Origin of the sequence: Pantoea agglomerans NBRC 102470, from assembly GCF_001598475.1 — a bacterium.
GTDB lineage: Bacteria > Pseudomonadota > Gammaproteobacteria > Enterobacterales > Enterobacteriaceae > Pantoea > Pantoea agglomerans.
Genome location: NZ_BCZA01000006.1, coordinates 113,722 through 341,725 on the forward strand (window position 1 = coordinate 113,722; position 228,004 = coordinate 341,725).

The 228,004-nt window shown below is 52.6% G+C and carries 222 protein-coding genes, 3 pseudogenes and 1 riboswitch (2 of these 226 running past the window's edge); of the genes and pseudogenes, 114 read left to right on the forward strand and 111 right to left on the reverse strand.

Annotation, left to right across the window (positions count from 1 at the left end):
• Together PAG01S_RS13090 and PAG01S_RS13095 are read left to right on the forward strand one after the other, a co-directional pair.
• Window positions 1-1,464 carry the 3' portion of a TonB-dependent siderophore receptor gene (locus PAG01S_RS13090; protein ID WP_062758970.1) on the forward strand. 657 nt of this gene lie to the left of the window's left edge, so the window shows 1,464 of its 2,121 coding nt (coding positions 658-2,121); the start codon falls outside the window, past its left edge; it ends in the stop codon at window positions 1,462-1,464.
• 22 nt (window positions 1,465-1,486) lie between these two features.
• Entirely contained in the window at window positions 1,487-2,593 is a 1,107-nt protein-coding gene (locus PAG01S_RS13095; protein ID WP_088234225.1) for an ABC transporter substrate-binding protein, read from the forward strand.
• On the opposite strand, the gene PAG01S_RS13100 is transcribed toward PAG01S_RS13095, so the two are convergent.
• From PAG01S_RS13100 to PAG01S_RS13120, 5 genes are all read right to left on the reverse strand, one after another.
• On the reverse strand, window positions 2,582-3,565 hold the full coding sequence (locus PAG01S_RS13100) for an XdhC family protein (protein ID WP_033760766.1): 984 nt from the start codon (window positions 3,563-3,565) through the stop codon (window positions 2,582-2,584). The genes PAG01S_RS13095 and PAG01S_RS13100 overlap by 12 nt on opposite strands.
• Window positions 3,562-4,128, reverse strand: coding sequence for a nucleotidyltransferase family protein (locus PAG01S_RS13105; protein WP_033768802.1), 567 nt, complete (start codon window positions 4,126-4,128; stop codon window positions 3,562-3,564). Before PAG01S_RS13105 ends, PAG01S_RS13100 begins: the two co-directional genes overlap by 4 nt.
• A gap of 95 nt (window positions 4,129-4,223) precedes the next feature.
• Window positions 4,224-6,608: a xanthine dehydrogenase family protein molybdopterin-binding subunit gene (locus PAG01S_RS13110; RefSeq protein WP_081114156.1), complete on the reverse strand. Its 2,385-nt coding sequence runs from the start codon at window positions 6,606-6,608 to the stop codon at window positions 4,224-4,226.
• Window positions 6,605-7,597, reverse strand: coding sequence for an FAD binding domain-containing protein (locus PAG01S_RS13115; protein WP_033760775.1), 993 nt, complete (start codon window positions 7,595-7,597; stop codon window positions 6,605-6,607). Before PAG01S_RS13115 ends, PAG01S_RS13110 begins: the two co-directional genes overlap by 4 nt.
• Window positions 7,594-8,082, reverse strand: a complete 489-nt coding sequence (locus tag PAG01S_RS13120) for a (2Fe-2S)-binding protein (protein ID WP_022624540.1) — start codon at window positions 8,080-8,082, stop codon at window positions 7,594-7,596. Before PAG01S_RS13120 ends, PAG01S_RS13115 begins: the two co-directional genes overlap by 4 nt.
• Before the next feature lie 439 nt (window positions 8,083-8,521).
• Between PAG01S_RS13120 and PAG01S_RS13125 the strand changes: the two genes are divergently transcribed.
• Window positions 8,522-9,415 (forward strand): LysR family transcriptional regulator, encoded by an 894-nt coding sequence (locus tag PAG01S_RS13125; protein WP_062758974.1) that lies wholly within the window; start codon window positions 8,522-8,524, stop codon window positions 9,413-9,415.
• A 20-nt stretch (window positions 9,416-9,435) separates the two neighbouring features.
• On the opposite strand, the gene PAG01S_RS13130 is transcribed toward PAG01S_RS13125, so the two are convergent.
• From PAG01S_RS13130 to PAG01S_RS13145, 4 genes are read right to left on the reverse strand one after another with little or no spacing between them, the layout of a single operon-like run.
• Window positions 9,436-10,275, reverse strand: a complete 840-nt coding sequence (locus PAG01S_RS13130) for a metal ABC transporter permease (protein ID WP_062758976.1) — start codon at window positions 10,273-10,275, stop codon at window positions 9,436-9,438.
• Complete coding sequence (sitC, locus tag PAG01S_RS13135) at window positions 10,275-11,135, reverse strand: iron/manganese ABC transporter permease subunit SitC (protein WP_062758977.1); 861 nt, start codon at window positions 11,133-11,135, stop codon at window positions 10,275-10,277. The genes PAG01S_RS13130 and sitC overlap by 1 nt, the downstream gene beginning before the upstream one ends.
• 2 nt (window positions 11,136-11,137) lie before the next feature.
• Window positions 11,138-11,953: a manganese/iron ABC transporter ATP-binding protein gene (locus PAG01S_RS13140; protein WP_062758979.1), complete on the reverse strand. Its 816-nt coding sequence runs from the start codon at window positions 11,951-11,953 to the stop codon at window positions 11,138-11,140.
• Entirely contained in the window at window positions 11,950-12,840 is an 891-nt protein-coding gene (locus PAG01S_RS13145) for a metal ABC transporter substrate-binding protein (RefSeq protein WP_376715423.1), read from the reverse strand. Before PAG01S_RS13145 ends, PAG01S_RS13140 begins: the two co-directional genes overlap by 4 nt.
• 482 nt (window positions 12,841-13,322) lie before the next feature.
• On the opposite strand from PAG01S_RS13145, the gene PAG01S_RS13150 reads away from it, so the two are divergent.
• The 4 genes from PAG01S_RS13150 to PAG01S_RS13165 all read left to right on the forward strand — a co-directional run bounded on the left by PAG01S_RS13150 (window position 13,323) and on the right by PAG01S_RS13165 (window position 14,993).
• Window positions 13,323-13,616 (forward strand): hypothetical protein, encoded by a 294-nt coding sequence (locus PAG01S_RS13150; protein ID WP_033768781.1) that lies wholly within the window; start codon window positions 13,323-13,325, stop codon window positions 13,614-13,616.
• A 247-nt stretch (window positions 13,617-13,863) separates the two neighbouring features.
• Entirely contained in the window at window positions 13,864-14,109 is a 246-nt protein-coding gene (gene ycgZ, locus PAG01S_RS13155; RefSeq protein WP_010246891.1) for a regulatory protein YcgZ, read from the forward strand.
• Window positions 14,110-14,283: 174 nt separating this feature from the next.
• On the forward strand, window positions 14,284-14,577 hold the full coding sequence (locus PAG01S_RS13160) for a hypothetical protein (protein WP_010670560.1): 294 nt from the start codon (window positions 14,284-14,286) through the stop codon (window positions 14,575-14,577).
• A 161-nt stretch (window positions 14,578-14,738) separates the two neighbouring features.
• Window positions 14,739-14,993, forward strand: a complete 255-nt coding sequence (locus tag PAG01S_RS13165; RefSeq protein ID WP_010246887.1) for a biofilm/acid-resistance regulator YmgB/AriR — start codon at window positions 14,739-14,741, stop codon at window positions 14,991-14,993.
• Window positions 14,994-15,466: 473 nt separating this feature from the next.
• On the opposite strand, the gene PAG01S_RS13170 is transcribed toward PAG01S_RS13165, so the two are convergent.
• A complete protein-coding gene (locus PAG01S_RS13170; RefSeq protein WP_010246886.1) occupies window positions 15,467-15,661 on the reverse strand; it encodes a hypothetical protein in 195 nt (64 codons plus the stop codon).
• A gap of 424 nt (window positions 15,662-16,085) precedes the next feature.
• Between PAG01S_RS13170 and PAG01S_RS13175 the strand changes: the two genes are divergently transcribed.
• Window positions 16,086-17,102: a substrate-binding domain-containing protein gene (locus tag PAG01S_RS13175; RefSeq protein ID WP_033768778.1), complete on the forward strand. Its 1,017-nt coding sequence runs from the start codon at window positions 16,086-16,088 to the stop codon at window positions 17,100-17,102.
• Window positions 17,103-17,218: 116 nt separating this feature from the next.
• On the forward strand, window positions 17,219-17,614 hold the full coding sequence (locus PAG01S_RS13180) for a (R)-mandelonitrile lyase (protein WP_010246880.1): 396 nt from the start codon (window positions 17,219-17,221) through the stop codon (window positions 17,612-17,614).
• 20 nt (window positions 17,615-17,634) lie between these two features.
• Here the strand turns inward: PAG01S_RS13180 and PAG01S_RS13185 are convergent, their stop codons facing one another.
• Window positions 17,635-18,519, reverse strand: a complete 885-nt coding sequence (locus tag PAG01S_RS13185; RefSeq protein WP_062758983.1) for a LysR family transcriptional regulator — start codon at window positions 18,517-18,519, stop codon at window positions 17,635-17,637.
• Window positions 18,520-18,618: 99 nt separating this feature from the next.
• On the opposite strand from PAG01S_RS13185, the gene PAG01S_RS13190 reads away from it, so the two are divergent.
• Window positions 18,619-19,344 carry an SDR family oxidoreductase gene (locus PAG01S_RS13190; RefSeq protein WP_033768775.1) on the forward strand — a complete coding sequence of 242 codons (726 nt, stop codon included), beginning with the start codon at window positions 18,619-18,621 and terminating at the stop codon, window positions 19,342-19,344.
• Between the two features lie 46 nt (window positions 19,345-19,390).
• On the opposite strand, the gene PAG01S_RS13195 is transcribed toward PAG01S_RS13190, so the two are convergent.
• The 4 genes from PAG01S_RS13195 to PAG01S_RS13210 form a co-directional block, all read right to left on the reverse strand.
• Entirely contained in the window at window positions 19,391-20,131 is a 741-nt protein-coding gene (locus PAG01S_RS13195) for a YoaK family protein (protein ID WP_029519590.1), read from the reverse strand.
• A 211-nt stretch (window positions 20,132-20,342) separates the two neighbouring features.
• On the reverse strand, window positions 20,343-20,672 hold the full coding sequence (locus PAG01S_RS13200) for a DHCW motif cupin fold protein (protein WP_052271314.1): 330 nt from the start codon (window positions 20,670-20,672) through the stop codon (window positions 20,343-20,345).
• Between the two features lie 33 nt (window positions 20,673-20,705).
• Window positions 20,706-21,398 carry an aspartate/glutamate racemase family protein gene (locus PAG01S_RS13205; protein WP_033760791.1) on the reverse strand — a complete coding sequence of 231 codons (693 nt, stop codon included), beginning with the start codon at window positions 21,396-21,398 and terminating at the stop codon, window positions 20,706-20,708.
• Window positions 21,399-21,465: 67 nt separating this feature from the next.
• Window positions 21,466-22,623 (reverse strand): MFS transporter, encoded by a 1,158-nt coding sequence (locus PAG01S_RS13210; protein WP_062758985.1) that lies wholly within the window; start codon window positions 22,621-22,623, stop codon window positions 21,466-21,468.
• A gap of 137 nt (window positions 22,624-22,760) precedes the next feature.
• On the opposite strand from PAG01S_RS13210, the gene PAG01S_RS13215 reads away from it, so the two are divergent.
• Entirely contained in the window at window positions 22,761-23,267 is a 507-nt protein-coding gene (locus tag PAG01S_RS13215) for a MarR family winged helix-turn-helix transcriptional regulator (RefSeq protein WP_062758987.1), read from the forward strand.
• A gap of 5 nt (window positions 23,268-23,272) precedes the next feature.
• Here PAG01S_RS13215 and PAG01S_RS13220 read toward each other — a convergent pair whose 3' ends face one another.
• Window positions 23,273-23,875, reverse strand: a complete 603-nt coding sequence (locus PAG01S_RS13220; RefSeq protein WP_062758989.1) for a helix-turn-helix domain-containing protein — start codon at window positions 23,873-23,875, stop codon at window positions 23,273-23,275.
• 43 nt (window positions 23,876-23,918) lie between these two features.
• Here PAG01S_RS13220 and PAG01S_RS13225 point away from each other — a divergent pair, with 43 nt between their 5' ends.
• Window positions 23,919-24,614, forward strand: a complete 696-nt coding sequence (locus PAG01S_RS13225; RefSeq protein WP_062758991.1) for a B3/B4 domain-containing protein — start codon at window positions 23,919-23,921, stop codon at window positions 24,612-24,614.
• A 115-nt stretch (window positions 24,615-24,729) separates the two neighbouring features.
• Window positions 24,730-25,050, forward strand: a complete 321-nt coding sequence (locus PAG01S_RS13230; protein ID WP_062758993.1) for a hypothetical protein — start codon at window positions 24,730-24,732, stop codon at window positions 25,048-25,050.
• A 294-nt stretch (window positions 25,051-25,344) separates the two neighbouring features.
• Here PAG01S_RS13230 and PAG01S_RS13235 read toward each other — a convergent pair whose 3' ends face one another.
• Complete coding sequence (locus PAG01S_RS13235) at window positions 25,345-25,683, reverse strand: type II toxin-antitoxin system RelE/ParE family toxin (RefSeq protein WP_010246865.1); 339 nt, start codon at window positions 25,681-25,683, stop codon at window positions 25,345-25,347.
• Between the two features lie 14 nt (window positions 25,684-25,697).
• Window positions 25,698-25,973 (reverse strand): hypothetical protein, encoded by a 276-nt coding sequence (locus PAG01S_RS13240; RefSeq protein WP_010246864.1) that lies wholly within the window; start codon window positions 25,971-25,973, stop codon window positions 25,698-25,700.
• Window positions 25,974-26,423: 450 nt separating this feature from the next.
• Here PAG01S_RS13240 and PAG01S_RS13245 point away from each other — a divergent pair, with 450 nt between their 5' ends.
• Entirely contained in the window at window positions 26,424-26,801 is a 378-nt protein-coding gene (locus PAG01S_RS13245; RefSeq protein ID WP_033787194.1) for a RidA family protein, read from the forward strand.
• Between the two features lie 25 nt (window positions 26,802-26,826).
• Here the strand turns inward: PAG01S_RS13245 and PAG01S_RS13250 are convergent, their stop codons facing one another.
• The 3 genes from PAG01S_RS13250 to PAG01S_RS13260 are packed head-to-tail and all read right to left on the reverse strand — an operon-like array spanning window position 26,827 to window position 28,045.
• Window positions 26,827-27,354, reverse strand: a complete 528-nt coding sequence (locus tag PAG01S_RS13250) for a DUF4865 family protein (protein WP_062758995.1) — start codon at window positions 27,352-27,354, stop codon at window positions 26,827-26,829.
• A complete protein-coding gene (locus PAG01S_RS13255; protein WP_062758997.1) occupies window positions 27,351-27,740 on the reverse strand; it encodes a tautomerase family protein in 390 nt (129 codons plus the stop codon). The genes PAG01S_RS13250 and PAG01S_RS13255 overlap by 4 nt, the downstream gene beginning before the upstream one ends.
• On the reverse strand, window positions 27,740-28,045 hold the full coding sequence (locus PAG01S_RS13260) for a carboxymuconolactone decarboxylase family protein (protein ID WP_033787198.1): 306 nt from the start codon (window positions 28,043-28,045) through the stop codon (window positions 27,740-27,742). Before PAG01S_RS13260 ends, PAG01S_RS13255 begins: the two co-directional genes overlap by 1 nt.
• 96 nt (window positions 28,046-28,141) lie before the next feature.
• Between PAG01S_RS13260 and PAG01S_RS13265 the strand changes: the two genes are divergently transcribed.
• Window positions 28,142-29,023, forward strand: coding sequence for a LysR substrate-binding domain-containing protein (locus PAG01S_RS13265; RefSeq protein WP_062758998.1), 882 nt, complete (start codon window positions 28,142-28,144; stop codon window positions 29,021-29,023).
• Here PAG01S_RS13265 and PAG01S_RS13270 read toward each other — a convergent pair.
• The 4 genes from PAG01S_RS13270 to PAG01S_RS13280 form a co-directional block, all read right to left on the reverse strand.
• Window positions 28,989-29,576 (reverse strand): TetR/AcrR family transcriptional regulator, encoded by a 588-nt coding sequence (locus PAG01S_RS13270; RefSeq protein WP_062759000.1) that lies wholly within the window; start codon window positions 29,574-29,576, stop codon window positions 28,989-28,991. The two genes, PAG01S_RS13265 and PAG01S_RS13270, sit on opposite strands and share 35 nt — an antisense overlap.
• Window positions 29,577-29,703: 127 nt before the next feature.
• Window positions 29,704-29,835, reverse strand: a complete 132-nt coding sequence (locus PAG01S_RS22640; RefSeq protein WP_010670579.1) for a hypothetical protein — start codon at window positions 29,833-29,835, stop codon at window positions 29,704-29,706.
• Between the two features lie 137 nt (window positions 29,836-29,972).
• Window positions 29,973-30,527 carry a GNAT family N-acetyltransferase gene (locus PAG01S_RS13275; RefSeq protein WP_062759001.1) on the reverse strand — a complete coding sequence of 185 codons (555 nt, stop codon included), beginning with the start codon at window positions 30,525-30,527 and terminating at the stop codon, window positions 29,973-29,975.
• A 242-nt stretch (window positions 30,528-30,769) separates the two neighbouring features.
• Complete coding sequence (locus PAG01S_RS13280; protein ID WP_062759003.1) at window positions 30,770-32,323, reverse strand: methyl-accepting chemotaxis protein; 1,554 nt, start codon at window positions 32,321-32,323, stop codon at window positions 30,770-30,772.
• Window positions 32,324-32,587: 264 nt separating this feature from the next.
• Here PAG01S_RS13280 and PAG01S_RS13285 point away from each other — a divergent pair, with 264 nt between their 5' ends.
• A complete protein-coding gene (locus PAG01S_RS13285; protein ID WP_010246855.1) occupies window positions 32,588-33,205 on the forward strand; it encodes a pyridoxamine 5'-phosphate oxidase family protein in 618 nt (205 codons plus the stop codon).
• Window positions 33,206-33,328: 123 nt separating this feature from the next.
• On the opposite strand, the gene PAG01S_RS13290 is transcribed toward PAG01S_RS13285, so the two are convergent.
• Both PAG01S_RS13290 and PAG01S_RS13295 read right to left on the reverse strand, forming a co-directional pair.
• Window positions 33,329-33,721, reverse strand: a complete 393-nt coding sequence (locus tag PAG01S_RS13290; protein ID WP_033773978.1) for a VOC family protein — start codon at window positions 33,719-33,721, stop codon at window positions 33,329-33,331.
• 169 nt (window positions 33,722-33,890) lie between these two features.
• Window positions 33,891-34,898, reverse strand: a complete 1,008-nt coding sequence (locus tag PAG01S_RS13295; RefSeq protein ID WP_062759005.1) for a hypothetical protein — start codon at window positions 34,896-34,898, stop codon at window positions 33,891-33,893.
• Window positions 34,899-35,207: 309 nt separating this feature from the next.
• On the opposite strand from PAG01S_RS13295, the gene PAG01S_RS13300 reads away from it, so the two are divergent.
• Together PAG01S_RS13300 and PAG01S_RS13305 are read left to right on the forward strand one after the other, a co-directional pair.
• On the forward strand, window positions 35,208-36,398 hold the full coding sequence (locus PAG01S_RS13300) for an MFS transporter (RefSeq protein ID WP_062759007.1): 1,191 nt from the start codon (window positions 35,208-35,210) through the stop codon (window positions 36,396-36,398).
• A gap of 112 nt (window positions 36,399-36,510) precedes the next feature.
• Entirely contained in the window at window positions 36,511-41,040 is a 4,530-nt protein-coding gene (locus tag PAG01S_RS13305) for an ATP-dependent helicase (RefSeq protein WP_425334591.1), read from the forward strand.
• Here PAG01S_RS13305 and PAG01S_RS13310 read toward each other — a convergent pair.
• Window positions 41,005-41,952 (reverse strand): LysR family transcriptional regulator, encoded by a 948-nt coding sequence (locus tag PAG01S_RS13310; RefSeq protein WP_062759009.1) that lies wholly within the window; start codon window positions 41,950-41,952, stop codon window positions 41,005-41,007. The genes PAG01S_RS13305 and PAG01S_RS13310 overlap by 36 nt on opposite strands.
• Window positions 41,953-42,047: 95 nt before the next feature.
• On the opposite strand from PAG01S_RS13310, the gene PAG01S_RS13315 reads away from it, so the two are divergent.
• Window positions 42,048-42,902, forward strand: coding sequence for an aldo/keto reductase family oxidoreductase (locus PAG01S_RS13315; protein WP_062759011.1), 855 nt, complete (start codon window positions 42,048-42,050; stop codon window positions 42,900-42,902).
• Between the two features lie 39 nt (window positions 42,903-42,941).
• On the opposite strand, the gene PAG01S_RS13320 is transcribed toward PAG01S_RS13315, so the two are convergent.
• From PAG01S_RS13320 to PAG01S_RS13335, 4 genes are all read right to left on the reverse strand, one after another.
• On the reverse strand, window positions 42,942-44,441 hold the full coding sequence (locus tag PAG01S_RS13320; RefSeq protein ID WP_062759012.1) for an alpha/beta fold hydrolase: 1,500 nt from the start codon (window positions 44,439-44,441) through the stop codon (window positions 42,942-42,944).
• Window positions 44,442-44,459: 18 nt separating this feature from the next.
• Window positions 44,460-45,020 (reverse strand): lipid IV(A) palmitoyltransferase PagP, encoded by a 561-nt coding sequence (pagP, locus tag PAG01S_RS13325; RefSeq protein ID WP_010246837.1) that lies wholly within the window; start codon window positions 45,018-45,020, stop codon window positions 44,460-44,462.
• Window positions 45,021-45,363: 343 nt separating this feature from the next.
• On the reverse strand, window positions 45,364-46,815 hold the full coding sequence (locus PAG01S_RS13330) for a sugar porter family MFS transporter (protein ID WP_062759014.1): 1,452 nt from the start codon (window positions 46,813-46,815) through the stop codon (window positions 45,364-45,366).
• A 199-nt stretch (window positions 46,816-47,014) separates the two neighbouring features.
• A complete protein-coding gene (locus PAG01S_RS13335) occupies window positions 47,015-47,917 on the reverse strand; it encodes a LysR substrate-binding domain-containing protein (RefSeq protein ID WP_022624570.1) in 903 nt (300 codons plus the stop codon).
• A gap of 197 nt (window positions 47,918-48,114) precedes the next feature.
• Here PAG01S_RS13335 and PAG01S_RS13340 point away from each other — a divergent pair, with 197 nt between their 5' ends.
• Genes PAG01S_RS13340 through PAG01S_RS13355 form a run of 4 tightly spaced genes read left to right on the forward strand, consistent with a single transcriptional unit; the run spans window position 48,115 to window position 52,084 of the window.
• Entirely contained in the window at window positions 48,115-48,864 is a 750-nt protein-coding gene (locus PAG01S_RS13340) for an SDR family NAD(P)-dependent oxidoreductase (protein WP_045139970.1), read from the forward strand.
• 54 nt (window positions 48,865-48,918) lie between these two features.
• Window positions 48,919-50,217, forward strand: coding sequence for an MFS transporter (locus tag PAG01S_RS13345; RefSeq protein WP_033779972.1), 1,299 nt, complete (start codon window positions 48,919-48,921; stop codon window positions 50,215-50,217).
• Window positions 50,218-50,229: 12 nt separating this feature from the next.
• Window positions 50,230-51,072, forward strand: a complete 843-nt coding sequence (locus tag PAG01S_RS13350; RefSeq protein ID WP_062759016.1) for a transketolase — start codon at window positions 50,230-50,232, stop codon at window positions 51,070-51,072.
• A gap of 1 nt (window position 51,073) precedes the next feature.
• On the forward strand, window positions 51,074-52,084 hold the full coding sequence (locus PAG01S_RS13355; protein ID WP_022624574.1) for a transketolase family protein: 1,011 nt from the start codon (window positions 51,074-51,076) through the stop codon (window positions 52,082-52,084).
• Between the two features lie 1,145 nt (window positions 52,085-53,229).
• Here the strand turns inward: PAG01S_RS13355 and PAG01S_RS13360 are convergent.
• The 3 genes from PAG01S_RS13360 to PAG01S_RS13370 all read right to left on the reverse strand — a co-directional run bounded on the left by PAG01S_RS13360 (window position 53,230) and on the right by PAG01S_RS13370 (window position 58,130).
• Entirely contained in the window at window positions 53,230-54,201 is a 972-nt protein-coding gene (locus PAG01S_RS13360; RefSeq protein WP_010246824.1) for a ParB family protein, read from the reverse strand.
• Window positions 54,202-54,208: 7 nt separating this feature from the next.
• The gene (locus PAG01S_RS13365) at window positions 54,209-55,408 is read right to left on the reverse strand and encodes an AAA family ATPase (RefSeq protein ID WP_010246822.1); all 1,200 of its coding nucleotides are present in this window, start codon (window positions 55,406-55,408) and stop codon (window positions 54,209-54,211) included.
• A 1,792-nt stretch (window positions 55,409-57,200) separates the two neighbouring features.
• Complete coding sequence (locus PAG01S_RS13370; RefSeq protein ID WP_010246820.1) at window positions 57,201-58,130, reverse strand: RepB family plasmid replication initiator protein; 930 nt, start codon at window positions 58,128-58,130, stop codon at window positions 57,201-57,203.
• 459 nt (window positions 58,131-58,589) lie between these two features.
• Here PAG01S_RS13370 and PAG01S_RS13375 point away from each other — a divergent pair, with 459 nt between their 5' ends.
• Window positions 58,590-59,960 (forward strand): aldehyde dehydrogenase family protein, encoded by a 1,371-nt coding sequence (locus tag PAG01S_RS13375; protein ID WP_033760838.1) that lies wholly within the window; start codon window positions 58,590-58,592, stop codon window positions 59,958-59,960.
• Window positions 59,961-59,963: 3 nt separating this feature from the next.
• Here PAG01S_RS13375 and PAG01S_RS13380 read toward each other — a convergent pair whose 3' ends face one another.
• Both PAG01S_RS13380 and zigA read right to left on the reverse strand, forming a co-directional pair.
• On the reverse strand, window positions 59,964-61,142 hold the full coding sequence (locus PAG01S_RS13380) for an NAD(P)/FAD-dependent oxidoreductase (RefSeq protein ID WP_062759017.1): 1,179 nt from the start codon (window positions 61,140-61,142) through the stop codon (window positions 59,964-59,966).
• Between the two features lie 92 nt (window positions 61,143-61,234).
• Window positions 61,235-62,464 carry a zinc metallochaperone GTPase ZigA gene (gene zigA / locus PAG01S_RS13385; RefSeq protein WP_010246814.1) on the reverse strand — a complete coding sequence of 410 codons (1,230 nt, stop codon included), beginning with the start codon at window positions 62,462-62,464 and terminating at the stop codon, window positions 61,235-61,237.
• 119 nt (window positions 62,465-62,583) lie between these two features.
• Between zigA and PAG01S_RS13390 the strand changes: the two genes are divergently transcribed.
• Window positions 62,584-62,922: an ASCH domain-containing protein gene (locus PAG01S_RS13390; RefSeq protein WP_062759019.1), complete on the forward strand. Its 339-nt coding sequence runs from the start codon at window positions 62,584-62,586 to the stop codon at window positions 62,920-62,922.
• Here the strand turns inward: PAG01S_RS13390 and PAG01S_RS13395 are convergent, their stop codons facing one another.
• Entirely contained in the window at window positions 62,923-63,471 is a 549-nt protein-coding gene (locus PAG01S_RS13395) for a helix-turn-helix domain-containing protein (RefSeq protein ID WP_033768731.1), read from the reverse strand.
• A gap of 111 nt (window positions 63,472-63,582) precedes the next feature.
• On the opposite strand from PAG01S_RS13395, the gene PAG01S_RS13400 reads away from it, so the two are divergent.
• The 4 genes from PAG01S_RS13400 to PAG01S_RS13415 all read left to right on the forward strand — a co-directional run bounded on the left by PAG01S_RS13400 (window position 63,583) and on the right by PAG01S_RS13415 (window position 66,330).
• Complete coding sequence (locus PAG01S_RS13400) at window positions 63,583-64,251, forward strand: AzlC family ABC transporter permease (RefSeq protein ID WP_010246808.1); 669 nt, start codon at window positions 63,583-63,585, stop codon at window positions 64,249-64,251.
• On the forward strand, window positions 64,248-64,571 hold the full coding sequence (locus tag PAG01S_RS13405) for an AzlD domain-containing protein (RefSeq protein ID WP_010246806.1): 324 nt from the start codon (window positions 64,248-64,250) through the stop codon (window positions 64,569-64,571). The genes PAG01S_RS13400 and PAG01S_RS13405 overlap by 4 nt, the downstream gene beginning before the upstream one ends.
• 107 nt (window positions 64,572-64,678) lie before the next feature.
• A complete protein-coding gene (locus PAG01S_RS13410) occupies window positions 64,679-65,581 on the forward strand; it encodes an alpha/beta hydrolase (protein ID WP_010246804.1) in 903 nt (300 codons plus the stop codon).
• Between the two features lie 56 nt (window positions 65,582-65,637).
• Complete coding sequence (locus PAG01S_RS13415; RefSeq protein WP_033768726.1) at window positions 65,638-66,330, forward strand: DJ-1/PfpI family protein; 693 nt, start codon at window positions 65,638-65,640, stop codon at window positions 66,328-66,330.
• On the opposite strand, the gene PAG01S_RS13420 is transcribed toward PAG01S_RS13415, so the two are convergent.
• The 3 genes from PAG01S_RS13420 to PAG01S_RS13430 are packed head-to-tail and all read right to left on the reverse strand — an operon-like array spanning window position 66,316 to window position 71,424.
• Window positions 66,316-67,281, reverse strand: a complete 966-nt coding sequence (locus PAG01S_RS13420) for an acyltransferase family protein (RefSeq protein WP_050679232.1) — start codon at window positions 67,279-67,281, stop codon at window positions 66,316-66,318. The genes PAG01S_RS13415 and PAG01S_RS13420 overlap by 15 nt on opposite strands.
• A complete protein-coding gene (locus PAG01S_RS13425) occupies window positions 67,274-70,336 on the reverse strand; it encodes an efflux RND transporter permease subunit (RefSeq protein WP_022624583.1) in 3,063 nt (1,020 codons plus the stop codon). Before PAG01S_RS13425 ends, PAG01S_RS13420 begins: the two co-directional genes overlap by 8 nt.
• Complete coding sequence (locus PAG01S_RS13430) at window positions 70,336-71,424, reverse strand: efflux RND transporter periplasmic adaptor subunit (RefSeq protein WP_062759020.1); 1,089 nt, start codon at window positions 71,422-71,424, stop codon at window positions 70,336-70,338. The genes PAG01S_RS13425 and PAG01S_RS13430 overlap by 1 nt, the downstream gene beginning before the upstream one ends.
• Window positions 71,425-71,938: 514 nt before the next feature.
• Between PAG01S_RS13430 and PAG01S_RS13435 the strand changes: the two genes are divergently transcribed.
• Window positions 71,939-74,668, forward strand: a complete 2,730-nt coding sequence (locus PAG01S_RS13435) for a cation-transporting P-type ATPase (protein WP_062759022.1) — start codon at window positions 71,939-71,941, stop codon at window positions 74,666-74,668.
• On the opposite strand, the gene PAG01S_RS13440 is transcribed toward PAG01S_RS13435, so the two are convergent.
• Complete coding sequence (locus tag PAG01S_RS13440) at window positions 74,657-75,688, reverse strand: AI-2E family transporter (RefSeq protein ID WP_062759024.1); 1,032 nt, start codon at window positions 75,686-75,688, stop codon at window positions 74,657-74,659. The genes PAG01S_RS13435 and PAG01S_RS13440 overlap by 12 nt on opposite strands.
• A 202-nt stretch (window positions 75,689-75,890) precedes the next feature.
• On the opposite strand from PAG01S_RS13440, the gene PAG01S_RS13445 reads away from it, so the two are divergent.
• From PAG01S_RS13445 to PAG01S_RS13475, 7 genes are all read left to right on the forward strand, one after another.
• On the forward strand, window positions 75,891-76,505 hold the full coding sequence (locus PAG01S_RS13445) for a TetR/AcrR family transcriptional regulator (protein ID WP_062759026.1): 615 nt from the start codon (window positions 75,891-75,893) through the stop codon (window positions 76,503-76,505).
• Between the two features lie 50 nt (window positions 76,506-76,555).
• On the forward strand, window positions 76,556-77,455 hold the full coding sequence (locus PAG01S_RS13450) for an alpha/beta fold hydrolase (RefSeq protein WP_062759028.1): 900 nt from the start codon (window positions 76,556-76,558) through the stop codon (window positions 77,453-77,455).
• A gap of 241 nt (window positions 77,456-77,696) precedes the next feature.
• The gene (locus PAG01S_RS13455) at window positions 77,697-78,884 is read left to right on the forward strand and encodes a M20 metallopeptidase family protein (protein ID WP_062759030.1); all 1,188 of its coding nucleotides are present in this window, start codon (window positions 77,697-77,699) and stop codon (window positions 78,882-78,884) included.
• 21 nt (window positions 78,885-78,905) lie between these two features.
• Window positions 78,906-79,754, forward strand: a complete 849-nt coding sequence (locus PAG01S_RS13460; RefSeq protein WP_022624593.1) for an ABC transporter substrate-binding protein — start codon at window positions 78,906-78,908, stop codon at window positions 79,752-79,754.
• 6 nt (window positions 79,755-79,760) lie between these two features.
• A complete protein-coding gene (locus tag PAG01S_RS13465; RefSeq protein ID WP_010246779.1) occupies window positions 79,761-80,486 on the forward strand; it encodes an ABC transporter permease in 726 nt (241 codons plus the stop codon).
• Window positions 80,487-80,495: 9 nt separating this feature from the next.
• Window positions 80,496-81,182 carry an ABC transporter permease gene (locus PAG01S_RS13470; protein WP_033773652.1) on the forward strand — a complete coding sequence of 229 codons (687 nt, stop codon included), beginning with the start codon at window positions 80,496-80,498 and terminating at the stop codon, window positions 81,180-81,182.
• Window positions 81,179-81,958 carry an ABC transporter ATP-binding protein gene (locus tag PAG01S_RS13475; protein WP_010246775.1) on the forward strand — a complete coding sequence of 260 codons (780 nt, stop codon included), beginning with the start codon at window positions 81,179-81,181 and terminating at the stop codon, window positions 81,956-81,958. Before PAG01S_RS13470 ends, PAG01S_RS13475 begins: the two co-directional genes overlap by 4 nt.
• Window positions 81,959-82,083: 125 nt before the next feature.
• Here PAG01S_RS13475 and PAG01S_RS13480 read toward each other — a convergent pair whose 3' ends face one another.
• Window positions 82,084-82,809, reverse strand: coding sequence for a glutathione S-transferase (locus PAG01S_RS13480; protein ID WP_062759032.1), 726 nt, complete (start codon window positions 82,807-82,809; stop codon window positions 82,084-82,086).
• Window positions 82,810-82,945: 136 nt separating this feature from the next.
• Here PAG01S_RS13480 and PAG01S_RS13485 point away from each other — a divergent pair, with 136 nt between their 5' ends.
• Window positions 82,946-83,515, forward strand: a complete 570-nt coding sequence (locus PAG01S_RS13485) for a TetR/AcrR family transcriptional regulator (protein WP_062759034.1) — start codon at window positions 82,946-82,948, stop codon at window positions 83,513-83,515.
• Between the two features lie 89 nt (window positions 83,516-83,604).
• Here the strand turns inward: PAG01S_RS13485 and PAG01S_RS13490 are convergent, their stop codons facing one another.
• The gene (locus PAG01S_RS13490; protein ID WP_062759036.1) at window positions 83,605-84,201 is read right to left on the reverse strand and encodes a TetR/AcrR family transcriptional regulator; all 597 of its coding nucleotides are present in this window, start codon (window positions 84,199-84,201) and stop codon (window positions 83,605-83,607) included.
• A 141-nt stretch (window positions 84,202-84,342) separates the two neighbouring features.
• Here PAG01S_RS13490 and PAG01S_RS13495 point away from each other — a divergent pair, with 141 nt between their 5' ends.
• Together PAG01S_RS13495 and PAG01S_RS21750 are read left to right on the forward strand one after the other, a co-directional pair.
• A complete protein-coding gene (locus tag PAG01S_RS13495; protein ID WP_033768711.1) occupies window positions 84,343-84,768 on the forward strand; it encodes a RidA family protein in 426 nt (141 codons plus the stop codon).
• A gap of 78 nt (window positions 84,769-84,846) precedes the next feature.
• Window positions 84,847-85,098, forward strand: a complete 252-nt coding sequence (locus tag PAG01S_RS21750; RefSeq protein ID WP_255265344.1) for a helix-turn-helix domain-containing protein — start codon at window positions 84,847-84,849, stop codon at window positions 85,096-85,098.
• A 3-nt stretch (window positions 85,099-85,101) separates the two neighbouring features.
• Here PAG01S_RS21750 and PAG01S_RS13500 read toward each other — a convergent pair whose 3' ends face one another.
• The gene (locus PAG01S_RS13500) at window positions 85,102-85,611 is read right to left on the reverse strand and encodes an anti-virulence regulator CigR family protein (protein WP_062759038.1); all 510 of its coding nucleotides are present in this window, start codon (window positions 85,609-85,611) and stop codon (window positions 85,102-85,104) included.
• Between the two features lie 463 nt (window positions 85,612-86,074).
• Between PAG01S_RS13500 and PAG01S_RS13510 the strand changes: the two genes are divergently transcribed.
• On the forward strand, window positions 86,075-86,644 hold the full coding sequence (locus PAG01S_RS13510; RefSeq protein WP_062759041.1) for a DUF4142 domain-containing protein: 570 nt from the start codon (window positions 86,075-86,077) through the stop codon (window positions 86,642-86,644).
• A gap of 174 nt (window positions 86,645-86,818) precedes the next feature.
• On the opposite strand, the gene PAG01S_RS13515 is transcribed toward PAG01S_RS13510, so the two are convergent.
• Window positions 86,819-87,187, reverse strand: coding sequence for a winged helix-turn-helix transcriptional regulator (locus tag PAG01S_RS13515; RefSeq protein WP_062759042.1), 369 nt, complete (start codon window positions 87,185-87,187; stop codon window positions 86,819-86,821).
• 100 nt (window positions 87,188-87,287) lie between these two features.
• Between PAG01S_RS13515 and PAG01S_RS13520 the strand changes: the two genes are divergently transcribed.
• Entirely contained in the window at window positions 87,288-88,034 is a 747-nt protein-coding gene (locus PAG01S_RS13520; RefSeq protein WP_062759043.1) for an NADPH-dependent F420 reductase, read from the forward strand.
• Window positions 88,035-88,176: 142 nt separating this feature from the next.
• Here PAG01S_RS13520 and PAG01S_RS13525 read toward each other — a convergent pair whose 3' ends face one another.
• The 3 genes from PAG01S_RS13525 to PAG01S_RS13535 form a co-directional block, all read right to left on the reverse strand.
• Window positions 88,177-88,455 (reverse strand): hypothetical protein, encoded by a 279-nt coding sequence (locus PAG01S_RS13525; protein ID WP_022624604.1) that lies wholly within the window; start codon window positions 88,453-88,455, stop codon window positions 88,177-88,179.
• Between the two features lie 111 nt (window positions 88,456-88,566).
• Window positions 88,567-89,880, reverse strand: a complete 1,314-nt coding sequence (locus PAG01S_RS13530) for an NAD(P)/FAD-dependent oxidoreductase (RefSeq protein ID WP_062759045.1) — start codon at window positions 89,878-89,880, stop codon at window positions 88,567-88,569.
• Between the two features lie 331 nt (window positions 89,881-90,211).
• The gene (locus PAG01S_RS13535; RefSeq protein WP_062759046.1) at window positions 90,212-90,820 is read right to left on the reverse strand and encodes a dTMP kinase; all 609 of its coding nucleotides are present in this window, start codon (window positions 90,818-90,820) and stop codon (window positions 90,212-90,214) included.
• Window positions 90,821-91,258: 438 nt separating this feature from the next.
• Here PAG01S_RS13535 and PAG01S_RS13540 point away from each other — a divergent pair, with 438 nt between their 5' ends.
• The 5 genes from PAG01S_RS13540 (at window position 91,259) to PAG01S_RS13565 (ending at window position 100,743) form a co-directional block, all read left to right on the forward strand.
• Window positions 91,259-92,047, forward strand: coding sequence for an enhanced serine sensitivity protein SseB C-terminal domain-containing protein (locus PAG01S_RS13540; protein ID WP_010246741.1), 789 nt, complete (start codon window positions 91,259-91,261; stop codon window positions 92,045-92,047).
• 559 nt (window positions 92,048-92,606) lie between these two features.
• Entirely contained in the window at window positions 92,607-93,824 is a 1,218-nt protein-coding gene (locus PAG01S_RS13545) for a cupin domain-containing protein (protein WP_062759048.1), read from the forward strand.
• A 605-nt stretch (window positions 93,825-94,429) separates the two neighbouring features.
• Entirely contained in the window at window positions 94,430-98,530 is a 4,101-nt protein-coding gene (locus PAG01S_RS13555; protein WP_062759050.1) for a BapA prefix-like domain-containing protein, read from the forward strand.
• A 231-nt stretch (window positions 98,531-98,761) separates the two neighbouring features.
• The gene (locus tag PAG01S_RS13560; protein ID WP_062759052.1) at window positions 98,762-99,367 is read left to right on the forward strand and encodes a hypothetical protein; all 606 of its coding nucleotides are present in this window, start codon (window positions 98,762-98,764) and stop codon (window positions 99,365-99,367) included.
• 371 nt (window positions 99,368-99,738) lie between these two features.
• Window positions 99,739-100,743, forward strand: a complete 1,005-nt coding sequence (locus tag PAG01S_RS13565) for a DKNYY domain-containing protein (RefSeq protein WP_062759054.1) — start codon at window positions 99,739-99,741, stop codon at window positions 100,741-100,743.
• Between the two features lie 219 nt (window positions 100,744-100,962).
• On the opposite strand, the gene PAG01S_RS13570 is transcribed toward PAG01S_RS13565, so the two are convergent.
• The 3 genes from PAG01S_RS13570 to PAG01S_RS13580 form a co-directional block, all read right to left on the reverse strand.
• The gene (locus PAG01S_RS13570) at window positions 100,963-101,376 is read right to left on the reverse strand and encodes a hypothetical protein (RefSeq protein WP_062759056.1); all 414 of its coding nucleotides are present in this window, start codon (window positions 101,374-101,376) and stop codon (window positions 100,963-100,965) included.
• 188 nt (window positions 101,377-101,564) lie between these two features.
• Entirely contained in the window at window positions 101,565-102,095 is a 531-nt protein-coding gene (locus PAG01S_RS13575) for a GDYXXLXY domain-containing protein (RefSeq protein ID WP_033768695.1), read from the reverse strand.
• On the reverse strand, window positions 102,088-104,295 hold the full coding sequence (locus PAG01S_RS13580) for a DUF4401 domain-containing protein (RefSeq protein WP_062759058.1): 2,208 nt from the start codon (window positions 104,293-104,295) through the stop codon (window positions 102,088-102,090). Before PAG01S_RS13580 ends, PAG01S_RS13575 begins: the two co-directional genes overlap by 8 nt.
• 241 nt (window positions 104,296-104,536) lie before the next feature.
• On the opposite strand from PAG01S_RS13580, the gene PAG01S_RS22250 reads away from it, so the two are divergent.
• A complete protein-coding gene (locus PAG01S_RS22250) occupies window positions 104,537-104,629 on the forward strand; it encodes a terminase gpP N-terminus-related DNA-binding protein (RefSeq protein WP_371742424.1) in 93 nt (30 codons plus the stop codon).
• A 348-nt stretch (window positions 104,630-104,977) separates the two neighbouring features.
• On the opposite strand, the gene PAG01S_RS13585 is transcribed toward PAG01S_RS22250, so the two are convergent.
• The 5 genes from PAG01S_RS13585 to PAG01S_RS13605 form a co-directional block, all read right to left on the reverse strand.
• The gene (locus PAG01S_RS13585; protein ID WP_062759060.1) at window positions 104,978-105,541 is read right to left on the reverse strand and encodes a TetR/AcrR family transcriptional regulator; all 564 of its coding nucleotides are present in this window, start codon (window positions 105,539-105,541) and stop codon (window positions 104,978-104,980) included.
• A 250-nt stretch (window positions 105,542-105,791) separates the two neighbouring features.
• Window positions 105,792-106,493 (reverse strand): glutathione S-transferase family protein, encoded by a 702-nt coding sequence (locus tag PAG01S_RS13590; RefSeq protein WP_010670628.1) that lies wholly within the window; start codon window positions 106,491-106,493, stop codon window positions 105,792-105,794.
• A 496-nt stretch (window positions 106,494-106,989) separates the two neighbouring features.
• Entirely contained in the window at window positions 106,990-107,379 is a 390-nt protein-coding gene (locus PAG01S_RS13595) for a hypothetical protein (protein ID WP_062759062.1), read from the reverse strand.
• Window positions 107,380-107,707: 328 nt separating this feature from the next.
• A complete protein-coding gene (locus PAG01S_RS13600; protein ID WP_062759064.1) occupies window positions 107,708-107,917 on the reverse strand; it encodes a DUF6434 domain-containing protein in 210 nt (69 codons plus the stop codon).
• 312 nt (window positions 107,918-108,229) lie between these two features.
• Window positions 108,230-109,870, reverse strand: a complete 1,641-nt coding sequence (locus PAG01S_RS13605) for a methyl-accepting chemotaxis protein (protein ID WP_062759066.1) — start codon at window positions 109,868-109,870, stop codon at window positions 108,230-108,232.
• Between the two features lie 349 nt (window positions 109,871-110,219).
• Between PAG01S_RS13605 and PAG01S_RS13610 the strand changes: the two are divergent.
• The 3 genes and pseudogenes from PAG01S_RS13610 to PAG01S_RS13620 all read left to right on the forward strand — a co-directional run.
• Window positions 110,220-110,541 (forward strand): annotated as a pseudogene (locus PAG01S_RS13610) (hypothetical protein); the annotation flags it as partial.
• A gap of 20 nt (window positions 110,542-110,561) precedes the next feature.
• Window positions 110,562-110,939, forward strand: a complete 378-nt coding sequence (locus PAG01S_RS13615) for a cupin domain-containing protein (protein WP_062759068.1) — start codon at window positions 110,562-110,564, stop codon at window positions 110,937-110,939.
• Between the two features lie 461 nt (window positions 110,940-111,400).
• A complete protein-coding gene (locus PAG01S_RS13620; protein ID WP_033768317.1) occupies window positions 111,401-111,643 on the forward strand; it encodes a hypothetical protein in 243 nt (80 codons plus the stop codon).
• Window positions 111,644-111,802: 159 nt separating this feature from the next.
• Here PAG01S_RS13620 and PAG01S_RS13625 read toward each other — a convergent pair whose 3' ends face one another.
• Both PAG01S_RS13625 and PAG01S_RS22645 read right to left on the reverse strand, forming a co-directional pair.
• On the reverse strand, window positions 111,803-112,720 hold the full coding sequence (locus PAG01S_RS13625) for an arginase family protein (protein WP_062759069.1): 918 nt from the start codon (window positions 112,718-112,720) through the stop codon (window positions 111,803-111,805).
• Window positions 112,721-112,864: 144 nt separating this feature from the next.
• Window positions 112,865-113,074 (reverse strand): DUF6434 domain-containing protein, encoded by a 210-nt coding sequence (locus PAG01S_RS22645; protein WP_045139936.1) that lies wholly within the window; start codon window positions 113,072-113,074, stop codon window positions 112,865-112,867.
• 343 nt (window positions 113,075-113,417) lie between these two features.
• On the opposite strand from PAG01S_RS22645, the gene PAG01S_RS13630 reads away from it, so the two are divergent.
• Window positions 113,418-114,068: an SDR family NAD(P)-dependent oxidoreductase gene (locus tag PAG01S_RS13630; protein WP_062759071.1), complete on the forward strand. Its 651-nt coding sequence runs from the start codon at window positions 113,418-113,420 to the stop codon at window positions 114,066-114,068.
• A gap of 406 nt (window positions 114,069-114,474) precedes the next feature.
• Here the strand turns inward: PAG01S_RS13630 and PAG01S_RS13635 are convergent, their stop codons facing one another.
• Window positions 114,475-114,822 carry an ArsR/SmtB family transcription factor gene (locus PAG01S_RS13635; RefSeq protein ID WP_022624627.1) on the reverse strand — a complete coding sequence of 116 codons (348 nt, stop codon included), beginning with the start codon at window positions 114,820-114,822 and terminating at the stop codon, window positions 114,475-114,477.
• Between the two features lie 51 nt (window positions 114,823-114,873).
• Between PAG01S_RS13635 and PAG01S_RS13640 the strand changes: the two genes are divergently transcribed.
• Entirely contained in the window at window positions 114,874-115,866 is a 993-nt protein-coding gene (locus PAG01S_RS13640; RefSeq protein WP_170933462.1) for a threonine ammonia-lyase, read from the forward strand.
• A 205-nt stretch (window positions 115,867-116,071) separates the two neighbouring features.
• Window positions 116,072-116,512, forward strand: a complete 441-nt coding sequence (locus tag PAG01S_RS13645) for a GNAT family N-acetyltransferase (RefSeq protein ID WP_022624629.1) — start codon at window positions 116,072-116,074, stop codon at window positions 116,510-116,512.
• 152 nt (window positions 116,513-116,664) lie between these two features.
• Here the strand turns inward: PAG01S_RS13645 and PAG01S_RS13650 are convergent, their stop codons facing one another.
• Window positions 116,665-117,285 (reverse strand): protein phosphatase CheZ, encoded by a 621-nt coding sequence (locus PAG01S_RS13650; protein WP_010670640.1) that lies wholly within the window; start codon window positions 117,283-117,285, stop codon window positions 116,665-116,667.
• 328 nt (window positions 117,286-117,613) lie between these two features.
• A complete protein-coding gene (locus PAG01S_RS13655; RefSeq protein WP_062759075.1) occupies window positions 117,614-118,297 on the reverse strand; it encodes a hypothetical protein in 684 nt (227 codons plus the stop codon).
• Between the two features lie 631 nt (window positions 118,298-118,928).
• Here PAG01S_RS13655 and PAG01S_RS13660 point away from each other — a divergent pair.
• Entirely contained in the window at window positions 118,929-119,258 is a 330-nt protein-coding gene (locus PAG01S_RS13660; protein WP_050679995.1) for a hypothetical protein, read from the forward strand.
• On the opposite strand, the gene PAG01S_RS13665 is transcribed toward PAG01S_RS13660, so the two are convergent.
• On the reverse strand, window positions 119,230-120,051 hold the full coding sequence (locus tag PAG01S_RS13665; RefSeq protein WP_045139932.1) for a DUF4225 domain-containing protein: 822 nt from the start codon (window positions 120,049-120,051) through the stop codon (window positions 119,230-119,232). The two genes, PAG01S_RS13660 and PAG01S_RS13665, sit on opposite strands and share 29 nt — an antisense overlap.
• 435 nt (window positions 120,052-120,486) lie before the next feature.
• On the opposite strand from PAG01S_RS13665, the gene PAG01S_RS13670 reads away from it, so the two are divergent.
• Window positions 120,487-120,798: a cupin domain-containing protein gene (locus PAG01S_RS13670; RefSeq protein ID WP_010259799.1), complete on the forward strand. Its 312-nt coding sequence runs from the start codon at window positions 120,487-120,489 to the stop codon at window positions 120,796-120,798.
• On the opposite strand, the gene PAG01S_RS13675 is transcribed toward PAG01S_RS13670, so the two are convergent.
• Both PAG01S_RS13675 and gstA read right to left on the reverse strand, forming a co-directional pair.
• Window positions 120,799-121,536, reverse strand: coding sequence for an alpha/beta hydrolase (locus tag PAG01S_RS13675; protein WP_062759077.1), 738 nt, complete (start codon window positions 121,534-121,536; stop codon window positions 120,799-120,801).
• A gap of 171 nt (window positions 121,537-121,707) precedes the next feature.
• On the reverse strand, window positions 121,708-122,313 hold the full coding sequence (gene gstA / locus PAG01S_RS13680) for a glutathione transferase GstA (RefSeq protein WP_062759079.1): 606 nt from the start codon (window positions 122,311-122,313) through the stop codon (window positions 121,708-121,710).
• Between the two features lie 129 nt (window positions 122,314-122,442).
• Here gstA and PAG01S_RS13685 point away from each other — a divergent pair, with 129 nt between their 5' ends.
• A complete protein-coding gene (locus PAG01S_RS13685; RefSeq protein WP_170933461.1) occupies window positions 122,443-123,333 on the forward strand; it encodes a LysR family transcriptional regulator in 891 nt (296 codons plus the stop codon).
• Between the two features lie 196 nt (window positions 123,334-123,529).
• Here PAG01S_RS13685 and PAG01S_RS13690 read toward each other — a convergent pair whose 3' ends face one another.
• The 4 genes from PAG01S_RS13690 to PAG01S_RS13705 all read right to left on the reverse strand — a co-directional run bounded on the left by PAG01S_RS13690 (window position 123,530) and on the right by PAG01S_RS13705 (window position 129,070).
• Window positions 123,530-125,047 carry a hypothetical protein gene (locus tag PAG01S_RS13690; RefSeq protein WP_062759083.1) on the reverse strand — a complete coding sequence of 506 codons (1,518 nt, stop codon included), beginning with the start codon at window positions 125,045-125,047 and terminating at the stop codon, window positions 123,530-123,532.
• A 245-nt stretch (window positions 125,048-125,292) separates the two neighbouring features.
• Window positions 125,293-126,261, reverse strand: a complete 969-nt coding sequence (locus PAG01S_RS13695) for a YiiG family protein (RefSeq protein WP_062759322.1) — start codon at window positions 126,259-126,261, stop codon at window positions 125,293-125,295.
• A 135-nt stretch (window positions 126,262-126,396) separates the two neighbouring features.
• The gene (locus PAG01S_RS13700; RefSeq protein WP_062759085.1) at window positions 126,397-128,274 is read right to left on the reverse strand and encodes a M48 family metallopeptidase; all 1,878 of its coding nucleotides are present in this window, start codon (window positions 128,272-128,274) and stop codon (window positions 126,397-126,399) included.
• A 358-nt stretch (window positions 128,275-128,632) separates the two neighbouring features.
• The gene (locus PAG01S_RS13705) at window positions 128,633-129,070 is read right to left on the reverse strand and encodes a DUF2628 domain-containing protein (RefSeq protein ID WP_062759086.1); all 438 of its coding nucleotides are present in this window, start codon (window positions 129,068-129,070) and stop codon (window positions 128,633-128,635) included.
• 401 nt (window positions 129,071-129,471) lie between these two features.
• Between PAG01S_RS13705 and PAG01S_RS13710 the strand changes: the two genes are divergently transcribed.
• Entirely contained in the window at window positions 129,472-129,813 is a 342-nt protein-coding gene (locus PAG01S_RS13710) for a hypothetical protein (RefSeq protein WP_010670649.1), read from the forward strand.
• 30 nt (window positions 129,814-129,843) lie between these two features.
• A complete protein-coding gene (locus PAG01S_RS13715) occupies window positions 129,844-130,443 on the forward strand; it encodes a hypothetical protein (protein WP_033760995.1) in 600 nt (199 codons plus the stop codon).
• Window positions 130,444-130,686: 243 nt separating this feature from the next.
• Here PAG01S_RS13715 and PAG01S_RS13720 read toward each other — a convergent pair whose 3' ends face one another.
• Window positions 130,687-131,817 (reverse strand): ABC transporter ATP-binding protein, encoded by a 1,131-nt coding sequence (locus PAG01S_RS13720; protein WP_373863390.1) that lies wholly within the window; start codon window positions 131,815-131,817, stop codon window positions 130,687-130,689.
• 312 nt (window positions 131,818-132,129) lie between these two features.
• Between PAG01S_RS13720 and PAG01S_RS13725 the strand changes: the two genes are divergently transcribed.
• From PAG01S_RS13725 to PAG01S_RS13750, 6 genes are all read left to right on the forward strand, one after another.
• Window positions 132,130-133,350 carry an extracellular solute-binding protein gene (locus PAG01S_RS13725; protein WP_062759088.1) on the forward strand — a complete coding sequence of 407 codons (1,221 nt, stop codon included), beginning with the start codon at window positions 132,130-132,132 and terminating at the stop codon, window positions 133,348-133,350.
• 41 nt (window positions 133,351-133,391) lie between these two features.
• On the forward strand, window positions 133,392-134,699 hold the full coding sequence (locus PAG01S_RS13730; RefSeq protein WP_033773985.1) for a carbohydrate ABC transporter permease: 1,308 nt from the start codon (window positions 133,392-133,394) through the stop codon (window positions 134,697-134,699).
• Window positions 134,700-134,709: 10 nt separating this feature from the next.
• A complete protein-coding gene (locus tag PAG01S_RS13735; protein WP_010259151.1) occupies window positions 134,710-135,561 on the forward strand; it encodes a sugar ABC transporter permease in 852 nt (283 codons plus the stop codon).
• 3 nt (window positions 135,562-135,564) lie between these two features.
• Window positions 135,565-136,758 carry a glycoside hydrolase family 53 protein gene (locus PAG01S_RS13740; protein WP_062759090.1) on the forward strand — a complete coding sequence of 398 codons (1,194 nt, stop codon included), beginning with the start codon at window positions 135,565-135,567 and terminating at the stop codon, window positions 136,756-136,758.
• A gap of 41 nt (window positions 136,759-136,799) precedes the next feature.
• Window positions 136,800-138,875 carry a beta-galactosidase gene (locus PAG01S_RS13745; protein ID WP_062759092.1) on the forward strand — a complete coding sequence of 692 codons (2,076 nt, stop codon included), beginning with the start codon at window positions 136,800-136,802 and terminating at the stop codon, window positions 138,873-138,875.
• Between the two features lie 645 nt (window positions 138,876-139,520).
• Window positions 139,521-139,844 carry a PTS sugar transporter subunit IIB gene (locus tag PAG01S_RS13750; RefSeq protein WP_010259145.1) on the forward strand — a complete coding sequence of 108 codons (324 nt, stop codon included), beginning with the start codon at window positions 139,521-139,523 and terminating at the stop codon, window positions 139,842-139,844.
• 83 nt (window positions 139,845-139,927) lie between these two features.
• On the opposite strand, the gene PAG01S_RS13755 is transcribed toward PAG01S_RS13750, so the two are convergent.
• The gene (locus PAG01S_RS13755) at window positions 139,928-141,190 is read right to left on the reverse strand and encodes a maltoporin (RefSeq protein WP_022624645.1); all 1,263 of its coding nucleotides are present in this window, start codon (window positions 141,188-141,190) and stop codon (window positions 139,928-139,930) included.
• Window positions 141,191-141,455: 265 nt separating this feature from the next.
• Between PAG01S_RS13755 and PAG01S_RS13760 the strand changes: the two genes are divergently transcribed.
• Window positions 141,456-142,526 (forward strand): LacI family DNA-binding transcriptional regulator, encoded by a 1,071-nt coding sequence (locus PAG01S_RS13760; RefSeq protein WP_062759094.1) that lies wholly within the window; start codon window positions 141,456-141,458, stop codon window positions 142,524-142,526.
• 185 nt (window positions 142,527-142,711) lie between these two features.
• A complete protein-coding gene (locus PAG01S_RS13765) occupies window positions 142,712-143,038 on the forward strand; it encodes a hypothetical protein (RefSeq protein WP_010670656.1) in 327 nt (108 codons plus the stop codon).
• A gap of 103 nt (window positions 143,039-143,141) precedes the next feature.
• Here the strand turns inward: PAG01S_RS13765 and PAG01S_RS13770 are convergent, their stop codons facing one another.
• The 5 genes from PAG01S_RS13770 to PAG01S_RS13790 form a co-directional block, all read right to left on the reverse strand.
• Complete coding sequence (locus PAG01S_RS13770) at window positions 143,142-143,915, reverse strand: COG4705 family protein (protein ID WP_062759096.1); 774 nt, start codon at window positions 143,913-143,915, stop codon at window positions 143,142-143,144.
• Between the two features lie 405 nt (window positions 143,916-144,320).
• A complete protein-coding gene (locus tag PAG01S_RS13775; RefSeq protein WP_033761021.1) occupies window positions 144,321-145,064 on the reverse strand; it encodes an SDR family oxidoreductase in 744 nt (247 codons plus the stop codon).
• A 54-nt stretch (window positions 145,065-145,118) separates the two neighbouring features.
• Window positions 145,119-146,222, reverse strand: coding sequence for an alkene reductase (locus PAG01S_RS13780; RefSeq protein ID WP_060678975.1), 1,104 nt, complete (start codon window positions 146,220-146,222; stop codon window positions 145,119-145,121).
• Between the two features lie 53 nt (window positions 146,223-146,275).
• Window positions 146,276-146,857, reverse strand: coding sequence for a TetR/AcrR family transcriptional regulator (locus PAG01S_RS13785; protein WP_029519282.1), 582 nt, complete (start codon window positions 146,855-146,857; stop codon window positions 146,276-146,278).
• A 63-nt stretch (window positions 146,858-146,920) separates the two neighbouring features.
• Entirely contained in the window at window positions 146,921-147,559 is a 639-nt protein-coding gene (locus PAG01S_RS13790) for a TetR/AcrR family transcriptional regulator (RefSeq protein WP_062759098.1), read from the reverse strand.
• A 233-nt stretch (window positions 147,560-147,792) separates the two neighbouring features.
• Here PAG01S_RS13790 and PAG01S_RS13795 point away from each other — a divergent pair, with 233 nt between their 5' ends.
• Together PAG01S_RS13795 and PAG01S_RS13800 are read left to right on the forward strand one after the other, a co-directional pair.
• Window positions 147,793-148,176, forward strand: coding sequence for a nuclear transport factor 2 family protein (locus PAG01S_RS13795; protein ID WP_033786812.1), 384 nt, complete (start codon window positions 147,793-147,795; stop codon window positions 148,174-148,176).
• Window positions 148,177-148,609: 433 nt separating this feature from the next.
• Window positions 148,610-149,857, forward strand: a complete 1,248-nt coding sequence (locus PAG01S_RS13800) for a sensor domain-containing diguanylate cyclase (RefSeq protein WP_033780070.1) — start codon at window positions 148,610-148,612, stop codon at window positions 149,855-149,857.
• A gap of 292 nt (window positions 149,858-150,149) precedes the next feature.
• Here PAG01S_RS13800 and PAG01S_RS21775 read toward each other — a convergent pair whose 3' ends face one another.
• Both PAG01S_RS21775 and PAG01S_RS13805 read right to left on the reverse strand, forming a co-directional pair.
• The gene (locus PAG01S_RS21775; protein ID WP_242640426.1) at window positions 150,150-150,401 is read right to left on the reverse strand and encodes a hypothetical protein; all 252 of its coding nucleotides are present in this window, start codon (window positions 150,399-150,401) and stop codon (window positions 150,150-150,152) included.
• 198 nt (window positions 150,402-150,599) lie between these two features.
• Window positions 150,600-150,986, reverse strand: a complete 387-nt coding sequence (locus PAG01S_RS13805) for a hypothetical protein (RefSeq protein ID WP_050679449.1) — start codon at window positions 150,984-150,986, stop codon at window positions 150,600-150,602.
• 697 nt (window positions 150,987-151,683) lie between these two features.
• Between PAG01S_RS13805 and PAG01S_RS13810 the strand changes: the two genes are divergently transcribed.
• The 7 genes and pseudogenes from PAG01S_RS13810 (at window position 151,684) to hemH (ending at window position 156,743) form a co-directional block, all read left to right on the forward strand.
• Window positions 151,684-151,902 carry a DUF7661 family protein gene (locus tag PAG01S_RS13810; RefSeq protein WP_033768639.1) on the forward strand — a complete coding sequence of 73 codons (219 nt, stop codon included), beginning with the start codon at window positions 151,684-151,686 and terminating at the stop codon, window positions 151,900-151,902.
• 244 nt (window positions 151,903-152,146) lie between these two features.
• A complete protein-coding gene (locus tag PAG01S_RS13815) occupies window positions 152,147-152,953 on the forward strand; it encodes a DcrB-related protein (protein WP_062759100.1) in 807 nt (268 codons plus the stop codon).
• Complete coding sequence (locus tag PAG01S_RS13820; RefSeq protein WP_062759102.1) at window positions 152,950-154,113, forward strand: PAAR domain-containing protein; 1,164 nt, start codon at window positions 152,950-152,952, stop codon at window positions 154,111-154,113. The genes PAG01S_RS13815 and PAG01S_RS13820 overlap by 4 nt, the downstream gene beginning before the upstream one ends.
• 1 nt (window position 154,114) lies before the next feature.
• Window positions 154,115-154,342 carry an Imm74 family immunity protein gene (locus tag PAG01S_RS13825; protein ID WP_062759104.1) on the forward strand — a complete coding sequence of 76 codons (228 nt, stop codon included), beginning with the start codon at window positions 154,115-154,117 and terminating at the stop codon, window positions 154,340-154,342.
• Between the two features lie 175 nt (window positions 154,343-154,517).
• Window positions 154,518-154,652: pseudogene (locus PAG01S_RS21780) on the forward strand (molecular chaperone DnaJ); the annotation flags it as partial.
• Between the two features lie 199 nt (window positions 154,653-154,851).
• Window positions 154,852-155,142 (forward strand): Bor family protein, encoded by a 291-nt coding sequence (locus tag PAG01S_RS13830; protein ID WP_010259114.1) that lies wholly within the window; start codon window positions 154,852-154,854, stop codon window positions 155,140-155,142.
• Window positions 155,143-155,771: 629 nt separating this feature from the next.
• Window positions 155,772-156,743, forward strand: a complete 972-nt coding sequence (hemH, locus tag PAG01S_RS13835) for a ferrochelatase (RefSeq protein WP_010259113.1) — start codon at window positions 155,772-155,774, stop codon at window positions 156,741-156,743.
• Window positions 156,744-156,998: 255 nt separating this feature from the next.
• Here hemH and PAG01S_RS13840 read toward each other — a convergent pair whose 3' ends face one another.
• Both PAG01S_RS13840 and PAG01S_RS13845 read right to left on the reverse strand, forming a co-directional pair.
• Window positions 156,999-157,523, reverse strand: a complete 525-nt coding sequence (locus PAG01S_RS13840; protein ID WP_010670676.1) for a VOC family protein — start codon at window positions 157,521-157,523, stop codon at window positions 156,999-157,001.
• Window positions 157,524-157,566: 43 nt separating this feature from the next.
• A complete protein-coding gene (locus PAG01S_RS13845; RefSeq protein ID WP_062759106.1) occupies window positions 157,567-158,133 on the reverse strand; it encodes an NADPH-dependent FMN reductase in 567 nt (188 codons plus the stop codon).
• A 127-nt stretch (window positions 158,134-158,260) separates the two neighbouring features.
• On the opposite strand from PAG01S_RS13845, the gene PAG01S_RS13850 reads away from it, so the two are divergent.
• Complete coding sequence (locus tag PAG01S_RS13850) at window positions 158,261-159,190, forward strand: LysR family transcriptional regulator (protein ID WP_062759323.1); 930 nt, start codon at window positions 158,261-158,263, stop codon at window positions 159,188-159,190.
• A gap of 172 nt (window positions 159,191-159,362) precedes the next feature.
• Window positions 159,363-160,550 (forward strand): MFS transporter, encoded by a 1,188-nt coding sequence (locus tag PAG01S_RS13855; RefSeq protein ID WP_022624669.1) that lies wholly within the window; start codon window positions 159,363-159,365, stop codon window positions 160,548-160,550.
• Window positions 160,551-160,666: 116 nt separating this feature from the next.
• Here the strand turns inward: PAG01S_RS13855 and PAG01S_RS13860 are convergent, their stop codons facing one another.
• The 4 genes from PAG01S_RS13860 to PAG01S_RS13875 all read right to left on the reverse strand — a co-directional run bounded on the left by PAG01S_RS13860 (window position 160,667) and on the right by PAG01S_RS13875 (window position 164,476).
• Window positions 160,667-161,143: a glutathione peroxidase gene (locus PAG01S_RS13860; RefSeq protein ID WP_010259108.1), complete on the reverse strand. Its 477-nt coding sequence runs from the start codon at window positions 161,141-161,143 to the stop codon at window positions 160,667-160,669.
• A 161-nt stretch (window positions 161,144-161,304) separates the two neighbouring features.
• Window positions 161,305-162,327 carry an NADP-dependent oxidoreductase gene (locus tag PAG01S_RS13865; RefSeq protein ID WP_062759108.1) on the reverse strand — a complete coding sequence of 341 codons (1,023 nt, stop codon included), beginning with the start codon at window positions 162,325-162,327 and terminating at the stop codon, window positions 161,305-161,307.
• A 202-nt stretch (window positions 162,328-162,529) separates the two neighbouring features.
• A complete protein-coding gene (locus PAG01S_RS13870) occupies window positions 162,530-163,312 on the reverse strand; it encodes an SDR family NAD(P)-dependent oxidoreductase (RefSeq protein ID WP_062759109.1) in 783 nt (260 codons plus the stop codon).
• A gap of 75 nt (window positions 163,313-163,387) precedes the next feature.
• Entirely contained in the window at window positions 163,388-164,476 is a 1,089-nt protein-coding gene (locus tag PAG01S_RS13875; protein ID WP_062759111.1) for an alkene reductase, read from the reverse strand.
• 127 nt (window positions 164,477-164,603) lie between these two features.
• On the opposite strand from PAG01S_RS13875, the gene PAG01S_RS13880 reads away from it, so the two are divergent.
• Entirely contained in the window at window positions 164,604-165,152 is a 549-nt protein-coding gene (locus PAG01S_RS13880; RefSeq protein WP_033780096.1) for a TetR/AcrR family transcriptional regulator, read from the forward strand.
• 180 nt (window positions 165,153-165,332) lie between these two features.
• On the opposite strand, the gene PAG01S_RS13885 is transcribed toward PAG01S_RS13880, so the two are convergent.
• Complete coding sequence (locus tag PAG01S_RS13885) at window positions 165,333-166,133, reverse strand: SDR family oxidoreductase (protein ID WP_052271235.1); 801 nt, start codon at window positions 166,131-166,133, stop codon at window positions 165,333-165,335.
• Between the two features lie 433 nt (window positions 166,134-166,566).
• On the reverse strand, window positions 166,567-167,193 hold the full coding sequence (locus PAG01S_RS13890) for a LysE family translocator (RefSeq protein ID WP_022624675.1): 627 nt from the start codon (window positions 167,191-167,193) through the stop codon (window positions 166,567-166,569).
• 472 nt (window positions 167,194-167,665) lie between these two features.
• On the opposite strand from PAG01S_RS13890, the gene PAG01S_RS13895 reads away from it, so the two are divergent.
• Both PAG01S_RS13895 and PAG01S_RS13900 read left to right on the forward strand, forming a co-directional pair.
• Entirely contained in the window at window positions 167,666-168,139 is a 474-nt protein-coding gene (locus tag PAG01S_RS13895; protein ID WP_062759113.1) for an Lrp/AsnC family transcriptional regulator, read from the forward strand.
• Between the two features lie 425 nt (window positions 168,140-168,564).
• Complete coding sequence (locus PAG01S_RS13900) at window positions 168,565-170,148, forward strand: methyl-accepting chemotaxis protein (RefSeq protein ID WP_062759114.1); 1,584 nt, start codon at window positions 168,565-168,567, stop codon at window positions 170,146-170,148.
• 84 nt (window positions 170,149-170,232) lie between these two features.
• On the opposite strand, the gene PAG01S_RS13905 is transcribed toward PAG01S_RS13900, so the two are convergent.
• Window positions 170,233-171,207: a nitrilase family protein gene (locus PAG01S_RS13905; RefSeq protein WP_062759115.1), complete on the reverse strand. Its 975-nt coding sequence runs from the start codon at window positions 171,205-171,207 to the stop codon at window positions 170,233-170,235.
• 100 nt (window positions 171,208-171,307) lie between these two features.
• Here PAG01S_RS13905 and PAG01S_RS13910 point away from each other — a divergent pair, with 100 nt between their 5' ends.
• Entirely contained in the window at window positions 171,308-172,183 is an 876-nt protein-coding gene (locus PAG01S_RS13910) for a LysR family transcriptional regulator (protein WP_062759116.1), read from the forward strand.
• 153 nt (window positions 172,184-172,336) lie between these two features.
• Here PAG01S_RS13910 and PAG01S_RS13915 read toward each other — a convergent pair whose 3' ends face one another.
• Together PAG01S_RS13915 and PAG01S_RS13920 are read right to left on the reverse strand one after the other, a co-directional pair.
• Complete coding sequence (locus PAG01S_RS13915; RefSeq protein WP_060679003.1) at window positions 172,337-172,807, reverse strand: DUF1203 domain-containing protein; 471 nt, start codon at window positions 172,805-172,807, stop codon at window positions 172,337-172,339.
• A 308-nt stretch (window positions 172,808-173,115) separates the two neighbouring features.
• The gene (locus tag PAG01S_RS13920; protein WP_045140178.1) at window positions 173,116-174,000 is read right to left on the reverse strand and encodes a LysR family transcriptional regulator; all 885 of its coding nucleotides are present in this window, start codon (window positions 173,998-174,000) and stop codon (window positions 173,116-173,118) included.
• A gap of 130 nt (window positions 174,001-174,130) precedes the next feature.
• Between PAG01S_RS13920 and PAG01S_RS13925 the strand changes: the two genes are divergently transcribed.
• From PAG01S_RS13925 to PAG01S_RS13935, 3 genes are all read left to right on the forward strand, one after another.
• Window positions 174,131-175,516, forward strand: a complete 1,386-nt coding sequence (locus tag PAG01S_RS13925; RefSeq protein ID WP_022624681.1) for an amidohydrolase family protein — start codon at window positions 174,131-174,133, stop codon at window positions 175,514-175,516.
• Between the two features lie 514 nt (window positions 175,517-176,030).
• Entirely contained in the window at window positions 176,031-177,011 is a 981-nt protein-coding gene (locus tag PAG01S_RS13930) for a DUF1852 domain-containing protein (RefSeq protein WP_062759118.1), read from the forward strand.
• 27 nt (window positions 177,012-177,038) lie between these two features.
• Window positions 177,039-178,070 (forward strand): methionine synthase, encoded by a 1,032-nt coding sequence (locus PAG01S_RS13935; protein WP_062759120.1) that lies wholly within the window; start codon window positions 177,039-177,041, stop codon window positions 178,068-178,070.
• Between the two features lie 926 nt (window positions 178,071-178,996).
• Here PAG01S_RS13935 and PAG01S_RS22260 read toward each other — a convergent pair.
• Both PAG01S_RS22260 and PAG01S_RS13945 read right to left on the reverse strand, forming a co-directional pair.
• Entirely contained in the window at window positions 178,997-179,455 is a 459-nt protein-coding gene (locus PAG01S_RS22260) for a hypothetical protein (protein ID WP_140417616.1), read from the reverse strand.
• 3 nt (window positions 179,456-179,458) lie between these two features.
• Entirely contained in the window at window positions 179,459-180,313 is an 855-nt protein-coding gene (locus PAG01S_RS13945; protein ID WP_062759123.1) for a transcriptional regulator, read from the reverse strand.
• A gap of 446 nt (window positions 180,314-180,759) precedes the next feature.
• Between PAG01S_RS13945 and PAG01S_RS13950 the strand changes: the two genes are divergently transcribed.
• From PAG01S_RS13950 to PAG01S_RS13980, 10 genes are all read left to right on the forward strand, one after another.
• Complete coding sequence (locus tag PAG01S_RS13950; RefSeq protein ID WP_062759125.1) at window positions 180,760-181,308, forward strand: hypothetical protein; 549 nt, start codon at window positions 180,760-180,762, stop codon at window positions 181,306-181,308.
• A 216-nt stretch (window positions 181,309-181,524) separates the two neighbouring features.
• Complete coding sequence (locus tag PAG01S_RS13955; RefSeq protein WP_062759127.1) at window positions 181,525-184,365, forward strand: autotransporter outer membrane beta-barrel domain-containing protein; 2,841 nt, start codon at window positions 181,525-181,527, stop codon at window positions 184,363-184,365.
• Between the two features lie 482 nt (window positions 184,366-184,847).
• Complete coding sequence (locus PAG01S_RS13960) at window positions 184,848-185,462, forward strand: hypothetical protein (protein WP_062759129.1); 615 nt, start codon at window positions 184,848-184,850, stop codon at window positions 185,460-185,462.
• Window positions 185,463-185,486: 24 nt separating this feature from the next.
• Window positions 185,487-186,032 (forward strand): fimbrial protein, encoded by a 546-nt coding sequence (locus PAG01S_RS21790; RefSeq protein ID WP_073970676.1) that lies wholly within the window; start codon window positions 185,487-185,489, stop codon window positions 186,030-186,032.
• Between the two features lie 54 nt (window positions 186,033-186,086).
• The gene (locus tag PAG01S_RS21795; RefSeq protein WP_073970677.1) at window positions 186,087-186,845 is read left to right on the forward strand and encodes a fimbria/pilus periplasmic chaperone; all 759 of its coding nucleotides are present in this window, start codon (window positions 186,087-186,089) and stop codon (window positions 186,843-186,845) included.
• Entirely contained in the window at window positions 186,817-189,384 is a 2,568-nt protein-coding gene (locus PAG01S_RS13965; RefSeq protein ID WP_062759131.1) for a fimbrial outer membrane usher protein, read from the forward strand. The genes PAG01S_RS21795 and PAG01S_RS13965 overlap by 29 nt, the downstream gene beginning before the upstream one ends.
• Window positions 189,385-189,402: 18 nt before the next feature.
• Window positions 189,403-190,716: a fimbrial usher protein StbD gene (stbD, locus tag PAG01S_RS21800; protein WP_245006280.1), complete on the forward strand. Its 1,314-nt coding sequence runs from the start codon at window positions 189,403-189,405 to the stop codon at window positions 190,714-190,716.
• Window positions 190,682-191,416 carry a fimbrial assembly chaperone gene (locus PAG01S_RS13970; protein WP_062759133.1) on the forward strand — a complete coding sequence of 245 codons (735 nt, stop codon included), beginning with the start codon at window positions 190,682-190,684 and terminating at the stop codon, window positions 191,414-191,416. The genes stbD and PAG01S_RS13970 overlap by 35 nt, the downstream gene beginning before the upstream one ends.
• A 34-nt stretch (window positions 191,417-191,450) precedes the next feature.
• A complete protein-coding gene (locus tag PAG01S_RS13975) occupies window positions 191,451-192,299 on the forward strand; it encodes an alpha/beta hydrolase (RefSeq protein ID WP_062759135.1) in 849 nt (282 codons plus the stop codon).
• Window positions 192,300-192,370: 71 nt separating this feature from the next.
• Window positions 192,371-193,414, forward strand: coding sequence for a DAPG hydrolase family protein (locus PAG01S_RS13980; RefSeq protein ID WP_062759137.1), 1,044 nt, complete (start codon window positions 192,371-192,373; stop codon window positions 193,412-193,414).
• Window positions 193,415-193,814: 400 nt separating this feature from the next.
• On the opposite strand, the pseudogene PAG01S_RS13985 reads toward PAG01S_RS13980, so the two are convergent.
• A pseudogene (locus PAG01S_RS13985) lies at window positions 193,815-194,153 on the reverse strand (LacI family transcriptional regulator); the annotation flags it as partial.
• Window positions 194,154-194,205: 52 nt separating this feature from the next.
• Between PAG01S_RS13985 and PAG01S_RS13990 the strand changes: the two are divergent.
• The 3 genes from PAG01S_RS13990 to PAG01S_RS21805 all read left to right on the forward strand — a co-directional run bounded on the left by PAG01S_RS13990 (window position 194,206) and on the right by PAG01S_RS21805 (window position 196,156).
• The gene (locus PAG01S_RS13990; protein ID WP_062759138.1) at window positions 194,206-194,718 is read left to right on the forward strand and encodes a GNAT family N-acetyltransferase; all 513 of its coding nucleotides are present in this window, start codon (window positions 194,206-194,208) and stop codon (window positions 194,716-194,718) included.
• A gap of 195 nt (window positions 194,719-194,913) precedes the next feature.
• Window positions 194,914-195,543: a LysE family translocator gene (locus tag PAG01S_RS13995; protein ID WP_010670716.1), complete on the forward strand. Its 630-nt coding sequence runs from the start codon at window positions 194,914-194,916 to the stop codon at window positions 195,541-195,543.
• Between the two features lie 184 nt (window positions 195,544-195,727).
• Window positions 195,728-196,156: a GFA family protein gene (locus PAG01S_RS21805; RefSeq protein ID WP_073970679.1), complete on the forward strand. Its 429-nt coding sequence runs from the start codon at window positions 195,728-195,730 to the stop codon at window positions 196,154-196,156.
• A gap of 89 nt (window positions 196,157-196,245) precedes the next feature.
• Here the strand turns inward: PAG01S_RS21805 and PAG01S_RS22650 are convergent, their stop codons facing one another.
• Entirely contained in the window at window positions 196,246-196,800 is a 555-nt protein-coding gene (locus PAG01S_RS22650) for a P-loop NTPase family protein (protein ID WP_245006277.1), read from the reverse strand.
• Between the two features lie 275 nt (window positions 196,801-197,075).
• Between PAG01S_RS22650 and PAG01S_RS14005 the strand changes: the two genes are divergently transcribed.
• The 8 genes from PAG01S_RS14005 (at window position 197,076) to PAG01S_RS14040 (ending at window position 203,653) form a co-directional block, all read left to right on the forward strand.
• The gene (locus PAG01S_RS14005) at window positions 197,076-197,963 is read left to right on the forward strand and encodes a hypothetical protein (protein ID WP_235528031.1); all 888 of its coding nucleotides are present in this window, start codon (window positions 197,076-197,078) and stop codon (window positions 197,961-197,963) included.
• Window positions 197,964-198,231: 268 nt separating this feature from the next.
• Window positions 198,232-199,350, forward strand: coding sequence for an alkene reductase (locus tag PAG01S_RS14010; RefSeq protein ID WP_062759142.1), 1,119 nt, complete (start codon window positions 198,232-198,234; stop codon window positions 199,348-199,350).
• 16 nt (window positions 199,351-199,366) lie between these two features.
• Window positions 199,367-199,681 carry an ArsR/SmtB family transcription factor gene (locus PAG01S_RS14015; RefSeq protein WP_010247494.1) on the forward strand — a complete coding sequence of 105 codons (315 nt, stop codon included), beginning with the start codon at window positions 199,367-199,369 and terminating at the stop codon, window positions 199,679-199,681.
• Window positions 199,682-199,928: 247 nt separating this feature from the next.
• On the forward strand, window positions 199,929-200,474 hold the full coding sequence (locus PAG01S_RS14020) for a cysteine hydrolase family protein (protein ID WP_061703397.1): 546 nt from the start codon (window positions 199,929-199,931) through the stop codon (window positions 200,472-200,474).
• Between the two features lie 63 nt (window positions 200,475-200,537).
• Window positions 200,538-200,657, forward strand: a riboswitch (TPP riboswitch).
• Window positions 200,658-200,788: 131 nt separating this feature from the next.
• Window positions 200,789-201,727 carry an FAD-dependent oxidoreductase gene (locus PAG01S_RS14025; protein WP_062759144.1) on the forward strand — a complete coding sequence of 313 codons (939 nt, stop codon included), beginning with the start codon at window positions 200,789-200,791 and terminating at the stop codon, window positions 201,725-201,727.
• Window positions 201,717-201,914: a sulfur carrier protein ThiS gene (gene thiS, locus PAG01S_RS14030; protein WP_010247485.1), complete on the forward strand. Its 198-nt coding sequence runs from the start codon at window positions 201,717-201,719 to the stop codon at window positions 201,912-201,914. The genes PAG01S_RS14025 and thiS overlap by 11 nt, the downstream gene beginning before the upstream one ends.
• Before the next feature lie 2 nt (window positions 201,915-201,916).
• Window positions 201,917-202,675, forward strand: coding sequence for a thiazole synthase (locus PAG01S_RS14035; protein ID WP_062759146.1), 759 nt, complete (start codon window positions 201,917-201,919; stop codon window positions 202,673-202,675).
• A gap of 9 nt (window positions 202,676-202,684) precedes the next feature.
• Entirely contained in the window at window positions 202,685-203,653 is a 969-nt protein-coding gene (locus PAG01S_RS14040; protein WP_062759148.1) for a HesA/MoeB/ThiF family protein, read from the forward strand.
• 9 nt (window positions 203,654-203,662) lie between these two features.
• Here PAG01S_RS14040 and PAG01S_RS14045 read toward each other — a convergent pair whose 3' ends face one another.
• Window positions 203,663-204,076 carry an ASCH domain-containing protein gene (locus PAG01S_RS14045; RefSeq protein WP_010247476.1) on the reverse strand — a complete coding sequence of 138 codons (414 nt, stop codon included), beginning with the start codon at window positions 204,074-204,076 and terminating at the stop codon, window positions 203,663-203,665.
• A gap of 252 nt (window positions 204,077-204,328) precedes the next feature.
• Window positions 204,329-204,871 carry a DsbA family protein gene (locus PAG01S_RS14050; protein WP_010247473.1) on the reverse strand — a complete coding sequence of 181 codons (543 nt, stop codon included), beginning with the start codon at window positions 204,869-204,871 and terminating at the stop codon, window positions 204,329-204,331.
• 317 nt (window positions 204,872-205,188) lie between these two features.
• Here PAG01S_RS14050 and PAG01S_RS14055 point away from each other — a divergent pair, with 317 nt between their 5' ends.
• Complete coding sequence (locus PAG01S_RS14055; RefSeq protein ID WP_010247470.1) at window positions 205,189-205,458, forward strand: hypothetical protein; 270 nt, start codon at window positions 205,189-205,191, stop codon at window positions 205,456-205,458.
• A gap of 148 nt (window positions 205,459-205,606) precedes the next feature.
• Window positions 205,607-206,134, forward strand: coding sequence for a sterol desaturase family protein (locus PAG01S_RS14060; RefSeq protein ID WP_062759150.1), 528 nt, complete (start codon window positions 205,607-205,609; stop codon window positions 206,132-206,134).
• Here PAG01S_RS14060 and crtB read toward each other — a convergent pair.
• The 6 genes from crtB to PAG01S_RS14090 form a co-directional block, all read right to left on the reverse strand.
• Window positions 206,073-207,002 carry a 15-cis-phytoene synthase CrtB gene (gene crtB, locus PAG01S_RS14065; RefSeq protein ID WP_033773805.1) on the reverse strand — a complete coding sequence of 310 codons (930 nt, stop codon included), beginning with the start codon at window positions 207,000-207,002 and terminating at the stop codon, window positions 206,073-206,075. The genes PAG01S_RS14060 and crtB overlap by 62 nt on opposite strands.
• On the reverse strand, window positions 206,999-208,477 hold the full coding sequence (locus PAG01S_RS14070; protein ID WP_010670728.1) for a phytoene desaturase: 1,479 nt from the start codon (window positions 208,475-208,477) through the stop codon (window positions 206,999-207,001). The genes crtB and PAG01S_RS14070 overlap by 4 nt, the downstream gene beginning before the upstream one ends.
• Window positions 208,474-209,634 (reverse strand): lycopene beta-cyclase CrtY, encoded by a 1,161-nt coding sequence (gene crtY / locus PAG01S_RS14075; RefSeq protein ID WP_062759152.1) that lies wholly within the window; start codon window positions 209,632-209,634, stop codon window positions 208,474-208,476. Before crtY ends, PAG01S_RS14070 begins: the two co-directional genes overlap by 4 nt.
• On the reverse strand, window positions 209,621-210,916 hold the full coding sequence (locus PAG01S_RS14080; protein WP_062759154.1) for a glycosyltransferase: 1,296 nt from the start codon (window positions 210,914-210,916) through the stop codon (window positions 209,621-209,623). Before PAG01S_RS14080 ends, crtY begins: the two co-directional genes overlap by 14 nt.
• Window positions 210,917-210,925: 9 nt before the next feature.
• Window positions 210,926-211,834, reverse strand: coding sequence for a polyprenyl synthetase family protein (locus tag PAG01S_RS14085; RefSeq protein ID WP_010247444.1), 909 nt, complete (start codon window positions 211,832-211,834; stop codon window positions 210,926-210,928).
• 218 nt (window positions 211,835-212,052) lie between these two features.
• The gene (locus PAG01S_RS14090; RefSeq protein ID WP_010247442.1) at window positions 212,053-212,583 is read right to left on the reverse strand and encodes a YtfJ family protein; all 531 of its coding nucleotides are present in this window, start codon (window positions 212,581-212,583) and stop codon (window positions 212,053-212,055) included.
• 172 nt (window positions 212,584-212,755) lie between these two features.
• Here PAG01S_RS14090 and PAG01S_RS14095 point away from each other — a divergent pair, with 172 nt between their 5' ends.
• Window positions 212,756-212,983, forward strand: coding sequence for a hypothetical protein (locus tag PAG01S_RS14095; protein ID WP_010247439.1), 228 nt, complete (start codon window positions 212,756-212,758; stop codon window positions 212,981-212,983).
• A gap of 45 nt (window positions 212,984-213,028) precedes the next feature.
• Here the strand turns inward: PAG01S_RS14095 and PAG01S_RS14100 are convergent, their stop codons facing one another.
• The 3 genes from PAG01S_RS14100 to PAG01S_RS14110 all read right to left on the reverse strand — a co-directional run bounded on the left by PAG01S_RS14100 (window position 213,029) and on the right by PAG01S_RS14110 (window position 216,028).
• Complete coding sequence (locus PAG01S_RS14100) at window positions 213,029-213,706, reverse strand: pirin family protein (RefSeq protein WP_062759156.1); 678 nt, start codon at window positions 213,704-213,706, stop codon at window positions 213,029-213,031.
• A 126-nt stretch (window positions 213,707-213,832) separates the two neighbouring features.
• Entirely contained in the window at window positions 213,833-215,563 is a 1,731-nt protein-coding gene (locus PAG01S_RS14105; protein ID WP_062759157.1) for a DUF2534 family protein, read from the reverse strand.
• Window positions 215,564-215,608: 45 nt separating this feature from the next.
• Window positions 215,609-216,028, reverse strand: coding sequence for a DUF2946 domain-containing protein (locus PAG01S_RS14110; protein ID WP_033768568.1), 420 nt, complete (start codon window positions 216,026-216,028; stop codon window positions 215,609-215,611).
• Between the two features lie 221 nt (window positions 216,029-216,249).
• On the opposite strand from PAG01S_RS14110, the gene PAG01S_RS14115 reads away from it, so the two are divergent.
• Both PAG01S_RS14115 and PAG01S_RS14120 read left to right on the forward strand, forming a co-directional pair.
• Window positions 216,250-217,188, forward strand: a complete 939-nt coding sequence (locus PAG01S_RS14115; RefSeq protein WP_062759159.1) for a D-2-hydroxyacid dehydrogenase — start codon at window positions 216,250-216,252, stop codon at window positions 217,186-217,188.
• A 214-nt stretch (window positions 217,189-217,402) separates the two neighbouring features.
• Window positions 217,403-218,332: an Rpn family recombination-promoting nuclease/putative transposase gene (locus PAG01S_RS14120; protein WP_062759161.1), complete on the forward strand. Its 930-nt coding sequence runs from the start codon at window positions 217,403-217,405 to the stop codon at window positions 218,330-218,332.
• Between the two features lie 138 nt (window positions 218,333-218,470).
• Here PAG01S_RS14120 and glsB read toward each other — a convergent pair whose 3' ends face one another.
• The 5 genes from glsB to fucO all read right to left on the reverse strand — a co-directional run bounded on the left by glsB (window position 218,471) and on the right by fucO (window position 222,773).
• The gene (gene glsB, locus PAG01S_RS14125) at window positions 218,471-219,397 is read right to left on the reverse strand and encodes a glutaminase B (protein WP_033768566.1); all 927 of its coding nucleotides are present in this window, start codon (window positions 219,395-219,397) and stop codon (window positions 218,471-218,473) included.
• 82 nt (window positions 219,398-219,479) lie between these two features.
• Window positions 219,480-220,679, reverse strand: a complete 1,200-nt coding sequence (locus PAG01S_RS14130) for a CynX/NimT family MFS transporter (protein WP_062759324.1) — start codon at window positions 220,677-220,679, stop codon at window positions 219,480-219,482.
• A 175-nt stretch (window positions 220,680-220,854) separates the two neighbouring features.
• Entirely contained in the window at window positions 220,855-221,025 is a 171-nt protein-coding gene (locus PAG01S_RS22440; protein WP_010247418.1) for a YdgH/BhsA/McbA family protein, read from the reverse strand.
• Window positions 221,026-221,129: 104 nt separating this feature from the next.
• Window positions 221,130-221,303 (reverse strand): GhoT/OrtT family toxin, encoded by a 174-nt coding sequence (locus PAG01S_RS14140; protein ID WP_010247416.1) that lies wholly within the window; start codon window positions 221,301-221,303, stop codon window positions 221,130-221,132.
• A gap of 321 nt (window positions 221,304-221,624) precedes the next feature.
• Window positions 221,625-222,773 (reverse strand): lactaldehyde reductase, encoded by a 1,149-nt coding sequence (gene fucO, locus PAG01S_RS14145; protein ID WP_062759163.1) that lies wholly within the window; start codon window positions 222,771-222,773, stop codon window positions 221,625-221,627.
• A 258-nt stretch (window positions 222,774-223,031) separates the two neighbouring features.
• On the opposite strand from fucO, the gene PAG01S_RS14150 reads away from it, so the two are divergent.
• The gene (locus tag PAG01S_RS14150) at window positions 223,032-224,669 is read left to right on the forward strand and encodes a dihydroxyacetone kinase subunit DhaK (protein ID WP_062759165.1); all 1,638 of its coding nucleotides are present in this window, start codon (window positions 223,032-223,034) and stop codon (window positions 224,667-224,669) included.
• Window positions 224,670-224,674: 5 nt separating this feature from the next.
• Here the strand turns inward: PAG01S_RS14150 and PAG01S_RS14155 are convergent, their stop codons facing one another.
• Window positions 224,675-225,553, reverse strand: coding sequence for a LysR family transcriptional regulator (locus tag PAG01S_RS14155; protein WP_062759167.1), 879 nt, complete (start codon window positions 225,551-225,553; stop codon window positions 224,675-224,677).
• 257 nt (window positions 225,554-225,810) lie between these two features.
• Between PAG01S_RS14155 and PAG01S_RS14160 the strand changes: the two genes are divergently transcribed.
• Window positions 225,811-226,359 carry a YbhB/YbcL family Raf kinase inhibitor-like protein gene (locus PAG01S_RS14160; RefSeq protein WP_062759169.1) on the forward strand — a complete coding sequence of 183 codons (549 nt, stop codon included), beginning with the start codon at window positions 225,811-225,813 and terminating at the stop codon, window positions 226,357-226,359.
• Window positions 226,360-226,411: 52 nt separating this feature from the next.
• On the opposite strand, the gene PAG01S_RS14165 is transcribed toward PAG01S_RS14160, so the two are convergent.
• Window positions 226,412-227,278, reverse strand: coding sequence for an alpha/beta fold hydrolase (locus tag PAG01S_RS14165; RefSeq protein WP_062759171.1), 867 nt, complete (start codon window positions 227,276-227,278; stop codon window positions 226,412-226,414).
• A gap of 176 nt (window positions 227,279-227,454) precedes the next feature.
• Here PAG01S_RS14165 and PAG01S_RS14170 point away from each other — a divergent pair, with 176 nt between their 5' ends.
• Window positions 227,455-228,004, forward strand: partial view of a CGNR zinc finger domain-containing protein gene (locus PAG01S_RS14170; RefSeq protein WP_062759173.1) — the 5' portion only. Its footprint extends 38 nt past the window's final position; the window shows 550 of its 588 coding nt (coding positions 1-550); its start codon is at window positions 227,455-227,457; its stop codon lies beyond the right edge, outside the window.

The window sequence follows — 228,004 nt, forward strand, 5'->3', positions numbered from 1 at the left end:
TTTGGCAGTGAAGAGCACACACTGCTGGCACCCTCTCTGCAATGGTATGGCGAGCAGGCAAGTTTTCTGATCAGCTATGCCGACTACCGCTATGACATTCCCTACGATCGCGGCACGGCCTTTATCGACGGCAAGCCGATCGACATCGGTTATAAAGATCGGCTGGATGACAAAGCCAATCACGCCTGGGGCCATAACAAAACCCTGAATGCTCATTATGACTGGCAGTTTAATGATGAGTGGCGCACCCGGTTAACCCTGGGCTGGAACCAGCGGCGCTATGACAACAATGAAGTGCGCGTGACGGCGGTGAACGCCAGCAGCGGCGTGGTCACACGTCGCGCCGATGCCAATCGCGGGTTTAACCACAAAACCAAATATCTGAGCTGGGATCTGCTGGGTAATCCCGAAATTCTGGGTATGCAGCACGCGCTGGTGGTGGGCACCGACTATGAGATGAACCAGACTTATCGTGCCCATCAGTATCAGGGCAAGGTCAACCGCCAGTTCAACTATTTCACGCCTGAATATGACTTGCTGTCACCGGTCACGGACGCCAGCACGGAAAATAGCGCAGCAGCCAATAACCTGAACCGCATTCATAGCCGATCGCTCTACGCCAAAGACAGTATTTCTGTGTCACCCGACTGGATTGTGGTGCTGGGCGGTCGTTATCAGCATTATGAACAGCGCGCCTCGCGCGGCTTTAATCCGCAGGTGGAAACCCTGAATGATGAGGGTAATAAGTTTCTGCCGCAGGCGGGGGTGATCTACAAATTCACACCTGATCTCTCTTTCTACACCAGCGTCAGTAAGTCGTTCACCCCGTCAACCGACGTGGATGATGATGGCAATGTCGGCAAACCGGAACAGGGCACCAGCTGGGAAGTTGGCAGTAAATGGCAACTCTCGCCGAAACTGTTCGCCACCGTCGCGCTCTATCGGATAGACGAAAAAGCGATGTCGCTGAATATTAATGGCAGCACGCGGGCCATTGATAAAGCCCGATCGACCGGCGCTGAGTTTGAGCTGAACGGCGAAATTTCACCCGGCTGGGATTTGAGTGCGAACTACAGCTATGATCAGGCAGAGATCGTAAATGACCGGGTTAATCCGGATAACAATGGTAATCGGCTGCAGAATGCGCCGCGCCATGCCGGTGCGCTCTATCTCAGTCATGAGATGCAGATCAGCAGCCTGCCCGGCTCGTTCCGGCTCGGCGGAGGCGCACGCTATGTCGGCAGCCGTGCGGGCGATCCCGATAACAGTTTCACCCTGCCCGACTATGTGGTGGCAGACAGTTTTGTGGCATGGAACAACCGCCTGTTCGGTGAAAAAACGCAGCTGCGTCTGAACATCAATAACCTGTTTAACCAGCACTATTACAGTTCAAGCGGCGGCAACCTGCGCGTCCGTGAAGGTGAAACCCGCAATCTGATGGTACAGGCCCGTGTTGAATTTTAAATCGCTGCGCTGTGCGTTATTAATGCTGAGCGTGATACTGGTCAGCGCTGGCGCACACGCCCGCACGCTGACCGACATCACCGGCCGTAAGGTAGAGATACCCGACCATCCGCAGCGTATTGTGCTGGGTGAAAGCCGGATGCTCTACAGCGTCGCGCTGCTGACACCCGGCAATCCGCTGCAGCATATCGCTGGCTGGCCACAGGATCTGAAAAAGTATGATCCCCAGACCTGGCAGATTTTTGCCAGTAAGTTTCCGCAGATGGAGGAAATTCCGGTACTGGGTCTGGATGGCGTCAATGACATGAATCCCGAACAGGTGATCGCACTGAAACCGGACCTGGTGATCCTGCCGCAGCTGGCGCGCGGCAGTGAAAGCGGAGCAGTGCTGGAGAAGATGCTCAGCGCGGCGCATATCCCGGTGGTGAAGATCGATCTGCGGGTTGAGCTGCTGAAAAATACCGAGCGCAGCATGACCCTGCTGGGCGAGGTGCTGAATCAGCCCCAGCGGGCTGCTGACTTCAATCGCTTTTACCGCAGCCACATGCAGCGCATTGAGAGCCGACTGGCGGGCTATCACGGTGCTAAACCTAAAGTTCTTTTGCAGCTGCATCTCGGGCGGCGCAGTGAATGCTGCGTGACGTCGGTGAATGGCAACCTGGGTGAGCTGCTGCGCTTTGCCGGGGGCGACAACATTGCCAGTCAGCAGATCAAAGGCGTGTTCGGACGGCTGAGTGAGGAGAGTGTGATTGCGGCACAGCCCGACTTTTACTTCGCCACCGGCACCGGCAGCGCCGATGAAGCGGGAGCCTTAAAACTCGGCCCCGCCGTCACAACAGCGCAGACCCGGCAGAGCCTGCTGGCGCTGACCGGTCAGCAGAATGCGCTGAAGCAGCTGACGGCATTGCGGGACGGTCATGCCGGGGCAATCTGGCACAACTTTTACCTCAGTCCGTGGCACGTGGTAGCGACAGAATTCTTCGCCACCACGCTCTATCCGCAACTGTTCCGCGATGTCGATCCTGAACAGACATTGCGGCAGCTGTTCCATGATTTCCTGCCGATCCCCTATTCGGGCAGCTACCTCTACCGGCTCGCACCGGAGGCGACGTCGGACTCAGGCGGCTGACAGCCCGCGATTTTTCACCCGGACGATATCGGCCATCACCGACAGCGCAATCTCCGCCGGGGTTTTGCTGCCGATAGGCAGGCCGATGGGCGCATGGATGCGGTCCAGTTCGGCACGATCCATGCCGGCGATCTGTTGCAGTCGCGCCCGTCGTTTCTCGCTATTTTTCGCCGAGCCCATGATGCCGATATAGAACGCGGGTGTCGCGATCGCCTCCATCATCGTCAGGTCATCAATGCGGGGATCGTGGGTCAGTGCCACAATCGCCACCGCTGCATGCGCGCCGTTCAGCTCCAGCCAGCGCGCCGGATGCTGTGACACCAGCGTCACGTTGTCCGCAGCGCTGAAGTGGCTCTCCAGCTCCGTCAGCATCTCCGGTCGGTGCTCACAGACCCGCACGTGAAATCCCAGCATCTGCCCGAGCCGGATGCACTCATATGCCACAGTCGAGTAGCCCGCGATCAGCAGTTCCGGTATCGCACCAACCGGCAGTAACATCTGCTGTTCACTGGCATCCAGCGCAGGCAACACCCTGTCAGGGGCGAGCACTTCCCACTGCGCACGTTCGCCGGGTCGTATCATTTTCACCATCGGCTGCTGTCCGCTCAGCGCGCGCTGCATGGCCGTCAGCAGCGCCAGCGTGGCATCATCGGGCGGCAGAAACTCGATGACGATCTCCAGGCTGCCGCCGCACGGCAGGCTGACGTCAGGACGCATTCCGCCTTCACCGTACCGCACCCGCTGACTGCTGGCGCGATAGGCTCCTGCCGCCAGTTGCGCCAGAAAGTCCTCTTCAATGCAGCCGCCCGACAGCGATCCGCAGTAAGCACCGGTTTCGTTGACCGTCATCAGGGTGCCAGGCGCGCGCGGCGAAGATCCATAGGTGCGCAGCACCGTGCAGAGCCAGACCTGCTGACCCGCCTGGCAGCTGCTCAGTGCCGCATTAATCACACGTTGATCCAGCGTAATCATGAAAATTCCTTTATTAACTGCAGATCAGCAGGGAGATCGATATCACACAAACAGCCGCGATCCTGAAGCGGCAGCCGGACGGCGAGTGACTTCACCGCCGCCTGCGGCCCGGCATCGCCCTGTAGCGTGCTCAGCATCGGATAGCAGGGGTGCTGAAAGCCAACCGGATGGCCCGGCCTGCCGTCAATCCACGGCCTGACGATCGGCGCGTCCGCCAGCGCGGCGCTGACGGCGCGGTAACTTTCAGGCGTGACAAACGGCATATCGCCCAGCGCAATCAGCCAGCCGTCATAGTCACGGCTGGCTTTGACACCTGCGGCGATTGATTCGCCCAGCCCGCCGCTGTCACACAGCACCAGGGTAGCCTGCGAGCAGAGCGCCTTAAGCGCAGCGGCGTCCGGGCGCGTGACCACAAACAGGTCAAGACCACTGGCAGCGGCCTGCTCCAGCGTGCGTTGCAGCACCGGTTTGCCATTCAGATCGGCCAGCAGCTTATGCTCACCCGCCTGCTGGCGAAAACGGCGACTCAGCCCGGCGGCCAGCACAATCAACGCTATCTTCACTCTTTCTCTCCGCTAAGCGTGAAAAACGGGCGCAGGTTTCAGCCCGCGCCCGCATATCCTCACATCGACCTGCTGGCAGCAGGTCAGGAACAGGCTCAGATAATCTTATCGAGAGTAATAGGTAAGTCGCGCACCCGCTTACCGGTGGCATGGAACACCGCATTACTGATCGCTGCCGCCACGCCCACGATACCCAGCTCACCCACGGCTTTACCGCCCATGGTGGTCGCCTCAAAATCGGGCTCGCCAACGTTGATGGTGGTAATGCTCGGGATGTCACCGTTAACCGGCACCAGATAGTCCGCCAGGTTGTTGTTGATCACCCGACCATTGCGTGGATCGACGATGCCCTCTTCCATCAGCGCCTGACCGACGCCCATGATCATGCCGCCAATCCACTGGCTGCGCGCCAGTTTAGGGTTGTAGAGACGACCGCTGTCGAGCGCCGCCACCATCCGTTTGACCCGGATAGTGCCGAAATCTTCATCGACCCGCACTTCCACAAACTGCGCGCTCCAGCTGTGGGCCGAGAATTTTTCAGGGCGGCTCATGTCATTAAGGTTGCGCACCATCTTGTCGCGCTCGCTCTGTGACAGATCGTCCGGGAAAGTGCCGCCTTTCACCGTCAGACTCTCCGCCGGTGCCAGGCTTGCCAGCCGGGCAAATGAGACCGCCAGACCGCTGCGCAGATTATGCTGAACCCCGTCGCCTTTCAGCGTGAGCTGAGATGCCGGAGTGCCATTCAGTGGCGACTGTGGCAGCTCGCTGGCGAGTTTCAGCAGCTGGTCGCGCATTCGTCTGGCGGTATCGTTCACCGCCGCGGTCACGTTGCCCGCAAGCTGCGATCCACCTGCGACACCGGCACGCGGCAGCTCAGTATCACCCAGCTGAACCTCAATGGTGGTGGAGGCGACGCCAAGAATGTCGGCAGCGGTCTGCGCCAGGATGGTATAGGTCCCGGTGCCGATATCCGCACCGGCGCACTGCACCACAAATTTACCCTGTGGCGTCAGGATGATTTTTGCCTCAGCCGGCAGTTTGTTGACCGGATAGGTGCCAGAGGCCATGCCCCAGCCAATCAGCTCACGCCCTTCGCGCATCGACCGCGGCGTCATAATGCGCTTATCCCAGCCAAAGGCCTCAGCCCCTTTCTGATAGGCTTCTTTCAGGCGACGCGAACTCCACGGCAGATCGAGCTGATAATCTTTGTCCGCCCAGTTGCGCAGACGCAGCTCCAGCGGATCGATATTCAGGGCATAGGCCATCTCGTCCATCGCCACTTCCAAGCCAAAGGCGCTGGGGTTTTCACCTGGCGCCCGCATCCAGCCTGGCGTCACGGTATTGATCGGCCTGACCTGATGCTGGGCGGAGACGTTGCCCACCGCATACATGCGGGCGGTGACTTTGCTGCAGTTCTCAGCAAATACATCGATTAATGAGGTTTCACTGAAGCTGCGCTGGATAATCGCCTGGATTTTGCCGTCACGCGAGGCACCCAGTTCCAGCTGCTGCGAGGTGGCGGGACGTCCGCCCAGACCAGTAAAGGTCTGCGGTCGGGTCAGCGACACTTTGATAGGACGCTTCAGCGCTCGTGATGCCACACTGGCCAGTGCGACGTGGGTGTAAGGCACCGGCTTGGACCCAAATCCCCCGCCGACATAGGGTGAAATAATCCGCACATCTTCAACGTCAATGCCCATCCACTCGGCGATTTCCACCTGCGCGCCTGCCACCCACTGACTCGGCTCCCAGACGGTAATGCGTCCATCCTGCCACTCAGCGACACAGGCGTGCGGTTCCATCGGCATGTTGTATTCGCGCGGCGTGGTATAGCGCTGGCTCAGACGCACCTCGGCCTGCTGCATCGCCGCCTGTGCATCGCCCATATCGATATCCTGTTTCGATACCGGTTTCGGTTCGACACCCTCATCGGTGGCAAAAATCAGTGCAGGCGAGGTTTCATAGTCGATCTCCACCAGCGAGGCGGCATAAGTTGCCTGCTCAAACGTCTCTGCCACCACCAGACCGATGTTCTGGCCGTTGTGAATAATCACATCGTCCTGAATCGGGGTATAGGTTGACTGCGCCGCGCCGCCGTCTGCAATCGCGGTAGGTTTGTTGATCTTCAGGTTATTCAGATGGGTATAAACCGCCACTACACCCGAGGCCTGCTGCGCCTTTTCCGTCGACATCCGGCTGATACGGCCGCTGGCAACAGTAGACTGGATCACCACGCCATAGAGCGGATTTCCCGGCTGATGTTCTACCGCATACCGCGCCTCACCGGTGACTTTTACTTTGCCGTCGCCCCGCGAGCGCCCGGCGCCCAGTCCCTCAATCGGATCGGTGGTTTCTGGTTCTGCCGTGGCAGTATCACTGGCACTGGCGCTTTGCATACTCAGCCCCAGGCTGCCCGCCGCTGAGATCGCCGCCGTCGCCTTCAGTAACTCCCGACGTGATTTGTCATTTACGTCACTCATGCGGTTTCTCCTGCTGCCATCAGCGCACGTGCAATCACACGCGGCGCCAGTTTTACTTTATAGGCGTTGTGGGTCAGCGCCTGCGTCTCCTGTGTAATCCGTTCTGCCGCCTGGAAGACCGTCTCTTCATTAAACGGCTGGCCCTCCAGCGCCTGCTCCACCGACCTGACCCGCCAGGGTTTGGTGGCGACGCCGCCCAGCGCAATATGGACCTGACGCATCACGCCGTTCTCCAGCGTGAAGCCTGCGGCCGCGCTGGCTGCAGCAAACTCATAAGAGCTGCGGTCACGGACTTTAAGGTAGTGTGAGTGTCGCAGTGACTCGGTTTGCGGCACTTCAATGGCCACAATAATTTCGTCATCGCGCAGATCGTGCTCACGATCAGGTGTGTCACCCGGCAACAGGAAGAAATCATCAATCGCGATGCGACGGGTTTCGCCCTGCTGATTCTGCAGGACCACGATGGCGTCAAACGCCACCAGCGCCACCGCCAGATCGCCGGGATAGACCGCGATGCAGCTGTCGCTGGCGCCCAGGATGGCATGATTGCTGTTAACGCCATCCAGTGCGGCGCAGCCGGAACCCGGATTGCGTTTGTTGCAGGCGGAAAAGGTCGCCGGATCGCGGTAATAGGCGCAACGGGTACGCTGGCGTAAATTACCGCCCAGCGTGGCCATGTTACGAATCTGCGGTGACGCGGCCTGCCACAGGCTGCCGTAGATGGCTGGCGCGTTCTGCTGGCAGGCGGGATGATCTGCCAGGCCGCTCATGGTGACCAGCGCGCCGGCCGTGATCTTATCGTCGTCAAACTGCAGGTTTTTAAGCCCGGTCAATCCAGTGATGCCGATGAGCTGCGGCGGCGTGAAGACCCCACACTTCATCAGATCGAGTTGTGTGGTGCCCCCTGCCAGAAACTGGCTGCCAGACTGCTGTTTCAGGGCTGCGGCTTCCTCAGGCGACTGCGCGACTTTCCAGCTGAATTCATTCATGCGGACTCCTTCGCCATCTCTGCTGCGGCCTGTTTAATCGCATCCACAATGTGCGGATATGCTCCACAACGGCAAAGGTTGCCGCTCATATACTCACGGATCTCATCTTCTGAACCCGCATGGCCCTCTTTGATGCAGGCGACGGCGGACATAATCTGACCCGGTGTACAGTAGCCGCACTGGAAGGCGTCATTCTCCATAAAGCAGCGCTGCACCGGGTGCAGCTCACCTTCGGTGGAAGCCAGCCCTTCAATGCTGGTCACTTCGGCGCCATCCGCCTGAGCCGCCAGCGTCAGGCAACTCAGCACCCGCTGGCCATTAATCAGTACCGTGCAGGCACCGCACTGCCCCTGATCGCACCCTTTTTTGGTGCCGGTCAGGTTAAGATGCTCACGCAGCGCATCAAGCAGGGTGACACGGGGATCGACCTGCATCTGCTGCGACTGACCATTAACCTGCATTGTTAGCGATATTTTTTCCGACATTGTCTGCTTCCCATTGTTGGGGGCCAAAAGATTTAATTTTTTATAGGTTTATTTCTGACGGGGTTCGAATCGGGGGAAAATCGTGATAACCCTAATCTTTACGCGCGTATCTCTGCTTTAAGGTTTAGCAGCTTTTTGGCAATTTTGCGGGGAAGCCGGGAAAAGTAAGTGTTATCTGAATGGCGGAGCGAGGTTGAATCGGGATAAATATGTGTTCATACAACGTTCATCTAAATGATTTTATTAATTTTATTGAAAAAAGATTTTATAGCCGTCGTTCATAGGGTTTATCTGTCCGCCTCATTAATCCTGCCGCGAAATGTGTAACCCTGAAAGGCAATTTCGGGTCTGATAGCAGGTCGGGTAGCGAAGCCGTAGTTAACGTCGATAAATCGGCCTGTCCCGACCGGGATAACCGATCAAACAGGTCAGAGGGCCTATGCTGAAAGAAAATTTTAACGATCTAATCTATCTGGTGGTGGTAGCAGAAGAGCGCAGCTTCACCCGGGCAGCGGCGAAGCTGGGTGTGTCGCAGTCGGCACTGAGCCACGCGATTCGCGCTCTGGAAGAGCGTCTTAGCGTCCGGTTGCTGACGCGCACTACTCGCAGCGTTGCCCCGACAGAAGCCGGTGAACGGCTGATCACTACCCTCGCCCCGCTGTTCAGCGAGATTGAGTCTGAACTGGTCAATGTCGCTGACAGTCAGGGTAAAATCTCCGGCAACATTCGTATCACCGCAGGCGAACATGCGCTCACCTCTACACTCTGGCCGCTGCTCAGGCCCTTTCTTCAGCAATACCCCGATGTCCATGTTGAAGTGTCGGTGGATAACAGTCTGACCGATATTGTCAGCGGCCGTTTCGATGCGGGCGTGCGACTGGGTGAGCAGGTCGAAAAGGATATGGTGGCGGTGCGCATCGGGCCGGACTGGAATATGTGCGTGGTGGCAGCCAGCAGCTATTTTGATCAGCACGGCAGACCTGAGACTCCCTATGATTTACAGCATCATAACTGCATCAACCTGCGGCTGCCGACGCTGGGTGGCCTCTATAACTGGGAGTTTATGCGTGATGGCAAGGAGATCAGGGTCAAAACGCAGGGTCAGTTAATTTTTAATCATCTCGCGTCGCGCATTGATGCCGCACTGAGCGGGATGGGGATCTGCTATGTGCCGCAGGATAGCGTTGCGGAACACCTTAAAAGTGGCCGTCTGGTTCAGGTGCTGGCTGACTGGTGTGAGCCTTTTCCGGGTTATTATCTTTACTATCCCAGCCGCAGACAGCACACCAGCGCCTTTACACGTTTGATTGATGCGGTGCGCTATCGCGGTTGAGAGACAGCCGCGATAGCCAGTCAGCTGGCATTAAGCCGCTGTCGTTCAAGCTGCCGCGTTTTGCGGCCTGAAATCACCATCGCCACAATAAATACCAGTGCAAACAGCACCACGATCGTGGGTGCTGGCGCGCTGTCGATAAAGAACGATAGATAGACACCGCTCAGCGACACCAGCACCGACACCACGACCGCCACCAGCAGCGCATGTGAAAAGCGGCGGGTAAGCAGAATTGCGATAGCACCGGGTGCGATCAGCAGGGAAATCGACAGGATGATCCCTACTGCTTTCAGCGTCGCCACAATGGTCAGCGAGACCATGCAGAGCAGCCCGTAATGCAGCCAGCGTGCGGGTAAGCCAGAGACCTGTGCCTGCTGCGGATCAAAACTGAACAGCATAAAATCACGCCATTTCACCGCAATAACCCCAACGATCACCGCTGCGATAAGCGAGGTCTGAATTATGTCAGCGCCCGTAATGCCGAGCATGTCACCAAACAGAATGTGATCAAGATGCACCTCCGGTTTCACGGCGATATAGAGGATTAATCCCACCGCGAACATGCCGGAAAAGACGATTCCCAGCACCGTATCCTGCTTGATGCGACTGTTGTCCTGCAGAAATCCACTGGCAACGGCACAGAACAGACCGGCGACAAACGCGCCCACCGCCAGCGGCAGCCCGGCCATCCAGGCGAGGACGATGCCAGGGAATACCGCATGGCTCATGGCATCGCCCATCAGCGCCCAGCCTTTCAGTACCAGAAAGACCGACAGCAGCGCACAGGGGACCGCCACCACCAGCGCAATCAGCAACGCGCTGTTCATAAAAGCGAACTGGAAAGGTTCAAAGATCCACATCAGCCAGGCTCCTTTTCGGGACGATGGCGGCCGCGACGCCGGTTAGCAAGCAAGCCATGTTTGGGCGCAAAAACAAACGCCAGCAGGAACAGCAACGTCTGCGCCACCACGATGATGCCGCCCGTTGCGCCATCCAGGTAGTAACTCGCCCAGGCACCTAGAAAACTGGTGATACTGCCAATCGCTACGGCAATCATCAGCAGACGCGGGAAGCGGTCGGTGAGCATCCAGGCCGTCGCGCCTGGCGTCACCACCAGACAGATCACCAGAAATGCACCGACGGTTTGCAGCGCCGCCACGGTTGAGACTGCCAGCAGGGTAAAGAAGAGGACTTTCAGTCGTTCAGGACGCAGTCCGATGGCGCGCGCGTGATTCTCATCAAAGAAGGTGACCATCAGATCCTTCCACTTAAACAGCAGAATGATGACCGACAGCCCGCCAATCAGCGCCAGCTGAAGTATATCCGCGGGCGCAATCGCCAGAATATTGCCGAGCACAATGGTCTGAATGTTTACCGCGGTCGGATTGAGCGACACCATAAACAGACCCAGACCAAAGAAGGAGGAGAAGATCAGGCCGATGATTGCATCTTCTTTTAAGCGGGTGCGCTGATTGAGTAACAGCATACTGCCCGCCGCCAGCCCACCAGAGAGAAACGCGCCCAGCGCAAAGGGCAGTCCCAGCATGTAAGCACCCGCTACGCCCGGCACGATGGAGTGCGACAGCGCATCGCCAATCAGCGACCAGCCTTTGAGCATCAGATAGCAGGAGAGAAACGCACACAGGCCGCCGACCATGGCGGAGACCCACATCGCGTTGAGCATGTAGTGATAACCAAAAGGCTCCAGTAACAGTTCCATGGTCAGTTTCCGTCTTCAGGTGCCGTACGTGGCGCAATAAAAGGCCGCTCATCGTCGGTGATAATCTGATCGTCCAGCCCTTTCACCATCACATGACGCAGCACCCCACTGAACGCGCGCTCAAGGTTGGCGGCGGTAAAGGTGGTGCGGGTCGGGCCGCTGGCCAGAATGGTGCCTTTGACCATCACGGTGTAATCGCAGAACTCCGTGACCGATCCCAGATTATGCGTTGAGACCAGCATGGTCTTGCCTTCATCGCGCAGCTCACCCAGCAGACTGATGATTCTGGCCTCGGTCTGAACGTCCACGCCGGTAAACGGCTCATCCAGCAGGATAACGCTGCCCTGCTGGGCAATGGCGCGCGCCAGAAATACCCTTTTCTTCTGTCCGCCGGATAGCTCACCGATTTGACGATGGCGGTAATCCAGCATATCGACCCGCGCCAGCGCATCACTGATAATCTGCTGGTCGTGTGGTTTGGGTCGACGCAGCAGGCCCATATTACCGTAGCGACCCATCATCACCACATCCTCCACCAGCACCGGAAAAGACCAGTCCACCTCTTCCGATTGCGGCACATACGCGACCAGACTCTGACGCAGTGCTTCACGGGTTGGCATGCCGAGTACCGAGATGCTGCCGCTGGCGAGCCGGACAAAACCCATCAGCGCTTTGAACAGGGTTGACTTGCCTGAGCCATTGACGCCCACCAGCGCCGCAATCGATCCACCCGGCACGCTGAAGCTGGCATCATGCAACGCGGTGTGACCGTTGCGATAGGTCACGGTAACATCGGAAACCACGATGGTGTCTGTCATTGCGCTTTCTCTCCCGCTTTGATGCCCTGTGCCAGCGTCTCCGTGGTGACTCTGAGCAAATCCAGATAGGTCGGCACCGGTCCCTGAGCGTTGCTTAATGAGTCGACGTAAAGCACCCCACCGTAATGCGCACCCGTTTCCCGCGCGACCTGGCGGGCTGGCTTATCCGACACGGTGCTTTCACTGAACACCGCCGGAATAGCATTTTTCTTCACCTGGTCGATCACTTTTCTCACCTGTTGCGGCGTGCCTTGCTGATCAGCATTTACAGGCCACAGGTAGAGTTCTTTCATACCCAGGTCGCGAGCCAGATAGGAAAATGCGCCTTCGCTGGTCACCATCCAGCGTTTATCCTCCGGGATGTCGGCAATCTGCTGGCGTAGTGGATCCAGTGCTGCGGTAATTTTTTGCTTATAGGCGGCGGCGTTCTGACGATAAGTTTCCGCATGCGTCGGGTCATATTTCACCAGCGCATCACGGATATTATCGACATAGATCAGCGCATTGTCCGGTGACATCCAGGCGTGCGGATTCGGTTTACCGTTGTAAGGCCCCTCGCCGATACCAATCGGTTTTACCCCGGCAGAGACAATCACTTCCGGCACCCCATCCAGATGCTGATAAAAACGCTCAAACCAGCGTTCGAGATTAAGACCGTTCGCCATGATTAACTGCGCACCCTGCGCCCGTTTGATATCGCCGGGCGTCGGCTGATATTCGTGTATTTCAGCACCCGGTTTGGTAATGGAAGTGACTTCGGCCGCATCGCCCGCCACGTTCTTTACCATGTCAGCGATGACCGTAAACGTCGTCACTACCTTAAATTTTTCTGCTGCATAGCTGCTGGTCGCCATCAGGGTTGTCAGTAGCGCACTCAGTAGCATCATGGTTATTTTTCTTTTCGGGACCATAGGGCGATCTCCAGAGGTGATTAAAAACAGAACATAATTAGCATAGGCTATTTTTTATAGCACAGGCTATACCTTTGTAACAGCGAAGGGTTGTGAAGTTTCTTCAGCGTCCGGGCCCGAATGTGAAGTTTTGTAAGCTAGGTGTTTTACTTATTGATATGTAAAAAGTTAATTTCAATGATGGAAAGTTTATGGAAAGCGTGATGTATAGCTATAACCGGGTTTTACGCCTTTCTCATCTGTGGTTGAGTAAACCGCAGGAACGATAACAGGATTAAAAAAAGGCCATCCTGGCTGTGCAATTAACCGAACAGCGTTCTGACACCGGGCGTCACCCACATGACACGCACAGCAGACCGACAATTAAAATAATCTTATTGATAGGCTGAATTGATTAAGCTTCGTAAATTTTTTTGCTACAGTTAATGTTACTTACCGCAATCACCCAGGAGGATAATTTGTATTTTTCCAGCGACGAAAAAGCGAATGTCATCATTGGCGAAGCCGCAATGAACCTGTTTAATGCCGGTCAGGAAGTGAATGTTGAACTGCTGATTAATGAGCTAAAGTTCATGGCTGACTCTGAAGTTAATGAGACTCGCCTTGAGCAGATGCATCATGCGCTTCAATGGCTGATGGGGTTCAAAACCATCGGTTCTCGCAGCACCGCACCGGCGAACTGGCTTGCCAAAACCACTGGCAAAGAGCCTGCGGCTCCCGTCTCTGCCGATGACATCTTCTTTAAACACTAACCCATGTGTGACGTTCCTCTCCGGCCTTAATATTCAGGTCGGAGCGTCGGTGGGGTGTGAATGATACAAGAATCTGGTACAATTTTTACCTCGCTACAAACTCCTCGTAACACCCTGTTTTAAAAGCCTTAGCACTTTTTGCACAAAAAAATTAATCCCAAAAATCCAAAATTCTGTACAAGTTTTGCAAAGATGTATAACTTGCGCATCCAGAGTGCATACATTTAAATCACCTGAGGACAACAACATGCGTCAGAACGGACAAGCCCCGGAAACGATCAGCGATATTGCCCGTTACTTTAATCAGGCCAGCTCACCGTCGCAACAGGAGACGCTGGGTTCGGTTGTGGTGGAAATTCTGCGCGCAGGTCATAGCCTTAGTCGGAAAACGATTTGCAGTAAACTGCTGAGTCGCCTTGAACTGGCTGCCACGCCAGAAGAAGAGAGTCATCTGCATGAACTCATTGCGATGCTGTTTCGTCGCGAAGATTAATGCCCTCTCACGGTCGTGCATGTTAATCAGGACGCCTGTTTCAGCCATCACCCAGGAAGATCTATCCTAGCAATAAAGCCCAGTTCTGCTTCCCGTATCGGGTGCACTAAGTCGCACCCGCTGACGCATACGGACCCGCAGCATGGCCATTGATTCGCAATCAGAGAAGCCAGTATGTACAGAAGTGAAGATGAGAAACTGACAGATGTTATGATCGGCGAAGCCGTTCTGACATTACTCAAGTCAGACAAACCGGTATCCAGCAACGCCTTAATCGCACAGCTCGAACTGATGGCTGCTGATGCTGACGACGCCGTGAAAGTGTCAGTGATTCGCAAAGCCATCACTGAAGTCCGTAATGGTATGGTTGCCGCGCGCAAACGCGTGCAGGGCGACGGTGCCGAACGTGATAACACGGCTCATCGTATGAACAGTGATGGCCCGCCTGAAGGTTCGAAAAAGCACTGATTGAGCGTACTGCGTACCTGATACATGCGGCTAATTTTAAGCGAAGCGGCAGACCTGAACAGAATTTTTAAGGCGGGCTGGGCAAAACGAAAACTGCGCCTACACTCGTTTTTGACTTCAACCATTGCATCTGACCCATTTTCCTCAGAGAAAGAATAATCATGCAGCATTCATCATCAGATTCTTCAATCATTGACTACTTCCGTAGCGCAGGCGATCAGCTTGCTCCGGAAACTGAACTGCTGGGCGCAGTGATTCGTGACATTGTTGCTGATCAGGGACGTGTAACCAATAAAGCGATCATCCTCTATCTGATCGCGGAACTGGAATGTACTTCAGATGTTGTCAGGCTGGATGTGTTACGCAAAACGCTGGAAATCGTGGTTGGCCGCACGCCAGACGATACCGGCATCTGATACGCCATTCTGCGTTACCTCTGGTAACGCAGGATACTCTTCCCCCTCGCCCGCTTTTGTTTCCTTCCCTCACTTTCGCTGTATACCCGATATGCCACACAGAAATTATCCGATATAAAAATTCTTTTGCAGGTTAATGATGTAGCAGGGATTTGATCCCGACGATAACGCTTTTTTGCAATCATGCCAGAGGATGATCATTCAGGCTTAATAAGACCTGCCAATGAAAAGGCGAACTTCTTTATCAGAAATTCGCCACCCCTAATGAATAATCAACAGAAAGATCTGACTGACATTTTTAATGCGGTCATCAACCGTCACGCTGAATAAAAAAGAAACAAACGACTCACAAAAAATCCGTTTTAATGGCTGCCAGCAATATGCAATGCCTCTTATTCTCGCCGATGTCAAAGGTAGCAGGGCCGCTATCATGACACAGGCCGGGACAACGCCCGGCATCAGGCCTGGCAACCTTAATGCATCTTACGAGTGAAAAAGCTTATCGCTTCCTGACACAATGCTTTCAGCCTGCTGTCACGCGTCTCTTCGCTCAGGCGAAACAGCGCGTCCGTAATGTCGTGGAAATGAACCGGCTCTCCCGCCTTGATCAAATCACTGACTACCGCACCAACCAGCGCACGGATTTCATTATCGTTGTCGTACTTCACACGACCTCCCGATGGTGTATGCATATACAGTCTATCATTAGCGGGAGCCAAAAAACAAAAAAGCCGTCAAGCGGGAAATATAAGCGAAGCGGCAAAAAGGTTATTAACTATACAACCTCAGAATATTATCTTGCTTTATTTTCACCCCATGCAGCCCTGAAGCTATAAATAGCCAAAACGTGGTAGCAACCGCTGTAATCTATTTATGCCCATGTATATTGAGAGTTGGATAGTTATATATCGCGGAAACAGACTTTTGGCTGAATGTGTTATAAACACTTTTTCGACTCACTGTTTTTTGCGATAACCTGCGCGGCAGGCTTCCCTGCCTGATATGTTCTGACCAGCCTGTGTTAAATGATCATCTGACAATGGCCAGCAGTATGATAAAACTATCGTCATCCTCTGGTGTCACGAGCAGCACATGGCTAAATTTACCCTGAAACAGATTGCTGCCCAGTCGGGACTCAGTCTGGCGACCATCGACCGGGCACTGCATCAGCGCGGCAACGTGCATGCCACAACCCAGCACCGAATCCAGCAGGCGATAGCGGACCTGGAACTGATGCAAAAAGCGGGACTCGCCAGGGGAAGAACGATCTATTTCGACGTCATCATGCATACACCTGACCGCTTTCAGCCACTGATACGTGAGGCGTTCAGCAGTCAGATTGCCAGTTTTACTGCCTTTAAACTTCAGCTGCGTTTCCACTTCGGCGCGAATTTGACTGCGGAGGCGATTAACGCGCTGCTGAATAAAAAAGCGTTGCATAGTCACGGAGTCATTCTTAAGGCAGCCTGTTCTGGTGAACTTCATCCCACCCTTGAATCACTGCTGAAACAACGCGTTCCGGTGGTCACCATGATGAGTGACCTGCCCGGCAGCGCGCGCCTGCGCTATATCGGCATGGATAATTTTGATGCCGGTAAAGTGGCGGCTTTTCTGATGTCAAAATGGCTGCGGGTGAGTCGTTCGCATATTGTGGCTGTGACCGGCAGTCACGATTTCATTGGCGAACAGGAGAGAATTCAGGGATTTCAGCGAGCAATGCAGGAGTTTGCGCCCCAGCATCAGGTGAGCGTGGTAGCAGGCGGTTATGGCATTGACGCCCGGATGCAGCAGTCGGTGACACAGTTCTTGCAGAGCCATCCGGATGCAGATGCGGTCTACACAGTCGGTGGCGGTAATCCCGGCATACTGCGCGCTTTTGCCGAACAAAAGCGGACGGTTAACGCTTTTATTGGTCACGATCTCGATCGTGAGAATCGTGCACTGCTGCAGGCCGGTAAAATTGATGCATTAATCGAGCATAATTTACAGCTTGATGCGCTGCACGCTTTCAGAACGCTGCTGGCGTTTCATGGATTTTTGCCCGCCTCAGAACCGCCCGCGCCCTACTCTAAAATCAACATCATCACCCGTTACAACATGACAGCCTGAAAAACTGTCAGGCAATTAATGAGCCCGGCTCATAACCGTTTGCCGACTGAGCGGGCTAATCACGCTCCGGCTTGCCGGTTACACTGTGCATGACACGTTAACAACAGGAGTGAGTAATGAAAATTATCGCCAACGGATCGCTGCCTTCGCGTAAAGGACCTGCTGAATATTTTACCGGTACGGTTCGGATTGATGCACCATTCCAGGCAACCGAACCCGCCCGCGTGGGTGGCGCAACGGTGACTTTTGAACCGGGTGCCCGCACCGCATGGCATACCCATCCACTCGGGCAAACCCTGATCGTCACGCATGGCCAGGGCTGGATTCAGTGTGAGGGTGAAGCCATTCAGGTGATGAACACCGGTGATATCGTCTGGATCCCGGAAAACGTGAAGCACTGGCACGGTGCAACGCCGGATAACGCCATGACGCATATTGCTATCGCTGAGTCACTGAACGGCTCGCCGGTTGACTGGCTGGAGCAGGTCAGCGATCAGCAATATCAGCGCTAAATCAGACGTGCATTCTGTCGCTAAAGTCTGACGTGATCGATCAGCGCCCTCAGCTTGGGGGCCAGATTTTTGCGGCTTGGAAAATAGAGATAGAAGCCGGCAAAGGCAGGCAACCATGCGTCGAGCAGGGTCACCAGTTCGCCACGTGCGATGTAAGGCTGGAAGGTTTCTTCCATGCCAAAGCTGATGCCGCCCCCGGCGCAGGCGGTGCGGATCATCACCCCCATATCGTTAGTGGTGAGTTGCGGATTGACGGCAACACTAAACTCGCGTCCCTGCTCTGCAAACTCCCAGCGATAAGGGGCCAGACCAGGCCCTTTTCGCCAGCCTATGCAGCGATGATTGACCAGATCCTGAGGATGTTGCGGCGTGCCTGCGCGAGCCAGATAGGCGGGTGACGCCACCGCCACCTGACGCTGCGCGGTGGATACCGGCACCGCAATCATATCCTGAGCAATCACCTCCCCCAGCCGCACGCCCGCGTCATAGCCTTGCCCGACAATATCAAACTCCTCATCGGTGACGGTGATATACAGCTCCACCTGCGGGTAAGCGGTAATAAAGCTCGCCAGTAGTTTTCCCCCCAGCATCCGCTCAGCAATCGAGGAGATCGCCAGCCGCAGCTGGCCCCGAGGTTCCGCAGCCAGTTCGGCAATATCGGTCACGGCGCGATTGAGCTGGTTGATCGCCGGCGCCACTTCGGCATAGAGCCGCTGTCCGGCTTCGGTCAGCTGAACCGATCGTGTGGTGCGCTGCATCAGCGTGAGGTTAAGCCGGTCTTCCAGACGCCGCAGACTCTGGCTGATCGCCGGACGCGTAACACCTAATTGTTCTGCGGCCAGCCGGAAATTTCGCGTCTGCGCCACAATCACAAAAACTTCGAGAGCATTTTTATCGGCATTCATTGGTCAGATTGAGTTACCAGTGCGTAAAGTGTTCGGTGGATTATCTTTATAATCCAGTCGCCGTATGATCGCCAGTGACAACCTGACTGGAGAAAAAAAATGACTCAGAAAGTGATTTTAATTACCGGCGCCTCAAGCGGCATCGGTGCAGGCATTGCACGTGAACTGGCGAAAACAGATGCCATTCTGCTGCTGGGTGCGCGGCGGGAAAGCCGCCTGGCCGCGCTGGCTGAAGAGCTGCAGTTCAATGGTGCAGAGGTGGCGATCAAAGCGCTTGATGTAACGCGCCGCGAAGAGATGACGCAGTTTGTTGAGTATGCGCTGGCGAGATGGGGCCGGGTGGATGTAATGATCAATAACGCCGGTATTATGCCCTTGTCTCCGATGGCATCGCTGCGGGTAGAAGAGTGGGATCAGATGATCGATGTAAACATCAAAGGGGTGCTGTATGGCATTGCGTCAGTGTTGCCGACCATGCTGGCCCACCAGCGCGGTCACATCATCAACATCGCGTCGATAGGGGCGCTGGCCGTGTCGCCCACCGCAGCTGTCTACTGCGCCACTAAGTTTGCGGTGCGGGCGATTTCCGACGGATTACGGCAGGAGAACAGTCAGCTACGGGTGACCTGTGTCCATCCCGGTGTGGTGGAGAGCGAGCTGGCATCAACCATTACCGATCCGGCAGCCGCCGAGGCGATGCAGCACTATCGCGCTATCGCGTTGCAGCCGGACGCCATTGGTCGCGCCGTGCGCTATGCCATTGAACAGCCTGAAGAGGTGGATGTGAACGAAATCGTGGTGCGGCCAACCCGAACGCAGCAGTAAGCAACCCGCCCGATGCGCTGTGTGCATCGGGCGGGCGGTTTTACTGTCAGTAGAGGCTTCTGCGGGTACGCTGCACGGTGATGGCGATGGCCGTCAGTGCCACCAGCATCAGAAATATCCCCAGTCCAACCATGGCGTTAAAGCCATAGACTTTAAACAGCAGCAGACCGGCAATACAGCCGCTCAGGAATGAAAACACGGTAGTCAGATGGGTGTGCAGAACCTTCTGGAAAAAGCGACGATCGTCGGTTTCAAGATGCACGGCGTGAGAAGTATGGGCAAAGATCCACGACCCCAGCGCAATACCCGCATCGGTCAGCGTGCCAGTAATGTGGGTCGATCTGACGCGGCCATTGGAGAGCTGCGTCGAGGTCGCATTATGAATCCCCATTAAAAAGCCCAGCATTAACAGCACTTCCCCGTTAAAGCTTGGCCGGTAGAACACGATTTCAAAGATTGATGCCGCCGTCAGTGCCGCCCCTTCCGCCAGAATGATCAGACAGAATATGGTGCGTAACTTATGTCTGATCCCCACTACCACCGCCAGCCGGGCAACGGTACAACCCAGCACAAAGGCAATAATCAGTGCCATCAAAAACAGCATGGTATGGAGGTCGCTGGTGGTCACTTCCTGGGAGATTTGCGAGGTGTTACCGGTCATATGCGATGGAAAAAATCCAAACGCGCCCAGCGCCATGGCATTAAGGATGCCGGCGGTGGTGGCAAGCACCAGCGCCAGCAGTCGATCTTCGGTATGCGAACGAACTTTCTTCTTTTTTATCAGCACAGGCTTCCCCACCTCAGGTGAATGCAAAACGTTCTTATAAGGCTTCTAGCATACAACCTGATGGAAATTATTCCTGTCAGAACCAGATAACTCTGATGAAATAAGCCATTAATTTTGCTGATTTTTATAAAGCTGATTCAGTTTACTTTTAAAAGTGTCAACGACGCGATGATTCACCAGCAGCTGATCACCAGAGAGGCAGACTGTAAACTCAGTCAACGATGAAGAGTTGCGCGCCTGTGGACGTAAAGGAGCGATGTGGTTCAGCATTGTCCGCCACCTGATAGCTGACGCCCGGTGTCAGCACGAAACGGCGACCATCTGCCAGTTCAGTGTGCAACTCACCCGCCATACACAGCAAAATATGGCCCTTTGTGCACCAGTGATCGGCGACATAGCCTGGTGAATAGTCGACCATCCGCACCCGGATATCGTTAAACTTCACGGTTCGCCAGGTCGCCTGCCCCTGGTCGCCGGGATGAATCGTCTCTTCAATCTGATCCCACTGGGTCAGGCCAAACGGCAGATTTTCAATTTTCATGCGATTCCCTCAAGGCTAAGTGCAGGATAAACGTCAGGCCAGCGCCTGGGTAACAGCCTCTTCCGCGTGGATAAGCGTGGTATCAAACAGTGGCACGCTGGCATCCGTGGCATCCACCAGCAGTGTGATTTCGGTGCAGCCGAGAATAATGGCCTCCGCCCCCTGCGCGACCAGCTGCTGCATGATCTCCCCATAACGGCGACGCGACGCGGGATTGATCTCACCCAGACAGAGCTCGTGGTAAATCACCTCATGCACAAAAATCCGATCCTCTCTATCCGGCGTGATCACCTCAAGACCAAACTGCTGCTGAAGTCGCCCGCGATAGAAATCCTGTTCCATGGTGAATCGCGTCGCCAGTAATCCGACCTTACGCACCCCGGCCTGCTGAATGCGCCGTCCGGTGGCGTCGGCGATATGCAGCAGCGGGATGCCCGTTGCGGCGCTGATTTGTGCTGCCACTTTATGCATGGTGTTGGTACAGAGTACGATGAACTGCGCGCCAGCCCGTTCCAGATTGCGTGCCGCTTCAGCCAGTATCTCTCCCGCCTGCTGCCACTCGCCCGCGGCCTGTAGCTGCTCAATACGCTGAAAATCGACGCTATAGAGCACCAGCTCCGCCGAGTGCAGGCCGCCCAGCCGCTGTTTAACCTGCTGATTGAGAATACGGTAATAGAGCGCGGTAGACTCCCACGACATACCGCCTAACAGACCAATGACTTTCACAATGCACTCCGGGTTCAGGGGTTTTATTTCAGCATGCCAGATCGACATTGATCGGCAACGGCTTTGTTCAGTTGATACTGTTCTGAGGTCTGAAGCGTCGGGCAATCACCATCAACAGCACCACGCCAGCGCTCATGATCAGCCAGGCCTGGGTCATTGACGTGCCGCTATCACGCACCCAGCCTGCCAGCAGCGGCATCAGAGCCGCAATCAGATATCCGCCTCCCTGCACGCGTGACAGCAGAATGCCCGCCTCTCTGGCACTGCGCGCATGATCCAGCGTGACGATCAGCGACAGCGGAAAGAGCGCACCGATGCCCGTACCCAGTAACAGTGAAGAGAGTATCGGCATCGTGCCCGGGTAAAAGACCAGACTCAGCAGCCCCAGCAGCAACAGGGCCAGCACACCGAGCAGCAGCGGACGGCGATCGGGAAAGCGATGTAACGTCGCCGAGACAATGAATCCTGCCACCACTTCGGTTAACGTCAGCGCGGCGAGCAGATAGCCACTGTGGCGAGCACTCCAGCCCAGTTGAATATAGAATGGCGGCAGCCAGGCCAGCACCAGCGTATAAGCACCCGTGCCAATGCCGAAAAAGAGCATCAGCAACAGGGTACGCCGCACAGGCAGCGTCGCTGCATCAGAGGCCACGCTCACCTGCGGCGATCGCCTGACTAAAGTCAGCCAGATCAGCAGTGTGACCAGCGTTAACCCGCCGGAAAGCGCCAGCGCGGGTTGCAGGCCCAGCCATGAAAACAGCGGGTCAGCACCGGCAGCAGTCAGTGCTGCGCCCGCCATAATGCCCGTGCTGAACAGCGCCATCAGCGTCGCCGCGGCCCCAGCAAAGCGTTGCCGGATCAGAGCGGGCATCAGCGCCTGTATCACGCCAATTCCTGCGCCCCCCGCCAGCGCGGTGAGCAGCAGCTGAGAGGGAGTAAGCGTAACGCCGCGCCACAGGCAGGCGAACGTCAGACAGAGCAAACCGGCGGCGATTCCCTTTACCGGCCCGATGCGGGCGATCAGCCATGGGCCAGAGAGTGCGGCCAGACCCATCATCGCCACTGGCAGCGTGGTCAGCAGACTGAACGTCGTCGACGACAATCCGGCCTGCAGTTGCAACACCGGGAACAGCGGGCCGATAATCGCCAGCATAGGCCGCAGATTCAGCCCGATAAGAAAAGCGATCACGGCAAACAGAATGGGGAACAACACCTTATTTTTCATCATCGACGCCTTAACAGAGGATTGACGATGACAGCACCGGGCTGCCACCATTTATCTTAACGTTAAGATAAATTCTCCCCGGTGTTAAGAGGCTGCGCACAACCCGACAACATAACCACAATATTTAAAGGTAATTTATGCATGACCATATTGATTTCGTTGTCAGTCAGTGGGACGACGCGATGCCCGATCTCGACGCCTCTTCAATGCGGATCTTCGGCAGGGTGCTGCGTCTGATAAAACATCTGGCGAAAGCGCGCAGTCAGGCACTGGAGCCTTTTGGTTTTCAGGAGGGAGAATTTGATGTGCTGGCGACATTGCGACGGGCGGGATCGCCTTTTCGCCTGTCGCCCACCCAGCTCTACCAGGCGCTGCTGGTGACTTCCGGTGCGATGACAAATCGTCTGAACCGGCTGGAGCAGCAGCATCTGATTGAGCGTATTGCCGCGCCAGAGGATAAGCGCAGCATGCTGGTCGGGCTGACGCCGCACGGGCAGCAGCAGATTGAGCATGCACTCCGCGTCCATACCGCTACGCAGGAGGCGTTGCTGGCACCGCTTGGCGCTTCAGAGCGTGCCGAACTGGAAAGGTTGCTGAAAACGCTGCTGCTGGCGTGTCCAGGCGAAGCGACAGCCGCAGAATAGCGCCGTCAGCGCTGCAGTTCGGCCACCGTCATGGTGAAGATAACCGGCAGGTGATCGGCGCTGGCATAGGCATGCGGCATATCGGTTCGTGCTACGGCTGCACAGCCCTGCTGCACCACCAGGGTCTGCTCACCCACCGTTAAGGCGAGCGTGCCCTGCTCGACGTGCAACAGTTCGAGCGTGCCTGAAGAGTGACCGGTTGAACGGAAAGCTTCGCCCGCAAACATCTGCCAGCGCCATAGCTCGATCATATCCGGCCCACGGGTTCCCGCCAGCAGCTGCGCATAACCGCCCTGCTCGCCCTGCCACAGCCGGGGCATTTCGCTGTTCTCAATCAGCCAGGCGTCAGGCGCATGCGCAACGTTGACGATATCTGCCACCGAGACGCCCAGTGCGGCAGCCACTTTACAGAGAATGGCAATGCTGGGATTGGCGACACCCTTCTCGATCTCCACCAGCATGCCTTTACTGACGCCAGCCCGGCGTGATAACTCATCCAGCGAGAGTTTCTGACTTTTACGCCAGCTTTTGATGCTGTCCGAAACAGCCTGATTGACACTGGCGACATCGGCACCCGCATCGGTCATTATATTGACTTTTTTGGTCATCGGTCATTACTATGAAATAAATTAGTCACTGAGAGAGTATCCGATGTTATCTGTTCATCCGTCAATCGATCCCACTGTTTTCGCGCTCGCTCCCGGCTTTCGTGCCATGAGTATTGTGGTGGAAGCCACACCGATTACCCGACCAGAAGTTGCCAGCGATGCACTGAAGAGCGCATGCCAGCAGGTGTTAAATGATGATGCGACGTGGGCAGACGCGCATCTCGCCGCCTGGGCTGAGGTGTTTAAAGCCTTTGGTGCCAAAGCGAAACGTACACCCTGTTCGGCAGAAGCATTGCGTAAGCGTGTGCTGCGGGATGGCGCATTGCCTGCCATCGATCCGGTTGTCGATCTCTATAACGCCATCAGCATTCGTTATGCGCTGCCGGTCGGAGGTGAAAATATCGAGGCCTATGCTGGCGAGCCACGCCTGGTGATAGCTGACGGCAGTGAACGTTTCGATACCGTTAAAGAGGGCGAGGTGGTTTATGAGTCGCCAGAACCAGGCGAAGTGATCTGGCGCGACGATCAGGGCGTAACCTGTCGCCGCTGGAACTGGCGTCAGGGTGTAAGAACCCGACTGGATGCCAGCGCGCAGCAGATGTGGTTCATTCTGGAAAGTCTGCCCGCTATGCCGCTTTCCGCGCTGCAACAGGCCAGCGACGATCTGGTTTCGGGATTACAGCAGATGATGCCGGGTGCGCAAATCAGTACAACGCTGATTGAAGCGCCAGCAAACTGAACATTGCCTCAACAGCGGCTGAACAAGGTAAACGGTTAGCGTAAACTGTGGCAGGATACGCGCCCTGCGTCTGGCCATACCCGGCTGACTTAACTGCACTCAACCGGTGACTAAAATGGCTAAAGCAAAATATATCCTGCCCCTGCTGCTGATCCTCGCCCTGGCCGCCTGGTGGTTTATCCCACACGACAGTGAGGAAGATAAGGCGTATTACGTCGCGGTGTTGTGCGCGATTGATCATGATAGTAAGCAGCCCCTCGACCGGCAGATGCAGAACGTCATTGAAGGCGGCAACTCTGATTATGCGCTGCAAAAAATCACTTATAAATCGGGGCTGGGCCGCAGCGTGATTGCTCGCTGGCAGCAACTGACACCTGATGAACAGCAGCGCGCCGTGCAGGATAATCTTCTCTGCCAGCAACTGCTGAAGCGCTGATTTCTGACGGGCGTGTTCATATCATTAATCATATGATTTCGCGCTGGTCATCATTATGGCCGCGCCCGTCCTGGCTTATCCCTACGCATCTGAAATTACCGTGTTTTTTGTCTACGACTAACAGGTAAGCGGGCTTATGAATCCCTGATAACCTGATGCCGGAAGAATATGGGCTGATGGCTGAGAATCCGGAAATCTCAAAAATTGAGTGAAACTAAAACGGGGATGCTGACAGTGGCACTTACGTCCATAAGCTTTCATTATGCAAAAGCCCGCATTAGCGGGCCCTGAGCGTCATTTCAGTATGTTGTATCTGTAGAGCAAATTTCCGAAATCCTGTTTCATGCTAACGAAAAGAAGAATCTGGATAGTATTGTCCACGAAATCGTACAGAACACGATACTCTCCTTCAACATCAAGACGTTCGCGTAACAAAAGCCCGCGCTCTGAAAGATAAGCATTGTAGCGATACCTTTCAGGATCCTGACTGATATTGTCGACTGAATCCATGAGTAGATTATCGACAAATGCAGCCGCTTGCTGCGCCCCAACTGTTCCGCTCTTATAGGACTCAATGTCCTTGAGACACTGTTCAGCCAGAGGCGCGATTACCAGCTGATATTGTTCTGACACTCAAAGCCTCTCTATTATTTTCTTGCGGCACGTAACCTTCCCAGAACGTCTTCAGGGGTCATGCCTTTGCCATCAGCGACTTCCTTTTTAGCTTGCAAGGCCAGCTTGAAAAGGGCGTTTATGTTTCTTTCCTGCTCGATCTCTCTAATCTCAGCCTGACGCTCAGCAGCAGTCTGGATGAAGAGTTCAGAGACGCCATTTTTTGTTACGTATACTCCTCCTTCGAAGGCGGCAGCATTTCCGAGACTGTCTCTGGCAAGCTTCTGGGACATGGTTTGATTTGAGTTCATACATGATTTCCGATTAGATAGGACGGGTAAAATCAAAGGGATTGCCGGTAGAGCCATCCAGATTTCATCGTTGATTAAAAAATTTCACAGACCGTAAGATTTGAACTGCCCCTCTCTTTTCCGAGGGTCATAGGATGAATATAACCTACGAGTGAAATCGTGTACATATTTATCCACCCTATCCACGTTACTGAATCTGGATGGCAAGGCATCGTCCTGATAGGTTTAAAATCAGAAGGTAGTCATGCTATTCAATGTATTGTATATAGCACGCAACACAGGACCGGCGTTGATGTCTGAAATCGACTGAAATCGTCAAAAGATCGCCTTAACCACCAGCAATCACCTCTTCTGCCTATTGCCGATTTGTTAACACAACCCGCTATCGACTCTCAGCCTGCTTTAATGCCAGTAGCCTGTATGGTATGAAATCACTTAAAAGAGGAAAATATGACGATGCCAGAACGCAAAAATTACCCGCAACTGGGCGAAGTAAAAGCGCCTTATGTCCACGCAGTGAAGCATGGCGCGACGCTGTATGTCTCAGGACTGACCGCTTTCGGTACGGCGGCTCAGCAGGGAGATATGGCTGAACAGGCAGAAGCCATTTTTAATCAACTCAGGGCGGTTGCCGCGGCTGAGCATACGTCGCTCGCAGCGCTGCTGAAGGTCACGATATTCATCACCTCTTTCACAGAGATCACCGCGCTGCGGGAAGTGCTTTATCGCAACTACGGCGAGCATCTGCCCGCCAGCTCGCTGGTACAGGTCAGCGGACTTTTCTCCGCTGACCTGCGCATAGAGATAGAAGCCATTTTTGCCCTGTGAGTAGAAAGCAGCAACATTCCCGATGCTAGAGTTGCAGATCCGCGGCGGCTGCACCCCGTGCCAGATAACCGATCCGATAGACTTCCTGCTCGCCAGCGGGGCGCAGGTGAGACGCGTTAACGTCTACTCCCTGCCAGCGGCTCACATCCCAGGCGCTGATCCCTGTTGTTACCGGCAGTGTCGTAAGGTCTGAATGCGGTGGAATCGTCCAGCGGTTCAGCGTTATAAAGCGGGCATCGGCCAGATCCGGCATGTGGCTCTGCCCCTCAAGCGCCAGCCAGCTTTCGATGATCGGCCAGCCAAAATCCCTGACCAGCGTCGCAAAGCCAGGACTTTGCAGGAAATGCTGCATCCCACTCGCCTCCCGCCAGAAATAGAGCGGTGCATAACGGTTTTCATTCTGTCCGTCATCATCACGGCAGGTGTAGAGATACGCCTTGGCCACCAGCCCTGGAAAGCCATCAAGCCGGGCACCGTTCAGACTGATGCGCTGTACGATGATGCCCATGTCGTAGTCAGCGGGCAGGGTAAAACGGTAATGCATGATAATCATAACTCCTCCTGTGCCAGCATCCGGCCGCCGCTAAAGCTCCACTCTTCGGTGCTGTTAAACTGAATGATGATCATCACGTCGTCAGGATCGATCGCCATCTCCGCCTGAAGCGTCGTACAGAGTGAATGATAAAAACGTTGCTTCTGTTGCCGCGTTCGCGGTCGGCCTGCCGTCACCTGAAACAGCACGAAATTGTCGCTACGCCCGCCGCTGAGATAATGACGATCAAATACCCGCTGTCCGGCGGGCAGCATCTCAATCACCTGAAAGCAATCATGCTCAGGAACGTCAAATTCCGCGACCAGCGCCTGCTGAAGCAGCGTGGAAATCTGATGCAGAGCCGCCTCGCTGTAGCCCTGACGCAGGGTAATTCGGGTAAAGGGCATCAGTGATTATCCTCCAGATAACCCAGCGCGGTGACGGCGGCGGGCCAGCCTGCGTAAAACGCCAGATGCGTGAAGCTCTCCACCAGCTCATCCTGCGTCAGTCCATTTTGCCGGGCGAAATCGATGTGCCACGGCAGCTGCTGGACCCGCCCCAGCGCGGTTAACGTTGCCAGCGTCAGCAGGCTGCGTTCACGCGGTGACAGCAGTTCGCGCTGCCAGATATCGCCAAACAGCACCTGCTGTGTCAGTTCGGCCAGTTTTGGCGCGCGCTGCGCCAGTGTTTCCCGATCAAGCGATTTTCTCATTGCACACTCCTCAGTGGTGAGACAGAGTGTCACTCAGGCCTTCAATCCTGAAAATCAAATTAATCAGCTCTTACCATCCATAAATACAGGACAATAATGAATAAGGTACCGGAGTTCCTCGATATGGATGCGCTGCGCAGTTTCGTCGCGGGCATTGATGCCGGCAGCTTTGCCCTGGCGGCACAGCATCTGTGTCGGTCTGCCTCGGCCGTCAGTGCGCAGCTTAAGAAACTTGAGCAGCAATGCGGCACGGCGCTGGTGATGAAAAAAGGGCGTCATGTGCAGCTGACCCGCAGCGGCGAACAGCTGATGAGTTACGCCAGACGCCTGCTGTCGCTGAACGATGAGACATTGCGAGCAGTGAAAGGCGAAGCGTTACAGGGCGAAATTCGCATCGGGATGCAGGAGGATTTTGGCGAGGCATTGATGCCGGCCATTCTCGGCGCCTTCAACCGGCAGCATCCGGATGTGATGCTGACCGCACGCGTCGACAGAAATCTGCCGCTGCTTACGGCGCTGGCCCGTCATGAGCTGGACCTGGCGCTGCTGTGGCAGGCAGAGCAGCAGGCTGGCACGCAGTTAATTGGTCAGTGTCCGTTAGCCTGGATACAGCATCCGGCATTTGATCTGGCGGGATATCTGCAGCGCGGCGAGCCGCTGCCGCTGGTGGCATTCGATGCGCCGTGTGTCATGCGATCGCGCGCCATCGAGGCGCTGGATAAGGCAGGTATTCCGTGGCGGGTAGTGTTCACCAGCCACAGTCTTAGCGGGATCTGGGCGGCATTACAGGCCGGGCTGGGCATCACCCTGCGCACCCGCGCAGGGTTGCCGGAGACACTGGTGATTGAATCCCACCGGCTGCCAATGCCCGGCTATCTGGGTATCGCGCTCGCCCGCTCAGATCAGGGTGACGATCCGGCGCGAGCACTCTTGCAGCATCTGATCACGCAAGCCGCCCTGCCCTTTGTTCAGCGCTGACTCCTATCTGAAATGCCCGCTGAACCAGAGACGAACAGTATTCTGCTGAGATGTCGCGGTCACCGAACAGAATATGAAACATCACCGGCGCCACGACCACATCGATGATGCGATCAACGTCAAAACCTGATTCGCCGCGTGCCTCGGCCCGACTTTTCAGTGTTTCAAGATGCTGATAGGTAAACCCACAGCATTTCTGGCTCGCCGCTTCAGCCTGACTTCCTATCACATCAGCCAGAAGCTCACGACCGACTTTGGACGACATCTCTTCAGCATACTGCTGGATGAACGCGGTAAGATCGCCGGCCGACGATCCGGTATCTTCCGGTTCTGCAATGGGCCGCATCCGTGCCACGGCCACATCCGCCAGCAACTGGGACAGATCGCCCCAGCGCCGATAGATCGTGGAAGGTGTCACACCCGCCTGTTCGGCGATCATCGGCACTGTAATAGCTGAACGATCAAGCGTTTCAAGCAAGCGGTTAACGGTGTTATGCACTTCCGCCTGAATACGTGCGCTGCGCCCACCCTGCCGAATCATCTCCCTCGCCATCACTTTCTCCCGCTTTTATCAGCCTCAACGTCATGGTTAAAGCAACGAAGTTGCATTAACAGATAGCGGCAGTGTACCCCATCTCAGGCTGAGCAGGCGCTAATGTGTGCTATCGGGCGATTGAGAATCAAGGCTGCAGTTTACTCAGGACAGATTTAACCGGCTCGGCGGTGAGATGTGACGAACGGTTATCTGATGCGCCTATCCATAAAAGACTGACTGCCATAACTGCTGAAATAAAAATTGTACGAATATCCATAAAGCCTCCCCCTGATTAAGGTGGCTAAAGTAATCCACACAGCGGAGTATTAATCGCGGGATAAGAGAGGGTTTAAAGGGACTTAGTGCGAAAAGGTGGCGCAGATTTCGCCACGCCTGAATCACAAACGGGAAAGATCAGACAGATGCGGTAACGATGTTGCCAGCCGCAAGCCAGTCACGTCGTGTGAGGGTGTACATCAGGCTGGGAGGCAACCCCTCCGGATCGTCGACCTTTTTCAAAAAGGTCAGGCCCGCTTTTTCCAGTACCCGCCGCGAAGCCAGATGGTTTTCGCGCGTCACACCCGTAATGATGCTCAGCCCGGCCTCTTCGAATCCGTAGCGAATGGCTCTGCGGGAAAGCTCGGTGGCATACCCTTTTCCCCAGGCAGCAGGCTCAAACCGGTAACCGAGATTATTCGTCTGACGACCGTCAAACTGGCTTCTGAAAACGCCCCCAAAGCCAATGATTTTATCCGGATGGGCTTTCTCAAATATCGTCCAGTCGCCAAAACCCTGTTCCTGATAGCTCTGTAATATGCGCTCTATGGCCTGAATGGCATACGTTCTGTCGGGCCATGGACCTCGCGGGTTAAATTTATGCGTTTCGGGGTCGCCATAGATTCTGAAGAGGTCGCCAAGATCCTCGCGAAGAGTATATCTGTAGAGCAGCCGCTCTGATTCCCAAACCATCATGCGCTCCTTTTGGGTGCTGAATAAGCCATTTTTACTGTTTATATCAGCAACTTCTCCTGTCACCAACTCTGTTACCTCGGCTCAACGGCTGGCAGCTAATCACTAACAGCATGGCATCTTTGACGGAAGTACACAGAAAGCCTGCGATGTAAGGACCTGCCAGCATCCTGCTGGAATCCGGTCAAAAAGAGCAGACGCGGCTGGGGCTCGCGTCCGGTCTGTTCTGTTGCGCCTGCCGATTAAGCTTCGCTGTGCACTCTAAACGAATCAACCATGCCACGCAGTGCATGTGCCTGCTCAGACAGCGACTGAGAAGCCGACGAAGACTCTTCAACCAGTGCGGCGTTGTTTTGCGTCACGCCATCCATCTGACTCACGGCGATGCTGACCTGCGAAATACCCTGCATCTGCTCGGAGGAAGACAGGGAGATATTATCCATTGCCTCGGCCAGCTCACTGACCATACCGACAATTTTCAGGATGCTCTGGCCGGTTCCGGCCGCCACCGAGACACCCTGCTCTACCTGTCCGACGGTCTGTTCAATTAGCGATTTGATGTCCCGTGCCGCGGTTGCACTTCGCTGTGCAAGCGAGCGAACCTCACCTGCAACGACGGCAAATCCACGCCCCTCTTCTCCGGCTCTTGCCGCTTCAACGGCCGCGTTAAGCGCCAGAATATTGGTCTGGAAAGCGATACCTTCAATAACGCCAGTGATGTCGCGGATTTTCGCGGCGCTCAGTGAGATGCCATTCATGGTTTCGGACATACGCTGGACATCATTTTCACCGCCGCGAGCCAGCGAGGCCGTTTCACGAGCCGAACCGGCAGTCTGCTGTGCGCCAAGGGTATTGCTTTTTACCGTCGCGGTAAGTTGCTCCATGCTGGCAGCCGTTTCCTGCAACGCAGACGCCTGCTCCTCGGTTCGTGAAGATAACTCGGTATTACCACGAGAAATCTCATCAGCGGCCAGCGCCACGGAACCCGCAGCCTCTTTAATACGGGAAACCAGCTCACGCAGATTAGCCTGCATACCACCCAACGATGCCAGCAGGCTGTTGGTATCACCGCGTCGCAATGCCACTGACGTGGTGAGATCGCCTGAGGCGATAGCGGCAGCCAGTGCCTGAGCCTGAGCCGGTTCGCCTCCCAGCTGACGCATCAGGATACGCACGGTAAAAAGACAGGTTGCCGCTGCTAATAGAATTGAGGTGCCCGCGAGGATCATCAGCGTGAAGCCAGTACGCGACGACGAATCACTGCTCATCGTCACCGCTTTCTGGCTCTCTACACTCTGAATCGCTGAAAGGGTGTTAAGCGCATCCAGCAGCTTACGCTGCGCCGGACGCGTCACGGTCAGCAGATAGGCAGTGGCTTCCTGCGAACGATTATCCAGCCCCAACCGGCCAGCCTGTTCAAGGGAGTCGAGCGTGGCTTTCTCTTCGGACAGCCCCTTATTGAACGCTTCGCGTGCAGCAGGAGTGGCATCATCCATCATGCGGGTCAGCGACTCACGGGTGGTGATGTAAAGCGTTTTCTGAGTCTGCAGCCGTTTCCATTCCGGTTCCATCGCTTTGGTGTCGGTCAGCAGCGCCATATTACGCACCGCGATGCCCATATCACGCAGGGCACCCCGCATATCAAGTACCATCTGATAGCGTTTCATCTTCACATTGACGACATCGTTCATGCCATCACGAGCATTGTTAAGAGCGTGTAAAGCAATCCCGCTACACAGAATAAACAGCAGAATGAGCAGGCCAAAGCCAGCATACAGACGAGTTGAAATTTTCACAGGCGAGTCTCATGAGTGGATGTAATAAGGTGGTAATGTCTTTCTGCTATCGGCATTGTGTGAAGAATTTGTAGCCACGGCCGGTAATAAACTTTTTTCAGGCGGAGGGGTGACGGGTACGCGCAGACTTATTATCGTAAATAGCCGCTTACAGACTCTGGCTCTGGTGTTATTGATGTTAACGTTATGCTTTAGCTGGTATGTCGGGTTTGTGGCGTATCATAAGCGTCATGGGAATCGGATTAATAAAAGGAAAGTGCAAAAATGTCTGAACAGAGCAGCATTATCACTGAACTTACCGAACTTGAAGGTCTTTACGGCACGGTCGCCCGGCCCTCTGTCGCTAAAGAAACCGATCATATTCATCCCGCCTATCGTCCGTTTATCGCCGCCTCGCCTTTTGTGGCGCTGGCAACGTCGGGGCCCGAGGGACTGGATGTTTCACCGCGCGGCGATCCGGCCGGATTTATCGAAATCGAAGATGACAAGACCCTGTTATTACCCGACAGACGCGGCAATAACCGCATCGACAGCCTGCGCAACATTCTGCATGACAATCGGGTAGCGCTGCTTTTTCTCATCCCTGGCATTGGCGAGACGTTGCGCGTGAACGGCACAGCAGCGATCAGTACCGACCCGGCACTGCTTGAGCGCTTTGCCATCAACAATCAGCTGCCAAAAACCGTATTGCGCATCACTGTGGAGAGCGTTTTCTTTCAGTGCAGCCGGGCGATTATTCGCTCCGGATTATGGGATGCCGAAACGCAGATCTCACGGCAGTCGCTGCCCAGCACCGGTTCCATCCTCAAACAGATTGCAGAGATTGATGGCGATGCCTACGACAAAGCGCTGCCTGAGAGATTGAAGAACTCACTTTACTGATCGCCGTTCAGGGCCAGGAGGCTTCACTTCATCCGGCGTGCCGATGAGTGAAGTACTTATACTTTCGGAACGGAGATCATCGTGCGCCTGCAGTCACGCCTCTAAGCGCAAACAGCGATAGCGTTACGCAAAGCTCTCCAGTATCTGCTTTGCATGCAGGTAGTCGTAAGAGGTCACTTCAATTTTATTATTACTGAGATCGCTGAAATAGACGGACATCGACACGTCATGGTCGCTGACGCTGAAAGGGATTTTATTCTTACGGAGTACAGGCATAAGTTCGTTGAAAGATAATGCTGCCACCCCGAAAGCCACCGTATGGCCTGGTGGCTGAGATTTTCGCAGGAAAAGAGAGAGTGATGCCCTGTTATTTCTTATGACCAGCGGCCCACCCTGTTCAAACCAGAAGTACAGGGAAGGGTCGCGTTCAAAGCCCAGGATCTCGTTGTACCACTTTTCTGCCTGTTCAATATTTTCAACGTAGAGATGGATATGATCGATCTCAGCTATCTTCATCATCTGGCTCCCTGATTGTTATTAACAGTGAGACTCGCCGAAATATTATTGATAAACAACCCGAAAAGCACATGACAACATGAAATTTACCATGATTCTTTATGGCGGACAGAGATTACCCTAAAGGCTCCTGCGACAATCATATTGCTTAGCTTGTTTAATTAAAGCCTCACTTATCCTTTTTTAAGCAGACCAGTGCAAACCTTCCTCGTTCCGCTACAGATTCTGATATATCGGAAGCCAGTTGAGTGGCCATGGAAAAGGCTTCATCACATATATTTTCTAATTCTTTAATCAGCATTTCTCCGGCTATACGCCGTACCATCGGTGAGCGGTCAAGTATGGCCATCCTTAAGATATCAATAAAAGGCCTGGAAACGGCTATTGTTTTTTCATTTAAAACAGGTACACGCCGTCGTACGCCAAAGGCTTTATCAATCCACTTCCATTCCATCCCCTCGGACCAGATAATTTTGCCTTCGAACAGGCAGCGGTACGCCTTCGCACGCAGTGAGGGCTGAATGGAGGATTCAGCAATCTCAGACAGAAAATTATCTAATACTGACGTGCGTCCTGCTTGGGTAAAGACAGTTGCAGCAGGCCCCGAAGAAGTGCAGATAAGTCTTTTTTTCAGAGAGGCAGTGACGTTCTCCATTGAAATAATGTCTGTCAGTACCTCGTGTTCCTTCTCACCCGCTCTTCCCCATGAGGTCCAATAGGGAAGCGTTATAAACAAGACATCCACGATAACTTCCGGGTCAGAAGCTGCTGCGATTGAGGGAAGTGCTTCACGGGCGGCTTCTCTCACCTGAGGAACCCAATCATTTAACCTTCTGACGGCTAAGGCAAATAAAAAACTGTTGGGTGCACCAACTGATAATGTTCGTAATGCGCGTTCCCGCCGAAAACCATCTGCATGACATAAGTCCATCCACCTGAGAGAACCCACCTGCTGGATCTCAGCACCTGTCCGTTTATAACCTGATGTATAAAAAGATGAGTCAATCTGCCAGCGTATTAATCGCTCCCAGTCATCAAGACTTTTCAATGGCAGTTGTGACGTTGCAGCCACGAAAGCTGATATATCAGGCCGTATTCTCTGATAAAAAATATCGAAGGTGAGTGATTTTTTGACTGCTTCAGTAACTTCCTGTTTAAGGCTTTCCTGCAATAGCATGCGCCCTTTTCCCCAAATTAAATTTATAAAGGTTTGAGCTTATCTATAAAGTCACGGTGGCCCAAAGTCAACGTGCCTCTGCCAGCACATGAACTCCCGTCAGTAGAGGGTCAGTACATCAAATATCCTGATAAAAGGCTTGCCTCTGTCAAAAAGCAGACGTAACACCTTGAAGAGCTCTCACCGTTACAAACTCTCAGACACGCCTTAAGCCCCACCGCAATAAACGTTAAAGCAAAGATATTGCATTAAGGTTCAGATAGCCGTATACCTTATTAAAAGCTAATACTTTGCATTAAGGTGATTTCCATGAACCCCACATTGACGCCTCAGGCTGCTGCCCGCACCACGCTTTTCAGTTTTACCGGTGCGGCGCTGATTTCCGCCACCAGCAGTGCGCCAACGCCGCTCTACCCACTTTATCGCAGCCTGTTCCATTTGACGCCGACCATGCTGACGCTGATCTTTGGTGCCTATGCTTTCGCGTTGCTGGCCGCGCTGCTGACGGTCGGTAAAGTGTCCGACTATACCGGCCGCCGCCCGCTGATGCTGCTGGCGCTGGCGATCAATGCGGTCGCGCTGGTGATCTTTATGTCTGCCAACTCTGCCACCACCTTAATCGCCGCCCGGCTGGTGCAGGGCTTTGCAACCGGTATTGCCTTACCGACCTTTGGTGCCAGCCTGATTGACGCCAGTAAAACCCGTGGGCCACTGCTGAACTCATTCACCGCCTTTCTGGGGATGACGCTGGGCACGCTGGCGGGCGGCATACTGGTCACCTTTGCGCCCTTTCCCACGGTGACGCTTTACGCGCTGCTGCTGATACTGATGCTGGTTGCCATGGCGCTGTTGCCGCTAATACCAGAAACCATTGCGCCTCAGCCGGGTGTTCTGGCCGCACTGCGACCTCAGGTCAGCATACCGCGACGCGCGCTGGGCCCGCTGTTAATGGTGACGCCGGTTAATATCGCAACCTGGATGCTGGGCGGATTTTACCTTTCACTGATGCCCTCAATGGTGGCGAACGCAACCGGCCTGACATCGCCTTTTATCGGCGGCTCGATTGTGGCGACGCTGATGCTGAGCGCAACGGCAGCAGTATTTCTCTTTCGCCCGTTACCGCCTGCGCGGGCATTAGTTATCGGTACGCTGATGCTGATAGCGGGCGTCAGCGTCACGCTTGCGGGCCTTTCTCTGCACAGCGTGGCCTGGCTCTATCTCGGCACTGCCATTGCGGGTCAGGGATTTGGATCGATTTTCTCCAGCGTGCTGAAGATCATTATGCAGTTAGCTGAAAGTCATGAACGCGCCGGACTGTTCTCCGCCTTTTTGATCAAAAGCTATCTCGCCTTTGCCCTCCCTGCGATTGCCGCCGGAATGGCAGCGCCGCATATCGGGCTGAACCATACCGCCTGGTTCTATGGCATGACCATCATCGTGCTGGCACTGGTGTCGCTGCTGGCGATCAGAGGTCGCGCTTTAGCCGGAGCGGCCAGTTAATAAACGCGCCCGACGCGGCCAGATATCTGCCGCGTCATCCACAAACGGTAATTTTCACTTACACTCAACGGATTAATTTCAGGCGCAGTTGCTGCGTGATACCGTGAGTATGATGTCGAAATCCCAATCTGATGCGGTCTTAGCCCGGTTTTCATCCGCCACACGACGCTGGTTTTCTGCCACCTTTGCTGCTCCCACGCCGGTGCAGCAGGCGGCATGGCAGGCGATAGCCAGCGGAGAGCATGCGCTGGTGATCGCCCCGACCGGTTCAGGGAAGACGCTGGCGGCCTTCCTCACCGCCATCGACACGCTGTTTCAGTTCCGAACCGCGCAGCCCTCACCTGCACGTGAAACGACCACCCGCATACTTTATATTTCACCGGTTAAAGCGCTGGCCGCGGACGTACAGCGCAACCTTAATCTGCCGCTGGCAGGCGTTTACGCTGAGCGGCAGGCGCTGAATGAGCCAGAGATCACTCTGAATATCGGAATGCGATCCGGCGATACGCCCAGTGCAGAGCGCGCCAGGCTGGTGCGCCGCCCGCCCGATATCCTGATCACCACGCCCGAGTCACTGTTTCTGATGCTGACCTCAAAAGCGCGAACGACGCTGCAGGGCGTGACCACGGTCATCGTCGATGAGGTGCATGCGGTGGCGGGATCGAAGCGGGGTTCCCAGCTGGCGCTGAGCCTGGAGAGGCTGGATGCGCTGCTGCCACAGCCCGCCCAGCGTATCGGGCTTTCCGCTACGGTAAGGCCGGTTGAGCGGGTCGCCGCCTTCCTTGGCGGCTGTCAGCCCGTTCAGGTCGTTAATCCGGCCGCCGATCGGACGCTGCACCTGACCATCGAGGTTCCGGTCGAAGATATGACCGATATCGCCAGCCCCGATGACCTGACCGGTGAAGCCACCTCTGCCAGCGGTTCGATCTGGCCGCACATTGAAGCGCGCATTCTGCAGCAGGTCATGTCCCATCGCGCCACGCTGGTGTTTGTGAATTCGCGTGGCCTGGCGGAAAAGCTGACTGCGCGGCTCAATGCGCGTTATCTGGCGCAGCAGACAACCGCTGGCGATTGGGATGCAGAACCGGACGACAGTGATGATCTTATTGCCCGCTCGCATCACGGTTCTGTCTCGAAGGAGCAGCGAGGCGAGATTGAAGCCGCACTGAAGCTGGGCAGACTGCGTTGCGTGGTGGCGACTTCCAGTCTGGAACTTGGCATTGATATGGGGCCGGTGGATCTGGTGATCCAGGTGGGCGCACCGCTTTCAGTCGCCAGCGCACTGCAGCGGGTGGGACGCGCCGGACATCAGGTTGGCGGCGTATCAACCGGCATCCTGTTTCCGCGCACCCGGCGCGATCTGCTGGATTCGGCCGTCATATTGCAGTCAATGCGTGCGGGCCAGCTCGATGCGCTGGCTCCGCCGCGTAACCCGCTCGATATTCTGGCGCAGCAAACCCTGGCGGCCGTCGCAATGGATCCCTTACAGGTCGATGATTGGTACGCGCAGGTCTGCCGGGCCGATCCGTTTCGCACTCTGTCGCGTCGGCTGTTTGATGCCACGCTCGATATGCTGGCGGGTAAGTTTCCCTCAGACGCTTTTGCTCAGCTGCGGCCGCAGCTGGTGTGGGATCGTCAGAGCGGATTGCTGACGCCGCGACCCGGCGCTCAGCATCTGGCCGTGACCAGCGGCGGCACCATTCCCGATCGCGGCATGTTCAGCGTCATCCTGCCGGAAGGCGAAGAGCAGGCTGGCTCACGTCGTGTCGGCGAACTGGATGAAGAGATGGTCTATGAGTCGCGGGTCAATGACATTATTACCCTGGGCGCAACGTCGTGGCGGATTCAGCAGATTACCCACGACCAGGTACTGGTGGTGCCTGCGCCAGGCCGTCCGGCTCGTCTGCCTTTCTGGCGCGGAGAAGGTGTGGGCCGCTCGGCCGATTCGGGTGCCAGTCTCGGGCTGTTTCTGCGTCATCTGAGTGCGGCTTCACCGGCGGATGCGCAGGAGCAGTTGCGCGCGCTGGGGCTGGATGCCCGCGCAGTCACAAATCTGCTGGCTTTGCTGGCTGAACAACGCACCGCGACCGGCGTACTGCCGGACGATCGCACATTGCTGATCGAACGCTGCCGTGACGAAATCGGCGACTGGCGGGTGATCCTGCATTCGCCCTGGGGAAAGCGGGTCAATGCGCCCTGGGCGCTGGCGATTGCCGCCCGAATCCAGCAACGCCTGGGCATTGATGCTTCTGTTGCGGCCAGCGATGACGGCATTGTGGCCCGCTTTCCCGCCAGCGAGGGAGTGTTACCCGGCGCTGACCTGTTTATGTTCGACGCCGACCAGTTGACCCGGGAGGTCACTGAGAGTGTCGGTCAGTCGGCGCTGTTTGCCGCCCGCTTCCGTGAATGTGCCTCACGCGCTCTGCTGCTGCCGAGGCGTAATCCGGGCAAACGATCGCCGCTCTGGCAGCAGCGGCTGCGCGCCGGTCAGTTGCTGGAAGTCGCACGACAGTATGACGATTTCCCCATCCTTATCGAAACCACACGCGAATGTCTGCAGGATGTCTACGATCTGCCTGCCCTGCACCAGCTGATGAAACAGATGGCACAGGGAAAGGTAAAGCTGGTCGAGGTGACGACCGAACAGCCCTCCCCTTTTGCCGCGCCGCTGCTGTTTGGCTATGTTGCAGAGTTTATTTACGCCAGCGACGCCCCTCAGGCAGAACGGCGCGCCTCACTGCTGGCGCTCGACAGTAACCTGCTGGGTGAGCTGCTCGGCCAGACCAGCAAGCGTGATTTGCTGGCACCTGACGTCGTTGAGCAGGTTGAAAAGGAACTGCAGCGCATTGATTCCCGCTATCAGGCGCAGCACACCGAAGGCATTATCGATCTGCTGCGCGATCTTGGCCCGCTCGCGGTTGCCGGTATTGCGGCACGTTTCAGTGGCAACGCCCAGCAGATCGCGGAAGCCATAACGCAGTTCGATGCCGCGCAGCGAATGATCCCGATCACCCTTGCCGGTGAAGAGCGCTGGGCGATCATTGAAGATGCAGCCCGCCTGCGCGATGCACTGGCCGTTGTACTGCCTGACGATCTGCCCGAAACATTTCTGGAGCCGCAGGCCGATCCGCTACGCGATCTCATTAATCGCTACGCCCGAACCCATACCCTGTTCACTGCCCGACAGCTGGCCACGTATTTTGGTCTGGGTATCGCCATTGTGAATGAGGTGCTGCTTTCCCTGCATCAGCAGGGCAACCTGCTCAATATGGGTTCGCCAGAGGGCGCATCGGATACGGAGTGGGTTTCCACAGAGATCTTTAAACGGTTACGCTTACGTTCACTGCAATCAGCACGTGAAGCAACCCGGCCTGTTCCACCTGCCGCCTGGATCAACCTGCTGCTGGAGCGTCACGGTGTGCTTAACACGCAGCGTGAAGAGCATCACGGGGTTAACGGGCTGTTGCGGGTAGTTGAGCAACTTGCGGGCGTGCCGCTACCGGCCTCGCTGTGGGAGTCACAAATCCTGCGCGCCAGGATAGCCGACTATCAGCCCGCGATGCTCGATGAACTGTTAGCCAGTGGCGAGGTTACCTGGTGCGGACATAAAGCGCTGGGTCAGAATGATGGGTTGATCTCGCTGCACCTCACGGAATATGCCGCTGAAACACTGCCGGTGATTGACACCACACAGCCTCTGACGCCGATTCAGCAGGCGACTCTCGACGCATTGAGCCGGGGTGGCTCGTGGTTTGTTCATGAGATCATGGCACAGATGGACGAGGCAGAGACGCAAACCACCGACGTTTATGCTGCCCTGTGGCAACTGGTGTGGCAGGGCTATGTCACCGCCGATAGCTGGATTGCGGTGCGTGGGCTGCTGACCACGCCAGGCGCCCCCCGTTCACGTCCCGCGCGTACCCTGCGCACCCATTTTGGTCAGCGTTTTACCCCGGGCGCACTTTCTGCACGCCGACCAGCGGTCAACACGCTGGCTGGTCGCTGGTCGCGGGTTAACCGACAGGAGGTTGCTCCTGCCCGGCTGGCCCTGTCGCTGGTGGAAAATCTTCTCGACCGTTATGGGGTGATCAGCCGGGGTAGCGCGATATCGGAACAGATCCCGGGAGGATTCCCGGCGTTACAGCCGGTATTACGCAGCATGGAAGATGCCGGACGGCTGCTGCGTGGCCGGTTTGTCGCTGGTGCGGGCGGCGCGCAGTTTGCCGACCATAACACCATTGAGCGGCTGCGGGAGCTGGCAGAAAAGCCGCTGACCGCGACAGAGGCTGTGGCGCTGGCCGCACCGGACCCGGCAAATCCGTTTGGCGCGTTACTGAGCTGGCCGCTCCACGCCAGCGGCATCCGCCCGACCCGCCGTCAGGGGGGACGCGTGGTGATTGCAGGCGGCGCGCTGGTGCTTTATCTGACGCCGGGAGGCAAAGAGTTGCTGACATTCATCGACGATCCCGCGCTGCATCAGATCGCGGTGGCGGCGCTGGGCCTGGCACTGAAGCGTGAAAAGCCCGCGAGTTTCACGCTGGAGAAGGTAGATGGTGAACCGGTTTCGCAGTCACCGCTGCTTAACGCGTTGCGACATGCCGGATTTTCACGGGTACCACAGGGGTTTAGCTGGTATAGCTGAGTTGTTTTCGCGCCCGTTTTTTTCGCGGACAAAGTCGATAAAAGCCTGAAGCGGAGCGGGGATCAGGCGGCGATCGTTGTAATAGAGCCACGGACCAGAGAAAGTCAGCCACCAGGGTTGCAGCAGCGGTTCCAGCCTGCCGCTGTCAAGGGCTGGCCTGAGCCACTCGTCAAACAGATATATCACGCCGCTTCCGGCGATGGCCGCCTCCACCGCCAGATCCATTGCGCCACCGACCGAAACCACCAGCGGCCCGCTGGTTTCAACGCTGATCTCTTCGCCCTCGTGGCTGAAGGTCCAGTCAGCCATGATGCCGCTGGCATAACGGCCACGCAGACAGCGATGATGGATCAGGTCGCGCGGATGTTCCGGTCGGCCATGTTCTGCCAGATAAGCCGGAGAAGCCGCCAGCGCGAACCGTTGCTGTCTGGGGCCAATGGGCATCGCCACCATATCCTGCTCCAGCCGCTCATCATAACGAATTCCGGCGTCACAACCGTCACGAAAGACATCCTGCACGCTGCTCTCCGCCACAATTTCCAGCCGGATGTCGGGATAACGCTGCAAAAATTCCGGCACCAGCGCGGGCAGCACCAGCCGCGTAGCACTGACCGGCACATTCAGCCGCAGCGTGCCACCAGGGGTGTTACGGTAGCGATTAACCGCATCCAGCGCGGCGTTAACTTCATTGATCGCGGGCAGCAGACGTTCCATCAGCGCCCTGCCCGCTTCGGTTAACACCACGGTGCGGGTGGTGCGGTGAAACAGACGAATGCCCAGCTGTTGTTCCGCCCGTCGTACCGCATCGCTCAGGCGTGACGCATTGCTGCCGGTGACGCGTGCCGCTTCCCGAAACCCTCCCGCTTTTGCCACCGCCACGACGGCATCCAGCAGCGCCATATCGATCGCCATTGTGCATCACCCCGTACAGTCTGTCCTGATTTCACCGGATAGTTGCACAGCTGAATCACCGTTACAATTGATCTACATTCACGCAGGAGGTTTTCATGTCAAACACCACCATGACTTTTACGTTAGGCGATCGTGAAGTTAACCGTATTGGCTACGGCGCAATGCAACTGGCCGGGCCGGGCGTGTTCGGCCCGGTAAAAGATGAAGCCCGGGCAATCCAGGTTTTGCGCGATGCTGTCGCGGCAGGCGTTAATCATATCGACACCAGCGACTTTTATGGCCCGCACGAAACCAACCAGCTGATTAAAAAGGCGCTCCATCCCTATCCGCAGGATCTCTGCATTGTCACCAAAGTGGGTGCCCGACGCGACGCCAAAGGCGGCTGGCTGGCGGCGATGGAGCCAGAGGCGCTGAAGCAGGCAGTTGAAGATAACCTGCGCAACCTGGGGCTGGATGTGATTGAAGTGGTGAACCTGCGCAGTATGTTGCATCCGGCCAGGCCCAAAGAAGGCTCTCTGAAGCCACAACTGGAGGCGCTGCTGGCGTTACAGGCACGCGGACTGATTCGCCATATTGGCCTGAGTAACGTTACCGCCACGCAGATCGCAGAAGCTCAGGCGATGACGCCGATTGTCTGCGTGCAGAATATGTATAACCTGGCGCATCGACAGGATGATGAGCTGGTGGATCAGCTGGCGCAGCAGGGAATTGCGTATGTGCCGTTCTTCCCGCTGGGCGGCTTTTCTCCGTTGCAGTCGGATCAGCTTAATGAAATGGCTGCATCCCTGAATGCCACGCCGATGCAGGTCGCACTTGCGTGGCTGCTGCGGCGATCGCCAAATATTCTGCTGATTCCAGGCACCTCTTCCCCGGAACATCTTAAAGAGAATCTTGCCAGCGGCAGCCTGGAACTGTCGGATGATGTGATGGAAAAGCTGAACGCTATTTAACATCAGGCCCGCACGATGCGGGCCTGATGCTGTACTGATTCAGAAACTGCTGAGGCAGGCCGCAAGTTGCGGCTTGTCGCTACAACTGATGTGATGATCGATTCGGTTAATCATATAAGGATAAAACGGGTTAGAGGTGGCGCGCATAATTGAGTCCAGCCCGACAATCAGCACTGCACTCTCGCCGCGCAGTGACAACGTCCCAAAACTGATACCAAACTCATTCTTCTGCGCGGGCGCACTGCCATATAACCCATCCTCGGCCGGGAACGGAATCGCAACGTGCGACAGCGAGTAGAGACCCGCAGGATAGGCAATTGCCAGCGGCTGAATCCGTTCCTGCATCTCTCCCGCGGGAACGCTTTTTGTCACCATCTCCAGTGAGGTGGCGGAGGCATTAGTGATCACCGTGGATGAGTAATTCCGACGCGCTGCAGGCAACAGCTGATTAACCGCGGTATATGAGGAGTGGCGGAATAACGGACTGACGCTGACCGCCTGATTGATATCGAACAGCACCAGTTCGCTGCCGTTCACTGGCAGATAATTATAGAGCGAGCGGATGACCGAAGGCGTACTGACGGTGGAATCCATTACCGACTGAAAGGTTAGCACGGGCGGGAAACCGGAGAGCTGCTGATTACGCGCATATTGCAGGATCTCTTTCTGCAGCGCCTGCGTCAGCAAATAGGTCTGCCGGGCAGCGTGAACCGGAAAAGAGTTGTATTTAAACGGATTAAACTCCGGCACGATATTCAGCCAGGCCGTTTTCGAGAAGGCAGGGAAAACAGAGGGCAACCCGGCAACACCTGCGAACCGGGCAAAACGAGTCACACCGATCATCGGCGATAACAGAATCAACTGCTGCGGACGACGCAGCGTATGATCGCCCAGGCTGTCGAGCGCATATTTTACCGCCAGCGCCCCGCCGTTCGAGAAACCCACCAGATGCAGCGGCGTCTGCGTGCCCGCCAGCCGGGTCGCTTCCCGCACCGCCAGGCGTGTGGCGGCCATCCAGTCCTGCCAGTCAACATCGGTCAGACCCGCAGGCACCGTACCGTGACCCGGTAACCGTATCGCCACCGCCACATAACCCTGCTGACGGTAAGCCTCTGCCACATGCCGCAGACTGTAAGGACTGTCGGTCAGTCCATGTAACAGCACTACCGCACCGCGCGGCCTGCCCTTCGGTTGCAGAATATAGGAACGGTTCCAGTCCTGCGCGAAATGCCCCGGATAGATCATGCTGCCAGCATAGTATCGGTTGAGTGGCGTTTTTTCTTCCGCATCCAGTCGGTCACTGACCTGTTGCTTCATCTCGTCGAACAGATGATTTTCGGCCTTGAGGTAGTCAGCATAGGTCGCATTATCAAGCTGTTCTACTGTCAGTTCATGCGGGACCCAGGTGTGCCAGCGATGTAACTCCGGCCCGCGCTCCGCTTCATAGATTCGAATAATCAGTAGCAGCAGTAACAATACTCCAGACACAATCGCAAGACGCCAGAGCCTGCGGGTGACGGTTTTCCACCTCCGGGTCATAAATCCTTTCCTGAAAAATTAAAATGCATAGCGAAACCACGCGAACAGCACGTTGCCATTATTGTACGTGCCCGGAATATAGGTGAACTGTACATTCAGCGCCTTATAACCGGCAGAGAACAGCGGCAGAATAATCGGTAGCGGAATATAGTTACCAAAATCTTCGCGTGCGGTGATACCGGCGGTTAATCCCGCGCCAAGACGAAAGTCCTGATTCGAACCAGGATACCAGCCCTTCTCCCAGCCATAACCGACAATCGGCTGCCACTCATTGTGTGAGTCTTTGAAAGCCATTGCATAAAGCGCGCTCCAGTTGCCGCTGTCGCTGTAGCGCGAAATGCCCAGACCACCTCCCCAGGGATTCTCGTTATAGTTATCGGTTTTTTCTTTGTCGTACATAAAGCGGGCGTGCCAGCTGATAAATGGCAGGTAGAGATCGGTATGCTGAGGCGCGTTCCAGGTCTGCGCAACATCGTCAGTGAATCCATTCCACCAGGAGGAGATTGGTGTGTTTTCAGCATGCAATGGCGCAGCAGTCAGCAATGCGGCAAAAACTGCCGTCGTGGTTGAAATTTTCATAGTGCGTACCGGTCAGCGTGCGGAGCAGATGAAAAATGAGTATAGCGCAGAGCCTGAGGCAATCTTTGTCAGCGGTCATGCTTCGCTTAACCGGGGATTTCTGAAGACAATAACGACAGTTCATTAAGTCAGTTTCTGGCGATTTCAGCCTGAAATCGCCAGAACTGTATGGAAATTAATCGAGGGAAAATTGCTGATTACAGTGAATGTTGTCTGATGGTACTTAGTGAGGATAAGGACGGGGAAATGCGGTGCAACGGTTAGTAAGAAGATAAGGAGGTAACAAGATAAGGCGATAAGGAGGTAAAACCGGATTCAGCCGGTGGGCTGAATCCGGTGGGACTCAGGAGGCTTCAGCCTCTTTTGGCTTTTCACCAAACTTCTCTTTCATGTGTGACTCAATCTCTTCCAGGCTTTTGCCCCGCGTCTCTGGCACCATCGCCATCACGAAGATCAGCGACCCGACGTTAATCGCGGCAAAGATAAAGAAGGTGGTGCTGCCGGCATATTCCATTATCGGTGGAAAACCAAAGGCGACTATCGCGTTAAAGATCCACTGTAGTGAGACAGCGCCGCCGGTTAACACGCCGCGCAACTGCATCGGGAACAGTTCCGACATCATCAGCCAGTAGACTGGCGAGATGCACATCTGCATGCAGAACAGGAACAGCAGAATACAGGCCAGGGCGAGGTAGCTCTGCATCAGGCTGGGAGCGATAAAGGTCATCACGCTGCCCAGCATAATCTGCGAAGCGACCACCAGACACAGGCCGGTAATCAGCATCGTCCGGCGCGGAAAGCGACTAACCGCCCAGATACCTACAATCGCCGCCACCACTGAGACCACGCCGTTACCGATGGTCGCGGCAATCGAGGCGCTGGTGCCAAGTCCGGTCTGTTTAAGGATGATCGGGGTGTAATACATAAAACCATTTACCCCGGTGAACTGGGCAACAAAGCCCAGACCGACGCCGATAACCATCAGGCGAATCACCCACTTCTCACGGATCAGGGTTTTCGCATCCGGCCCACGTTCCGCCGCTCTCGCCTGCTTCTTCATCTGCGCCATCTCATGGCGCACTTCACGCGGCGTTTCACGCAGATACTTCAGGATCTTTTTAGCCTCTTTCAGACGCCCTTCCGCCACCAGCCAGTGAGGTGAGGCGGGAACGAAGAACGTGCCGATAAACAGCAAAAGACCCGGTACCATGGCAATTGCCAGCATGTAGCGCCACAGGTGCTCATCATGCAGCAGATAGCTCAGCAGCGTACTGGCAACATAAGCAATGAGCTGTCCGGTAACGATCATCAGCTCATTGCGGCTGACCAGCGGCGCACGCAGGCGCGGTCCGGCAATTTCGGCGATAAACACCGGCACGGTAGAGGAACCGCCACCGACAGCAATCCCCAGCAGGAAGCGCATTGCCACCATGACATTGACAGAAGGCGCCAGCGCTGTTCCCAGTGAACCCAGCACAAAAATAACCGCCAGGCTGCGTAGTGTAATACGCCGGCCAAACCGGTCAGAGAAGAAACCACTCAGGAAAGAGCCTATCGCGGCACCGAACACCAGCGAAGAGGCTACCAGCCCTTCAGTGAATGAATTCAGTCCAAGTCCACCCTGATCGGGTGGTGAGGTCATGTAGGGTAACGCACCCGAGATAATCCCGGTGTCATAACCAAAAGCCAGCGCGCCCATAGTGGCAACCAGTACCACTAAAAAAATGCGCTGGCGTACCGTATCCGCAGTCGCGTGATCGCCCGCTTCACCAGAGTCTGGTGTATTCGTACTCATAATATCCCTGCCATTAATAGGTTAAACATCCGTTTGATTAAATTTCATACGGAATAGAAATGGAACATATTTACCGAGTGGGTAAAGAAGTGTAGACGGTATTTAAAAGTTAGCTTTAGCAATGCGATTTTTATAACAGGGATAGTTAACCGGATAAATAAACCGGCGCAATAATGACGACGTGAAAGTTATTTTAACATTAGGTTAACACTTTCAGTTCCTGCTGGATCCAGCTCAGGAAATGCGCGACGCGGGGAAACTGGGCAAATCCACGCGGGAAGACCAGATGATGGGCGCTAACGGGCAGACTCTCCTGTTCGGACAAGACTCTGACCAGTTTTCCACTGCGCAGATAATCCTCCGCCAGCAATTCACTTTCAAATATAAGACCGTGGCCTAACATCGCCGCCTCAAGACTCATATAAGAGCGATCAAAGCGAAATAACCACTCTTTATCTGGCTGAGGTAATTGCTGAGAAGCAAACCACTGCGGCCACTGAATAAGCGGCGACTCCGATAATATCAGCGCATGATGAATTAACTCAGCGGCCTGATTAACAGGATGCTTTTTCAGATACTCAGGCGAGGCCAGCACCGACATTCTTTCGTGGCGGATCGTTTTAATCTCGAATGAGTTCCAGTCCGGGAATCCATGGCGTATCGCAATATCAATATTGTCGCGGCTGAAAGATAAATTCTCGTAAGAGCAGGAGAGCGTGAGCTGAAACTCGGGATAGCTGTCGCGAAATTTATGGATGCGCGGCAACAGCCACAGCAGACCGAAACTGGGCGCGCAGTGGATCCTGAGGTTGCTGCGGGCTTTCTCGTTACTGATGCGTGCAGTCGCCTGCGTCAGACTCAGCAGTATCGGACCAATCTCCCTGAGGTAATGCTCACCCGACAGCGTCAGCACTACGCCCTTTGCCGAACGATTAAACAGAATACAGCCCAATTCACGCTCCAGTTTTGCCAGCTGATGACTGGCCGCCGAAGGCGTAATACTTAATTCCTCGGCCGCACGCGCGACATTACCAAAATGGGCCACCTGCTCAAAAACCCGCAGTGATTTAATCGAAGGTAAGTGATCAGACTGCTTTTCCATCCGCCTCTCCACACTGGAATTTTGTGATGTGTGCCCATTTTTAAATCGCAGAATTGTTAACTGCATCAAACCAACAAATTCATTCAGCATCAAATGAATTTTTTTGCATTGCCAATATTAGCCGCTTTATCAATTCTGATCGTGACCCTGCCGGTAGCGATACCGAACCACTAATAATTATTTTTCTGGAGTGGACAATGTTACTCGAAAATAAAGTTGCGATTATTACAGGTGCCGCCTCTCAGCGCGGCATTGGCCGGGCCACAGCCGCCTGTTTTGCTCAGCATGGCGCGCGCGTGGTGGTGCTCGATTTAGATCTGCAGGCCGCCCAGGCCAGCGCACTGTCTTGTGGTGATGGGCATCTCGGCCTGGCCACAGATGTGACCGATCCCCTCTCTGTTCGTCGTGCCATCGACCAGGTTCTTGAGCACTTCGGCCGTATTGATGTGCTGGTCAACAATGCAGGTATTACTCAGCCGGTTAAAACACTGGAAATCGGCATCGAGGATTACAACCGTATTCTTGATGTCAATCTGCGCGGCACGCTGCTGATGTCTCAGGCGGTGATCCCCACCATGCAGCAGCAGAAAGGCGGCAGCATCATCTGCCTGTCCTCGGTCTCAGCACAGCGCGGCGGCGGGATTTTCGGTGGCCCGCACTACAGTGCCGCTAAAGCGGGCGTTCTGGGCCTGACTAAAGCGATGGCGCGCGAATTTGGCCCTGACCAGATACGCATTAATGCCCTGACGCCCGGTCTGATCCAGACGGACATCACTGGTGGCTTGTTACAGGATGAACGCCGCCACGCCATTCTCGACGGAATTCCGCTCGGCCGCCTTGGGTCCGCCAGTGACGTCGCTAACGCTGCGCTGTTTCTCGCCAGCGATCTCTCCGGTTATCTCACCGGCATCACGCTGGATGTGAACGGCGGCATGCTGATCCATTAAATAGCGCCCTTCCCTGCCCGCACGCCTGGCGGGCTAACTTCGGGAGTGAACATCATGACCACGCTTAACCTGAGCGCAGCCTCTGCTGCGCGCGATATCACCTATCGCAAAATTGCCTGGCGCCTGATGCCCTGGCTGATGCTCTGTTATCTCTGCGCCTATCTTGACCGCGTCAATGTGGGCTTCGCTAAATTACAGATGATGGATGATTTGTCTCTCAGCGAAACCGTGTATGGACTGGGTGCCGGGATCTTTTTTATCGGCTACTTCTTCTTTGAGGTGCCGAGTAACCTGATCCTGCACCGTGTCGGCGCACGCCGCTGGATTGCCCGCATTATGATCACATGGGGAATCATCTCAGCCCTGTTCGCCTTTGTAGAAACCGCATGGCAGTTCTACCTGCTGCGCTTTCTGCTCGGCGTCGCCGAGGCCGGTCTTGCGCCAGGTTTACTGCTCTACCTGACCTACTGGTTTCCATCACACCGTCGCGCGCGTATGACCGTGCTCTGGTTTGTCGCCATTCCACTTTCAGGGATGATTGGCGGCCCGCTCTCAGGCTGGATTATGGCGACCTTTGCAGGCTTTCACGGATGGGCCGGCTGGCAGTGGATGTTTATGCTGGAAGCTATCCCCACTCTTATTATGGGATTAGTGGTACTGCTGGTTCTGAAGGATCGCGTTGAACAGGCAGAGTGGCTGGATGAAGATGAGAAACGCCGCGTGCGTGCCGATCTGGACGAGGATAATCAGCAGAAAGCCTGTCATGGCACGGTAAAAGCCTTTGTCGCCGACCGTCGTCTGTGGCTGCTGGCGCTGATCTACTTCTGTGTGGTGATGGGTCAGTACGCCCTGACGTTCTGGTTACCGACGCTGGTGAGAAACTCAGGCGTCAGTGAGCCGCTGCATATTGGGCTGCTGACCAGTCTGCCTTACCTCTGCGCCATTATCTTTATGCTGCTGGCCGGGCGCAGTGGCGACCGCTATCGTGAACGCCGCTGGCATCTGATTGTTCCGATGCTGATCGGACTCACCGGACTGACGCTGGCAACTCTGCTGAGCCATAGCGTCTCCCTGTCACTGCTCTCCCTTTGTATTGCCGCTGCGGGCATTCTTTCCGCCTCATCGCTGTTCTGGATGTTGCCGACCAATCTGTTAGGTGGCGTCTCTGCCGCCGCAGGCATCGCCGCCGTGAACTGCATTGCTAATCTGGCCGGTTTTTTCTCACCGTGGCTGATAGGCACCATCACCACCGCAACCGGTACGCCCGCTTCCGGAATGTACTTTATTGCTGCCGTCCTGCTGGGTGGCGCGCTATGCGTGCTGCGCATCCGGGCAGCGGACGTTAATCGTTAATCAGGAGGTAATATGACTGACTCTCGTCACGCTTCACACGTGCTCTCATTGCAGCAACGAGCCACCAATATTCGCCGCCATGCCTTATTAATGGGGCAGATTCAGGGGCAGGGATATATCGGTCAGGCGCTGGGTGCCGCCGATTTGCTTGCTGTCAGCTATTTCCACGCCATGAATTACCGGCCGGATCAACCTGAGTGGGAAGAGCGCGATCGCTTCTATCTGTCGATTGGCCATTACGCTATCGCCCTTTACGCCGCCCTGCTGGAAGCAGGCGTGATACCTGAAGAGGAAAGGGAAACTTATGGGACTGATGAGAGCCGCTTGCCGATGTCCGGCATGGCTGCCTATACCCCAGGCATGGAAATTACCGGCGGTTCACTGGGTCATGGATTAGGTATTGCCGTGGGTGCCTGTCTTGGGCTGAAGCAGAAAGGCTCGCAGGCACGAGTCTATAACCTGCTTTCAGATGGTGAACTGAATGAAGGCTCTACCTGGGAAGCGGCAATGTCCGCCTCACACTGGCAACTTGATAACCTGATCGCCCTTATCGACGTCAACAATCAGCAGGCTGACGGCCATAGCAGTGAGATTCTCGCTTTTGAACCCATTGTGGATCGCTGGCAGGCTTTTGGCTGGTACACCCAGCGGGTTGATGGCAACGATATCTCTGCTTTACAGGCCGCCTTTGATGCGGCTCGCAGCTGGCCCGAACCCCAGCCGCGCGTCATCATTTGCGATACCCGAATGGGCAAAGGGGTGCCGTTTCTGGAAAGTCGTGAGAAAAACCACTTTATTCGGGTCGATGCCGATGAGTGGGACAAAGCCCTGACCGCACTTGAGCAAGGAGTCTGAGATGAGTTCACAACCGCAAAAAAAACGTCTGACCACATCCGCCATGATCGCCTCGATCGCCGCTGAAGGCCAGCCCACGGTTTCAGCTCCTTTTGGACATGCCCTGGTCTCTCTGGCAGAGCAGCGCTCAGATGTGGTGGGGCTGACGGCTGATTTAAGTAAATACACCGATCTGCACCTGTTCGCAGAGGCTTTTCCGAAACGCTTTTATCAGATGGGCATGGCGGAACAGTTACTGATGAGCGCCGCAGCAGGTATGGCGCGTGAAGGCTTTATGCCTTTTGTCACCACTTATGCCGTCTTTGCTTCCCGCCGCGCTTATGATTTTATCTGCATGGCCATCGCCGAAGAGAATCTGAACGTTAAAATCGCCTGCGCACTGCCGGGCCTGACCACCGGTTATGGACCGAGTCATCAGGCGACTGATGACCTGGCAATCTTCCGTGGCATGCCGAACCTGACTATCATCGATCCCTGCGATGCACTGGAGATTAGCCAGGTGATACCGGCTATCGCTGAACATCAGGGTCCGGTCTATTTGCGCCTGCTGCGCGGTAAGGTTCCGCTGGTGCTGGATAAATATGACTATCGCTATCAGCACGGTAAGGCTCAGCGCCTGCGCGGCGGTAAGCATGCCGTTATTATCAGCAGCGGATTGATGACCATGCGGGCGCTTGAGGCCGCTGAAGCGCTGGAGAAGCAGGGGATTGAGGTCGGTGTGGTTCACTCACCCATGATTAAGCCTCTGGATGAAGAGACCATCCTGCGTGAGGCGGGAGTAGCACTGCATCATAACCAGCTGGTTATCACCGCTGAAAATCATTCGATAACCGGTGGCTTAGGCGAAGCTATTGCCGGCCTGTTAATGCGAAACCATGTGACACCGCGCTTTAAACAGATTGCGCTGCCGGATGCTTTCCTTGCAGCAGGCGCACTACCGACGCTGCATGACCGTTATGGCATCTCAACGGATGCCATGGTTAAGCAAATCACCGCCTGGCTTGAAGCCTGATTCATATCAAAACCGGGCCTGGCCCGGTTTTCTTCTGCATAGGTTCGCTGCTGCCGTGGAAGATCATCATTGCATTACGTCACTTCACATCGGTCTGATTACTGATTGCAGTGGTCAGCACTCTCTGCGCATCAGCAACTACGCTGTATGCTGATAACAGCCACTGATAACCCGGTTCAATGCCATACAGACGTTATTTCTCGCAATTCACTGTAAACAGCAGTGCGGTGAGCCATCGCCTTTTATCAGGTAGGCCGATAGGGGCTCTTCGTCCGTAAGCTGCCGATTTCATCTGCTTTACCCAATACAGTGAATCTGATGCCATGCAACTACCTTTCCGTCATGAGCAGACTGTGACAATCTTTTCGCGCTGATCAGGTTTTAATGGAGTTCCCTGCCAAAGCTGCATCTTGTATCGCACCTCTTCAAAAAAAATTTTATCGCGCAGAAAAAGTTATCCACTTTTTCTGTGGATAAGTGAGGGATAGTTTCTGAGTATCTTTTTTCACTCTCTGTTCAGGACTTTACTGCTCTCAAGATACGCCTCTTTTCTGATCTTAACCGTTCGCCCTCAGGCCTGAAACGAGGGAGCGTTTAACTGCAGGCATGGCGATTTCAGGCTGAAATTCTTGCATCTTTTATATTAAAAACAAACAGTTAATCACGAAATATCGCTGGCGGGCTAATGTTTGGAGAAAGGCCAGGCAGAGGGTTTAGCGGAGTGTGTGAAGCCGGTACGCTGTTACTGAGGTTCAGTGGGGGTTGATTGGTCACTAATGAACCAGCCCCGGAAAATCATTACTTGCAATATTCTGACCGTCGGATGCGCGCTGACGGCGATGAGATTCATCAACGATAGCATCAGACGAAAAACGTTATCTCTGTTTATAGTGACCTGTGCGGTTTGGAAGGGGCCTGGGTATCTGGCGAAAAAGTTCAGCGAAGTGGCGATTTCATGCAGTTTTTCAGCAAGAGATAATAAAGCAATTTATTATATTTCAATATCTTAAGCAGGAATTCACACTTAAAAATCTGGCGATTTCAGCCTGAAATTTGGGTATTCGCCATCTCTTTTAACGACGACTCGCTACAAAAATCGAAAAAAAAGCCAGCGTTTATCGCTGGCTGATTTGAGTGCAGATACATTAACGGTTGAGATATTTTTTCAGGGTCTCCGCAATAACTTTATCCAGCTCTTCCTGCAACTCTTTCGACTGCCGGTTAAATTCATAACTGAACATCCGCCCGCGTACCTTTTTACGGGCGAAGCGATCTTTATCCGCAAAAGACCAGAGCGCAGTCGCCTGGGTTTTATCTTTCTCCGGTTCTTTGATCAGAGTCTGGCTGCCCTGTCGAATCAGACGCAGAATATGATTTTTAAGCTCGTCCTCGGCCAGACCTTCACGGGCACAGACCACATCAATTTCCCTGGAAATGGATTTGATCAGAGCTTCAACGCTTTGCCCCGACTCACTCAACTTGTCAGCAGCCTGTAACAACGCTTTATAGTCGGGATAGGTCAGCTCAGCGTGATTAGGAAAAAGTGAAATCAAATCTGATGGAACGCTGGCGGCCTGCAGGGCACGCGTCACTTTCGCCTGGGACAAACCCTGATTTTCAGCAATCTCCTTCTGCGACAAACCGCCATCTTTAAGTGTTAACAGACGCATACCCACTTCGCGCAGATTGTGTTCCCGTGCCGTCTGAATATCCTGCGCCAGTCGGCGGGCTTCATCAGCGGTGATGGCCGCGTCAGTGATCAGCACGTCCAGGCCGGTTTTGCAGTAGAGTGCGGCTGCACGACGACGTGAGCCATCCAGGATTTCGATGCGGTCATCGCGCATCACGCCAATAGCGGGAAAGAACTGCTGAAGCTTAATGGTCCGGATAATGTCGCGCAGCGAATCAGGTGTCAGGCCTGCCTGATCGCGACCGTTGGTTTCCATTGTGACGAACGTTTTGCTTTCAACGTCGCTGGCGGCAATGCGTTCAAAGCGAAACAGGGCGCGCTTGCCCGTTGCCAGAACGAATGTCTGGTTGTGCTGGCTGTCTGGCGTGTCATTTTCCAGTGGAGTCTGGCTGAAGGTTCTGCCAATCGTAATTCTTTTTGCGCTCATACAAACCTCAGTTCAGGCGAATAAATTCGATACGGTCGAAGACGGCTTTAGCAAAGTCTTCTGCGGCGGATCGTGCATTCTTCAACGCTTCGCTGCTGCCGACGTAGGTCGAAGGATTGGCGGAGATAACCGTATCAAAGGATTCGCCACAACGTTCGAAACCATCAAGGCGGGGAAGGGCAGCATCAAGCATGTCGCCACCAAAAATCTCTTTTGCCAGGCTATGACAGAGTTTGTGGTCTGCTTTATTGGAGAGCTTCGACATGAAGCCAATATTACCCTGCAGCCGACAGGTCGCGCCGGAGTCTTCGATAATCGCAATCAGTTCCGGAAGACGAGTCAGGTATTTCAGTGTCGAGTGAAAGTCTACCTGAGCCGGTGGCACCGGAGTCATCAGAAGATCTGACGCTGCAATCGCATTCTTCAGGAAGGCATCAAGATGCGGGCCGCTGTCGATAAAGATAAAGTCATAATCTTTTTTCAGTTTGGCAATAACGTTGTCATACAACACGGCGTGAACGTTCTGTTGCGGAAGATGCTCAGCACAAAGCTGATCCCAGCTTGAGGCGATAAAGGCGTCATCAATCGATGCTGGCAGCACATCCACACCCGGAATGATCGACGGAACGATAAACTCGTTGACCAGCTCATCTCGTGAGACATTCTGCAGCATTGCCTGCGCCGCAGTCGCTTCCACCAGCCCGACGGAGCGCTCGTGGTTCAGAAACATGGTTGCTGAGGACTGCGGATCAAGGTCGATAACCAGGATGCGCAAATCTTCAAAAAGCAGATGGGGATGTGCGCGCAACGCATGTGCCAGCGAGACGGTTGAAACCGTTTTGGAGACACCGCCCTTCAGATTACCGACAAACAGGGTGTAAGCGTCACTATGGCGATCGCGATACTTCGGCACGCCACGATGATGATAGATATCGATAATATTCTGAATCGACATAGCATATTTAACGGAAGAACCGGCCGCACGTTTATCAAATTGATAACCGCTTTCTTCCATCTCATTGACTGCGTAATCCACACTGGCTCGGGTCAGTTTGGGCAACTTTGCCAGCGCCGCTTTGGCATAGACCTGATAGTAGGTATTTTCATGCAGTTCCTGCTTTTGCGCCTGAATTTGCTCGGTGAGGCTTAGCAGCATGCGTTCTGAACGCTGCGCAACCTTCATCACCTGCTTGTCATCATTAGCCATAGTTGCTCCAAACATGTAGGATTTATGACTTTATACAGAAATCCTGCACGTGAGGCAATAAATTATCTTCTCAACATAATCTCCGTTTTTATGTAACCACACGGGTTTTGGTGAGCTTCATCACATTATTTCGTCTGGCCGAATATATTTTGCAGGTTAATTGCGGTCGGCATTCACTGTAATCAGCAGAACATTCACTGTAGTGAGCAAACAGGTTTAAAAAATCATCAGACAAACTGGGAACAGTGAGCGGGAAAGGGGAGAACACAGAAGACGAACCTTGAGATCAAACGTTCACTGTAGTCAGTAAAGCTTGTGTCTCATCCGGTGACGTTATGGAGCAGGCGAAAGAGCGATGGATACATTGATAAATGGATTTCAGGCAGTGACTGCAGGTTGCAGTGCTGATCTTTGCCACTGCATCACTTCAACATTCACTATAGTCAGTAGCGTTTTGCGTGTTCAGCTCTGTGAAGAGCAACGTTCACTGTAATCAGTAAACTTGCCGATCAGGAGCCAGAAGAGGGAGCAGGGCAGAGTAAACGTTCACTGTAGTCAGTAAGGATGGGTTGAAAAATCCTCAGCGGATGATAAAAGCATCGGAATCTGGAGAGGGAATATACACCGGCAACGTCACAACCGACTCTGGTCTGCGATACAGAAGCGTAAAGCCCATAAACGTTCACTGTAATCAGTAAATCCAGAAAGCAGTAAACATTCACTATAGTCAGTAACATCACAAACAGAAGAGGCATTAGAAGGAGAACAACCGCGCAAACATTCACTGTAGTCAGTAGTCAGCAGTAAGTAGACAGAAGCGATTCTGTTCTGAATCAGGGCGTGCCGACGGGGTCGTAATATGAGTCAGTAGATAGCAGTAAGAAGACAGAAGCGATTCTGTTCTGCATCAGTGTGTGCCGAGTGGTCGTGAAAGACTCAGGCCATGCGAGCAACGGCTTCTTCTGTCGCCCTTCAGCCAGTCATGCACCAGCCCCGTATCGTATACATCAGCAATGCCGTCACCAGGTTCACTTTAACGTTCACTGTAATCAGTAGAATGCACGATGCCTTCAGGTACACCGCAGCAAACATTCACTGTAATCAGCAGAACGTTCACTGTAATCAGTACAAGATTAGCATCTCGCCATGGCAGTTATGACTCGCTTCAGACCGGACATCTGGCAACAACGTTCACTGTAATCAGTAGCGATTCGGAAAGCCGTTTAAGAGATTCAATGGTGAGGCGAGGGTAGTGCCCATCAGCAAACATTCACTGTAATCAGTAACAGTGTCACGCTGATATCTCTGGTTACGTGTGTCATTCAGGTTATACGTATCATGTGAATCACGCTGAGCAGACCCATCATGGTAAACCGCATCCAACCCTGATTTGCTGGCCAGCCAGTAATGCTCTTTGAGAACAGGGCAGAGCAAAGGCATTCACTGTAGTCAGTAAAAAGGATTCACTGTAATCAGCAGAGAGAGGCTTAGCCAACCGAAGTCAGGGCATTCACTGTAATCAGTAAACACAGTATAATTGAGTGCTAACCAATATGAGAGTAAGCACTAACTTACTTATAATCCCTTGTTATCAGGCGCATTGAAGGGGGGTAGGGTCTGAACACACTTTTGCACGGCGGCCCGGTTACTGATTACAGTGAACGTTACTGATCACAGTGAATCCCTGGGGAGTACTGATTACAGTGAATGAAGAGTGGATGGCGCAATGTCACCGGTGACGCAGAAAGTGACACTGCCACGCAGGAATACTGATTACAGTGAACGTGAGGGGTTAATCATCAAACTCGATCTCATCCAGCGAATCGATGCTCTCAAGATTACTGATGCCATCAAGCTTAGGCGTACGGCTGTGGATAATAAAAAAGACTGAGCGGCCACGCTTCACTTCTGAGTAATCCAGATAACCGATCTCTTTCAGCTGCTCCATCGCGCGCCGCACGACATGGTTCTGCGTGGTGGTCTTAGAGCCGAGGTTCAGGCGCATACGCAGGCGTGCAAGCGAGATAGGCGCCGGATTGGTTGGCAGGCTTTCCAGGAAGGTGTAAAGCGCCTGCGCAGACTCTTTACGCTTCAAACGGGATATTGCACGGAGCTGAAGCAGGACCTTGTGGTCGAAGTTATAGAGTTCGAACAGCTTGGGGTCGGCCTGGATGCGCACAATATCTTTTTCGCGATCGTAATAAGCAGACTGAACAAGGTGGGTGTGATAGGCCTTGCCGTTACCTTCAAAAGAGAGCGTATTGGTCGCGATACGGCGCAGAGAGGCATCAAGACGCTTGCGCAGGGCGGCTGAAGAGTTGGCAGAGGGAATGCCACACATCTTAACAAAGTCGATAAACGGCAGCGTGACAGTATCGCCTTTGGTCGGATAGCGGGAAAACGATTGAATAATACCCGCCCAGGTTTTGAAATCGTTATCCATATCCAGCCGCGCGCCGGTAATGGTAATCTTTTCGTAGCCTTCCGCTTTCACCAGCGTCAGATTCTTCAGCTCTTTCGTCGCATCCGTTGATGCCATCGCACCGGATTTACCGCGTGCAGTAGATTTCAGCGTCGGCACGAACAGCCCAAGACGCATTAAAGCGACAGGCTGAACGGTATTATTCTTGTTGGGATGAAGCTGAATAACTTCACCGCTGTTTTTTGTCACTGACAGAAAAGGTTCAAGTAACGCTTTGTTTTCGTTGTCTTTATCTGCCATGGCGTAAGATCTTCATTCTGTGGATGAAAGGGATCGTTTTCTGACTACAGTGAACATTAGCACTGTTTACAGTGAACATTCTACCTGGTACAGTGAATAAAGTACTGATTACAGTGAACACTTTACTGATTATAGTGAACGCGATCACCCTTTCAGCCCTTGTGGGGTGCGGCCTGCGACGATCGGGGATCTCTTAGGATCTCTATATGATCTATTAAGGATCGTTTATTAGGATCTGTTCACTGTATAAGTGGAAAACTTAAGGCGTAACATCATTTTCATATGAGCTGACCATCAGCAAAAACTGGCCAGCAATCTGCCCACTGCCTGACCGACTAATCGGCTATAGCCGCATTCATTCTCAATCTATAAACAACTTCCTCACTATTATTCATTTTTCATCATCAACTACAGCGCGTATCGTCTCTCCATCACTGACAGAATGAGGAAAACGGCACCATGACTGAACATGCCTTATCACGTAACCCTACAACTGGTGAAATTCTGGCACGCTATCCTTTGCAGAACAGTGCAGAGCTGGAACAGACACTGACTGAAAGCGCATCTGCTTTTGCAGCATGGAAACGCAGCACCATGACGGACCGCGTTCGCGTATTGCGTCAGCTTGGCGAACAGATCCGTCTGCGTGAGCAGGATCTTTCCCGCATGATCACCCTTGAGATGGGTAAACCCATTGCACAGGCACGCGCTGAAGTTCTGAAATGCGCTAACTTATGCGACTGGTATGCGGAACATGGCCCTGCAATGCTTGCCGATCAGCCTACTCAGATTGCCGATGCGTGGCAGCGATTCCGTCCCATCGGGGTGATCCTGGCTGTGATGCCATGGAATTTCCCCCTATGGCAGGTTCTGCGGGGCGCAGTGAGTATGTTGCTGGCAGGCAACACCTATCTGCTCAAACACGCGCCTAACGTCATGGGAAGCGCCACACTGATGGCTGAGCTGTTCAGGGCAACCGATCTGCCTGCTGGCGGCTTTAACCTGATCAACGTTGACAACGATGGTGTCTCCGTAGCCATCAAAGATGACCGCATTGCCGCCGTTGCCGTTACCGGAAGTGTCCGGGCTGGCGCCGCGATCGCTGCACAGGCGGGCGCAGCACTTAAGAAAACCGTGCTGGAACTGGGTGGATCCGATCCCTTTATCGTGCTGGCGGATGCCGATCTTGATGAAGCGGTTAAATCAGCCGTTATTGGACGTTTCCAGAATACCGGGCAGGTGTGTATGGCTGCCAAACGCTTTATTGTGGAAGCTCCGATCGCTGAAGAATTTGAAAAACGCTTCACTGCCGCGGTCCAGGCACTCACCATGGGCGATCCGCTGGATGAAAATACCTTCCTGGGCCCGATGGCACGCGCCGATCTGCGTGACGAACTGGATGGACAGGTAAAGGCCACGCTGCGTGAAGGTGCACGTCTGGTACTGGGCGGCGAGAAAGTGGCAGGGCAGGGTAACTACTACGCGCCGACCATTCTCGCTGATGTCACCAGCGACATGACCGCGTTCAGGCAGGAGCTGTTTGGCCCGGTAGCCGCTATTGCGGTCGCCAGGGATCCACAACATGCGCTGGAGATCGCCAACGACAGCGAATTTGGCCTCAGCGCCACCGTCTGGAGCGGTAATGAAGAGATTGCCGATCGTCTGGCGCTCCAGCTGGAAGTCGGTGCTGTGTTTATTAATGGCAACGGCGCGTCCGATCCGCGCGTTACCATCGGTGGTGTGAAGAAAAGCGGCTACGGCCGTGAGCTGTCGCACTTTGGTGTGCACGAATTCTGTAACGTGCAGACCGTCTGGAAGAATCGTCGCTAGTGTTTACTGTGCCGACGGAAGATAAGCGGGCGCTGTTTTAGCGACCGCACTGAGCGGACGCAGCAACCGATGCGGTGCAAACGCACTCAGCATTGGTGAGCCTGTGCCGCTCAGCATCTCCTCAGCCACCAGCCTGCCCAGCAATGGGGCAAGTGTCATGCCGCTATGGCTGACCATCAGATAAACGCGTGATGACTCGCTGATATAGCCTAATGCCGGCAAGCCATCTGACGGACGCGACCGCTGTCCTGTTTCAATCCGCTCAATTCTCGCGCCTTCCGTGTTTCTAAACAGCCGCCGCAATCGACGCAGCATCTCTTTGCCAATCAGTCCATCCGGCGAGACCGGCCGCGCCGGATCGGCGTGCTGATCCAGATCCAGCGCCTGCAGCATCAGACGGCCACCGCCATCCGGCCGCACATTCAGTTCCGGGGTAATCAGATTGCATTTAAGTGGGATCGGCAGAGGCTGGGTCTGCGCCAGAAAACTGCAGGCAACAGGATCGGCGCGGTTCGCATCGGTCATCGCCAGTTCAAGCCCGCACTGACTTATCAGTTCCGGTGCCCAGCGGCCGGTCGCCAGTACCAGCTGATCGCCGCGCCATTCATCCCCACTGGCCAGCGTAAGATGGACATCCTGCGCCGATTCAGTGAGCGTCGTCACTTCATTGTTGCAGACCAGCTGCCCGCCACTGGTACGCAGCTCTGCCAGCAGAGAGGCGATAAACAGGCTCGGATAAAGCAGACACTCCGACGGGAAAGACCAGGCGTGCTGAACGCGGGGATCAAGCCGCAACTCGGGCATTGCACCCAGAAGTGCGGCGCGGCTACGTTTCTCTACGGGGTAATCGAGCGTCGTAAGCTTTGCTGCGCGCTGCGCCAGCTGGCGCAGGGATGATTCATCGGCCGCCCACTCCAGCGTGCCGGTTTCCAGCAGCCATCGGGGTGATGCAGGATGGCTTGCCTGCCAGCGCTTGTGCTCGTCTATCGCATGGGCATTAAGATCATGGTAGCTGGTGGGTTCTTTGCCGTTGGCATTGACCCAGGCATAGCTGATCTGACTGGTTCCGCTGCCAGGATAGTTTTTATCGAAGACGGTGACCTGTGCGCCCCGTCGCGACAATGACTGCGCGACGGCTAAACCCAGCACGCCTGCACCGATTACGGCAATACGTTGTGGCATATCTGGTCTCTCCTGAACAGGGATTAGTGGAAAACTGCTACCCGCCGGTTCGTTTACTATTGCGAAGTCAAAGAAGTACGTCAACCGCAGCGTCAGGCGGTGGTTTCATCGAACCATGCGGGCACCGGATCGGCCAGGGTGATCCACTGTTCAGGCCCCGCAGCCATCTCCTGTGGTGTCAGCAGCGCATGATCCAGCGCGGCACGGACGCTCTTCTCGTCCATCTCAATGCCGATAAAGACCAGTTCCTGGCGCGCATCGCCGGTACCTTCCTGCCACTGTTCAGCGATAAAGTTGAGCGAATCCGCATCCTGTGGCCATTCAGTTCGCGGCACGCTGACCCACCAGCGCCCGGCATAACCCTGACGTGCCACCGCGCCCGCCTGCGACCACATCGCGGCATATTCCGGTCGACTGGCCAGCCAGAAGTAGCCTTTAGAGCGGATAACGCCGTCAAGCTGGTGGTTTACTGCATGCCAGAAACGCTGCGGATGGAACGGACGACGGGCGCGATAGACAAAGTTACGAATGCCATACTCCTCCGATTCCGGCTGATGCTCACCGCGCAGGGTCTGCAGCCAGCCGGGTGCCTGCGCTGCCCGGTCAAAATCAAACCGGCCGGTATTTAGCAGGCAGTCCAGCGGAACCTGCCCAAACTCACTGTTCACAATAAGCGCGTGCGGATTAAGCGCCTGCAGCATGCCCTTCAACTGGTGCAGCTGCGCCGGGCTGAGCAGGTCCGTTTTGTTCAGCACCAGCAAATCACAAAACTCAATCTGATCCACCAGCAGATCAACCACTGAGCGCTCATCCTGCGCGCCCAGCGATTCGCCACGTGACTGCAGATCATCGGCTGAGCGATAATCGCGCAGGAAGTTAAAGCCATCGACTACGGTGATCATACTGTCCAGCCGGGCATAGGCTGACAGACTTTCACCCGCTTCATCTTCAAACGTAAAGGTTTCGGCAACCGGCAGCGGTTCAGAAATGCCGGTAGACTCAATCACCAGGTGATCGAAACGCCCGGCCTGAGCCAGACGTTTTACCTCCAGCAGCAGATCTTCACGCAACGTGCAGCAGATGCAGCCGTTACTCATTTCGACCAGCTTTTCATCGGTGCGGGAGAGCTGCGCACCGCCATCGCGCACCAGCGCAGCGTCAATATTAATTTCAGACATATCATTGACGATCACCGCGATCCGCCGTCCTTCGCGGTTGTTCAGAATATGATTAAGCAGGGTAGTTTTACCGGCACCGAGAAAGCCGGAGAGAACGGCAACCGGCAGACGGGGATCGTCGGATGTCAGAGCAGAGAGTGTCATGATGTTACCTGTAAGAACGGGATTATAGATACGTTATAACATAACATTAGTGTGTTTGTTTTCAATCCTGATTTGTGTTTTTGTTGTGGGTACCAATGAGCGTTTAAAAGGGAGTGGAAATGCAACAACTCACGCTTGTCCCGCGTCTGATGCCAGCCGTCAGGTCCGGAGAGAAAACCTCGACGATTCGCTGGCAGGAGGGCGATATCACCATGGGTCCGCTGAGACTGGTGAATCAGCACGATGAAACGGACGCGGTAATCGTGTGGGTGACGCAGGTCGACACGCTGCGCTTAAGCGAAGTCGCCGCGACGCTGGGGAAACAGGAGGAATGGCCTGATGAGGTGCTGCTGGAAGGGATGCGCGAGCACTATCCGGAGATCAGGCTGAGCAGTGAGGTGCAGCTAATCACTCACCTCACGCCCGCAGAAACCCTGCAGAAGCTCACTAAACAGTGATCAGCTGTGCTCAATCACCAGCAGCGCCATCGTATCGGCTTCCAGCGCCCGAAAGATATGCAGCTCATCGCCCGGATAGGTAATGTAATCCCCCACATCCAGCTCCACCGCACTGTCGACCGGGCCCACCAGCGCACGCCCTTTAGCGATAATAATATGCTCAATGGTATTGGGGATATGGGGCTGGGAAATGCGTTCGCTGCCGGGCTGAACTTCCAGCAGATAGATATCACGCCGAACGCCGGGCGGGCAGGAGGCCAGCAAAACGGCCTGATAATCGGCCAGATCGGCGGTTACCGTCAGGCCCTCTCCACGCCGAATCACCTGCAGACGACGCGCATCCGGCTCCAGCAGACGTGAAAATGGAATGTTCAGCGTTACGCAAAGCGACCACAGGGTTTCAATGCCCGGATTGCCATTACCCGCTTCCAGCTGTGACAGCGTAGATTTGGCGATCCCTGCGCGGCGCGCCACTTCAGCCAGTGAAAGACCGGCTCGCTGACGTTCACGTACTAAGGCACTGGCAATAATGCTGATAGGGGTATTCAAACGCACTCCTGATAACCTGAATGTTTTTTATATCGAACATAACGTTCATCTTGTAAAACGTTTTCGCAGTGTTCATTATATCGGATTATATGTTCATTATGAGACAGAGTGATGCTTTTTCCGCAAATGCAGTTGCTGGACAAAGGGGTTATCAAAGCGATTTTTCTGGTCTGCCTGGCTGATGGAATTGTTGGATTATCCTATGGCTCGCTGGCGTCGGCCGACGGGTTTCCGCTCTGGGTGCCGCTGGCGCTCTCAACGCTGGTGCTGGCGGGGGCGTCGGAGTTCCTGTTTATCGGCATTGTGGCCGGTGGCGGCAGTCCATTTACCGCCGCCGCAGCGGGCCTGCTGGTAAACGCACGTCATTTGCCGTTTGGCATCGCGGTCAAGGATCTGGTGGGGCAGGGTCCGTCAGGCTGGCTGGGCTGTCACATCATGAACGATGAAAGTGTGGTGTTTGGGATCTCTCAGCCGCAACTGGCGCAGCGCCGCAGTGCTTACTGGCTGTGCGGTATCGGTATCGGCTTGATATGGCCGGTCAGCGTCATGATCGGGGCAGCAATCGGGCAGTTTATTCCTGATGTCTCGGTGATCGGACTGGATGCGGTGTTTCCGGCGATCCTGATTGCTCTGATCTTCCCGGCGCTGCGCCAGCGACGCACCCGGATCCCCGCGACCGTCGGCGCGCTGCTCTCCTTGCTGGCGACGCCACTGGTTCCGGCGGGCATGCCGGTGCTGTTTTCACTGCTGGGCCTGCTGACATGGAGATCGCGCAAATGACACATCAGGGAATGATTATCGCCGGGATTGCCCTGCTGGCTGCCGGAACCTATCTGATGCGGTTTGCAGGCGTCAGGCTGGGAAACCGTCTGCCGATCAGCGAGCGCACCCAGCAGATGCTCTCCGACGCCGCCACGATATTGCTGCTGGCGGTAGCGGCCACCACCACGCTGTTTGAAGGCCAGCATTTTGCCGGTGTGGCACGGGTGGCGGGCGTGGGCTTTGCCCTGTTGCTGGCGTGGCGTCGTGCGCCGCTGATTATGATTATTCTGGGGGCGGCGGCGATGACGGCGCTGTTGCGTTTTCTCGGCGTGCCCTGAGGATGTTATTAACCCCGGCAAAAGCGGGGATGTTATCGCGGTGAAAATTTGTCAGGATGGCACTCTCTCAGGCGTGATTAGCCCGATAACCTTGCAGGGATTGCTGAATGAACACTATCCGTACCTGTTTCCTCCTGATGCTGCTGACCGTGATGACAGCCGGTTTAACCGCCGTTCCGGCCATTGCCCGACCCGATATGCGTCCGCTGGGCAAGAACATCGCCGACACAGGTTCCGCCTGGTATCGCTTCCAGAGTAAAAAGTTTGTCTCACAGGATGGGGAACGGCACTATCGGGTGTGGCTTGCTATCCCCAAAAGCGATGCGCCGCCAGGCGGCTATCCGGTGCTCTGGCTACTGGATGGCAATGCGGCGATGGCACATTTGACAGAACCTCTGCTTAAAAAGCTGAGCAGCGGCACGCCGCCAGTGCTGGTCGCGGTGGGTTACGACACCCATTTGCCCTTTGATGTGGTGGCGCGTAATTACGACTACACCCCACCCAATGATGCGCCTGATACTCTGGTCACTCAGCCTCATGGCCGCAAAGGCGGAGGCAGCCATCAGTTTCGTCAACTGCTGCTGAACACAATTGTCCCGTGGGCAGAACGCATTGCGCCCAGTAATCCGCAGCGGCGTGCGCTCTGGGGTCACTCCTACGGCGGACTGTTCGTGCTGGACACCTTCTTTCATGCCGCCTGGTTCAGCCATTATTTTGCGGCCGCTCCCTCGCTGAGCTGGAATCATCAGCGCATTCTTACCCTGGCCCGACGCGCCGACGCCGGACCGCTAAAACATTTGTCGCTCTATCTGATGGAGGGCGATGGCATCACCGAACGCCGAACCGGCCACTCTGACGATCTTCAGCAGGAAGAGCGCGCGCTTACCGACATCCTGCGCCCGAGCGGTGCCAGACTGATTCTGACGCGTTATGCCGGTCAGAGTCACGGCCAGATATTACCCTCATCGCTGGTGGATACGCTGGAAATAGTTTCCGGTAGCCGGGATTGATATCTGACCGGGCATCGCGGCATGATGGCGTTTCATCACCTGCCCGGAGTTCACGCATGAATCGTCCGCTACAGATTGGTCTTTTGCTGTTCCCTGATGTCACTCAGCTCGACTTGACCGGCCCGTGGGAGGTGTTTGCGCGCACGCCTGGTGTCGAATGCCATCTCATCTGGAAAGATCTTCAGCCGGTGCGTTCCGATCGCGGCCTGTCGATATTGCCGACCACTACGTTTGCAGATTGTCCGCCACTGGATGTGATCTGTGTGCCTGGCGGGCCAGGACAGATCGCCCTGATGTCGGATGACATCACGCTGAATTTCCTTCGCCAGCAGGCCGATCAGGCGAAGTGGGTTACGTCGGTCTGTACCGGTTCGCTGGTGCTGGGGGCCGCCGGATTGCTAAAGGGATATCGTGCGACCTCGCACTGGAGCTCCATCGATCAGCTGGCCCTACTGGGCGCGGAGCCGGTTAGTCAACGGGTGGTGCGCGACCGCAATCGTATCAGCGGCGCAGGCGTGACCTCTGGCATCGATTTTGCCCTGACGCTGGTGGCAGAAATTGCGGGTGACGCGGTGGCGAAATCGGTTCAGCTGCAGATGGAATATGATCCTGAACCGCCGTTTACCAGCGGTTCGCCGCATACCGCATCGCCACAGGAAGTGGAGCAGGCGCGGGCGAAAATGGCTGAGTTTCTTGCCACTCGTCGTGCGGCAACCGAACGAGCCGCCCTGCGACTACAGGCTGATTAGCTTACTGACGCCGGGGATGCGCAACAGCAGCAGTGACAGCGCCATTGAGAAGATTAACGTCAGGGCGATGACCAGCAGTTTATCGCCCAGCGTCTGGATGCGGATTGCCGCCGCCAGCAGGCCAAAAATCAGATAGTGCAGGATATAGACGCCGGTCATGGTCTTCCCCAGGGTCGTCAGAAACGGCGTCAGCCACTGGACTTTTTCCGGCAGGCGAATGGCGTTAATGCTGATCACAATCAGCACCACCAGCAGATAAACCTGCGAGCCCGTCAGCACCACATCGTTATGGGTCGCCAGAAAGCGCGCAAGAAAGTAATGACGCTCATACAGCCAGGTAAAGAGATAAACCGCGGGCAGCAGCAGCAGGCTAATCTTTATCACTCTGGGTGATGTCAGCAACTGCATCACGCGCGGCGCGGCCATCAGCCGACCCGTGAGGTAGTAGAGCACCCAGGTCCAGATTCGGTATTGCGGCAGCAGCGATAAGGCCCGCTGGCCCGGGTAGAGGCTGGCGAGCAGGTCATAGGCAAAAGCTAACACCAGCAGCAGTAAAATCCCCGATGCCATCAGCCCAGGCCGCTGAATGAGTCGGTCAATCAGCGGATGCGACACATAAATCACAATCAGCGCAATTACAAACCACGGCTGAATCAGATAGCCCTTATGATGCATCCCGGCAAACCAGAAAAAGCTGAACCAGAAGATAAAAATCAGCAGAATGCGGCGAATTTTGCCGAGCTGCCACGCGGGCGTATGCAGCTCACCGGCGTCGATATAACCGCTGAGCAGAAAATAGAGCGGCGTGGCGATCGTCGAAACAAAACTCAGCACGTTCAGCGTCAGATTAATGTCGTAATGGTAGCTGTCGTAGCTCTGGTAAAGCGTGAAAAACGAGACGGCGGTGATACAGGCCAGCGTCTTCAGCATTGCCAGTCCGCTCTTATTCACCGCGCGCCTCCCGGCCATGGAAGCAACGATAGATGACCGGCAGCACCAGCAGGGTCAATACTGTCGCGAACCCGAGTCCAAAAATAATGACCACCGCCATGCTCTGGAAAAAGACGTCGCGCAGCAGCGGCAGCAGGCCCAGCACCGTGGTGAAGGCGGTCAGCAGAATAGGACGCAGACGTGAGGTCGCCGCATCAATAATCGCCAGCTGCAGCGATTTCTCCTGCCGGAACAGCCTGATCTCCTCAATCAGCACGATCCCGTTACGGATCAACATGCCCGACAGGCTCAGCAGCCCAATCAGCGCCATAAAGCCAAACGGAATACCGGTGAACAAAAAGCCACAGGTGACGCCAATCAGCGCCAGCGGCACGGTGATCCAGATAGCGACGGCGTCGCGCAGCGAGTTAAACATCAGCACGGTAATGATGAACATCGCCAGGAATCCCACCGGCAGCGAACTCAGCAGCCCGCTTTGCGCTTCACGTGAACTCTCCAGCTCACCTCCCCATTCAAGCCGGTAGCCCGCCGGGAGTTTAAGCTGATCGATCTGTGGCTGAACCCGCGCCACCACTTGTGCCGAGGTTAACCCTGAAGCGGGATCGGGATCGGTCTGCACCGTCAGCACGCGCGTACGATCGCGACGCATAATCAGCGGATTCTCCCACTCCAGCCGGAAGTCAGAAATCACATTGCTCAGGGGCACAAAGTGCTGCAGGGCCGCACTCCACAGCTGAATATTCTCGATGTGATCGACACTCTGCCGCTCTTCATCAGCCGGATAGAGCATCACCGGCATCAGCCGCGAACCGTCACGGAAAATGCCCACCGCGTCACCGCTGAAATTCATTCTCAGCGCCTGATCGATGTCACGTTTATCGATACCCAGTTCCTGACCACGCAGCGCCGAATAGACCGGGCGGATCACTTTGCTGCGCTCCTGCCAGTCATTGCGAACCGGAAACGTTGAGCCATCCGCCAGGAAAATGGCATCCAGCTGGCTGCCGATGTGGCGCAGCACTTCGGGATCGGGGCCGATCACCCGCAGGGCAATGGCGCTGTCACTGGCGCTGCCAAACTGGATACGTTTAATGCGCTGATTCACCTGTGGGAAGTTCTGCTCAATATAGGCCTCGGTTTTCAGCGCCAGCGCATCAAGCTGTCGGCCATCCTTAACCCGCACCATAATCTGGGCGAAGTTGCTGTACTGCCGTGCCGCGTCGTAGGTCAGGGTAAAGCGCAGAGCGCCCTGGCCCACCGTCGTGACCGTGGCTGCGACCTCAGGATCCTGGTTAATGAACCTGGCAATATCCGCCGCCGTATTCGCGGTGTAATGAATATCGGTGCCATAGGGCAGCCAGAGATCGGTGAAAAAGACCGGCGTGCTGGAGGAGGGGAAAAAGTTCTGCTTCACGAGTGTAAAGCCATATAGCGACAGAGCCAGCAGTGCCACCATTACCGTCAGCGTGGTCAGGCGGAAACGCAGCAGGCCGCCCAGCGCCTGACGATAGAGCCGAAATACGATGCCCTGATAAGGCGTGGAGGGTTCGGTTTGCTCAGGCTGAGCCGTGCTGCGGCGCTTCTCACTCCAGTTGATAAACACCGGCGTTAAGGTCAGCGCCGTGACCCAGCTCAGCATCAGTGAAATCAGCAGCACCTGGAACAGCGATTTACAATATTCGCCGGTCGAATCCTGCGACAGGCCAATCGGCGCAAAGGCGAGAATCGCAATCACCGTGGCACCCAGCAGCGGCAGGGCAGTGCGCCGTACCATACGGGCAATGGCCTGCTGTAAAGGGTGACCGCGCTGGTGATCGATTTTGACCCCTTCGACCACCACAATGGCATTGTCCACCAGCATGCTGAGCGAAATAATCAGCGCGCCCAGCGACACCCGCTGCAGCTCAAGTTTAAACAGGTACATGATCAGGAGTGTGCCAAGCACGTTAAGCGCCAGCGAGGCGGCAATCACCATGCCGCTGCGCAGGCCCATAAACAGCAGCAGCGTTCCCACCACAATCGCCAGCGCCATCAGGAAGTTGAGGATAAAGCCATCAACCGACTGTTTCACCTCATGGGCCTGGTTATAGAACACCTTCAGACTGATACCGGCGGGCGTATCCTGCTGGTAGTGCGCCATTCGGGCGGAAAGCGCGTCGCCAACATCAATCACATTGACGCCAGGCGCGAACGAAATGCCGATAGCCAGAGCCGCTTCACCGTCTGCAAAGTAGATATTGGCGGGATTGTCGGTAACGCCACGCGTCAGGGTGGCGATATCGCGCAGATGCACGTTCTGTGGGTTGCCAGCGGGCAGAATCGGCAGATTAGCCAGATCGTCCAGCGTCTGCAGTTCGCCGGTGGGATGAAAACGGATCGATTCGCTGTCGACCCGCAGCGTTCCGGCACTGGCAACGCTGTTATTCCGGCTCAGCAGATCGGCGACGCGCTGCGGCGTCATACCATAGGCGGTCATTTTGCTGGCGGAGAGAGCGATGCGGATCTCCTCCTGCTCGACGCCCGCTACTGCAACTTTAGCCACACCCGGCACCAGCACCAGATCGCGCCGCAGCTGATCGGCATAGTTGCGCAGTTCGCTGTTGGTAAAGTCTTTACCGTGAATGACGAAGAAGTAGCCGTAAACATCGCCGAAATCATCGTTAACCAGCGGGGCCTGAACGCCAGGCGGGAACTGCCGGGCCGCATCGCCGACCCGACGACGTAACTCATCCCAGATTTGCGGCAGCTGATCGGCCAGATAGCGGGTATGAATATTAACGGTAATCTGCGACAGGCCATTGCCAGAAATGGACGTGACATTGTCCAGCGACGGCAGGCGCTGCAGCGCATTCTCCAGCGGCAGCGTTACCTCCTCTTCAACCTGCTGTGCGGACGCGCCGGGATAGTGGGTGACAATAACCGCAGACTTAATGGTAAACAGCGGATCTTCGAGGCGGCCAATGTTGAGCAGCGCATAGATTCCGCCCACGCCCAGCAGCAGAATGACCATCCAGATACGAATGGGTTTATCAAGAAAATGCTCCTGAATACGCATTATAACCCCCGCTCGCGCTGCCAGATGCGCACCGCTTCACCGTCACGCAGCTCACCCACTCCGGCGGCAACGATACGGTCGCCCGGCTTTAGCCCGCTGATGATTTCAATGCCCTGGGCGGTGAGACGACCCACTTCGACAGGTCGATCTTTGATGCGCAGCACCTCGCCATCCTGCTCAACCAGCCAGACGTGCGGCTGATTGGTGGGGCTGCGATCGGGATTGAACACCGCCGCCGCAGGCACGACCAGAAGCGGCTGGGCAGGGGCATTTGGCAGGTTATGCAGCCTGACGCGCACCGAGCCGCTGAGGCCGGCAACGCCAGGGAGATCAGCCGGACGCGGCATGGTCAGCACCACCTGATAGGTCAGCGTGGCGGCATCCGTCTGGCTGGTGTGCTCTTTATATTGTGCGGTGAAAAAGCGGCCTGGCAGGGCGTTAAACTGCACTTCAGGCTGATAGTTAATATTCTGGATATCGAGGCTGGTGAAGAGGGTTTCGGGCAGCGTAAAGATGACGTCGAGCAGATCGGCACGGGTCAGCAGCGCAATGGGCTGTCCGGCGGCCACGACCTGATGATTACGCGCCTGTACCCTTGCAATCACGCCATCAAACGGCGCGCGAAGGCTAAGAAACTGTAACTCCTCCTGTGCGATTTTCAGCGCAGTCGCGGCGGCATCGCGATTAGCACGCTGCACATCCATTTCAGACTTTGAAACGGCGCTGCGCTGGGCCAGCGTATTGAAGCGCTGAAATTGTCGCTCCGCCAGTTGCAGTGCAGTCTGGCGGTCGCGTACCCGTAGTTTCGCATCTGCATCATTCAGGGTAGCGAGAAGCTGTCCCGCTTTCACGGGCGTTCCGTCACGAATATCAAGCTGGACCAGCTGGCCTGCCCGTTTAAACGCAAGATCGGTATTATCACCCGCCTGAATACGCGAAGGAAATACCCGGATATTTTGAGCGATGTCCGACTCAAGGGTGAAAACTTTAATTACGCGGGGCGGGGGAGCATCCGGTTCTTTTTTTTCATCGCACGCTGTCATAAAAAAACAACAGAGCAAAATGAGGATAACCTTGCGTTTAATCATTTTCTTCGCCTTAACATCAGCTTTTAAACTGCGGTTTGATAAGCATTAAGGCGTAATAAACCCTGATGCTTATCGCGACCGGGATAAACTTATTTTTAATCTTCGTCATATAAGTTTAACGAAGCGGCAGGGCCGCTTCGCCTGAATCGGCTTACGCCGCCATCTGAGAGACCACCAGCCAGGTCAGTAAGCCCACCAGAGTCGTTGCGGCGACCGCGAGAATAACGAAACCGCAAAGCATGATAATGCTCTGTTTTTTCATCAGAGTTTCCTTTTGCGAGCCAGAGTATAAACCGATGCACACTGCATCAGCATACTTAAACCTTAGCTAAACAAAAACAACGTTGTCATTCTCATAATATAGGTTAGATTTAATTTAGCCATTTTATGTTATTCGTCAGACGTTTCTTACGTAAATATGATATCGGTCATTACCTGCAGGAGGGGCTGCCTGCAAAATGCATGTCTTTTAATTGCGCCTTTATTTCATCGCTAAATGGCACGAGGTTTATATATGCTAAATAATGATAAGCAGGATAAAGCGTTTGCTTTATCTGAGCGCCCCTGGTATCAGCGTAGTGTGGCAGAGATATTCTCCGAACTGCAGAGCTCATCAGCAGGATTATCCACCGCCACTGCGCAGGAACGCCTGCAGAAACACGGTCCCAATGCCCTTCCGCAAAAAGCTGAGAAATCGGCTCTGCTCAAATTCATCGCGCATTTTAAAGATGTGCTGATCTATATTCTGCTGGCCGCGGCGGTGATCACCGCGATCATGGGTCACTGGGTCGATACCTTTGTCATTATCGGCGTGGCCGTTATCAACGCCCTGATCGGCTTTATTCAGGAGAATAATGCCGAGAAGTCACTGAAAAGTATTCAGAACATGCTTGCCAGTGAAGCGATGCTGGTGCGGGATGGCAAACAGGTCACGGTCGCGACGCGCGATATTGTGGTCGGTGATGTGGTGATGTTACGCCCCGGCGATAAAATCCCGGCTGATCTGCGACTGTTTGAGGTCAATAATCTTCGGGTTGAAGAGGCGATTCTCACCGGGGAGTCGACGGTGGTGTCGAAGAACACCGATACGCTGAGCGGTGAAAAATCGCTGGGCGACCGTCTGAACCTGGCTTTTTCAGGTACTACCGTCAGTTCCGGCACCGCCGCAGGCGTGGTGATCGCCAGCGGCGGTGATACTGAGCTGGGCCATATCAACGAAATGATCAGCGGCATAAAAGAGGTTAAAACCCCGCTGCTGGTGCAGATCGACAAACTCGGTAAAGCGATCTTTTTCATCATCCTGCTGATGATGGTCGCCCTGTTTATCTTCGGCTATCTGCTGCGTGACATTCCACCGGGCGAGCTCTCGCTGTCCGTCATCAGCCTGGCGGTTGCTGCGGTTCCGGAAGGTCTGCCTGCCATTATCTCTATCATCCTGTCGCTGGGCGTGCAGTCGATGGCGCGGACCCAGGCGATTATCCGTAAGCTGCCGACTGTTGAAACCCTGGGCGCGATGTCGGTGATCTGCTCCGATAAAACCGGCACGCTCACCATGAATGAGATGACGGTGAAAGCGGTGGTGCTGGCGAAGAGCCGCTGGCGCGTCAGCGGAAACAGCTATGAACCCAAAGGGGAGATTGTTGCTGAGCAGGGCGACGCAAGTGGACTCTCTGCGGCACAGGATCCGCTGTTTCAGCAGTTCCTGCATGCGGTAGACACCTGTAATGAAAGCCAGCTGCGTCAGGAAAGTCAGGGACACTGGACGATTGTTGGCGGCCCGACTGAAGGCGCGCTGAAGGTGCTGGCGGCGAAGGGTCAGACGACACCTCAGCCGGTTGAGGTGGTGAGCAAGCTGCCGTTCGATTCCCTCTATAAATATATGTCGGTCAGCTGTGTTGCAAACGGCGAATCTTATGTGCTGCTGACCGGTGCGCCAGACGTGCTGCTGACGCTATGTCAGCAGCAGCAAACACCGGAGGGTGCAGAGCCGATAGACCGTGCGTACTGGGATGCCGCCATCACCACCTACGCCAGCGAAGGGCTGCGCACCGTTGCCGCCGCCTGGAAGAGAACCTCTGCACCCGTTACCGCGCTGGATCATGCCGATCTGAGAAGTGACATGGTGCTGCTGGGTCTGGCCTGTATGATGGATCCCCCACGTCCCGAGGCGATTGCCGCCATTGACGAGTGCCAGAAAGCGGGCATTCGCGTCAAAATGATCACCGGCGACCATCAGGAAACCGCTATGGCGATTGGTCAGATGCTGGGAATCGGCAACAGCCAGGCTGCTATCACTGGCTACCAGCTTGAACACATGAGTGACGCCGAACTGGCGGACGCGGCAAAAACCTATGACATTTTTGCCCGCACCAGCCCGGAACACAAACTGCGTCTGGTGAAAGCGCTGGAAGCGAGCGGCGAGATCGTCGGCATGACCGGCGACGGCGTCAATGATGCTCCGGCGCTGAAACAGGCCAACGTCGGTATTGCGATGGGTATCAAAGGCACCGAGGTGACAAAAGAGGCGGCCGATATGATTCTGGCCGACGATAACTTTGCCACCATCGCTGCGGCAGTCAAAGAGGGACGTCGGGTTTACGACAACCTCAAGAAAACCATCCTGTTTATTATGCCCACCAACCTGGCACAGGGTCTGCTGATTATTATCGCGATTCTGATGGGCAATCTGCTGCCGTTAACCCCGGTACAGATTCTGTGGATGAACATGGCAACATCCGCCACGCTGTCGTTTGGTCTGGCGTTCGAGCCTGCTGAAGCCAATGCGATGCGCCGGCCACCGCGCAATGTTAAAGCGCACGTGATGGACGCTTACGCTATCTGGCGCGTGGTGTTTGTCGGTCTGCTGATTTCAATCAGTGCCTTTGTGCTGGAAGCCTGGCTGCAACCGCGTGGCTACAGTGCCGAGTTTATCCGTACCGTGCTGCTGCAGATGCTGGTGACTGCGCAGTGGGCCTACATGCTTAACTGCCGTAACTCTGATGGCTTCTCACTGGATCGCGGTCTGCTGAAAAATCGCGGTATCTGGCTGGTGACGCTGGTACTGATTGTCCTTCAGGCGATCATTATTTATGTGCCATTAATGAACACGCTGTTTGGTACCCGTCCACTGCCGATCAACTACTGGCTGATTTCGCTGATTGTCAGTATCGCGATCTTCATCATAGTTGAGATTGAAAAACGCCTCACCCGCGCATGGCGGGTGAAGACGCCATCACTGAGTTAATTCTGCCTCCAGGTCCTGCTGCGGATAGCTCGCCAGCAGGACCTTTTTAATCAGATAGGTCAGTGGAATAGCCAGTATCCCGCCCGTAATCCCCAGTAACGCCTGCCAGAACAGAAACGCCAGCAACTGCGTGGTCAGCGCCAGATTGAGTCGCTTCCCAATCAGCAATGGTTCGATCACCGAACTCAGACAGAGGTTCAGCACCACAAAGAATCCTGCTACCGCCAGCGCGATCTGTAAATCAAACATGATGTAACTCTGGATCACCGGCGGAATCGCGGCCAGAAAGGAGCCAAGCACCGGCACGTAATTAAAGATGAACATCAGCACGCCCCAGAAAAAGGCAAACTTCAGCCCGATCAGATGCGCACCGACGCCCACGATTAACCCACCCAGAATACTGGTCAGCGTTTTCACTCTGGCATACACAATCACGCTCTGAATTCCCTCCTGCAGCGCCAGATAAAAGGCCTGATGTTTTCCCTTTACCCGCTGTTGCAGTGCAGCTTTCAGCAGCGGCATCTCATAGAGCATAAACAGCAGCATCAGGAACACCATGATCCACCATGAGATGACGCCAGGGATTTGCGTCAGAAACGCGGTGACGATGCGCACTATCGCACCCGCATCCACAAAGGTCAGCAACTGGTCGGGCGTCATACCGATATCAAGCCGGGCAAAGGCCAGCGTCAGCTGTTCAAGCCGGGCCGCCAGTAGCACGGGCGCCTGACGGCTGAGCTGCATTAAATCGGGCGTCAGCACGGTTAACTTGAGGATAGTGACCATCATGATCAACAGCATCAGCATAATCACCAGCAGTGACGAGACGATGCGCGGTATGCGTTTGTTTTCCAGACGGGTAATCAGGGGATCAAGCATGATGGCCAGTAACATCGCCAGCAGGACCTGATTGATCAGCGGTGCTGCCAGATAAAGGCCGGTCAGAATAATGGTCAGACAGGCGAGGATAAACAGCACGCGTGCCAGTGGCGGCCAGAGGGTAAACCAGCTCAGTCCCATGATTGGGCTCCTTCAGCAAAGATAAGCTGCAGTATAGATGAGGCTTAAGCTTCAGTGCTTTGCGTCAGGTCAGAGGGGGGGAAGGGTCTGGATAACGGTTATGAAATGCGTATCAGCGTCTTGATGCATTGTTTAGCTGCAGGGAGAAAGATTTTCATTGCGGGACAAATCAGTCTATCTTAAAGGAAATGATCATTCTCTAATGGTGTTAGCGATGAACGATAACCGTTATAAAGAGCGGGGACGACCGCGGGCGTTTGATACCGATGCGGCACTGGACAGCGCAATGCTGGTATTCCGGCAAAAGGGCTATCACGCCACCTCGATCGGCGATTTGGGCCAGGCTATGCAGCTCACTACCGGCAGCATCTATAAAGCTTTTACCGACAAGCGCACGCTATTTGCAAACGTCTTTGCTCGCTATCTCTCAATGCGTAACAGCAGTTTAGCCGCGCGGCTGGCGCAATGTGAAAATGGCCGTGAGCAACTGGCGGCGCTACTCAATTTTTATGTGGATTCAGTGCGCGATGTAGAAGGTGAGCGCGGCTGTCTGGTGGCTGTCAGCGCCTTAGAGCTGCAAACTCTGGATGAGGAACTTGCCGGAGCCGTCAGCGCGGCGCTGATACGCAACCAGCAGAATCTGCAGCAGATAATCAGCCTGGGTCAGCAGGATGGTTCGGTCAATCCTGCACTGGACAGAGAGGCCACCGCTTCGCTGATGCTTTGCATCGTGCTGGGGATGCGGGTCGCCGGTAAAGTTGCTGCGACCCGGCCCGATGCCAGCATCATCCCCCTGGCGCTAAAGATACTCGACTAAATTTTTTACACATTAAGGAATCGATCGTTTCCTTATTATCCGGAGGTTTTATGCGCGTATATCCACTCTACCAGCACCACTTTATTAACATTGACTCGCAGCGGCTGCACTACCTCAGCGCAGGCAGTGAACACGCTGAGGCTGTGGTTCTGCTCGCGGGTTTCCCGCAAAGCAGTTATGCCTGGCGGGAGGTTATTCCCTTGCTTGCCAGCCGCTTTCAGGTGATCGCACCCGACCTGCCAGGGCAGGGTGATTCTGACTTTCCTGCCAGTGGTTACGACACTGACAGCGTGGCAGAGCGCATACTGGCGCTGCTGAACCAGCTGGGTATCGAACGCTTTCATCTGGCCGGGCATGATATCGGGGCGTGGGTCGCCTGGTCACTGGCGGCAGGCCATCCCGAAAAGGTCAGCCGTCTCGCGCTGCTGGATGGCGGCATTCCCGGTATCACGCTGCCTGACTTACTGCCAATGGTGGGTGATAGCGCCTGGAAAACCTGGCATTTTGGATTTCACTGTGTGGATGATTTACCGGAAGCGCTGATCACTGGCAGAGAGGCGATCTACCTCGACTGGTTTTTTAACCGTAAGTCAGCCAATCCACATCGCATAGATGCGGCGGCCCGTCATGAATATCTGCGCGTTTTTCAGCAGCCCGGGGCCTTGCGGGCCGGACTGGCTTTTTACCGCGCTTTCGCACAGTCGGCAGAGCAGAATCGACAGCGCGCGTTAAAAGGCAAACTGACTTTACCGCTGCTGGCTGTCAGTGCCGACCAGGGATCGATACCCGATATGGCCACCCCGCTGCGCACCGTAGCGCATCAGGTAAGCAGTGAAACTGTTCTCAACTGCGGCCATTTTATTCCCGACGAACAACCCGAGAAATTAGCGGAAATACTGGCAGACTTCTTTATTCCCTCTCCGGATAAAAGCGCAATATCACCTCAGTGACAGTAGGGAAAGTAATGTCGTGTGGCGGATTATTAATATTATTGCTGATCTGCTGTTATCTCATACAGGTTTCCAATAAATAACACTATCTTATTGATTTTTAAGTATGTAGAGCAGGCTGTTGCGCGTTGCTTTCTGTCGCGTGCTGTGAATAAATAAACGGTCATCAACGTCCGCCATCAGGATGAGATTAAAATAGCGGTCGGCAGCAGAGTGCCGATCGCATATTGCCGGGGCTGCTATGAATCAGGAAAAAGCACGACTGGCCGGGGAAATAAAAGCCAGAGTTAATGAACTTGAATCGCAGTTAGTGGCGATTCGACGTGATATCCATGCGCATCCGGAATTAGGCTTTGATACGCTGCGCACCGCCAGTCTGGTCACAGACTATCTGCAGGCGCTGGGACTTAATCCCCGCACCGGCGTTGGCCGCAGCGGTGTTGTGGTGGATATCGACGGCGCAGAGCCGGGTAAGACGCTGCTGTTGCGCGCCGACATGGACGCGTTGCCGATCCATGAGCAGACCGGTTTACCGTTTGCCAGCCGCTATCCCGGAAAAATGCACGCCTGTGGGCATGATATTCACACCGCAACGATGCTGGGTGTGGCAACGATCCTGCCGCACTATCGTCAGCAACTCAAAGGCCGGGTCCGGCTGATATTCCAGCCCGCGGAAGAGACGCCAGAAAGTGGCGCTGAGGCGATGATTGCGGACGGCGCGGCAGATGGCATCGACTGGGCCGTGACCCTGCATAACAAGCCTGAACTGGCTGCGGGAGAAGTCGCCCTGACGCGCGGGGCCAGCACCGCCTCCAGCGATGAATTCGACGTTACGGTGCATGGCGTATCGACCCACGCGGCACGTCCGCACATGGGCACCGATCCTATCATCGCGACCGTGCATCTCATCAGCCAGCTACAGATCCTCATCTCGCGTGAACGCGATCCCGCTCACTCCGCCGTATTAACCATCGGGCACATTCAGGGTGGTACCACCCACAATATCATTCCCGATAGCTGCCTGTTTCAGGGCACCATCCGTACTAAGTCGCCGGAAGTACGCGCTGCTATGGAAACCTCGTTTAAACGGATGTGCGAAGGGGTGGCGCTGGCGCAAAACGTACGGGTGGAGGTTAACTTCCAGCGTGGTGTCCCGCCTCTGATGAATGACGATCGCCTGATCGATTCACTGGAACAGATTCTGTCGCATCAGTTTGATAAGCCCATCATCGCGCAGCCCAGCGCCAGCTTTGGTGCCGAAGATTTTTCACTGTTCACGGAACGGGTACCGGGCTGCCAGATTCATATTGGATCGGCCACGCCGGGCCGTGACGATCACCTGCATAACTCCGACTATCAGCCGGACGAACGCAGCATTACCGCCGGGACGCAGGCGCTGACCCGCCTTGCAATTGATTTACTCTCTTAATAATAAATAAATGAGGTTTATATGATGATGCGTAACCGCCTGTTCACGGCTTCTCTGACCGTGGCACTGCTCGCCACTTCCGCGTTCAGCCAGGCGAAAGATTTCGGCACCCTGAAGTTTGCGACTGAAGCGGCTTATCCTCCGTTCAACCAGACCACACCGAGCGGCAAAATCGTCGGCTATGAGCCGGATATGGTGGCGGAGCTGGCTAAACGTGCTGGCTTTAAATATGAAATCATCGCCCAGAAATGGTCGGGCATGATCCCGGGTCTTATCGACGGTAAATATGATGCGGTGATCGATGCGGTGACCGTAACGCCAAAACGTGCTGAAGCGATCGATTTTACCCATCAGTACACCGTCAGCGTCTCCAGCTTTGTGACTGCGAAAAAAAGCCCGCTGGCCACGCTGCCAGGCAGCGGCACGATTGTGACGGCGGATGATGACGCCGGCATGAAAAAAGCGATCGACGATCTGAAAACCACCTTCAAAGGGAAAACCATCGCGGTGCAGGTCGCCACCATTCAGGCGGATTTCCTGCAGAAATACCTGGGCGACGTTGCCACTATCCGCACCTATCAGGCGGGTCCTGAAACCTTCGCCGACCTGATGAATGGCCGGGTGGATGCCGTCATGGCGTCTCGTACCAACCTCAACGCCTTTGTGAAAAAACATGCTGAGGCGATCAGCAGCAGCGGCTATGGCTTCTCCGGTGGCGTGCTGGGCGCAGGCTCGGCGATTGGTCTGCGTAAAGGCAACAGTGAGCTGCAGCAGGTGCTGAATCAGGCGCTGGACTCCATGATCAAAGATGGGACGCTGAGCAAACTGTCGATCAAATGGTTTGGCGAAGATGTCGCGCCGAAAGCGTAACCGCTGATGCTGATGAATATTGACTGGCAGATACTGGGCTTCGGGGATGAGGGCTGGGGTGGCGTGCTGCTTAATGCCGCCGCCGTCACCGTCAGCGTGTCGTTATGCGCCTGGCTGCTGGGTGCGTTGCTGGGCAGCGTGCTCTGCTGGATGCAGATTGCCGGTTCACGCTGGCAGCAGCGACTGGCGGCAGGCTATATCACACTGTTTCGCGGCGTGCCGGAACTGCTGGTGATCTACCTCTTCTACTTCGGTGGACGACAGGTGGTCTCCACCGTGGGCACCGCGCTGGGCTTCCAGGGACCGTTTGATGTGAACGGTTTTGTGGCGGGCGCGATTGCCATCGGTCTGATCTCCGGTGCCTATCAGAGCGGGGTATTCCGTGGCGCTTTCTACGCCATTCCCGGCGGAACGCTGGAAGCGGCGACCGTGACCGGCATGGGACGGCTGATGATGTTTCGCCGCATTATCGTGCCGCAGGCGTTACGCACTGCGCTGCCCGGCATGGGCAACCAGTGGCAATCGGTGATCAAAGAGTCGGCGCTGGTCTCGGTAACCGGACTGGTGGAAACGATGAACCAGGTCTCCACCGCAGCCAACTCCACCCAGATGTCCTTTTTCTTCTACAGCGTGGGTGCGGTGATCTACCTGATTATCACCACCTGTTCCGATATGGTTTTCCGCTACGTGGAAAAGTTTGCGATGCGCGGTCAACAGCGCGTGAAGGGGTAAGGAGTCCACGTGGATATGATGTTTTTACAGCAGACGCTGCTGGCGCTGCTGAAAGGATTGCCGCTGACCATCAACCTGGCGCTGCTCTCACTCTTTGGCGGCGGCGTGCTGGCGCTGCTGCTTAACCTGCTGCGCATGACGCGTGTCGGCAGCGTTTTCTGTCGCTTCTACGTCTGGCTATTTCGCGGTACGCCACTGCTGATCCAGATCTTTATGGTCTATTACGGCCTGGGCAGTTTACCGGCGGTGCGGGAAAGCCTGTTCTGGCCGCTGCTGCGCGATCCCTACTGGTGCGGCTTACTGGCGCTGATTCTCAATGATGCCGCCTATACCTCGGAGATCCTGCGCGGCGGGCTGCGTGCCGTCAGTCAGCAGTCGCTGGAGGCCGCTAAAGTCTCAGGCATGTCGTCGTATAAAATCTTTACCCGCATCACCTTACCGATTGCGATTCGACAGGCATTGCCGGCCTACAGCAATGAGATCATCTCGATGATCAAAGCAACGTCGCTGGTCAGCACTATCAGCCTGATGGAGATGACCGGCATTGCCGACTCGATAGTCTCTTCCACTTTCCGGGCGCTGGAGGTGTTCCTGAGCGCGGCGGTGATCTACCTGATACTCACCATGCTGGTCAGCAAAGGCGTATCGATGCTGGAACGACGCTTATCACCTTACTATTTTGGAGCACGCTCATGACCGCACCTACCATCATGCTGAGTCATCTCAGAAAGAGTTATGCGGGACACGAAGTGCTGCACGACATCAGCCTGACCGCGCAGGATGGCGATGTGATATCGCTGATTGGTGCCAGTGGGTCGGGCAAAAGTACGCTGTTACGCTGCATCCCGTTTCTTGAAGTACCACAGGCGGGTGAAATTGCGGTAGGCGAGGTGAACGTCACGCTGGATAACGCCGACGAAAAACTGAGCCGCGAGCAGCGCCGTCGCATCAAGCTGATGCGAATGCAGCTCGGCTTTGTATTTCAGAGCTTCAACCTGTGGCCGCATAAAACGGTGATGCAGAACATCATTGAAGCGCCGGTTCATGTGCAGAAGCGCAGCCATAAAGAAGCGATTGAAGAAGCAGAAGCGCTGCTCCATAAAGTGGGACTCTATGCAAAACGCGACGCCTGGCCGTCGCAGCTTTCCGGCGGACAGCAGCAGCGTGTGGCGATTGCACGGGCGCTGGCGCAGCAGCCGAAAGCGATACTGTTCGATGAGCCAACTTCCGCGCTGGATCCGGAGCTGGTGGGCGAAGTATTGCGGGTGATCCGCAGTCTGGCGGAAGAGGGACGAACCATGATTATCGTCACCCATGAAATGGGCTTTGCGCGCGACGTGTCGAACAAAGCGGTGTTTCTGCACCAGGGCATGATTGAGGAGTCCGGTTCGCCGGAGCAGGTGTTTCTCGATCCGATCTCGCCACGCTGCCGCGCCTTTGTAAATAGCCACTTTGAGCGCAATGCAGGCTGAAGCGGCATTCTGATAAGGCTGACGCGCGGAAATTTCATGTTTTGAGATCAGAAAACCCCCGGAAGATTTCCCGGGATTTTTTTAATAGCCGCCAGACCACGTTATCCAGAACGATCAGCGCGATCTTACGCCCGGTCCTGAGACGATGCAGCAGCAGCAGGGCGGCCAGCTTCAACCATTGCCTGCCATTGCTGATAGCTGGGGCGGCTCTGGATTTTTGCATACCACGCTTTCAGGGCGCGACACTCGTCAGGAACAGCAAGATTCACCAAAGCCGCGAAAATCATTCCGCCGGTTACGGCGATATCCGCCATCGAAAATGTATTGCCCGCGACATAAGGTTGTGAGCGTAAAACGCCGTCAAAGTAGTGCATCCCTCTGATGGCCTTTTCACGCATCTTCGCACCCCATTCCGGATTCTGATAGAGCTCCACCTCCGGCCCCAGTCCTGCTGTGGCATGATGGAAATAGACGCTGACCGCATCAAGAAATTCGATCTCAGCCCGTTTGGTCATCATATGGATAACGCCTTTTTCTGCCGGCGTGACGCCAGTCAGAACCGGATTGTCATCCAGCACATCGAGATATTGCGTAATGGCGGTGCATTCAGCGATCAGCGTTCCGTCATTCAGCGCTAAAACCGGCAGGGTTCCTGAATAATTGATCGCTAAAAATTCAGGTTTTTTATGCTCACCTTTCCACAGGTTGACTGGAATAAATTCGACCTCAGAAAGTAATCCCTTTTCCGCCAGGGCAATCCGGACCCGTGCAGGGTAAGGGCCATCATACCAGTCATAAATCTTCATCGCGGGGAGTGACGGAACTGCAGATGCATTGTGGATATCAGTCATGATTAAGTTACCTACCTGTCAATTGGTAGTTGGATTGTGGTACCGAACTTTTCTCCTGTCAATACCTGTCTACCAGTTGGCAGGTAAATATTTTCCCCTTATAATGCGTCTCCACCTCCTGAAGGAAAACTGAGTTATGAGCCTGAACGCGCGGGAAGCCATTCTGGCCGCAGCAAAAAGTGCTGCCCAGAATCATGGCTATAACGGGATTAATTTTCGCAGTATCGCTGACGAGGTAGGCATCAAGAATGCCAGTATCTATTATCACTTCGCCAGTAAGGCCAATCTGGGGGCCGCGGTTGCCAGCCGATACTGGCAGGATACGGCTGAGGATTTAAAGACTATACGCGAGCAAAGTGCCTCATCGGATGAAGCGTTGCAGCGCTATCCGCAGATTTTCCGCAAGTCGCTTGAAGATGCCAACCGGCTCTGTCTCTCCAGCTTTATGGCGGCGGAATATGAAGATCTGCCCGAGGAAGTGAAGCGTGAGGTTCAGTGTTTTGTCGATGCGAACGTCGAGTGGCTGACAGAGGTCCTTTGCGAAAAGTCGCCCGATAACGCGGAGAAAAATGCGCAGCGTGCGCTGGCAATTTACACCGCAGTTGCTGGCGCGCAGTTAATAGCCCGCACGCGCCAGGATATAACCATTTTTGATAACCTGATTGCGACCTATCAGGAGAGCGGCCTGATTCCGCTGTCACACTGAATTAAAACGACACCGCGCCTGAAAGAGATGCAGGCGTCAGCACTCAGAGCTTCAGGGCTATCAGTGAAAGCAGCAGTGAACATTCAGGGTTAAATTGCACTATGGCGCAAGCCGCCTGCCAGTTGTGTGAACACGTCGATCATCTTTGGCAGCGCCTTTTCCGGCTCGCTGCTGGAAGCGACCCACAGTGCGGCATTCAGCGCCGCGCTGTTCAGCAGATGAGCGGCGGCATCGGCGTCGACCGGCTTCATTATCCCGCTGTCGATAAGACTGGTAATCGTTTCACGCGTGGCTTCCAGGCAGCTGTTCTGGCTGGGCCATTGGGAAGGATCTCCCAGAAAAGCCGGGCCATCGCGCAGCACAATGCGTTGCACTTCGGCATCCATTGCCATGCGGATGTAGGCGATGCCTTCCGCCACCAGCTTCTCCCACGCATCGCTCACCCCAGACGCTGCCGCTTTAGCCTGCTGGGCCATTTCGCCATCAACCTGTGCGACGACCGCCGCAAGCAGCCCCTTTTTATCACCAAAATTGTGGTAGAGCGCCCCGCGTGTCAGACCTACGCTGGCCGTCAGTTCATCCATTGACGCAGCGGCAAAGCCTTTTTTGGCAAAGGCTTTGCGTGCTGCTGCAATCAGTTTTGCCCGGTTCTCTTCCATTGTTTCAGCGCGACGTTTAACGGCCATACACTCTCCTTTCACATACGCGAGGTATATTAATTGACATACGCGACGTATGTGTGATTAATGTGACATACGCCGCGTATATTAAATCAAACTCGTGTGCGCTGCATCCTGCAATCCGCTAAAGGCTATTGAGGAAATTCTATGATCACCCGCGAACCTATTTTTCCTGCCAATCGTCACGCGCTCTATGAGCAGCATGGTTATTCAGCGGCTATCCGCTCAGGCGATCTGCTGTTTGTCTCAGGTCAGGTGGGCAGCCGTGCCGACGGCACGCCGGAGCCTGATTTTGCTGCTCAGGTAGAACGGGCATTTGAGAATCTGGCAGCCACGCTCGCTGCGGCAGGGTGTACCTTTGACGATCTGATCGATGTCACCACATTTCACACCGATCCGGAGCATCAGTTCGAAACCATCATGCAGATAAAGCAGCGCGTTTTTCCGCAGCCTCCTTATCCTAACTGGACAGCGGTGGGTGTGACGTGGCTGGCGGGATTTGATTTTGAAATAAAGGTGATTGCGCGCATTCCCGATCAACGGGACCAACGGAGCCTGTCACAGAGTGCATAAAGCATGAGTGGCAATCTGCCTGTCAGGCACTTTACTCCGGAGACGGGTGCTGCGATGACATGCCGGACGTGAAATAAGCTGGCATTACAGACAGGGATGTCCCGCGCTGCATTTGCAAAACACTTTGGTCAGACGGTTGGAATTACGCCCATAGAATCTCTGACGCAATGGAGGATGCTACTCGCCAGCGATCGTCTGCAAAATTCAGGCGAGACGATTTCAGGCGTTTCTGCCGCGCTGGGATATGAGTCGGAGAGCGCCTTCAGAAAAGCATTTAAGCGTGTTACTGGCGCTCCACCAGGAAAGTTAACCCGTTCGAAAAAGTTTTGAAGGTTAATCGAAAACCCCATTAATTACGGCGGTCACGACAGCGGTGCTCAGGGCTATCAGCACAAGATCATCTCCGACGGCTCGCCATTCGTAACCAGGATAATAGGGCAGCTCATTTAGCATTGATGCTGGCAAACTTTTTTTGGCGATACCTGGAGGCAAAGGTTTACCACGCGCAACTTTTTTAGCTATTCCTGGCGGCAAAGACTGATAGCCTACAAGGCCATAATTGACGGCAAGGTTACGTGCAAGAGAGTAGTTGATATCTGACTCGACGTGATCGGGCCGTCCAGCGTTCTTACGATTTCCATGTTTGTCTTTCGGACCCGCATTACCATGCCCCTTGTTTCCGTGCTCTCCGCTTTTGCCGTTATTACCCGGGTTTCCGCTATTACCATTACCCTGACCGCCACCACCGTTGCCGTTGCCCGGATTTGCGAAAACGGGCGCAGCAAGCACGGTACAAGATATCACCACCGCAAATGCGGCTTTTAAAGCGCGAGATTTGAGCATGTGATCTTTCCTTAATATTATTCAGTAATCTGAACCAGAAAATATAAAGCGATGTAAGGAGGTAACATGAGCTCAACCTCTTCACATTATTATGTCACCTGTTAGTTATTACCCAGCATTAAACGGCCGACAACCACATAGCAACCTTAAGAATTATCTCAAAGTAATCAAAGAAAAGCTGTACGGTGTTTTGATATTTCGTATAAATTTTATGCTAAAACCCTTGCTAACAATAGATAAATTTTCGGCTTTAAGCGAGGCGGAATACATTTTCGTTATTTTTATGATGCTGCAATGCATTGTTTATACTTGCGATTACCTGACATTACTACAACGCTTAATAACTCTACTACGTAAGGTACCTTAAGCGAGACAGAAACCATGTCGACTCATGAGACGGAGCAGGTAATTTTGAGCAGAACTTTTCTGATATCGGTCTTCCCATAATATTCAGGATTACAAAATGAAAAATAATAAAAGCTATAAAGGATGGCTGGCTATATCAGCCGTCGTCGTTCTGTGCAGCACTGCCACCGTACAGGCTGAGACGCAGACAAGCGCCCCGCAGGGCGGGAATACACCGCAGACCGTAAAGAGTGACAAGCTCAGCCCTGGTGATGAAAAAGCACTGAAGGATATGGCGCAGGCCAATATCAATGAAATTGCCGCCGCCAAAATTGCGCTGAACAAAACACAAAGCGTAGAAGTTAAAACCTTTGCACAGAAGATGGTCGAAGATCATGGCAGTGCCCTGACAAAAGTTCAGGCGGTTGCTAAGCAAAAAGAGGTGACATTACCGACTGCGCCAGACGCTAAACATAAGGCCATGGCCGACAAGCTGGAAAAGCAGAGCGGCGGTGCCTTTGACAAAATGTATATGGAAAATGCCGGAATAATGGATCATAAGATGGTGCTGTCGACGCTGAAGAGTGACGCGACGAAGATAAAGGATCCGGATGTGAAGGCGCTGGCCGACGCGCATACCCCTGTTGTAGAACAGCATCTGAAATCCGCCCAGCACATGGCGATGTAACCGGGCTGGCCGGTTCCGAATTATCCGCAAGCGCTGTTACGGGATCATCGGGACCAGCCAGAAACGACATAATCCACCATCGGCTGGAGTTTCTTTCTCGTTACGCCAGTCTTGGCCTGAACAGCCATGCCCTGCGCTCAGCCACATCGGTATAACCAGGTTGAAATGCGAGCTTCAGGCGCCATCAAGCCCCAGCGTTTCACGACGCAGGAAGGCCCAGTCAATCAGAGCAGTCATTGATGGCCCAAGCGCTTTTCCCAGATCGGTAAGTGAGTACTCAACACGCGGAGGGACTTCGGGATAAACCGTGCGAGTCACGATGCCATCCTGTTCCAGTTGCTTAAGCTGCTGGATCAGCATTTTTTGATTTACGCCCTCAATCCGGCGCTCCAGCTCGGAAAAGCGCAGCGGGCCTTTAGCGGCGAAAAGCTGACAGATAATAACTGTCTTCCATTTACCTTCAATAATCTTCAGCGCTTCGGTGGTAGCCTTAGCCCACACCAGTCGCTGCTCCGGAATATCACAACGCCAGTCTCTTTCCATACTTACCTTCAGGTTAGTAACCCACTATTTTGTCGGTTCTTGTTGTTTATTCAGTGAATATATAGGGTATCTCACTTCAACACAGAATCAGGAGCGAAATATGAAAATCGGCGTAATTGGCACAGGTAATATCGGTGGTACCCTGGCACGGAAGCTCAGTGAAGCGGGGCACAAGGTAAAAATCGCTAATTCACGCGGAGTTGATGGCGTGCGTGGTTTTGCGGGTGAAATTAATGCAGAACCCACAGCCATCAGGGGAGCGGTTACAGACGTCGAAGCCGTGATTCTCTCCATTCCGCTGCCGGCACTTAGCAGCCTGCCTGATGGGCTTTTCGATCACCTGCCACCCCATGTCCCGGTGATCGACACCAGCAATTACTATCCTGGCCTGCGCGATGCACCGATTACTGCACTGGATAATGGGCAGACCGAAAGCGAATGGGTTCAGGAGCAAATCGGGCACCCTGTGGTTAAAGCTTTTAATAACATCCTTGCCGACTCGCTCGCCGATCTGGGCCAGCCACAGGGAAGTCGGGGTCGTCTGGCAGTTGCCGTAGCGGGAGATCATCCTGATGCTGTGCAGACGGCCATGTCACTGGTTAACGACACCGGTTTTGATCCTGTGTTCTCTGGGACTATCGCTGAATCATGGCGTCAGCAGCCCTGCACGCCTTGTTACTGCTGTGACTGGGAAGCGCCCGTGATGCTGCGAGCTCTGGCGTTGGCCAGAAAGGGAGAAGGTCAGGCTCGGTTGCCACAGCTTTATGCCAGTTTCGCGACGCTGGGTGATGCACCCTCTCATCAGGATATTATCGAAAACAACCGTGCCATAAACTGGCCGGTTTAAATCGCCCGGCAAGGATAATCTGTCTGCATTGAAGTTCTGGATAAAGATTGTTCTGAGAATATTTTTGCATAGTGGCTCTGGCTCAGGCATCTGGTCCACGGTATTGCTCTGCAGGCTTGTCCTTAAGCCTGAGAGATCCAGATTACTCTCCGGCGAGTACGGTAATAAAGTCACGATAGGTATGCAGTGGGCGGCCAGGCAGGGTGACCAGACGTTCCCGGTCGCCCTCTTGTGGAATCATCCCATCACTGACGTAACGTTCAGCCATCAGCCGCATTTCATACGCCATCCAGCGCGGCATAAACTCCGCCATATTGGCTTCGAATGCATCCGGATTATCTCCTCCATAAATTACCGGACGGCCCAGAAGCTGTTGCCAGGCTGCTGCTGCCTCTTCTCCATTGAGCGTATCCGGCCCCACGAGATTGAGCGTTTCGACCGGTAATTCTTCGCTGGCCTGGTCGCGCCTTATCAGTTCAATTGCCGCTACTTCAGCAATATTCCGTGTTTCGATGATTACAGTTACGGATTATCAGACCTCTTTACGGCCCAGATAACACTCTTTCATCAGTGACAGTTTTATGCCGATATCCAGCGCCGGCGATGGCGGCATAAAACTGGCCTTACCCAGCGACAGCATATCCGCAATATATGGGTTGTCCTGTTTCATCATGAAATCCGCCAGAAGACTGCCCGCCACGGTCTGTTTTGAAACACCTGCACCGTTACAGCCACTCGCCGTACAGATAAATTTGTTCAGCATGCCCCATTCAGGCGCGCTGTTTCGCGTAACGCTGATGGTGCCGGACCAGGTGTGGGTTATCTTTACGCTGCCGAGGGTCGGATAGACTTTATGAAATAAGCGCTGATGCAGCTGGGTTGCCTGCCAGGTCTGCGCGGCATTCACCTGACCGCTGAGTGCGGGTATCACGTGCTGGCGAATCAGGAAACGGCGGTCTGAGGTAAAACGGAAGGTTGCACCGGCAATCGCATTAACCGGCGTAAGCCCCCAGCTCTGCATGAGGGGCAGGGTGGCCAGTTGTTCATCCGTCAGCGGATCGGTAATGCTGGCGAAGGTCGCCATTGCTGCCTGACGCGAAAGTCCTGGTCGCAACTCTGGCGATAATGCGTTGGTGGCCAGCATCACCTTTGGCGTTTTGATGATGCCAAACGGTGTCAGCACTTCAGCCATGCTGCCGTAGCGAATCCCCAGCACTGGCGTGTTATCGAAGCGTTGAATATTTTCAGGTAAAGAGTGTTTTAGCCCGGCGATCAACTGCGCCGGATTAACCAGCACACAGCCAGGTGTATATATCCCTTTGCTGTAAAAGCGCGTGCCGAGTTTAAGGTAAAGCTCCTCGCTGTCTGACATCTGCCATGGCTCATCCATTAAATCGAGCTGGCTGGCGTACTCTTTTAAAATACGATCACTGCCACGTTCAGCCTGGCAGTGATATTTACCGACCTGTTCCCAGTCGCAATGAAGATGATGCTGAGAAATAACCTGCTCCAGCTGACGAATGCCTTCCTGAAGCAGGTTACGGTAAGCGTTGGCCTTTTTTAATTCAGCGGTGGAGCTGCCAATATTATGAGGCAGACCGATAACAAACCCGGAATTACGTGCCGATGCGCTTTCTCGTGTGCTGTGCGCATCGACGATGATAATTTTCAGGTCGGGATTAATTTCAGCCAGGCGGCGCGCAAAGGCAATACCTGCAAATCCCGCGCCGACGATAACCCAGTCGGCAGTGATATCCTCTCGCAGCATGGGCTGCGGTGTAAAACAATGCTCACCCGCAGGCCAGCCCAGTTGATTGTGATTAAATGGTATCGATGCGTAGCGCAATTCCCTGTGCCCTTATCTGAAAAATAAAGCAATTTTATAAGTTAAAGCGGGATATCTGTGCCAGCGGTAATCTGATTATTGTTGATTTCAGACAAGTAAAATTCAGGTGGATGATTTTTGAGTTAACAACCAAAGGTGGCACGAATTTTCGAAGAAGAGATGATAACGCGACTGTTATGTGTTTTATTTGCTGGTGTCAAAGACCGAAACCAGTGATATGCAAAGCGGTATTCATAAAGCGCGAGCATGGGAGAGCGAAACGGAACAGGTCGCGCTGTTAACTGGCAATTTCGAGTAGGAATCAGCCCCTGAAACGGATAACTGTAGGGCATCAAAGCGTTTTATAGATTTCAGCAATGACCTGCATCGTTGCCTCTTCTATGGTTCCTTCATTGCGACATAAAAACCAGCCGTGGTTAGTCATCTCCTGCTCGAACGCTCTGGTGCAAGCGACATGCTCTTCCAGCCTGTGAATCACTGTACTCCCCAGCCCACGCGATCGTGCCGCGGCTCGTTCCCATGAAACTTCAGGTGCCGTGACCACCCCGACATGCAGATCTGGCGCTCGCACATTGAGCTTAATGTTTCGCTGCAAAATCTCTGCAAAGGGCACCATCCGCCGAAACGCGGCATCAGACGGATACCAGCGATCCATCAGGATAATGCAGTTCCCGGGCTGTTTAGTGAGTACATTCTGTGAAATCCAGGCACGGCTTACGGCAAAACGTTCACAAATTTCCCGTTCAAGATCCACTGAGGGATTTCTGGCGAGCCTGTTAACCAGCGCCATTGTTTCCGACCTGAAGGGATCGCTTTTTTGCTCGCTAAGTCGGATCACCTTCCTGTTATCTGCTCTTAGCACTTGCGTAATGGACTCCAGCAGGGTGGTTTTACCGGTTCCCTTGGGCCCATCCAGAGAAATAAACAGCTGACGACTCATGCCTGGAATGAGAAGTGAGGAAAGATTTTTATGAATCGTGCATCCGGTAAAAACATCTTATTTTCCTGGTTTGAACAGCTGAACCTACATCGTTCTCTGCAGCAGTATGGCATGTCAGCGTGAGCATGATTTTAAACAAACCCTGATGAACACGCCGGTAACGGTTCTGACTCACGAGTTTATAGAACAGGATGTTAGTCAGGTAAGCTTAATAGTTGATGCCTGTGCGGTGTAGTTTAAGGGAAGCGTCTGGAAAACGGAAAAGATCGTGCCTGTTCTGCCATTTACCCATTCAAACGCATGTCCTTAATCGCAATAACGAGCCCTCAAAGGCAATCCTCCGGTACGTGCAGGAATCTGGCGAGTAGAAATTATCTATATTATGCTCATAAGCCCTTGTTAAATTGATCCTAATCCAATCCTGCCTAAGGTGGTTAAATGTCTGACGAAAGGGAAATCAAACTGGAGACTGCTTTAAAACTGGCGGCCGATCATCCAGCAGAACGACCTGAGTTTTACCGGGTACTGTTAGATTCATCGCTTTACGTCCTGGGTAGTTCCGGAGGGGCAACGGGTGATGGTGAGGTCGAACTAAAGGCGGGTGAGAATATCTCGATTCAGCACTGGGAAAAACCGGATGGAACGCCTGTCATTCCGGTATTCAGCTCGCTTGCCACCCTGCAGCGCGCCATCAGCCAGGAAAGTAAATACATGAAGTTGCCTGCCAGAGCCTTTTTTGAAATGACGCGGGGAGAGGGTGTGTTTCTTAATCCCAGGTCGGATTACGGAAAGGAGTTTGTGCCGGAAGAAATAGAAGCCATGCTGGCGGAAGGAACGGGTCGCCTGCCGCAGACAAGGGTGGTTGAGGAAGAAACACAGGTATTAGTGGGAGTACCTGCCGTTGTTCCGGACAGGCTTCTGAAAGAGTTATCAGCCTGGTTTGCAAAATGTCCCGGGGTCAGCCGTGCTTTCCTGGTTTTAATGCACGACCCGTCAGTCGATGATAAACCGCATTATCTGGTGGGGGTGGAAATGAGCGGTGATGTGCAAGAGGTGATGCGTGGTGCGGGTCTTGTCGCAGCGGATACCTCTCCGGATGGGCAGGCGGTGGATCTGATGCGCCTTGGCCAGAACGACAAAGGTCTGGATTCGCATATCAGGTCGCAGTTTACGCCATTCTATGTACGGAGCATGAAGCAAAAACTAAAGGGCATGTTTGGACGCTGAGCGCTGAACGGCTTCTGAATATTGTCTTGTAACCAGCGTAGTAAATGGGGGTGACATTGATCTCCGGTTTCAACAGTGCCAGTGATAGTGACTGAAATAGGTGATCCAGGGCGGATTTATCTATGTCCGCTATGAGCGAGAAGGGGACTTTATGCTTCGGGCTTAATGAGGCGTAACAGAGCGGCCCTGCACATACGCCTCGTCTATCTGAGTACGTGCGTGAAAGCTCACGGATCAAAGGCTCAGGCCTCGTTAAACCCCTCAATTCGTAAAAATTCTTATCAGCAGTTACCGATCACCGGGTAAATGAAAATCAATAAGACCCACATTAATTGACGATTAGTGCCCTTATGCACAGGATAATCCCTTTATAACTATACGTTGATTAAACAACATTAATATTTCTTAATACATTCACAAGCCTTTACTATTTGCATGAAAGTTGCACTCTTTCCACAGTGTTACAAAGTTGTTTTTCCCTCCGCATTCAGCCCGTTTATAACTTTATGGCGGTAACAAAAATAATACCGTTTATAAAAGATTCTTAAGAGGGATGAATATGAAAACACTGACAAGAAGACATTTTATGGCTTTTGCTGCAGGAGGAACGGTCGCGCTTGCGGCGGGTCAGGCCATGGCACATGACAACGGCGTAAAGACGTTTCCGGCAGGGAGCAGAGGACGAGATCCCGGACCACATGATCCTATTCGTGAGGCTGAAAGTCCAGACATCGTAAATCCGCCCGTTACCGACAGCGGAACGCTGCCAAACCTTCGCTTTTCTTTCAGTGATGCGCACGTACGCAAGGGAAGCGGTGGCTGGACGCGTCAGGTGACGCAGCGGGAGCTGGGCGTATCTACGACGATTGCGGGTGTGGACATGCGCCTCAATGCCGGAGGTATTCGCGAACTGCACTGGCATAAAGAGGGGGAGTGGGCTTACATGACTTATGGCAACGCGCGGATTACCGCTTTTGACGCCAGCGGAGGATGGTTTGTTGATGATATCGCTGCAGGTGACCTATGGTATTTTCCGCCCGGTATTCCCCATTCGATTCAGGGTCTCGGTCCCGACGGCTGTGAATTTTTACTGGCTTTTGACGACGGAAATTTTGATGAGGATAGCACTTTTCTGCTGTCAGACTGGTTCAGGCATATTCCCCCGGAAATTCTCGCCAAAAACTTCAGGGTTCCGGTATCTTCATTTTCTCACCTGCCTTCACCTGATGATGAGTACATTTTTGCCGGCAACGTTCCGGGCAGCCTGGAATCAGACAGTATAAAAGGCGGGGTGAAGTCGAAAATCCGCTTTACCCACAAGATGCTGGCTCAGGATCCGGTACGCGCGCCGGGAGGAACCGTCAGGATTACGGATTCATCCAATTTTCCGGTTTCAAAAACGATTGCTGCCGCACTGGTGGAAATTGAGCCAGGCGGACTGCGCGAGCTGCACTGGCATCCTAACAATGATGAATGGCAGTATTACCTTGAAGGAGAGGGACGGATGGGGGTCTTTGCATCATCCGGTCAGGCAAGGACTTTTGACTACCGCGCCGGCGATGTGGGATATGTTCCTTTTGCTATGGGACACTACATCGAAAACACCGGTAAGGGACCACTGCGTTTTCTTGAGCTTTTTAAAAGTGATTACTATGCCGATATTTCGCTTAACCAGTGGCTCGCCAGTACACCACCTGAACTTGTCCGGCAACACCTGCATCTGGATGAAGAGTTTATGAACATGCTTTCACTTAAAAAGAACCCGGTGGTGAAGTAACTGGCTCAGTCGTTACCTGATTAATAAGGATTGACGCTGACTTATTCCTGTTTAAATTAAAGTGTCCGCTTTTAGCATAAAGCGGACACGTATATCGGTAATGCAATATCTCACCTGCCACTTAAAATGGTGCAATAGCATCAGCATTGCTCTTACAGGGATGGGGAAGTCGTTACTAAACTGACACAGCAGGGCAGTTAAATCATCAGGAAGCATCTGCTATTAACAGGGGACATTTCCAGATTTTACCTGGTAGCCAGACATGAAAACGAAGTTTAGCTTATGTCTATCCAGCATCAACTATTCACTTTTCCTGACGATACGTCGTTGAAGTCAGTAAAGGTTAATTGAGCCGATGCCCGGACTCTTGCAAAGAATGGTACTTTTTATTTTGCCAGCAGAAATAATCTGTTTTCAAAAACGAATATTTAATCTGGCTCTGGTTATGCCCTTTATTGTTGCTACGAATTGCGTTTAATGCGTTGAGTGCCGGCTCTGCCTCAGCACCTTTATTGGCGCTGGCCGTTGCGTGCCTGAAATAAGTAAAGCGTCGCTTTATTTCCAACGGCATTGCCTACTTAATAACTGGTATATAAGGAGATTCCATGGCATTTTCAGGAACGGGCCGCGCCACGGTCATATCGCTGAAAAGCGGTCACCCATTGTCTCAGTCCACTGAAGGAAAATCACAATCTATTCTGAGCGAACCCGCTCTTATCACGCTGCAAAGCTCACCTTCTCAGATTTCTTCTTTTCAGAAACAGGGTGACGATCTCATTCTTAACCTGCACGAGAGCGATACGCTTCGCTATCAGAATTTCTTTACTGAGGTTGCAGGCCAGCAGAGTAAAATGCTTTTCCAGCAGGGAAGTTTATTTCAGGAGGCACAGTTCAGCACAGACGTTTCCGGCGATGCTCAGACTGTCACCACGCTGACACCTGTCTGGCAATCTCCAGCTTCTGCAACATCTCCAATGCCATTCCCTGCCAGTCCAGAGTCAGATCCCGCGTTATCAGTCGTAGAGTCTTCCCAAAGCCAGATTCTGATCCCGTCAGGCACGCCGTTAAACGGAGCAGCTGTCGCCCTGAGGGCGACGACCAGCGAAGCCGATTCAACCTTAACGCTTACGCCCCAGGTTGAGTCAGCAACAGCTTCAGATGCCCCCGCCACCTCCGACGCTATGAAGGCCAGCCCCATTCCATTACCGGCGCTGACTCTTGATCCGGTTACCGGCGACAATGCGGTCAGTTACCAGGAGGGGATATACGGCATTATCTTCACCGGCTCCGCCGCCCATCTCCCCTCCGGCACGCCGGTTGAACTGACCCTTGACGGCAGAACCTGGCAGGGCAGCGTCTACCAGGATCAGTGGCAGGTTCAGCTCTCTGACAGCGACGTGAAAACTATCAAGGATGGCAACTATACCATTCAGGTCAGTGCAACGGATCTGAATAGAAACAGTACCAGCCTCAGCCAGAATCTGCTGCTGATTACCCACTACAACAGCAGCAACCCGAAAGTCACCGTTAACGACATCACGCTGGCGGATGCGGTCCAGCATGACGGTCAGACCTGGTACGTTATCAGCGGCACGCTTGAAGCGCCGCTGCCGCTTAAGACTTTTGCGGTGCAGGTTTCTGATACCTTCCACTGGAATTATGCCGTGGTAGAGGCAGATGGCAGCTGGCGCGCGGAAATCAGCGCGTCGGAGCTTTCCCAGGGCGGCAACTTCCTGTCGTTTGGCGTGCTGGACGGTGCCGGAAACTGGTTTGAGCAGAGTGGCAACGTCACAGCCGATCTTATTACGCCCGTTGAAGGCGGCAATGGGGTTCCGCCGGTTATCGATGACAATCCAACGGATGGTGGCACGCCGATTCCGCCTGTCAGCACGCCCCCTTCTTTAACCATTAACAGTTTTACTGGTGACGGCGTGTTAAGCGCTGAGGAGAAGCTCTCCCCACAGACGTTCAGCGGCACCACAGCGAACCTCGCCGCAGAGAGCACGCTGACCATAATGCTGAACGGTCAGACCTATACCACAACGCTGGCCGCTGACGGCAGCTGGAGTGTTACCCTGCCGTCTGCCGATCTGCAGGTGCTGCCGGTAGGGTCTAACCACATCAGCGTAACCTTTGAAAACAGCGTTGGCGGTACGACCACCGCAAACAAAGTCATTACCGTAGAGGCGTCAGCACCGCCATCAGACGCTATCCCGCCACAGCCGACTATAGAGACGCCGTTTGTCGACGGGTTTATGAACGCACATGAACGCTTCGAGCCTGTTACGCTGAGCGGCTCCACTGGTGTGACCGGGGCGGGCCAGAAGATCGATCTGACCGTAGATGGTGTTCACTATGCGGGCGCTGTGGACAGTCTGGGCAACTGGCTTGTCTCACTCTCCACCGGGCAGCTGATGGAAGCAGATTTAGCCGAGGGGAGTCATTCTGTTACGCTGACCGCCACCGATCGCTGGGGCCAGTCCGGTATCACGGAGACGACGTTTATTACCGATACGCAGGATCCTCTTGTCACGATTAATACACTGGCAGGGGACGGGGTGATCGACAGTCATGAAATCAGCAGCCCGCTGGTGATCTCCGGCAGAGGCGAAGCCGGCAGGACGATTGAGGTTAGTTTTGGGGCCTCCCACTGGAGCGGCATCGTCGATCAAAATGGCCAGTGGCAGTTCTCAGTTCCCGCGGAAACGCTGCAGGGAATGGAGGAAGGGAGCTACCGTGCTATTGCTGAAACAACCGACGAAGCGGGAAACAAAGGTTATGCCTCAGCAGGCGTGCAAATCTTCGCTACTGAGGCGTTGCCGCAGCTGACTCTTGATCCGATCACCGGCGACAATGCGGTCAGTTACCAGGAGGGGATATACGGCATTATCTTCACCGGCACCGCCGCTCATCTTCCCTCCGGCACGCCGGTTGAACTGACCCTTGACGGCAGAACCTGGCAGGGCAGTGTCTATCAGAATCAGTGGCAGGTTCAGCTCTCTGACAGCGACGTGAAAACTATCAAGGACGGCAACCACACCATTCAGGTCAGCGCAACGGATCTGAATGGAAACAGTACCAGCCTCAGCCAGAATCTGCTGCTGATTACCCACTACAACAGCAGCAACCCGAAAGTCACCGTTAACGACATTACGCTGGCGGATGCGGTCCAGCATGACGGTCAGACCTGGTACGTTATCAGCGGCACGCTTGAAGCGCCGCTGCCGCTTAAGACTTTTGCGGTGCAGGTTTCTGATACCTTCCACTGGAATTATGCCGTGGTAGAGGCAGATGGCAGCTGGCGCGCGGAAATCAGCGCGTCGGAGCTTTCCCAGGGCGGCAACTTCCTGTCGTTTGGCGTGCTGGATGGCGCCGGAAACTGGTTTGAACAGAGTGGTTACGTCACAGCGGATCTGACTTCTCCGGTCAGTGATAACAGCGGCGATCCGTTGCCACCGGTCACCCCCGATAATCCCACCGATGGAAGCAATACTACGCCAGTGGTCGATATTACAGGTCAGCCTGCACCTGAAATTGATACGCCATTTGGTGACGGCTGGCTGAACCGTGCGGAGAAAAAAGAGGGCTCGATGCTGACCGGCACAACGGGCGTCACCGGCAGCGGTCAGACGGTATCGGTGATTATTGGTGGTAAACATCACAATGCGGCAGTAAGCGACGACGGTCACTGGAGCCTGCCACTGGCGCCGGGGACGATGAAAACAGGTTTCGGCAAGGGGCAGCATGACATTGTCGTGACTGCTAGCGACGCGGCTGGCCATACGGCTACGATAACGACCAGCTATCAGGTGGATGTCTGCGCACCCAAAATCGCTTTTACTCACCTCACAGAGGGGCAGCAAATCAACCTTGCCTCCAGCCATGATCAGCATGTATCAGGTACGGGTGAAGCCGGTGATATTGTTACTGTCAGGCCTGGCGACCACCAGTGGCAAACCAGTGTGACCAGCAAAGGCACGTGGGCCGTGCAGCTTGAAACGCTGGACGCACTCACGCCTGAACCGGGCGAGCACAGGATTACCGCAACTATTCGTGATGCTGCCGGAAACGTTAACCACGTTTCGCAAAACGTCGAGCTTTATATGGCCGAGCCGCAGCCGAAGCTGAGTATTGCAACCGCAGCGCAGGACAACCTGACCAATGCCACAACTGTGATCAGCAGCAACACAGAAGATGGCAGCAATTCGGAAAGCCATAGTGCTATCACACTGGAGCACGCGTCTCTTCATCCTGATATGGCTGACAATCTCCATCTCTCTGGAACAGTAAACAGTGAAACGCTCACGCTTTTATATTCAAATCTGCACACCAGCCTGAACGGTGCTGCCGATGACGATTCGTTTCAGCTGAATGGTGCGCATGAGGCGTTTGATTTTGCCACGCTTGGGCTGAGATCAGGCAACGCTGAGGTCATTAATCTGGGCGCTTACAGCAGTAATAGCGTCAATCTGGGGCAAAAAGAGCCGTTGCCAATGAACGACAATGCGAGTGAGTCGCCGACGATAAAAGACGCGGACGGCAATGTGGTTACGCTAAGTAACATTGAAGGCGGCGTCTGGAGCGAGGATGGGCAGCGTATTAGTAACGGTCAGCAGTACGACCTGTATCACAATGCCTCTGCCAGCCATGAAGGTTCGCTGGCTGATATCCTGATGCAACATAATCTTCACTTGCAACTGGCTTAAATCAGATGGCCGGGGCGGATTTTCTTCCCTGGCCATTTTCCGCAATTAAGATTGCCAGTGAAGCGCATACGAGTGCCCAGCGTAGCTATTCTCTAATGGCGTGCGAACCTACGCTGCCGGTATAGGGAAGACTGACGTCAGGCTAATTTCCGCTATGAGCGAAAAGCGGAACATTAAAAATAATGACATTGTTCAGACCCCATATCCGCAGCTGACTAAAGTGAAAATAAAATGAACAAAAGCAGTCTTAAAGCGTTTTCCCTGTTACGTGTTCTGACGTTGACGTGTGTGCCCATGTTTTTACTGGGTTGCGCCAGTGCACTTTGCCCTTTTGGCACCACTGAAGGCACGGTACCGGACTTTAAAAATAGTTACTGGAGATCCACAGATAAAAAACCGGCTAAGACTAATGAACAAGTCCTGGAGGAATGCACCCATGCTGCCGATGCTGAGGAGCAACGCCTTTCGCAGATCTATCTGCAGATGTGTAAAACCGGACGTTTAACCGCAGAAAATCAACGATTTGCACAGAAATTACTCGGCAATCCACTCTATTCTGGCCTGGAACCAGTAAAAGCCGTCCCCCAGCATCAATCAGATGATTCAGTTGAAGCTCAGCTGAAATGGTCGATGTCTTATAGCGATAATCCTCAGGAGTTCAAAGAAAATTGTGGCTCTTACATTGAAAATAACGCAGCGGAACGGTCCAGCACCATGCTGGGTTTACAGGCGGGCCGTTACAAAGAGCAGGTTTTTAAACAGTGCATGGCAGAAAACCATATGGCGCTCATTGTTCCAAGGACTGAATTCAGTCAATGCAAGTCGATAGGGTGGTAAGCAACCACAGGCCTGACCTCTATACCAGGCAAAATATAATGTGTCCGCTAAAACTCATCATCTATTTATGTCTGTAAACCGGGTTCATTAGCCGTGCCCAGCACACCGGAGTTTTTAAACCTGCGCCACCAGACAAGTAAGCATGGGAAGATGAGAAAATGATGACACTGAAGATTTACGCTCCGTACCCCAGAGAAACAGTGTTATGTGGGCAGATATAAAATTAAATGCGGGCTATGCTGCAGAATGCATGATCCCGGAAAAACATTAATTATGTTGAATAGCGTTCATGCCAGGCGGCGCGCTTGCCGTTTACCTTCGGTCTGCACTATCTGATGTGATACCAGGATAGCGGTTAAAGGGAATAACACATGAAGTCAAACCATAGTATCTTTGTCAGGATAGGGTTAATTACTGGAGTATTTCTGATTTTTATTTTCTTAAAATATATTTTCGATGTAAGTCGGCCAATGCAAAGTGATGTGCGTGGCAGGCCTGTCCTTAATGTCTGTAGCGAATCTGTTCATGGTAAATTTAACCAGAATGGTGAGAGAGATAACTTATTTCAGGTAAGTCAGCAATGTTCAAATGATATAAGGCCTGTTTTCAGTAACTATGTATCCATTAAGAACAATATTTACTGGGTGAGTAAAATTAATTACGAACACTCTCCCTGCATTACTGGGACGGGCGATACTTCAGGTTTAATTTATAACATCACTTCCTGGGGTTGCTTGACAGCAAAGCCCATGCAGGTCAATAAAATAGAAAAGCGCGATCTTTATTTAGTGGCTAAATACTCCTCTACGTTTCGACCGGTTGATTACGTTAAGACTACCCGGCCATACTGGCAATCGGAACAATTAGCCAGCTACGCGCAAGATGAATCGTCTGTATATTTCCGGAGCGAGAAGATAAAAGAGGTTAACCCGGAAGATTTCCAGGTTATTTTTCCATTTGGTAAGGATGATAAATGGCGTATTTACAATGTCTTCAAAAGTAATGGCTCAACCTATGTCGGTGGCTATAATGTTGGTGATTTAGATCTGAGTAAATTTCATCTTCTTTCTGTTGTCTCCTGTCCGGAGCATGGGCTCACCAGATGCACGGGATATAGCAATCCAGATACCTTTTTTCGTGCGGGAAACTGGGGGCGCGGAGTGATTGGTCACATCGGGAATGATGTCATCTTTTTACAGCCTGAAGTGATCAGTCGCTTTTCAAATATGGCTTCACCAGACATGTTTATGTTTGCGTCATCCGAGCGTATTTATCTGTATACTTACAGTAAATTTTACGAAGTGGTTGAAGATGAGACAGGATTACAAAAGAAACTTGTCGAGATGGATAAACAGTATTTCGAGCAGAATCCATGATTATCTGGCAGGCAAAATGTGATCACGTGTTGTCACGTGAACATTATCTAATTAACATCCAGGTGAGTCTGTAATTAAAATTGCTCACATAGGGTTGGAAAACATGGGAATTCCGACACCCTGGACTCACCTGTTTCCATATGTCTGGTTGAAAAATGATACCATTAGTTCTTTTCATTAACGGTCCTGCTGCCCCGATCCTGATTGATATGATACGCATCAATCCCAGTAAACCAGATAAGCAAGTGCGGCAGCTGAACAGAAGGCATAGGGGCTTAAAAGCAAAATATCCGAATAAGGCGTTTCACATATCCTGATAACAGGCCATGCCAGTACAACCAGCCACATGAAGAGCGTAGAGCACACGATAAAAAAGCTCCCCTTCAGGGCAGCGTCAGGATAAAATCGCTTTGAAATCATCGCTAATGGCATGCCGATTATCATTGAGCCCATCGTGGTGCCAATAATACTCACCATAACGATGAAAAAATAAGTAAAAATTAAACCCATTACGGGTGTACTGCTTTTTCCCAAGGAAAGATAGGTTAAAACCAGTAATGAACCCACGACACTACTAAATATTGCTGATATCACAGATATCCTAATCCAGTTGTCGTCAATAATGTTCGGCATAATTTTCTCTATGTCTGAGCAGCTATATTGATGCAGCTTACTCGCTTAAATTTTCGGCACGGGCTTGATCGCAAAACAGGCTTCCGGCACAGCATCCTTTTGCTGACCTGTGACGGGCATCCGGCAATAAGGACATTAAGGCCGCCTGTCAGGGTATTTAGCGCCAGGCCAGTGAGCGTCTCGCATCCTTAAGGCTGAATCGCTTTACCCTGCTCATCAAGCAGATCCGTCAGGAGAGCCGTTCCATCGCTTCCCACCCGAAATGCCCCGTAACGCGCCTGGGCGAATCTGTCGGCATGACCTTCCTGAAAGAAATAAGCGTTAGTACCGACGGTCAGCGAGCCATAATGTTGATGGTATTTTACCCGTAGCTGATTCGGCTGCAGAGGTTCACCCTGATCAAAACGGGCCTGAGTCGCATGACGCTGCGCATCGAGGTCAACAATCAGGGTTCCGCTGGTGGGCAGGCATGACGCTGACAGGGTCGCGCCACAGGACTCAGCCTGTTGATACAACGTCAGTTCCAGTGGGCGGGTGAGGGCATAATTCAGCGCCATGTAATCACCCTGCATCAGGGATCGCGGGTCAACCGGGGCAAGAGGTAAAATCATGACCGCGCCTTGCTTCAGCAACTGCTCTTTTTGCCAGATACTGACATTGACGGCTATCAGCGCCAGCGCTATCACAGCGCCAGCCAGCCATCGGCTCTGTTTATGCATTTTCACTGGCACCTCCGATTTGTGCAGGTAATACTTTTTTGACTCCCCATGCCAGCCCCAGTAAAACCAGACCGCTGACCAGCAGCAGCAGGGATTTCTGCAGCAGAATTACCTCCAGGAAGTAATACCAGCCAATGACATACAGCACCATGAAACCGCCACTCATCACCAGCAACCCCAGACTTCCCTGATAACGTGCCATCAGAATTAACCACAATCCCAGCCCTATACCTGGTGCATAGAGGGCGGCAGCCCCGCAGATAAGTGCAGCGGGCAGCGTGATAATCGAAAACAGCGGCTGGTTGTGCCTTTTCTGACTGAGCGCACTCAGCACTAAGCCAGCCGCGATCCCTGTACCAGTCGCAGACTGAAGCGTGGAAAATTGCGATGCTGACCAGAGGAAATCCGTGAGATACGCCGCGTTTATCCCAAGGAAACTCAGCAACATCAGACCACACGGGATGCCATACAGCAGAGGATGTACCGCGTCAGCATACGGCCCTGCCTGTAACCTCAACTGATGACTGACAGTCCACATCCACAAAAATATAACCGCCGCCACCAGTACGGACACAGCAAGTCGCGCAGCCATCGGAGACAGGCAGATCCGGGCCAGAGAGTAGCCCGCCAGCACCAGGAAAAAGGTCAGGGCAGTGATGGCCATAAACCGATAAGTGCGGTCGGGGATCGCCATCGCCATTGCGGCCAGGATCGGCAAGGCAGTCAGTGAACTCAGCATAATAAAGCTGACGTCATTGCTCTGAATTTGCAGCAGAACACCGGTTATCAGCCCGCACGTTGCCGCAATCGCCCATGCCAGCCCGAGGTGATGTTTACCGTCACGCTGACTGCTTAACAGGCCACGTGCAATGGCGGCAAGCAGCAGCGAAGGAATAATAAGGGTGGCAGCATTCGGGTCTTCCAGCAGATCAGTGGCATAGAGCATCAGTATCATCAGTAACAGAATGATGATCGCTGCCACCCAGCCTCCGACGCTTAGCGCCAGCCTCAGATACCAGGGCAGGTCGGATGCGTGACCGCGCTGCTTAATTTCCTCAACCTGCGAGGCGCTCAGCAAACCCTGCTGACGCAAAGTGTCTGTCAGTAAGGTCAGCCTGGCCGGAGCCAGATCGATTGGCCCCTTTTCAACCAGTTTGCGTTGCCATTTCAGCAGAATTGAACCATTTACCGCCACCCAGAATGCCATCAGGATGCCGGTTAAAAACAGATCACCCGTATCGTAGGCTAAAAGAAATAACTGCATAATTAGCGCACAGCCAACAATGGTCAGGCTGGCGATGCCCAGCGTCAGCATGCAGAGATCCGGATAGCGGTAACGGTACAGGTAATAACCTGCCAGCAGGGTGATCACCCAACCGCCCGTGATATAAGGAAGGTGGTCACCGCCGGCCCAGTCAGAGAGGTTCCCGGCCACAATGGCGGTCAGCTGAAGCAGTAAAAATCCCGCCATGATTCGCGAGAACCAGCGGCTTGCCAGCCAGCTCTCGGGCTGATGCGTTATCGCGCGCCACGCCAGCGCTTCCCTGACAATCAGGCAGGCTGCCAGCAACGCCAGATATGCGTAGAGCACAGTGGTCGGGAGCCTGGCTAAACTGTCAGACGCGGCGAGATCCAGCAGTGATGACGGCAGGGTGTTGTAATAGAGCTGGAACGCCAGATTAGCGACCAGCCAGCTGCAAAACCACAGGCTGTTTTGCCGTGTAATCAGCGCCAGCGGCAGAAGAACGTATAACCAGGCCCGGAATAGCTCCCAGCTGTCAGCACCGGTCTGATAAATCTGTCCATACAGCGCAAAAAGGGCACCGAAGCTTAGCCCTGTCGCCAGTAATGCGTTGCGTGCCAGCGTGCTGTACCAGCGCCACCAGACAACCACCGCCAGCGCGACGATCAACAGCTCGGCCAGGGCAAATTTCGCCATTTTCGGCAGCCAGGCCCAGTTCCAGGCAATAAAGAACACCGCTCCGGCAACCAGAGACAGTAATCCCAGACAGGAAAGAACCGGGATAAGAAACTGACGCCACTGAGCATCGGACGGTCTGATTCCACAGAAAGCAAAGATACGCTGGCAGGTCTCCGGGGTCAGGCTTCCTCCTTTCAGCAGGCGTGCGATCTGGCGACAAAGATACTCTGCCGTCCGTGACGGCATCCCGGTGATGCCATCGGGTGCAAGCTCCCTCATTCTTTCCCTGCCTCTGTTAGCGGTATGACTTTGATGATGAAGTTAACGGCTGTTCTTCCCTGCGATCAATCCGCGTGTCGGTCAGTGACGCTCTGCTGAGCGGCCGATAATTTTGCTGAACAAATGTAAACATCTTTTCCAGGATATAACAGCGTAAATCAAAGGCGAGGGGGGAACTCTGCGCAATCTGCCGCATTATTGTGATCAAATGGTGTCGCGGCCGTATATGGGCTGCGTGAACATGACATCCGCCCCCGACGAACGCGATCCCCGCAGGCAGGCTTTACTGCTGTACTCTCAGAGGTACCGCATCACCCGCATTGCTGAAAGGTAAGAAGCGTAAAGATTATCGGGTGACCGAGCAGGGGACGCTTACGGTTGATGATAAGTTGATTGCCACGACTATTGGCCAGAAGCCGCTAAAGAAACCGCAGTCGGACAGCAAATTGTGGATTGTTAGCTGCCTGAACCGCTGAAATAAACGATTTCCTGAACCGAGGTTTCACCCCTTTATCGCAGGTGATGATGAGACACGGCGTAATACTTTTACCCTGGCCCGTCGCGCATTGATTCAAAAGGGTGAGTTCCTGAGTGGAAAAGCACATACGCTATCGGGCACCGCGCCGCATTGGGCGCGCGTGCAGAAAACTGCCCATTCGCTGAATCGGATTGCGGGCAGTTGCTATGCTGGCAGAGGTCCAAAGGCGCGGTATGAATCCACCAGTGAATCAAAAAGCGAGATATCTGAGCGACTTCTGGCAATAAGCTGGGCACCAGCAATGGCCGTGAAAATTGCACGTGCTCTGGATTCACTCTCACCTGAATCGCACACCTTCGCAGCCACCAGAAGTCTGTTCAGCCATGCAATGTTTACATCAGCAAACTTCTGTATTTCTGCATTCATTTCAAGAGGTAAGGTCTCTTTTTCAGCGCCCATGAAACTGCCCAGGCAGAGACGATTTTCGGCCTCAAGTGATCTTCGGAAGATTTCAGGAAAGCGACGCAGCGCGTCAATGGGTGACGGGCTTTCTGATTCGATCATCTCGAGTGCGAGCGCACCGTCCTCCCAATATCGTCTGGCAACGGCAATACCCAGCTCGGCTTTGCCTGGAAAATAGTAGTAAATACTCGCCGCTTTGATACCCACATCCTGCGCGAGGTCGCGGAAATTCAAACCGTTATAGCCCTGAGATTGGGCAATTTTCCTGGCCGCCTGCAAAATGGCTTCCCTGGTGTTGACGCTCATCTTGATGCCTTTGGTATTGGGATGATCTCTTAAATAGAGAATGCTAATTTACAGCAAACGCTTACCGGGTGACAGGGTGATTGCCATGGAAAACAGTAAGTTCAATGCATCCAGGGTGCTCAGGCAGACGTAATTCCATCATGGTTTAGCAAGTAACATCAACAGCCGACGCAATCATAAGCACTCTGGTCACCGGGAAAGTCAGTAGATAACGAACCCGGCGTACCGGAGTTTACATTGAGTGGCGCTATTACCGGGCTGGCGAATCCAGCTCGGGAATGCCGCTGTTGCGATCGGCGTAGGCCGCCTGGAAGGCAGGACGTTTTGTCCAGCGCTGCCAGTACGCATCTAAGAACTCAAAACGCTCGTCCAGTGGAGTGGCATTGACCGGGAATTTCGAGAAGGCGATCGCGGTCGCCAGAGTAATATCCGAGAAGGTCGGCGCATCGCCGCCGAGCAGCCATTCGCGGCCGTCTGACAGATGGCGATTAACCAGCGCGGCGTGAGCCAAAGCTTCTTTACGGCAGTGTTCACCCCAGGCCTCATTTTTGGTCAATTCCAGCTTAAAGCCGAGGCCGGTGTGCAACACGTGGAACGCTGTAACGATGCGGTACAGGATATGCACCCACACCCGGTTATCCCACATATTATCCAGACCCTGTTCCAGTGCGGTTTCTCCCATAATCTTGCGGCCCGGATACTCCTGATCAAGATAGCGAACGATGGCAGCCGTTTCAGAAATATAACTCCCGTCAGCCAGTTCAAGGGTAGGCGTTTCGCCCCACGGATTCATATTTAAATGTCGCCAGCCACGCTGCTCTCCTCCAGGAGACATGTCATAGATTGTCTCGGCAAACTGGTCAGCGATGCCCTTTTCATGCATGAAAAGCCGCAGGCGCTGTGGATTAGGAAAGGCCGAAGGTGATGTAAAAAGCTGAAGTTTAGCAGTCATGGTCGATCCTACAGGTTGATGGTTGGGGTATCTAACTAACGTTAGGTAGGCAAACATTAGCGGGCAAATCAACACACGTCAACACCGGTCTAACACTTGTTAGGTTAATTTTTCGGTGATCTTCATGCTTGATACGATATTTCAGCGGAGGCATAGCTGAAGGAGGGGGACAATGACGCCCGAGGGTTGAAAAATGCAAATGAGTGGAGAGGCTCGATTCAAACGGTTTTTCAGGTGAGTTGCATTTTTGCAATTAATGTCGACTGGTTGCCATTCGGGCTGCTGGCCAACAGGAAGAGCCGGCTGATAGTCCGGAAGCGCAAGGGCCACGGGGTGAGGTAGTAGCGGTTAGATCAGCCCATGAAGCCGACTGGTGTCGGCATCATCACTGGTCACAAAAATGAGCGGCCGCTGTGAGCGAGGAGCGGACGTTCTCAACTCCAATAGCTACATGACTAAAATTGAGTTGTCTTGATCAACGGAGTGCCGATCATAGTCACTTTAGCTGGTTCAAAGGATAAGAGTTAGTAGTACTTGAACCGTCACTGTAGAGTTCGGTAATAATAATCTTTTTACCATTAATAGCATATTTGACCGTACTGTCTGCAGGATCATCCCGCCAGCGACCGGTGCTCTCAGGATTGTTAGATGCCCACATAACTTGATCACCTATAAGTTTGCACTTAATTGCCCAACGGGTGCCATCGTCCTGCCGGATATAATGGACATAGGCAACACCTGATTCGACTTTATCCAACTGCATGATCTTATGGTCACGGCCAAACATTGCAGCAGAAGCAGCTTTGCAAGCCTGACCAACTGTGACTTCAGAAGCCTGTGCTGGCGCAATAAAAACCAGCGAGATAAGAAGTAAGATTTTGTTCATATTGTTCAATCCATGTATTTACAGAAATAATGGTAATTGTATATTTCGGCAATCTAAAGCGTTTCTTGACAAGAATTTAGCGTTGCGTTGACAGGACTGATCAACTTAGTCCCTGTGTAATCTCAAATTCTGTCTGAGTATAAGCTTTATTCTTGTTGTGCAGCCTAAGCATGATTAGCAATCCTATAGTGCTAAATGCTCATATCAATGGAATCATCTGTTCCCCGTTGAACAACACAGATTGTTGTTAGCCACGTCCGCTTCTGGCACAAAGCGGACATCTGCATCAGGCAATATCCGCAAAGAGCAAAGACCGGACGTTCCTGCCCTAAAGTTGATGTCTGCGTTTCCACTCATCAACCACATCGCCCAGATTTTTTGGTACGTCATTTCGTATCCAGGCCATAAACTCGCGATCAAACCGGAAATCTGGACCGCACTCATTCACCATGAAACGGCGAACGTTTTGTGTGTTTTTGTAGTCTTTATCCACGATTGTAAAACGTGTTAATGAAGAACTATGCCAGTCGATATTCATTTGTTGGCTCCTGTTTTAAACAAACGAAAGCAGCGTTCGAATTTAACACGCTGACTTTGAAGTTCCCGCTTCTGGCACAAAGTGGAACTCATGAAGAGTCAATAAGTCAGCCAGGGTGAAATCAGGTCTTAATACCGGAGTCTCGGAGACCTGACTGACAGATATTCATCACATTATCTTCTTAACAGCAACACTACTGCTCCTTCCTGCAGGCTCGTCTGTCAAAGATAGTTATATTCGCGCAGGCCTGAGGTTTGACAAAAATGATATGAATAAAGGAGGGGGCTGCGCCCTCCAGGACGCAGCCAGCTATCAGAAAGAGGTCCAGTTTCCGTCTGTATCAGCAGGCGCTTCCTTCTTAACTGCGGCTGGTGAAGATACGATTGCATGCCGGGTGGCTGTGGGATGTGAGACTGTAGCAAGCGTGAACACTGACACCGACTGCAGCAGCAGGGATGCCTGTGCCTGCAGGCTCTGCGAGGCCGACGCCGATTCTTCGACCAGCGACGCATTCTGCTGCGTCACACCATCCATCTCCGTTACGGCGATGCCAACCTGCTCAATACCACGGGCCTGCTCGGCACTTGCAGCGGTAATTTCCTCAACGGTATCACTTAACTGACCGACCGATGACGCTATATCCGCCATCGTTGTCACAGACCGGCTCGCCAGGACGCTGCCAGCACTTACGCTTGCCGAGTTTGCCTCGATCAGCTGACGGATCTCACCGGCCGCCGTGGCGCTGCGGCTGGCCAGCGTACGAACCTCTCCGGCGACCACGGCAAAGCCACGCCCCTGTTCGCCTGCGCGCGCCGCCTCTACCGCCGCATTAAGGGCCAGGATGTTGGTCTGAAAGGCGATACTGTCAATCACAGCCGTGATTTCCGCAATCCGGCCGGAGCTTTCACCGATAGATTTCATGGTTCCGGAAATATCGGCAGTCACTTCGTTGCCCTGACGGGCGACCTCTCGCACGTTAATGGCAAGCTGTGCCGCCTGACGGGCGTTGTCGGCATTGTTTCTGACCGTCACACTGAGCTCGCTCATGGTAGCAGCGGTCTGCTCAAGTGCGCTTGCCTGCTCCTCGGTACGCTGCGACAGGTCTGAGTTCCCCTGCGCAATCTGAAGGCTGGACGCAGCAACGCTCTCCGCATTCCGGCGTACCGTGCTGACGGTCTGCGCCAGTGAATCCTGCATCTCCGAAACCGCAGCCAGCAGCCTGCCGGTTTCATCCCGTCCGTTAACGCGCACAGGCTGACTTAAATCGCCACGGGCAATTCGCTGAGCTGCACTAAGTGTCTCGTTCAAAGGGCGGATAATGCTGCGGGTGATGAGCCAGGCCGCTACTGAACCCAGCAAAATTGCTGCGATACTCAGCAAAGCCAGCAGAACGGCAGAGCTACGCTTCTCACTTGCTGCTGCACTGCCGGCCTTCTGCATCTGCAGTTCCTGAAAAGACACCAGTTCCGAAATAGCCTTCAGATAGTCGACCTGTGTCTGATAGCGAGGTCCCAGCAGAAGTTGTGCGGCCTCATCACGCTTACCCGCCATTCCCAGCGCTACAACGTCGTCCGAAAACGCCAGATACTGACTGCCGGTGCTTTTAATTAACGCAATCAGCTCACGGCTTCTGGGCGCCTTTAGTGTGGCGTCGACCTGGTCAACAGATGCGGTAATTTTGGCATACACCTTGTCATAATCTTTTTTGAAAATTGCCTTCCGGTCTGGCGTCTCCACCAGGACAATGTTGCGTACCAGCCTGCTCAGGTCAGTTGAGTAATAACGAAGACCGGTTGCAGCTGATGCTTTCTGATAGCGGCTGCCAGCCAGAGTTTCAGCGGTTTCTCCCAGCGACTGAATGCGGGTAAACCCGGTCCCTGCAACGATGACAAGAAGAAGAAGGATAAAGCCAAATGCCAAGCCGAGGCGTATGCCGATTCTGATGTTGTTCATGACGCTCCTGTCTGAAATTACTGTTAGTTGAAGCAATACATTGAGAAAAAAGGGTTTTAGTTTCGTATGTCAGGTGTGGAAGTTCAGAGGTTTCAGGGGGGTGATGTATGCGGTTTACGCAAAAAAGTCTGGCTGCAGGGTATGCGTATCGATGCACTTTCCTGTTTTAATTTATATGGATTAAAAAAAGTGCTTATTCGTTAAATCTGGTGACAGTTAAAAAAAACCGGCGCAGGGGACGTAAGGCCGGGAACCACGTCACAAAGGACAAAAGCTGTCGGCATACAGGCAATCATGCCGACAGCTTTAACTGGTATCGGCAGGCGTGTCAGAAACTTTATCCCTGATAATAGCCAGCTACTACCGGGAGAACATCAGCGGCACAAAACTTGACCGCCCGGAGCTGGGACGCTTACTGATGGACAGTCACCACAATGATATTTTACTGGTCGAGCTGGCTGACTCGGCGTCAGCGGCAAAAACAGGGGATTGAACGGGCGCAGACACTGGGTAAATATCGGGGTAAGCAGGCAGACCGGGAGCGGCACCAAAAAGTAATGTACTACCGACAGGTTAAGAAATTAAGTATTAAGGAGATTGCAGAGACAACCGGGTATAGTTGTTCTCAGATATATCGCATCCAGTCGCTGTATCTTACAAATCAACCATAAAATAAAATGGAGTGAGAAATATGCCAGAAATAAAAAAAGTAAATTTAAAAAATTCCTTCGGGAAGTTTACTGAGAATTGGAGCCCAAGGATCGGTGGGGATATAAACGATTTCCAGATAAAACTGGCAAAATTTGAAGGAGAGTTTCACTGGCATCACCATGAAAATGAAGATGAACTCTTTCTGGTTACCCGTGGGAAATTGCGCATGCAATTACACGCTGAAGATGGCGGTGATGTGGTTTTGGTGGAAGGAGAATATATTATTATTCCCCGGGGAGTTGAGCACTGTCCTACTGCGGAGCCAACGTGTGACGTAGTTCTGCTTGAGCGAAACAGTACTGTAAATACTGGTCATATTGAAAATGAACGTACCGTCCATGAACTAAAATCAATTTAATTAATGTATGTGATTCATACATAGTACGGCGAGGCCTGCAGTATTGCCACAATGCAGCTACCGCTAGCATCGCAGACAGCAGAAAAACCAGCCAGGCTGCGATATCTTTTTGCTATCTCCACATCCATCTCTCATTTCAATAAACGCCCTGGCGTTGAAGTGGGAGTATTTACATCGATTTACTAACGGGTAACAGAATAAAAGCTTACCCATGCTTAAAAATTAGTCTTAACGTACAATGTTTTCCGTTTTCCATACGGAGCCCAATAACTCTAGTGGCGGAAGGCGGACTGACGGCAGGCTAAGGTCCGTTATGAGCGAGGAGCGGACATTTACTGACGACAAATAAATATTAAACATAAAGTCCCAGTACCGAGCCGCGTCAGAAAGGCTCCACTGTACAAAATTAGGCTGGTTCAGATATGTTACTCCCTAGTGCAACCCTATTCACGGAGTACACCATGCCGGAGTTCTGTTTTTTTAAAAAGGGCAAGCATATCGCCGCCCTGGAAAGAACTGACGCGGAAAAATCTGCTCAACTGGCCAGTGACGGCTGGGAAAAGCAGTTTGAAGAGGTTCGCGCTGCCGATGCTGAAAGTGCGCTCACCAGGCTAGCGGACATGCGGAAAGAGGAAGTCACGACGGAGCGAGCTTTCGTAACGGGTTCTGTATTCAGCAGTCTCCTAACGGTCATTCTCAAGTAACGACCAGCTGGCAGCGTTGTATGACTCTGCCAGCCCCTTGCTTTTAACATAAAGCTATTATGCCTCTTCTGTTTCTGGCACAGAACGGACTGTCTACCTCGGCTAAAGGTCCGCTTTGAGCGAGAAGCGGACGTAGTAACCGCATTGATTGTAAGTGGGTCAGGTATTGTTAGTTATGCTTCTGAGCATGTCCAAAATGAGCTTTGCTGCTGTCCCTTCATGATCTAAATCAGGATCATAAATGGTCATTGTAATGCCACAGCAGCGCATATTTCTGAAAAGTTCGCGACAGAGATTTACAAGTGTTTCAGAAGACAAACCGGGATTGCCGGGACAATCAACTGCAGACATTTCAGAACTGTCCAGGACATCCATATCAAGATGAATCCAGTAGGGCATTTCAGGAAAAATGTTAAGCCGCTCGAATATCACATTGATGAGATGATGATCAGGCAACTTAAGCGCGTCAAAAATAGTTATACGCCGGATATCAGTGCCTACAATGTCAGGCCATTCATAATCTTCCAGGAGCGACTCACGCTCTCCCAACTGAATCACTGCGTCATCCTGAACCAGGGATCCTTCGATACCGGGCCATGCAGTCAGTAATGGCTCTCCCCGACCGGTAACGAGTGCCAAATCCATTCCGGCCGCAGCGCCTGGTCGTGCTCCTGGTTCTCGCTTCCAGTTGCCGGGATGACGGAAATCGCTGTGGCCGTCAATATGCACAAGTGCAAGTTGCCCTAACTGACGCCTGCTGCCCAGCAAGGCTCCGGGCAGGATGGCGCAGTCGCCTCCGATAACAACGGGCTTTAAGTTGCGATGATGCGCCGCCTCTACTTCATCAGCCAATCGTAGATTAAGTTGTCTGAGCTTGTGACCGTTCAGGATATCAGTACCTGGCTCACATTCAGGACTGTATTCAGGGCAGGGAACAGTAACAAAGTTACAAGAGGGAAACATTTTATCGAGTCCGTGGTGCATGAGAACTGCTGGCGCACGGAATGTGCCCGGTATGTGCCCTTCATAAAGAGGGTTGAGACCAAGACTAGACGGGACAAGAATTATTTTTTCCATAAAAAACCTGATTTTAACTGGGTTGAGTACCACAGAAACTAAGCTTTCTTACGAAACAGCTTTGTCGCCGAGATAAAATTCGAGGTGTTAACCTGTGCCAGAACGCACAAGGTTCGCTATAAGTGAGAGGCTGACATCCATATTTTAACGTTTATATCGCCGTTTCCACTCATCTACGACATCACCCAAATTCTTAGGGGTAGCATTACTTATCCAGATCATAAATTCACGATTGAATCGGAAATTCTCTCCACACTCTTTGATCATAAAACGGCGAACGTTTTGTGTGTTTTTGTAATTTTTATCAATGATGGTCGAACGTGTTAGTGAGGAGCTATGCCAATCAGTTTCCATTTTTCCAGTTCCCGTAATGAGTGGTTTTAAATAAAAATTAGTACTCCACTTTAGTCAGGGAAGCTGAAATTTCTCAAGGTCTGCTCCGGGAAAAAAGCGGTCTGAAACGCGGCCCCATGCCTCCAGTGCGTTTTAACCTGCCACAACCCGTCAAAACAGAGGTGCGCTTGTTAGCCGAGCTCAATATCGACTGGCGGGCCTGCTACTGCAGTCAATCGAGCGGTTCAGGCATTGACTGGACCTTTTTCAGGAAATCCACAAAAGCGCGCAGAGGTGCTGAAATAAAGCGGCTGGGAAAGTAGAGCCAGGGACCTTCAAATTCGGGCCACCACTCCGGAAGCAGATGCAGCAGTTCACCCGTCGTAAAGCAGGGCTGCAGCCAGTTTTCAAAGACGGCGACAGCCGGTTGCTGTCGGAAGGCATTAAAGTGCGGCTGGCTATCATTGACGTGAAAGACCAGAAAAGTGTTGATGCGGCCGTCGGGCAGATAAAGTCAGAAGATGGAAAACTAGATGTGCTGATCAATAATGCGGGTATTCCCGGAACCTGGCCCATCGCGCCTGAGTCGCAGAGCATCAGCGATATTATGACGGTGTATAACACCAACGTTTTCGGCGTCATCAGAGTAACGCAGGCTTTTCTGCCGCTGCTCAAACTGGGTGAGGAACCCCGGATTATCATGGTCAGCAGCGGGCTGGGATCGCTGGAATGGGTATCTGACAAAGCGCATCCCTACTCTCAGGTAGCGGCACTGGGCTATACCAGTTCCAAAACGGCATTAAATGGCGTTACGGTGGCATTTGCCAATTCACTGTCTGAGTATGGCATCAGCGTAAACGCAGTTGACCCGGGATATACGGCCACCGATTTTAACGGACATACCGGTTATCGAACTGTATCCCAGGCGGCCAGGGGGATCGTCTGGCTCGCTGCTGAAGTATCCCAGACAATCACCGCAGGATTCTTTTTGGATGGAGAGCGTGCACCCTGGTGAATCTCGTCTAATAAAAGCATTCCACCTGCCTGAATGGGGCAGGTTGGTTGACGGGTTGCGGCAGAACGCCAGGCGTGTCGTGCGCAGTCGGTTCTCAAATATGTCCGAATCATCCTGAAGGAAAATAAGCGGCTCAATGTTTCTTAGCGCATCTGAATGTAATTAATGGCCGCCTCAGGCACGGATCGTACAGAAAGTTAGGTCATAAGGTCCGCTTTGAATGAAAAGTGGACCCAGACCTACAGGCTGGTCATCAGCCGGGGTAGTTTCTGAAGTTAAACGGCAGTTTTGCAAAAAATGACAACAGATAACGATGACCGAATAAATTTATCTGAAATGCGGTCACGCCACGAGCGAGATACACACACACTGGATTTACTGCCCTGTAAATACACATACTGACCAATTATGGCTGTTCAGGTGAATCAGTCGCCTGCTTCCCATATCCAGACAACATTGCCGTAGCTTCATCCATCCGTTGTCGATCAAGTTTATAGAACACCCAGTTCTTGATACGTTTCGATGTCACAATCCCAGCCTTAGCAAGAATTTGCAGATGGCCTGTCACGGTGGGCTGACTCAGACCAATTTTTTCGGTGATAAATCCGACACACACACCATCCTTAACCAGATCGCCGTCCTGCTGCACCGGAAAATGTGACTCTGGATCGGACAGCCATTCAACAATCACGAGCCGATGCTCATTACCAAGGGCACGAAAAATATCGGCCATTAATGTCTTTGAGTTGTGCATATAGTCAATCGCCTATATAGTCATTTTCTTATATAACTTTAGGGGCATACTATGACAAACCACAGACAAAGGCTAACAGACAGTTTCACGCTGAAAGATATTTATGCCGCTTCCGGGCGAATTAAATCAACAGTATGCAAAACTCCACTGGAGCCTTCCCACTCGCTGTCTGCTCTTGTCGGGACGGAGGTCAGGCTTAAGATGGAAAATCTTCAGCATACGGGTAGCTTTAAGCTGAGAGGTGCTGCAAACGTTCTTGCCAGTCTTAATGCAGACCAGCGACGTGCCGGCGTCATCGCCCCGACGGCAGGGAATCATGGTTTAGGGCTTGCCTGTGCGGGACATGCGGCAGGCATACCCGTATCCATATTCTTACCGTTTTCAGCAGACCCGATTAAGGTTTCTGCAATGAAAAGTTATGGTGCGCAGGTTACGTTTTTTGACGACATTGAAGACGCAAGGCAGGAAGCCATTGTCGCAGCGCAACAGTCCGGCGCAACGTTCGTCTCGGCCTATAATAATCAGCAGATGATTGCCGGAGGCGGCACCGTCGGTCTGGAAATCATGGAAGACTGGCCAGACGCTGACGTTATTCTCGTGAACATTGGCGGCGGCGGGCTGGCCTCCGGTATCGCAACAGCCATCAAGGGCATAAACCCTGCAGCCGAAGTGTGGGCAGTGCAGAGTGAAGCAAGCCCGACGTTTGAGCGCTGGAAAGAAGCTGGTGAGGCGATCCCTGTGGAAATATCGTCGTCAATCGCCGAAGGCATAAGTGGCTATATAGAGCCTGAAGCGATGACCTGGCCACTTATACGCGATCGTGTCGATCGTGTTCTTCTGGTTTCAGAAGCCGAAATTAAAGCAGCGATGCTGTTAATGCTTAATCTGCACAGCCATGTTGTAGAGCCTTCAGGCGTACCCGCAGTTGCGGCAGCCATCCGTTATGCAAAAGAACTGAGCGGGCGTAAAGTTGTCTGTGTGGTGAGCGGTAGAAACATATCGGGTTCCCGCTATCTCAAATTAGTTAATGAGGCGTCACTATGAAGAAACAGAGCGGAGTTAAGGTCGGCTGAGCTCATATTGCACAACGTTCTTATCATAACGGCTTCATTCATTACGCAGGCTTTGAGGTAGTGCCGCCTTTGACGGCCTGCCGTTTAACAGCCTTTTCGCTTAAAATTCTATGGTTCGTTTAAGGGAATGTCAGGCATCATCAAAAAATATTTTTGTCATACAAGGAGTAAGACTAATGAATATAAATATAAGAACAGCCCGGGCTTCTGATGTTGACAGTATTTTCGAAGTCAGAACCTCAGTGCTCGAGAATTATTTGAGTCGTGAAGAAATGCGTCAGATGGGGATCACCGAAAGCGTCGTGGCGGATATGATTGAAAAGAATTTATGCGCCTGGGTTGCGGCTGAAAGCGAAAAAATAGTCGGCTTTTCAATGATTTTACCGGATGAAGGCTGTCTTTTTGCGGCCTTTGTTCTCCCGGAATATGAAGGCCAGGGGATAGGTCGCAGGCTGGTTTTTCTCGCCGAGCAGGAATTATTCAAACATCATGAGATTGCCTGGCTGGAAACCGATAAAAATAGTCGCGCGGCGAAATTTTACATGCAGCTCGGCTGGGGCAATAAAAAAGAGATTAACGATACCGATATCAAACTGGAGAAACATCGCAGCGCGTAATCCACTGCCATTTTCATAAACGTCTGCCTCTGGCACAAAGCGGACGTTTAGCCAAAATAACATCTTTGCTGTCAGCAAGACCGATTGGGTGGCCTGGCGAAAACGCTTTAATCATTAATCGTCCGTTCTCAGAGCGATTTTATTACGTCGGCTTACATTCCCAGACTGGCCAGCAGGTCGTCCACATCATCCTGACTGGCAGGAGTCTCTGGTGCGGAGGAGGGTTTAGACGGCGCAGTGCGCTCGGCGGTGCTATGTGAGCCGGTATTATCGCGGATGACCTGTATCAGCTGCTGCTCAGCCTGATTCAGCACGGCCATCATAGCCTGCACAATCTGTCCTGTGAGGTCCTGGAAGCCCTGTGACATCATAATCGCGTGCAACTGCTGTTGCGTCAGACCCGTGACACGGGGGACATCATTCAGCAAGGCAACGGTATCTGCCGCTAATGCCTGGGTCTGTTCTTTTTCTAATGGCGTCCCCGATGTGGCATCCCAGCGTTGCGAGAGTTTCTCCGCTTTTTCTCCCAGATCGGTTTGCAGAGGCTGCGTGATTTCCACGCTGTTGATTACGCCCTCTGCTGCTTCGCGGGTCATTGTGACGACATAACCCAGCCTTTCACGGGCGTTAGGGATGCTTCCCGCCACATCGGCGATGGTTTTATCAAGCCCCAGCTGTTGCAGACTGTCGCGAAGCTGCCGCAGGATGAAGCCAGCACGCGCCGTAATTTCGCCAATTTCCTGATGCTTACTATGGGTGTCGGATGGTGACATGGATGTTGTTTCCTGCGTACAGAGTTTCGATACCTGAGGTTATCGGCAGCTCGCGGCGGTTTTTTAAATTTCCTGAGGTTTTTACTCGTGTAAAAAGTGACATGATGTGAATGAGGCACCACAGGGCTAGCGACATCAGGTTTGTAAAAGACAGAAAGTGTTGCGCGCAGGCCCTGTTTTTTCAGCCGGAGGGGGTTGTCAGGTATAGAGCGGAATGTGTGCGGGTTAATGACTGTTATGAGCGAAAAAAAGGGCGTATTACCCACTTTTGAAACGTTTACGCGAGGACAGGCAGTATCTTATTTATCATGTAATTTCTTCGTCTTAATTAATCCGCCAACGGATAACATTTTGTCCAGTTGTAGTTAACCCTCGCCAGTTTTAATTCTCCATCTACATCCCCAAAATTAATGGTCTGACGTCCATAAATAAACTCACGCACGGGTGCAGGTAAAAAATCAGCGCCGTAGCGCAGAATCGTGCTGTGCCAGAAGGGTGCCGGTAATGGGCTGCCGTTATGACGCATCAGCAACTCATTTTTCCAGTGCGAATCCAGAACTTTTTCGCAGAATAAGTGGCGCATGGCTATTGCCGAACTATCAGGGATCCCTGCAAGCAATAACTGACTGGGCAAAGCAACTAACCGCAGATCTCTGATAACAATTTTTATCGCATCAAATTCGCTCCAGATATTCGTCAATTCATCGATTTTTTCGGGCAATGACTCGTTATTGTTATAGAGCGGCAGAGTCAGGGGCAGGAAGGTAAAATGGAAACCCTGTATGGGCAGAATATCGGCAAGGGGATCATCCTTTGTGAGCTGCTGTAATTCACAAATAAGACGTGAGACATCAAAGGTCACCGGCGGCTGAATGCCCGCTGCAAGAGCCAGCCTTACAGGATCGTAGTAGTTCCCCTCTTTAACAGCCCCAACTCCTGCATTTTCCGACCAGATGGAGAGGGTGTTCTCGTTGGCAGAGCGATACAAGCTTTCCAGATTTATCGATTTCATTACAGACCTTTGGCATTGGTATGAACAGAGGCGATTCGTCATTAATAGTATTTCTGTCTGGTATTTTAGGCTATTCGATTAATTTTTAAGGGATAATAAGGATTTGAGAAGTGAGTTGTTATTACTGCCCATAACTTATCAGGCATATCCCCTTTGCTGACCGCAAACATATCACCATATGTTCAACGTCTCGCACATCTTTAAGGATAGCGTTGCGTCGATTCGTCCAGTTCACAGGAGATGGCGAACGCAGTCTACCCGTACAGTGGCCACTGATGACCAGTTAGCGACCAGATTTAAACGATTGTATTACATGGTTATTCATGGTCAGGATGACGGGTCAGGGCTGGCTGATGAGTTGGCAATATCTCAGTAAATGCCAACAGTATCTGGAAATCCCGATTAGCCGCAGCTGTTTCGCGGTCAGGATTACATCCACAAGGGGCACTATCTGATAGATCAGGAAAATCGCACTGGTACATCATGCTGATCCCAGCTAACCACCCGCTCTGTGGATAATGGACGTTTACAAGTATCACGCGACAGAAAGCCTGCACTTCACGGGTTTTTTAGTGCTGTTTTCAGGTAAACTTGCTTAAGCTATTCAGGTAATTTTTAAGGATGAAAATCTATGAAAGTGAGTGAAAAAGCACTACTGGAATCCGGCTTTAGTCATGCAGATCTACTAAAACTGAAAAACAATATGGCTAATTATGGTGGCTCACTGGATTCCATGATCCTTGATCTTGCTAACCGCTTTAACGCCTCAAAGTGGATTACTATTATTGCCTTTATCATACTTGCTCTTACGCTGATGCTGGCATCCGTAGATACCAGCATCACGCTGGCGGCCACACTTGCGATTGTATTGCCTTTTATATGGTATTTAGCCCCAGCAAAGCTTGCATACAAGTCATGGCGCTATCGCAGAATCACGGCTCATTCAGAGCAGCATCAGTGACATACATAAGGTCAAATATGACCTTAGCTTTAACACCATAACCGACTATATTCATTGTGAGTTTTGGACGGCTCATAGTGCTGACTTTCCTGAAATAATCCGCGGGCAAATATCTGAACAGACGCCAGGTTCCAGGGCGTCTGAACAGACCGAATACGCTATAGGCATTTGCAACAAGCGAGATTGATTTATAGATTCCCAGCCCGCTATCAGGGCTGAACCCCATGAATGCAGCAGTGGACATAGCGGCATCAGCAACCAATCCTTCAGACTGTTTGTTATCCATTACATAGTGCGCAATTTCTTTGCTTATGCCGTTCGCACCATCAGTAACTAAAACTGCACCGGCCAGAACGCCCAATGGTGTCATAGTTCCTATAAGGGTCAGGCCAGCAGCTATTTCAGCCCCCGACAAAACTACATTTACAGCCGAAATGACATACCCGACAATTTTATTATTTTCCCTGACGAACTCCACTTTGGCATAGAGTTTCGCCGTTTTCATGCGCAGCATTCTGTCCTGCTTCTGAAGGTTTTCCGTTTCTTCCCTCAGATTTTTAATACAGGCTATGCATTCTTCTTCTGATTTTGCACGTCGGGCAGACGCAAACTGCTGCTCAACCAGATCTCTGATCTCCTGAACAAACTTCACCTGAGTCATGCCATTCGAAAGATGGACTGAGGACACATGATTAGCTGTATTAATCAGCTTTCTGGCCTCAAGGTTAATCATTGTTTCAGCCCAGTTTTTACTTCTGCCTGAGCGCATCATTTCGATCAATGCTACATCCATTTATCTTCTCCCTGTACATAATATCGCCGATAATACCCCCTTATTTACAGGTGTAAACCGTCGTTACAGTTGAAAATATGTTGCTTCGGATAACACGTTAGAGGATGAACTATCAGGATTTATTTCAAATGATCGTGGCTCTCACATTTATACAGAGGCCATTCGCATGACAGCGAAAACCGACCCAAAGCGAAACTCATGCAATTGAGATCGCCAGCGCATCGGCCGCGTTACGCTTTATCAGCATGTCGCGCCTGTCTGGCTAAGTCAGTAAAAGAGGGCAGGTCATACTGATTGTCACAACCCCGCTCTGCCCCTAAACGGACAACCAGAGGACAGATCAGGACAACAGATGCCTGACGTATAGAATCGATCAACTCTCTCTGATATTGATGATGTCGATGGCGTTAAATCACTCCTGTTGAGAGAGCTAAAATGAATTTTTATTGCAGTAAGGAATTTACCGGTTCGAAGGCCTGGGACTCACAGCATATTGCCAGCTTCGATAATGTCAGCGTGAAACTTCACTGGACCGATCAGCCTTATAAGTGGCACATCAACGATGGTCAGGAGGTTTTTGCTGTCATGGATGGATGCGTTGAAATGCAATATAAAGAGCAGGGCGAAGTTAAAAGCCGGGTACTTAACGCTGGTGATATTTTTTATGCCAGTGAAGGGACAGAACATATTGCGCGTCCACAGGGCGTCGCCCGCGTGCTGGTGATTGAAAAAGAGGGATCGGTTTAATTAAGGTGATTCATTATCTGGCTGAGCCAACAAGCCAGTGACAAAACGGGCGATCTCTTCTCCCAGATTGAGAAGAAAGGCGTCGCGTGATGGGTGGGTGTCAGTGATATGCGGCGGCAGGATGTTCATGAAGGTGAAATGCCCGGCATCTTTAACCACGCAAAGTTTTGTCTCAGTTCGATTATCTAATTCTTCTTTGATGAACAGCGCTTGCGATGGCGGTGTCAGGGTGTCCTTCTCGCCAGTCCAGATCCTGACCGGCACTTTCACGGAGGCGAGGGCCGAGGGTGCTCTGAAAAAATCCGCAGGTGGCGCTAACAGCACCAGTTGATTCAAATCCTGTCTGCCTGCATATGTCACCTTCTCTCTGGTGCGAGTCCAGGCCGTCGCCCCGGCGTGCATCAACAGAATCACGGTGCCGAGTGAGTGCCCGACGCCGGTAATCGAGGCATAATGTTGACAAAACGCATCGCGGGCGAGGACAAGTCTTTGGCTGCGTTCCAGTAAGTCAGCCTTTGAGGGCGTGGAAGAGGTTAACCGTTCGAAATGGGGCGCTACCACTGAAATACCATTGCGGCTAAAGGTCTGCAGAAGCTCAAGATGACGCAATGGACTTCCGCCAGCACCTGCCGCAAAAAGGATGCAGTGGCTGGCCTCATTCACCTTCAATAACGTGACGTCAAAATTCCTGTCGGCATGCCTGATGACAGAGGTTTCCCCCCTGGTGTTGTTAATCATAAAGCCGACTCCCCGCTAAAAGGTCAGTCTGGAGATACTAACCTGTTCCCGGTGAAACGATAAATTTCCGTCTGCTTCTGGCTCCAGACCACCGTTACGCAAGGCGCCAGCAGCAGATCAAAGCGGACCGGTTATTCATACTCTGGCGTCAGGCCGCCGACCTTTCCGCGCTTACTGCGTCGCCTCTGCCCGTAATGCCGCCTGCACAGCACGGCGCGCACTGATATTTGCTCTGTACGCCACCAGCGCAGGCCAGCGATCCAGTTCAATGCTGAAGAACTTACACCAGCCCAGTACGGTGAAAAGGTAGGCGTCAGCAACGCTGAATGACGGCCCCATCAGAAACGCTTTTTCGGCGAGCGTATCCTGCAGAAAGTCGAACCGCCGGAAGAGCTTTTCACGAAACAGTGACAGGACAGCGTCGGGCAGTGCCTGGTTAAATAACAGAGCGGAACCCGCGTGGATTTCACTGGTAATGAAGTTCAGCCACTCCTGCAGTCGAACACGCGCCCAGCTGCCTGCTGGCGGTGCCAGCCCGCTTTCCGGCCTCAGGTCGGCGAGGTACTGCACAATCGCCGGCCCTTCAGTCAGTATCTGCCCGTCGTCCAGTTCCAGTGCAGCAACATAGCCCTTGGGGTTGATAAGGCGAAAGTCGCGTCCGTCAGAGGTGAGCTTGCTCCTGTTATCCACTTTAACCAACTCAAACTCCAGTGCGAGTTCACGCAGCACGATATGGGGTGACAGCGAACAGGTATCCGGGGCGTAATAAAGTTTCATGTCTTCTCCGTTAACATTGAAAGCGATGTGAGATTCTCTTTGTCGTTACGGAACAGACTGTGCTTAACGCAGAGGATTCTGTAAAATTAATGCTCCAATAATTAACTATTAGCTGGGCTACTGATAACCATGATGAATCTTCTGCACTGGCGCTTGCTGGTGGCGGTGGCCGATGCCAGCAATATTTCGCGTGCTGCTGAAACGACAGGCATGACACAGTCCGGTGCCAGCCAGGCTATCACCCAGTTAGAGTCGTCACTCGGGTTCGCGGTATTCGTGCGTGAGCGCCGGCACATCGGTGTTACCGCGCTGGGAGAGCAGGTCATTGAACATGCCAGGATTATGCTGTCGCAGCTCAGCGCGATCCGCGTGCTGGCTGATGAGAGCCGGGGTTTAAAAGGCGGACGCATTCGGCTTGCCAGCTTTCCCTCTGTGACGTCCACTCTCCTGCCTGGCCTGTTGCGTAACTTCCGGCGTCTGCATCCGGGCATGGAAGTGGTGGTGCTGGAAGGGACGGATGAAGAAGTTGAGGAGTGGCTTGCAGCGGACACCGTTGAACTGGGGGTGGTAATGAACCCCGCACCCGGACGTGCTGATGTGATACTGGGACAGGACGCATGGGTCGCCGTCATGCCAGCCAGCGCTCCGCACATCGGTCAGTCAGGCGCGAACGGTATAACCCTGCAGGAACTGGCAGACCAGCCCTTTGTGCTTGCAACAGGCGGATGCGTCGTTAATGGCAAAAGCCTGATGGAACAGTCAGGATTCCACCTCTCTGACGTGCGCGTAAAGGTCCGCGACTGGATCAGCGCCTGCATGCTGGTGCGTGAAGGTATGGGTGTCGCGCTGGTGCCGGAATCAGCCCTGCCAGCGGAACGTCGCGGCCTGTCAGTGATGCCGGTCATCCCGCCTCTGCACCGTGAATTCGGGCTGGTTTGTTCGCCTTCCGGAAAAGCTTCTGGCGCGACGCAGGCACTCCTGAACGGACTGCGTAAAGGGCAGGGTAATATCTCCGGATAATCCCACTGCACCGCTGACTTTATCCGCCGTTACCCGATCATAAACAGCAGAATGGCTGGCCGGGAAAGAGAGATCGGCAGACTCTCCCGACCGCGATCCTTTCTCAACTCGCGTCTTAACGCTTTGCCGCATAAGGTGATCGGGGCGAATAACGGTTTTATGGCGTGGCGGAACACGCCTGAATCATCGGGATGGCTCAGAATTCGCGTAACTGGTCGAACAGCTGATACAACCGCGGCTGATCCACAAGCGTGGCGCCTTGCTCGCCCAGTTTCTGCTCCAGCGGATTCAGAACATCGCACAGCACACTGTAGATCTCCTCACGCTCGACCGTCTCAATCGCCTTTGAACGCCGGTCGATGAGATTAAAGGCTTCGGTGTAGGCGGTTACAGCGGCGGTTAACAGGCTCGCCACATCCATGCTGCTATCGATGTTGATCGTGGCAGCCCGCAGGTTTTTGTAAGCCAGCGACGCTTTTTTGGCATAAGTGGCCGAAATATGTTCGCGTCCATCCCAGTCCCGGAACGGATTGTGCAGATTCTCAGCCAGCCATTCCGGCTTGCGTGCTTTACTCAGCGAGAGATCCAACCCATGAGTTGTCGCCTTTTTATAAGCGGCTCTGACAGAGCTGACCACGTCAAGCGGGACGCTGGTCATCCACAGGCATGAGAGATTGGGCAACGCTTCTGGTGAGGGAAAGTCAGCCGCGCTGAAGCCAAACAGGTCGAAGAAAGTCAGCATCTGCAACTGTGGCAGTGCGGCAATACGATGCATATTGCTGGCTACGCCGGGATTTCCCCAGATGCGCAGCTCAGTCAAACAGGTAAAGCGCTCAACGACTGGTGCCAGGTCAATCTCTTTAACGCCTGTCAATGACAATGCCCTGAGCCGGTCAATACCCTGCAGCACAGGCAAAGTCTGCGAACATTGCAGGCACAGATTGCGTCCCTCCTGATCAGCCTCTACCTGAAAGCCTGAAGAAGGCGTTGCGGTGAGTGACAGCAGGGAGAGATCAGGATTCAGACGCACGCAGCTGACGCCTTCAGGGTGCAGAATAAAACGCGACAAACGAGTCGCCCCGACATCGATTTCGCTGACGACAGCGGATTGCCAGTGCAACTCATTAATGAAGTCATGCTGCTGTATATAGGCCATCAGTTCCGGGGTGCCATGGCGGGTTTCGATGGTCATCAGGCAGGGCAGGCGATCCAGTTCAGAGAGATCGGTCAGGGTTTGCAGGAGGTGGTCATTGATACGGGTGGTGTCCTGGCGAAGTGTCTGGCCGCCGACAACCACGTTGTGCGCGCCTGAAGCAGCCTTGAACCGCGCACGGCTGGCCGGGTCGATCTTCTCCCAGTTTCGCTGACGAACAAGACTGTCTCCCACGTCCCAGCCGAACTTGTAGGCGTTTACTTCCTGATCTGACAGCGGCGGCAGGTTGGCAATTAATACATGTCCCGGTGGGACATTGGCAGAAACATAACCGTGATCGAAGCTGTCTTTGACAAAATAGTAGCTACAGCGCAAAGGCTGCATACGGCTGGCTTCCGCCCTGTCAGGCAAATGATCACCTGCCCAGTCGAGCTGGAGTATGGCTGCAAGGACTTTGCCTCTGGCATTAGCAGGCTGCTGGAGGTGTGTCACCTGACAGGCGACGTACTGCTGCAACTGCGGGGAAAACACGCTGTAGATATCGCCGACCTTTGCTTGCACTCTCGCTCCTCTCAGTCAAAAATTTTACAGTCAAAATCTGATATAGCGCGCATCCTGCTCAGGGGTGCGCTTTGCCACGGATCTCAGATCCATCCAGCACACTAGCCTGGCATAACGTTTTAACGAAATGCTGGCGCGTGAACATTTTTATTTTTTTTTCGCGGCAGGTGGCAGCGTCAGTCGGGTTGCACGCAGCAGCCCGACTGACGAAGCCTGCCCGGAGGCATGCGGGGCAGGTATTCAGCTTACAGGCGGTTACCGGCCTCAACCAGTTCGTTATAGGATTTTAAAACACGCATCGGTGAACCCGATACCATCCAGCCTGAATTGCCGCTTCCTTTCAGCAGACTCTGCTCACCCGTGCTGTAAGGTGTTTTATCGCGAATCCGACGCATGCGATCCTTGCAGTCTTTCAGGAAGGTTCCGGCATTATCCTGGAAGATGGACCAGGTTAATGGCTTGCCCGCTTCGCTGGCCGTTGCCTTTTCTGCCTCACTCAGCAGCGTACTGTAAGCATCAATCGCTTTTGTCATCTCTGTCACGTCGGGAGCGGAAGAGGTAAACAGGGTCGCCAGCGGTTTGGCCTGTGTGACTAATGCCAGGCGGTAGTAGCGACTATGACGGCCCTCAGACTTTTCAATCTCAACGAGTTGCGCAGCAACGACCTCATTGTTCTCTTTTTCAACTTCGGCACCGAACTGGTCGCTGGATTTCATAAAGCTGTTAAACGCCTTCATGAGCGGCGGATGCATTTGTTTGGCTTTCGCGAAGCCATCATCCTTGTAATCTTCCTGACTGTAGTAAAGATGAGCCTGCGAAACCAGCGGCTGCAATGTCGTTAAATCCGCCAGATACTGTGTTGCTGCAGCATCCAGCGCCGGTAACGTCGGTTTAGCTTTCGATGCCTGGTTGATGGCTTTAGTGCAGCTCTCCAGTTCATAAGGCGTGACCTCGCCCAGTACGTTGACGCTGCGCTCTTTGCCGGTTGGCCCCTTTTCAGCATTCGCCATCCAGCTCACATAGCGCAGGGCACTATCGCGAACCGATCCATCCGTAGTGTTAAAGCAACCCACATAGGCGTTTAATTTTGTGGTGAGTTGCGCAGCGCTATCCTCCGCAACAGCCTGGGGTTGACTCTGAGGGGCGGGTTTTGCATCCGCTTTGTCACTGTTGTCACATGCTGCCAGCGGCAGCACAAGGGCAGTCAACAGCATCCCGGGTATCATGGCCCTGCTTGCTCTTTTAAACACAATCGTTCCTTTATTTATGTGGTCAGAAATAGAGATTGAAAATAAATGTTCGCATTGGCTCCCTTTTCAGCTGCGAGGAGGGAGCCGATGACAAACGGGTTATGCGCTTTGCGTCGCTGCCGCCGTTTCTTCTTTCAGCAACGCCCTGACTGTCTGATGACGATGCCAGTAATAGCCGAGGGTGTTTTTAAAGGCTTCAATCTCCTTTTTCAGGCCCGGCAGAGGGATCTCACTGCGTTTTTTTCCCTGCGAGTTTGGCTGCACATGTTGCACGTAGAGCTTATCCCGGCCGAAGCTACGAATGACGTTGATGTTTTTAACGTTATCCCACTCCAGCACTTCGCCGGTTTTCGGCGACACGATGCCCTGCCAGGTGATGACGATCTGCGAGCCATCTTTCAGGGTATAAGGAACATTGGGGAAATGCTTCAGCACCAGCGCGGTTTCCATTTCACCGTCAGGCTGATAGCGCCAGGCCAGGCTCTCTTCGTGCACAGAAGAGAAGTCGCGCTCATATTTCTGCCACAACTGCTGTTCAATCTCGTTGGCAACCGGCATCAGATCGACCCAGCTCTGGGCCGGGAAATCGGCGGCGATCGCTGCATAGTCAGCTTCGTTAATCTTATACCCAACATTGCGCATTCTTTCCGCCAGCGGCGGGTGTGAATCAAACGGGTGCGGCACATTCTGCTCACGGATGACGCTGATAAAGTCCGGAGAGGCGACATGTTCAGGCAGACCGGCAGCAATAGCTTTACTGATCCCCAGTTCATTTTTGTGCAGCGTCTGATTATTAAAGAAGTTTCGCTCAACTTCATTCCGGTAGCTGGCATACGCAGATACTTTGATCAGTGATTCGATAATCGCGGCAGGGGAGACCAGCGTTGATGCATTGCGATCCGCGACAAACTCACGTTCACGGCTGTTACGCTGCCACGCCAGTTCAAACAGCATGCGATAAAGATAGAGCGGATAGAAGACGATCAGCGTGGCCACATTCTGACCCATCAGCTGCATATAGAGATCAAACCGATGCAGTTTCGGTCCCAGTAATGCGCCGGAGGCGGTGTCGCCTTCATGCAGGTGGGTCAGCTCATGGACCATCACGCCATCAGCCTGCGCAACGGTGAGCTGACGCAGGAGCGGAATACTGACATAGAGCTTACGGCCGGTGAGCGGATTCCCATTCACGTTCAGCGGAGCTTCAGTCACATAGAAGTTGGTGTCGATACCCGCAACAATATGATCGGGTGGCGTGGTGCCCACTCTGGCGGCCAGCATATCAATCTGTGACCAGAGTGCCGGTGCCGCTTCGCGGGTCACGACTTCGCCTTCAATACTCTCTTCCGGTGGGAGTTTTTTGAAGATGCCTTTAATCATGTAATACATGCCGGCCAGCACCAGCAGTCCTACTGCCATCACCAGTTTTGGATAATAGGTTTGTGTGAAGAAGGCGGTGCCCCAGAATGAGAGCCATACCAGCATGCCGCCCTGTACCATGACTTCCAGCGAACAGGCCAGCATCAGGAACTTGCGGGCCAGCGCCAGACTGATAACCTGTCCCTGGCGGCTTTTAAAGGCCAGCGCACTGAACAACAGCACCATCAGCAGGACAGCGCCGCTGCCGATCAGCGTCCAGAATGCCACTTTATCCATCATGTAGAACTGCCACAGTTCGGAGTGCGGTTCGCAGACGGCGTTTTTGTAATCCTGCCGATTTTCATCTACCGGACCGCAGACACTGGAAGGCGGGTTCTGCTGCAGAAACGCCTGTAGTTTGTCCGTATCCTGATGTTGTTCCCGCGCATCGTCCATGAAGAACTGCGTGTATTGCTGATCAAGTTGTTTGTTGCCATATTCAGCAAAAAACAGGGTAATGACAGGGACGAGAAACAGTGTGAACAGCAGCCAGAAAAATACCTTTAGATAACCCTTTTTCAATTCCGTTAATTTATTCAAAATAATAACATCCTGCATGTCTATGAAAGGGAGAAGCTGCTGCTATCAGGAAATTCCGAAAAGAATATCCTGGCCCCGGTTAAACGGTGCGGAAACATTTATGCGAGCTTCACGATATTATAATTATTGCAGAGCGATTATAAGCCAGTCTGAAGCCGTTTTGAAAAGGTATAGCCGGATATTTTGGGCGATTTTTTCCTTTTCCGTCAGGTTATTTTTCTGGCGGCTTCCGGTGGTTCTGCCACGACAGCACTAATTTGAGTTAGTGCTCATCACTTATTCTGTCCGATCTCCTGACCGAGGGCTAATCCCCGCCATCTGTCTGCATCCGATACACCATAATCCTATATTTTACCATCAGAGCGGTGCGAAAAAATTACCAGCGCATACCTTTGAAGGGATTCCAGCCGTTATCGCCTTTTTTCTCTTTCAGGTAATAACTGTAATTGGTGCTCATGCCGTACAGGGCATTAAAACCATAGCCCAGGCCAACCTGAAGATACCGTGGAAATTCCATGCCCGCTATCGCTAAGGCGATGATCAGAATAGTATAAACAACTACCATAATTAAAATCAGCATGATGTTCTTCTTCCACAGGCCGAGTACGAACAGATAAATCGGGCCGAAAAGAAAGGCAATTAAATTCATGTTCACTTTTAATTTTTGCCTGAAAGGCAGTTGTTTCAATGCCTGTCTGAAGCCTGGTGTATTGGGAGCACCATGACGGTCGAAGAAATCAAAGCGGGTCTGCCATTTCGCACTGTACTCTTTGGTCGTGTTTACTTTCTTATTATTTTCAATCGTTTGATTCATGTTTACCTCAATATCCTGCGCAGAAAACTACAGAGACCGACACTGTTACAGACGGGTGACAGCCGCATGAATGGTGCTCATCGACCGCCAGAACAGCGCATACGAATTTTAAAAACAGGGAAGCCGCGTTAATTCGCACCAAAATAATATCGGTACGGTACAAATAGCCATGCTACACCCTGGGTGCGCTATTAGCTGCACGGATGCCGAATTCAGGTTAAACAACAATATTTGAAAATAAATCCATCAGAATCAGTAATGTGAAAATTGCACAGGCCGGACATCTCCTGGGCTGGATGTAATTGATATTAGCATCAAAGAAAATATCGCCACAATGATAAAAATATGTTAATTTTCAAAAAAAATATTCCTCGTTCCTCACACCTTAGAAGGATATAAAGATGATCGCATGGAGCGGAGTGGGTTTTTTCGTCGCAGTATTAATTTCTGCCGCCTACCTCTTGTGTAAATGGCTGTTAGATATTTATTACTACGACGGTTTCTTTGTCTCCCATCTATGGGCGACAGGGGCTACGCTGATCGTTTCTGCCCTTTTTTGTGCTGCCTTTGTCTGGGTGCTCCGGCAGGAAAAATGGCTGGACTCCCTTGCACAAGCAACGAAAAGCCAGCCAATGATGGCCCCCGAAAAAACCCACAACTTCTTTTTTATTCCCGTTCTCTACTGGCCGATTATTCTGTTTCTGCTCGGCTCAGGGATCTGTATTTACGACCTGACCCGATAACACCTCACATCACTGATACAGGCCATACTGATGCTGTATCAGCGAAATGGAAATATCATCAATACGAAGGAGTTCATGGTGAAATTAAGAAAATCATTAAACATTATGGGTGCGATCTGCCTGGCAACTGCCATCGGCGGTACTTCTCTGATGGCATCAGCAGCTGAGACAGCACCAGCTGCAAATACGCAGACTCAGACGATCTCTTTGCTGGATGGCAAACAGACGTTCAAACTGCAGGGCTATGAAAAGCAGCCTGTGCCGGGCGGCGGACCAGGCACCATGTATGTGAACAAGCAGGAAAAACGCGTATTGATCATTGGCGAAGAAGAGATCCCATTGATTGCGCGCGGTGGCAGTGACGCTGATTTTCTTGAAGGCGGGAAGTCTATCAAAGACAAGCAGAAGCAGGCTTCACCTTCTTATACGGTGATCAGTGAGAAAACTGAAAATACCAACGGTTTGCCGGTCTATCATATTGAAGCCACCGACAAAATGGGTGGCAACGATGTGCAACAGGCGACGCTGCTGGCGGTCGCCAACAAGAAATTCACCGTTATTCAGGTGATTTCAAACCACAAAGACAAGGCTGGCCACCTGAAAGCAGTAAACAATATCCTCGGTAAGTAAGGACTCAGTCGCTAAGCCCGGTTAGCTGATCGACCCGGATAAGGGGTTGCCGGTGGGGTTCATGAGTTTACTCAGAACACACCTGCAATGCCTTGTCTGAACAATGCACAGGCTGACGCTTCTGCGCGTCATCACGGCTTGCCCGCAAACCCCTTTCCTGCCTCTTTCTTCAGGCGTTATGCCAGGCCTGAAAACAGAAAAGGCCGTCTCCGGCCTCTCGTTAACTTTATGCAAACATCTACTTCAGGCTGCGCGAACCTGCGGCATCGCTATATCCGCGCTGATACGCGCACCTTCAGCATCAAATACCATGCAATGGTGCGGATGGAAGGTGGGGCGCAGCGTCTGATAAGGACGGAAATGCACATCGCCGGGCAGCAGCATCTTGAAGCCGTCGTGGCCGTGGCTCTGACCAAACAGATAGGTGTTGTTGCCAAGTCGCTCAACCACTTCGCAGTGGAAGTTGATATTCAGTGGCGCATCGCCGTTGATCTGCAACTGCTCCGGCCGGATACCCAGCGTGATCTCATCACCAGGCTGCAACTGGCGGATGGGCGAGGGAAGCTGCAGCCGATGTTCGCCGTCATTGATCAGGGCGACCAGGCCAGCAGGGCCACACTGCTCCACGCGCGCAGGCAGGAAGTTCATCTTAGGTGAGCCGATAAAACCGGCGACAAAGCGGTTAATCGGGTTGTAATAGAGCGCCATCGGTGAACCCACCTGTTCAACCTTGCCGTAGTTCATGACCACAATCTTATCGGCCAGCGTCATTGCTTCCGTCTGATCGTGCGTCACATAGACCATGGTGGTTTTCAGCTCCTGGTGCAGCTTCGCAATGTGCAGCCGCATATCGACACGCAGCTCCGCATCCAGGTTCGATAAGGGCTCATCAAACATAAACACCCGGGGATTACGCACGATTGCGCGACCAATGGCGACACGCTGACGCTGACCGCCGGAAAGCTGCTTTGGTTTACGATCCAGCAGATGCGCAAGCTGTAGCGTCTTCGCCACCATCTCTACCTGATGCTGAATCTGCGCTTTCGGCACGCCGTTCACCTTCAGTCCGTAACCGATATTTTCCGCCACCGTCATATGCGGGTAAAGTGCATAAGACTGAAACACCATTGCCACTCCGCGGTGCGAGGGTGCGACATCATTCATGATCTCATCACCAATCAAAATCTCACCGTCACTGATCTCTTCCAGCCCGGCGATCAGCCGCAGCAGTGTGGATTTACCGCAGCCTGACGGACCGACGAAGACCGCAAACTCACCGGCCTCAATATCAAGCGCGATATTTTTCAGCGTTTCTGTTTTACCAAAGCGTTTGGTGACGTTTCTCAATCTGATGCTGGACATGCTGATCCTCATGGCAAGGGATTTGGCGGCTGAAATGTATGACGTATAACAGTTTGTCTTTTTACACGTCAGCCCTGATGGTGCCTGCGCTGACTATATCGCTCCGCCAGAGTGCGCCCTACCGCTGATTTTGATTTCTGTAATAGCGATCACACATTGATGCGAACGGGCTGGAGCGCGGTACGCATTCCGCGTAGCGTATGGCTCAAATGCGATACGTTACTCACACTGCATATGCTCAATAATTCCTTGTTCAGCATGTGCCTGAAAAAAAATATCAGCAAATGACAGCTTAAAATGTCATACCTTCACACGAGGCTAGTAATGAAAATCAAAATCAGCTTTACGCTACTTCTTTCCGCATTGATGCTTAATCAATCCGCCTGGGCCGCTCAGCAACTTACCGTCTGGGAAGACATTAAAAAATCAGACGGCATCAAAACGGCGATCGCCGATTTTCAGAAACAGTTCGGCGTTGAAGTAAAAGTTCAGGAGATGCCGTTTGCACAGCAGATTGAGAAGCTGCGTCTTGATGGCCCGGCGGGTATTGGCCCGGATGTCCTGGTGATCCCTAATGACCAGCTCGGCAGCGCGGTCGTACAGGGATTACTGGCACCGCTGAAAATAGATGCGGCAGAGCAGAGCGCTTACACCCCCTCAGCAATGGCGGCTTTCACACAGAACAGTGTGGTCTACGGCGTACCCAAAGCGGTGGAAACGCTGGTGCTGATCTACAACAAAGATCTGCTGCCGTCGCCGCTGAAAACGCTGGAGGAATACCGTGCCTTCTCCCAGAAGCAGCGTGAGGCGAAGCAGTATGGCCTGCTCGCTAAGTTTGACCAGATTTATTACAGCTGGGGCGTGATGGCTCCGATGGGCTCTTACATCTTTGGCAAAGACGCCAAAGGCGCCATTAACACTCAGGATATTGGTCTGAACACCCCAGGCAGCGTGGAAGCGGTGACTTATCTCAAGCGCTTCTTCAGTGAAGGATTGTTGCCAGGCGGCATCATGGGCGACAACGGCCTCAACGCCATCGACTCGCTGTTTACCGAGAAGAAAGCGGCGGCGGTGATCAATGGGCCGTGGGCATTCCAGCCCTATCAGGCTGCCGGAATCAACTATGGCGTGGCACCGCTGCCGCTGCTGCCTAATGGCAAGCCGATGAGCTCCTTCCTGGGCGTCAAAGGCTATGTGGTCTCTACCTGGAGTAAAGATCAGGCGCTGTCGCAGAAGTTCCTCACCTTCATCAACCAGCCGCAGTACGTGAAAGAGCGTTATCAGAAAACCCAGGAGATCCCACCGGTCACCGCGCTGATGAACGATCCGATTATCAAAGATGATGAGAAGGCCAACGCGGTCGCGGTGCAGGCGGCGCGTGCGTCAGCGATGCCTGGCGTGCCGGAAATGCAGGAAGTGTGGGGGCCAGCCAATGCTGCGCTGGAGCTGAGCGTATCCGGCAAGCAGGAGCCAAAAGCGGCACTGGATAATGCAGTGAAGCAGATCACCATGCAGATTGAAGCGATGCAGGCCAGCAACCAGTAATGCAGGTTCACGGGATAACCGTACAGGATAAGGATCAGGGTGTGGCTATATCTTCCGATGAAAATCTGGTGACGGCTAAGCGTCCGCGTCGTCATGCGACCTCCGGTGCGCTGTTGGCACTGCTGCCTGGCTTCGGCCAGTTTTACCACCGCCAGTGGGCTAAAGGGCTCTGTTTTCTGATTTTGCTCAGCAGTTTTACCGGCGTCTTCCACGATTTTCTGCGTGAGGGATTCTGGGGGCTCTATACGCTGGGCGAATCGGTGCCGCGTGATAACTCAATTTTTCTGCTGGCAGAGGGCATTATCAGCGTACTGATTGCCGCCTTCGGCGTGGCGGTCTGGGGAGTGTCAATGCGCGACGCCTGGGTCAATGGCGTCAGGCGCGACAAGGGTCAGCAGCTGAACAGCGTGCGCCAGCAGTATCAGTTACTGCTGCGCGATGGCTTCCCCTATCTGATGATTTCGCCAGGCTTTATTCTGCTGGTGTTTGTAGTGGTGTTTCCGATTCTGTTCGGTTTCGCCATCGCCTTCACCAACTACAACCTCTATCACACGCCACCGGCGAAGCTGGTGGACTGGGTGGGGTTCAAAAACTTCATCAACATTTTTACCCTGTCGATCTGGCGCTCCACCTTCTTTGACGTGCTGCAATGGACGGTGGTCTGGACACTGCTCGCTACCACGCTGCAGTGCACCGTGGGCGTCATGCTGGCGATTCTGGTCAATCAGAAGGACCTGCGCTTTAAGCCGCTGATCCGCACCATCTTTATCCTGCCGTGGGCGGTGCCGGGCTTCGTCACCATTCTGGTCTTCGCCGGAATGTTCAACGACAGCTTTGGGGTGATCAACAACGCCATTCTCGACTTCTTTGGCATTGCACCCAAAGCGTGGATGACCGATCCGTTCTGGACCAAAACCGCGCTGATTATGATGCAGACCTGGCTCGGTTTCCCGTTTGTGTTTGCGATGACTACCGGCGTCCTGCAGGCGATCCCTGACGATCTCTATGAGGCGGCGATCATGGACGGTGCCAGCGCCTGGACGCGGCTGAAAACCATCACGCTGCCGCTGGTGCTCTACGCCATTGCGCCGATCATCATCACGCAATACACCTTCAACTTTAATAATTTCAACATCATCTATCTGTTTAACAACGGCGGTCCGGCGGTGGCGGGGTCGAATGCCGGAGGAACCGATATTCTGGTGTCGTGGATCTACAAGCTCACCATGTCGTCGTCGCAATATGCTATCGCCGCCACTATCACCATTTTGCTGTCGATTTTCGTGGTAGGTCTGGCGCTGTGGCAGTTCCGTGCGACCCGGTCGTTTAAACAAGATGAGATGGCGTAAGGAAGCAGTTATGGCGAAGTCCGGCAGTATTAAACGCGAAAGGTGGATACGCCTGTCGCTGACCTGGCTGGTGGTGCTGGCCGTCTCGGCCATCATTATCTATCCGCTGGTCTGGACAGTAGGAGCATCACTGAATGCAGGTAACAGCCTGCTCAGCAGTTCGATCATTCCGGAGAATGCGTCGCTGCAGCACTACCGCGACCTGTTCAATGGCACGGTGCCTTACCTGACGTGGTACTGGAATTCGATGAAAATCAGTTTCCTGACCATGGTGCTGACGTTGATCAGCGTCAGCTGTACCGCCTACGCTTTTTCCCGTTTTCGGTTCAAGGGGCGGCAGAACGGACTAATGCTGTTTCTGTTGTTACAGATGATCCCGCAGTTTTCGGCGCTGATCGCGATTTTCGTGCTGTCGCAGCTGCTGGGGTTGATCAACAGCCATCTGGCGCTGGTGCTGATCTACGTTGGCGGGATGATCCCGATGAACACCTGGCTGATGAAGGGTTATCTCGACTCGATTCCCAAAGATCTGGATGAGTCAGCGCGCATGGACGGTGCAGGCAACTTCCGCATCTTTGTTGAGATCATCATGCCGCTGTCGAAGCCGATCCTGGCGGTAGTGGCGCTGTTCTCCTTCACCGGCCCGCTGGGTGATTTCATCCTCTCCAGCACCATTCTGCGAACGCCAGAGCAGTTCACGCTGCCGATTGGCCTCTATAACCTGGTGTCGCAAAAAATGGGCGCCAGTTACACCACCTATGCCGCCGGTGCTGTGCTGATCGCCGTGCCGGTGGCGGTGTTCTATCTGGCCCTGCAGAAATACTTCGTTTCTGGCCTGGCCTCAGGCAGTACTAAAGGATAAATCATGACGCCAAAAACATTGATTCTCGCCCTGGCACTGGCCTGGGCGACACCGCTGCTCGCCGCCGATCAGCCTGTCATCGGCTCTGCCGGGCCGTGGCCAGCCGATTTTATCAAAGGTGCGGATATCTCATCGCTGGCTGAACTGGAGAAGCAGGGTGCGAAATTCTACAACGCAGATAACCAGCAGCAGGATGCCATCGCCATCCTGAAAGCCAGCGGCATCAATACCATACGGCTGCGGCTGTGGGTGGATCCCCGCGACGGCAGCGGTCAGACCTACGGTGGTGGCGGCAACGATCTGACGACCACGCTGGCGCTGGCGAAGCGCGTTAAAGCGGCGGGCCTGAAGCTACTGCTGGATATCCACTACAGCGACTTCTGGACAGACCCAGGCAAGCAGTTCAAGCCCAAAGCCTGGCAGTCGCTGCCTTTTCCGCAGCTGGAAACCCAGATTCATGACTACACCCGCGACACCATCGCTCGTTTCAAAGCGGACGGTGTGATGCCGGATATCGTGCAGATTGGCAATGAACTTAACGGTGGCATGCTCTGGCCGGAAGGCAAAAGCTGGGGCCAGAACGGCGGTGAGTTTGATCGGCTGGCCGGTCTGCTGAAAGCCGGGATCAGCGGGGTGCGTGAGAACCTCAGCGACCCGCATCAGGTGAAGATCATGCTGCACCTGGCTGAGGGCACAAAGAACGACATGTTCCGCTGGTGGTTCGACGAGATCGTTAAGCGTGATGTGCCATTCGATGTGATTGGCCTGTCGATGTACACCTACTGGAACGGCCCCATCAGCGCCCTGAAAGCCAACATGGATGATATCTCCCGGCGCTATGACAAAGACGTGATGGTGGTAGAAGCGGCCTACGGCTACACGCTGGAAAACTGCGATAGCACGGAGAACAGTTTCCAGGCCAAAGAGGAGCAGGCGGGCGGCTATCCCGGCAGTGTAGCGGGCCAGGCGGCTTATCTGCATGACCTGATTAAAGCGGTGCTGGCGGTGCCGGACCATCGCGGCAAGGGTGTCGTCTACTGGGAACCGGCGTGGATCCCTGCGCCCGGCAATACCTGGGCGACACCCGCCGGCATGAAATATATCCACGACGAATGGAAACAGGGTAACGCCCGCGAAAACCAGGCGCTGTTTGACTGTCACGGCAAGGCGCTGCCTTCGCTGCAGGTTTTTCATTAACCATTAGCGCAAATGCTGATGTCTACCTCTGAGGAACAGGTATGAATAAATTTCCCCCGCTCAGCGCCCGGGTTAACCGGCTGCTGCATGGTGCTGACTACAATCCGGAACAGTGGGCGCACCAGCCGGGCATTATTGATGAAGACGTCATGATGATGAAGCAGGCGAACTGTAACGTTATGTCGGTGGGTATTTTCAGCTGGGCGAAGCTGGAGCCGGAAGAGGGGCGCTATGAATTTGGCTGGCTGGATGAGGTAATTGATACGCTCTGGCTGCAGGGGATTTCTGTGTTTCTTGCTACCCCAAGTGGGGCCAGACCAGCCTGGATGTCGCAGGCGTATCCAGAGGTATTGCGTGTGGGGCGCGATCGCGTGCCGGCTCTGCATGGTGGTCGTCATAACCACTGCATGACCTCGCCGGTGTATCGCCAGAAAGTGCAGGCGATGAACAGCCGGCTGGCGGCGCGCTATGCGCATCATCCGGCGGTGCTCGGCTGGCATATTTCCAATGAGTATGGCGGAGAATGTCATTGCGATCGCTGTCAGCAGGCGTTTCGCGGCTGGTTGCAGCGCCGTTATGAGACGCTGGAGAACCTGAATCTCGCCTGGTGGAGTGATTTCTGGAGTCATACCTACAGCGACTGGTCACAGATTGTGTCGCCAGCGCCACAGGGTGAGATGTCGATTCATGGTCTGAATCTGGACTGGCGGCGGTTTATGACCGATCAGGTTACTGACTTCTGTAGTGAGGAGATTAAACCGCTGAAGCAGGCCAATCCCGATCTGCCTGCGACCACCAATTTTATGGAATATTTCTACGACTACGATTACTGGAAGCTGGCACCGGCGCTCGATTTTATCTCCTGGGATAGCTACCCGATGTGGCATAACGAGAAGGATGAGACCACGCTCGCCTGTTATACCGCGATGTACCACGATTTGATGCGCACCCTGAAGCAGGGCAAGCCTTTCGTGTTGATGGAGTCGACGCCGAGCGCCACCAACTGGCAGCCGACCAGCAAGCTGAAGAAGCCGGGGATGCATATTCTGTCGTCACTGCAGGCGGTGGCCCATGGTGCGGACGCGGTGCAATATTTTCAGTGGCGCAAGAGCCGGGGTTCGGTCGAGAAGTTTCATGGCGCAGTAGTCGATCATGTGGGTCATCTTGATACGCGCACCGGTCGTGAAGTGAGTGAGCTGGGCCGGATGCTGGCCGCGATGACGCCGGTGATGGGCAGCCGGGTTGAGGCGCGGGTGGCGATTATTTTCGACTGGGAGAGTCGCTGGGCGATGGATAATGCGCAGGGGCCGCGCAATCTCGGACTGCATTATGAGCGCACAGTGAACGAGCACTATCGTGCTTTCTGGGAGCAGGGCGTGGCGGTGGATGTGATTAACGGCGACTGCGATCTCAGTGGTTACGATCTGGTGATTGCGCCGATGCTGTATATGGTGCGGGATGGTTTTGCGGCGCGGGTGGAGCAGCATCTTGAGCGGGGCGGGCATTTCGTTGCCAGCTACTGGAGCGGCATCGTGAATGAGAGCGATCTGTGTTATCCCGGTGGCTTCCCGGGGCCGTTGCGGCCGTTGCTTGGCATCTGGTCAGAAGAGATCGATAGTCTGACTGATGAGGAGTTTAATGGTGTACGCGGGGTGCGCGGCAATGAGCTGGGTCTGAGCGGGCCTTATCAGGCGCGAGAGCTTTGCGAGCATATTCATCTGGAAGGGGCAACGGCGCTGGCCAGCTATGAGAGCGATTTTTATGCCGGTACCCCGGCGGTGACGGTGAATCGCGTGGGTCAGGGCAAAGCCTGGTATATCGCATCGCGTAATGATCTGTCTTTCCAGCGGGATTTTTATGGTGCGTTGATTAAGCAGCTGGCGTTGCCGCGCGCGCTGGCGATTGATCTGCCACCGGGTGTGGTCGTTCAGCGGCGCACTGATGGCGAACAGGCGTTTCTTTTTGTGCAGAATTTTACCGGTCAGGTGCAGCAGCTGTCGTTGCCTGCTGGGCTCAGCGATTTGATCGATGGCTCGGTTGTGGGGGGATCGCTGGTGCTGGCGCCGTGGGGATGTCGCGTTCTGAGTGTGCCGCTAACTGAAGGCACAAGCCTTTAAAGTTAGTTTAATGCCGTTTGCTGGCATGGAGCAGGTCAGGTGGACGTTGCTGGTAGCCTGAGCACTGGCTCAGGGGGCATATGCCTTCCGCAAAGACGCAAAAGATGGCATCCCTGCCAGCTCAACACGGGCCATCCCTGGCCCGTGATGCTTTGCTCCAGGCATATGCCCCCATCGCTTTGAGTCTGGACGTTGTCTGTGGCAGGGGCGGGAACCGTTGATATTGAGCAGGTTTGGTTAGGTTTGTTGCCAGTCTGAGCAGAGGCTCAGGGGGCCAGTACCTTCCGCAAAGACGCAAAAGACGGCATCCCTGCCGGCTCAGCACGGGCAATTACGCACCTCATCCCTGAGGTGCGCCCGTTCCCGGGCCAACGCGTTGCGTTGTTCAAAAACGCTCCCAGCGTTTTTGTCCATGGCCCGTGCTGCTTTGCTACAGGCTTATGCCCCATCGCTTTGCGCATGGGAGTTGTCTGTTGGAAGTTTTGGACCGGCTTTAATTGCGGACTTTGTGGCGGAGGAATAGGGTTTGAGGGCAGGAAGAGTGTATTTTCTGTGAGTGCCCTGAAGCTATTCCCCCTCGTTTTCGTTTATCAGTCGTGAGTGGCGGGCAGCAGCCCGCCTTTTTATTATCTGGAGGAGAACAACATGGTGAGTCTGAAATCGTTTAAGCAATATTTCAGTCGGCAGCCGCTGACGGCGGAAGAGGTTGAGATAGACAGTGCGCTGCTGGAGCGTCTTGTAGAGTGCTTCGGCGGGCGTGAAAACATTCAGCAGGTGGACGCCTGTTTAACCCGGCTGCGGGTGAAAGTGACATCGCTGAGGGCGGTTGATACGGCAGGATTACAGAAGGCGGGGGCGATTGGCGTGGTGATTCTGGGGCAGGAAGTTCATGCCATCTTTGGTACGCAATCCGACCAGCTGCGTCAGTTGCTGGAAGCCCGATTCTTCAAGCCGCTTCAGCCGGAGTAAAAAAAATGGATAACCGTCGCCGGTTATCCAAATAAGCCCCTGCATAAGAGCTTAACAATGATCACAATGAGGAGACTGCTTGGTTACCACCAGGCTTCGACCTGTACGCCGAAGTTCCAGGTGTTGTTACTGGTGTTGTCCTGGAAACTGTGTCCGTCTTCTGAGTCATTCAGGTAAGAGGCAAACAGACGCAGTTCCGGGCGTGACATAAATTCGGGACCGGCTGCGAGACCCAGCGCCAGCGTATATTTCTGACCCGCCTGTTTGTAGTCGCTGCCCACTTTGTTCTCATCTTTCTGCCAGAAACTACCCACTTCGCCGATGCCGCGGACATACTGCGTGAACTGATACTGACCACGACCCACCAGCGACAGCAGGGTGCTTTTGCTGGTCTGCGCGGTGACATCATCCGCTGAACCCCAGGTAAAGACCTGATTCAGGGAGAACTTGTCGGTGATCGGCAGCAGGCCGGTATTGATTACGCGGTATCCGGTGGCATCGCGGGTATCGTTCCACATGTCATACCAGCCACCGCCCTGTGAAATCATATTTTGTGCCAGGCCTTTGTTAGCGTACTGGAACACCAGTTTCTGATAGCCGCCCCACATATCCTGACTGATTTCACTGGTGAGCATAACGCCGTTTTCCGCATCATACAGGCCACCATACTCTTCCTGCTTTTTGGTGGTGTTCGGCATGGCGTAATCAATACCAAACTCGGTCCAGGCGCCGCTCCACGGTTTCCAGCCAGCATACCTAAGATCAAGGTAGTTAATGTTGACGTCGTTATCGCCATCGACCCGGTAATCGACGTCATTGGCATCGCCACGGATCCAGGCAAAGGAGATCGCGCCCGGGCCCAGAGTGTAATTTTCGATACCCGCACCGGAGCCGGAGATATTCCAGTATTTGGTATCAATGATGTGCAAATCGTGACGCTGGTAGTAACGTTTACCGCCCCAGATCACCGCATTCTTGTCACCCGGCACCAGCCCTTTGATCTGCAGATTAAGCTGACGCAAACCAAACTGCGCATCGTCACCGAAGGTGGTTTCGTTATCGTTAGAACCGTCGGAGAACATGCTGACCATGGTGTCGACGTAAAAACTGACGTCATCCTTTTTGTAGACTTCGCTGCCCAGCTCAACCTCGCCGTAGGTGTCGGCTTCATTGCCGAGACGGCCAATCTTGTTCTTTTGATACTCTTCAATACCGCCATCCTGCGATACGCCAACGCCACCACGCAGATAGCCATGGAAATCAATGTTGTCGATAGCAGCATAGAGCGTCGGGGAGGTCAGGGCCGCAGCGAGCGCCACAGCAGCAGTACGTAACCTTGTTTCCATGTTATCCTCAATTTTATTTGTAATACGTTCACATAACAGCGGCAGTTAACGCTTTTTGTCAGATGAGTGACAAACAAAATCGCGATAATGTGTGATGCAGTGCAAATAAAGTGGCGGTATTTGTAACGATTAGTGAATCAGATCACCAAATCTCGTGATGTGAAGGTATGACTTTTACTTTTTATTTGCGCAATGTGACTGCGGTAACCTGGCTTATTCGGCTGCTGTGATACCATTCCGCCATCGGTAATCAGGGATGCGAATTATGAAATCAAAAAATGCCACCTTAGAGGATGTCGCCCGCCATGCTGGCGTCTCTTATCAGACGGTTTCGCGGGTTTTGAATAAGTCGGCAAACGTCTCAGAATCAACGCGGCGCAAGGTGGAACACTCTATTGAGACCCTGCGCTACGTGCCAAACAGACTGGCGCAACAGCTGGTGGGTAAGCAGAGCACAACGCTGGGTCTGGTGACCACATCGCTGGCGTTGCATGCTCCCTCGCAGGTGGCCGCTGCGGTTAAACGATATGCCAATGCCGCTGACTATCAGGTGCTGATCGCCATGATTGATGAGAACGTCAATCAAAGTCTGCAAAATTGTATCAATGAGCTGAAGTCGCAGCGCGTGGATAAGGTGATTATCAACGTTCCGCTGGAGAGCAGTGATGCGGAGCGGATCGTGCAGGAGAACGACGATATCCTGTGCCTGTTTCTTGATGTTGATCCGTACAGCGCGGTGTTTAACGTTTCGTTTAACCCGGCTGACGGCACCCGTGCCAGTGTCAAATATCTCTATGAGCAGGGGCATCGGGAATTTGCTCTGCTGGCCGGGCCAGAGGAGTCGGTTTCTGCCAATCTGCGGTTAAAGAGCTGGCTGGATACGCTGGAGAGCTATCGTCTGAAGCCGGTCAGCGTCAGCCACGGTAACTGGGATGCGCAAAGTGGTTACAACGGCGTGCTGCAACTGCTGCGTGAAGCGCCGGAGTTCAGCGCGCTGCTGGTGGGAAATGATCAGATGGCGCTGGGTGTGCTGAGCGCGCTGCATCAGCGCGGGGTAGCGGTGCCGGGGCAGATTTCGGTGATTGGCTACGATGACACCTATGAAAGTGCCTTCTTCCATCCGGCGCTGACCACGGTGTCACTCGATCTTGATTTACAGGGCAAAGAGGCGGTCGCGCGTCTGTTGTTAGCCAGTGAGCAGGATGAGCAGCGTTCCTCTTCTATCCTTCCGGCAAAATTGGTGGTACGCAGCTCGACGGGTATCGCCGGTCAGCAGCAGCGGGATCTGAAGCAGATTGCTGAGCAGCTGCGGCTGCTCGCCAGTCGTCTTGAGTAGCAGAACACCGTAAGCAGATAAAAAAAGCATAAGAACGCGCCGCTGCTATGCTCAGATCAGGATAACGATTCTGCACGTCGGAAAAATTATCCGATCACTAAATCGGTCAGTGAACGGGCATTCTGCTTCGCGGTAATGCAGCCGACACGTTCAGCCCGGTTTCTCTACTCTCAGGGAGTGACATTATGTTGTGGCTTGAACAGGGGCTTTACCTCAGGATTGAAGAGTTAGCGCATGGCCCCAGGCCACTGCCGCTTTCCAGCGGTTTTACCCCGCAGACGGCTTATCGCGCACTGGGCTGTTTTAACCCCTCTGAAACATCAGATGCTTACTACATTCTTTCAAATGACCGCGATGAAATATGGTTCATCTGTAACCGTCATCTGAGAACCGTTTTCCTTGATGCCAGCAACACGGCGTTTCGGGTGAAAATGCAGGAGCCTGCAGAGAGTCTGCCGGTACTCGCTGCTGCACCCGATGGTCAAATCGTCTCCTTTGAGCGCTCTGTCTGATGTAGCCTGTTACGCATCAGATAATAAAAAAAAGCCGCCATCGCTGGCGGCCTTGATTACGTTTAAGTCGATGCGTTATCTGTAAATCTGCCAGTAACGTCTTTTAACTCGCCGTGGCGGTCTTCATTGCCGGACGCTGGGGCAGTATTACCAGAAGAGCGATGATGATTAGCGCCAGCGTCAGTGAGGCACCGTAGCGGCTTAGCGCGAGTCCGCCTGAGGCAAGGGGTTTGTCCAGAAAGTCGCCGACCACGGCACCCAGTGGTCGGGTCAGGATAAAGGCCGCCCAGAAGAGCCCCGTACGCGAAAGTGATGTGAAGCGACTGGCCGCCCAGATGATTGCCAGCGCGCCAACAAACAGCAGGATCCCGCCATCGTAGCCCAGCCCTTCAGTGTCTGCCGTCCAGTCACCTAAGGCCGTGCCCAGGGTTTGTGAAAACATAATAGTGACCCAGTAAAAACTCTCTGTGACGCCGTTGCTCACTGAACTGACCGCAACCGTACCGCAGGTGATTTTCCACAGGAAAAGCGAGAGGATAAGCAGGGTGCTCAGCAGCACGGTGCCCCCTAAATATCCTATGCCCAGTGAGCGATCGGCAAAGTCTGCCATCGTCGTGCCAACGGTGGTTGTGGCCACCACGGTGAACCAGTAAATCCATTTGTTGAAACTGTGGCGATTTATCTGCACCACCACCGCGACCAGAAAGATGATGGCGAAAATCAATGTCCCGGTCAGGTAACCGAAATTCATCGACATGGTCACCGCATCGCCGCCGGTTTCACCCAGGGTAGTCGCAGCGATTTTGGTTAACCAGAAAGCCGCGGTAACGGCCGGAACTTTACTGAGAGAGTGAGACGCTGTGTTGTTATTTTGCATAGGGTGATAATCCGGAATAGCCCAACATGGGCTAATACAGAGACGATGTTATAAGATTAATCTTAAGAAAAGGTTAAGCTAAAGAAAAGTATGACAGGAATTTTGATCACAGCTTGTCACTCACTAAGCCGGCATTTACCCTTTGATTTAATGTAATATTTGCTCCCTCGGAGTGTGGTGGTTGGGCTGTTTTACCTGTTAACCTATAAGAATTAATTCTGAGTTAATCTGTTTTCTTCTTAATTTTCAGGCGATGCAAAGAGTGAAACCCCGGCGGCTTAATCGGGCGAAAATTGAAGGAAAGTAGCATCAGGGCGTGCGAGCCATGCCGGGGCAGTATTGCCCTGATAATCAGCATCAGGGCAGGGTGGATGGCGTGGCAACCCCGACGCTGTTATCCGGATATCACCAGTTTTGTCTGGTGGGAGAAACGATCAGGTCGTTGACGGTAACGTTCTGCGGCTGATTAAGTGCATACACCACCGCATTAGCCACATCCTGTGGGCTGATGGCTAATTTATTGAGTTCCTGAGCCACTTTACGGCCCTGAGGATCGCCGACTTTATCGGCCCAGCCGGTATTGATTACGCCAGGGCTGATGGTATTGACGCGTATCCCGTTATTAACCCCTAAGTCTTTGCGCATCGATTCTGTCATGGCATGGACGAAGAATTTTGTTGCACTGTAAACCCCTGCACCCGCATCCACCTGATGACCTGCAACCGATGCCATATTCAGGATCTGTCCCTCATTTTTCTTCAGCATAACGGGTAACACAGAGGCAATGGCGTTCAGATAGCCTTTGATATTGACGTCGACCATTTTGTTCCACTCTTCCCAGGCAACGTCACTCCAGCTTGAGAAAAGCATCAGGCCCGCATTGTTAATCAGTATGTCTATGGAGCCGAAGGTGTCACTGGCGAACTTCACCAGCGCCTGGGTTTCTTCCAGACGCGTAACATCGGTTACCAGGCCGACAGCGCGTCCCCCTTCAGCTTCAATCTGACGTACCAGCGTATCGAGGCCATCCTGGTCCAGTGCTGCCGCCACAATATTCACGCCATGACGCGCAAGTTCCCGCGCGGTAGCCGCACCAATCCCGGAGGATGCACCCGTAATAATGGCTGTTTTCTGTTGCAGGTAATTCATTTTTAATTCTCCTTCTGGTGAAAGGGGCGGGTAGTCACCCGCCATAAACCGTTATCAGCAGCTGGCTTCCGGCCAGTCGGTATAACCCTCTGCACCACCGCCGTAATAGGCTTCTTTCGGCGCGATGGTCAGCGCGGCACCGTAACGCAGACGCTTAACCAGATCCGGGTTGGAGATGAACAGGCGTCCAAAGGCAACCGCATCAATAATTCCGGCGTTGCGGCGGCTGATGGCCATCTCAAGGTCATAGTTGTTATTGCCAATAAACGGACCGTTGAACTGGGCGCTCAGCGCGTCCATGTCCACATCGGCAGGCACATCACGAGAGGTGGCCGTCGCGCCTTCAACGAAGTGCAGATAAGCCAGGTTGAACCGGTTAAGTTGCTGAATGAGGTAGCCGTACATCGCCATAACATTGCTGTCTGGCGGGGTGTTACCGGCATCAGGCGTGACCGGAGAGAGGCGGATACCGACTTTGTCATTGCCCCAGATGTTGATGATGGCTTCTGTCACTTCCAGCGTCAGGCGGGCGCGGTTTTCAATAGAGCCACCGTAGGCGTCAGTACGGTGATTGGTGGAATCACGCAGGAACTGATCGAGCAGGTAACTGTTGGCGGAGTGCACCTCAACGCCGTCAAAACCGGCACGCAGGGCATTTTCAGCTGCACGTTTGTATTGCTCAATGATGCCGGGGATTTCTTCTGTTTCCAGCGCCCGCGGCGTCGATACCGGCACAAAACCGTTTACGGTATAAGTCTGTCCCTCCGCTTTGATGGCAGATGGCGCAACCGGACGCTGGCCCTCAGGCTGCAGTTCCACGCTTGAAAAACGGCCCACGTGCCATAACTGGCAGACGATTTTGCCGCCTTTAGCGTGAACCGCATCAGTGACTTTTTTCCATCCAGCCACCTGCTCTTCGCTCCATATCCCCGGCGTAGCGGCATAGCCGCGTCCCTGCGGAGAGATGTTGGTGGCTTCAGAAATAATCAGGCCAGCCCCGGCACGCTGTGCATAGTAGGTAGCATGGAGTTCATCAGGCACACCCTCTTCACCGTAACGGCTACGCGTGACCGGTGCCATGACAATGCGGTTTGACAGCTGAAGGCTGCCCATCGAAACAGGTGAGAATAAATCGGTACGGGTACTGTTGTCAGTCATATAAACCTCTTAATAGTTGACCGGTCGTCTAGTAAATGGATAAAAAAAATCGGCTACCCAAGTAGCCGTGTTGTTGCGTTCATTGCCTGACTGAACGCTTTGTCAGGATCGTGGATTTTCGCCATCAGGGAAGCCCCCAGCCAGAGCTGATAGAGTTCTTCTGCCAGTTCAGTGGCATCCGTTACGGCGGGCAGGGAGCCATCTTCCTGACCGAGCCGGAGGCAGGCGGCAATTTTGAGCACAATTTCATGGGTGCCCGTTGCCAGCACATGCCGCATGTTATCGTACTGGTCGCAGACTTCCGCCCCCAGCTTGACCACGAGACATTTACTTTCAGGCAGGTCTGCGCCCTGGGTGGTTTTCCAGAAGGTAAAATAGCGCAGCAGTCGCTCTCTCGCCGTTCCTGTTCCGCCTAGCTGATGCTCTACTTCCAGCAAATAGTGGCTGAAGTAGTGCTCCAGCAGCGCCTCTGCAAACGCTTCCTTCGACGGAAAGTAGTAATAGAACGAGCCTTTTGGGATATCCGCCGCTTTTACAATCTCGGAAATCCCGACGGCGCTGTAGCCCTTATGAGTAATGATCGCCCTGGCCACATCAATGATGTGCTGCCGCATATCTGTCACGTTTCTTTTCATAATGTGCACACTCTAGTGAAAAACTGACCGGTCGTCTAGTAACTTTTAACCTTTTTCATGCTTTCAGTTTCTGATTGTGAGCGGGTGAAGCAGTCGGGTGGCGTGCTGGCCGATCAATTTCAGGCTCTGAAGCGTCGCACCGTCTTTCGCCTCTATCGACATGCCTTCCAGCAGCGTATTCAGAACGGTAGCCAGCGCGACGGTGTTGGTATCTGCGGGCAGTTGCTTCTCCTGAACCGCTCTGACCAGCCTTTTTTCAAACAGATCTTTTCCTTCCTGCCTGAGAACGCTAACCGCCCTGACAACATCCGTCGATTCTGCTGAAACATTGATGGCTGCCAGCACCACCATGCAGCCGCAGGGCGCTGAAGGGGAGAGCAGAATATCGGCTGCTTCGCTAAAGAAACCTTCAATCGCTTCACCAATATCCTGCGTCTCATCAAGCCGCAGCCAGGTCGCTTTCCAGTACTTCGTTTCGTAGTAGTTCACGGCCTCCAGAAAAAGTTTTGCCTTGTTGCCAAAGGCGGAATAGAGGCTGGGTGGGTTGATTTCCATGGCGGCGCAAAGTTCGGCAACCGATGCCGGCTCAAAACCTTTGCGCCAGAACAGATCCAGCGCCTTCAGCAACGCTTTATCACGGTCAAAGCTTCGTGGCCGGCCTTTCGGCTTTTCAGTGGCAGCAGGCTGGTCAGGTATTTTCATAGACGGCCTCAATCATTCTCTTGACACATTACATAGTGATCACTATACAATAATACTATTACGTAGTGCTCACTACAGAATTAAATCGACACAGTGGCTCGCCTTTTATCCCGCCTGCTCTCCCCCGGCAGGCTGCTGTCGCGCTGAGTCGGTACGTGTCTGTGTCAGAAAATATCACCCAAAAGCGGGGTGTCTGAAGGGATACCTTATTAATCAGAACGGAGAGAAAACAGATGAATAACACGACCTATGTACAGGACTATAACGCCATCGTGGCAGTGCTGAATCAGTATAACGAGGGAGGAAAGCAGGCGAAAAGTGAGCTCATGAAGCCCGCTTTCAGCGACAGGGCGACCATTTTTGGTCTCGACAGTGACGGCAACCTCAGCGGCGGTCCAATTCAGGGATTGTTTGACACCATCGACACCGCATTCCGTCCTTCACCCGAAGCAAAAGCGGCTATCGTGCGCGTAGATATTGTTGGGACTGCCGCCAGTGCCCGCATCGACACTGACGACATTTCTGGTTTCCGTTTCACTGATTTTTTTAACCTGCTGAAAGTGAACGATCGCTGGACCGTGGTCAGCAAGATCTATCACACACATACGGCAGACTGATCGCAGTCTGGTCAGCTGACCGTTGCAGCCTGCGTTTGCTACGGGCTGCAAAAATGGATTGTGACGACTAAAACAGTAAGGTGATTTTACGCCTGATTATCCGGTTGCTATTAATCAACATAATCATATCCCAGCGCTTATGGCAGAGGTGGCATCATTAAAGATTCTGGCCCGATCGGCCGATAAACACTGGCTCATACTTCTGACACTGAATCCCGGGTTCGCTCACTCTTGTGCGGGCAGGGCGGCACCTCAGCAGCTGCAGACGGATAAGCGCAGCGTCAGCCGCCGTCAATGGCGGGTATTCTCGCAATAGTGAACCTGTCTCCGGATCCTCCTTCAGCTACAGGCGGACATTAACGGTTATAATCAGGTCTGTAGCGACGAGTATTGAGCCTGTTTAATATCGTCAGCTACGTCGGAGTCGGCCGCCATGAACACAATGATCAAACCCTCTTTTACCGCTGTCTGGTCTACAGACGCCCAGGGTATCTGCGTCGCCAGTCAGGAAAGCCCTGCTGGTCTGATGCCTGAACTGAAGGGTGTGACGCTGAGTTCATGGCTGAGACTGGCACAGGCCGATGACGATGCAAAGATCGCGCTGCAACTGACCGCCGCGCTTGATTTCCTGACGCCTTTTCATATTGAAGTGCCGATCAACTGTCTGGATGGCAAGACGCGTCGGGTCATTGTATCTGGCCTGCCGGATCGCCAGCCTGGCACGTCCCGTCTGCAGTATAACGGCTTCATTCTGGATGTGACCGGACAGCGTAAAGCGCTGGAAGATGCGCTGCGCACGGCGGCAGAATATCGTCTGTTAATTGAAAACAGCACCGATCTGATTGCCCATTGCGACGCGGATGGTCGGTACGTTTCAATCTCGCCCTCTTATAGCGAAATGATTGGCTGGACAGCCGAAGAAGTTGTCGGTCAGCTGGTGGTGGATTTCCTGCATCCCGATGACCGCGGCCCCGCTTCTGAAGCTCTGGCCTGCATCTTCAACGGGGGAGTGCTGCCGGACGTCGTTGAGGTGCGCAAGCTCCATCGTGACGGCCACTACATCATTCTGGGCACCAAAGCCTGTGGCGTCATCAATCCCTCTACCGGCAAAAATATCGGTGCAGTTCTGGTGTCGCGCGACATTACGCGAGACAAAGAGAGGATGCGCAATCTGGAGAAGCTGGCAACGCTGGATACGCTGACCGGGCTGCATAATCGTACCTGGATCAACGACCAGGTCGGGCGCATGCTGGCGAAGGTGGATGATGAGGCCTATACGACGGTGATGTTTATCGATCTGAATGGCTTTAAGGCGGTGAACGATTTGATGGGCCACGCGACAGGGGATGCCTTGCTGCAGCAGGTCAGTGAACGGCTGCAACGCTGTATGCGTCCGGGCGACTCACTGGCGCGACTGGGCGGAGATGAATTTGTTGTGGCGGCAAAGTGCAGAAATCGCGATACAGCCGCTGCCATTGCCCTGCGTATTATTGAAAGTCTGCACGCGCCATTCGCCATTGATAATATGGACGTGCGCATTGGCGCGGCTATCGGTATCAGCCTTGCCCGTTTCGGGACGGCATCGGCCAAAATATTATTCGAAAACGCGGATAAAGCGATGTACCAGGCCAAAGCCCGACGTGATGGGTCGTATCAGTTTTTTGAGTCAGAAGAGCCTTAGTCGATGCAAATGATTGCTGGTATGACCTTCCGGATTTAACGGTAATGGATCTTACGTTTAACGCTTTGCCGCCTGTTCCCGCAAGGACACATTTCCTGAACGCCTGATTAACCCGTCTTATATTCTGAAACCGCGTTCCACGGCAGAAAGATTTTCTGTTTCAGGCACAAAAAGAAGTCTGTTGCTGATGACCAACATCTATGTGCGAGACAGGCTACTGAATTCATTCAAACGTCTGTGATGAACTGGCCTGAGTGACTTCGCGCAACTCCGCTTACGGCAATTCATTGCGTCAGTTTATTATTTCTGTTGGTTTTTCACTTTCGGGAGACCAGTAACCCCCACTGCCATGATAGGTTTCAGCTCCCAGCACGAACGAGGTTCCGCAATGATTACATGCAAAATGGTAATCAACGATATCGCCCCAAATCATCTGTTCAGCACATTCAGAAAAGGTGTACTGATTCCAGTTATTGATGGTTGAAACTTCGGAAATGATCTCTTCTTTAACTGCGTTCTGTGCAATACGTATTGCCAGGCGCAACTGACGAGGTTCCCGTATAACGTATTTAACACATAGATCCTGACAGAACTCACAACTCACTCTGTAAAACCTCCCTTTTATCTGAATGTTCAGGTGTAGAGCTATCGCAGGACACTGTTTTGCACTTTATATCCCACCTGAAGGGACAGTCGCTTTCACTTCATAAAGTTTAAATGTGTTCTTTAGTACTCATTGTATTCATTGTGAGGCAGAACGCCGGTCAATGATTTCTTTCACGTAATGCTCTATAACAATGTGATGTTCATGGCTTATCTGAGAAATGAATGTTTGCAGGAAATCGGGTGTGGAGTGAAGGGTGTTCGTGACCAGTTTATCGAAGTCTTTCTGGGTAAAGCGGTCATAGCCTGTTAGCGTCGAACGCTGGAGCAAGGTATGCGCAGTAATTTCGAGCACGGCACGTCTGTAATCATCGGAAAGCAGAATATCCAGATCGTGCCGGCTGATCTCAAAGGCAAATTCATAGCTGATAAAACCAGAATCGACAGGCAATGAGTAGGTCAGTTTACCTTCCTCCTGTGTCACATGAGGTTCGTATCCGTCACCCATGAGGCGAACTGATTGCATATTAATCTCCTGATCTTTCAGACCTGAGTTGTTACTTCAACAGTCTAAACCACCGATATCGATATTATTCCGCTTCTGACGACGAGCGCAAATACTCACAACATCAGATTGGTCGATAGCGGAAGTTCCCGGTTGTTCACCTGTTCGCTAACGGCAAAACTGACAAAGTGGTATGCCTGTTACGGAGAGTCATGTCAACCGTGAGCAGTGAGCTAAAGTTTTCCAGGTGACTTTATGAGCCGGTCGCCTCTCCCCGCTATTTTCGAGACAAAAAATAGCAGAGAGGAAGTCGTCGCTTACACGTTCTGGAAAAAAGCATCAGGCGATGCTTCTGAAAGGGTCTTTAGCGACCAGCCCACACCTCCGGTTTTCTTGTCTGCCACGGATAGGTGCTTTTAAGCTGATCCGCCAGTGCCAGCAATAAATTCTCCTGATTAAATCCTGCACAGAACTGCATGCCAATCGGCAGATTATGGGAAGAAAAGAAGCCCAGAGAAACAGACATCGCGGGGGTTACGCACACGTTCGCCAGCGCAGTAAACGGTGACTGATTGAAAACGTGATGTTAGCGCATCGACTGGCTGCTTTGAGCGAGGAGCGGTCGCTGGCCATTCATATACCTACGATATTCTCGTTAACATGCCCAGACGTATATATCATTAATTCAGAGACTCATTAGCATGCTCGGAGGTTGCATATGTTGGTATATAACGTATTTGGGCGGCATCTTGGCGTTCAACGTGAGAATGATCGGTGGCTGGTATTTCGTGCTGACCTGACGGAAAGAAAGTTTTCTCGGCTCTATGACGTCGCTATTCCAGATGATATGACAGAAGGTGAGATTGCTGGCTGGCTGAGTGATATTTTTCATGAAGCCTCAACCGAGCGTCATCCAAATGTGGAACGAATCGAATAAGGATTTGATGAATAGCTTGACTCTGAGTCCGCTTCTGGCACGAAGCGGACTGACGCGGGTGTGAGGTCTGTTAAGAGCGAACAACAGACATTGCTTAAATCATTCTGTGTGAATCAACAGGGAGCAGATCAGAAGGTGCAAAGAAACCCTTTGAATTAGATCAAATTTAAATCAGAATCACTTAGAGACCATTTTTATAAACGTTGATATTCTGGTCCAGACTCACGGACTGGAGAAGCTTTACATGTCTGAATATACCTTGCAGGACTGCAACATTACGGTGCCTGACGTATTTCGCGATCGCACCATGAACCTCTTTACCCTCAGTCATACGAATGCCAATGAATTCACCTTCGTGATTTCACGTGCAACAGCTGCGGCAGAAGATACGCTTCAGTCAGTATCCCAGAAGCTGTCATCTGAACTGCAGGCTACTCTGCAGGATCTCTCTCTCAATCATGCCCGGCTCACCGAAATAAATGGCAGGCAGGCGCTGGAACTGTTTTACAATTTCAAATCCGGCGAAAGAATCATCTTTCAGAAGCAAAGGATTGTACTGACATCTGAAAACAGTACAGGGAAAAAGCTACTCTGCTTCATTGGCACCTGCCCGGATGCGTTTGACGATTACCATAGCCGTATTTATGACAGCATCACGGACAGCATTACGTTTCCGGACGATGCACAAGGTTCGCCCGCACGGAGCAGCCAGATCCCGGCCGACAGTCAGAAAATCTTCTTCAGTTTTGACCGTGACAGCCGCGAACTGACCGTGTTCCCTTCAATTTCTGACCTGTACTCATCCATTGATCTCATCCGGGCAAGGAACGGCAGCTATCTGTTTTTTGACACTGCCGGCGAACCGCTGATGCTGTCTCCGATACCTGACGGCGAGCATGCAGGCCGCTTTGCGCTGTGGCAGATGACCGGTGCCAGAATACCGGGACTGATATCAAGCCTGCTTCTGGCCAGAAGTGTCCGGGGTATTGACGGCTTGGATACAACTGAAGCCGTTGAGGCTTACCTCAGTCAGCGGATAAATGAAAAATGAGTGGTACAGCTGAAGCCTTTTCCGCTGCACGGGTGGGGGATGGCATAGAACACTCTGCCTCTAAGGGCTGGCTGATGCTCGGTCTGATAGGCGGGGCCATTGCCGGCGCGGCGTTCACGCTAGCCACAGGGGGTGTCGGAGCGGTAGCCCTGGCGGCGACGGTTGCCGGTGCTGCAGGTGGTGGCGGGCTGGGAGAAGTTCTTGGCAGCATGTCATGGGCACCCCACCACGAAACCGGCCACCTGGTCACCGGTTCATCAAATGTGTTCATCAATGGAAGGTCGGCGGTGATGTCGCATATGTCTGTGGGTGACTGTGACGAACACGGTCCGGCCCTGCAGCGCGTGGCAAAAGGGTCTTCACGCGTCTACATCAACGGACTGCCTGCTGCCCGGACGGGGGATCGCCTGACATGCAGCGGTGTGATCAGCGGCGGCTCACCCAACGTCTTTATTGGTGGCAGTAAAGAGCAGACTGACGCAATCAGTCCGGAAATTCCGGACTGGGTTGACAGAGTGCTGCTGGGCGTAGGCCTTGCTGCTACAGCTGTTCTGGCTGGGCCGGCGATAGCCCTGCTTGGTTTTGCAGGAGGACTGGGTGGAGGCTATGGTGGCGCTTATATAGGCGGGAAATTATGGGGAGAAGGCTCTGACGGTCAGAAGTGGCTAGCGCTGGGCGGTGCGTTTGCAGGCGGCCTTGCCGGCGTAAAAGGAGGCGCAGCCTTCAATACGTGGCGAAACACGCCTAAGAGCCTCATCAACCTGAAAGAAATAGAACCTCAACTGGCGACCGATCCGGACAGTGCCTTTTTCTGGTCAGGACGCACTGAAGGTGTCGGCGGACCTGATGTCGCAGAAGGCATTGCCAAGTCCCGGGGCGGTGTCACGCTCGAATCCACAATCAAAGATAAAAACATTAAAATGCCTGAATGGGATTTCGATAACCCCCAGAGCATCAAGGCCTGGGAGGACGTCTCCGCGTCTTATGCTAAACAGGTATCAGGAGAAGTCAGGGCCGTAGTGGGACACGCGCTGCGTGAAGGTAATATATGGGAAAACGTTGAGTTACCGCGCCTGATGGGCAATGATAACGTCACAAAAATCACTACAATCGATCCGGTATCACAGACGGAAAAAGTCATTTTTGTAAGGGATAACTGATATGAAAATTACAGGCACTAGTTCATATGTGATGCTCGATATAGAAGGAAAAAAAATCAAGGCAGAAGGTGAAATGGTCGTGGGTGGTTTCGTGGCTGAAACAAGCACTATGAAACAATTTGAACCCCCCTACGAAAGTGAACCTGTGACTGATGCCGTTCGCCAGCACTATATCGATGAAGCAGTCAAAAAAACCCAAGGATCTCATATGGTCCTGAAATTTGTTTAAATTTGTACCGTGAGGGTGACCTGCTAATCACTTTCACACATCACTCGCGCCACAGCATTCAGACAGGCGTAGAGGGGTATAGCCGTTCTTACCAGCCCCCGTAAACTAACATATCATGATTCAAGCAATGTCCGCTCCTGGCACTAAGCGGACTGACGGCAGCCCTGGGTCCGCTATGAGCGAGAAGCATAAGTCGCTGCTGCGTGAGCCGGAATAGTGCTTTGGTGGTGCGGCGGGCGAGAAGAACAGTCCGCATTCAAAAAGCTTTCTCGATGGCGTCAAAAAGTTCTTCTACGATTTGACTCGTTAAGCGGAAACGCTGCGGTAAACATAAAAAGCTCCTGCTGTGCAGGGGCTTTTTTTATTGCTGTACTATTCAGCAAAACGTATCCGTTAGGCGTACTTAAAAATCTTTCTCAAGTTTCCGCTTTCGTTGTCGATAACCTGATTGCTGGCTGAGTGATGATTTCACTCAGCATTTTTTTTCATTTCAGGCGATAAGGATATTTATGAACAAGCTTTGTGTTGCGGCGTTGTTGGCTCTGAGTTTAACCGGCTGTGCGCAGCAGACTTTCGTAATGAAACAGAATCAAGTTGGTGCGGCGACGAAAACCACCAGCCAGCCGTTCTTTGTTTCAGGTATCGGTCAGCGTAAGAGCATTGATGCGGCGCAGGTGTGCGGCGGCCAGGAAAAAGTTAACCGGGTTGAAGTGCAGCAGACGTTTGTTAATGGCTTACTGAGCGTGGTGACGTTTGGTATCTACACGCCACGTGAAGCGCGCGTTTATTGCGCCATCTGATAATGCCTCAGGCCGGTTCGCCGGCCTAATCCTGCGCCTGTTATTAAATCGCATTAGTATATTGTAACTATTAAATTCTGCTCTCGCACCGCTGCGCGGCTCGCCTGCTGACGACGATATCCGAAACGAGTTCAGGCAACGTCGTCCAGCCTGGTACAAGCAGTGGTAAGCTGTTGATGCGTGTCAGTCCGCTTTGAGCGAGTAACGGACATTGCTAAAAGCGTTCTGTAAGAATTAACAGGGAGCAGGTCAGTCGCCTTCATCACTTATACGCATAAAAAAATCAAGCCTAAGGCATGCATCTGCGCGGGCATCCAGATACGGTTTTCTCACCTCCTCCAGCTAACTCCTCCACACCCCGACTTCAATGATGACGTCGCGTAGCCCCACACCGGTTAAATCTGACGATAGAGAAAGTAATGTTTTCACTGATGATATGTCCTAAAATCATGATCATCGAGTAAAAACGATGGCTGCAATCAGATTCATAGCATCATAAGCCGTGAAACAGTCAATCTGCATTTCAATTATTTCTACAAAATGAGGTCAAATTGAGGCCTTTAAGACAAGCTGCTACGGAGTGACTGGCATGAGTGAGTTAGTGACAATGGCTTTGAGGGTCCCACCTGATGACGAATAAACAGGGTGTTTTGATTGTTAACCTTGGAACACCAAAAGAACCAACGCCTGTTGCAGTAAAGAAATTTTTATCTAAATTTCTGCATGACTACAGAGTGGTCGACTTACCAAGAATCATTTGGTGCCCCATTCTACATGGCGTGATTATCCCATTACGTGCAAGGCGAGTGGCGAAATTATATTCTTCGATTTGGATGGAGGAAGGCTCCCCTCTCATGGTTTACAGCGTCAGGCAAGCCCGTGCGCTTGAAGAAGTGACAGGTATGCCCGTCGAGCTGGGGATGAGTTATGGCGAGCCGAGTATAGGTGGTGCAATTGACAGGCTACTGGAAAAAGGCGTCGATAAAATTATCGTCATTCCTTTGTATCCCCAGTTTTCATCTTCGACCGTTTCTTCTGTTTGGGATAGCGTGAGCCGTCACCTGCAGATAATGAAGAACCGGTATACACCCTCCATAAATTTCATCAATGACTATGCCGATCACCCTGCCTACATTGAAGCGTTAAGAGCATCCGTTCAGGCATCTTTCGAAGCTAACGGCGTTCCAGATGCATTGTTAATTTCATATCATGGTATACCGGTAAGGTTTGTCAAAGAGGGGGACCGATACCAGGAAAGATGTGAGTTAACGACAAAATTACTCATTGAAGCAATCAATATGCCGTCATTGAAAATATTGATGACGTTCCAGTCAAGATTCGGCAGAGAGCCATGGTTAACGCCTTTTACTGATGAGACAATTAAAAATCTACCGAATGAAGGAATAAAAAGCCTGCATGTAATCAGCCCGGGGTTTGCATCAGACTGTTTAGAAACGCTTGAGGAGCTTGATGAGCAGAACAGGGAGATTTTTATGCATGCGGGTGGTACATCGTTTACTTACATACCGGCGCTTAATGATAAACCGATTCATATCGAGATGCTGCGACAACTTGTGAACCTTAATCGGTTTCAGGGATGATTTTCACACTCTTGGGAGCAGATGTTGCAGGTGTCAACATTCATAGTGAAACCAGAAGTGGGCCCTCCCGGACATGTATGTGATACGTGCCGGGGCGGCGTTATAGGGGCCGCCTGGAAAACCAGCCACTCCGTTACAAGCAACTGTCTTGTACGAGGGTATGAGTCGGAGATTATTCGTGGGCAAGTCAGCTATGAGCGAGGAGCGGACGTTTAGTATTTACGGGTACGCCTGCGCTGGCGCACCCGGTTACACTCAGGGCTTCCAGCGGCGCAGAGAGGTATGGTCTTCATACGGCAGCTTTGAAGGTAAAGAAATTAGTTCAATGACGCTACCCCACGGCGTGCGGCCGTAACAGAAAAAGTTATTCTCTCCCACCTCAGTTGGAAACATCAGGGGCTGAGGAGAAGTAAACATTTTCCCGCCAGCCTGCTCGAACAGGCTGATAGCCTCGTTGATGTCATCAACGTAAACAGCAAAATGCTGCAGGCCATAATCGCTGGGTCGCACGGGCTGACTTTGCTCTGGCCCCTTCATTTCAAAAAGTTCCAGTCCCGGGCCGTGCTTCAGCTTCATCATTCTGACCGTGGTAATTTTCGTTCCCGGGAACAGGTTCAGAATATTTTCCGTTTCTTCGCCTTTTACGTCATCGTCTGAAGGCGAGACGGAGTCATAAATAACTTCTGCACCAAAGGCGTCAGAAAAGAAGCGGGTAGCCTCATCAATATCAGAAACGGTAATGCCGACGTGGTCCATACCGCGAATAACGTTGGTAGACATAGTTTTCTCCCTGTGGTTGTTCAGATGTGAGTGATGTTATTAATCAGCCCTTGCGGGCCGCCATTGTCGCGAGCGCACTAAGCTGAGCCGAAATATGGTCACGGGTGTCCGCATCCGTTATGCGGCCGGATTTTGGATCAAGCCGGGATGAGGCCTGTCCAATCATGACCTCTGGCTTGTTAAGCACTCTGCCGTCGAGAAAGACCAGAATCTGACGCAGGTGATACTGCGCCCTTGCACCACCTATGGCACCGGGTGACGCAGTGATTATGGCGACGGGCTTACCGGCGACAGGGGTATCCGGAAGACGTGAAAGCCAGTCCAGCGCATTTTTCAGGGCACCCGGCACAGAATAGTTATATTCAGGTGTGACAATGATCAGGCCGTCTGCTGCCGCTATCGCTTGTCCCATTTCAACAACCGATTCAGGAAACCCCTGAGCCTGCAGGTCAGCGTCGTAATGCGGTATTTCCCCGACAGATCTGAGCGCGCTGACATCCACGCCTGCCGGCGCCAGCAGGCTAAGATTGCGGGCTACGACGGCGTTAAAAGAATCCGCGCGAAGACTGCCCAGCAGTGAGACAAATTTCAAAGGTCTTGTCTGTGACATGACTGCTCCCTGTGTTTTTAATATGGATACGCCGACAGGTGCCGGCACTTTGTTTTCAAACTGACTTAAGCCTGGTATAGAATTACACATCGATAAACACGCTATGAGTCGCCAGAGAGTCAACTTTATGTCTACCGGGTTTACAGCCGAATCCTTGCGAGGGATCACGACTTTTGTCACAACGGCCAGGTCCAGCAGCTTTACTGAAGCTGCGGAGCAATTGGGCATTACAAAATCTGCCGTCGGAAAAAGCGTGGCGCGGCTTGAGGAGAGGCTGGGAACGCGGCTGTTTCACCGCTCAACCCGTAAGCTAAGCCTGACCAGTGACGGAGAGGCCTATCTCACCAGTTGCCTCTCTGCGCTGGAAATTCTGGACTCGGCTGAAAATACGCTCAGCCGGCGGCAGGACAATCCTGCCGGAACGGTGCGTATAGACATGCCAGCATCATTCGGACGCAACCTGATGATGCCGGTGCTGCTTGAAGTGATGAATCTTTATCCAGCCCTGCGTCTGGTGTTGACCTTTAACGACCGTCTGATTGATCCGGTTGAGGAGGGCGTTGACCTGGTACTGCGCCTGGGCGAACTGCAGAGTACCGATGAGCTGATTGCGCGTCGTCTGAGCCGGCAGCGCCTCATGCTTTGCGCATCTCCCGCTTATGTTGAGCGGCATGGTCAGCCCTTTGATGTCGATGCGCTAAAAAAACACTGCTGCATTATGGGGTACCGGCGGGGGGCACCGCTTGCCTGGCGGCTGCGGCCAGCCGGGGAGCGGGAAATAAAGTTTATCTCGGCCTCGGCACACCAGATAAGCGACGGAGACGCCATGCTTCAGGCCTGCCTGGCAGGAGCAGGTATTGCCCAGTTTCCGGAATCGATGGTGAACAGCCATATTGATGAGGGCAGGCTTGTTGCTGTTATGCCCGATCATATGCCCGTACCCGTCGGGCTGAACGTTGTCTGGCCCCGGACAAGGCATCTGATCCCCAAGGTCAGGCTTATTGTCGATGAACTGCTGAGTAAAGCCGAAAAAGGATACTTTGGCACTCTTAAGTAGAATTTTTGTCACCACTCAGGCGATTTCAGGGCTGTTTATCAACTCTAAGCAAGCTTATATCCTGTCTGTCCTGCTGCCATCACCGTGTCATGTGCCGGTTCTCTAAACGAAAGCCGGCACGTGTTATGCGCAGCTCAGACAAAAAAATAGGTTAACTGACAGGATATTTGTTATGCCACTTGCTCTCTGGGCGCTGGCGATTGGTGCATTCGGTATCGGTACGACTGAATTCATCATTGCCGGCCTGCTTCCCGTTATTGCCGCTGATTTCAACGTTACTATTCCCGTGGCCGGAAATCTGGCAACGGCTTATGCGCTGGGTGTTTTTGTCGGCGCGCCGGCCCTGATTATTCTGGGCTCAAAAGTGCCCCGAAAAGCCATGCTGGTTTTCCTGATGCTGCTGTTTGTGGCGGGTAACCTCGTTACGGCCTTTGCGCCCACGCTGGGCATTGCCATTCTGGGCAGGATCATCACGTCGCTGACTCACGGCGCCTTCTTCGGTATTGGTTCGATCATTGCTGCCGATATGGTTGCGCCGTCTAAGCGGGTAAGGGCGATTGCATTCATGTTCATGGGACTGACCGTAGCAAATCTTATTGGTGTTCCCGTCGGTACCTGGATCGGGCAGCATCTTTCCTGGCGAGATGCTTTTATGGTTATTGCCGCAATTGGAGTTGTTACGGTTATCAGCGTCGGTATGCTTATCCCGCATCAGCCCCGTCCGGAGAACCATAATTTCGCACACGAGTTTAATGCCTTCCGCAACGTCAATGTTCTGCTGGCGATGGGCATAACGGTCTTTGGGCCGGGTGCATTTTTTACCTCCATTACCTATATCGCACCCATGATGATCGGGCTGGCTGGATACAGCGAAAGCAGCCTGGCATGGCTGATGCTGCTGTTCGGTCTGGGGCTATTTGTCGGTAATCAGCTGGGCGGCAGATATGCCGATCGCGCGCTGATGCCGATGCTTTACGTCACCCTGGCCGCTCAGGCCGTAGTCCTGCTGGTATTTAACTTTACTGCCCACAGCCAGGTCATGTCAGCGGTCTGTATTTTTCTGATGGCTGCGTTTGGGTTTGCGACCGTGTCCCCCATCCAGAAACTGGTGATGGACAAAGCGCGGGCGGCAGGGGCTCCGACGCTGGCTGCAGCCGTTAACATAGGTCTCTTCAATCTCGGTAATGCCCTGGGTGCATGGCTGGGAGGGGCAGTTATAGCGGCCGGCTTTGGTCTTCAGTCGCCTGACTGGGCAGGCGCGATACTCTCGGTTATAGCGCTGATTCTGGCTGTTATATCCGGACTGACTGACAAAACCGGGCATAGCGCTGCTATGCGTTCAGCTTCTCACAGTGAGTAACGTCCGCTTCTGGCCCTGAACAGACGTCGATGAGTTAAATGCGCTGCCAGGTGGAGCGGAAAGAAACAGTTTACTGGTAATCCCGTCATTGACAGTGAGATGGTAAAACACCTCACTTAAAGAGCAGCAAGAATGGCGGATTCCATTTTCTCCGGGGTGGTAGTCGGGGCAAAGCGTTTGATCGGTTTGCCGTCGCGCCCGATCAGGAACTTAGTGAAGTTCCACTTAATACGACCACCCAGCACGCCGGGTAATTCATCTTTCAGGTAACGGAAAATCGGGTGCGTTGAGGTGCCATTGACCTCAACTTTCCCGAACATCGGAAAACTCACACCATAGTTGATGTGGCATGTCTGCGCGATTTCTTCGGCACCGCCGGGTTCCTGCTTTCCGAACTGGTTGCAGGGAAAACCCAGCACCACCAGGCCCTGCGCGGCGTACTTTTTATAGAGCGATTCAAGACCTGCGTATTGTGGCGTGAATCCACAATGGCTGGCGGTATTAACCACCAGAACCACCTTGTCAGCGTAGTCGGTCATCGGGATAAGCTGGCCATTCAGACTGGTGGCAGTGAGTTGATAAAAGGGAGACATGTCGCAATCCTCAGAGCAAAAACCGTGTGACGTTAACATTACCACAGAGTGCATAACGACAGCGGGGTCTGGGAAGCAGATGCTTAGTTAGCAGGTCAGGCATCCTGGCTTCAGGCGCTAACGCCTGAGTTAATGACTATTTCCCACGTCAGGTCTGGTTGTTATTCCTGATGAATTTCAACCACGACTTTACCCTTTGCATGTCCCTGTTCAAGGTAAGCCAGGGCATCTTTTGTGTCTGCAAATGGGAACACCCTGTCGATTACCGGTTTGATATGTCCTGCTTCAATAAGTTTGCCGATTTGGGTGAGTTGATCGCCATCAGGACGAACAAAGAGAAATGAATAATCCAGACCGCGCTTTTTTGAAAGGCGCATAATTTTGCGACTCATCAGGGCAAAAATTATCCGCAGCAAGATATTCAGCTGCCGGGCTCGCGCGAAATTAACGTCTAATGGACCAACCAGAGAAACAATCTTTCCACCAGGTTTAAGAATCTGCATGGATTTTTCAATGGAATCCCCCCGCAGCGTGCCGAGTACGAGATCGTAGCCACTCAGCACGGTTTCAAATTCCTGCTTTTTATAGTCGACCACTTCTTCTGCGCCCAGCCGACTCACCCACTCTACGTTGGCTGAACTGGTCGTCGTCGCTACCCGGGCGCCAAGATGCTTTGCCAGCTGAATCGCAATAGTGCCAATCCCTCCCGAACCTGCCGGAATAAACACTTTTTGGCCTGGTCGCAGATGTGCTCTCTCTGTAAACGCCTGCCAGGCGGTGAGGCTAACCATCGGCAACGAAGCAGCCTCAATGAAATCCATATTTTCAGGCTTAATAGCCGCGAGACGTTCAGGAACGCATGCAAAATCGGCGAGTGAACCTGTTCCCGTGTCGAAAATGCTGGCGAAGACTTCATCGCCCGGCTTGAAACGTGTCACGCGACTTCCTGTTGCAATCACCACGCCTGACAAATCACTGCCCAGTGTCGCCGGAAGTTTAAAATGCAGAATCGGTTTGAAAATTCCGCCGGGGATAATGTTATCAATGGGATTCAGACCAACGGCATAGACTTTTACCAGGATTTCATCGGCAGCGGGGGAAGGGTAATCTACATTTTCAAATCCCAGCTCAGGTGACTTCCCGTAGCGTTTAAACGTAAAGGCTCGCATCGTCCTGGATTTCATTTGGTGTTTATCCTCTGATATTTAGCACTGACGTACTTTCAGGTGCCTCTGTTGCTGAGCTAAAAAGCGGCTCCGGGGAGCAACGTAATAAATAATGGAATAAGGTTTTGCCGGTTAATATGCTCATGCCGCCATTAAGAGATTCATGGTCGATTTACCGCTCAGCAGAACCCTGTAAAAGGTTCTGCTGAGCAGGGCTTGGCTAAAGGGTTTTGTATCGCTCTGCGGCCTCTTCCTGTCTGATGTCCGAGATCAGACCCTGACGGGAGGCATCAAGAACATCCCAGCGATCAGCTTTATGTAATGGCGGAATCGTCACGTGTTCGCGGCGGTCAAAACCCGCCAGAGCGGCGTCAACCAGTTCGCCCACTTCCATCATTTTTGAGGCGTTACTGATGTCGATACCGGCACGATCCCAGATTTCGGTGTACGTACCTGCAGGGAGCACCGCCTGGATATAAATGCCTTTTGAAGAGAGCTCAACGTTCATTCCCTGAGAGAGGAAAAGAACAAAGGCTTTTGTTGCGCCGTAAACCGTCATTGCAAATTCCGGGGCGAGTCCGACTACGGAACTGATATTGACGATCGAACCTTCTCCGGCTTCTGCGAACCGGCGTGCTGCAGCAGTGGCCAGTCTCGTCAGGGCAGTGACGTTAAGCGCGATAAGGCGTTCGATGGAATCAGGCTTCTGCTCGGTAAACGTGCCGGATTGAGCGATACCTGCGTTATTGATAAGAGTGCCTATCCGCGTGTCTTCCCGGAGGCGTGCTTCAACAGCAGCTAAATCACTCGCCAGCGTGAGATCGGCAGGCAGCACATCGACGGAAATATGATTTTCCTGTCGCAGCCGTTTAGCAAGCGCTTCTAATTTTAATTTGTCGCGAGCAACCAGAACCAGGTCATGTCCACGACGTGCAAAGCGCTCAGCGTAAACAGCACCAATACCCGTTGATGCGCCTGTAATGAGGACTGAAGTACGAGTCATAGTTTTATCTTCTTCATTTGTTTGATAAAAATCGCCGTTAGCGATATAGGGTTAACCGTGATACCTGAAGAGTGATTAACTGTTACCGCTAAGCGATGGATAGTCGGTGTAGCCCTCCGCACTACCGCCATACAGTGTTTCAGGATTAAGCGGGGCCAGAGGTGCTCCCGACTTAAGTCTTTCGACAAAATCGGGGTTAGAAATGAAGGGGCGACCGAATGCGAACAAATCGGCTTTGTCCTGTGCAAGATGGTCAGACGCCAGCGCCAGGTCATAGCCATTGTTACCGATGTAAGTGTTTTTAAAGCGGCGACGCAGCGAAGTGTAATCGAACGGTGAGACATCACGGGGACCTCCCGTCGCGCCTTCAACAACATGCAGATAAACGATACCTGAAGCATCAAGTTGCTCTGCCAGGTAGTCATATTGTGGCTGCGGATCGCTGCATGAAATCGCATTAGCAGGTGAGACCGGTGAGATGCGAACGCCCGTCCGCGCTGCGCCGATCTCATCTTTCACGGCCTCCACGACCTCTAATAGCAGGCGTGCACGATTCTCTACTGAACCGCCATATTCATCGGTGCGCTGATTGGCACCATCTTTCAGGAACTGCTCAAGCAGATAGCCATTCGCACCGTGTATCTCTACGCCATCAAAGCCTGCGGTAATGGCATTGGCTGATGCCTTTCTGAAATCGGCAACAATGCCTTTTATTTCCTTCAGCTCAAGCGCTCTGGGTTCTGAAACATCAACAAAATGGTTGTTCACGAAGGTTTTGGTTTCAGCACGGATAGCTGACGGCGCGCCTGGTGCGGCTCCTTCTGGCTGTAAATCGACATGTGAAATTCGACCTGTGTGCCACAACTGCACAAATATACGTCCGCCTTTGTCATGTACCGCATCTGTGACTTTACGCCAGCCCTCAATCTGGGCCTGCGTGTAGATCCCCGGCGTATCCTGATAGCCCTGCGCCTCTGCTGAAATCTGCGTAGCTTCGGTAATCAGTAACCCTGCTGTGGCACGCTGAGCGTAGTAAGTCGCTGCCAGTTCACCTGGCACAAGGCCTGCGCCTGCCCGGTTACGTGTCAGCGGAGCCATCACGATGCGATTCGCAAGCGTGACAGATCCCAGTTCATAGGGCTGAAATAAGGATTGATTCGTCATGGTTATTCCTTTGCGGATTAGCGGGTCAGTAAACTGATTTAATGATGATGATCGTAATCATTAAAGTCAACTGGTTTGATTATGATCATCATCAATGTATACTTAAGCTCAGTTTCAGGAGGAAAAGATGAAAGTGTCAAAAGAGCAGGTTCGCGAAAACAGGAACCGAATCGTTGAAACGGCGTCAGAACTTTTTCGTGAGCGGGGTTACGATGGGGTAGGCGTCGCTGAACTGATGTCAGCCGCAGGGTTAACGCATGGCGGGTTCTATAAGCACTTTGGGTCGAAAGCCGATTTGTTAGCCGAAGCGATGAACTGCGGCTTCGCGCAATCGGCGGAAAAAACTCAGGGTGTGAGTCGGGAAAAGTTCGTTGAATATTACCTTTCCCGCCAGCATCGCGATGATATGGCAAAGGGGTGTGTCATGTCGGCCCTGGGCACCGATGCAGCGCGCCAGTCTGAATCCATCCGCGAGACCTTTGCGGCCGGAATTGAACGACAGCTTGCCGTTTTAGAAACGGAACAGGTCACGCGTGCGGATCTCATCAATACGCTCGCGCAGCTTGTGGGTGCCCTGATGCTTTCGCGTGCCTGCCCGGATAATTCCGGGCTTGCTGATGAAATTCTGGAGGTCTGCCGTACGCGTCTGCTCAGCCCGAATGACTGTAAAGATTGAATCGATGCTCTTGCCGTTCAACATTACTGAAGCCGTTGCGGCATGGACTGAACGCAACAGCCCGCTGGCGTTTTATTATGAACGGCGGGAATGTGTAATCCGGACTTCCCGTTCCGGATACTATTCCCATCAACGGGCTATCGATCAGTCGGCCATCCACCTGGGACAGTGACGCATCACTCAGCCGTTGTCGCGGAATCCGGGATAAAGGCTCATTCCACCATCGATAAAAAGCGTGGTGCCATGAACGTAATCAGAGAGATCACTGGCAAGCCAGACGACGGCATTCGCCACATCTTCAGCCGCACCGATACGCCCGTAAGGGATGAGCTTTAACAGCGCTTTGCCCGCTTCACCCTGGGTGCTTTCCTCGTTGATAGCGGTAGCGATAGCGCCGGGTGCCACTGCATTGACACGAATACGTTCTTCACCCACTTCCTGAGCCAGACTTTTCATCAGCATGTCAACGCCGCCTTTTGATGCGGCATAGTTGACGTGTCCGGCCCAGGGAATGAGCTGGTGAACCGAGCTCATATGAATAATCTTACCGACAGCTTTGCTGATGTCCTGGCGATGCTCCTGACGCTTGAACTGCCGCAGCGCAGCACGCGCGCAGAGGAACTGGCCAGTCAGGTTCACGTCCAGAACGGTATTCCAGTCCTCTAGCGTCATCTCAATGGACGGGGCATCTTTCTGCAGTCCTGAGTTCGCCACCAGGATATCCAGCCTGCCAAATTCCCTGATCGTCTGGTCAAAAAGATTCTCTACATCCGCCTCTTTAGAAACGTCTCCTTTTACAGCAATTGCACGGCCTCCATCGGCGCGGATTTTCTCAGCCAGCTCCTCGGCCGGTTCCGCCTGGCTATGGTAGTTAATCACTACACAGGCACCTTCTTTAGCGAGTGCTTCTGCGCAGGCATAGCCGAGACCCGAGCTGGCACCGGTAACCAGCGCAACCTGATTTTTGAGAGAAAAGATCATGAGGCATCCTTATTTCTGTAAATGATGAGCGTCTTAAATCCGGCCGGCATCATCAGGGGAGTGAATATCGATGTATCGCTGACACTACGATGTCCAGCCACCCCCAAACTGATTAATCGGCTAGCCGGATCGGGCGCATGGGCCTGAGTCACTGAATTATAGATGTGAAGTACAGGGTTAGCCGCTAATGCGGTCCTGGTGGATAGTCAGGAAACGTTGAAGCAGGAACATAAGCAGTAAAAAATGGGATATCTGAAAGGCAAAAAAGCAGCTATCAGAAGATAGCTGCTTTTGGCGCTCAGGCTTTTCTGGCTGGAATCACTTTTACTATTTATTGCTTATTGCCTGATAAACAGGCCAGAACTTGATCATTTTCTATCAAGACCACGAGACCGGCCCCCTTTTCCTGAGGCAGAGGAGGTGGTAATGAACGCTAAAGAGTCTTTACCACCATTCCAGCCGCGGCCAGCATCATGATGGTACCGGCTGAACGGAAAAGGAGTCGTTGCGCTTTAGCGCTGGTCAGGAGGTGGCGTATCCTGAGGGCTGCAAAAATAAAAACGGCTCCCACACTCAAAAGGACTAACACGGTAAGCGGAACAAGCAGTCCTCCCCACATCTGAAAAGATACATTATCGAGAGAGATAACCAGAGGCAGTATAGCCAGATAGAAAGCGATGGTTTTAGGGTTTCCCAGCGTTATGGTCAGTCCTGAAAACCAGGCTGATGCCAGTTCTCGTTTTGTCGCTTTTTGATCGATATTTATTGCCTGAGGCTGGTGGCACCAGAACTGCCATGCCAGCAGGCATAAAAAGAGTGAGGCAGCCCAGTTAATCAGCGTAAAGAGAGAGGTATAGGTATGAGCGATCACCGCCAGACCAAATACCGCCACAGATAAATAAATCAAATCTCCGAGAATGAGACCGGCCAGCATCGTAAAGCCTGTTATTGCGCCCCCACTCACGCTGCGAGCGACTAATGCAGTCATCCCCGGACCCGGAATTGCAGCAGCCAAACCGAGCGCAGCAATATAAGATAGTATTTCAGTAGTTCCTGACATAGTTATTCCTGTTGAAATGCACTTCGGTAAAAGGGAACAGCGTTAGTTGTTCAAAAATGCCTGGTTATGAACGATGGTTGTCATATAAAAAGCTTAATTAAGGGTTAAAGATATGCATCCTTTTTATCAGTTGGTTTAACGTTGAAAGTGGATGTTCGATTATTCCAGGGCGGATGTTGCTGCATTGATTTAACTACGCAGATGACAAGTTTAATTTTCATGTGCGCGCAGTGCTCTATCCGATCCTCTCTTCAAGAGATGATCAGCTCCCTGCATTCTTTAAATTAAATTGAACCATATGCATTAAATCAGGGTTCAGTTTTTCCTTATATTGATTGTAATAACAGGCTGGAAAAGTAAAGATATTATGCAGCATGAAAGCGGAAAATTGTTACCTATATTATTTACTTAACGCCTGTTTTTAGGTAAAAGTAACCCTAAACCGCCTACATAAAGAAAGGAATTTCCCCTTATGACGCTCAGTTCGACAGATATGAAAATTCTCGAAATTTTACAGGACGATGCCCGGGTAACTAACCAGGTGCTGGCGGAGAAGATAAACATTTCAGCATCTCCCTGCTGGCGCAAAGTTCGTAAGCTCGAGGAAGATAAAGTGATTCAGGGCTATCGTGCTGTTCTTGACCGCAAGAAAATTGGGCTGGGAGTAATGGTTTTCATTCGGGTCGTCATTGACAGCCATAGCGAAGCGGAGGCCAGAAAATTTGAAGAGGAAGTGACTGCCCTGGAGGATGTGGTTGCCTGTTATAGCATCGGTGGGGATGCTGACTTTCTGCTACAGGTTGTGGCTTCAGATCTGGACTCCTATGCTGATTTTGCAATGTCAGTGGTACGCAGATTGCCAGGAATTAAAGAAATGCAGAGTATGTTTGTGCTTAAAGAGATCAAACCACTCGTTAGTTATCCTATTAAGAAATCCCCTGAGTAGTCTATCGCTGCCGGGATGCCCAGTGACTGATTATCAATTCCGCATAGAGCGGATTTAATGATCAGGCACGCTACCTGCGTTATTCAGCGCACAAAACTTTTATCCGGCATGATCTTACACAAGTTAATAGTGGCATAGCGTTAGCGAGCGTGCTGACTCTCCTCATTTTTCTGCTTTAACAACACGAGTATTTGTGATGACTTGATTGTTGATAACGACCAATAGTGCCTTTCAAACCGGAGCAGCCAGCAGCTTAAACTTTAATTCATAGCTTATCTTCAGACTCTGTCAGCTTAAAAGAGACGCTTATTTACATGAAATTATGCCATCAATCTTCCTCCAGCCATAAAGTCCATGCTTTACCGTGACGATAACCGTTGTACCGGGATTTGCCGGTGCATTATTGTTTTCACCACGGAAAAAATATGAAACTTAATCATTTTACGATAGGGCAAAGACTCAGTGTGATGGCAGCAGTCCTGCTGCTGGCGACAATGATTGTCGGTTTGAGGGGCATAAACCTGAATGCGCAGGCTTTGCAAAAAAATATTGACATCATGGCAAGCGAAACACGTGTCGCAGAGAGCATTGATACTGCACGTAATGCACAGGTTCAGTTTAAAATTCAGGTACAGGAGTGGAAAAATGCCCTCTTACGCGGCACACAAGGCCAGAGTGTTTATGACAAATACAAAACGGCCTTTCTGACGCAAAGTGACAAAACTCAGGCACTGCTCCATCAACTGCTGATACTGCAACCCGAGCTTGGGATGGATACGGCGCAGGTGAAACAGACGATTGAGCTACACGCCCAGCTCAGACAAAAATACCTCGCTGCGCTGCAAAACTACGACACGCATAACCTCGCCAGTGCCCAACTGGTTGATAGCCAGGTCAATGGCATCGATCGTGAGCCGACCAAAATGATTGATGATGTCGTTCATCATACGCTGGCACATGCTCAAAAACTCAATCAGCAACTGACAGCGCAAAACCTTGCTCAGTACCGTGAAACCCGTATGACCTTATGGATCGCCATGGCCGGTATTTTACTTTCCGGCATAGTGATAACTGTCTGGTTAATCCGCAGCATTACCCATCCATTACGCGAAGCAGTCAATATTGCGCGCACCGTGGCTTCAGGTGATCTGCAGACTGTTATTCGTCCAAACGGACGTGACGAAACCGCAGAGTTAATGACAGCGTTGCGTGAAATGAATAGCAGCCTGACTTCAATCGTCTCTGGTGTACGTACCGGTACAGAAAACATCGCCTCTGCGTCAATTCAAATCGCGCAGGGCAGCCAGGAACTTTCCTCACGTAACGAGGCGCAGGCTGGCGCACTTGAAGAAACTGCTGCCTCCATGGAGGAACTCACTTCGGTGGTGAAAAACAACGCGCAGAACGCATATCATGCCAGCAATATTGCCCAGGATGCCCGCTCCATTGCGGGTCAGGGCGGCAATGTGGTGGAAAAAGTGGTACACACCATGAGCGAGATCCAGCAGTTCTCGAACGAGATTAACCAGATCATTACGGTGATTGACGGTATCGCTTTCCAGACTAATATTCTGGCACTGAATGCTGCGGTCGAAGCGGCGCGTGCGGGCACCGAAGGTCGAGGGTTTGCGGTGGTTGCGGCCGAAGTACGTGCTCTGGCACAGCGCTCTGCAAAAGCGGCAAAGGATGTGCGTATCCTGATCGAACGTTCTGTGAGTTCAATCGGCCAGGGCAATGAACTGGTTCAACACGCGGGGACGACGATGGAGGAAATTATTTTACGTATTCATCAGGTCAGCGAGTTGATTGAAAACGTATCATCGGCCAGTAATGAGCAGAGTGTTGGTATCGATCAGGTTAATCTGGCGGTCACACATATGGACGCGGCCACTCAGCAAAATGCCGCGCTTTCTCAGCAATCCACAGCCGCAGCGCAGGCCTTACAGGCTCAGGCCGAAATGTTGCTTGCCAGTGTCAGCGTCTTTAAAATTAATAGTGCGCTGGTTTAAGCTTTAATGTCAGGGCGAGGTTTTCACGATGCCGCGCCCTGACAATCTTTCTCGCGACTGGATGATTTCAGTCGCCGAGCCTATTTAAGGCGTCTCATCAGAAAATCGGGCGCTAATCGCATCACGTTCGTAGCCCTGCGGTTGTGTCAGAATATGGTATAAATCAGGACGGCGACCATGGATCCAGCGACGTCCGGTACTCATTGCAAGCAGACTCAAATCAAGGTTAGCGCTCACCATAAAATCTTCCGCTGCCCAGGTTTCATTAATGATTCTTCCATAAGGATCCAGGATCATTGCATTACCTGTGCGCACCTCATCATCATCTGCACCTACGCCGTTACTGAAGAGAATAAATAAACCGTTGTCATGCGCACGAGCGGGCAGCCATCTCATCAGCCATTCCCGACCATTTGACCCTTTGAATGCAGCAGTAATTTCCTCCCTTCGCGTTTCCCGCTCCGCCCAGAGCGTCATCGGAATGGGTTTCATCGCATAAGGACTGCGGGAATCGGTACCGCCTGTCTGATGTGGCGCGAGAAGAATATCTGCACCCAGCAATGCCGTTGCACGCACATTTTCTACCAGATTATTGTCCCAGCAAATGAGGATACCTACTTTTACTCCCCAGGGCGTTTCAAAAACGGTAAAGCGGTCACCGCTGCTGATTGACGGATGTTCAAAAGCGTGGAGTTTGCGATGAGTGTGCATTGAGCCGTCCGGCATACAGGCAACATACGCATTATAGAGGCGGCCATCATCGGCTCTTTCGATAAGCCCGGCGCCAATCAGCATTTGATGTTTCATCGCCAGGGAACGAATCAATGTAAGGGAAGGACTCCCCTCGATCGGCTCGGCGAGAGCAGTTACCTCAGCCGAGGTGAGTTTGGGTACATGCCAGTAGCCGGTAATACACATTTCCGGGAATGTGAGGATTTTCACCTGCTCAATCGCTGCCTGTTCAATAAATTTCTCCATTATCAGCAGATTATAATTTTTGTTATTTGCCAGATGCTGAAATTGCACGGTGGCAGCTTTTAAGGATGTAGGGTTGCTCATGGTACTTCTCCGGTAGTAATCGAAACTGAATTACATAACCATTGCTGATAACTGTATAATCAAAACATTTCCGGTTTCGATAACCTTTTGGAATGTAAAAATGAACATCCGCTTGCTTAAGGCCTTTTTGATGCTGGCTGAAAAAAGAAATTATGCTGACGCGGCACGGGCGTTGTTTATTTCGCAACCTGCATTGACCAAGCAGATTAATCTCCTTGAGTCCCTGGTGGAAACGTCACTGTTTACGCGGGGGCGTCATGGAGCCACACTCACGAGCGGTGGCAGATGTCTGCTGCCAGAGGCTGAAAAAGTGGTCAGGCAAACCCGATTATTTATGCATCATGCAGAGCGGGTTTCAAAAGGGATTGAAGGGCATTTAGCCGTGGGGTTCGGTCTCTCAAGTTTTTATCTTGCACCACGCTGTATGGCAGAATTTCGTCGGGAGTGTCCGGGGATAGAGATGTCATTGACAGATCTTCCTTCCTTCCAGCAGTACGAACTTTTGCAAAATGATGAGCTCCAGATCGGTTTTGTCAGAGTTCCGCCTCCTGTAGCGCTGGATTACCTGCCATTGTTTACCGATCGATTGGTTTTGATTGCGCCTGCAAGTTCACCGTCATTGCCTGCTGCTGACTGGCTGAAGAAACGTCCTCTGTTGCGACTTCATGCCGAGCGAGGACGGGGTTTAAATGCGCAAATTGACCGTTTTCTTCATGACAACGCGCTTTTCATATCATCCACTCAATTGAGTGATGATATACAAACTATTGTCGCGCTAGTCATCGCGGGCACGGGTGTTGCCCTTGTGCCATACAGTGTTATGCATATTGCACCGCCGGAGCTGGTTATTATTCCGTTAACAGGTGAGTCAATAAGCTGGAAAGTTGGCATTGCCTGGAACGCGAACCACGAGGATATAATCCGTGATAATTTTATTGCCAGTATAAAAAAGGGTATCGCGCTTCATGACGTCTGACCTTCCAGAAACAGGCACTCCTTTTGCCATATTGGATAGGGAAGGATTACTGACATAATTCTTAGCACCCTCTTCAGAACAGGGTCATGATACGAAAGCGACCCTGGAGGCGAATAATTTCCTGTTGCGGATAGGGCTTCTCAATACAAACCGTCATTCAAAACGTTCTGCACAGCAGGAATAGCATCCCCGTTTCGCATTATGTATCTGGATATAACTAATCTTCGGGTCGGCAAAAAAATGGCCGATGAGATCTTCAGCAAGTTTCCCCTCAGCTATATCCGCCTCTTTTAAAAAATGCTTTCCGTCATAGGCCCTTAATGACAGCGTTCTGCTTAGCAGGACTTCAGGTAATTCATTGATGTAAATGCCTTGCCGGGTGCATCCCTCCCATATATAGATTGCATGAGTACCAAAATAGGGCGTGTCGGCAGGCTGATAGATGTGATTAATCAGGAGGGCGCTTTCTCCAACGGGGATATCGCACAATGAGATTCTGTCGGGATAACCCGGATAGCACTCTACCGTTTGTCGTACTGCATGGTGTTTTTTCAGATATTCATCGCTCTGTCCAAAAAGATGAGCAAATTGCCCGGCGTTCAGGCCGGAAATTTTATATTTCATAGTATCCCTCTCTTTTCATCGTAACACCGCGAATAATGACGTTATCGAATACTGTGAGGAGAAACTCGCCGTTATCGGTCAGGGAAATATCAGTGATGTTGTTAAACGAAATTCAGGAGTCGATGCCGATTGTAGAGAAACAGAGCTGATAAAAATGCGTGCACCTGAGTAGCCCGGCAAACTTAATTTTAGCGGTTTCTGTTTTTGCTCACGGTTTATACCGCTACAGGCAGGGTAGCGGATTGTTAACCGGACATTGACTCGGCCGCTTAAGGCGTGTGCAGCCATGAACTTCAGAATCACCATTATCAGATGATTTCGTCCATCCACTCCGCAAACGCGCGCACGGCGGGAGAGAGAAAACGCTGATGCGGATAGAGCATTGTCACCGGCACTGAGGACGGCTGCCAGTCGGCCAGAACCTCGATCAGCCTGCCTTGCTGAAGATGCTCAGCGATCACATTCTCAGCAAGCTGTGCCAGTCCGAAGCCATCAAGACACATTTTGATATAGAGGCCCGTTTCGTTAACGGCTGCATCTCCATTTACCGGGACGGAGATGCTTTCAGTGCCACGCGTGAAACGCAGTTCATTCGTCCGTCTTCCCGTGCTGGAAAAGTAATGGATCGCCCGATGCTGTGCCAACGCTTCAGGCGTCTCAGGGACACCGTACTCGCTGAGATAGTCTTTAGAGGCGCAGGTCACCCAACGAAACCGGCCAAGCGGACGGGAAACCAGCGTGGAGTCCGTTAATTCCCCGGTTCTGATGACGCAATCTACGCCATCGTGAACAAGATTAACCTGTCGGTCACTGACCCCAATCATCAGGTAAATATCCGGATAGCGCCGGTGAAAATCTTTCAGTTTCGGCATAACGATAAAATGGGCGATCCCGCCAGGCATATCCACCCGCAGCCTTCCCTGGGGGCGCCTGACAGATTCGGTCAGGCTGGATTCGGTGTGTTCAATCAACGACAGGATCTCCCGGCACTGCGCCAGATACTGCAAGCCTTCAGGAGTGAGGCTGACGCGCCTTGTCGTCCGGTTAAGCAGACGCACCTGCAGATATTTCTCCAGTGTTTTAATCGTGCTGGTGACGGTGGAAGCGGGCAGTGACAATGTTTCTGCCGCGCGCACAAAGCTTCCGGCTTCAGCGACCCGCGTAAAAATCTGCATAGCCTGGATTCGGTCCATTCTCTGGCTCCCCGCCGGAGGTGCATTTTATTATTCGAGAATTATGAATGATGAAAACATTTTAAGCATCTTTTTCGGGGTAATGGCGTGGCGTATCGTTTCCCTATTCATCAGGAAAGAGGCAGGTTTAATGACCGACTACATCAGAAATATTGTTAACAAACAGAATGTCACTTCACAGGTAACGTTAATTCGTGGCGCGACGATACTGAGCATTGATGAGCACGTCGGTAACATTGAACGCGGTGATATTCTTATCAACGGTTCAACAATTACCGCCGTAGGCCCGAAACTGGATGCGCCGGATGCGCATGTCATGGATGCGACCAATATGATTGCCATGCCGGGAATGGTCGATTCTCATCGTCACGCATGGGAAGGACAACTGCGCCGAATTAACCCAAATGCTACCTGTCTGGACGACTACAGCGATGCCACGCACTTCTCGTTCGCTAAATATTATCGTCCTGCCGATATCTACGTCGGTAACCTGCTGACGGCGCTGGGTGCTATTGACGCTGGCATCACCACGATGATTGATAATTCGCACAACAGCCGTACCGCAGCGCATTCCGATGCCGCCGTCGAGGCCCTGCTTGATTCCGGTATTCGCGCAATCCATGCCTCCGGCGCACCGGTAGCAGGCGAATGGGATAAAGCGCACTGGCCGGGTAACTGGCAGCGCCTGCAGGAGAAGTATTTCACCAAAAGCCCTGAAAGCCTGGTTACTCTTGCGGTCATGGCCCAGCTGGAGCCAGAGTTGTGGACCGAGGCCCGCAGGCTGGGACTGTCGATTGTCACTGAGTTCTTTGGTGCGGAGATGGGGGCTGAACTTAAATCACTGCATCAGCAGGGGCTGCTGGGTCCGGACAATATTTTTAATCACTGCACAGCGCTGCCTGACGAAGGGTGGAAAATTCTGCGCGAAGCCGGTGTCCGGGTAAACGTCTGCCCGCGCTCTGATTCGCACTATGGTATCGAAAGCGGGATGTTCGCTATGGAGGCCGCGCAGCGCCATGGCATCAACCCGGGCCTGAGCGTTGACAACGAAACCTCATACAGCACCGACATGTTTATGGAGATGCGTGTGGCTTTTTACCTGCAGCGGGTGATGGGCATGCACCAGCAGCAGTGCTGCAATTCTGAACATGCGCTGAAAACGCTTCCGGCGGCACAACTCCTTAAAGCCGCGACTCTTGATGGCGCGGGCTGTGCAGGTCTGCAGGATAAAGTGGGCAGTCTGACGCCAGGCAAACAGGCTGATCTGATTCTGATTAACACCCGCGACCTCAACCTCTACCCGTCCGGCAATGCCTTTGGCACGGTGGTTCATGCCGCAGAGCGTAGCAACATCGACACCGTCATGATCGGCGGACGCATCGTCAAACAGAACGGTAAGGTACTGGGCGTAGACAGAGCGCGACTGCGTACTGCCATTGATAATTCGCGTGAGCACCTGTTTACCGCCTCTGGCTACCAGCCTGACATTTTTGCTGACACCTTCCTGGCGCTGTAGCAGGCAGACTGCTGCCCAGTCTGACCTTGCCAGTGATAGCGGGTCCGGCAGTATTTATGGTGGGGAATACTGATTTTACGCAACCGTGCAGCGTTCCGCGTCGACCGGCAACATCAGCGAAAATCTCCGCCTGAAACTGGCCAGCCTGTTTTACGTACGCTGGCGCACTACGGATAATGTCGCGATTGATTAAGATAGTCTCTGCGTGAGACTCTTACGCTTTGTTTTATCAGGTACAACGCATCCCCCCCTTAGTGCGAGGCTTTTTACACCCGAATTTTACATCAGGTGTTAAAAGGCTCGCTGCCTCATGAAAATTTCCCCGCTTTAATACCTCAACATGAATTTCCTTCATGTTCGTTGAAATTTAATCACTTTTTTTCAACCGGGTGTTGAGGCATAAAGTAAGAATTGTTAATAACTTTGAGTCATATGAATAGTTGTAAAGGGATAGCCACGCTGGATAACCCTTAAAAGCAACAACGCATATCAGCGACCAGGATACCCGATAGCGATGAACAACTTAGCCTTTACCCTCAAGCGCATTCGTTTCGACGAAAACTATAATCCTTCGAAAAATACGCGGGCGACGACTAACTTCGCTAATTTAGCGCGCGGCGAAAAACGTCAGGAAAACCTGCACAACGCCCTGGTGATGATCGACAATCGTTTCAACTCTCTGGCGCACTGGGACAATACAAAGGGCGACCGCTACTCAGTTGAACTTGAGATTATTTCTGCTGAGCTGAATCTTCGTCCCGGAAGCAGCGACGAATCGTTCCCGGCGATTGAGATTTTAAAAACGCATATCGTGGATCATAAAACCGGTGAGCGCACCGAGGGGATTGTCGGCAATAACTTCTCTTCCTATGTGCGTGATTATGATTTCAGCGTTGTTCTGTCAGAACATAACAAAGGTCAGACTGAATTCAGCCTGCCGGATGATTTTGGTCAGCTGCATGGCAATATTTTCAAAAGTTTCGTGAACTCAGCGGTCTATAAAGAGAACTTCAGTAAATCGCCGGTTATCTGCCTGAGTGTATCGAGCAAAAACACCTACGTGCGCACCGGTAATCAGCATCCGGTATTGGGCATTGAATATCAGCAGGATGAACCTTCCCTGACTGACTTCTATTTCGGAAAAATGGGTCTGAAAGTGCGTTTCTTCATGCCGCAGGGCAGTGTTGCGCCGCTGGCTTTCTATTTCCACGGTGACCTGCTCAGCGATTACACCAATCTTGAGCTGATCAGCACCATCAGCACCATGGAAACTTTCCAGAAGATCTATCGCCCTGAAATTTACAACGCGAATTCTGCTGCGGGACAGTGCTATCAACCCACGCTGCAGCATCAGGATTATTCGTTAACCCGGATTGTTTACGATCGCGAAGAACGCAGCCGCCTGGCCGTCGAACAGGGTAAGTTTACTGAGACGCATTTTATTAAGCCGAATCAGACACTTCTCGCGCAATGGTCTGCTGAATTCGTTCTTTGATTAATTAAATATAGAAGGTCACCTGCTATGAAAACCTTATTACCGACATCTACTGCTGGCAGCTTGCCTAAACCCTCCTGGATTGCGCAGCCAGAGGTGCTCTGGTCACCCTGGAAACTGCAGGATGAAGAGTTAGTTGACGGCAAAAGAGATGCGTTGCGTCTGTGTCTGGACGATCAGGTTCGGGCCGGTATTGATATCGTCAGTGATGGCGAGCAGACCCGTCAGCACTTCGTGACGACGTTTATTGAACACCTCAGCGGTGTGGATTTTGAAAAGCGTGAAGTGGTTCGAATCCGTAATCGGTATGATGCGAGCGTCCCGACCGTGGTGGGTGAAGTCTCACGTCAGAAACCCGTATTTGTTGAAGATGCGAAAATCCTGCGTAAGCTGACCGATCGTCCTATTAAGTGGGCGTTGCCGGGTCCGATGACGATGATCGATACCCTTTATGACAATCACTATAAAAGTCGCGAAAAACTGGCCTGGGAATTCGCAAAGATTCTGAATCAGGAAGCCAAAGAATTAGAAGCCGCTGGCGTGGATATTATTCAGTTTGATGAGCCTGCGTTTAACGTCTTTTTCGATGAGGTGAACGACTGGGGCATCGCCGCGTTAGAGCGCGCCATCGAAGGTCTGAAGTGTGAAACCGCGGTTCATATCTGCTACGGCTACGGCATTAAAGCGAATACAGACTGGAAGAAAACTCTGGGTACAGAGTGGCGTCAGTACGAAGAGGTCTTCCCTAAATTACAGCGTTCAGCTATCGATATTGTCTCACTGGAGTGTCAGAACTCGCGGGTTCCGATGGATCTGATCGAGCTGATTCGCGGTAAAAAAGTCATGGTCGGTGCCATCGACGTGGCAACCCATACCATTGAGACACCTGAAGAAGTGGCGAATACGCTGCGCAAAGCGCTGCAGTTTGTGGATGCTGAAAATCTCTATCCTTCAACCAACTGCGGCATGATTCCACTGCCGCGTCAGGTTGCCAATGGCAAGCTGCATGCGTTAAGTGCGGGCGCTGAGATTGTCCGCAGAGAGATTCTGGGGAGATAGTCCTCACTTCTGCACACTACAACAGGCTCAGTCCGGACCGCATCATGCGGCCAGTTTTCGGGAATTTTCCGGACTGATCTCATCCGAATTTGTACTTTCTAAAGCGGTGGTCAAAAGAGTTTTCTGCAAAACGGATTACTATTATCACCATCCGATCCCATCTCTGATCACGAGCATCTTTATATTTATCTGTCATTTCTTAAATACATATCCCTAAAGCGTTTGTGTATCGACACCCTGTTTTCGGTAAATCTTTTCAGAAAATGAAGGCTGCTCATGGAAGACTGGCGCTGTGGCTGTTTCCCCTCTCAGGTCCATTGATTGACGAGCTGCCAGAAAAGAGCCGCAGGCTAGGTGACGTCACCAAATCGAATTTTCAAAATGACCCGCTTTTCCTGATGCGATGCAGGATAGCAGGATATTATTTCAGCAAAGGTTTATCCTCTCATTAAGACTTAAGCAGATATATTCACTACATAGTAATAAACGAATAGCCATCGCCTGACGGTTTTTACTGCTGCACATGATGTTCCCGGTGCCGGAAATGAGTAAACTTGATTTTATATAGCAGTCATACGGTCATACTTTGAACGTTAACTAATACCATCAGTATGGCGCGCTACCGATAATCGGGATAAGCCGACATTCATTTACTTTCTGCAAGGCGTTTACCGTGCTGTCTGCGTCTGATTCCGAGTTTAGATGGGAAAATTAAAGTTTTCCGTTGCAGAAAAAGATGCTGCTCAATAAAAAATTTTATTTATTGAAAGTCGATCAAAATCCCCAACTAATAATAAATCAGCTGAACACGCTTCAAGTAGATTATCATAAAAAGTATAGGCTAACCAGAGTTGGATACTTTTTGGTATTTTAACAATCCACTACTTAGTGAGTAATAATAAGATAATCAGAAAAATATAACTATATTAATGAGAGCATATATAGGTTACAGAACCTCTATCTTTAACAATAACATCACCATCTGGCGATGCATAAAAAGAGAGGTAGTAAGTTGAGTCTTTACTGAGCATTTTTTTAAACGTAATATCTTCTGGCACCGTATCGTTATTTTTCTTAACGGTCTGATCGTAGGTGATAGATTTCACTTTAGCTCCCTGAATTCTATAAGGCATGTCGGAATTAAGGATATATTCTTTATCGCCGTTTATAACGGTTCCACGATATGTTGATAATCCACTTCCATCGCTATAGTTGAAGCCAATGAAGGAGGCGTAAATTCTATATCCATCCGGATATGCCAGGGTTAGCTCAGACGAGCACGTATAAATGAGCCTGGTGCTTTTAAAATATGCATAATTAATGCTCGCCGAGAAAATAACCGATGCACAAACTGACCAAACGAAAACTTTATTTGATTTCAACATTTCTTAGCCCGCCAGATGTTTAATAGTCTCACAGGAGTTTTTTTTCTCATTACGAGAGCAGATGCCAAGTGTATATTCTGCGAGTAGCCCAGAGCGAAGAAAGTTACCCTGAAAATAAATGCTTTTATTGCCGTTTTTGCAATTAATTTTATTTACATCAATAACATGCAAGGCATTATCTCTGAGTTGTGCGATGTCATATCCAGCACTCCTGTTAATAATGTAAATCCGGCAGGCTTGAAAATCGAAAGAATCATAAAGGCTTAGTTTTTGTATGCTGAATTCCTGTACATGCTGAAGGTAAAGGCTCCCCATTCCTATAAGGAGTATGAAAGGCAGGATTAACCAGCGATAATTATGAAAAGTTCTATCAGCTCTGTTTTCCTCCACAAGAACATGCATACCCGGACTTCCATCTGAAATTTTCTCACTCTGTAAATCAGACATAGTGTCTTCAGAGGAATTTAAAGTTGACTCGGAGCCTGAAAGTATCGGGCCAGGCGATCTATTATTTTGGCCGCGATTTAACTCAAATATATCAACATCTGCGACAAGTTTAATGCCTATTTTTGGCACGGTAATAATTATATTCTTGCTGTGGCCAAGAGTGGTAATTGCTTTCCTCAGTTCGCTGACTGCCATGTAAACATTGTTATAAGAAGAGGTATAGCCATAATCCTCCCATACTTTTTGAAGAAGCTCATCACGCGTGGAAATTTCGTTAACATTACGTATCAGCTCATCAAGTAATCGGGAAGCTGCATTCGATATAAGTATGCTATTCCCATCATGTAAAACCAGGCATAACTCATTGGTTGCGGGTATAAACTTTATACTTTTATTCAAAATAAAATACATAAATACTCCTTGTGAATTCACTCAACTCGCTGAAATCACTGATACATATCTTCTGGGACAAGTCAGTCATCCGGGAATGTGCCTCTACAGATGCATTAATACTATCTTTTTCTTATGCTAAAAACACCCCCGGATACTCGAATAATCTTTTAAATATCATTTATGCAGAATATTTGTCTTTATTATTGCCTTTTGGTGAAATAAATACCCAATCAAGCTTAAAAAAGTGAGAATTATCTCACTCAAAGTGCAGAGAAAATGATGCTGAAGATTGTAGTGGAGTAGGGTTAACCAGGACCAAATTTTAAACCCATCCTCTATTCGACTGTTTTCACTATCTGAAATGTATAAGCACGACATAGATATTTAATAAAGGGGAGGTCTCTTCTTCCAATAGAGATTCGGTACAAATTATTAAGCCTGTTAAAAGATAAGGAGCACTCAAAATGGAGTTTATGAATGAATTGATTTTATGGCCAGACTCAAACTTTTACCTTAAAACAGGTCTTTGTGCCCTTGAATCATTATGTATAAATAAAAGCGTCAGGAAAGAGTACTTGTTTGTTGATTTTTCATGTCTCAATATCAGGTGCTTTATTAATGATAAATGGATTATCCTGTTAAAGAAAGCTAAAAGAAAAATAATACTCATCTGTGACAGCGTACTGGAGCCTTTAGCAGAATACTGGAGAATCCGTGAGAGAAAGATTAGCGCTGTGATTTACAGTGATTTTTCTCTGGAAAAAACAATCGGAGTTTTTAATGCGGCTCATTATATTTCACATATTCCTTCAGATAAGAAAATTAACAGATTGGATAAAGTTGAAATAAAATATATTAATCTCTCATTGAAGGGATTAGATCCGATGTGTATTTCTAAAGCACTGTACTTACCAATTAAAAAGGTTTATCAGCTCAAGCCGATGATAAGCCGAAAGTTGGGTAGAGATATAACGAAAGTATTATTCAATCAATGCCCGCCCGTAATTAAGTAGCTCAATAAGTCGCTAATAACTTCATCAGGTGATTACAGCCATGCAAAATTCATTGAAAAGAAAAAAAGCAATATTTTTTATTGTCGCCTCTATGTCTCCCCCTGTTGGGGCAGATGTTATATTCGACGGGGATGTTAATCAAAAAGTAGTAGTGAATCATTTTCATCCTATGAGGGGGACATAATCGTTGGTGATAAAGATACTTCGGGAGACCACATGTTCCCCTCAGGCACTTTGAAAATCGATAATGCATCCGAGGTTTACGGTAGTCAGAGCCTTTATATTGGTAAGGGGGAAGCGTCCAGTGGCAGATTTACTATCAAAGAGGCATGGATAAATGTACAGAACAGTTTCAGAGTTGCTAACGGTAAGGGATCATATGGTGAAATGAACATTCTGGATGGAGCCGGGATTATGGCTTCTGGATCGGGCTCAAGCATTGGCGGCGGGGCTGGCTCTACAGGTATCGTACATGTTGCAGGACTTAACTCAGTATGGAGAATACCTTCGGGAACATTAGTTGTAGGCGAGAATGGAACAGGCAGACTTTATATCAGCCCTGGCAGTGAAGTGACGACACTAACGCTTCGAGTCGCTAATAGAAGTGGTTCTAAAGGCATTATCAATGTCGACGGCGGTGCACTTAAAGTCTGGGGATCTGATTCAATAGGTTATGCCTATGTCGGAGTTAATGGCATAGCTGAGCTGAATGTATTCAATGGGGGAACAGTAACTAATAAATATACGAAAATTGGAGGGGAAGGGGGTGTCGGTATTATTAATGTTTCAGATGCCGGTTCTAGTTTCTTAAGCCACAGGTTTATGACAGTTGGTGCCGAAGATAATGGTACCGGCCTGGTTGCTGTTGAGAATGGCGGAAAGATATTTATTGCATCATACCCTCCTTCGCCTGAAGGAGGATCTCTTATTATTGGAGGTGCTGCTGGTGCAACAGGAAAAGTACATATCACAGGTTTAAATTCGGGGATATATGCTGTAAATGAGAAGACGATTATAGGCAAAGCTGGCAGAGGAAACCTTATCCTTCAAAAGGAAGGAGAATTAGAAAGTGCTGGTATAGTGATTGCTCAGCAGAGTGGTTCAACGGGCGTGTTTGATATTGGTGCTCCTGCAAGGCTATCTGCTGTTTCTGCGGGCAAGCTAAATCCTGATGCTACGATCAGCTTTGGAGAGGGTGAAGGCAGGCTAAATTTTAACCATACTGAAAGTGAATACCTGTTTGCAAATCTCATTCAGGGTAAAGGTACTGTTGAAAATAATAATGGTACGACTGTACTCACAGCACCAAATACGTGGGAGGGTGCTACTAAAATTTCAGGTGGTATTCTGCAGGCGGGCACAGAAAATACCTTCAGCCCTAATGCTACTTACGATGTGGGATCCTCTGGCACATTAAATATCAATGGCTATAACCAAACGATTGGCAGCCTGACAAATGCCGGCAAAGTAATCGTGTCGGCTAATCAGCCTGGAACAACCTTGAAAGTAAATGGCAATTATATTGGCAATAACGGCTTACTCGTTTTCGCTACAACGCTGGGAGGTGATGATTCAATTTCCGATCGGCTCCTTATATCAGGAGATACCACCGGCACTTCCCGCGTTGCTGTAACTAATCTCGGTGGAAACGGAGCGCAAACCCTCAATGGAATCGAACTGATCACTGTAGGCGGCAAGTCATCAGGGGAATTTGTCCAGCAAGGCCGAATCGTTGCTGGAGCATTTGAATATCATCTGACCCGAGGGAAGAACGACGAAACATCAAACTGGTATTTATCTAACTATAAAGATGATGTCGGTGGTAGCGGGTCTGGTGGAGACAACGAAGGAAACGGTATAGATTCAGGTAGCAATGAAGCTGGTAGCGGGTCTGGCGGAGGCAACGAAGGAAACGGTATAGATCCAGGTAACAATGAAGATGGCGTCGGTAGTGCAGGCAGCGGCAGTAACGAAGGTCAAAATGGCGACTCAGATAGCGGAAGCCACGAAGGGAATATCGACGGCGGAGTCACTGAGAGCGGTGAAGACAATGCAGGGATTGATGCTAATAAAATCCAGCTTCGTCGCCCGGAGGGGGGCGTTTATTCAGCCAGTTTGATCGCCGCTGACACTATGTTCCGCTCAAACCTGAGCGACAGGCTTGGGGAAACGGAATATACAGATAACATTACAGGCGAAGATAAAAGCACCAGTCTATGGATTAAAAACAGGGGTAGTCATTCCCGTTATACCGATAAATCAGGACAGCTGAAAACCCGATCCAATAGTTACACGCTATTAATGGGGGGGGATATGGCAAGATCTAATTCAGATAATGGCTCCTCGTTACGCATCGGTGCGCTGGCAGGATATGGCTACAGCCATATACGTTCCGGTTCCATATTGTCAGGTTATAGCGCGCGAGGCATCGTTAAGGGTTACACGCTTGGTCTTTACTCTACCTGGTTCGGTGATGGTTCAAGCGAACATGGTCCTTACCTTGATGCTTTGCTGCAATACAGCTGGTTTAATAACACAATTAATGGTGAAGGACTCAGTGCTGAGAAATATGATTCAAAAGGCCTGAACACCACCTTCGAGACGGGTTATGTAATTGCTATGGGTAACTTAGGTCGACATGAAGAATTGAACTGGTACGTTCAGCCGCTGATCAGTGCTACATGGTCTGGTATTCGTAGCGATACACACCACGAATATAACGGCACAGAAATACGAAGTGATGGAAATGACAATATCACTACCCGGCTGGCATTGAAGTCTTTCCTTAAAGGTCATAGTACTCTGGATGAAGGAAAACAGCGCAATTTTAAGCCATTTGTTGAAACATCATGGATACATAATACAGAATTACGTGGCATCACCATGGATGGCGTTACTGTTAGTCAGGCTGGCACCCGAAATATTGGGGAGCTAAAACTTGGCGTTGAGGGACGAATTGCTCCGGAACTTAACCTGACCGGCTATGTATCACAGCAAATGGGAGGTAAGGGGTATTCTGAGTCGCAGGCTATGTTAGGCCTGAAATATAGTTTTTAAATCAGAAAAGCTCTATTACAGTAATCAGATTGTTGATTCATAGGAACTATACAATCTGATTACTGGTTTCCTGTTCGTATTGGTTATTTTCCTGCACTATCTTTAACACTCCCTATGCCGACTAAAATACTTCTGCAATTTATAGCACAATAATATCTCAGGGTTAAATAAACCCCTGAGTGTTAAATCAAGGAGAATCTACAGCAGGCATAACAAAACCAACCTTTCCCGGAACCGTTCTAAGGCACTTCCTTATCTTCCCTTTAACTAAATGCAATACAGAGACAATGCGAAAACCTGTGTTACGCCTTCCCAGCATATAAAGTACTTTTCAGTTCGGAATCAACCTGTAATATCAGAGTAATGTTCTTTATTTATCTTTATTAATAATATAAATCACTAAAATCAGTGATTTGCGTTAGGATGATTGCACCTTCTGAGAGACATAGATTCATCTGCAAAACCTCTGAATGGAGCAGTTAATGAAACATTTAATAAAACCAAATCTGTGTTGCATACGCTGTTCGCGCAAATGCCTTATTACACCGTACACAGATGTACTCATAGGTAGATGTGAAATTCAGAAGTTCACTGTATGGCCGGGTAATAATAATTATTTAACTGAGGGGTTGAAATCTTCATTCCCACAGAAAAAAGAAAGCACTCTACTGCGAAATATCGTTTTTGTGGATTTCTCTATCTATAACTTGCGATATTTCACTAACAGTTATTGGCTGGAGAACCTGAAGAAAACCGGATTGGTAATCATCCTTGTTTGTGATGATAAAATGATATCACTTGCTAATTTCTGGTCCGAGAACGATATGTCTGTAAATAAAATGCTTCACCGGGGGAGTAACATCGATAATATCAATGAGGTCATTTGCAGTAATCGTATCCACACGGAGGGAGGTGAAAATAAAAGAATTATTTCGCTAAATGAAAATGAAATGAAATTTCTCGATCTGACATTTCAAGGTTGTGCACTTTCAGCCATGCCCAAGGTAATGTCCCTTGGCAAAAAGAAAGTTTACAACATAAAACAATCTATCCACCGCAAAATGGGCGCTGATCTTCATCAGCTCATTTGCATCTAATAGACTTTTAAAGGTAATAAAGAAATGAAAATTAAATTAAATAAAGCATGCCTTTCCCTGTTTATTTGTGGAGCGCTGTCCGCCGGATCAGCTTATTCTGCTTCAGATAACACAATCAATTTCCAGGGAGAAGTATCTGATGAAACCTGCTCCGTTACAGTTAACGGCAATGCAGCATCGCCTGTAGTTTTAATGCCGACAGTGAGTAAATCTGATCTTACAACAAGTGGCGCTACTGCGGGACTGACAGCATTTACGGTAGGACTTAGCGGTTGCACGGGTGATAGCACCGCATCTACCAAAATTTCTACAGTCTTCATTGGTAATAATGTAAGTTCCTCTGGCAATCTGATTAATAGTGGTACAGCGCAAAATGTTGAAGTTCAGCTGCTGGACACTAAGGATGCCGTCATCGATCTTACAAGTGGTTTTAATGGTAGCGGCGATTTGACTCTTGAACCTGGTGCTACTGAAACTTCAGCAGATTATAGTGCACAATATTATTCTACAGGTGGTACTACCGCAGGTACTGTTGCGGCTTCGCTTCAATATGCAGTGACTTACCAGTAATTAATTATGATGCGCATTATATAATGCGCATCGTTTTTGCACTGAGAAAAAAGAATGAAAAAACTCAATCCTACTAATTATTGTGCTCGTGCGATATTTTTAATTTTATCGTTATTAACTAGTCATGCATACGGCAGTGTTACTATTTTAGGAAGTAGGATAATTTATCCAGAAAAATCTGGTTCGGTGGATGTACTGTTAAAAAACAATGACGATATACCTTATGTCATTCAGACCTGGTTTGATGATGGAGATACTGATTCTCAACCGCAAAAACAAAATAATGCGATTTTTATTTCATCACCTCCTGTATTTCGTATTCAGCCACGCTCAGGTCAAATCATCAGAGTGATCTTTTCATCCAGTAGAAAATTAGCAACCGACAGGGAGACGCTTGGGTGGTTCAATATGCTACAGATACCACCTTCAAATCTGAATGATTCGAAAAATAAAAACGCTATGTTAGTTATAGTTCGAAATCGAATAAAAACATTTTACAGGCCTGCTGCTATCGGTAACCCCGGGAATATTCTCAAAAACCTGAAGTTAACTTATGTGTACGATTTAAAAAAAGGAGGTGGCGTTGAAATTGAAAATCCACAGCCATGGCATGCATCAATCGTTGATATTAAAGCAAATATTAATAGTGGAACCTATAAAAGTGATGCTGAGATGATTCCACCGTTTTCAAAAAAAACGTTTTGGTTCAAATCTTCAAAATTGCGTCCTAACGACAGTGGCGAAGTAATCGTAGCAGCGATTAATGATCAAGGAGCAAGATTAAGTGAAAGATATAACATTAATCACAAATAATAAAAAACTTGCTATATTCTCATTTATTTTTACTTTCTGCACTTCCAAAGTAGGTCATTGCGATGATTATTTTTTTGATTCATCTATGTTCAAAGGTACTGCCTATGGGAAAAATATTGACCAATTTAACCATGATACAACGCCTTCAGGTAATTATATTGTTGACATCTATCTGAACGGGAATCTTGTTTCATCCCAGGAAAAAGTTAATTTTACTGAAAGTCACGATAGTAAAGGTGCACAGCCCTGCCTGACACCACAACAAATGCAGAAACTTCAGTTAAAAATCACTGATAAAGACATAGCCACTCATGCGTGCAGGAGCCTGGTAAAATGGTCTGAAAAGGGAGGCTGGGAGTTTGATCAAGCCTCACTTCGTTTACAACTCACGATCCCCATGACGGAGTTAAATAGAAAACCCCGAGGTTACATACCTCCATCAGAGTGGGATAAAGGAATTACAGCGTTATTTTTTAGACATAATACTAACTTTACATGGACCAATAATACTGATTCTGATTTTGAATATAAGTACCTTTGGAGTGGCATTACAGCAGGCACTAACTTAGGCAAATGGCAACTGCGTCATCAAGGAAATTTTCGTTATATTGATGCCAGCACGGGCAGCAGTGCATATGATTATAACTCTGTTAGAACATGGATACAGCGTCCACTTGAAAATTTCAATAGTCAGATTTCCATTGGTGACAATTACACTGATAATTCTCTGTTTGGCAGTTTATCTTTTAATGGAATTAAACTGGCCACCGACGAAAGAATGTGGCCGCAGGGTAAGCGCGGTTATGCCCCTGAAGTGCATGGTGTTGCATTATCAAACGCCCGTGTGGTTGTTAAGCAGCTTGACAAGGTAGTTTACGAAGTAAATGTTCCACCCGGCCCATTCATTATTGATGATTTATATAACACGCGCAGCCAGGGTGACCTTAAAGTTGAAGTTATCGAGGCAAATGGTAAAAGTTCTACATTCATTGTCCCGTATTCTTCAGTCCCTGATTCTGTTCGTCCAGGCACCTGGCATTATTCGGTTTCATTAGGCCGCGTAAGACAATTTTATTCAGTTGAAAATGAATTTTTTGAGGGGATTTTGCAGAGAGGCTTAAGCAACAGCATTACCGGAACGGCTGGCTCCAGACTGGCTAAGGACTATCAGGCATGGCTGGTTGGGGGAGTCTGGTCAACCAGCGCGGGAGCAATTGGCGTTAATAGTACTTTTTCAAATGCAAAAGTCGAAAATGATGAGACTCTGAGAGGGTGGCGAGGAGAAGTTAGCTACAGCAAAACATTCCAGACTAAGACCAATTTAGTTCTTGCTGCCTATCGTTACTCTACCAGCGGATTCAGGGATCTACAGGATGTACTTGGTGTAAGACGTCAGAGTCACTCGAATATTGATTACTATTCCGATACGTTGCATCAGCGGAATCGTCTGTCTGCCACAGTTAGTCAGTCCATGGATAATCTTGGTTTACTTAGCCTGAGTGCGAGTACTTCTGACTACTATAATAATCAATCACGCATCACTCAGTTACAATTAGGCTACAACAATAACTGGAAAAAAATCAGTTATGGCTTAAATTTCGGACGACAAAGAACATCCTGGAACTATAGCAGAAGTCGTCTCGATTTTGATAAAAATCAGGATGACAGTCGACGTAAAAAATACACCGAAAATACGTTTTCTTTTAATGTTTCTGTACCGCTGGACTGGGGTAGAAGCCTTTCCTCTGTTTCATATAATTATAATCAATCAAAGGAAACCCGCTCATCCATTGTTTCTACTACAGGATCGCTTGGTGAAAACAGGGAACTATCATACTCAGTATATGCAGGCACAGATCATGCGCGTAATTCATCAGATGAAGATACAACAACATTTGGTGCCAATATGCAACAGAATAGCCGCATAGGTAGCTTACGTGCAAATTATGGTCAAGGTGATCACTACCGACAGGCTGGCTTAGGAATGAGTGGAACAGTGTTGATTCATAAAGGTGGCATCACGGCAGGGCCTTACACTAATGATACTTTCGCTCTGATTCATGCAGAAGGTGCGGAAGGCGCAGAGGTTCAAAATGGTCAAGGTGCTGTGGTAGATAGTTACGGATACGCAATTTTACCTTCACTAACGCCATATCGCACAAACGATGTAAGTTTGAATACTTTGAAAATGAATCCTGATGCAGAATTAAGCGGCGGAAGCAAGCGAGTCGTTCCCTATGCGGGTGCTATTGCCAAAGTTAACTTCTCCACTATAAGGGGAAAAGCACTCCTTATTAGCCTTGTTACTGAAGCAGGCGATACGCCTCCTATGGGTGCTGAAGTTCATGATGCAGAAAGTAATTTAATAGGTGTCATAGGGCAAGGTGGACAGCTTTATGCAAGGGTACCGAATAATTCAGGAACATTAAGAGTTGACTGGGAAGATAATGAAAAGAAACGTTGTCTGGTCAGTTATCAGCTTGATAGATCCATGAATGAGTCAATTATTCATCTCAATCGCACGTGTAAAAAGGCGTAGATTATGAAAAAAGAAAAAATGATTATTTCATTATTATGTTCTTTTTTTGGTTTTAGTTTTCCTGCTTTGTCTAATTGCATAAAAGTAACAAGTACATCATCTCTTTCTGCTCAGGCGATATCAGCAGGATATACCGCATCGCCATGGACTGGGGCGTGCGATACTTGCTCTGGGAATTTAGGTTTACCTTCAGTAGTCAGCCTTAGCAGTGGTTCTTTCCAGCCATCAGGTACTCTTCTGGCGAGTTCTGTTGTTAGCTTTATTAACTCAGCAAGCAATAAAAGTTACAGCCCAAACCAGATTCTTTTCAGATGTGAACTTAGTGACAGTGATAGTCTCTATGAAATGTATGCTACAAATGGTGATAGCACATATGCTGGCAGAAATGCTGTATCAGAATTAGACGGCGCGTATTTCGATGTGGCTAAAAATGTCGCTGTGCGCATGACAAATGTGGCGACGGGTGAGTATTACAGCCGGTTCTGGAAAGCCAGAAGACTCAATGCTGATAGCTGGTATTCTGATGAAAAATATATCTATGTACCTGCAAGTGCTTTCAGTGATGTCTTATACGAAATGTTTAAAATCGATGCGACTAATTATTATATGAATGGTGCCAGCAGATATGTCGATCTTATGACACAGCCGCGTGGCTACATAGCTTTTAAGGGACCAGGTCTCGCGACTAACAACCTTTCTCCTGGTCAGGATAGCGCCAGTAACTTCCCAGGATTCTATGATATATGGCCAGCTGCGTGGAGTACTTATAAAGATGTTACTTACATCCGTGGGGCGCTTTGTGAGGTTTTAGATTATCCTTCACTGGTTATATTACCCCCGATTAGTGTTGGTGCATTACGTGGTGGCGGAAGTAGTCAGACCCCATTCAACATTAGTCTGCAATGTGATGCCGGAGCGGTTTCTGATACGAACAACTCAACAAGTAGTTCAGCAAACGTAGCAATGGGTTTTTTAGTTAATCAGGCAAGTGCAGTTCGTCAGGCTAATAATCTTGGACTGGTAAATAGCGGTGGGGGTCTGACCTGGCTTCTTGACACTAATTATGGTAGCGGAGGTGTCGCGTCAGGGGTTGGAATAAAAATTTATGATAAAACTGGTACACCTATCAATCTTCTGCCTGAGCAAGGTAGTAAAGGTTCCGGTAATATCCGAGGCTGGTATGCCTATAAAGATCTTACCTCATTAGTATCTTCTGATTATGCAGAAATTTATAGTGGTGACTTTACTGCATCACTTGAAGCTATCAGTGGGCAGAATGTTTCGTCAGGTACAGTCAATGCGCAATTACAAGTTGTTATCAGTTTTCAGTAATGTTTTTATAGCCGCTACTTTTATTTTAAGTTTAAAATCTTTTGCAGCGGTTAATGTTGATAAAACACGTCTTATTTTTAATTCTTCAGATATGACTCAAACTATTAATCTATATAACAATAGTTCAAGTCCTGCTGTTGTTCAATTATGGACTGATGATCAGGATATCAATGTTTCTCCTGATGAAAGCAAAACACCGGTGATCGTGTTGCCGCCAGTATTGAAGATACTACCTAATGAAAAACGTTCTTTGCGTGTCATACTGACGACCAGGAAAGAGTTGACGTCAGATCGTGAATCTCTTTATTGGCTAAATATTTATCAAATACCATCAATTATTAAGTCAAAAGACAGAGATATGAATAAGATCTTTTTCCCGTTGCGTTTGAGGTTGAAAGTTTTTGTCCGTCCTGCTCATTTAGGATCACCTTCATTTGATGATATGCAAAAGTTGAAGTTTATAAAAAGAGGAGCTGAGTTAAGGGTTGTCAACCCTACCGCATGGTATGCATCCTTGAATGTCAGTATTCCTGGGTTCAAAAAAATAAGTAAAATCATGATCACTCCGCTTGCTGAAGCGTCAATCCAGACAGAAAGAGAAATAACAGAAGATAAAATAAATTATGAAGTTATAGGTGATAGTGGGTTCTCTGATATGCATACTACAAAAATCACTTCACTTTATGATTCTCTTAAATAAAATGCAATTAATAAGGCAACACTCGGAGGTTGTAATGCAAAATAATCTTTATCATGGTATGACTGAAACAGAACTGGATGAAGCTTACAACAATACTGCAATTGTCAAAGACTTCGATGGATTATTAAAAAAACTACAAGCGAGAAGTCGTGCGCTCTACAAAAAGTATCACTGGATCCGTGATCGGTCTTATGGCCGTAAGCCCCGGCAACGCTACGACTTTCTGTCATCTGGTATAAAAAACTCGCCTACTTATATTTTTATACACGGTGGGTATTGGACAAATTGTAATAAAGAAGATTTTGCCTTTATTGCGCAGGGACCTCACGCAAACGGCATGAATGTCATTCTGGCTGAATATACTCTTGCACCTGATGCAACAATGACAGAAATCGTTAATGAAATCGGGCACCTGATTAAGAAAATCAAAGACGATCAGGATTTTCTAGGGGTCCGCGATAGTCCGCTATACCTGGCTGGTCATTCCGCAGGTGGACATCTTGCCGCACTTTACCGCTCACATCATGCTATATCCAGGGTACATATGATCAGTGCACTCGTGGATCTTAATCCGATAAGTATGTGTTGGTTGCAAGATAAATTAAAGTTAACGCCTGTAGAAATAAAATTATATAGCCCACTTTTTCATCTGGAAAAAGGTGCTCCAACGCTGGTTTCGGTTGGTGGCGATGAGTTACCTGAACTTATAAGGCAGTCAAGCTGTTATGCAGACGAATTAGTCAGGATTGATAAATCAGTGAAAATCTTTACTCTTCCCATGGCAACCCATTTCACCATATTAGATGATTTAGCTAATCCTGATGGGTCTCTTATGAAGCAATTCATGACTCTGAAAAAACCGGGCACTCCTAAAATATACTAACTTATTAGGCTGTAGTGATAATTTCGGTTTTTATGCAATTTTATCTATTCGCATTCTTAAAAGGCTACAACATGAAGTTAAAACTCTCACGCCGTAAATTACTAAGAAGTATTCCTTTACTGACGGGTAGCGCTTTTTTATCACATTCGTTACTTAATAATGTTTATGCTACGAGCGGTTCGTCTGTTTATAACAACTCATCAGTAACTGAAAATTTATTTAATGCAGGGGCTTCATTAAACAAAACTCTCATAACCTACTTTCAGGTGCCTATGCAAAAACGTTTGAGGGTCAATGAAAAAGAGATACAGGGAAAGCCCTATTCGCACTTCTTTAACAGCAGACTTGATGCTCCACTCGAAATGGTTACTTCTCTGGAAAAGGGCCCATTAGCAAAAAATCACATCCTGCCTCCGACAATTGAGGGGCTAAAAGTTTTATTAGAAGATTTCGATAAATATCCACCATCCGGATACGGTGTAGTTGAAGATGGGCCATGTGCTTATGCGCAAAGCCAGCATCTCTTTCCTGGAGTAACGACGGATATGTTCAGGTGGTGGTTTACCTGGCATCCAGTTGAAAGTGAGCGTTATTATCTGTGGTTCCCTCATGCACATGTTCATAATTCTGTTGCAGATCCTAAGCGATTAGCTGATAGCAGTCTGAATTATGATAAGCGCCTATACGGAAACCCTAATCACATAATTGAATATATCGGTGAGAACTATCTCGATGGAATTATTAATTTTGACGCTCCGGAAAGCCTGGGTTTAGATAGTGAACTACTGAGACGAAACAATTTCACCTTTAACGCGAGTGGCATAATTACCCCTTATGATCATCCCTTAACACCACTGGTCATGATGATTCATCTTGGGCGCGATACTCCAACTGGTATGCAAATGATAAACCGTTACTGGATAGGGACACATCCGTCGTGGAATCGCTTTTCAAATTTTCCAAACGGAGCAAAGCTTTCTGAAGAATACATTACCAGGGCAGGTATGAACGCAGAATCGTTAGAGTTATTTGCATATGAAATGGCAGTGCATGATATGACAGAATTTACGTCTCTGGGACGCTTCCTGCCTCATATTTATAAGGAATTCGCCTGATAACAGATAAGACAGGAAAATATCAGACGCCAGCGAATATGAAAGATTCCATGAGTATTGTTGTGTTTTGCCGGGGCCTCTGTCCCGGTTTTTTTTACCTTCTCTGTTTAACCGAATATATTGAATATGTGCCATAACGAACTTAAGAACTTCGGTGTATTTTACCCACCATCGACTGCAAAGACCTGCGTAATTCCATGGGTCAAAAGCTTCATTAATTATCCCCCGGACGATATTTATGGAGTCAAAACTATTTCATTTTTAATCAGCAACTCTTATTTTTAAATATAGCCCTGCTGATACCGGTAATCGCTGCTTTTAAAAAGTTATCAGCCATTATGTTCTTCCTCCAATCGAGTCATTTTTTACGTATCACTTGTTTGTGTACGTCACTGGTTAATCAGGCAGGCCGGAGTACGATAACGGCATATCGACAGCCCTGAGTCGTTTTATTTCTGAACACGCAGTCAGCCGGATCGCCCAGTTCCAGACAGTCGCCAGCAGCCATCTCATAGGTGCTGGTACCTGCTTCAAAAGTCAGTGTCCCTTCAATTACCCATATCAGCTGGCGTCTTGAAACATAGGAGATTGCCGGCATCGGCACAGCGGTATTTGCCGGCAATTCGACACTGACCAGATCGACCGGCATCTCGCCCGGTGAAACGTGGCGACGCAGATAGCCGGTTTCCGGATCCTGCCACACCGGCTGATTTTCATGCCTGACCAGCGTCCCGGTTCTATCATAGTGAACAATTCATCTACTTTAGTGAGTGAGCAAAGGGGTGTCCACCATGATTATCCGTGCGGCTGTAGAAAGCGATGCTGAAATCATCGCAGAGATTTATAACGACGCGGTGCTTAACACCACCGCGATCTGGAATGAAAATCGTATTGATGTGGCTAACCGCATCGCGTGGATAAACAGCCGCCAGCAGGCCGGTTTTCCTATGATTGTGGCGACAGACGACAATGATGATACCGTGCTGGGATATGCCTCTTATGGTGACTGGCGTCCCTGGAACGGATATCGTCATACGGTTGAGCATTCGGTTTATGTTCATAAAGATGCACGAGGTAAAGGCGTGGGTGCCGCCCTGATGCAGGGGCTTATCCAGCTTGCTCGCGAAGCCGGGAAGCACGTTATGGTGGCGGCGATTGAATCGGATAATGCGGCATCCATTGCCCTGCATAAAAAACTGGGATTTATTGAGTCCGGCAGAATGACGGAGGTTGGAACTAAGTTTGGACGCTGGCTGGATTTGACATTTTTGCAGCTGCGTCTGGATGACCGTAAACGACCCTGAGCTGTCCCTTAAAGCGAATCCTTTGATGATACTTCCGGCAGGATGCCGATCCCCGCAGAAGAAAGCTATGTCTGGAAAACGTTTGATTGCGCAGATCGTTTAAAGCGAGAAACGAAGCCGCAGCGAACCAGGAGATAGCAAATTTGCACGTCAGCCGATATAACAGATAAATAACAACCCATCGCAGAGGACATCATGGCGCTTTCGCACGAATTAATCCTGATCTTCACCACCTACTTTGTCGCTACAGCCAGTCCCGGGCCAAGTAATATGGCGATAATGGGAACGGCAATGAAAAAGGGCAGGGGTGCCGCACTGGCGTTGGCTGCGGGTGTCGTGAGTGGTTCGATGCTCTGGGCGCTGCTGGCCGCCTGCGGTGTGCTGACCGTGCTGGCAACCTTCGCACAGTTGCTGATCGTGTTAAAAATTGGCGGAGGGTTATATCTGTTATGGCTGGCGTTTAAAGCCGGCAAATCTGCGTTACGCCGCACTGAGGCCAGCGATTTTAAAGCCAGCGATGAGCGTGTCGCGTATGGCAGACTGTTCCGTCAGGGGATACTGATGCATATCGGCAACCCCAAAGCGATTCTTACCTGGGTGGCCATTATGTCGTTTGCACTGAAGCCGGATGTGGTCGCCGCCACGCTGCCGATAATCATCTGCGGCTGTGCGGTGATTTGCGTGGTTGTGTTCGGCGGCTATGCTCTGCTGTTCTCAACCGCCGTGATGGGCGCATTTTACCGTCGCATTCGTCGCGGACTCGATGCGCTATTAGCCTGCTGCTTTGCGCTGGCAGGGCTGAAACTGGTATTCAGCCGCAGTTAGTACTGATGAAGGTGTACGAGGGTTATCCGCTTCTGGCTCAAATCCGCAAAAGATCATGCATTGAGCCGGAGCGGCATTAAATTAACAAGGTTGCGGTAGCGCTTCAGCAGCCCCTTACTTAAACACCACTATGATCAGGCAAGTAGTCAGACAAACCAGGAATCTGAGTGAACAGGATGATGAAATGAAAGGCGCATGTCTGTGTGAAACCGTTGCTTTCGAAATATCAGTAACCCCCACGCGTTATTACCGTTGTCACTGTTCTCTTTGCAGAAAACAGAGCGGAACCGGCTATAACCTGGCAACGATCGTAAAAGAGAGTGACTTCAGCTGGGTTTCCGGTGAGAGCCAGATCGCGTCATGGCGCAAACTCACCGGTTATCGCAACGATTTTTGCGCCAGCTGTGGCTCCACAGTGCCTAACCCGTTGCGTGGCAGACCTTATATCTGGCTTCCGGTTGGTTTACTCAGTGAGCCTGCTGATATGCAGTGCACAGGTGATTATTGTACTGATGACGCCATGCCCTGGGACACAATTCGTTCCGAGACAAATCATGCCGGGCCGGTAGAATCGCTGGACTCTCTTCTGACGAGCTTAAAGCTTATTGATTGATGGCAGTGGTGCTTCTTTGTTATTCAAAAAGTCACTGAGTCAAAGCGACCCCATTAACGGAAAACAGACGTTATTCCTGCAGCCTGCATTCATCGAATATTATTCGTTAGCTGTAATCCCCAGTAGTCAGAACAGGCTTTAACATCGCGGGGAGAAGGAAGTAGAAGTTTTGGCAGTCTGACCTGGTCGTAAAGCTTTTTATGGCGCTTTCGATTCTGCGGGGCAGTACGGAGAATATATTTCAGCATCTCCAGGTTCATATGCTCTCTGCCCATCCCCAGACCGCCAATACGCGGCGTGGATGAGTAACATCTGCGAATGTACCGCAGCAGTGCCACTGTCACTTTTACATCCAGCAGAATTAAGCCTGTGGCACGCGCGAATCGTTCTTCAATGCATTTGGTGTAATTACCCTCCATCACCCATCTTTCCTGACTCACCGCCTCAGCATGCAAACGAAGAAATTCTGCCGGTGCTCTGGGCACCCATTGACTGTCCGGAATATGGTGAAGCTGATCCAGATGAACTGCTGGTAGATCTGTTTTGCGAGCAATGGCCTCAGCTAAGGTCGATTTTCCGCTGTTCGATGGACCCATAATACAAATGCGTGGCCCAAGCGCGTCTAATGGAAGTGCACTATTCACAACGTTTCCTCTGAATTAACCCTGTCTGAAAATGGATAAATGCGTACTGCTCTGAAACTTTCCTGTGCACCCCGCAAAGTCTTAAACGCTGCCGGGAGCCGTTGGCTGGTCAGCCTGGGGATTCTGAACCTTTTCTGGATCAAAGTCAGGCCGCAGCGGCGATGATAGCCAGACTTGCCCTGAGACGTCTTAACCCAGGCAGCAATAAGATTTCGGTAAAGATTGGTTACATTTTGCCGATAAATTGTTCAACCAATCAAACCGTAGAGGGCATTATGGGGTTAATCAATGGCGTGACAACAGAGGTGGCAAGAGGATATTTAGCCACGCTCACCGTAACAAACAGATCTGAGAACACGACTAAAGAAACTATTACCGGAAAAGAATTACCTGCCAGTGTGGTGGTGATCTCGCCCGAGGCAAGAGCGCGCCTGGTGCAGGCTATCGCTGAGCCCATTACGGCAGAGCAGCAGGCCAAAAATTCAGAGGAACTGGCAAAGACAAAGTCATCCGGTCAGGGACCGTCCGTTAACCTCGGATATGCGTTATTCAACGATCCCTACACCAGCTGGGACGCCAGAACATTTACTCCGCTTCTGAGTATGACGGCTGCCAATACGCAGACCGCTATGGATGAGTTTGCCGCTGCACTCCATGAGGTGCTGGCTGAAGGCCAGGTGGGCCGTAATCAGTACGATAATTCGGATACCTCGGAAGCCATGGCGCTGACCCTGACGCAGTCTAAGCTCCATAAACTGATTGAAAAATATGTCTCCGGCGATAACCAGAAGCAGGCGAATGACATTGCTGATGAGATGATAAGCGTCAAAGTCGCCATTCGTGAACGTCAGACGTTGCTGGGAGCACAGGATACGCTGGCGTTAGCCATACGTCATGGAACACGCGACATGCAGGAGAGCGCACGTGACTATCTAAGCCAGGTTAAGAGCGCAACCGCACGGCCACAGGTGGAGCTGGCCGGGATGATGGAAGCCATGAAGTCGGGCCGTGATATGGACTCTGTCTTCAGCACCTTTGCCGATTTGATTCGTGCCACGCCGAATCCTGACAACAAAGCACAGCCCTCGATTGATGGCGCACTCAGTCAACTGGAGGTTTATCGCCAGCAGTGGCAGGCGTTCACTGAAAAATACGCTTCTTAATGTTCTTATGATCCTGCAGGCAGCACCTCCGTCCCGGCGAAGCAATTTGCCTGAAAGCGGCGTCTGCAGGATCACCTCCTGACTTTACGCAGTCAGGCGCTGCGCTGAGAGACTGTTAATCCCACGCGCTGTCAGCACTCCACCCTGATAGTGACCCTCTGCCAGAAACCACCGATACCGCCCTGGACAAAAAGCACAGATTACACATTTACAAATTTAAATGTGTAAATATAATGTCGCCTCTTCACACATCAGAGGATTTTTTGTCATGCCGTCACTTTTTACCCCCTTGAGTCTGGGCGACCTTCAGCTTCGTAACCGCATTGTACTGCCGCCACTGACGCGCTGCCGCAGTGAACAACCGGGCAACATTCCCGGCGAGATGATGGTGGAGTACTACCGCCAGCGTTCCAGCGCGGGGCTGATGATCACCGAAGGCACCCAGATTGAGCCTCGCGGGCAGGGCTATGCATGGACGCCGGGGATCCACAGCGAAGCGCAGATCGCCGGCTGGAAAAAGGTTACAGAGGCAGTACATCAGCAAGGGGCCACGATTTTCTGCCAGCTCTGGCATGTTGGCCGCGTGTCGCATAATGAACTGCAGCCGGGCAAGCAGGCACCCGTTGCCCCTTCAGCCATCGCAGCCGATAACGTCCGGGTATTTATTGAAACCGGGCCTGGCGCCGGCATATTGACCGCACCCAGCGAGCCACGCGCACTGACTACATCGGAAGTTAAAGAGATCGTAGAGCTTTACCGACGCGCGGCGGAGAATGCCAAAGCTGCCGGTTTCGACGGTGTGGAACTGCATTCCGCCAACGGTTATCTGATTAACCAGTTTATTTCTGAGCACACCAACTTCCGTACGGATGAATATGGCGGATCTGCTGAGAATCGTCTGCGCTTCCTGCGAGAAGTCGTTGAGGCGGTCAGCTCGGTATTTGGCAGCCACCGCGTTGGCGTCAGATTTGCGCCTCTGTTTACCAGTACCGACGAAGAGCGCGTCTATCTCGGTCTGGTTGAAAGTGATCCACACGCGACCTACATCCGCGCAGCAGCACTGCTGAACGAGCTGGAAGTTGGCTATCTCTCCATTGCTGAAGCCGACTGGGACAACAGCCCGGAGATGCCAGAGAGCTTCCGTGTCGCGCTGCGGGAAACATTCCGCTCTCCGATCATCTATTCGGGTCGCTACACGGCTGAAAAAGCGCAGCATGTGCTGGAAAAAGGCTGGGGCGATCTGTTTGGTTTTGGCCGCTCATTTATCGCTAATCCCGATCTGCCCGCGCGGATTAAATCAGGATATCCGCTGAATGAGGTCGATCACGCCTCCCTGTATGGCGGCAGTGAGAAAGGCTATACTGACTATCCATTTTACCCATCCTGATATTCTGTGAGGCGGCATGTCCCCCGAAAATGCCCTGAAGTTACTGTCCAACCCGACCAGAGTGGCAGTGCTGAAGTGGCTTAAAAATCCTGACGAAGCGTTTGCGGGCTATACCCAGCTCTATCCCTTCGATCAGTATGGCGTCTGTGCCAGCCTCATACAGGACAAGGCGGGCTTATCACAGCCCGCCACCTCGTTATGCCTGAAAGCACTTCACAATGCGGGGCTGGTTGAAGCCAGCAAAGTCGGGAAATGGACTTACTATCGCCGTGCCGAACCGCGCATTCGTGAAATAACCGATGCGGTAACCCAATCGCTGCAGGCGCTTTAAAAGCGACGGCGTACAGGGTAATGTAGATGTCAGCGCCATCCTTCTGATGGTGATTTCACCGAACACATTAACTCAGGGTCAGAAAATGTTTATGTCAGTTCAGTCTTTCACAACCGTCATCACCACCACCGCCTCTGGCGGCGGCGTGAGCGACTCTGTGACTGGCACCTGACACAACAGATTCTCACTCCCCGCCGAACCGGACGGGGAGCTGTTCTCCGTTCTTAAAACTGAATGGAGACAGGTCATGGTTACATCTGAAAGTGCACTTTTAATTATCGACATGCAGCAGGGCCTTTTTAATGGTCCGGAGGCTCCCTTCGCCGCAAATTCGATCTTGTCGAACATCTCACTTCTCATTACTAAAGCCCGGGCTTCTGCCGTCCCCCTCTTTTTCGCACGCCATATCGGCCCGGATGATTCCCCTTTTAACGAGCAAAGCCCGCTGACGCGCCTGATCCCGGAATTGCAGGTTAACCCGCAGAGTGATGTCGTCTTCACCAAAAGATATCCCAGCTGTTTCAGGGATACTGGCCTGCAGCTTCAGCTGAGGCAAAAGGGCATTAAGCAACTGGTGATTGCGGGGATGAAAACGGAGTTCTGTATTGATACTACCTGTCGGGCAGCCCCGGAGCTGGGTTTTAACGTCGTACTGATTTCCGATGCGCACACCACCGTCGATAATCCCCACCTCTCTGCGGAGAAGATTATTGCGCATCACAACCAGACGCTGGCGGGCCCCTTTTTGACGCTGGCAACCGCAACTGACTGGCATTTCGGTTCTGCCGGTTAAGTCCGATTTTCTGACCCGGTTCCATGCAGTCTGCTTGACGAAGCTGTCTGCTTAACTTACAACTAAACCCGTCAGGGGAGTCTCGCCAGAGAGACTGAGAGGCTAATAGCGCACCGCGCGGCTTAGCGACCCTTAGAACCTGACCCAGTTGATACTGGCGTAGGAAGACGGGTATCTCATCAGATACTTGCCGCAGGGGCGCATTCGCAACGTTCCTGCCTTTTCCCTCTGTATCACGGGTCTTCGTTAACGGATAACGAGGCCAAATTGAAAAATCTCATCCTGAATCTTTCTTTTCCTGTCCGGTGGACACCATGAGCCGCTGGTCGGTGCTCGGCAGCGGCGTTGCCGGGCTTTGTGTCGCCACGCTGCTGCTGGAGCGGGGAGAAACGGTCGAAGTTATTACCCAGCCTGACTGCCGTGCGGCCTCGCACTGGGCGGGCGGCATGCTCGCGCCCTGGTGTGAAGCAGAAAGCGCACCGCCACAGGTGATCGAATGGGGCCAGCACGCGGCCAGCTGGTGGGCGAAACGCGTTGATGGCGTGGAACAGCAGGGCACGCTGGTGGTTGCTCCGCCGCGTGACAGCCGTGAACTGACGCGCTTCGCCAGCATGACGCAGCAGCATCAGTGGGTCTCTCCCGGTGACATCGAACCCGCGCTGGAAAACCGCTTTGCCCGCGGCCTGTTTTTCGCCGCAGAGGCGCATCTCGATCCGCGCCGCGCCTTGCAGCAACTGCGCGACAAACTGCAACAGGCTGGCGTCCCCTTTCACAGTGGAAAACCCGGCGGCAAAATCATCGACTGCCGTGGCATCCACGCCACCGATCGGCAGCCCGCCCTGCGCGCCGTGCGGGGCGAAATGGTGATCCTGCACACATCCGACGTACAACTCTCCCGTCCTGTCCGGCTGCTGCACCCGCGCTTTCCCTGCTATCTGGTGCCGCGTGCCGGGGGCCACTTCATGCTGGGAGCCACCATGGTGGAAAGCCACGACAGCAGCCCGATCAGCTCCCGGGCGATGATGGAATTGCTCAGCGCCGCTTACAGCCTGCATCCGGCGCTTGCCGAAGCGCGGATCGTGGAGAGCGGCACCGGTCTGCGTCCTGCTTACCGGCAGAACCTGCCGGAAGTCCGCTACGAAAATGGCCGTTTCTCACTTAACGGCCTGTACCGCCACGGCTTTTTGCTGGCCCCGATCATGGCTGAAAAACTTATGCTGCAACTGACTCAGGAGATAACTCATGCGCGTTGAACTGAATGGACGCACGATTGAAACCGGCGCAACGACGCTGGCGGAGCTTATGGCGGAGCAGCAGATCGATCCGCGGACCGTCGCCACCGCGCTGAACGGGGAGTTTGTACCGCGTAGCCGCTATGCCAGCCAGCAACTTGAGGCGGGCAACCAGCTCGAAATCCTGTCACCGATGCAGGGAGGTTAACCATGTTCTATCAATTTACTCCGCAATCCCGATTTCTGCTCGGCACGGCCGGTTATCCGTCACCGGACATTCTGCATCAGGCGATCAACGCGTCAGGCGCGGAGATTATTACCGTCAGCCTGCGGCGGGAAGGCAGTGAAGGCGGCGCTTTCCGCACGCTGCTGCAACAGCTCAACAAACGTATTCTGCCGAATACGGCAGGCTGCCACACGGTGAAAGAGGCGGTGACGACGGCGCAGATGGCGCGTGAACTGTTCGACACACCGTGGATCAAGCTGGAGGTGATTGGCCATGCCGACACGCTGCAGCCCGATCCTTTTGCCCTGGTTGAGGCCGCACGGATTCTCTGCGCTGACGGGTTCCAGGTGTTTCCCTACACTACGGAAGATCTGATTGTCGGCGAAAAATTGCTGGAAGCGGGCTGTGAAGTGCTGATGCCCTGGGGCGCGGCGATCGGCTCCGGCCAGGGGCTGCGTAATATCGAGGGGCTGCGCGCTATGCGTGCGTGGTTTAAAGATGTGCCGTTGATTATTGATGCGGGCATTGGCGCACCTGGCCAGGCGGCTCAGGCGATGGAGATGGGTTTTGATGGCGTGCTGCTCAACACGGCGGTGGCAAAAGCGCGCGATCCGGTGCGCATGGCCGGTGCCTTTGCTGCTGCGATCCACGGCGGACACGAAGCGTTTCAGGCGGGATTGATGGAGCAGCGCGACATGGCGTCTGCCTCTACGCCTATTTTTGGTCTGGCACAATTCAGTTAAGGAGCAGCGATGGAGCGTTATCAGCGACAGACGATGTTGCCAGAGATTGGTGAAGCGGGGCAGCAGCGGCTGAGCAGGGCAAAGGTGCTGGTGGTGGGGGCGGGCGGGCTTAGTGCGACGCTGCTGCCGTTACTGGCAGGCGCGGGTGTGGGATTTATCCGTCTTTACGATGGCGATCGGGTTGAACTGCACAACCTCCACCGGCAGACGCTGTTTGGCGTCGACGATGTGGGCCAGCAGAAAGTATTTTGCGCTCAGCGTGCGCTGGCGCAGCGCAATCCTGACTGCCACGTTGAGGCGCATCCACACGCGCTAAGCGCCAGTCAACTGCCGCAGGCGCTGGAGGGAATCGATCTGGTGGTGGATGCGGCGGATAACTTCGCTATTACTTATCAGCTCTCCGATGTCTGTTATCCGGCAGGCCTGCCGCTGATCTGCGCCTCGGTGCTGGGACGCAAAGGCTATGTTGGCGGATTCTGTGGCGGTGCGCCTGGCTATCGCGCGCTGTTCCCGCAGCTGCCCACGGCCTCGGGTAACTGCAATACGGCAGGCGTAATGGGACCGGCGGTAGCGACGCTGGGCGCAATGCAGGCACAGATGGCGCTGAGCGTATTGTTAAAACTAGCGCCATCGCCGCTCGGCTGCATGATCCACTGTGACTTTGTTGACTGGCATATCAGGCAGTTTCGTTTTGATGACGCACCTGAACCTGACGCGCCCGGCACGCCCTTTATCGATCGGGCCATGCTGATGGAGGATGATTGCATAGTGGAGTTGCGCAGCCTGGAAGAGGCACCGGTCAGTGTGGCCGAGCGGGTGGTGCGAATTCTGCCGCAGCAGATAGCGGCCTGGCAACCGCCGGTCAATCAGCGTGTGGTACTGGTGTGTGCCAGTGGCATGCGCGCAGCCCAGGCGGCTGAGAACCTTGCCGCGCGGGGGATTGCGCGGCTTGCGCTGGTGGCGGCAAACACGCTGTAGCGTGCCGGTTTAGACCACCTCGACCAGCTGGAACGTCTCGAAGATCAGCTCCATTTCGCTGTGAAAATAGCCTTCACGCTCGAAGTAGCGCTGATGTTCCTGACGCCAGTGGTCGAGGCTCAGATCGCCTTCACCCTCCAGCATCGCCATCTCTGGCGTGACGCGATCAAAGCGCGTCAGGAACAAGCCGGTGGTGCGGATCACGCAGACGGGCTGCTGTTCGCCGTTGAGAACAATGCTGTAACCGCCCGGTTGAGGCAATGCTTCCTGATCCTGCCAGCTCCGCAACGACCCGCAGGTGGCCACTTTCTTACCGGCAATAATCAGCGTTGCGAGCTCGCTGGCTAATTCCGGGGAGTCACCAAATGCATCTGTGAAGGCACCCGGATATTTGTCCTGCAGTTGTTGCAGCGTCATCGTCATCAGCAAATCCTCAATGAATTAGGCGTGCGGGCCCGGCGTAACGTCAGGTTATCGCCATGCAGGCCAGCGGTGCCGTTAAGATGAACAACAGCAGCGGCTTTAATCCCACCGTCTGCTGCTGATAGCGGTACAGCTTACCCGGCCTCCACATGGGAAAACAGGCTTAATTATCAGGATATTGAGTTTGAGCGTGAGTGGGGTCGCAAAGGAGAGACTCAGTCTGGCGCGGCCGGGCACAGCCGCGCACTAATATTAACGAATCAGAAAGCTTGCCCAGTGCGCTATATCGTCACCGCTGCTGATTTCGGGCTGTACCAGACCGTTTACCATAAAGGTCGGTGAAACGTGAATGCCGTTCTGGCGGGCATATTTGCAGTGCCATTTAATGGCGTTCTGCAGGTCAGGCTGATCAAACGCGGCGCTGGCATCTACGCCGCTGACCTCTTTCAGGCGGGCGAGGATTTGATTCGGCGTGGCATCGCGGTTCGGACCGGTACAGTGATCGGTGAACTCAAACTCTTCACGGTGATCGGCTACCGCCTGCATCACCTTTTTCGCGGCCTCTTTGCTTTCGCAGGCAGCGGCAAGGATATAGCGCACTATCAGCCCGGAATAGAGGTGCCACGGCTGTGATTGCAGACGGATCTTCAGGGTGATGTTCTCTTCACCCGCGTGCGCCAGTAACGCGTCGAATTTATTGAAGGCGCGCACCGAAAAAGGACAGGTGGGTTCCAGAAAGACTTCAAAGATCTCAGGGCCGTGGCCCCATACCAGTACATCAGCGTGCTGACTCATCGACAACTCCTTGAACATTAACGAGACGGGAAACCTGTTTACCCTGGCAAATCCCTCTGACATCAGCCAGTTAAGAATCAGCCGCAATTGTTACAAAAAACAGCAATCAGCTGATGAGTCGCGTGTAATACGCGACAGACAGGTCCATTAGTCGTTAGAATTGCCAACTTTGGCATTTTCAACTGCTGGCACGGCGTAGCCGCCCACGAACAGCTATAGTTGTCAGCAGTGTGCAATCTTTTGCAGGATGCAGCCATTTAAGCTGCTTCACTGCTGTTTGTTTGCCCGGAGCTGATAAGCGTTAGAAGAGGTTAATTTTGCATACCGATCTCACCTGGAAAACTCTCCATCACGTCATCAATCAGACGATCTCTGACATGCTTGACGAGCAGCAGACCATTGATGTGTTATCACTGCGCGCCCGGCTGCATGAACTGGCTGAAAAAGAGGAGGATGAGGTCATGCTGCTCTGTTACTGGCAGGCGAGCAAAATTCTGATGCGATTACCCACGACCGTCACCGCCAGTCAGTTAATGACCGCGGCACGCCACGCTTTTCGCACCCCGCTGAATCACGATCTGCTTTAAAGGCTGCGTCCTACACAAATATCAGCATGGTCCTCACTCAAGCTTCAACAGCGTGTTCCCTTATTTTTCTCCTGAACACTGTTTTCCCCAATCTCTGTTAAAATTGAACCTCTGCGCCACTTTGCAGGATGCATGTTCGGGAGAAACTATGTTGTGGATTTGGAATGCCCTGATTGTTCTGGTCACTGTTATCGGAATGGAGATAACGGCTGCACTGGCGCACAGATACATTATGCATGGCTGGGGTTGGGGCTGGCATCTGTCACATCATGAACCGCATAAAGGCTGGTTTGAGGTTAATGACCTCTATGCCGTAGTGTTCGCCGCTCTGTCGATTTTGCTCATTTATCTGGGCAGCACGGGTGTCTGGCCCTTGCAGTGGATCGGCGCGGGTATGACGCTCTACGGCCTGCTCTATTTTATTGTGCATGATGGCCTGGTACATCAGCGCTGGCCATTCCGCTATGTTCCGCGCCGGGGTTATTTACGCAGGCTTTACATGGCGCACCGCATGCATCATGCGGTACGAGGCAAAGAGGGCTGTGTCTCGTTTGGCTTTCTTTACGCGCCGCCGCTGTCAAAACTGCAGGCGACGCTGCGAGAACGTCATGGCGTTAAACGGGGCGCTGCCAGAGATCAGCTGAGCGTGGAGCGTGACGCGCCACCCGGGAAGTAACCGCCTGACCCGATGCCGCCACCAGCAGTGCCAGTTTCTCTGGCGTGCTGGTGGACTGGCGTTGCTCCCACGCCTGTGAACCCGCCTGAACCACCTTCATACCGATTTTACGATAGACCTGCTGCGCGGTAGCAATCGCCCACGCTGAACGCAGCGGTAAACCCGGCAGGCCAGCCGACGCCGATCGATAATAGGGCTCCGCCGTTTCCACCAGCCGACGGGCGACGCGGCTTAATGCCTTGCGATTTTGCGGATCGGCGAGATTCTCTCGGGTCAGCCCCTCTTCAGCCAGCCACGCAGCGGGCAGATAGCAGCGTCCCGCTTCAGCATCTTCAACGATATCGCGCGCAATATTGGTCAGCTGAAACGCCAGACCGAGATCGCAGGCGCGATCCAGCGTGGCGTTGTCGCGTACGCCCATAATCTGCGCCATCATCAGGCCAACCACGCCCGCGACGTGGTAACAGTAACGCAGCGTATCATCCAGCGTCTGATAGCGTGTCTCATGCACGTCCATCGCAAAGCCCGCCAGATGATCAAAAGCGTAAGCAGGCAGAATATCGTGCGCCATTGCCACCTCCTGAAAGGCCGCAAAGGCGGGCTCATGCATCTGGGATCCGGCATAGGCCTGACGCGTTTTCATCTCCAGCTGCGCCAGGCGCTGTTCGGCAGATTGCAGCGATGGCGTATCGTTGCTGAATCCCAGGACCTGATCGTCAATCACATCATCACAGTGACGGCACCAGGCGTAGAGCATCAGCACGCTGCGTCGGGTTTTGGCATCAAACAGTTTTGACGCGGTGGCAAAGCTTTTCGATCCCACCTCCATGGTGTCTACGGCATGATCAAGCAGTGACGGACTATTCAAGCCAGATCCTCCAGCATCAATCCTGCGGTAGCCTTGGCCGAGCCAATCACCCCTGGAATACCCGCGCCAGGATGGGTACCAGCACCGACCAGATAGAGATTATTAATATTTTTATCGCGGTTGTGAGGCCGGAACCAGGCGCTTTGCGTCAGGATCGGCTCCACTGAGAAGGCCGAGCCCTGATACGCATTCAGCTCATCGCGGAAATCAAACGGCGTGAAGATGCGATGCGTGACCAACTGGCTACGCAGGCCCGGCATGTAATGCTGTTCCAGATAGTCGAAAATGCGATCGCGCAGGCGCGGACCTTCAACGGCCCAGTCGATATCAGCGGTGCCGAGGTGCGGTACCGGCGCCAGCACGTAGTAGCTGCCGCAGCCTTCCGGTGCCAGTGAGGGATCGGTCACGCAGGGCGCATGCAGATAGAGCGAGAAGTCCTCTGCCAGGCCATCTTTGTTAAAGATTTCATCAATCAACTCACGATAGCGCGGACCAAAGCAGACCGTGTGGTGCGCCAGCTGATCGTGATGATGATTCAGGCCAAAATAGATCACAAACAGCGAGTTACTCATGCGTTTGTTCTGCAGTGACCGTCCCTGCGCCTGCGAAGCGGGGTGCTGGCTCAGCAGTTCGCGGTAGGTGTGAACCACATCTGCGTTGGAGGCAACCGCGCGGGTCGGGAAGACCCGGCCATCTTTCAGGTGCACCGCGGTAATCCTGTTTTCCTGGGTCTCCAGCCGGGCAACGCTGGCATTGAGCTCCACTTCGCCGCCCAGATCTTCAAACAGTTTCACCATGCCCTGCACCAGCGCGCCCGTGCCACCGCGCGGGAACCAGACGCCCCATTCACGTTCCAGCGCATGAATCAGGGTATAGATTGAGGAAGTGGCAAACGGATTTCCGCCCACCAGCAGTGAGTGGAAAGAGAAGGCCTGACGCAGATGCTCATCTTCAATGTAGCTCGCCACTTTGCTGTAAACGCTGCGCCATGCCTGAAGTTTTGCCAGCTGAGGCGCGGCCCGCAGCATGTCGCGGAATGACAGAAACGGCACGGTGCCAAGCTTCAGATAGCCTTCAGCAAACACCGCTCGGGAATAGGCCAGAAAGCGCCGATATCCTTCAACGTCACGCGGATTAAATGCGGCAATCTGCGCTTCCAGCGCGGGCTGATCGTTGTCATAACTGAACACCTTGCCGGACTCCCAGCAGAGGCGATAAAACGGCTTCACCGGCATCAGCTCGACATAGTCAGAGAGCTTTTTACCCGCCAGAGTGAACAGCTCTTCAATGGCGCTGGGATCGGTGATTACCGTGGGGCCGGCATCAAACGTGAAGCCCTGATCCTGATAGACATAAGCCCGGCCGCCCGGCTTGTCACGCTGCTCCAGCAGTCGGGTGGGAACGCCTGACGCCTGAAGGCGAATGGCCAGAGCCAGACCACCAAAGCCTGCGCCAATTACTGTAGTTCTATTCATTGCATCGCCTGTTGACGGTGAGGAGTCATAATAGCCTGTAACGCCGCCAGAACGGGGACCGGGGGCTTGCCGCTTAAGATGCGCAGCCGATCAGGCAAAGTGAGTTTTCCCGCATAAAAACGGGCGATCAGACCTTCGGGAAGGCCGTAAAAACGTTGCATAACCTGCCAGCGCTGGTCAGCCGGACCCGCCAGAAACAGCATACGGTTCAGCATGCGGAAGAAGCGCTGTTGCTGCCAGGCCTGACTGGCGAATTGCTGAATGGTGGCGTGCAGGGTCTCAGAGGTAAACGTCTGCATCTGCGCCAGCCGGTCAGCCAGCGCGACCGCCAGCGGCAGAGAATAGCCGGTAGTCGGATGGAATAACCCGGCACGCAAACCGCTGCAGGGCAGATCGTGTTTCTGCCAGAAGGCGGCCACGTCGCCGGTCAGCGTAATGGGTAACGCGCCTTGCTCTTCGCGTAGCAGTCGGTCTAACCGCCACCCCTGCTGCGCGGCATAGGCGCGGATATTCTGACGGGCGCGATCGCCTTCCAGCGTGGCGTTATCAATGTAGTGGGTATCTTCAATCAGCAGGGTGTCTGCAGAAAAGGGCAGGCTGTAGACAAAGCGATAGCCTGCCTGCTGATCTACCGTGGCATCCATGATGATCGGCGCGGTCAGGCCATGTGGCTCGCTGAGCTGCCACTCCTGTCCGACAAACGACTGGAAGCCCATGCACAGCGCGGCATCGGGCTGGTAGCCACGGCCATCAATCACTGCGTCACTCTCCAGCACCCGGCCATCGTCCAGCGTAACCGTGCGTGAAGCGATGCCCGCAACCCGGGTATTCAGCAGCAGATCCGGCGCAAACCTGTCGCGGATGACCTGCACGAAGCGCTCCGAAGTCACGCAAAAATAGCCACTGTTCAGACTACGACTGCGTTGGGGAAAGCGGACCTCATAGCCAGGCCAGTGATGTACTACCAGCGGAGCGATCCAGCGATGCTGCGTTTCGGTGAGATCTTCCGCATGAAACGACCAGGTATGATTGGCACCCGGTTCACGTTCGGCGTCAATCAGCAGAATGCGCAGGGAGGGCCGCTGCTGTCTCAGGCGCAGGGCGATCAGCCCGTTGGCCAGTCCCGCGCCCACCAGAATCAGATCATACCGCGGCATAGTCTCTCCTGGTGAGGACCGGCTGGCGGGTCAGCATCGCCTGTTCGACAATGTCCGCCGCCAGGGTGGTTCCGCCCGCCTGACGAAGTGCGCTACGCAGCGTTTTCATCTGCTGAACGTAGCTTTCATCAGCCAGTAAGGTCTGGAGCTGACGCGCCATGGAGTGGCTGGTGGTGAAGCGTGAGGCGCGACGTCCGATACCGTGCCAGACCACTCTGGCAGCCACACCCGGCTGATCAAAGGCCAGCGGGATCGTCAGCAGCGGCGTCAGGTGGTTAATCCCATCCAGCACCGTATTCATGCCGCCGTGCGTAATGGCAAGATCGGCCTGAGCCAGTGCAGCTGCCTGGTCGGCAAAATCGACCACCTGAACATGGCTGGCCTGCGCCAGTTTCTCCGCCTGGAAAGGTGACAACCGACCGCAATGCGCCAGCAATAACTGAGCATCGAGCTCCTGGCAGGCGCGGACGATGGTTTTAAACAGGCCGTAGCGATGTCCCTGCAGCGTGCCGAGGGAAGCAAAAATGCGCGGTTTGTCATCATGCGGGAAGTAGCGAGGCTGCGACGCGGCGGGTGCCGGTTCAGTGGTACGCAGCGGGCCAACCGAATGGAAATGATCGGGCAACGCCTGGCGGGGAAAATCCAGTTCCGGAATCAGCTGGCTGATCTGCGCCAGCGGTGAAAAACAGTGATGCAGTTTTTCCCGTGGCGCTAATCCCATCGCATGAGCGTTGCGGGCGATCACCCGATCGTGACGTCGCATCAGCCAGTCATAGATTTTTTCACTGGTGCGATAGCGTTCGCGCGCCTGATCGGTCCTGGCATAGTCAAACGGCATCACGGCCAGCGGGAAATCCGCTTCACGGTTAAGTGGCAGCGCACAGGCAACCGAAACATAAGGCAGGTTCAGCGCTTCTGCCGCCAGTGCACCGGCAGGCTCCATCTGATCGACGATCACGCCATCAATCGCCAGCGTGCTCAGCACCACGGGCAGTTCACGACAGAGCATATCGGTGCTGCGGGCCATCTCATTGATCAGTTTCAGCATTGAGGGGCCGAGAGGGTGCGCCGCCAGTTGCAGGGTGTGTGCCAGACTGCCCGCCGGATGCGAGGCTAAACCCAGCGGGAAAAAGCCGATACGGCTATCGGTGAGTAGCGCGCTAACGTCCGTCTGCTGGATGAAAGTGATCTGGTGTCCGCGTGCGATTAAGGCCTGGCTAAGGTGCTGAAGCGCCTGCACATGGCTATAGAAGGGCGGTGCAATGACCGCAAAGTGGCTCATGCAGCATCCTTAACTGACGGCAGCGAGTTTTTTCTCAAACCAGGCCTGAACAAAATGGTGTGTGGCATAACCGTCCTGGCAGGCCGATAACAGATGCTCGCTGGCGCAGCGCAGATGATCGCGCAGTCGCGTTTCAACCGCCTGTGGCCCCAGCAGATTCACCAGCGTTGATTTCCCGTCATCCTGATGGGCATCTTTACCGGTGTCGGCCATGCCGTCAGTGAGATCGTCCAGTAGCTGGAAAGCCTGACCAAGATTAAGCGAAAAACGGTGCAGCTGTTCGCGGGCTTCACCTGAGGCTTCAGCCACGATAGAAGCCATCTGCATGGAGGCGCAGAACAGGGTGCTGGTTTTATAGTGATTGGTCATCAGAATGGCGTCAGCGCTGCGTGGCTTGTCACCTTCGGAGAGATCCTTAAACTGCCCCTGCACCAGCCCCTGCATGCCGACTGCGTGGGATAATTCTGCTACAGCGTCGGCTCTGGCGGTTGCCGTTAAGCCTTCTGCCGCAGCGACCACGCCGAATGCCTTACTCAGCAGGGCCACCGCGGCCAGAATCGCGACATGTTCACCATACTGGCAATGAATGGTCGGACGTCCGCGACGCAGTTGCGCATCATCCATGCAGGGCATGTCATCCAGAATCAGTGATGCGGCATGCACCATCTCTACCGCGCAGGCGAGATCAAGCAGGCCGGCAGGCGTGGCGTTGCAGCCCAGATCGCGCGCTGCCAGCAACAACAGCAGTGGACGGATACGCTTTCCTGGTGCCAGCGCACCGTCGCGCATGGCAGCGCCCACTAAGTCACGTTCGCTTTCAACCGGTAAAAGCTGATCAAGCCGTTGCTCAATGTCGTTCAACAGGCTGGCTGCATCGCTGTGTATGAAATTGACGTGTTGTTCTGCACAGACCGTCATCATGGCTGTCCTTATCTACAGAGGAAGTCACAGCAGGTCGAATGATTCGATGCCATCTTCAATAATCGTCCCCGACTGCCATAGCATAGTTGGCAGGTTTTCAAAGAACGGCGGGTTAATTCATTACATCTAAGAGTAGTTCACGATAATAAAAATGTCGGAGAATTCAGCAGCCTTCCGCATTTTGCGGCGATAGCCGGACGGGCATTATGCGTGAATTAACCCAGTAATGCGCGCAGCTGTTTCATCACGCTGGCGACATCCTCCGCAGATAATGCGCCATCTTTAGCAAAGCGCACAATGCCTGCCGGATCAATCACCACCACGGACGCGCTTTCCGGCTTAAGATGCCAGCTGTGCGCGGTTACGCCACTGCTGTCGATAATGAATTGCTGCCACGGTGCCGCTTTTTTACTGGAAGCGATGCTGCGCACCACAAAAATGGCACTGCCAGGCAGCGCATCGTCAGTATTCACGATGGTGGTGGTCTGAAAACGGTCACGCGGCAGGCTGGCCTGCTGAATGGCTTCGATTAATCGTGCACTCTGATCCTTCGCTGAGAGACGACCCGCCACATGAATCACCAGACGCACTTTTCCGGTCAGAGTCTGACTGTTCCAGCGCTGATAATTTATGTCGCCCTGATTCAGCACCATTTCTCCTTTATCGGCAACGAAGACAGGTGGTACAGGCTGACCAGGGGTCAGGGTGTGAGCGGTGGCAAAGCCGGAAAACAGCAGGGCAATCATCAATCCATAATGGCGCACGGGTTCCTCACTTCTTTCTCGGTTTGCGTCAGGCGCGGTGAACGCTCTCATTAGCAGGCAGAAGATTAGTACCACATCTATGTTTCAGATCAATAAAAGCATTCAGGATTTGGCCTGAAAATGCAGGGGAGATTGTGTTTACAGGAGGTGGGAAATGAGTACAGCATTGATGACATTACCTGAATTTGCCCGTTATATCGGCATTGCCACCCCAACGCTGGCGCGCGCCTTTTGCTGCCGGGGATCGCTGGCGGGTGTGCCGCTGCCGCAGGCGCTGGATGATGCACCGCTGACGCAACGCCACTGGCTTCGCGATGATGTACGTCAGTTCGATCATGCCTATAAACGGGTTCAGGCGATGCAGCAACGTAGCACGCTTTAATCTGCGTTAAACAAGACGTGAGCGCGGGAAAGTTCCCGCGCTTTTTTATGCAAAATTATCGGGCTTTATCAGGAAGCAGACCAGATTGGCATCCCGATCGCCCACGATCTCGACGCTGGAATCCAGCCCGCTGACGGCATCACCGCGACTCAGTCGCAGATCGCCGACGCGAATAATCCCTTCAAGCACGGTGAGATAAGCGACAAAGCCCGGCATCGACGGCACGTCCAGCGTATGGTTGCGCTCAAGCAGTGTGTCGAAGATGTAGACTTCCTGGCGAAGTTCCAGCGGCGCATCAGACTCTTCCGGCCCGGCCAGTTCGGTCCAGCCATTGGTCATAATGCCCTGATCGCGCTCCAGCACCTGGGTCATTGCTTCACCGCCCCGAAGTGCCGGTCGGATAACCGCCTGTAACAGCTCCGCTTCATATAACGGCACCGACTCTTCGTATTGAACGCCATCACCCGCGTTCACCACCATCACGCGTTTTGCAGAAAGCTGGGTACGTTCGCCATTACTGTCCTGATGCTGCATCGAACCACGCCACAGGTAGGTGAAAACTTCTTCATCCTGATGCTGCTGCATCGGAATGCGGGCATCAAGTTTTAGCGACATCAGATCAACACTGACCAGCGGGCTTAACGCCTCGCCAGGACGCTGGCGACGGACGGTAAAAGGACCGTACTCAAACAGTTGTTCAGGATTAGCTCGCACAATGTTCATGATTTGCTCTCAAATAAAGTGACTCATAACAACGATCATAGACCTCAGGCGTAGAATGAGAAGCCGGGAGTTTTGCCCGGCTTCGTCAGTTATTTTGAATAACAGAGTGTTCGGCGTCTTGCCAGCCTACTTGCCCTGTTCGTCGCTCTCACCGAGGAAGAAATACCAGAGTGGAATCGACAACAGCCCGGTAAAGACCGTGGAGTAGAGCAGGATCATCATCGCCTGGGTGATATACATGGTCAGCGACCAGTGACTGAAGGGGATCTGATACTGATCAATCACTCCGCCAATCATCGCATTCGCCATCACCGTAATGACAATCAGCGCCAGCACCGTCACGCTGCGCAGAAAATAGCGCATCTCTTTGCGCTTCCCGGCAAAACGCGACTGGACGATGGCCAGCGGCGACTGTTTGTCCGGAGCGACATCCACGCGGACGACCGCGGCGCGCTGTGCGCTGCGCCAGCGCTGAATATCCAGCAGCACCAGCACCAGCAGGCTGATACCCATAACGGGAAGCGCATATCCCAGCGCCAGCATCACTATCAGGCTGGTGCCCTGCGCATAGCGCGGCAGCGCCAGCCAGGCGGATAACAGCGTCTGCGAGGGGTTGAGCTGCGGAACAGCCGGGCGACGAATCCACCACATGCGGTAGCCCAGCACAATCATTGTGCAGAGTCCAAAGCCAGACAGCGCCAGAATCAGCTGATTAGGCAGGCCAAACAGCACGCCCATATGCGCATCCACGCCCCAGCGGGTCAGTTTCGCCACCAGCGGGAAGCTGGCAAACTCAACGCGGTCGACCACGCTAAAATCAGTCGGATTAATTGAAACCGCATCGACCTGGCTTGGCCAGCTGCGGTCAATCTCCGAAACCGTCCACGCCTGTTCAGCGTTCTTAGGCTGACGTAGTTCCAGTTTCGCCGCGTGCAGCCCGGCCTGACGCGCCGCTGCCAGCGCCTGATCCCAGCTGGCATTCGGCTGATTGAGAATCACAGGCGCAGCGGTTTTCGCTGGCATGGTCATTCCGGACATCGTCATCCCTTCCATCGCACCGCGATGGTCAGCATGGGGATCGGCGGCTTCTGCGGGCGCGTTACCGTTTAGCGCGGTATTAACCTGCGGCGTTTTCCAGCCAAAGTCGCTGCGCATCTTTTCAATATTATTGCCCGCCCACTGTGACCAGGTCAGCCCGGTTACTGAAAAGAACACCAGTCCGATTGCCAGCAGCAGCCCCAGCGTGACATGCCAGTGACGGGTTGCCGCGAAGCCGCTCCGTGCTTTACTGCGGGTGCGCGGCGGCCGGGTGCCGGACCATAAGACAATCCCACCCAGCGCAGCGACCCACAGCCAGGAGGCTGCCAGTTCACTGTAGTTTCGGCCAAAATCACCCAGCAACAGGCCGCGATGCAGCTGATCCAGCCACATGCGCAGCGGCAGCACACCGCTGGTGCCATACACCGTCATATCGCCTTTCACCTGCAGGGTGTAGGGATCAATAAACAGCGATCGTGATTCCGATGGGCCATGCTGTGGCTCGGCAAACTGCACGCGGGTTGTATCCTGCGGGCCGGGTGCCGGACGCACAGCGTAAATGCGAGCTGATTCACCGGCACGGGCTCGCGCAGCGGCAATCTGGGCGGACAGCGGTTGTGCCACACCCTGCGCATCGGTGGTCAGGGCATCATGGTAGATAGCCTGTTCCAGTTGCGGTGTCAGAACGTAGAGCGTGCCGGTGAGTGCCGCGACAAAAATAAACGGCGCAATAAACAGGCCGATATAAAAATGCAGGCGGCGAAAGAGATTAAACACCGTGCCGCGCGGTGCAGGGGACATTTCCTGAGAAGAGGACATAGCATTCCACACTTTTCAAAAGACAAAGACGATCAGGTGACGTTGTCACGCAATCGGATTAGTAAGCAGTGAGTGTGACGCGATAAAGGGTGGCGCGCGCGGTCGATGAAGACGCAACAGCCGTCGCCATTGGGGTGGATTGATAGCCGCTGGCGGCGGGGCGCGGCTGATCAGGCACATCCACCAGATAAACGGGATAAAAACCCAGAGCATCAGCGGAACATGCACCAGCAGATCGCAGTAGCCACAGGCAAAGCCCGGGCCCATCATCATCCCGTGATCAGCCATCGACATCTCGCTGTGATGATCCATCATCGGCATCTCTGCGCTCATGATCGAAGCGCCTTGCATCCTGGCATGATGTTCAGCGAGATTCTTTGAGATCATCGGTGCAACAAACAACAGCAGCACGGCCAGTATCGCAATACCGGCGGTGAGTCGTTGTCTGAGTGAAGATCCCGGCATGATTTCAACGGTCGTATGAGGTCATAATTCAGGGCGGCAGTGTAACGCGAAGGGAATAAAAGGGTTAAATAAAGTGGCATCTGTTCCGAAAAAATTCGCACTCTTTGAACATTTTCACTTTAATTTCTGCATCATTTAACTTAGTTGTTACTCGCGGTGCACATACAAATAACATTAATCATTCGCCTGCGGTTTAACCAAACCCAATAAAGGAATAAAAAATGAAAATTGTAATGCTGGATGGTGACACGCTGCCGGTACCCCTGCCGACCGGTCAACAGCAGGCTGACTGGGAGATTCGTGCGCAGACTCCGGCTGAAGACATTGTGTCTTCGCTGGCGGGCGCAACGGTCGCTATTACCAATAAGGTGCCGTTGCGGGCTGACACACTGCAACAACTGCCTGAACTGCGTTTTATCTGTGTCGCAGCGACGGGCTATGACTGTATCGATCTTGATGCCTGCCGCGCACGCGGCATCGTGGTCAGTAATGTTCCAGGCTATTCAACTCAGAGCGTTTCAGAGGCGGTGATAGCCGCGATTTTTGCCCTGCGCCGTCAGCTGATGGCTTATGCCAGCAATACCCGCATCGACTGGCCCCAGGCTAAGCACTTTTGTGTGCATCATCAGCCGATAGGGGATATTGGCGGGGCCACGCTGGGCATCGCGGGCAAAGGCGACATCGGCCAGGCGGTCGGCAGGCTGGCCCAGGCGCTGGGAATGCAGGTGCAGTACGCCGAGCGAAAAGGCAGTGAAAGGGTGCGTGACGGTTATATCAGCTTTGAGCAGATGCTGGCGACCAGCGACATCATTTCGCTGCACTGCCCGCTGAGTGACAGCACCCGCCAGATGATTGATCGCGATGCGCTGGATAAAATGAAGCCACAGGCGCTGCTGATAAACACGGCTCGTGGCGGACTGATTAACGAGGCCGATCTTGCTGCCGCGTTAAAGCAGGGGCAGATTGGTGGTGCGGCGCTGGATGTGCTGAGCAGCGAGCCGCCCGCTCCGGATAATCCGCTGCTGGCGGATCTGCCAACTCTGCTGCTGACGCCGCACATCGCCTGGGCAAGTCGCAGCGGCGTGGAGAATCTGGTGGCTGGCGTGATGGCCAATATCGCGGCCTTTATTCAGGGCGAGCCAATTAATGTGGTGAGCTGAGTCAGATGGAATAGTTTTTAATGCCCAACATGGGTTGATATTCAGAGCAACCTCGTAGATTTCAGGAAAAGCGTTTTACGCGGTTTAGTCATCAGGGTATTAATTTCGTTATTTTCATCAGGAGTTTAAACGTTCGTGCGCTACAGGAATTAGCGTCTTTTACTGGCTGAATCAGCCGTTGTAAGCGTTTCAGGAACAGAAAGGATTCTGGCCAGTGAAAAAGAAGAACAGTACGCCTGTGCCTCATGATGCCACATTCCGGCAATTTCTGACTCAGCCGGATATTGCCCGGGATTTCATGGAGCTGCATTTGCCGCCAGAGCTGCGCATATGCTGTGATCTCAGCACGCTGAAACTGGAGTCGGGGTCATTTGTCGAGGATGACCTTCGGCAGTACTTTAGCGACGTGCTTTACAGTCTTAAAACAACCGCTGGCGATGGATATATCCATGTACTCATTGAGCATCAGTCTGTGCCAGACAAACATATGGCATTTCGGCTGATGCGCTATGCAGTGGCTGCCATGCAGCGCCATCTTGAAGCAGGGCATAAGCGGTTGCCGCTGGTAATTCCCATCCTGTTTTACACTGGCAGACGCACTCCCTATCCCTATTCGACCCGGTGGCTGGATGAGTTCGACGACCCGGCGCTGGCGGACAGGCTATACAGCCGCAGTTTTCCGCTGGTCGATGTCACGGTGATTCCTGACGATGAGATCATGCAACATCGCAGCATGGCGGCTCTGACCCTGTTGCAGAAGCATATCCGGCAGCGTGATCTGGCTGAAATGATGGACCGGCTGGTAACCATTTTGCAGGCTGGCTATCACTCTTCATCACAGGTGATAACGCTGGTACACTACATTGTACAGGCGGGTGAAACATCGGACGCCAAAGCCTTTGTACGGGAGCTGGCACAGCGTGTGCCCCAACACGAGAACGCACTTATGACTATCGCACAACAGCTTGAGCAGATAGGGCTTGAAAAAGGTATTGAGCAGGGTATTGAACAGGGACGGACAGAAGGTAGTCGTGGAGCAAGCCTCAGAATTGCCCACACCATGCTAGAGAGTGGCATGGATCGCAATACCGTTATGCAGATGACTGGTCTGAGTGAAGAGGACCTGGCACAGATTTCGCACTAATTAATTTTTTGAGTTCTGATTATCGCTGACGACTCAAATCGCCAGCGGACTACAAGGAAAATGCAAAATCAGCTTCCTGAAATCAAGGGAACCCCGTTGCATTTCACCACAGCGAGCCTGTGACTTGCGCGCTCAGACTCAGAATATCGATCGCCCCAGCTTCTCGGTCAGCAATTCCAGCACAGCGGTACCGGCCAGAGAATTGCCCGCGCTATCCAGCCCAGGCGACCAGACGGCAATGCTCATCTCACCTGGGATAATGGCAATAATCCCGCCACCCACGCCCGATTTTGCGGGCATCCCGACCCGCCACGCGAATTCGCCAGCGCCGTCGTACATCCCGCTGGTGATCATCAGTGCGTTAATCTGCCGCGCCTGACGTGGAGTAATCATCTGGCTGCCATCCAGCGTTTTGCCCTGATTCGCCAGATAGATAAACGTGCGGGCCAGCTCAACGCAGTTCATCGACAGGGAACAGTAGTGGAAATAGGTCTGCATCACGCTGGTGACATCGTTGTCGAAATTTCCAAACGACTTCATCAGCCAGGCGATCGCTGCATTGCGGGCCGAATGTTCGAACTCAGAGCGGGCAACGTGGCGATCATAATTGATATCGGACTGCTGACTCAGCTGGCGCACAATTTCCAGCATTCGCTGACGCGGGGCGGTCAGTCGGGTTTCCAGCAGATCGCAAATCACCAGCGCACCGGCATTAATAAACGGATTACGCGGCTTGCCCTGTTCCAGCTCCAGCTGAACCAATGAATTAAATGGCTGGCCAGAAGGCTCTTTGCCGACCCGCTGCCAGATTTCGCTGTCCTCATAGCGGGTCAGTGCTACGGTCAGAGAAAGCGCCTTGGAGATCGACTGAATCGAAAAGCGCGTCTCAGCATCGCCCGCCTGAAAGAGGGTGCCATCACGCAGGCAAACCGCTATTGCCAGATGATCGGCAGCCACATCCGCCAGCGCAGGGATATAGTCAGCCACCTTTCCCTGATGGATCAGCGGACGCACCTGATCCAGGATCTTCTGCAGCAGAGCATTATTCAGTTCAGACACGCACATTCTCCCGTCGATTCCCGCCGACCGGTGATGCCAGGCATCCGCGATCCGCGAGTCATTTATTGTTAACGGCTCCGCCGCATTTTCAGCTAATGGGTTTTGACTGCGCTGCCAGCGGAGCCAGCAGCATCTGTAACAGGCTCAGCATTGCCAGCACGCTGAAGGGCAGCGTCCAGTTACCGCTCTGCTCATGGAGCACGCCAAAGAACAAAGGGCCGAGTGCCGCCAGCGCATATCCGACACACTGTGCCATGCCCGACAGCTGTGAAGCCTGACGGTGATGAGTGGCTCGCAGATTAAACAGTGAGAGGCAGAGCACCAGTGATGCGCCTGCGCCCAGTCCGGCCAGTGTCAGCCAGATGACGGCCCACTGCGGATTGAGCAATAGGCCCAGCATGCCGAGGAAAATGCCTGATGAAGCAATAAACGCGGTAAGCCGGGCATCTTTTACCCGCTTCAGCGCCACCATGCAGCCCAGGTTAGCGACGATCGCAATTGCCTGATACCAGAACAGCAGCCAGCCTGCGTGGGCCTGACTGAAGCCGTTATCCTGGGCATACAGCGTAAACCAGTCAATCAGGGTATAAAACGCCAGCGATTGCAGCGCCATAAACAGTGCGATTTGCCAGCCGCCTGCCGTTCGCCACGGATGGCGATATGCAACGGTCGCATCTGCGGGCGCTACGGTTGACCGCCGTTGACGTAACAGCGGCAGCCAGGCGAGTAGCGCAACCAGTCCCGGCAGCGCCCAGACAACCAGCGAGAGTCGCCAGCCAGCCGCTGAAAGCTGGCTCAGCGGAACGGCAATGCCAGATGCCAGGCTGGCAGTAATCGACATGGTGGCGGCATAAAGGCCAATATATTTAGCGGTGTGGGCGGTGAAATCGCGTTTAATCAGTGGCGGCAGCAGCACGTTGGCGGCGGCAATGCCTGCGCTGAGCAACAGCGTTCCGCTCCACAACGCCGCTTCAGCAGGCAGCCAGCGCAACAGCGAACCGGCAGTGATAAGGCAAAGCGCGCCCCATAAACTGCGCTCGAGCCCGACGCGATTTCCCAGCCAGGCGGCCAGTGGGGCGAGCAGGGCAAACAGCATCAGTGGAATAAAGTTAAACAGACCCGCTTCACCGACACTCAGGCCAAAGGTCTGGCGGATATCCTGTAGTACCGGGCCGATGACAGTAATGGGCGCACGAAGGTTAGCCGCGGTCAGCAGCAGGACGAACAAAAAAAATGTGGCGCTGGAATACGCAGCGAGAGGTTTAGCTGGGTGTTGTACAGGCATCATGGCAGGGATCATCACATGCAGCAGTGCTGCGGGGGCGTTGGTTGACGTTAACGCTTACGCATCAGAATTGATGTCTGGGCGCTACTTTACTGACCGGTTAGCAGCGTGTAAAGCCTTGTTATGCGATGAAATAGCGTAATTGAGATCTCACAGCAGCGATCGCCTTGTGACAGGATCAATGGAATTCAGGTTCAGGGAAATGACCGCAGTCGTTCTGGCTGGGATTGGAGCCTGGCTGGCAGGTCTGCTGGCGGGTTTCGGCCGCCGGAACCGGTTTTTCAGCGTGCCATGGGGCACTACAGGCACTGAGAAGAGAAACCAGAATCATCACACTGATAACGCGCATATCCGCTCCTTATTAACCGTCATGAACAAGGCCACGTCGGTGATCGGCGGTTTGCAGGTCAGGGACGTCTTACCTGAGTGTGGTATCTAAGGGGATAATGTCAATTAAAACAGAGCAAACATCAGCGCGACAGGAAAACTCATCGGCCAGGTGGCCCCCACCAGAAAGGCGCTCAGCAGTTTGATGCTCAGCTTATCTTTGGCGATGAAGAACGTGATCAGCGTAGCGATCAATGCAACAACGGCATAGAAAATTAGCATACCCTGGTACAGTGTCATCGATATCTCCGCAGCGGCATTAAGGTTTTCGCTGCGCATGATGCGGATTTTTGTGATCCAGATCAAGTGAATCAGGGTTTAGCATCTAAAGAAATCATGGGTAAGGGCAGTTGGTTCGCTCGCTGAACTTCATCGTAACAGCGGGCGATTTCAGGCTGAAACCAGGCGGGAAAAACGCAGCTAAAACCTTGGCTGATGCCGTAAGCCAGACTGAACAACCTCTGGCGAAGGCTCCCGGATTAACCGTTGCCATGACGCAAAAAAAGCCCGCCAGCGAGGACGGGCCTGTTATCGGCACTGCATCACTACAGGATAGGCGCTTTAACTCTGGCGGTATAACGCCATCACGTCCTCCAGGTCCGGCGTACGTGGATTGCCGCCGGTACAGACATCATCCAGCGCGGCCTGTGCCAGTGCAGGGATATCCGCTTCTTTTAAGCCCACTTCACGCAGTGAGCGGGGAATACCCACATCGCGACAGAGCTGACGCACCGCGGCGACCGCCGCTTCCCGCGCCTGATCCAGCGACAATGACTCAACCTGTTTCACACCCATTGCACGGGCAATGTCGCGATATTTTTCGCCAGTGCCTGAGGCATTCCACGCCATCACCTGCGGCAGCAAAATGGCATTGGCTACGCCGTGCGGGACATTGTAAAAGGCGCCCAGCGGGTGTGCCATGCCATGCACCAGACCAAGGCCGACATTAGAGAAACCCATACCGGCCACATATTGTCCCAGCGCCATCTGCTCAACCGCCTCAATATTTCCTGCCACCGATTCGCGCAGTGACTGGCTGATAATCTCAATGGCTTTGAGGTGCAGCATATCGGTCAGGGTCCAGGCACCGCGTGTGATGTAGCCTTCAATGGCATGGGTTAAGGCATCAATACCGGTCGCAGCCTTCAGCGACGCTGGCATGCTCGCCATCATCTCCGCATCAATGATCGCCACTTTCGGTATGTCATGGGGATCGACACAGACAAACTTACGGCGATTATCTTCATCGGTAATGACGTAATTAATCGTCACTTCTGCGGCGGTGCCTGCCGTGGTCGGGATAGCGATGATCGGCACGCACGGATGGCGGGTGGGGCTGACGCCTTCCAGGCTGCGCACATCTTCAAACTCAGGGTTATTGATAATAATGCCGATCGCCTTGCTGGTATCCTGTGGTGAGCCGCCGCCAATGGCGATCAGGTAGTCGGCACCTGACTCTCTGAACACCGCAACACCCTGCTGCACAACCCGAATGGTAGGATTCGGCACCACCTCATCATACACCGCCCAGTCAAACTGATGTTGCGCCAGCAGATCGGTCACCCGCTTCAGCGCACCCGCCGCGGCCAGCGCTTTGTCAGTGACGATCAGTGCTTTTCGCATCCCGCGACGTTGTACCTCTTCCGGCAAATGGCGCAAAGCACCAGCACCAAACCAGGCGGTTTCATTGAGAATCATACGTTGGGTCATTAAAACATCCTCTGTTAACAAATGAATTTTTACCATCCGTGATCCCCGGTTCATGTTCTGCGCAGAACCTCTCACTTTCAGGTAAAGACATTTGATAAAAATCAATCAATTAGTAAAAATCACTGCGTCTCTGTCAGCTGGTTTCCGTGCGGTATGTCTGAAATCAGGCTACAGATCTGTTGATGGATTTCTCACTGTCGTCAGTGGTATGTAACACTGGGTCATCAGCAAACCCGCATGCCTATGAGGAAAGAAGACATGACCCGATTCGTAATGAATAAAAAGGATGATCTCGTCGACAGCGCGTTAGATGGCATGATTTACGCCAGCCCGTGGCGCAATCTGGTCCGGTTGCAGGTCGATCCGCGCATTCGCATCGTGATGCGTAATGACTGGCAAAAACAGCAGGTCGCGCTGATTTCCGGTGGTGGTTCAGGCCATGAACCGGCCCATGTCGGCTTTATCGGCAAAGGGATGCTGACGGCTGCCGTCTGTGGCGATGTTTTTGCTTCCCCCAGCGTTGACGCGGTTTACAACGCCATCATCAATATTACCGGTGAGGCGGGATGTCTGCTGATTGTGAAAAACTACACCGGGGATCGCCTCAACTTCGGTCTGGCGGCAGAAAAAGCGCGCAAAGCGGGATTCAGCGTCAATATGGTAATTGTCGGTGATGATGTTGCGTTGCCCGATAACCCTCAGCCACGCGGCGTCGCGGGCACGTTGCTGGTGCATAAAGTGGCGGGCTTCGTCGCAGAGCGGGGTGATGACCTGGCCGCGGTGACCGAGGCAGCAGAGGCAGCCAGTCGTGCTATCGCCACCATGGGCGTTGCGCTCTCAAGCTGCCATCTGCCGGATGAACAGACCGGCCAGCGGGTGCCAGACGGCAGCGTTGAAATGGGGCTGGGGATTCACGGCGAACCGGGCGTTGACGTCATGCAGACGCAAAACAGTCAGCAGATTGTGCAGCATCTGCTGGAGAAAGTGATGCCGGACAACGATCAGCCACGCGCGCTGTTAATCAATAATCTTGGCGGCATGTCCGCGCTGGAAATGAGTCTGGTCACACGTGACCTGATTGAGTCGCCGCTCAGCCGGGGTAGTGATTATCTGATTGGCCCGGCTCCGCTTATGACCGCGCTGGACATGAAGGGCTTTTCCGTCACCTCCATGACGCTGACGCCGTTGTTCGAAGAGGCGATCTGCGCGCCGGTTGAGGTCACCGGCTGGGTTCAGGCGGTTAAAATCGCGCCGCTGCAGCCAGTTAACGCGACAAAAGAGGCAACAGCGCATCCGGCGCAACCCTCAGATAACCCGACCGTCGCTGCGTTTGTTAACAGCATCTGTGAAACCCTGATCGCCAGCGAAAGCGAGCTTAACAAACTGGATGCGCAGGTCGGTGATGGCGATACCGGTTCGACCTTTGCTGCTGGCGCACGCCAGATCCAGCGCGAATGTACAGATAATCAGCTGCCGTTAAATGCCTTGCCCGATCTGCTCGCGGTGACGGGTGAGCGACTGGCGACGGTGATGGGCGGCTCCAGCGGCGTACTGATGGCGATCTTTTTCACCGCTGCTGCGCAGCAGCTGGCCAAAGGGGATGCGCTGCCCGCGGCCCTGCAACAGGGTCTGGAGAAGATGAAGCAGTATGGCGGGGCACAACCAGGGGATCGCACGCTGATTGATGCGCTGCAACCGGCAATCGAGGCGTTGGTGGCGGGTAAATCGCTGGCAGAGGCGGCTGATGCGGCACAGCAGGGCAGTGATGCAACCGCCAGCATGGGGAAAGCAAAAGCGGGCCGATCATCCTATCTTAACAGTGCTAACCTCAACGGCGTGTCTGATCCGGGTGCCGTCGCTGTCGCCAGAGTCTTTGCGGCATTAAAAAAACTTTAATCCTGTCACGACGCTAAACGCGCCTGGAGAAAGGCCAGTAACTGGCGGTTTACTTCGCTGCGCTGACGGTGCTGCGGGTAAACCGCATTCAGAGAGAGTGCGGGCGGCAGATAGTCGTCCAGCACGGTCACCAGCTCACCGCGTTGCAGGGCTGTCTCAACGATAAAGGCGGGTAACAATACCAGTCCTAAGCCTGCCAGTGCGGCATCACGCAGGACCTCGCCATTGTTACTCACCATCGGGCCCTGAACCGCCAGCCACTTCGGTTTACCATTGACCTGCAGTTCCCAGCCATTCTGACCTTCACGTCCGTAGCGCAGACAGGCATGTTGCAGCAAGGCTTCTGGCTGCTGCGGCACGCCTGCCCGTTCCAGATAGCGGGGGCTGCAGCAGATAACCCGCTTCAGCTCGCCGAGCGGACGGGCAATCAGCGTGGAATCAGCCAGCGTACCGATGCGAATCGCCATATCAACGCCTTCGCCAATCACATCGGCATAGCGGTCAGCCAGCTCAATATGAAACTGCAATGACGGATGGTGGCTTAGAAACTCGGCAATCAGGGGGGAGAGGTGGCTCATACCAAAGGACATCGGCAGATTGATTCGGAAGGTGCCGCGCAGCGCCTGCTGCTGCTCTGACACTGCCAGTTGCGCTTCCTGAATCTCATCCAGAATGCGCTGAGCATGTTGCGCGAACAGTAAACCTGCATCCGTTACAGACAGCTTACGGGTGTTACGGATCAACAGTCGTACCCCTAATGATGCCTCCAGCGCAGCCATGCGGCGGCTGACATACTGTTTCGATAGCATCAGATGCTCAGCTGCTGCAGTAAAGTTGCCAGCATGCATTACCGCAATGTAAATCCGGAGATCTTCAATCTGCATAGTGTCCACTTATCGGTGACAGTGACGATGATTCAGGCGAAACTTCAGCCAGATGCGTTAACTTATATCGGGTAATGCGTCACAGGGCAACGCGTCAGCTCTCTCAGCCAGCGCGACGGAGATCATAGATTTGCCGTTTCCTTACCCCTGAACAGGCGGTCAGTCGGGTCAATCGCGTTAAAGCCGTTATAGTAATCAGGCAGTGACGCAATCCATACGGAACATAATCTCTTGAGTAATCTGATAAGGAGTGGCTGGTGAAAAAATTACTCTGCGCGACGGTGCTGGCCATTTTGCCAATGACCACGCTGGCGGCGTCGGTATTTACGCTGCAATCACAAGACTTCAGCGATAATGCGCTACTGGATAAAAAGTTTGCCGGTGCCAATAAAAGTAATCCTTCCTGTACCGGTGAGAATATCTCTCCCGAATTGAACTGGTCTGCGATTCCGGCGGGCACCCGCAGTCTGGCTCTTCTGATGACCGACCCGGTCGGGGCCAAAGGGCTCGGCGTTACCCACATGGTGGCCTATAACATTCCCGCCAGCCGCTCGTCATTTGCGCAGGGGGCTCTGACAAAGGGCAAGGACTACACCGGCGGAAAAAATACCCCAGGGACGCTGCACTATTATGGTCCTTGTCCGCCTGCAGGCAGTGGGCTGCATCACTATAACTTTGTGCTGATCGCCACCGATTTGCCGGTGGGTCAGTTGAAAGCGGGGTTAACCCAGGCAGAGCTGGTTGCACAGCTAAAAGGCCATGCGCTGGGCGCGGCCAGCACCGTTGGCCGCTTTAGCAATGAATGACCTGCACGTTTGCAGAGGCAGCGCTGAATAGCCTGCCTCTGCGCGCAGCGGATCAGTCGCCACTGAACATCTCGCGGATGCGCGACGCAATGTGATGGGTGTGCGTCTCCAGCGCGAAGTGGCCGCTATCCAACATCTCGACCACCGCCTGTGGATTATCCCGCTGCCAGGCCACTGCGCCCGGTGGAATAAAGAACGGATCGTGCTTGCCCCAGATCACCAGCGTTGGCACCTGCTGCCGGCGAAAGAACGCCTGAAATTCCGGATAACGTTTCAGATTACTGGCGTAATTGAGAAACAGGGCCTGCTGAATATCTTTGTTACCGGGGCGCTCCATCAGCAGAGTATCCAGGGTATAGGTTTCCGGGGCGATCTGCTGCGGATCGCTCACCCCATGCAGATACTGCCACTTCACCCCTTCCAGCGTCAGGATGGCGTCACGGATCACCTGACCATTTGCTTCGCTGGGATCGTCCCAGTAGGCGCGGACCGGCGCCCAGGCTTCTCCTAATCCCTCCAGATAGGCGTTACCGTTTTGTGATATCAGTCCGCTGACGCGATCGGGGTAAGCCAGTGCCAGTCGCAGACCGGCAGGTGCGCCATAGTCGAAAACATACATCGCATAACGTTCCAGCCCCAGTGCATCGACAAAGGCGGTCAGCGTCTGGCCCAGCGCGTCGAAGGTCCAGGAATAGTTGCGCTCAGCAGGCACTTCAGTGAAGCCAAAGCCCGGCATATCGGGTGCGATGAGATGAAATTTATCGGCCAGAAGCGGGATCAGATTGCGGAACTGATGTGAAGAGGTGGGAAAGCCATGCAACAGCAGCAGTACCGGCAGGGAAGGATCGCCCGCTTCGCGATAGAAAATATTGACGCCATCGGCCTGCTGGTAACGATAGGAAATGGATTGATCACGCATGCTGAACTCCTGTAACTGGTTAAATGATATTTATGGGGTTACCAAGAGTCATTATGCAGCCAGAATGTAACCTGTCAAATCAATTTATAATGGTTACAAAAGATGCGGTGTAACTATTCAAATAGTACTTTGTCGGTTACAGTGGCATCAGCAGAGTTAACAAGGGAGGCAATATCATGGCGGAAACGCAATCACACACCGCCCAGGGACCGTGGTTTCTGGCTGATCATCCGGCGCTGGATTTCATCAATACCGTGGCCATCGTGGAAGGCCAGCCGCACGACTTCTGGCAAACCGATCAGGATGTTGAAGCCTGGCTACACCAGGCCGGACTGGCACCAGATGCCCCGGCTCCGCAGCATGAACCGGGTGCGCTGTTGGAAGCAGCGCGTCACTTACGTCAGATCATTCGTGATAACGTGCAGCAGCACAAAGCGGGAGAGGGCATTGATATTCAGGCGCTGAACGCCTGGCTGGGTGAAGCGACCAGCCATCTGCAAATGACCGGGGAGCCGGGTGCCTTAAAAATCAGGCGGGTCTATGCGGGCCAGAGTGTGATGCAGCGGCTGGGACAGGTTGCGGAACAGGCTGCGATGTTGCTGGCGCAGGAGGACTTCAGCAGAGTCCGTGGCTGTGAACATCCCGCCTGTACACTGTGGTTTTACGATCGCACCAAAGCGCATCGCCGCCGCTGGTGCAGCATGGCGCTGTGTGGCAATCGGGCGA

Excerpts from the sequence above, each read along its gene's own strand:
- PAG01S_RS14150 (WP_062759165.1), top strand. The coding sequence starts at position 223,032 with ATGACCCGATTCGTAATGAATAAAAAGGATGATCTCGTCGACAGCGCG.
- PAG01S_RS13990 (WP_062759138.1), top strand. The coding sequence starts at position 194,206 with ATGATTATCCGTGCGGCTGTAGAAAGCGATGCTGAAATCATCGCAGAG.
- PAG01S_RS13665 (WP_045139932.1), bottom strand. The coding sequence starts at position 120,051 with ATGGATGTAGCATTGATCGAAATGATGCGCTCAGGCAGAAGTAAAAAC.
- PAG01S_RS13725 (WP_062759088.1), top strand. The coding sequence starts at position 132,130 with ATGAAAATCAAAATCAGCTTTACGCTACTTCTTTCCGCATTGATGCTT.
- PAG01S_RS13535 (WP_062759046.1), bottom strand. The coding sequence starts at position 90,820 with ATGAGTCGTCAGCTGTTTATTTCTCTGGATGGGCCCAAGGGAACCGGT.
- PAG01S_RS13245 (WP_033787194.1), top strand. The coding sequence starts at position 26,424 with ATGACGATGCCAGAACGCAAAAATTACCCGCAACTGGGCGAAGTAAAA.
- fucO (WP_062759163.1), bottom strand. The coding sequence starts at position 222,773 with ATGACCCAACGTATGATTCTCAATGAAACCGCCTGGTTTGGTGCTGGT.
- PAG01S_RS13875 (WP_062759111.1), bottom strand. The coding sequence starts at position 164,476 with ATGACGAATCAATCCTTATTTCAGCCCTATGAACTGGGATCTGTCACG.
- PAG01S_RS13595 (WP_062759062.1), bottom strand. The coding sequence starts at position 107,379 with ATGAACAAAATCTTACTTCTTATCTCGCTGGTTTTTATTGCGCCAGCA.
- PAG01S_RS13200 (WP_052271314.1), bottom strand. The coding sequence starts at position 20,672 with ATGAAAATTGAAAATCTGCCGTTTGGCCTGACCCAGTGGGATCAGATT.
- PAG01S_RS13110 (WP_081114156.1), bottom strand. The coding sequence starts at position 6,608 with ATGAGTGACGTAAATGACAAATCACGTCGGGAGTTACTGAAGGCGACG.
- PAG01S_RS13485 (WP_062759034.1), top strand. The coding sequence starts at position 82,946 with ATGAGCCTGAACGCGCGGGAAGCCATTCTGGCCGCAGCAAAAAGTGCT.
- PAG01S_RS13630 (WP_062759071.1), top strand. The coding sequence starts at position 113,418 with ATGCAGCAGTTCACCCGTCGTAAAGCAGGGCTGCAGCCAGTTTTCAAA.
- PAG01S_RS13925 (WP_022624681.1), top strand. The coding sequence starts at position 174,131 with ATGACCGACTACATCAGAAATATTGTTAACAAACAGAATGTCACTTCA.
- PAG01S_RS13570 (WP_062759056.1), bottom strand. The coding sequence starts at position 101,376 with ATGCCGAACATTATTGACGACAACTGGATTAGGATATCTGTGATATCA.
- PAG01S_RS13300 (WP_062759007.1), top strand. The coding sequence starts at position 35,208 with ATGAACCCCACATTGACGCCTCAGGCTGCTGCCCGCACCACGCTTTTC.
- sitC (WP_062758977.1), bottom strand. The coding sequence starts at position 11,135 with ATGGAACTGTTACTGGAGCCTTTTGGTTATCACTACATGCTCAACGCG.
- PAG01S_RS13360 (WP_010246824.1), bottom strand. The coding sequence starts at position 54,201 with ATGAGCGCAAAAAGAATTACGATTGGCAGAACCTTCAGCCAGACTCCA.
- PAG01S_RS13950 (WP_062759125.1), top strand. The coding sequence starts at position 180,760 with ATGGAGTTTATGAATGAATTGATTTTATGGCCAGACTCAAACTTTTAC.
- PAG01S_RS13335 (WP_022624570.1), bottom strand. The coding sequence starts at position 47,917 with ATGGAAAAGCAGTCTGATCACTTACCTTCGATTAAATCACTGCGGGTT.
- PAG01S_RS13585 (WP_062759060.1), bottom strand. The coding sequence starts at position 105,541 with ATGAGCGTCAACACCAGGGAAGCCATTTTGCAGGCGGCCAGGAAAATT.
- PAG01S_RS13910 (WP_062759116.1), top strand. The coding sequence starts at position 171,308 with ATGAACATCCGCTTGCTTAAGGCCTTTTTGATGCTGGCTGAAAAAAGA.
- PAG01S_RS13750 (WP_010259145.1), top strand. The coding sequence starts at position 139,521 with ATGGTGAGTCTGAAATCGTTTAAGCAATATTTCAGTCGGCAGCCGCTG.
- PAG01S_RS14165 (WP_062759171.1), bottom strand. The coding sequence starts at position 227,278 with ATGCGTGATCAATCCATTTCCTATCGTTACCAGCAGGCCGATGGCGTC.
- stbD (WP_245006280.1), top strand. The coding sequence starts at position 189,403 with ATGATTATTTCATTATTATGTTCTTTTTTTGGTTTTAGTTTTCCTGCT.
- PAG01S_RS13215 (WP_062758987.1), top strand. The coding sequence starts at position 22,761 with ATGCATGACCATATTGATTTCGTTGTCAGTCAGTGGGACGACGCGATG.
- ycgZ (WP_010246891.1), top strand. The coding sequence starts at position 13,864 with ATGCGTCAGAACGGACAAGCCCCGGAAACGATCAGCGATATTGCCCGT.
- PAG01S_RS14070 (WP_010670728.1), bottom strand. The coding sequence starts at position 208,477 with ATGAATAGAACTACAGTAATTGGCGCAGGCTTTGGTGGTCTGGCTCTG.
- PAG01S_RS13285 (WP_010246855.1), top strand. The coding sequence starts at position 32,588 with ATGTCTGAACAGAGCAGCATTATCACTGAACTTACCGAACTTGAAGGT.
- PAG01S_RS22440 (WP_010247418.1), bottom strand. The coding sequence starts at position 221,025 with ATGCGCGTTATCAGTGTGATGATTCTGGTTTCTCTTCTCAGTGCCTGT.
- PAG01S_RS22645 (WP_045139936.1), bottom strand. The coding sequence starts at position 113,074 with ATGGAAACTGATTGGCATAGCTCCTCACTAACACGTTCGACCATCATT.
- PAG01S_RS13590 (WP_010670628.1), bottom strand. The coding sequence starts at position 106,493 with ATGACTGCTAAACTTCAGCTTTTTACATCACCTTCGGCCTTTCCTAAT.
- PAG01S_RS13220 (WP_062758989.1), bottom strand. The coding sequence starts at position 23,875 with ATGACCAAAAAAGTCAATATAATGACCGATGCGGGTGCCGATGTCGCC.
- PAG01S_RS13540 (WP_010246741.1), top strand. The coding sequence starts at position 91,259 with ATGTCTGACGAAAGGGAAATCAAACTGGAGACTGCTTTAAAACTGGCG.
- PAG01S_RS13635 (WP_022624627.1), bottom strand. The coding sequence starts at position 114,822 with ATGCACAACTCAAAGACATTAATGGCCGATATTTTTCGTGCCCTTGGT.
- PAG01S_RS22250 (WP_371742424.1), top strand. The coding sequence starts at position 104,537 with ATGACATCCGCCCCCGACGAACGCGATCCCCGCAGGCAGGCTTTACTG.
- PAG01S_RS13930 (WP_062759118.1), top strand. The coding sequence starts at position 176,031 with ATGAACAACTTAGCCTTTACCCTCAAGCGCATTCGTTTCGACGAAAAC.
- PAG01S_RS13995 (WP_010670716.1), top strand. The coding sequence starts at position 194,914 with ATGGCGCTTTCGCACGAATTAATCCTGATCTTCACCACCTACTTTGTC.
- PAG01S_RS13790 (WP_062759098.1), bottom strand. The coding sequence starts at position 147,559 with ATGAAAATACCTGACCAGCCTGCTGCCACTGAAAAGCCGAAAGGCCGG.
- PAG01S_RS13165 (WP_010246887.1), top strand. The coding sequence starts at position 14,739 with ATGCAGCATTCATCATCAGATTCTTCAATCATTGACTACTTCCGTAGC.
- PAG01S_RS13980 (WP_062759137.1), top strand. The coding sequence starts at position 192,371 with ATGAAGTTAAAACTCTCACGCCGTAAATTACTAAGAAGTATTCCTTTA.
- PAG01S_RS13315 (WP_062759011.1), top strand. The coding sequence starts at position 42,048 with ATGTCAAACACCACCATGACTTTTACGTTAGGCGATCGTGAAGTTAAC.
- PAG01S_RS13700 (WP_062759085.1), bottom strand. The coding sequence starts at position 128,274 with ATGCAGGATGTTATTATTTTGAATAAATTAACGGAATTGAAAAAGGGT.
- PAG01S_RS13210 (WP_062758985.1), bottom strand. The coding sequence starts at position 22,623 with ATGAAAAATAAGGTGTTGTTCCCCATTCTGTTTGCCGTGATCGCTTTT.
- PAG01S_RS13410 (WP_010246804.1), top strand. The coding sequence starts at position 64,679 with ATGAACACTATCCGTACCTGTTTCCTCCTGATGCTGCTGACCGTGATG.
- PAG01S_RS13655 (WP_062759075.1), bottom strand. The coding sequence starts at position 118,297 with ATGAAATCGATAAATCTGGAAAGCTTGTATCGCTCTGCCAACGAGAAC.
- PAG01S_RS13560 (WP_062759052.1), top strand. The coding sequence starts at position 98,762 with ATGAACAAAAGCAGTCTTAAAGCGTTTTCCCTGTTACGTGTTCTGACG.
- PAG01S_RS13735 (WP_010259151.1), top strand. The coding sequence starts at position 134,710 with ATGGCGAAGTCCGGCAGTATTAAACGCGAAAGGTGGATACGCCTGTCG.
- PAG01S_RS13705 (WP_062759086.1), bottom strand. The coding sequence starts at position 129,070 with ATGAATCAAACGATTGAAAATAATAAGAAAGTAAACACGACCAAAGAG.
- PAG01S_RS13475 (WP_010246775.1), top strand. The coding sequence starts at position 81,179 with ATGACCGCACCTACCATCATGCTGAGTCATCTCAGAAAGAGTTATGCG.
- PAG01S_RS13740 (WP_062759090.1), top strand. The coding sequence starts at position 135,565 with ATGACGCCAAAAACATTGATTCTCGCCCTGGCACTGGCCTGGGCGACA.
- PAG01S_RS13435 (WP_062759022.1), top strand. The coding sequence starts at position 71,939 with ATGCTAAATAATGATAAGCAGGATAAAGCGTTTGCTTTATCTGAGCGC.
- PAG01S_RS13565 (WP_062759054.1), top strand. The coding sequence starts at position 99,739 with ATGAAGTCAAACCATAGTATCTTTGTCAGGATAGGGTTAATTACTGGA.
- PAG01S_RS13675 (WP_062759077.1), bottom strand. The coding sequence starts at position 121,536 with ATGATTAACAACACCAGGGGGGAAACCTCTGTCATCAGGCATGCCGAC.
- PAG01S_RS13330 (WP_062759014.1), bottom strand. The coding sequence starts at position 46,815 with ATGAGTACGAATACACCAGACTCTGGTGAAGCGGGCGATCACGCGACT.
- PAG01S_RS13115 (WP_033760775.1), bottom strand. The coding sequence starts at position 7,597 with ATGAATGAATTCAGCTGGAAAGTCGCGCAGTCGCCTGAGGAAGCCGCA.
- PAG01S_RS13975 (WP_062759135.1), top strand. The coding sequence starts at position 191,451 with ATGCAAAATAATCTTTATCATGGTATGACTGAAACAGAACTGGATGAA.
- PAG01S_RS13160 (WP_010670560.1), top strand. The coding sequence starts at position 14,284 with ATGTACAGAAGTGAAGATGAGAAACTGACAGATGTTATGATCGGCGAA.
- PAG01S_RS13145 (WP_376715423.1), bottom strand. The coding sequence starts at position 12,840 with ATGATGCTACTGAGTGCGCTACTGACAACCCTGATGGCGACCAGCAGC.
- PAG01S_RS13915 (WP_060679003.1), bottom strand. The coding sequence starts at position 172,807 with ATGAAATATAAAATTTCCGGCCTGAACGCCGGGCAATTTGCTCATCTT.
- PAG01S_RS13355 (WP_022624574.1), top strand. The coding sequence starts at position 51,074 with ATGAGTTCACAACCGCAAAAAAAACGTCTGACCACATCCGCCATGATC.
- PAG01S_RS13945 (WP_062759123.1), bottom strand. The coding sequence starts at position 180,313 with ATGTATTTTATTTTGAATAAAAGTATAAAGTTTATACCCGCAACCAAT.
- PAG01S_RS13845 (WP_062759106.1), bottom strand. The coding sequence starts at position 158,133 with ATGTCACAGACAAGACCTTTGAAATTTGTCTCACTGCTGGGCAGTCTT.
- PAG01S_RS13760 (WP_062759094.1), top strand. The coding sequence starts at position 141,456 with ATGAAATCAAAAAATGCCACCTTAGAGGATGTCGCCCGCCATGCTGGC.
- PAG01S_RS14140 (WP_010247416.1), bottom strand. The coding sequence starts at position 221,303 with ATGACACTGTACCAGGGTATGCTAATTTTCTATGCCGTTGTTGCATTG.
- PAG01S_RS13460 (WP_022624593.1), top strand. The coding sequence starts at position 78,906 with ATGATGATGCGTAACCGCCTGTTCACGGCTTCTCTGACCGTGGCACTG.
- PAG01S_RS13825 (WP_062759104.1), top strand. The coding sequence starts at position 154,115 with ATGAAAATTACAGGCACTAGTTCATATGTGATGCTCGATATAGAAGGA.
- PAG01S_RS13895 (WP_062759113.1), top strand. The coding sequence starts at position 167,666 with ATGACGCTCAGTTCGACAGATATGAAAATTCTCGAAATTTTACAGGAC.
- PAG01S_RS13765 (WP_010670656.1), top strand. The coding sequence starts at position 142,712 with ATGTTGTGGCTTGAACAGGGGCTTTACCTCAGGATTGAAGAGTTAGCG.
- PAG01S_RS13095 (WP_088234225.1), top strand. The coding sequence starts at position 1,487 with ATGCTGAGCGTGATACTGGTCAGCGCTGGCGCACACGCCCGCACGCTG.
- PAG01S_RS13650 (WP_010670640.1), bottom strand. The coding sequence starts at position 117,285 with ATGTCACCATCCGACACCCATAGTAAGCATCAGGAAATTGGCGAAATT.
- PAG01S_RS13260 (WP_033787198.1), bottom strand. The coding sequence starts at position 28,045 with ATGAGAAAATCGCTTGATCGGGAAACACTGGCGCAGCGCGCGCCAAAA.
- PAG01S_RS14025 (WP_062759144.1), top strand. The coding sequence starts at position 200,789 with ATGAGCCGCTGGTCGGTGCTCGGCAGCGGCGTTGCCGGGCTTTGTGTC.
- PAG01S_RS13770 (WP_062759096.1), bottom strand. The coding sequence starts at position 143,915 with ATGCAAAATAACAACACAGCGTCTCACTCTCTCAGTAAAGTTCCGGCC.
- PAG01S_RS13920 (WP_045140178.1), bottom strand. The coding sequence starts at position 174,000 with ATGGACCGAATCCAGGCTATGCAGATTTTTACGCGGGTCGCTGAAGCC.
- PAG01S_RS13710 (WP_010670649.1), top strand. The coding sequence starts at position 129,472 with ATGATCGCATGGAGCGGAGTGGGTTTTTTCGTCGCAGTATTAATTTCT.
- PAG01S_RS22260 (WP_140417616.1), bottom strand. The coding sequence starts at position 179,455 with ATGTTGAAATCAAATAAAGTTTTCGTTTGGTCAGTTTGTGCATCGGTT.
- PAG01S_RS13500 (WP_062759038.1), bottom strand. The coding sequence starts at position 85,611 with ATGCTCAAATCTCGCGCTTTAAAAGCCGCATTTGCGGTGGTGATATCT.
- PAG01S_RS13515 (WP_062759042.1), bottom strand. The coding sequence starts at position 87,187 with ATGGAAAGAGACTGGCGTTGTGATATTCCGGAGCAGCGACTGGTGTGG.
- PAG01S_RS13295 (WP_062759005.1), bottom strand. The coding sequence starts at position 34,898 with ATGCTATTGCAGGAAAGCCTTAAACAGGAAGTTACTGAAGCAGTCAAA.
- PAG01S_RS13935 (WP_062759120.1), top strand. The coding sequence starts at position 177,039 with ATGAAAACCTTATTACCGACATCTACTGCTGGCAGCTTGCCTAAACCC.
- PAG01S_RS13495 (WP_033768711.1), top strand. The coding sequence starts at position 84,343 with ATGATCACCCGCGAACCTATTTTTCCTGCCAATCGTCACGCGCTCTAT.
- PAG01S_RS13130 (WP_062758976.1), bottom strand. The coding sequence starts at position 10,275 with ATGTGGATCTTTGAACCTTTCCAGTTCGCTTTTATGAACAGCGCGTTG.
- PAG01S_RS13620 (WP_033768317.1), top strand. The coding sequence starts at position 111,401 with ATGCCGGAGTTCTGTTTTTTTAAAAAGGGCAAGCATATCGCCGCCCTG.
- PAG01S_RS13230 (WP_062758993.1), top strand. The coding sequence starts at position 24,730 with ATGGCTAAAGCAAAATATATCCTGCCCCTGCTGCTGATCCTCGCCCTG.
- PAG01S_RS14035 (WP_062759146.1), top strand. The coding sequence starts at position 201,917 with ATGTTCTATCAATTTACTCCGCAATCCCGATTTCTGCTCGGCACGGCC.
- PAG01S_RS13660 (WP_050679995.1), top strand. The coding sequence starts at position 118,929 with ATGAAAGTGAGTGAAAAAGCACTACTGGAATCCGGCTTTAGTCATGCA.
- PAG01S_RS13290 (WP_033773978.1), bottom strand. The coding sequence starts at position 33,721 with ATGAAGATAGCTGAGATCGATCATATCCATCTCTACGTTGAAAATATT.
- crtY (WP_062759152.1), bottom strand. The coding sequence starts at position 209,634 with ATGCCGCGGTATGATCTGATTCTGGTGGGCGCGGGACTGGCCAACGGG.
- PAG01S_RS13775 (WP_033761021.1), bottom strand. The coding sequence starts at position 145,064 with ATGAATTACCTGCAACAGAAAACAGCCATTATTACGGGTGCATCCTCC.
- PAG01S_RS13605 (WP_062759066.1), bottom strand. The coding sequence starts at position 109,870 with ATGAACAACATCAGAATCGGCATACGCCTCGGCTTGGCATTTGGCTTT.
- PAG01S_RS13805 (WP_050679449.1), bottom strand. The coding sequence starts at position 150,986 with ATGCAATCAGTTCGCCTCATGGGTGACGGATACGAACCTCATGTGACA.
- gstA (WP_062759079.1), bottom strand. The coding sequence starts at position 122,313 with ATGAAACTTTATTACGCCCCGGATACCTGTTCGCTGTCACCCCATATC.
- PAG01S_RS13755 (WP_022624645.1), bottom strand. The coding sequence starts at position 141,190 with ATGGAAACAAGGTTACGTACTGCTGCTGTGGCGCTCGCTGCGGCCCTG.
- PAG01S_RS14105 (WP_062759157.1), bottom strand. The coding sequence starts at position 215,563 with ATGTCCTCTTCTCAGGAAATGTCCCCTGCACCGCGCGGCACGGTGTTT.
- PAG01S_RS22640 (WP_010670579.1), bottom strand. The coding sequence starts at position 29,835 with ATGGATATTCGTACAATTTTTATTTCAGCAGTTATGGCAGTCAGTCTT.
- PAG01S_RS13180 (WP_010246880.1), top strand. The coding sequence starts at position 17,219 with ATGAAAATTATCGCCAACGGATCGCTGCCTTCGCGTAAAGGACCTGCT.
- PAG01S_RS13275 (WP_062759001.1), bottom strand. The coding sequence starts at position 30,527 with ATGGTTTGGGAATCAGAGCGGCTGCTCTACAGATATACTCTTCGCGAG.
- PAG01S_RS13350 (WP_062759016.1), top strand. The coding sequence starts at position 50,230 with ATGACTGACTCTCGTCACGCTTCACACGTGCTCTCATTGCAGCAACGA.
- PAG01S_RS13510 (WP_062759041.1), top strand. The coding sequence starts at position 86,075 with ATGAAAAATAATAAAAGCTATAAAGGATGGCTGGCTATATCAGCCGTC.
- PAG01S_RS13390 (WP_062759019.1), top strand. The coding sequence starts at position 62,584 with ATGCAACAACTCACGCTTGTCCCGCGTCTGATGCCAGCCGTCAGGTCC.
- PAG01S_RS14095 (WP_010247439.1), top strand. The coding sequence starts at position 212,756 with ATGAGTACAGCATTGATGACATTACCTGAATTTGCCCGTTATATCGGC.
- PAG01S_RS13400 (WP_010246808.1), top strand. The coding sequence starts at position 63,583 with ATGCTTTTTCCGCAAATGCAGTTGCTGGACAAAGGGGTTATCAAAGCG.
- PAG01S_RS13125 (WP_062758974.1), top strand. The coding sequence starts at position 8,522 with ATGCTGAAAGAAAATTTTAACGATCTAATCTATCTGGTGGTGGTAGCA.
- PAG01S_RS13520 (WP_062759043.1), top strand. The coding sequence starts at position 87,288 with ATGAAAATCGGCGTAATTGGCACAGGTAATATCGGTGGTACCCTGGCA.
- PAG01S_RS13870 (WP_062759109.1), bottom strand. The coding sequence starts at position 163,312 with ATGACTCGTACTTCAGTCCTCATTACAGGCGCATCAACGGGTATTGGT.
- PAG01S_RS13580 (WP_062759058.1), bottom strand. The coding sequence starts at position 104,295 with ATGAGGGAGCTTGCACCCGATGGCATCACCGGGATGCCGTCACGGACG.
- PAG01S_RS13645 (WP_022624629.1), top strand. The coding sequence starts at position 116,072 with ATGAATATAAATATAAGAACAGCCCGGGCTTCTGATGTTGACAGTATT.
- PAG01S_RS13120 (WP_022624540.1), bottom strand. The coding sequence starts at position 8,082 with ATGTCGGAAAAAATATCGCTAACAATGCAGGTTAATGGTCAGTCGCAG.
- PAG01S_RS13720 (WP_373863390.1), bottom strand. The coding sequence starts at position 131,817 with ATGAGGATCAGCATGTCCAGCATCAGATTGAGAAACGTCACCAAACGC.
- PAG01S_RS14020 (WP_061703397.1), top strand. The coding sequence starts at position 199,929 with ATGGTTACATCTGAAAGTGCACTTTTAATTATCGACATGCAGCAGGGC.
- PAG01S_RS13375 (WP_033760838.1), top strand. The coding sequence starts at position 58,590 with ATGACTGAACATGCCTTATCACGTAACCCTACAACTGGTGAAATTCTG.
- PAG01S_RS13175 (WP_033768778.1), top strand. The coding sequence starts at position 16,086 with ATGGCTAAATTTACCCTGAAACAGATTGCTGCCCAGTCGGGACTCAGT.
- PAG01S_RS13815 (WP_062759100.1), top strand. The coding sequence starts at position 152,147 with ATGTCTGAATATACCTTGCAGGACTGCAACATTACGGTGCCTGACGTA.
- PAG01S_RS13860 (WP_010259108.1), bottom strand. The coding sequence starts at position 161,143 with ATGTCTCCCTTTTATCAACTCACTGCCACCAGTCTGAATGGCCAGCTT.
- hemH (WP_010259113.1), top strand. The coding sequence starts at position 155,772 with ATGACGAATAAACAGGGTGTTTTGATTGTTAACCTTGGAACACCAAAA.
- PAG01S_RS13840 (WP_010670676.1), bottom strand. The coding sequence starts at position 157,523 with ATGTCTACCAACGTTATTCGCGGTATGGACCACGTCGGCATTACCGTT.
- PAG01S_RS13745 (WP_062759092.1), top strand. The coding sequence starts at position 136,800 with ATGAATAAATTTCCCCCGCTCAGCGCCCGGGTTAACCGGCTGCTGCAT.
- PAG01S_RS13440 (WP_062759024.1), bottom strand. The coding sequence starts at position 75,688 with ATGGGACTGAGCTGGTTTACCCTCTGGCCGCCACTGGCACGCGTGCTG.
- PAG01S_RS13415 (WP_033768726.1), top strand. The coding sequence starts at position 65,638 with ATGAATCGTCCGCTACAGATTGGTCTTTTGCTGTTCCCTGATGTCACT.
- PAG01S_RS14090 (WP_010247442.1), bottom strand. The coding sequence starts at position 212,583 with ATGATTGCCCTGCTGTTTTCCGGCTTTGCCACCGCTCACACCCTGACC.
- PAG01S_RS13955 (WP_062759127.1), top strand. The coding sequence starts at position 181,525 with ATGTTCCCCTCAGGCACTTTGAAAATCGATAATGCATCCGAGGTTTAC.
- PAG01S_RS14155 (WP_062759167.1), bottom strand. The coding sequence starts at position 225,553 with ATGCAGATTGAAGATCTCCGGATTTACATTGCGGTAATGCATGCTGGC.
- PAG01S_RS13780 (WP_060678975.1), bottom strand. The coding sequence starts at position 146,222 with ATGACTGACAACAGTACCCGTACCGATTTATTCTCACCTGTTTCGATG.
- PAG01S_RS14100 (WP_062759156.1), bottom strand. The coding sequence starts at position 213,706 with ATGAACATTGTGCGAGCTAATCCTGAACAACTGTTTGAGTACGGTCCT.
- PAG01S_RS13425 (WP_022624583.1), bottom strand. The coding sequence starts at position 70,336 with ATGCGTATTCAGGAGCATTTTCTTGATAAACCCATTCGTATCTGGATG.
- PAG01S_RS13880 (WP_033780096.1), top strand. The coding sequence starts at position 164,604 with ATGAAAGTGTCAAAAGAGCAGGTTCGCGAAAACAGGAACCGAATCGTT.
- PAG01S_RS13715 (WP_033760995.1), top strand. The coding sequence starts at position 129,844 with ATGCTGTATCAGCGAAATGGAAATATCATCAATACGAAGGAGTTCATG.
- PAG01S_RS13545 (WP_062759048.1), top strand. The coding sequence starts at position 92,607 with ATGAAAACACTGACAAGAAGACATTTTATGGCTTTTGCTGCAGGAGGA.
- PAG01S_RS13670 (WP_010259799.1), top strand. The coding sequence starts at position 120,487 with ATGAATTTTTATTGCAGTAAGGAATTTACCGGTTCGAAGGCCTGGGAC.
- PAG01S_RS13960 (WP_062759129.1), top strand. The coding sequence starts at position 184,848 with ATGAAACATTTAATAAAACCAAATCTGTGTTGCATACGCTGTTCGCGC.
- PAG01S_RS13270 (WP_062759000.1), bottom strand. The coding sequence starts at position 29,576 with ATGGCGAGGGAGATGATTCGGCAGGGTGGGCGCAGCGCACGTATTCAG.
- thiS (WP_010247485.1), top strand. The coding sequence starts at position 201,717 with ATGCGCGTTGAACTGAATGGACGCACGATTGAAACCGGCGCAACGACG.
- PAG01S_RS13225 (WP_062758991.1), top strand. The coding sequence starts at position 23,919 with ATGTTATCTGTTCATCCGTCAATCGATCCCACTGTTTTCGCGCTCGCT.
- PAG01S_RS13820 (WP_062759102.1), top strand. The coding sequence starts at position 152,950 with ATGAGTGGTACAGCTGAAGCCTTTTCCGCTGCACGGGTGGGGGATGGC.
- PAG01S_RS14085 (WP_010247444.1), bottom strand. The coding sequence starts at position 211,834 with ATGACGGTCTGTGCAGAACAACACGTCAATTTCATACACAGCGATGCA.
- PAG01S_RS13240 (WP_010246864.1), bottom strand. The coding sequence starts at position 25,973 with ATGAACTCAAATCAAACCATGTCCCAGAAGCTTGCCAGAGACAGTCTC.
- PAG01S_RS13615 (WP_062759068.1), top strand. The coding sequence starts at position 110,562 with ATGCCAGAAATAAAAAAAGTAAATTTAAAAAATTCCTTCGGGAAGTTT.
- PAG01S_RS13600 (WP_062759064.1), bottom strand. The coding sequence starts at position 107,917 with ATGAATATCGACTGGCATAGTTCTTCATTAACACGTTTTACAATCGTG.
- PAG01S_RS13430 (WP_062759020.1), bottom strand. The coding sequence starts at position 71,424 with ATGATTAAACGCAAGGTTATCCTCATTTTGCTCTGTTGTTTTTTTATG.
- PAG01S_RS14110 (WP_033768568.1), bottom strand. The coding sequence starts at position 216,028 with ATGCCGGGATCTTCACTCAGACAACGACTCACCGCCGGTATTGCGATA.
- PAG01S_RS13450 (WP_062759028.1), top strand. The coding sequence starts at position 76,556 with ATGCGCGTATATCCACTCTACCAGCACCACTTTATTAACATTGACTCG.
- PAG01S_RS13250 (WP_062758995.1), bottom strand. The coding sequence starts at position 27,354 with ATGATTATCATGCATTACCGTTTTACCCTGCCCGCTGACTACGACATG.
- PAG01S_RS13100 (WP_033760766.1), bottom strand. The coding sequence starts at position 3,565 with ATGATTACGCTGGATCAACGTGTGATTAATGCGGCACTGAGCAGCTGC.
- PAG01S_RS14130 (WP_062759324.1), bottom strand. The coding sequence starts at position 220,679 with ATGATGCCTGTACAACACCCAGCTAAACCTCTCGCTGCGTATTCCAGC.
- PAG01S_RS13340 (WP_045139970.1), top strand. The coding sequence starts at position 48,115 with ATGTTACTCGAAAATAAAGTTGCGATTATTACAGGTGCCGCCTCTCAG.
- PAG01S_RS13255 (WP_062758997.1), bottom strand. The coding sequence starts at position 27,740 with ATGCCCTTTACCCGAATTACCCTGCGTCAGGGCTACAGCGAGGCGGCT.
- zigA (WP_010246814.1), bottom strand. The coding sequence starts at position 62,464 with ATGACACTCTCTGCTCTGACATCCGACGATCCCCGTCTGCCGGTTGCC.
- PAG01S_RS14040 (WP_062759148.1), top strand. The coding sequence starts at position 202,685 with ATGGAGCGTTATCAGCGACAGACGATGTTGCCAGAGATTGGTGAAGCG.
- PAG01S_RS13685 (WP_170933461.1), top strand. The coding sequence starts at position 122,443 with ATGATGAATCTTCTGCACTGGCGCTTGCTGGTGGCGGTGGCCGATGCC.
- PAG01S_RS13445 (WP_062759026.1), top strand. The coding sequence starts at position 75,891 with ATGGTGTTAGCGATGAACGATAACCGTTATAAAGAGCGGGGACGACCG.
- PAG01S_RS13380 (WP_062759017.1), bottom strand. The coding sequence starts at position 61,142 with ATGCCACAACGTATTGCCGTAATCGGTGCAGGCGTGCTGGGTTTAGCC.
- PAG01S_RS13865 (WP_062759108.1), bottom strand. The coding sequence starts at position 162,327 with ATGAAATCCAGGACGATGCGAGCCTTTACGTTTAAACGCTACGGGAAG.
- PAG01S_RS13455 (WP_062759030.1), top strand. The coding sequence starts at position 77,697 with ATGAATCAGGAAAAAGCACGACTGGCCGGGGAAATAAAAGCCAGAGTT.
- PAG01S_RS13885 (WP_052271235.1), bottom strand. The coding sequence starts at position 166,133 with ATGATCTTTTCTCTCAAAAATCAGGTTGCGCTGGTTACCGGTGCCAGC.
- PAG01S_RS21805 (WP_073970679.1), top strand. The coding sequence starts at position 195,728 with ATGAAAGGCGCATGTCTGTGTGAAACCGTTGCTTTCGAAATATCAGTA.
- PAG01S_RS13140 (WP_062758979.1), bottom strand. The coding sequence starts at position 11,953 with ATGACAGACACCATCGTGGTTTCCGATGTTACCGTGACCTATCGCAAC.
- pagP (WP_010246837.1), bottom strand. The coding sequence starts at position 45,020 with ATGAAAATTTCAACCACGACGGCAGTTTTTGCCGCATTGCTGACTGCT.
- glsB (WP_033768566.1), bottom strand. The coding sequence starts at position 219,397 with ATGTGCGTGTCTGAACTGAATAATGCTCTGCTGCAGAAGATCCTGGAT.
- PAG01S_RS13345 (WP_033779972.1), top strand. The coding sequence starts at position 48,919 with ATGACCACGCTTAACCTGAGCGCAGCCTCTGCTGCGCGCGATATCACC.
- PAG01S_RS13970 (WP_062759133.1), top strand. The coding sequence starts at position 190,682 with ATGCGCAATTACAAGTTGTTATCAGTTTTCAGTAATGTTTTTATAGCC.
- PAG01S_RS13855 (WP_022624669.1), top strand. The coding sequence starts at position 159,363 with ATGCCACTTGCTCTCTGGGCGCTGGCGATTGGTGCATTCGGTATCGGT.
- PAG01S_RS13185 (WP_062758983.1), bottom strand. The coding sequence starts at position 18,519 with ATGAATGCCGATAAAAATGCTCTCGAAGTTTTTGTGATTGTGGCGCAG.
- PAG01S_RS13905 (WP_062759115.1), bottom strand. The coding sequence starts at position 171,207 with ATGAGCAACCCTACATCCTTAAAAGCTGCCACCGTGCAATTTCAGCAT.
- PAG01S_RS14080 (WP_062759154.1), bottom strand. The coding sequence starts at position 210,916 with ATGAGCCACTTTGCGGTCATTGCACCGCCCTTCTATAGCCATGTGCAG.
- PAG01S_RS13800 (WP_033780070.1), top strand. The coding sequence starts at position 148,610 with ATGAACACAATGATCAAACCCTCTTTTACCGCTGTCTGGTCTACAGAC.
- PAG01S_RS13265 (WP_062758998.1), top strand. The coding sequence starts at position 28,142 with ATGAATAAGGTACCGGAGTTCCTCGATATGGATGCGCTGCGCAGTTTC.
- PAG01S_RS13310 (WP_062759009.1), bottom strand. The coding sequence starts at position 41,952 with ATGGCGATCGATATGGCGCTGCTGGATGCCGTCGTGGCGGTGGCAAAA.
- PAG01S_RS13370 (WP_010246820.1), bottom strand. The coding sequence starts at position 58,130 with ATGGCAGATAAAGACAACGAAAACAAAGCGTTACTTGAACCTTTTCTG.
- PAG01S_RS13365 (WP_010246822.1), bottom strand. The coding sequence starts at position 55,408 with ATGGCTAATGATGACAAGCAGGTGATGAAGGTTGCGCAGCGTTCAGAA.
- PAG01S_RS13480 (WP_062759032.1), bottom strand. The coding sequence starts at position 82,809 with ATGACTGATATCCACAATGCATCTGCAGTTCCGTCACTCCCCGCGATG.
- PAG01S_RS13305 (WP_425334591.1), top strand. The coding sequence starts at position 36,511 with ATGTCGAAATCCCAATCTGATGCGGTCTTAGCCCGGTTTTCATCCGCC.
- PAG01S_RS13785 (WP_029519282.1), bottom strand. The coding sequence starts at position 146,857 with ATGAAAAGAAACGTGACAGATATGCGGCAGCACATCATTGATGTGGCC.
- PAG01S_RS21795 (WP_073970677.1), top strand. The coding sequence starts at position 186,087 with ATGAAAAAACTCAATCCTACTAATTATTGTGCTCGTGCGATATTTTTA.
- PAG01S_RS13190 (WP_033768775.1), top strand. The coding sequence starts at position 18,619 with ATGACTCAGAAAGTGATTTTAATTACCGGCGCCTCAAGCGGCATCGGT.
- PAG01S_RS13850 (WP_062759323.1), top strand. The coding sequence starts at position 158,261 with ATGTCTACCGGGTTTACAGCCGAATCCTTGCGAGGGATCACGACTTTT.
- PAG01S_RS13890 (WP_022624675.1), bottom strand. The coding sequence starts at position 167,193 with ATGTCAGGAACTACTGAAATACTATCTTATATTGCTGCGCTCGGTTTG.
- PAG01S_RS13575 (WP_033768695.1), bottom strand. The coding sequence starts at position 102,095 with ATGCATAAACAGAGCCGATGGCTGGCTGGCGCTGTGATAGCGCTGGCG.
- PAG01S_RS14115 (WP_062759159.1), top strand. The coding sequence starts at position 216,250 with ATGAAAATTGTAATGCTGGATGGTGACACGCTGCCGGTACCCCTGCCG.
- PAG01S_RS21790 (WP_073970676.1), top strand. The coding sequence starts at position 185,487 with ATGAAAATTAAATTAAATAAAGCATGCCTTTCCCTGTTTATTTGTGGA.
- PAG01S_RS14050 (WP_010247473.1), bottom strand. The coding sequence starts at position 204,871 with ATGAGTCAGCACGCTGATGTACTGGTATGGGGCCACGGCCCTGAGATC.
- PAG01S_RS13405 (WP_010246806.1), top strand. The coding sequence starts at position 64,248 with ATGACACATCAGGGAATGATTATCGCCGGGATTGCCCTGCTGGCTGCC.
- PAG01S_RS13640 (WP_170933462.1), top strand. The coding sequence starts at position 114,874 with ATGACAAACCACAGACAAAGGCTAACAGACAGTTTCACGCTGAAAGAT.
- PAG01S_RS13555 (WP_062759050.1), top strand. The coding sequence starts at position 94,430 with ATGGCATTTTCAGGAACGGGCCGCGCCACGGTCATATCGCTGAAAAGC.
- PAG01S_RS14060 (WP_062759150.1), top strand. The coding sequence starts at position 205,607 with ATGTTGTGGATTTGGAATGCCCTGATTGTTCTGGTCACTGTTATCGGA.
- PAG01S_RS14010 (WP_062759142.1), top strand. The coding sequence starts at position 198,232 with ATGCCGTCACTTTTTACCCCCTTGAGTCTGGGCGACCTTCAGCTTCGT.
- PAG01S_RS13320 (WP_062759012.1), bottom strand. The coding sequence starts at position 44,441 with ATGACCCGGAGGTGGAAAACCGTCACCCGCAGGCTCTGGCGTCTTGCG.
- PAG01S_RS13830 (WP_010259114.1), top strand. The coding sequence starts at position 154,852 with ATGAACAAGCTTTGTGTTGCGGCGTTGTTGGCTCTGAGTTTAACCGGC.
- PAG01S_RS14005 (WP_235528031.1), top strand. The coding sequence starts at position 197,076 with ATGGGGTTAATCAATGGCGTGACAACAGAGGTGGCAAGAGGATATTTA.
- PAG01S_RS13625 (WP_062759069.1), bottom strand. The coding sequence starts at position 112,720 with ATGGAAAAAATAATTCTTGTCCCGTCTAGTCTTGGTCTCAACCCTCTT.
- PAG01S_RS13795 (WP_033786812.1), top strand. The coding sequence starts at position 147,793 with ATGAATAACACGACCTATGTACAGGACTATAACGCCATCGTGGCAGTG.
- PAG01S_RS13490 (WP_062759036.1), bottom strand. The coding sequence starts at position 84,201 with ATGGCCGTTAAACGTCGCGCTGAAACAATGGAAGAGAACCGGGCAAAA.
- PAG01S_RS14045 (WP_010247476.1), bottom strand. The coding sequence starts at position 204,076 with ATGACGATGACGCTGCAACAACTGCAGGACAAATATCCGGGTGCCTTC.
- PAG01S_RS13695 (WP_062759322.1), bottom strand. The coding sequence starts at position 126,261 with ATGCTGTTGACTGCCCTTGTGCTGCCGCTGGCAGCATGTGACAACAGT.
- PAG01S_RS13465 (WP_010246779.1), top strand. The coding sequence starts at position 79,761 with ATGCTGATGAATATTGACTGGCAGATACTGGGCTTCGGGGATGAGGGC.
- PAG01S_RS14015 (WP_010247494.1), top strand. The coding sequence starts at position 199,367 with ATGTCCCCCGAAAATGCCCTGAAGTTACTGTCCAACCCGACCAGAGTG.
- PAG01S_RS13900 (WP_062759114.1), top strand. The coding sequence starts at position 168,565 with ATGAAACTTAATCATTTTACGATAGGGCAAAGACTCAGTGTGATGGCA.
- PAG01S_RS13810 (WP_033768639.1), top strand. The coding sequence starts at position 151,684 with ATGTTGGTATATAACGTATTTGGGCGGCATCTTGGCGTTCAACGTGAG.